General features: G+C 44.8%; 230 protein-coding genes, 6 pseudogenes and 3 riboswitches (2 of these 239 only partly in view). Of the genes and pseudogenes, 151 read left to right on the top strand and 85 right to left on the bottom strand.

Translation table 11 applies throughout. The features are described 5' to 3' along the window. On the bottom strand, positions 1–464 hold the beginning of the coding sequence (gene pdxR / locus AS030_RS19715; protein ID WP_061975066.1) for a MocR-like pyridoxine biosynthesis transcription factor PdxR. The gene continues 979 nt to the left of window position 1, outside the view; only the first 464 of its 1,443 coding nucleotides appear in the window; the start codon lies at positions 462–464; its stop codon lies beyond the left edge, outside the window. Positions 465–586: 122 nt separating this feature from the next. Here pdxR and AS030_RS19710 point away from each other — a divergent pair, with 122 nt between their 5' ends. From AS030_RS19710 to AS030_RS19700, 4 genes and pseudogenes are all read left to right on the top strand, one after another. Next, positions 587–1,204: a LysE/ArgO family amino acid transporter gene (locus tag AS030_RS19710; protein WP_061974880.1), complete on the top strand. Its 618-nt coding sequence runs from the start codon at positions 587–589 to the stop codon at positions 1,202–1,204. Between the two features lie 12 nt (positions 1,205–1,216). Beyond that, positions 1,217–1,672 carry a GNAT family N-acetyltransferase gene (locus tag AS030_RS19705; RefSeq protein ID WP_061974878.1) on the top strand — a complete coding sequence of 152 codons (456 nt, stop codon included), beginning with the start codon at positions 1,217–1,219 and terminating at the stop codon, positions 1,670–1,672. Between the two features lie 129 nt (positions 1,673–1,801). Further along, a pseudogene (locus AS030_RS24415) lies at positions 1,802–1,954 on the top strand (GNAT family N-acetyltransferase); the annotation flags it as partial. Positions 1,955–2,018: 64 nt separating this feature from the next. Beyond that, positions 2,019–2,537 carry a histidine phosphatase family protein gene (locus tag AS030_RS19700; RefSeq protein ID WP_061974876.1) on the top strand — a complete coding sequence of 173 codons (519 nt, stop codon included), beginning with the start codon at positions 2,019–2,021 and terminating at the stop codon, positions 2,535–2,537. A gap of 8 nt (positions 2,538–2,545) precedes the next feature. On the opposite strand, the gene AS030_RS19695 is transcribed toward AS030_RS19700, so the two are convergent. Then, positions 2,546–3,274 carry a MurR/RpiR family transcriptional regulator gene (locus tag AS030_RS19695; RefSeq protein WP_061974874.1) on the bottom strand — a complete coding sequence of 243 codons (729 nt, stop codon included), beginning with the start codon at positions 3,272–3,274 and terminating at the stop codon, positions 2,546–2,548. A gap of 226 nt (positions 3,275–3,500) precedes the next feature. On the opposite strand from AS030_RS19695, the gene AS030_RS19690 reads away from it, so the two are divergent. Together AS030_RS19690 and AS030_RS19685 are read left to right on the top strand one after the other, a co-directional pair. Then, positions 3,501–4,946 carry a glycoside hydrolase family 1 protein gene (locus tag AS030_RS19690; protein WP_061974872.1) on the top strand — a complete coding sequence of 482 codons (1,446 nt, stop codon included), beginning with the start codon at positions 3,501–3,503 and terminating at the stop codon, positions 4,944–4,946. Positions 4,947–5,216: 270 nt separating this feature from the next. Next, positions 5,217–5,789 (top strand): non-oxidative hydroxyarylic acid decarboxylases subunit B, encoded by a 573-nt coding sequence (locus AS030_RS19685; protein ID WP_061974870.1) that lies wholly within the window; start codon positions 5,217–5,219, stop codon positions 5,787–5,789. A 48-nt stretch (positions 5,790–5,837) separates the two neighbouring features. Here the strand turns inward: AS030_RS19685 and AS030_RS19680 are convergent, their stop codons facing one another. From AS030_RS19680 to AS030_RS19670, 3 genes are all read right to left on the bottom strand, one after another. Further along, positions 5,838–6,167 (bottom strand): DUF1516 family protein, encoded by a 330-nt coding sequence (locus AS030_RS19680; protein WP_074440616.1) that lies wholly within the window; start codon positions 6,165–6,167, stop codon positions 5,838–5,840. A 112-nt stretch (positions 6,168–6,279) separates the two neighbouring features. Next, the gene (locus AS030_RS19675; RefSeq protein WP_061974868.1) at positions 6,280–6,804 is read right to left on the bottom strand and encodes an HXXEE domain-containing protein; all 525 of its coding nucleotides are present in this window, start codon (positions 6,802–6,804) and stop codon (positions 6,280–6,282) included. Beyond that, positions 6,797–7,291, bottom strand: coding sequence for a GNAT family N-acetyltransferase (locus tag AS030_RS19670; protein ID WP_061974866.1), 495 nt, complete (start codon positions 7,289–7,291; stop codon positions 6,797–6,799). The genes AS030_RS19675 and AS030_RS19670 overlap by 8 nt, the downstream gene beginning before the upstream one ends. Before the next feature lie 138 nt (positions 7,292–7,429). Between AS030_RS19670 and AS030_RS19665 the strand changes: the two genes are divergently transcribed. The 5 genes from AS030_RS19665 to rlmD all read left to right on the top strand — a co-directional run bounded on the left by AS030_RS19665 (position 7,430) and on the right by rlmD (position 11,284). Next, complete coding sequence (locus tag AS030_RS19665; protein ID WP_061974864.1) at positions 7,430–8,005, top strand: TetR/AcrR family transcriptional regulator; 576 nt, start codon at positions 7,430–7,432, stop codon at positions 8,003–8,005. A gap of 12 nt (positions 8,006–8,017) precedes the next feature. Then, positions 8,018–8,359, top strand: a complete 342-nt coding sequence (locus AS030_RS19660; RefSeq protein WP_061974862.1) for a DMT family transporter — start codon at positions 8,018–8,020, stop codon at positions 8,357–8,359. Then, a complete protein-coding gene (locus tag AS030_RS19655; RefSeq protein WP_061974859.1) occupies positions 8,359–8,673 on the top strand; it encodes a DMT family transporter in 315 nt (104 codons plus the stop codon). The genes AS030_RS19660 and AS030_RS19655 overlap by 1 nt, the downstream gene beginning before the upstream one ends. Positions 8,674–8,821: 148 nt before the next feature. Further along, positions 8,822–9,742, top strand: a complete 921-nt coding sequence (locus AS030_RS19650; RefSeq protein ID WP_061974857.1) for a diacylglycerol kinase — start codon at positions 8,822–8,824, stop codon at positions 9,740–9,742. A gap of 153 nt (positions 9,743–9,895) precedes the next feature. Then, positions 9,896–11,284 (top strand): 23S rRNA (uracil(1939)-C(5))-methyltransferase RlmD, encoded by a 1,389-nt coding sequence (rlmD, locus tag AS030_RS19645; RefSeq protein WP_061974855.1) that lies wholly within the window; start codon positions 9,896–9,898, stop codon positions 11,282–11,284. A gap of 217 nt (positions 11,285–11,501) precedes the next feature. Here the strand turns inward: rlmD and AS030_RS19640 are convergent, their stop codons facing one another. Next, the gene (locus tag AS030_RS19640) at positions 11,502–12,371 is read right to left on the bottom strand and encodes a LysR family transcriptional regulator (protein WP_061974853.1); all 870 of its coding nucleotides are present in this window, start codon (positions 12,369–12,371) and stop codon (positions 11,502–11,504) included. Between the two features lie 30 nt (positions 12,372–12,401). On the opposite strand from AS030_RS19640, the gene AS030_RS19635 reads away from it, so the two are divergent. The 6 genes from AS030_RS19635 to AS030_RS19610 all read left to right on the top strand — a co-directional run bounded on the left by AS030_RS19635 (position 12,402) and on the right by AS030_RS19610 (position 20,445). Then, complete coding sequence (locus tag AS030_RS19635) at positions 12,402–13,049, top strand: prolyl-tRNA synthetase associated domain-containing protein (protein ID WP_240482417.1); 648 nt, start codon at positions 12,402–12,404, stop codon at positions 13,047–13,049. Between the two features lie 49 nt (positions 13,050–13,098). After that, positions 13,099–14,007: a DMT family transporter gene (locus AS030_RS19630; RefSeq protein ID WP_061974849.1), complete on the top strand. Its 909-nt coding sequence runs from the start codon at positions 13,099–13,101 to the stop codon at positions 14,005–14,007. 449 nt (positions 14,008–14,456) lie between these two features. Next, entirely contained in the window at positions 14,457–14,954 is a 498-nt protein-coding gene (locus AS030_RS19625) for a P-loop nucleotide/nucleoside kinase family protein (protein ID WP_061974847.1), read from the top strand. 134 nt (positions 14,955–15,088) lie between these two features. Then, complete coding sequence (locus AS030_RS19620) at positions 15,089–15,751, top strand: Type 1 glutamine amidotransferase-like domain-containing protein (protein WP_061974845.1); 663 nt, start codon at positions 15,089–15,091, stop codon at positions 15,749–15,751. A 299-nt stretch (positions 15,752–16,050) separates the two neighbouring features. Then, positions 16,051–17,025: a tRNA dihydrouridine synthase gene (locus AS030_RS19615; RefSeq protein ID WP_061974843.1), complete on the top strand. Its 975-nt coding sequence runs from the start codon at positions 16,051–16,053 to the stop codon at positions 17,023–17,025. Positions 17,026–17,319: 294 nt separating this feature from the next. Next, complete coding sequence (locus AS030_RS19610; protein WP_061974841.1) at positions 17,320–20,445, top strand: efflux RND transporter permease subunit; 3,126 nt, start codon at positions 17,320–17,322, stop codon at positions 20,443–20,445. Positions 20,446–20,510: 65 nt separating this feature from the next. Here AS030_RS19610 and AS030_RS19605 read toward each other — a convergent pair whose 3' ends face one another. Next, positions 20,511–22,973, bottom strand: a complete 2,463-nt coding sequence (locus AS030_RS19605; protein WP_061974839.1) for a bifunctional YncE family protein/alkaline phosphatase family protein — start codon at positions 22,971–22,973, stop codon at positions 20,511–20,513. Positions 22,974–23,142: 169 nt separating this feature from the next. Here AS030_RS19605 and AS030_RS24925 point away from each other — a divergent pair. Further along, positions 23,143–23,283, top strand: a pseudogene (locus tag AS030_RS24925) (NADH-dependent alcohol dehydrogenase); the annotation flags it as partial. A 122-nt stretch (positions 23,284–23,405) separates the two neighbouring features. On the opposite strand, the pseudogene AS030_RS24410 reads toward AS030_RS24925, so the two are convergent. Continuing rightward, a pseudogene (locus AS030_RS24410) lies at positions 23,406–23,519 on the bottom strand (tRNA-dihydrouridine synthase); the annotation flags it as partial. 58 nt (positions 23,520–23,577) lie between these two features. Between AS030_RS24410 and AS030_RS24405 the strand changes: the two are divergent. The 3 genes and pseudogenes from AS030_RS24405 to AS030_RS19595 all read left to right on the top strand — a co-directional run. Further along, a pseudogene (locus AS030_RS24405) lies at positions 23,578–23,712 on the top strand (tRNA-dihydrouridine synthase); the annotation flags it as partial. A gap of 395 nt (positions 23,713–24,107) precedes the next feature. Then, the gene (locus AS030_RS19600; protein WP_061974837.1) at positions 24,108–24,884 is read left to right on the top strand and encodes an SRPBCC domain-containing protein; all 777 of its coding nucleotides are present in this window, start codon (positions 24,108–24,110) and stop codon (positions 24,882–24,884) included. Positions 24,885–24,911: 27 nt separating this feature from the next. Then, positions 24,912–25,352 carry an SRPBCC family protein gene (locus AS030_RS19595; protein ID WP_061974835.1) on the top strand — a complete coding sequence of 147 codons (441 nt, stop codon included), beginning with the start codon at positions 24,912–24,914 and terminating at the stop codon, positions 25,350–25,352. Between the two features lie 144 nt (positions 25,353–25,496). Here the strand turns inward: AS030_RS19595 and AS030_RS19590 are convergent, their stop codons facing one another. Next, entirely contained in the window at positions 25,497–26,459 is a 963-nt protein-coding gene (locus AS030_RS19590) for a helix-turn-helix transcriptional regulator (protein ID WP_061974833.1), read from the bottom strand. Between the two features lie 107 nt (positions 26,460–26,566). Here AS030_RS19590 and AS030_RS19585 point away from each other — a divergent pair, with 107 nt between their 5' ends. The 5 genes from AS030_RS19585 (at position 26,567) to truA (ending at position 32,746) form a co-directional block, all read left to right on the top strand. Beyond that, positions 26,567–27,046, top strand: a complete 480-nt coding sequence (locus tag AS030_RS19585) for a GyrI-like domain-containing protein (RefSeq protein ID WP_061974831.1) — start codon at positions 26,567–26,569, stop codon at positions 27,044–27,046. Between the two features lie 18 nt (positions 27,047–27,064). Further along, complete coding sequence (locus tag AS030_RS19580) at positions 27,065–27,529, top strand: hypothetical protein (RefSeq protein ID WP_061974829.1); 465 nt, start codon at positions 27,065–27,067, stop codon at positions 27,527–27,529. Positions 27,530–27,728: 199 nt separating this feature from the next. Further along, complete coding sequence (locus AS030_RS19575) at positions 27,729–29,654, top strand: BglG family transcription antiterminator (protein WP_061974827.1); 1,926 nt, start codon at positions 27,729–27,731, stop codon at positions 29,652–29,654. A gap of 150 nt (positions 29,655–29,804) precedes the next feature. Continuing rightward, on the top strand, positions 29,805–31,739 hold the full coding sequence (locus tag AS030_RS19570) for a PTS fructose transporter subunit IIABC (protein WP_061974825.1): 1,935 nt from the start codon (positions 29,805–29,807) through the stop codon (positions 31,737–31,739). Positions 31,740–32,008: 269 nt separating this feature from the next. Beyond that, entirely contained in the window at positions 32,009–32,746 is a 738-nt protein-coding gene (gene truA / locus AS030_RS19565) for a tRNA pseudouridine(38-40) synthase TruA (RefSeq protein ID WP_061974823.1), read from the top strand. Between the two features lie 104 nt (positions 32,747–32,850). Here truA and AS030_RS19560 read toward each other — a convergent pair whose 3' ends face one another. From AS030_RS19560 to AS030_RS19545, 4 genes are read right to left on the bottom strand one after another with little or no spacing between them, the layout of a single operon-like run. After that, on the bottom strand, positions 32,851–34,155 hold the full coding sequence (locus AS030_RS19560) for an MFS transporter (protein ID WP_061974821.1): 1,305 nt from the start codon (positions 34,153–34,155) through the stop codon (positions 32,851–32,853). Positions 34,156–34,171: 16 nt separating this feature from the next. Then, the gene (locus AS030_RS19555; protein WP_061974819.1) at positions 34,172–34,954 is read right to left on the bottom strand and encodes a carbon-nitrogen family hydrolase; all 783 of its coding nucleotides are present in this window, start codon (positions 34,952–34,954) and stop codon (positions 34,172–34,174) included. Further along, on the bottom strand, positions 34,951–35,652 hold the full coding sequence (locus AS030_RS19550) for a DUF2848 family protein (protein WP_061974817.1): 702 nt from the start codon (positions 35,650–35,652) through the stop codon (positions 34,951–34,953). Before AS030_RS19550 ends, AS030_RS19555 begins: the two co-directional genes overlap by 4 nt. Continuing rightward, a complete protein-coding gene (locus tag AS030_RS19545; RefSeq protein WP_061974815.1) occupies positions 35,652–36,305 on the bottom strand; it encodes a GntR family transcriptional regulator in 654 nt (217 codons plus the stop codon). Before AS030_RS19545 ends, AS030_RS19550 begins: the two co-directional genes overlap by 1 nt. A gap of 1,154 nt (positions 36,306–37,459) precedes the next feature. On the opposite strand from AS030_RS19545, the gene AS030_RS19540 reads away from it, so the two are divergent. Next, positions 37,460–37,855: a VOC family protein gene (locus tag AS030_RS19540; RefSeq protein WP_061974813.1), complete on the top strand. Its 396-nt coding sequence runs from the start codon at positions 37,460–37,462 to the stop codon at positions 37,853–37,855. 49 nt (positions 37,856–37,904) lie between these two features. On the opposite strand, the gene AS030_RS19535 is transcribed toward AS030_RS19540, so the two are convergent. Beyond that, positions 37,905–38,837 (bottom strand): nucleoside hydrolase, encoded by a 933-nt coding sequence (locus AS030_RS19535; protein ID WP_061974811.1) that lies wholly within the window; start codon positions 38,835–38,837, stop codon positions 37,905–37,907. 126 nt (positions 38,838–38,963) lie between these two features. Here AS030_RS19535 and AS030_RS19530 point away from each other — a divergent pair, with 126 nt between their 5' ends. After that, on the top strand, positions 38,964–39,212 hold the full coding sequence (locus AS030_RS19530) for a hypothetical protein (RefSeq protein WP_061974809.1): 249 nt from the start codon (positions 38,964–38,966) through the stop codon (positions 39,210–39,212). Between the two features lie 55 nt (positions 39,213–39,267). Here AS030_RS19530 and AS030_RS19525 read toward each other — a convergent pair whose 3' ends face one another. Beyond that, the gene (locus AS030_RS19525) at positions 39,268–40,140 is read right to left on the bottom strand and encodes a LysR family transcriptional regulator (protein ID WP_061974807.1); all 873 of its coding nucleotides are present in this window, start codon (positions 40,138–40,140) and stop codon (positions 39,268–39,270) included. A gap of 175 nt (positions 40,141–40,315) precedes the next feature. Between AS030_RS19525 and AS030_RS19520 the strand changes: the two genes are divergently transcribed. Beyond that, positions 40,316–41,545 (top strand): MFS transporter, encoded by a 1,230-nt coding sequence (locus AS030_RS19520; RefSeq protein WP_061974805.1) that lies wholly within the window; start codon positions 40,316–40,318, stop codon positions 41,543–41,545. A 133-nt stretch (positions 41,546–41,678) separates the two neighbouring features. Continuing rightward, positions 41,679–42,056: a VOC family protein gene (locus tag AS030_RS19515; RefSeq protein WP_061974803.1), complete on the top strand. Its 378-nt coding sequence runs from the start codon at positions 41,679–41,681 to the stop codon at positions 42,054–42,056. 41 nt (positions 42,057–42,097) lie between these two features. Here the strand turns inward: AS030_RS19515 and AS030_RS19510 are convergent, their stop codons facing one another. Next, positions 42,098–44,122 carry a Na+/H+ antiporter gene (locus AS030_RS19510; RefSeq protein WP_061974801.1) on the bottom strand — a complete coding sequence of 675 codons (2,025 nt, stop codon included), beginning with the start codon at positions 44,120–44,122 and terminating at the stop codon, positions 42,098–42,100. 142 nt (positions 44,123–44,264) lie between these two features. Next, positions 44,265–44,798 (bottom strand): GNAT family N-acetyltransferase, encoded by a 534-nt coding sequence (locus AS030_RS19505; protein WP_061974799.1) that lies wholly within the window; start codon positions 44,796–44,798, stop codon positions 44,265–44,267. 283 nt (positions 44,799–45,081) lie between these two features. On the opposite strand from AS030_RS19505, the gene AS030_RS19500 reads away from it, so the two are divergent. The 3 genes from AS030_RS19500 (at position 45,082) to AS030_RS19490 (ending at position 50,714) form a co-directional block, all read left to right on the top strand. Then, entirely contained in the window at positions 45,082–46,491 is a 1,410-nt protein-coding gene (locus AS030_RS19500) for a sugar porter family MFS transporter (protein ID WP_061974797.1), read from the top strand. An 87-nt stretch (positions 46,492–46,578) separates the two neighbouring features. Continuing rightward, positions 46,579–47,418 (top strand): phytanoyl-CoA dioxygenase family protein, encoded by an 840-nt coding sequence (locus AS030_RS19495; protein WP_061974795.1) that lies wholly within the window; start codon positions 46,579–46,581, stop codon positions 47,416–47,418. A gap of 137 nt (positions 47,419–47,555) precedes the next feature. Further along, complete coding sequence (locus AS030_RS19490; RefSeq protein WP_061974793.1) at positions 47,556–50,714, top strand: DEAD/DEAH box helicase; 3,159 nt, start codon at positions 47,556–47,558, stop codon at positions 50,712–50,714. Positions 50,715–50,757: 43 nt separating this feature from the next. Here the strand turns inward: AS030_RS19490 and AS030_RS24145 are convergent, their stop codons facing one another. Beyond that, complete coding sequence (locus AS030_RS24145; protein ID WP_061974792.1) at positions 50,758–52,185, bottom strand: excalibur calcium-binding domain-containing protein; 1,428 nt, start codon at positions 52,183–52,185, stop codon at positions 50,758–50,760. A 198-nt stretch (positions 52,186–52,383) separates the two neighbouring features. Here AS030_RS24145 and AS030_RS19480 point away from each other — a divergent pair, with 198 nt between their 5' ends. The 10 genes from AS030_RS19480 (at position 52,384) to AS030_RS19435 (ending at position 61,541) form a co-directional block, all read left to right on the top strand. Further along, positions 52,384–52,962, top strand: a complete 579-nt coding sequence (locus AS030_RS19480; protein WP_061975062.1) for a nucleotidyltransferase domain-containing protein — start codon at positions 52,384–52,386, stop codon at positions 52,960–52,962. A gap of 5 nt (positions 52,963–52,967) precedes the next feature. Further along, positions 52,968–53,471, top strand: a complete 504-nt coding sequence (locus AS030_RS19475; RefSeq protein ID WP_061974790.1) for a GNAT family N-acetyltransferase — start codon at positions 52,968–52,970, stop codon at positions 53,469–53,471. Between the two features lie 173 nt (positions 53,472–53,644). Next, entirely contained in the window at positions 53,645–54,694 is a 1,050-nt protein-coding gene (locus AS030_RS19470) for a LacI family DNA-binding transcriptional regulator (protein WP_061974788.1), read from the top strand. Positions 54,695–54,785: 91 nt separating this feature from the next. Beyond that, positions 54,786–56,126 (top strand): L-fucose:H+ symporter permease, encoded by a 1,341-nt coding sequence (gene fucP / locus AS030_RS19465; protein ID WP_061974786.1) that lies wholly within the window; start codon positions 54,786–54,788, stop codon positions 56,124–56,126. A gap of 75 nt (positions 56,127–56,201) precedes the next feature. Next, complete coding sequence (locus AS030_RS19460) at positions 56,202–57,215, top strand: aldose 1-epimerase family protein (RefSeq protein ID WP_061974784.1); 1,014 nt, start codon at positions 56,202–56,204, stop codon at positions 57,213–57,215. Positions 57,216–57,227: 12 nt separating this feature from the next. Further along, positions 57,228–58,148 (top strand): ribokinase, encoded by a 921-nt coding sequence (rbsK, locus tag AS030_RS19455; RefSeq protein ID WP_061974782.1) that lies wholly within the window; start codon positions 57,228–57,230, stop codon positions 58,146–58,148. Positions 58,149–58,277: 129 nt separating this feature from the next. Then, complete coding sequence (locus tag AS030_RS19450; RefSeq protein WP_061974780.1) at positions 58,278–59,297, top strand: LacI family DNA-binding transcriptional regulator; 1,020 nt, start codon at positions 58,278–58,280, stop codon at positions 59,295–59,297. A 109-nt stretch (positions 59,298–59,406) separates the two neighbouring features. After that, entirely contained in the window at positions 59,407–60,261 is an 855-nt protein-coding gene (locus AS030_RS19445; RefSeq protein ID WP_061974777.1) for an amidohydrolase family protein, read from the top strand. Further along, positions 60,258–61,073 (top strand): SDR family NAD(P)-dependent oxidoreductase, encoded by an 816-nt coding sequence (locus AS030_RS19440; RefSeq protein WP_061974775.1) that lies wholly within the window; start codon positions 60,258–60,260, stop codon positions 61,071–61,073. The genes AS030_RS19445 and AS030_RS19440 overlap by 4 nt, the downstream gene beginning before the upstream one ends. Positions 61,074–61,109: 36 nt before the next feature. Beyond that, positions 61,110–61,541 (top strand): RbsD/FucU family protein, encoded by a 432-nt coding sequence (locus AS030_RS19435; protein ID WP_061974773.1) that lies wholly within the window; start codon positions 61,110–61,112, stop codon positions 61,539–61,541. Between the two features lie 413 nt (positions 61,542–61,954). On the opposite strand, the gene AS030_RS19430 is transcribed toward AS030_RS19435, so the two are convergent. Then, positions 61,955–63,484: a malate:quinone oxidoreductase gene (locus AS030_RS19430; RefSeq protein WP_061974771.1), complete on the bottom strand. Its 1,530-nt coding sequence runs from the start codon at positions 63,482–63,484 to the stop codon at positions 61,955–61,957. Positions 63,485–63,961: 477 nt separating this feature from the next. On the opposite strand from AS030_RS19430, the gene AS030_RS24870 reads away from it, so the two are divergent. The 4 genes from AS030_RS24870 (at position 63,962) to AS030_RS19415 (ending at position 67,128) form a co-directional block, all read left to right on the top strand. Beyond that, positions 63,962–64,189 (top strand): immunity protein YezG family protein, encoded by a 228-nt coding sequence (locus AS030_RS24870; RefSeq protein ID WP_082635903.1) that lies wholly within the window; start codon positions 63,962–63,964, stop codon positions 64,187–64,189. 236 nt (positions 64,190–64,425) lie between these two features. After that, positions 64,426–64,530: riboswitch (SAM riboswitch) on the top strand. Between the two features lie 79 nt (positions 64,531–64,609). Continuing rightward, the gene (locus AS030_RS19425; protein WP_061974769.1) at positions 64,610–65,623 is read left to right on the top strand and encodes a methionine ABC transporter ATP-binding protein; all 1,014 of its coding nucleotides are present in this window, start codon (positions 64,610–64,612) and stop codon (positions 65,621–65,623) included. Then, positions 65,613–66,278 carry a methionine ABC transporter permease gene (locus AS030_RS19420; RefSeq protein WP_061975060.1) on the top strand — a complete coding sequence of 222 codons (666 nt, stop codon included), beginning with the start codon at positions 65,613–65,615 and terminating at the stop codon, positions 66,276–66,278. The genes AS030_RS19425 and AS030_RS19420 overlap by 11 nt, the downstream gene beginning before the upstream one ends. A 22-nt stretch (positions 66,279–66,300) precedes the next feature. Beyond that, a complete protein-coding gene (locus tag AS030_RS19415; protein ID WP_061974767.1) occupies positions 66,301–67,128 on the top strand; it encodes a MetQ/NlpA family ABC transporter substrate-binding protein in 828 nt (275 codons plus the stop codon). A gap of 167 nt (positions 67,129–67,295) precedes the next feature. On the opposite strand, the gene AS030_RS19410 is transcribed toward AS030_RS19415, so the two are convergent. From AS030_RS19410 to AS030_RS19375, 8 genes are all read right to left on the bottom strand, one after another. Beyond that, positions 67,296–68,807 carry a SagB family peptide dehydrogenase gene (locus AS030_RS19410; RefSeq protein ID WP_061974765.1) on the bottom strand — a complete coding sequence of 504 codons (1,512 nt, stop codon included), beginning with the start codon at positions 68,805–68,807 and terminating at the stop codon, positions 67,296–67,298. A 22-nt stretch (positions 68,808–68,829) separates the two neighbouring features. Next, positions 68,830–70,770, bottom strand: coding sequence for a TOMM precursor leader peptide-binding protein (locus tag AS030_RS19405; protein WP_061974763.1), 1,941 nt, complete (start codon positions 70,768–70,770; stop codon positions 68,830–68,832). After that, complete coding sequence (locus AS030_RS19400; RefSeq protein WP_061974761.1) at positions 70,767–72,653, bottom strand: hypothetical protein; 1,887 nt, start codon at positions 72,651–72,653, stop codon at positions 70,767–70,769. Before AS030_RS19400 ends, AS030_RS19405 begins: the two co-directional genes overlap by 4 nt. Before the next feature lie 144 nt (positions 72,654–72,797). After that, positions 72,798–73,100, bottom strand: a complete 303-nt coding sequence (locus AS030_RS23200) for a heterocycloanthracin/sonorensin family bacteriocin (protein ID WP_082635902.1) — start codon at positions 73,098–73,100, stop codon at positions 72,798–72,800. Positions 73,101–73,457: 357 nt separating this feature from the next. Next, positions 73,458–74,894: a M20 family metallopeptidase gene (locus AS030_RS19395; RefSeq protein ID WP_061974759.1), complete on the bottom strand. Its 1,437-nt coding sequence runs from the start codon at positions 74,892–74,894 to the stop codon at positions 73,458–73,460. A 12-nt stretch (positions 74,895–74,906) separates the two neighbouring features. Next, the gene (locus tag AS030_RS19390) at positions 74,907–76,220 is read right to left on the bottom strand and encodes a M20 family metallo-hydrolase (RefSeq protein WP_061974757.1); all 1,314 of its coding nucleotides are present in this window, start codon (positions 76,218–76,220) and stop codon (positions 74,907–74,909) included. A 30-nt stretch (positions 76,221–76,250) separates the two neighbouring features. Then, positions 76,251–77,792 (bottom strand): AbgT family transporter, encoded by a 1,542-nt coding sequence (locus tag AS030_RS19385; protein ID WP_061974755.1) that lies wholly within the window; start codon positions 77,790–77,792, stop codon positions 76,251–76,253. A gap of 851 nt (positions 77,793–78,643) precedes the next feature. Continuing rightward, positions 78,644–79,945 (bottom strand): helix-turn-helix domain-containing protein, encoded by a 1,302-nt coding sequence (locus AS030_RS19375; RefSeq protein WP_061975058.1) that lies wholly within the window; start codon positions 79,943–79,945, stop codon positions 78,644–78,646. A gap of 191 nt (positions 79,946–80,136) precedes the next feature. On the opposite strand from AS030_RS19375, the gene AS030_RS19370 reads away from it, so the two are divergent. Then, the gene (locus AS030_RS19370) at positions 80,137–80,922 is read left to right on the top strand and encodes an SDR family oxidoreductase (RefSeq protein ID WP_061974751.1); all 786 of its coding nucleotides are present in this window, start codon (positions 80,137–80,139) and stop codon (positions 80,920–80,922) included. Between the two features lie 143 nt (positions 80,923–81,065). Continuing rightward, complete coding sequence (locus AS030_RS19365; RefSeq protein WP_061974749.1) at positions 81,066–81,815, top strand: SDR family oxidoreductase; 750 nt, start codon at positions 81,066–81,068, stop codon at positions 81,813–81,815. A 132-nt stretch (positions 81,816–81,947) separates the two neighbouring features. Here AS030_RS19365 and AS030_RS19360 read toward each other — a convergent pair whose 3' ends face one another. Continuing rightward, the gene (locus AS030_RS19360) at positions 81,948–82,127 is read right to left on the bottom strand and encodes an anti-repressor SinI family protein (protein ID WP_061974747.1); all 180 of its coding nucleotides are present in this window, start codon (positions 82,125–82,127) and stop codon (positions 81,948–81,950) included. 261 nt (positions 82,128–82,388) lie between these two features. Here AS030_RS19360 and AS030_RS19355 point away from each other — a divergent pair, with 261 nt between their 5' ends. Together AS030_RS19355 and AS030_RS19350 are read left to right on the top strand one after the other, a co-directional pair. Beyond that, positions 82,389–83,690 carry an MFS transporter gene (locus tag AS030_RS19355; protein ID WP_061975056.1) on the top strand — a complete coding sequence of 434 codons (1,302 nt, stop codon included), beginning with the start codon at positions 82,389–82,391 and terminating at the stop codon, positions 83,688–83,690. 13 nt (positions 83,691–83,703) lie between these two features. Beyond that, positions 83,704–85,137: an Asp-tRNA(Asn)/Glu-tRNA(Gln) amidotransferase GatCAB subunit A gene (locus tag AS030_RS19350; RefSeq protein WP_061974745.1), complete on the top strand. Its 1,434-nt coding sequence runs from the start codon at positions 83,704–83,706 to the stop codon at positions 85,135–85,137. 87 nt (positions 85,138–85,224) lie between these two features. On the opposite strand, the gene AS030_RS19345 is transcribed toward AS030_RS19350, so the two are convergent. Beyond that, entirely contained in the window at positions 85,225–85,842 is a 618-nt protein-coding gene (locus AS030_RS19345; protein WP_061975054.1) for a GntR family transcriptional regulator, read from the bottom strand. 210 nt (positions 85,843–86,052) lie between these two features. Here AS030_RS19345 and garR point away from each other — a divergent pair, with 210 nt between their 5' ends. From garR to AS030_RS19330, 3 genes are all read left to right on the top strand, one after another. Then, the gene (gene garR, locus AS030_RS19340) at positions 86,053–86,979 is read left to right on the top strand and encodes a 2-hydroxy-3-oxopropionate reductase (RefSeq protein ID WP_061974743.1); all 927 of its coding nucleotides are present in this window, start codon (positions 86,053–86,055) and stop codon (positions 86,977–86,979) included. Next, positions 86,951–88,387, top strand: coding sequence for a four-carbon acid sugar kinase family protein (locus AS030_RS19335; protein WP_061974740.1), 1,437 nt, complete (start codon positions 86,951–86,953; stop codon positions 88,385–88,387). The genes garR and AS030_RS19335 overlap by 29 nt, the downstream gene beginning before the upstream one ends. A gap of 66 nt (positions 88,388–88,453) precedes the next feature. After that, complete coding sequence (locus AS030_RS19330) at positions 88,454–89,776, top strand: gluconate:H+ symporter (protein ID WP_061974739.1); 1,323 nt, start codon at positions 88,454–88,456, stop codon at positions 89,774–89,776. A gap of 44 nt (positions 89,777–89,820) precedes the next feature. Here the strand turns inward: AS030_RS19330 and AS030_RS19325 are convergent, their stop codons facing one another. Then, positions 89,821–90,981: an ROK family transcriptional regulator gene (locus AS030_RS19325; protein WP_061974737.1), complete on the bottom strand. Its 1,161-nt coding sequence runs from the start codon at positions 90,979–90,981 to the stop codon at positions 89,821–89,823. 192 nt (positions 90,982–91,173) lie between these two features. Here AS030_RS19325 and AS030_RS19320 point away from each other — a divergent pair, with 192 nt between their 5' ends. Then, positions 91,174–92,154 carry a Gfo/Idh/MocA family protein gene (locus tag AS030_RS19320; protein ID WP_338082341.1) on the top strand — a complete coding sequence of 327 codons (981 nt, stop codon included), beginning with the start codon at positions 91,174–91,176 and terminating at the stop codon, positions 92,152–92,154. A gap of 144 nt (positions 92,155–92,298) precedes the next feature. Here AS030_RS19320 and AS030_RS19315 read toward each other — a convergent pair whose 3' ends face one another. From AS030_RS19315 to AS030_RS19310, 3 genes are all read right to left on the bottom strand, one after another. Continuing rightward, a complete protein-coding gene (locus AS030_RS19315; protein WP_061974735.1) occupies positions 92,299–93,045 on the bottom strand; it encodes a sulfite exporter TauE/SafE family protein in 747 nt (248 codons plus the stop codon). Between the two features lie 148 nt (positions 93,046–93,193). Then, positions 93,194–93,352, bottom strand: coding sequence for a hypothetical protein (locus AS030_RS24075; RefSeq protein WP_169792708.1), 159 nt, complete (start codon positions 93,350–93,352; stop codon positions 93,194–93,196). 2 nt (positions 93,353–93,354) lie between these two features. Next, entirely contained in the window at positions 93,355–93,786 is a 432-nt protein-coding gene (locus AS030_RS19310; protein WP_061974733.1) for a MarR family winged helix-turn-helix transcriptional regulator, read from the bottom strand. 417 nt (positions 93,787–94,203) lie between these two features. Here AS030_RS19310 and xylA point away from each other — a divergent pair, with 417 nt between their 5' ends. The 5 genes from xylA to AS030_RS19285 all read left to right on the top strand — a co-directional run bounded on the left by xylA (position 94,204) and on the right by AS030_RS19285 (position 100,462). Next, positions 94,204–95,535, top strand: coding sequence for a xylose isomerase (gene xylA, locus AS030_RS19305; RefSeq protein ID WP_061974731.1), 1,332 nt, complete (start codon positions 94,204–94,206; stop codon positions 95,533–95,535). A gap of 89 nt (positions 95,536–95,624) precedes the next feature. Continuing rightward, positions 95,625–97,124, top strand: coding sequence for a xylulokinase (gene xylB, locus AS030_RS19300; RefSeq protein WP_061974729.1), 1,500 nt, complete (start codon positions 95,625–95,627; stop codon positions 97,122–97,124). 161 nt (positions 97,125–97,285) lie between these two features. After that, positions 97,286–98,944 carry a glycoside hydrolase family 43 protein gene (locus tag AS030_RS19295; protein ID WP_061974727.1) on the top strand — a complete coding sequence of 553 codons (1,659 nt, stop codon included), beginning with the start codon at positions 97,286–97,288 and terminating at the stop codon, positions 98,942–98,944. Between the two features lie 114 nt (positions 98,945–99,058). Continuing rightward, the gene (locus AS030_RS19290; RefSeq protein ID WP_061974725.1) at positions 99,059–99,364 is read left to right on the top strand and encodes a polysaccharide deacetylase family protein; all 306 of its coding nucleotides are present in this window, start codon (positions 99,059–99,061) and stop codon (positions 99,362–99,364) included. A gap of 51 nt (positions 99,365–99,415) precedes the next feature. Next, complete coding sequence (locus AS030_RS19285; protein WP_061974723.1) at positions 99,416–100,462, top strand: aldose epimerase family protein; 1,047 nt, start codon at positions 99,416–99,418, stop codon at positions 100,460–100,462. Between the two features lie 36 nt (positions 100,463–100,498). Here the strand turns inward: AS030_RS19285 and AS030_RS19280 are convergent, their stop codons facing one another. Then, positions 100,499–100,933, bottom strand: coding sequence for an Lrp/AsnC family transcriptional regulator (locus AS030_RS19280; RefSeq protein ID WP_061974721.1), 435 nt, complete (start codon positions 100,931–100,933; stop codon positions 100,499–100,501). Positions 100,934–101,055: 122 nt separating this feature from the next. Between AS030_RS19280 and AS030_RS19275 the strand changes: the two genes are divergently transcribed. Further along, on the top strand, positions 101,056–101,463 hold the full coding sequence (locus tag AS030_RS19275; RefSeq protein ID WP_061974720.1) for a carboxymuconolactone decarboxylase family protein: 408 nt from the start codon (positions 101,056–101,058) through the stop codon (positions 101,461–101,463). A 30-nt stretch (positions 101,464–101,493) separates the two neighbouring features. On the opposite strand, the gene AS030_RS19270 is transcribed toward AS030_RS19275, so the two are convergent. Continuing rightward, positions 101,494–102,009: a DinB family protein gene (locus AS030_RS19270; RefSeq protein WP_061974718.1), complete on the bottom strand. Its 516-nt coding sequence runs from the start codon at positions 102,007–102,009 to the stop codon at positions 101,494–101,496. A gap of 143 nt (positions 102,010–102,152) precedes the next feature. On the opposite strand from AS030_RS19270, the gene AS030_RS19265 reads away from it, so the two are divergent. The 3 genes from AS030_RS19265 to AS030_RS19255 all read left to right on the top strand — a co-directional run bounded on the left by AS030_RS19265 (position 102,153) and on the right by AS030_RS19255 (position 103,338). Further along, on the top strand, positions 102,153–102,665 hold the full coding sequence (locus AS030_RS19265; RefSeq protein ID WP_061974716.1) for a GNAT family N-acetyltransferase: 513 nt from the start codon (positions 102,153–102,155) through the stop codon (positions 102,663–102,665). A gap of 98 nt (positions 102,666–102,763) precedes the next feature. After that, positions 102,764–102,976, top strand: coding sequence for a PhzF family phenazine biosynthesis protein (locus AS030_RS19260; protein WP_061974714.1), 213 nt, complete (start codon positions 102,764–102,766; stop codon positions 102,974–102,976). Positions 102,977–102,987: 11 nt separating this feature from the next. After that, positions 102,988–103,338 (top strand): VOC family protein, encoded by a 351-nt coding sequence (locus AS030_RS19255; RefSeq protein ID WP_061974712.1) that lies wholly within the window; start codon positions 102,988–102,990, stop codon positions 103,336–103,338. Positions 103,339–103,382: 44 nt separating this feature from the next. Here the strand turns inward: AS030_RS19255 and AS030_RS19250 are convergent, their stop codons facing one another. Then, positions 103,383–104,186 (bottom strand): SDR family NAD(P)-dependent oxidoreductase, encoded by an 804-nt coding sequence (locus AS030_RS19250; RefSeq protein ID WP_061974710.1) that lies wholly within the window; start codon positions 104,184–104,186, stop codon positions 103,383–103,385. A gap of 94 nt (positions 104,187–104,280) precedes the next feature. Between AS030_RS19250 and AS030_RS19245 the strand changes: the two genes are divergently transcribed. Further along, entirely contained in the window at positions 104,281–104,832 is a 552-nt protein-coding gene (locus AS030_RS19245) for a GNAT family N-acetyltransferase (protein ID WP_061974708.1), read from the top strand. 41 nt (positions 104,833–104,873) lie between these two features. Here AS030_RS19245 and AS030_RS19240 read toward each other — a convergent pair. Further along, a pseudogene (locus tag AS030_RS19240) lies at positions 104,874–105,934 on the bottom strand (DmpA family aminopeptidase). Between the two features lie 294 nt (positions 105,935–106,228). After that, positions 106,229–106,546, bottom strand: a complete 318-nt coding sequence (locus AS030_RS19235; RefSeq protein ID WP_061974706.1) for an AbrB/MazE/SpoVT family DNA-binding domain-containing protein — start codon at positions 106,544–106,546, stop codon at positions 106,229–106,231. A 238-nt stretch (positions 106,547–106,784) separates the two neighbouring features. On the opposite strand from AS030_RS19235, the gene AS030_RS19230 reads away from it, so the two are divergent. Next, a complete protein-coding gene (locus AS030_RS19230) occupies positions 106,785–107,696 on the top strand; it encodes an SDR family oxidoreductase (RefSeq protein ID WP_061974704.1) in 912 nt (303 codons plus the stop codon). A gap of 432 nt (positions 107,697–108,128) precedes the next feature. Then, a complete protein-coding gene (locus AS030_RS19225) occupies positions 108,129–109,028 on the top strand; it encodes a DMT family transporter (protein WP_338082340.1) in 900 nt (299 codons plus the stop codon). A 192-nt stretch (positions 109,029–109,220) separates the two neighbouring features. Here AS030_RS19225 and AS030_RS19220 read toward each other — a convergent pair whose 3' ends face one another. From AS030_RS19220 to AS030_RS24920, 3 genes are all read right to left on the bottom strand, one after another. Further along, a complete protein-coding gene (locus tag AS030_RS19220) occupies positions 109,221–109,802 on the bottom strand; it encodes an LOG family protein (RefSeq protein WP_061974700.1) in 582 nt (193 codons plus the stop codon). Between the two features lie 21 nt (positions 109,803–109,823). After that, positions 109,824–110,204, bottom strand: a complete 381-nt coding sequence (locus AS030_RS19215) for a VOC family protein (protein ID WP_061974698.1) — start codon at positions 110,202–110,204, stop codon at positions 109,824–109,826. 79 nt (positions 110,205–110,283) lie between these two features. Next, entirely contained in the window at positions 110,284–110,580 is a 297-nt protein-coding gene (locus AS030_RS24920) for a DUF3784 domain-containing protein (RefSeq protein WP_061974696.1), read from the bottom strand. A gap of 97 nt (positions 110,581–110,677) precedes the next feature. Then, positions 110,678–110,867, top strand: a riboswitch (Lysine riboswitch). Between the two features lie 96 nt (positions 110,868–110,963). On the opposite strand from AS030_RS24920, the gene AS030_RS19205 reads away from it, so the two are divergent. Both AS030_RS19205 and AS030_RS19200 read left to right on the top strand, forming a co-directional pair. Next, positions 110,964–112,415 (top strand): amino acid permease, encoded by a 1,452-nt coding sequence (locus tag AS030_RS19205; RefSeq protein WP_061974694.1) that lies wholly within the window; start codon positions 110,964–110,966, stop codon positions 112,413–112,415. 116 nt (positions 112,416–112,531) lie between these two features. Then, positions 112,532–113,092: an MEDS domain-containing protein gene (locus AS030_RS19200; protein ID WP_082635901.1), complete on the top strand. Its 561-nt coding sequence runs from the start codon at positions 112,532–112,534 to the stop codon at positions 113,090–113,092. A gap of 50 nt (positions 113,093–113,142) precedes the next feature. Here the strand turns inward: AS030_RS19200 and AS030_RS19195 are convergent, their stop codons facing one another. Continuing rightward, the gene (locus tag AS030_RS19195) at positions 113,143–113,679 is read right to left on the bottom strand and encodes a hypothetical protein (RefSeq protein WP_061974692.1); all 537 of its coding nucleotides are present in this window, start codon (positions 113,677–113,679) and stop codon (positions 113,143–113,145) included. 351 nt (positions 113,680–114,030) lie between these two features. Between AS030_RS19195 and AS030_RS19190 the strand changes: the two genes are divergently transcribed. Beyond that, positions 114,031–114,480, top strand: coding sequence for a hypothetical protein (locus AS030_RS19190; RefSeq protein ID WP_061974689.1), 450 nt, complete (start codon positions 114,031–114,033; stop codon positions 114,478–114,480). Further along, the gene (locus tag AS030_RS19185; protein WP_061974687.1) at positions 114,468–114,764 is read left to right on the top strand and encodes a YxcD family protein; all 297 of its coding nucleotides are present in this window, start codon (positions 114,468–114,470) and stop codon (positions 114,762–114,764) included. Before AS030_RS19190 ends, AS030_RS19185 begins: the two co-directional genes overlap by 13 nt. A 15-nt stretch (positions 114,765–114,779) precedes the next feature. On the opposite strand, the gene AS030_RS19180 is transcribed toward AS030_RS19185, so the two are convergent. Next, the gene (locus AS030_RS19180) at positions 114,780–115,277 is read right to left on the bottom strand and encodes a PaaI family thioesterase (RefSeq protein WP_061974685.1); all 498 of its coding nucleotides are present in this window, start codon (positions 115,275–115,277) and stop codon (positions 114,780–114,782) included. A 171-nt stretch (positions 115,278–115,448) separates the two neighbouring features. Next, entirely contained in the window at positions 115,449–116,414 is a 966-nt protein-coding gene (locus tag AS030_RS19175) for a helix-turn-helix transcriptional regulator (protein ID WP_061974682.1), read from the bottom strand. 98 nt (positions 116,415–116,512) lie between these two features. Between AS030_RS19175 and AS030_RS19170 the strand changes: the two genes are divergently transcribed. Further along, positions 116,513–117,040 (top strand): dihydrofolate reductase family protein, encoded by a 528-nt coding sequence (locus AS030_RS19170; RefSeq protein WP_061974681.1) that lies wholly within the window; start codon positions 116,513–116,515, stop codon positions 117,038–117,040. A 251-nt stretch (positions 117,041–117,291) separates the two neighbouring features. Beyond that, positions 117,292–117,897 carry a class I SAM-dependent methyltransferase gene (locus AS030_RS19165; protein WP_061974679.1) on the top strand — a complete coding sequence of 202 codons (606 nt, stop codon included), beginning with the start codon at positions 117,292–117,294 and terminating at the stop codon, positions 117,895–117,897. A gap of 39 nt (positions 117,898–117,936) precedes the next feature. Here the strand turns inward: AS030_RS19165 and AS030_RS19160 are convergent, their stop codons facing one another. Next, positions 117,937–119,439, bottom strand: coding sequence for an NCS1 family nucleobase:cation symporter-1 (locus tag AS030_RS19160; protein ID WP_061974677.1), 1,503 nt, complete (start codon positions 119,437–119,439; stop codon positions 117,937–117,939). Between the two features lie 186 nt (positions 119,440–119,625). Between AS030_RS19160 and AS030_RS19155 the strand changes: the two genes are divergently transcribed. Next, a complete protein-coding gene (locus AS030_RS19155) occupies positions 119,626–120,729 on the top strand; it encodes a threonine aldolase family protein (protein WP_061974675.1) in 1,104 nt (367 codons plus the stop codon). Between the two features lie 47 nt (positions 120,730–120,776). On the opposite strand, the gene AS030_RS23195 is transcribed toward AS030_RS19155, so the two are convergent. The 10 genes from AS030_RS23195 to AS030_RS19110 all read right to left on the bottom strand — a co-directional run bounded on the left by AS030_RS23195 (position 120,777) and on the right by AS030_RS19110 (position 127,307). After that, positions 120,777–120,932 (bottom strand): DUF1540 domain-containing protein, encoded by a 156-nt coding sequence (locus AS030_RS23195; protein WP_074440614.1) that lies wholly within the window; start codon positions 120,930–120,932, stop codon positions 120,777–120,779. A 174-nt stretch (positions 120,933–121,106) separates the two neighbouring features. Continuing rightward, on the bottom strand, positions 121,107–121,919 hold the full coding sequence (locus tag AS030_RS19150; protein ID WP_061974673.1) for a YhfC family intramembrane metalloprotease: 813 nt from the start codon (positions 121,917–121,919) through the stop codon (positions 121,107–121,109). A 16-nt stretch (positions 121,920–121,935) separates the two neighbouring features. Next, positions 121,936–122,322 carry a DCC1-like thiol-disulfide oxidoreductase family protein gene (locus AS030_RS19145; RefSeq protein WP_061974671.1) on the bottom strand — a complete coding sequence of 129 codons (387 nt, stop codon included), beginning with the start codon at positions 122,320–122,322 and terminating at the stop codon, positions 121,936–121,938. 1 nt (position 122,323) lies between these two features. Next, entirely contained in the window at positions 122,324–122,608 is a 285-nt protein-coding gene (locus AS030_RS19140; protein WP_061974669.1) for a DUF3784 domain-containing protein, read from the bottom strand. Between the two features lie 28 nt (positions 122,609–122,636). Then, on the bottom strand, positions 122,637–123,239 hold the full coding sequence (locus tag AS030_RS19135) for a DUF3784 domain-containing protein (RefSeq protein WP_061974667.1): 603 nt from the start codon (positions 123,237–123,239) through the stop codon (positions 122,637–122,639). Beyond that, entirely contained in the window at positions 123,232–123,567 is a 336-nt protein-coding gene (locus tag AS030_RS19130; protein WP_420889662.1) for a PadR family transcriptional regulator, read from the bottom strand. The genes AS030_RS19135 and AS030_RS19130 overlap by 8 nt, the downstream gene beginning before the upstream one ends. A gap of 162 nt (positions 123,568–123,729) precedes the next feature. Continuing rightward, positions 123,730–124,302, bottom strand: a complete 573-nt coding sequence (locus tag AS030_RS19125) for a sporulation delaying protein family toxin (protein ID WP_061974663.1) — start codon at positions 124,300–124,302, stop codon at positions 123,730–123,732. Further along, positions 124,299–125,228 carry a sporulation-delaying protein SdpB family protein gene (locus tag AS030_RS19120; protein ID WP_074440613.1) on the bottom strand — a complete coding sequence of 310 codons (930 nt, stop codon included), beginning with the start codon at positions 125,226–125,228 and terminating at the stop codon, positions 124,299–124,301. The genes AS030_RS19125 and AS030_RS19120 overlap by 4 nt, the downstream gene beginning before the upstream one ends. Further along, positions 125,213–125,752 carry an SdpA family antimicrobial peptide system protein gene (locus tag AS030_RS19115; protein WP_240482416.1) on the bottom strand — a complete coding sequence of 180 codons (540 nt, stop codon included), beginning with the start codon at positions 125,750–125,752 and terminating at the stop codon, positions 125,213–125,215. The genes AS030_RS19120 and AS030_RS19115 overlap by 16 nt, the downstream gene beginning before the upstream one ends. 310 nt (positions 125,753–126,062) lie before the next feature. Further along, entirely contained in the window at positions 126,063–127,307 is a 1,245-nt protein-coding gene (locus AS030_RS19110) for a helix-turn-helix domain-containing protein (protein ID WP_074440612.1), read from the bottom strand. Between the two features lie 210 nt (positions 127,308–127,517). On the opposite strand from AS030_RS19110, the gene ypfJ reads away from it, so the two are divergent. Continuing rightward, positions 127,518–128,357 (top strand): KPN_02809 family neutral zinc metallopeptidase, encoded by an 840-nt coding sequence (gene ypfJ / locus AS030_RS19105; RefSeq protein ID WP_061974659.1) that lies wholly within the window; start codon positions 127,518–127,520, stop codon positions 128,355–128,357. Between the two features lie 40 nt (positions 128,358–128,397). Here ypfJ and AS030_RS19100 read toward each other — a convergent pair whose 3' ends face one another. Both AS030_RS19100 and AS030_RS19095 read right to left on the bottom strand, forming a co-directional pair. Then, on the bottom strand, positions 128,398–129,897 hold the full coding sequence (locus AS030_RS19100) for a sodium:solute symporter family protein (protein WP_061974657.1): 1,500 nt from the start codon (positions 129,895–129,897) through the stop codon (positions 128,398–128,400). A 1-nt stretch (position 129,898) separates the two neighbouring features. Then, on the bottom strand, positions 129,899–130,099 hold the full coding sequence (locus AS030_RS19095; RefSeq protein WP_420889661.1) for a DUF3311 domain-containing protein: 201 nt from the start codon (positions 130,097–130,099) through the stop codon (positions 129,899–129,901). A 145-nt stretch (positions 130,100–130,244) separates the two neighbouring features. On the opposite strand from AS030_RS19095, the gene AS030_RS19090 reads away from it, so the two are divergent. Beyond that, positions 130,245–130,949: a DedA family protein gene (locus AS030_RS19090; protein WP_061974653.1), complete on the top strand. Its 705-nt coding sequence runs from the start codon at positions 130,245–130,247 to the stop codon at positions 130,947–130,949. A 35-nt stretch (positions 130,950–130,984) separates the two neighbouring features. Here AS030_RS19090 and AS030_RS19085 read toward each other — a convergent pair whose 3' ends face one another. The 3 genes from AS030_RS19085 to AS030_RS19075 are packed head-to-tail and all read right to left on the bottom strand — an operon-like array spanning position 130,985 to position 133,666. Further along, on the bottom strand, positions 130,985–131,524 hold the full coding sequence (locus tag AS030_RS19085) for a histidine phosphatase family protein (RefSeq protein ID WP_061974651.1): 540 nt from the start codon (positions 131,522–131,524) through the stop codon (positions 130,985–130,987). A gap of 24 nt (positions 131,525–131,548) precedes the next feature. Next, positions 131,549–132,142: a TetR/AcrR family transcriptional regulator gene (locus AS030_RS19080; RefSeq protein ID WP_061974649.1), complete on the bottom strand. Its 594-nt coding sequence runs from the start codon at positions 132,140–132,142 to the stop codon at positions 131,549–131,551. A gap of 42 nt (positions 132,143–132,184) precedes the next feature. Next, on the bottom strand, positions 132,185–133,666 hold the full coding sequence (locus tag AS030_RS19075; RefSeq protein ID WP_061974647.1) for an FAD-dependent oxidoreductase: 1,482 nt from the start codon (positions 133,664–133,666) through the stop codon (positions 132,185–132,187). 180 nt (positions 133,667–133,846) lie between these two features. Between AS030_RS19075 and AS030_RS19070 the strand changes: the two genes are divergently transcribed. The 9 genes from AS030_RS19070 (at position 133,847) to AS030_RS19030 (ending at position 141,410) form a co-directional block, all read left to right on the top strand. After that, entirely contained in the window at positions 133,847–134,788 is a 942-nt protein-coding gene (locus tag AS030_RS19070; protein WP_061974645.1) for a sugar-binding transcriptional regulator, read from the top strand. Positions 134,789–134,946: 158 nt separating this feature from the next. Further along, a complete protein-coding gene (deoC, locus tag AS030_RS19065; RefSeq protein WP_061974643.1) occupies positions 134,947–135,624 on the top strand; it encodes a deoxyribose-phosphate aldolase in 678 nt (225 codons plus the stop codon). A 36-nt stretch (positions 135,625–135,660) separates the two neighbouring features. Continuing rightward, the gene (locus AS030_RS19060; protein WP_061974641.1) at positions 135,661–136,056 is read left to right on the top strand and encodes a cytidine deaminase; all 396 of its coding nucleotides are present in this window, start codon (positions 135,661–135,663) and stop codon (positions 136,054–136,056) included. A 45-nt stretch (positions 136,057–136,101) separates the two neighbouring features. Continuing rightward, positions 136,102–137,283 carry a NupC/NupG family nucleoside CNT transporter gene (locus AS030_RS19055; RefSeq protein WP_061974639.1) on the top strand — a complete coding sequence of 394 codons (1,182 nt, stop codon included), beginning with the start codon at positions 136,102–136,104 and terminating at the stop codon, positions 137,281–137,283. 126 nt (positions 137,284–137,409) lie between these two features. Then, complete coding sequence (locus AS030_RS19050) at positions 137,410–138,042, top strand: AmiS/UreI family transporter (protein WP_061974637.1); 633 nt, start codon at positions 137,410–137,412, stop codon at positions 138,040–138,042. Between the two features lie 91 nt (positions 138,043–138,133). After that, a complete protein-coding gene (locus tag AS030_RS19045) occupies positions 138,134–138,712 on the top strand; it encodes a YdeI/OmpD-associated family protein (protein WP_061974635.1) in 579 nt (192 codons plus the stop codon). 25 nt (positions 138,713–138,737) lie between these two features. Next, on the top strand, positions 138,738–139,430 hold the full coding sequence (locus AS030_RS19040) for a pseudouridine synthase (RefSeq protein ID WP_061974633.1): 693 nt from the start codon (positions 138,738–138,740) through the stop codon (positions 139,428–139,430). 17 nt (positions 139,431–139,447) lie between these two features. Further along, the gene (locus AS030_RS19035; RefSeq protein WP_061974631.1) at positions 139,448–140,317 is read left to right on the top strand and encodes an SPL family radical SAM protein; all 870 of its coding nucleotides are present in this window, start codon (positions 139,448–139,450) and stop codon (positions 140,315–140,317) included. Positions 140,318–140,471: 154 nt separating this feature from the next. After that, positions 140,472–141,410 carry a transporter substrate-binding domain-containing protein gene (locus AS030_RS19030; RefSeq protein WP_061974629.1) on the top strand — a complete coding sequence of 313 codons (939 nt, stop codon included), beginning with the start codon at positions 140,472–140,474 and terminating at the stop codon, positions 141,408–141,410. Between the two features lie 406 nt (positions 141,411–141,816). On the opposite strand, the gene AS030_RS19025 is transcribed toward AS030_RS19030, so the two are convergent. Further along, positions 141,817–142,608: a peptidoglycan-binding protein gene (locus tag AS030_RS19025; RefSeq protein ID WP_061974627.1), complete on the bottom strand. Its 792-nt coding sequence runs from the start codon at positions 142,606–142,608 to the stop codon at positions 141,817–141,819. 388 nt (positions 142,609–142,996) lie between these two features. On the opposite strand from AS030_RS19025, the gene AS030_RS19020 reads away from it, so the two are divergent. From AS030_RS19020 to AS030_RS24070, 3 genes and pseudogenes are all read left to right on the top strand, one after another. Next, the gene (locus AS030_RS19020; RefSeq protein ID WP_061974625.1) at positions 142,997–143,659 is read left to right on the top strand and encodes a 5-bromo-4-chloroindolyl phosphate hydrolysis family protein; all 663 of its coding nucleotides are present in this window, start codon (positions 142,997–142,999) and stop codon (positions 143,657–143,659) included. Next, positions 143,649–144,827, top strand: coding sequence for a toxic anion resistance protein (locus tag AS030_RS19015; RefSeq protein ID WP_061974622.1), 1,179 nt, complete (start codon positions 143,649–143,651; stop codon positions 144,825–144,827). Before AS030_RS19020 ends, AS030_RS19015 begins: the two co-directional genes overlap by 11 nt. Positions 144,828–144,946: 119 nt before the next feature. Further along, positions 144,947–145,099, top strand: a pseudogene (locus tag AS030_RS24070) (cupin domain-containing protein); the annotation flags it as partial. A gap of 317 nt (positions 145,100–145,416) precedes the next feature. On the opposite strand, the gene AS030_RS19010 reads toward AS030_RS24070, so the two are convergent. Then, positions 145,417–147,837 (bottom strand): SH3 domain-containing protein, encoded by a 2,421-nt coding sequence (locus AS030_RS19010; protein WP_082635898.1) that lies wholly within the window; start codon positions 147,835–147,837, stop codon positions 145,417–145,419. A 240-nt stretch (positions 147,838–148,077) separates the two neighbouring features. Between AS030_RS19010 and AS030_RS19005 the strand changes: the two genes are divergently transcribed. Further along, positions 148,078–149,637, top strand: coding sequence for a fatty acid--CoA ligase (locus tag AS030_RS19005; protein WP_061974620.1), 1,560 nt, complete (start codon positions 148,078–148,080; stop codon positions 149,635–149,637). Positions 149,638–149,674: 37 nt separating this feature from the next. Here the strand turns inward: AS030_RS19005 and AS030_RS19000 are convergent, their stop codons facing one another. Genes AS030_RS19000 through AS030_RS18980 form a run of 5 tightly spaced genes read right to left on the bottom strand, consistent with a single transcriptional unit; the run spans position 149,675 to position 153,486 of the window. Further along, complete coding sequence (locus AS030_RS19000) at positions 149,675–150,139, bottom strand: CBS domain-containing protein (protein ID WP_061974618.1); 465 nt, start codon at positions 150,137–150,139, stop codon at positions 149,675–149,677. Positions 150,140–150,195: 56 nt separating this feature from the next. Then, positions 150,196–150,615, bottom strand: coding sequence for a hypothetical protein (locus AS030_RS18995; RefSeq protein ID WP_061974616.1), 420 nt, complete (start codon positions 150,613–150,615; stop codon positions 150,196–150,198). Between the two features lie 10 nt (positions 150,616–150,625). Beyond that, the gene (locus tag AS030_RS18990) at positions 150,626–151,153 is read right to left on the bottom strand and encodes an NAD(P)H-dependent oxidoreductase (protein WP_061974615.1); all 528 of its coding nucleotides are present in this window, start codon (positions 151,151–151,153) and stop codon (positions 150,626–150,628) included. Between the two features lie 31 nt (positions 151,154–151,184). Continuing rightward, positions 151,185–152,804 carry a DHA2 family efflux MFS transporter permease subunit gene (locus tag AS030_RS18985; RefSeq protein WP_061974613.1) on the bottom strand — a complete coding sequence of 540 codons (1,620 nt, stop codon included), beginning with the start codon at positions 152,802–152,804 and terminating at the stop codon, positions 151,185–151,187. 43 nt (positions 152,805–152,847) lie between these two features. Then, positions 152,848–153,486 carry a biotin/lipoyl-containing protein gene (locus AS030_RS18980; RefSeq protein WP_061974611.1) on the bottom strand — a complete coding sequence of 213 codons (639 nt, stop codon included), beginning with the start codon at positions 153,484–153,486 and terminating at the stop codon, positions 152,848–152,850. Positions 153,487–153,718: 232 nt separating this feature from the next. Between AS030_RS18980 and AS030_RS18975 the strand changes: the two genes are divergently transcribed. The 22 genes from AS030_RS18975 (at position 153,719) to AS030_RS24620 (ending at position 170,309) form a co-directional block, all read left to right on the top strand. Next, complete coding sequence (locus AS030_RS18975) at positions 153,719–154,171, top strand: MarR family winged helix-turn-helix transcriptional regulator (protein ID WP_061974608.1); 453 nt, start codon at positions 153,719–153,721, stop codon at positions 154,169–154,171. A 48-nt stretch (positions 154,172–154,219) separates the two neighbouring features. Beyond that, a complete protein-coding gene (locus AS030_RS18970) occupies positions 154,220–154,639 on the top strand; it encodes a MarR family winged helix-turn-helix transcriptional regulator (protein WP_061974606.1) in 420 nt (139 codons plus the stop codon). Positions 154,640–154,741: 102 nt separating this feature from the next. Continuing rightward, positions 154,742–155,449, top strand: coding sequence for a CDP-diacylglycerol--serine O-phosphatidyltransferase (gene pssA / locus AS030_RS18965; protein ID WP_061974604.1), 708 nt, complete (start codon positions 154,742–154,744; stop codon positions 155,447–155,449). A 60-nt stretch (positions 155,450–155,509) separates the two neighbouring features. After that, a complete protein-coding gene (locus AS030_RS23785; RefSeq protein ID WP_156412594.1) occupies positions 155,510–155,683 on the top strand; it encodes a hypothetical protein in 174 nt (57 codons plus the stop codon). 189 nt (positions 155,684–155,872) lie between these two features. After that, complete coding sequence (locus AS030_RS18955; RefSeq protein ID WP_061975046.1) at positions 155,873–156,493, top strand: TetR/AcrR family transcriptional regulator; 621 nt, start codon at positions 155,873–155,875, stop codon at positions 156,491–156,493. A gap of 15 nt (positions 156,494–156,508) precedes the next feature. After that, complete coding sequence (locus AS030_RS18950) at positions 156,509–157,426, top strand: ABC transporter ATP-binding protein (RefSeq protein ID WP_061974600.1); 918 nt, start codon at positions 156,509–156,511, stop codon at positions 157,424–157,426. Further along, the gene (locus tag AS030_RS18945; RefSeq protein ID WP_240482431.1) at positions 157,407–158,198 is read left to right on the top strand and encodes an ABC transporter permease subunit; all 792 of its coding nucleotides are present in this window, start codon (positions 157,407–157,409) and stop codon (positions 158,196–158,198) included. The genes AS030_RS18950 and AS030_RS18945 overlap by 20 nt, the downstream gene beginning before the upstream one ends. Positions 158,199–158,222: 24 nt before the next feature. Beyond that, on the top strand, positions 158,223–159,017 hold the full coding sequence (locus AS030_RS18940; RefSeq protein ID WP_061974596.1) for an ABC transporter permease subunit: 795 nt from the start codon (positions 158,223–158,225) through the stop codon (positions 159,015–159,017). Positions 159,018–159,310: 293 nt separating this feature from the next. After that, on the top strand, positions 159,311–159,544 hold the full coding sequence (gene gvpJ, locus AS030_RS18935; protein ID WP_061974594.1) for a gas vesicle protein GvpJ: 234 nt from the start codon (positions 159,311–159,313) through the stop codon (positions 159,542–159,544). Positions 159,545–159,618: 74 nt separating this feature from the next. Then, a complete protein-coding gene (gene gvpN / locus AS030_RS18930; protein WP_061974592.1) occupies positions 159,619–160,506 on the top strand; it encodes a gas vesicle protein GvpN in 888 nt (295 codons plus the stop codon). After that, a complete protein-coding gene (locus tag AS030_RS18925; RefSeq protein ID WP_061974590.1) occupies positions 160,503–161,261 on the top strand; it encodes a GvpL/GvpF family gas vesicle protein in 759 nt (252 codons plus the stop codon). Before gvpN ends, AS030_RS18925 begins: the two co-directional genes overlap by 4 nt. Then, positions 161,258–161,488: a gas vesicle protein GvpG gene (locus tag AS030_RS18920; RefSeq protein ID WP_061974588.1), complete on the top strand. Its 231-nt coding sequence runs from the start codon at positions 161,258–161,260 to the stop codon at positions 161,486–161,488. Before AS030_RS18925 ends, AS030_RS18920 begins: the two co-directional genes overlap by 4 nt. Positions 161,489–161,516: 28 nt before the next feature. Next, entirely contained in the window at positions 161,517–162,344 is an 828-nt protein-coding gene (locus AS030_RS18915; RefSeq protein WP_061974586.1) for a GvpL/GvpF family gas vesicle protein, read from the top strand. Beyond that, positions 162,341–162,574, top strand: coding sequence for a gas vesicle protein (locus AS030_RS18910; protein ID WP_061974584.1), 234 nt, complete (start codon positions 162,341–162,343; stop codon positions 162,572–162,574). The genes AS030_RS18915 and AS030_RS18910 overlap by 4 nt, the downstream gene beginning before the upstream one ends. Next, complete coding sequence (locus AS030_RS18905; protein WP_240482413.1) at positions 162,552–162,815, top strand: gas vesicle protein K; 264 nt, start codon at positions 162,552–162,554, stop codon at positions 162,813–162,815. Before AS030_RS18910 ends, AS030_RS18905 begins: the two co-directional genes overlap by 23 nt. 23 nt (positions 162,816–162,838) lie before the next feature. Then, positions 162,839–163,186 (top strand): gas vesicle protein, encoded by a 348-nt coding sequence (locus AS030_RS18900; RefSeq protein ID WP_061974580.1) that lies wholly within the window; start codon positions 162,839–162,841, stop codon positions 163,184–163,186. A 124-nt stretch (positions 163,187–163,310) separates the two neighbouring features. Then, positions 163,311–164,267, top strand: a complete 957-nt coding sequence (locus AS030_RS18895; protein WP_074440611.1) for a 3-hydroxyacyl-CoA dehydrogenase family protein — start codon at positions 163,311–163,313, stop codon at positions 164,265–164,267. After that, positions 164,264–165,025: an SDR family NAD(P)-dependent oxidoreductase gene (locus AS030_RS18890; protein WP_061974578.1), complete on the top strand. Its 762-nt coding sequence runs from the start codon at positions 164,264–164,266 to the stop codon at positions 165,023–165,025. The genes AS030_RS18895 and AS030_RS18890 overlap by 4 nt, the downstream gene beginning before the upstream one ends. Before the next feature lie 45 nt (positions 165,026–165,070). Then, positions 165,071–166,360: a histidinol dehydrogenase gene (hisD, locus tag AS030_RS18885; RefSeq protein ID WP_061974576.1), complete on the top strand. Its 1,290-nt coding sequence runs from the start codon at positions 165,071–165,073 to the stop codon at positions 166,358–166,360. 40 nt (positions 166,361–166,400) lie between these two features. Next, complete coding sequence (locus AS030_RS18880) at positions 166,401–167,402, top strand: LacI family DNA-binding transcriptional regulator (protein ID WP_240482412.1); 1,002 nt, start codon at positions 166,401–166,403, stop codon at positions 167,400–167,402. A gap of 28 nt (positions 167,403–167,430) precedes the next feature. After that, complete coding sequence (locus AS030_RS18875; RefSeq protein WP_061974572.1) at positions 167,431–168,741, top strand: GntP family permease; 1,311 nt, start codon at positions 167,431–167,433, stop codon at positions 168,739–168,741. A 110-nt stretch (positions 168,742–168,851) separates the two neighbouring features. After that, on the top strand, positions 168,852–170,309 hold the full coding sequence (locus tag AS030_RS24620; RefSeq protein WP_061974570.1) for a glycoside hydrolase family 32 protein: 1,458 nt from the start codon (positions 168,852–168,854) through the stop codon (positions 170,307–170,309). A gap of 318 nt (positions 170,310–170,627) precedes the next feature. Here the strand turns inward: AS030_RS24620 and AS030_RS18865 are convergent, their stop codons facing one another. Further along, on the bottom strand, positions 170,628–170,927 hold the full coding sequence (locus AS030_RS18865; RefSeq protein ID WP_061974568.1) for a nucleotide pyrophosphohydrolase: 300 nt from the start codon (positions 170,925–170,927) through the stop codon (positions 170,628–170,630). 120 nt (positions 170,928–171,047) lie between these two features. Between AS030_RS18865 and AS030_RS18860 the strand changes: the two genes are divergently transcribed. The 5 genes from AS030_RS18860 (at position 171,048) to fdhD (ending at position 177,613) form a co-directional block, all read left to right on the top strand. Further along, a complete protein-coding gene (locus AS030_RS18860) occupies positions 171,048–172,241 on the top strand; it encodes a class I SAM-dependent rRNA methyltransferase (protein WP_240482411.1) in 1,194 nt (397 codons plus the stop codon). 336 nt (positions 172,242–172,577) lie between these two features. After that, on the top strand, positions 172,578–173,849 hold the full coding sequence (locus AS030_RS18855; protein ID WP_061974566.1) for an L-lactate MFS transporter: 1,272 nt from the start codon (positions 172,578–172,580) through the stop codon (positions 173,847–173,849). Between the two features lie 44 nt (positions 173,850–173,893). Next, on the top strand, positions 173,894–174,256 hold the full coding sequence (locus tag AS030_RS18850) for a Na-translocating system protein MpsC family protein (protein ID WP_061974564.1): 363 nt from the start codon (positions 173,894–173,896) through the stop codon (positions 174,254–174,256). A gap of 200 nt (positions 174,257–174,456) precedes the next feature. Continuing rightward, positions 174,457–176,814, top strand: coding sequence for an FdhF/YdeP family oxidoreductase (locus tag AS030_RS18845; RefSeq protein WP_061974562.1), 2,358 nt, complete (start codon positions 174,457–174,459; stop codon positions 176,812–176,814). 13 nt (positions 176,815–176,827) lie between these two features. Then, positions 176,828–177,613 carry a formate dehydrogenase accessory sulfurtransferase FdhD gene (gene fdhD, locus AS030_RS18840; RefSeq protein WP_061974560.1) on the top strand — a complete coding sequence of 262 codons (786 nt, stop codon included), beginning with the start codon at positions 176,828–176,830 and terminating at the stop codon, positions 177,611–177,613. Between the two features lie 231 nt (positions 177,614–177,844). Here fdhD and AS030_RS18835 read toward each other — a convergent pair whose 3' ends face one another. Then, positions 177,845–178,042: a hypothetical protein gene (locus AS030_RS18835; protein ID WP_061974557.1), complete on the bottom strand. Its 198-nt coding sequence runs from the start codon at positions 178,040–178,042 to the stop codon at positions 177,845–177,847. Between the two features lie 49 nt (positions 178,043–178,091). Continuing rightward, positions 178,092–178,508 carry a ferritin-like domain-containing protein gene (locus tag AS030_RS18830; RefSeq protein ID WP_061974554.1) on the bottom strand — a complete coding sequence of 139 codons (417 nt, stop codon included), beginning with the start codon at positions 178,506–178,508 and terminating at the stop codon, positions 178,092–178,094. Between the two features lie 255 nt (positions 178,509–178,763). Between AS030_RS18830 and AS030_RS18825 the strand changes: the two genes are divergently transcribed. Continuing rightward, positions 178,764–179,696 carry an aldo/keto reductase gene (locus tag AS030_RS18825; RefSeq protein WP_061974552.1) on the top strand — a complete coding sequence of 311 codons (933 nt, stop codon included), beginning with the start codon at positions 178,764–178,766 and terminating at the stop codon, positions 179,694–179,696. A 92-nt stretch (positions 179,697–179,788) separates the two neighbouring features. Next, positions 179,789–180,019 carry an excisionase family DNA-binding protein gene (locus tag AS030_RS18820; RefSeq protein ID WP_061974550.1) on the top strand — a complete coding sequence of 77 codons (231 nt, stop codon included), beginning with the start codon at positions 179,789–179,791 and terminating at the stop codon, positions 180,017–180,019. Positions 180,020–180,070: 51 nt separating this feature from the next. Here the strand turns inward: AS030_RS18820 and AS030_RS18815 are convergent, their stop codons facing one another. The 3 genes from AS030_RS18815 to cidR form a co-directional block, all read right to left on the bottom strand. Next, entirely contained in the window at positions 180,071–180,445 is a 375-nt protein-coding gene (locus tag AS030_RS18815; RefSeq protein ID WP_061974548.1) for a hypothetical protein, read from the bottom strand. Continuing rightward, entirely contained in the window at positions 180,442–180,975 is a 534-nt protein-coding gene (locus tag AS030_RS18810; RefSeq protein WP_164988916.1) for an acyl-CoA thioesterase, read from the bottom strand. Before AS030_RS18810 ends, AS030_RS18815 begins: the two co-directional genes overlap by 4 nt. A gap of 235 nt (positions 180,976–181,210) precedes the next feature. Next, positions 181,211–182,098 (bottom strand): cidABC operon transcriptional activator CidR, encoded by an 888-nt coding sequence (gene cidR, locus AS030_RS18805; RefSeq protein WP_061974543.1) that lies wholly within the window; start codon positions 182,096–182,098, stop codon positions 181,211–181,213. A gap of 112 nt (positions 182,099–182,210) precedes the next feature. On the opposite strand from cidR, the gene AS030_RS18800 reads away from it, so the two are divergent. From AS030_RS18800 to AS030_RS18760, 9 genes are all read left to right on the top strand, one after another. Beyond that, positions 182,211–182,915: a hypothetical protein gene (locus tag AS030_RS18800; protein ID WP_141687124.1), complete on the top strand. Its 705-nt coding sequence runs from the start codon at positions 182,211–182,213 to the stop codon at positions 182,913–182,915. Positions 182,916–183,125: 210 nt separating this feature from the next. Then, positions 183,126–183,236: riboswitch (SAM riboswitch) on the top strand. Positions 183,237–183,360: 124 nt separating this feature from the next. After that, complete coding sequence (locus AS030_RS18795) at positions 183,361–184,476, top strand: sugar ABC transporter substrate-binding protein (protein ID WP_061975042.1); 1,116 nt, start codon at positions 183,361–183,363, stop codon at positions 184,474–184,476. Between the two features lie 64 nt (positions 184,477–184,540). Further along, complete coding sequence (locus AS030_RS18790; protein ID WP_061974539.1) at positions 184,541–186,040, top strand: sugar ABC transporter ATP-binding protein; 1,500 nt, start codon at positions 184,541–184,543, stop codon at positions 186,038–186,040. Then, positions 186,041–187,045: an ABC transporter permease gene (locus AS030_RS18785; protein ID WP_061974537.1), complete on the top strand. Its 1,005-nt coding sequence runs from the start codon at positions 186,041–186,043 to the stop codon at positions 187,043–187,045. It abuts the gene before it with no gap. A 151-nt stretch (positions 187,046–187,196) separates the two neighbouring features. Further along, complete coding sequence (locus AS030_RS18780) at positions 187,197–188,552, top strand: FAD-binding oxidoreductase (protein WP_061974535.1); 1,356 nt, start codon at positions 187,197–187,199, stop codon at positions 188,550–188,552. Positions 188,553–188,650: 98 nt separating this feature from the next. Next, entirely contained in the window at positions 188,651–189,127 is a 477-nt protein-coding gene (locus tag AS030_RS18775) for a DinB family protein (RefSeq protein WP_061974533.1), read from the top strand. Between the two features lie 16 nt (positions 189,128–189,143). Further along, positions 189,144–190,205, top strand: coding sequence for an SDR family oxidoreductase (locus AS030_RS18770; protein WP_061974531.1), 1,062 nt, complete (start codon positions 189,144–189,146; stop codon positions 190,203–190,205). A 9-nt stretch (positions 190,206–190,214) separates the two neighbouring features. Next, positions 190,215–190,709, top strand: coding sequence for a DUF4442 domain-containing protein (locus AS030_RS18765; RefSeq protein WP_061974528.1), 495 nt, complete (start codon positions 190,215–190,217; stop codon positions 190,707–190,709). A gap of 9 nt (positions 190,710–190,718) precedes the next feature. Further along, a complete protein-coding gene (locus AS030_RS18760; protein ID WP_240482407.1) occupies positions 190,719–191,093 on the top strand; it encodes an SCP2 sterol-binding domain-containing protein in 375 nt (124 codons plus the stop codon). Positions 191,094–191,290: 197 nt separating this feature from the next. On the opposite strand, the gene AS030_RS18755 is transcribed toward AS030_RS18760, so the two are convergent. Further along, the gene (locus AS030_RS18755; protein ID WP_162264565.1) at positions 191,291–192,316 is read right to left on the bottom strand and encodes an NAD-dependent epimerase/dehydratase family protein; all 1,026 of its coding nucleotides are present in this window, start codon (positions 192,314–192,316) and stop codon (positions 191,291–191,293) included. Positions 192,317–192,510: 194 nt separating this feature from the next. Here AS030_RS18755 and AS030_RS18750 point away from each other — a divergent pair, with 194 nt between their 5' ends. The 3 genes from AS030_RS18750 (at position 192,511) to AS030_RS18740 (ending at position 194,061) form a co-directional block, all read left to right on the top strand. Next, positions 192,511–192,921 carry a hypothetical protein gene (locus tag AS030_RS18750; RefSeq protein WP_061974522.1) on the top strand — a complete coding sequence of 137 codons (411 nt, stop codon included), beginning with the start codon at positions 192,511–192,513 and terminating at the stop codon, positions 192,919–192,921. Positions 192,922–193,056: 135 nt separating this feature from the next. Further along, entirely contained in the window at positions 193,057–193,611 is a 555-nt protein-coding gene (locus tag AS030_RS18745) for a M15 family metallopeptidase (protein WP_061974520.1), read from the top strand. 15 nt (positions 193,612–193,626) lie between these two features. After that, positions 193,627–194,061, top strand: a complete 435-nt coding sequence (locus AS030_RS18740; RefSeq protein WP_061974518.1) for an SRPBCC domain-containing protein — start codon at positions 193,627–193,629, stop codon at positions 194,059–194,061. A 53-nt stretch (positions 194,062–194,114) separates the two neighbouring features. Here AS030_RS18740 and AS030_RS18735 read toward each other — a convergent pair whose 3' ends face one another. After that, complete coding sequence (locus tag AS030_RS18735) at positions 194,115–194,759, bottom strand: SDR family oxidoreductase (protein WP_061974516.1); 645 nt, start codon at positions 194,757–194,759, stop codon at positions 194,115–194,117. 249 nt (positions 194,760–195,008) lie between these two features. Here AS030_RS18735 and AS030_RS18730 point away from each other — a divergent pair, with 249 nt between their 5' ends. The 4 genes from AS030_RS18730 to AS030_RS18715 all read left to right on the top strand — a co-directional run bounded on the left by AS030_RS18730 (position 195,009) and on the right by AS030_RS18715 (position 198,218). Further along, the gene (locus AS030_RS18730; RefSeq protein ID WP_061974514.1) at positions 195,009–195,662 is read left to right on the top strand and encodes an SIMPL domain-containing protein; all 654 of its coding nucleotides are present in this window, start codon (positions 195,009–195,011) and stop codon (positions 195,660–195,662) included. Positions 195,663–195,741: 79 nt separating this feature from the next. Further along, the gene (locus AS030_RS18725; protein ID WP_240482406.1) at positions 195,742–196,668 is read left to right on the top strand and encodes an ABC transporter ATP-binding protein; all 927 of its coding nucleotides are present in this window, start codon (positions 195,742–195,744) and stop codon (positions 196,666–196,668) included. Beyond that, the gene (locus tag AS030_RS18720) at positions 196,665–197,765 is read left to right on the top strand and encodes an ABC transporter permease (RefSeq protein ID WP_061974510.1); all 1,101 of its coding nucleotides are present in this window, start codon (positions 196,665–196,667) and stop codon (positions 197,763–197,765) included. The genes AS030_RS18725 and AS030_RS18720 overlap by 4 nt, the downstream gene beginning before the upstream one ends. An 18-nt stretch (positions 197,766–197,783) precedes the next feature. After that, complete coding sequence (locus AS030_RS18715; protein WP_061974508.1) at positions 197,784–198,218, top strand: DUF6526 family protein; 435 nt, start codon at positions 197,784–197,786, stop codon at positions 198,216–198,218. Between the two features lie 194 nt (positions 198,219–198,412). Here AS030_RS18715 and AS030_RS18710 read toward each other — a convergent pair whose 3' ends face one another. The 4 genes from AS030_RS18710 to AS030_RS18695 all read right to left on the bottom strand — a co-directional run bounded on the left by AS030_RS18710 (position 198,413) and on the right by AS030_RS18695 (position 204,072). Next, complete coding sequence (locus tag AS030_RS18710) at positions 198,413–199,711, bottom strand: CitMHS family transporter (RefSeq protein ID WP_061974506.1); 1,299 nt, start codon at positions 199,709–199,711, stop codon at positions 198,413–198,415. 156 nt (positions 199,712–199,867) lie between these two features. Then, positions 199,868–200,551, bottom strand: a complete 684-nt coding sequence (locus AS030_RS18705) for a response regulator (protein WP_061974504.1) — start codon at positions 200,549–200,551, stop codon at positions 199,868–199,870. Then, positions 200,551–202,080, bottom strand: coding sequence for an ATP-binding protein (locus AS030_RS18700; protein ID WP_420889660.1), 1,530 nt, complete (start codon positions 202,078–202,080; stop codon positions 200,551–200,553). Before AS030_RS18700 ends, AS030_RS18705 begins: the two co-directional genes overlap by 1 nt. Positions 202,081–202,413: 333 nt before the next feature. Then, positions 202,414–204,072, bottom strand: a complete 1,659-nt coding sequence (locus tag AS030_RS18695; protein ID WP_061974500.1) for a glutamine--tRNA ligase/YqeY domain fusion protein — start codon at positions 204,070–204,072, stop codon at positions 202,414–202,416. A gap of 301 nt (positions 204,073–204,373) precedes the next feature. Between AS030_RS18695 and AS030_RS18690 the strand changes: the two genes are divergently transcribed. The 6 genes from AS030_RS18690 to AS030_RS18665 all read left to right on the top strand — a co-directional run bounded on the left by AS030_RS18690 (position 204,374) and on the right by AS030_RS18665 (position 211,338). Continuing rightward, complete coding sequence (locus AS030_RS18690) at positions 204,374–205,546, top strand: ABC transporter substrate-binding protein (protein ID WP_061974498.1); 1,173 nt, start codon at positions 204,374–204,376, stop codon at positions 205,544–205,546. A gap of 114 nt (positions 205,547–205,660) precedes the next feature. Then, entirely contained in the window at positions 205,661–206,539 is an 879-nt protein-coding gene (locus tag AS030_RS18685; protein ID WP_061974496.1) for a branched-chain amino acid ABC transporter permease, read from the top strand. Positions 206,540–206,551: 12 nt separating this feature from the next. Beyond that, positions 206,552–207,526, top strand: a complete 975-nt coding sequence (locus tag AS030_RS18680; RefSeq protein WP_061974494.1) for a branched-chain amino acid ABC transporter permease — start codon at positions 206,552–206,554, stop codon at positions 207,524–207,526. Next, positions 207,501–208,280: an ABC transporter ATP-binding protein gene (locus AS030_RS18675; RefSeq protein ID WP_061974492.1), complete on the top strand. Its 780-nt coding sequence runs from the start codon at positions 207,501–207,503 to the stop codon at positions 208,278–208,280. Before AS030_RS18680 ends, AS030_RS18675 begins: the two co-directional genes overlap by 26 nt. After that, the gene (locus AS030_RS18670) at positions 208,280–208,987 is read left to right on the top strand and encodes an ABC transporter ATP-binding protein (RefSeq protein ID WP_061974490.1); all 708 of its coding nucleotides are present in this window, start codon (positions 208,280–208,282) and stop codon (positions 208,985–208,987) included. The genes AS030_RS18675 and AS030_RS18670 overlap by 1 nt, the downstream gene beginning before the upstream one ends. Before the next feature lie 152 nt (positions 208,988–209,139). Then, complete coding sequence (locus tag AS030_RS18665; protein ID WP_061974488.1) at positions 209,140–211,338, top strand: FUSC family protein; 2,199 nt, start codon at positions 209,140–209,142, stop codon at positions 211,336–211,338. Here AS030_RS18665 and AS030_RS18660 read toward each other — a convergent pair. Beyond that, entirely contained in the window at positions 211,299–211,736 is a 438-nt protein-coding gene (locus tag AS030_RS18660; RefSeq protein ID WP_061974486.1) for a hypothetical protein, read from the bottom strand. The two genes, AS030_RS18665 and AS030_RS18660, sit on opposite strands and share 40 nt — an antisense overlap. 197 nt (positions 211,737–211,933) lie before the next feature. Between AS030_RS18660 and AS030_RS18655 the strand changes: the two genes are divergently transcribed. The 4 genes from AS030_RS18655 (at position 211,934) to AS030_RS18640 (ending at position 216,900) form a co-directional block, all read left to right on the top strand. Next, a complete protein-coding gene (locus AS030_RS18655) occupies positions 211,934–212,881 on the top strand; it encodes a dipeptidase (RefSeq protein WP_061974484.1) in 948 nt (315 codons plus the stop codon). Positions 212,882–212,953: 72 nt separating this feature from the next. Continuing rightward, positions 212,954–213,709, top strand: coding sequence for an alpha/beta hydrolase (locus tag AS030_RS18650; RefSeq protein WP_061975039.1), 756 nt, complete (start codon positions 212,954–212,956; stop codon positions 213,707–213,709). Between the two features lie 394 nt (positions 213,710–214,103). Beyond that, positions 214,104–215,276, top strand: a complete 1,173-nt coding sequence (iadA, locus tag AS030_RS18645) for a beta-aspartyl-peptidase (protein ID WP_061974482.1) — start codon at positions 214,104–214,106, stop codon at positions 215,274–215,276. Between the two features lie 262 nt (positions 215,277–215,538). Continuing rightward, a complete protein-coding gene (locus AS030_RS18640; RefSeq protein WP_061974480.1) occupies positions 215,539–216,900 on the top strand; it encodes an aspartate kinase in 1,362 nt (453 codons plus the stop codon). A 42-nt stretch (positions 216,901–216,942) separates the two neighbouring features. On the opposite strand, the gene AS030_RS18635 is transcribed toward AS030_RS18640, so the two are convergent. The 3 genes from AS030_RS18635 to AS030_RS18625 are packed head-to-tail and all read right to left on the bottom strand — an operon-like array spanning position 216,943 to position 217,958. Further along, positions 216,943–217,386: a hypothetical protein gene (locus tag AS030_RS18635; protein WP_061974478.1), complete on the bottom strand. Its 444-nt coding sequence runs from the start codon at positions 217,384–217,386 to the stop codon at positions 216,943–216,945. 9 nt (positions 217,387–217,395) lie between these two features. Next, positions 217,396–217,749 (bottom strand): ASCH domain-containing protein, encoded by a 354-nt coding sequence (locus AS030_RS18630; protein ID WP_061974476.1) that lies wholly within the window; start codon positions 217,747–217,749, stop codon positions 217,396–217,398. After that, positions 217,746–217,958 (bottom strand): YwbE family protein, encoded by a 213-nt coding sequence (locus AS030_RS18625; RefSeq protein WP_061974474.1) that lies wholly within the window; start codon positions 217,956–217,958, stop codon positions 217,746–217,748. The genes AS030_RS18630 and AS030_RS18625 overlap by 4 nt, the downstream gene beginning before the upstream one ends. A gap of 301 nt (positions 217,959–218,259) precedes the next feature. Between AS030_RS18625 and AS030_RS18620 the strand changes: the two genes are divergently transcribed. The 5 genes from AS030_RS18620 (at position 218,260) to AS030_RS18600 (ending at position 225,047) form a co-directional block, all read left to right on the top strand. After that, positions 218,260–218,955 (top strand): Na-translocating system protein MpsC family protein, encoded by a 696-nt coding sequence (locus tag AS030_RS18620; RefSeq protein ID WP_061974472.1) that lies wholly within the window; start codon positions 218,260–218,262, stop codon positions 218,953–218,955. A gap of 128 nt (positions 218,956–219,083) precedes the next feature. Next, on the top strand, positions 219,084–219,758 hold the full coding sequence (locus tag AS030_RS18615) for a Na-translocating system protein MpsC family protein (RefSeq protein ID WP_061974470.1): 675 nt from the start codon (positions 219,084–219,086) through the stop codon (positions 219,756–219,758). Between the two features lie 177 nt (positions 219,759–219,935). Next, positions 219,936–221,675 (top strand): ABC transporter ATP-binding protein, encoded by a 1,740-nt coding sequence (locus AS030_RS18610; RefSeq protein WP_276203872.1) that lies wholly within the window; start codon positions 219,936–219,938, stop codon positions 221,673–221,675. After that, positions 221,656–223,494, top strand: a complete 1,839-nt coding sequence (locus AS030_RS18605; RefSeq protein WP_061974468.1) for an ABC transporter ATP-binding protein — start codon at positions 221,656–221,658, stop codon at positions 223,492–223,494. Before AS030_RS18610 ends, AS030_RS18605 begins: the two co-directional genes overlap by 20 nt. A 167-nt stretch (positions 223,495–223,661) precedes the next feature. Beyond that, complete coding sequence (locus tag AS030_RS18600) at positions 223,662–225,047, top strand: aldehyde dehydrogenase (protein ID WP_061974466.1); 1,386 nt, start codon at positions 223,662–223,664, stop codon at positions 225,045–225,047. A gap of 35 nt (positions 225,048–225,082) precedes the next feature. Here the strand turns inward: AS030_RS18600 and AS030_RS24065 are convergent, their stop codons facing one another. Both AS030_RS24065 and AS030_RS18595 read right to left on the bottom strand, forming a co-directional pair. Beyond that, positions 225,083–225,223: a hypothetical protein gene (locus AS030_RS24065; RefSeq protein WP_164988913.1), complete on the bottom strand. Its 141-nt coding sequence runs from the start codon at positions 225,221–225,223 to the stop codon at positions 225,083–225,085. 235 nt (positions 225,224–225,458) lie between these two features. Beyond that, positions 225,459–225,929 carry an NUDIX hydrolase gene (locus AS030_RS18595; protein WP_061974464.1) on the bottom strand — a complete coding sequence of 157 codons (471 nt, stop codon included), beginning with the start codon at positions 225,927–225,929 and terminating at the stop codon, positions 225,459–225,461. Positions 225,930–226,336: 407 nt separating this feature from the next. Between AS030_RS18595 and AS030_RS18590 the strand changes: the two genes are divergently transcribed. Beyond that, positions 226,337–227,746: an alanine/glycine:cation symporter family protein gene (locus AS030_RS18590; protein ID WP_141687130.1), complete on the top strand. Its 1,410-nt coding sequence runs from the start codon at positions 226,337–226,339 to the stop codon at positions 227,744–227,746. A gap of 147 nt (positions 227,747–227,893) precedes the next feature. Beyond that, a protein-coding gene (locus tag AS030_RS18585) for an alpha-amylase family glycosyl hydrolase (protein WP_074440610.1) crosses the window boundary here: on the top strand, positions 227,894–230,115 show its 5' portion. The gene runs 238 nt beyond the window's last position; 2,222 of the gene's 2,460 nt are visible here — the first part of the coding sequence; its start codon is at positions 227,894–227,896; the stop codon falls past the right edge of the window.

Below are 230,115 nucleotides of genomic sequence, written 5' to 3'. Positions count from 1 at the left end.
CCCATCGAAAAAGGAGAAGTGGATTCTCCCTGAAAGAGGGCTTTTGTCTGGTCTATAGGCAGTAAGTCAGGAGACAATTCCCCGGTGCCGAGCCGAATCATATGTGGATTTGCTTCCGCCTGGTTAATGTCCTGGATGGTCTGGATGTTCGGCTGATACGCACCAGATTTAACATAGCTGTTCCAGTCGGGAGGTGGGGCGGAGGCGAGCAAGCTCCACGTGTTGTTGATGACGAACGTTCCTTTTCCGATCTTTGATTCGATCAAACCGTCGGCAGTCAGTTCATCCAGCGCATAGACAATCGTGCTCCGGTTGACCTTGAATTGGGCAGCGAGTTCTCTTTGTGTTGGAATTCGGGTGCCGACGGACCACTCGCCGTTTTCAATTTTTTGTTTAATATGATCATAGATCTGCTGATGAAGAGGAGTTCCCGATTCTTTCACCGGCAGCCAGTGTGTTTCCATCATGATAACTTCTCCTTGTCCTGCGTTGAAAAATTGGTTGGTTCTAAACCGTTCCAATTGGTTGGAGACGAATGCCTCCGATTCCTATAAAGTAAAGGTAACCTTATTTTAGGAGGAGAGCAATGTTACAGGCAGCACTTCATGGCTTTATTTTGGCATTCGGCCTCATTCTGCCGCTCGGCGTGCAAAATATATTTGTATTCAACCAAGGGGCGGTTCAGCCCAGATTCAGCCGGGTGCTGCCGGTCATTTTGGCAGCTTCTGTTTGTGATACCCTATTGATCACGTTGGCTGTTGCAGGGGTTTCGGTTGTTGTTCTCGGTTCCTTTTGGATCAAAACCGTTTTGTTCATCCTTGGAATCCTTTTTTTACTCTATATGGGAGTTGTTACATGGCGAAGCAACCCACGGCCGGTGAAGGATGAGGAAATCAACGTACTGACACCGAAAAAGCAAATGGTCTTCGCGCTCTCGGTATCCCTGCTGAATCCGCACGCGATTCTGGACACAGTAGGTGTCATCGGAACAAGCTCTTTAAACTATGGAGGAACCGCAAAAATGGCGTTCGGCCTGTCCTGTATCGTGGTTTCATGGCTGTGGTTCCTGGGGCTGGGGATTGCGGGAAATATGCTCGGTAAAATCGATAAGTCGGGCAGAGTTATGGCGCTGCTGAACAAAATCTCTGCCCTCGTTATGTGGGGGACGGCCATTTATCTCGGAACCTCACTAATTAATCAATAAAGGAGAAGCATCATGAGCTGGAAACTAAAAACATTTGATGAGTTAACGACCCGTGAATTGTACAGCATTTTAAAAGAGCGGACGGAAATCTTTGTTGTCGAGCAAAACTGTCCTTACCTTGAAGTAGATGGCAAAGATCTATCTTCCTATCATTTGTATAAAGAAGTGGATGGCGAAATTGCCGCCTATTTGAGGATTTTGCCGGCGGGTGTTTCCTACCAAGAAGCCTCCCTCGGCCGAGTCATCGTTAAAAAAGAGTACAGAGGACAGGGGCTTGCACAGGAACTTCTGCGAAGAGGCATTGATTTTACATTGAATGAGCTAAAGGAAGATACGATCAAAATCCAGGGGCAACACTATCTGGAGAAGTTTTATGGATCGTTCGGATTCCAGACGATTTCGGATGTATATATGGAAGATGGCATTCCGCATGTTGATATGCTGCTGGAGAAGGAAGCAAATGGATAGGGGAAAAAGAACTGCTTTATAAGGAGCGGTTCTTTCCCCGTGATCATATGGGTTTATTTCTATAAAGAAAGGATGTAGAGTTGTGGAAATACGCAATGTTAGAAGTTCCGATTATTACGTGATTTCCCCTTAACTTCCCCGGTCAACAAGACATCCATTGCTTATCACACGAAAATGAGATTTCATATTGAACATGGTGACAAAGTGGATGGTGTATCCGTCTTTTCGAATTACGATGGTCCAAACCACGACAGGGTGTTGTTTGTTAAAACGTTGGATTAGGGCCTGTGAAAAAAGGTTTCTTTCCATAGTTAGAGAACCTAGTAGGTGAAAAGGGAGGCCTCTTATGCAAATTCTATTAATTCGCCATGGGGAAGCTGAAGATGACTTTTTAGATGAGGGTTATGTGGGTTCCACGGATTTACCGTTAACCGAAAGGGGAGTCTTACAAGTACAGAAAATGGCCAAAAGGGTGTTAAACGATTTTCCTCCGCAATTCATATGGAGCAGTACGCTGAGGCGCGCAAGACAAGCAGCAGAAATGTTATCTCAGACCACTTCGTGTTCAGTGGAATATTTAGAAGACCTAACTGAAATGCAGGAGACGGAAAATAGATTGGCATTCAGAAAGCGTGGTCAAGAGGTTTTAGCCTCTATTAAATTGAATAGCGAGGATTTCGGCCGAATTGCGATAGTTACACATGGCGGCATGATTACTCAAATTATTGAAAGCTTTCTGGACTTGCCCATCGAAAATAATATATGGTTTCACACGGACTATACGGGGATTCACTTTCTTGATTATTACCGAGACAAGAAGATTATTAAATTTGCAAACAACACTTCACATTTGCAAGGTTTGTAAGGCTGTTTTTATGTGATCTGTTTATGGATTTCGCGGGCGATCGATTCAAGGATATAGATCACCGGCACTTGTGTAGTAACATTGGACTGCTCCACAAATTCCTCGGTGACATAATACGGAATGTTGAGGTCTGAGAGTTTGGCCACGGTTGAGAGCTTTTGATTGGTAATACTGATGATTTTGCTGCCTTCTTGCTTCAACTGGTGAAGATGAGTGACCGTAAACGGGTTCTCTCCAGAAACGGAAAGGGCGATGGCTACACTGTTAGCTGTAAGTTTCGAATGAATGGGAAAGTGGGGATCCTTGATGTATAGTGAAAATTTCCCCAGGCTGGAGAAGTAGCGTGCACCGTATTCGGCAAGAATACCCGAACTTCCGATTCCGATGAATATCACATTAGCTGCCTCGAGCACGAGTTCTGCCGCCTCTTTTATTTTCTCATCGAGATCTCCCTTTAATGTGCGCTCGAAAAACTCCACCACGGATTGCTGCGGACTGTTGATCCTCGTTGCTTTCGTCTGGTCCAGCTCCATTTTCAGCTTAACTTTGAACTCGGAAAAACCGGCACAGTTTAATTTTTTGCAAAAGCGAAGAATAGTGGCGGTCGAGACATGCGTTTCATCGGCGAGCTCACGGATTCGCATATACACCACTTTTTCGCTCTGCTGAGAAATATAGTTATACAGAGCCATTTCCAGCTCATTAAACGAAGCAATCATTTCGTTTGAAAATAACATGGCTTCCAATCTCCTTATGTCCTTTATCCACATCCTACCACAATAGCTTCTTATGTAACACTGTGTGACATTCTGGTCACAAGTGACTCTCCGTGTGAAACAAAACCAAATTCCCAACACCCGTTTATTTTCATGCCGTATCACGTTACGATTTTAATAAAGCGTATTGAAGACTGCAAAAAACACATCATAACAAGTGTTAACCATAGATATGGAGGTCATCCATTTGAAAACATACACGTTTCGTGAAGGTTTTTTATGGGGAGGAGCAACAGCTGCGAATCAGATTGAAGGCGGTTTTGGTGAAGGCGGAAAAGGGTTAAATATTGCGGACGTTCTTCCGGGCGGAAAAGAGCGGTATGATATTTTGCTTAATCCCGGTTTTGATTTCAAGGTTCATCAGGATAAATACAGCTATCCGAACCATGAGGCGATTGATTTTTATCATCGTTATAAGGAAGATATTGCGCTGTTTGCCGAGATGGGTTTCAAGGTATTCCGTCTGTCGATTGCCTGGACCCGCATTTTTCCAAACGGTAATGAGTTTGAGCCAAATGAGGAAGGATTGGCGTTCTATGACCATGTGTTTGATGAGCTTCATAAGCATGGGATTGAACCCGTTGTCACCATCTCGCATTATGAGATGCCGCTTCATCTCGTAACTGAATACGGCGGCTGGAGAAACCGGCAAGTCGTCACTTTCTTTGAGAGGTACGTAAATGCCATTTTCAACCGGTATAAAAATAAAGTGAAGTACTGGATGACGTTTAATGAAATCAACAGCGGCCTGTTCATGCCAATCCAGGGACTGGGTTTCGCGATTCAAAAGGAAGAGGACAAATACCAGCCGACATTCCAGGCGTTTCATCATCAGTTTGTGGCGAGTGCGATTGCGGTTAAAGCCTGCCACGAAATCATTCCGGAGGCCAAAATCGGCAACATGATCTTATTTGCACCGGTCTATTCCTATGACAGCAACCCGGAAAATGTGATGTATGCCTGTGAGGAAGAGCGTTTGTTTAACTACTTCTGTGCAGACGTTCAGGTACGCGGGGAATATCCCTCCTACATGAAGCGCTATTTTAAAGAACACGGCATCGAGCTGGACATCCAGGAAGGCGACCTTGAGCTCATAAAAGAAGGGACCGTGGACTATATTGGTTTCAGCTATTACATGTCCCGCACGGAAAAGAAAGAGAAGACCGGAGGGGAATCATCAGAAGGAAACATCATTGGCGGCGTGAAAAACCCATTCCTGAAAGCGAGTGACTGGGGATGGGAGATCGACCCTGAAGGACTTCGCATCAGTCTGAACAAACTCTATGACCGCTACCAGGTTCCTCTGTTCGTTGTGGAAAACGGCTTGGGTGCCTATGACAAGGTGGAAGAAGACGGCTCCATCCAAGATGACTACCGCATCGACTACCTGCGGGAACACATCAAAGCGATGGGAGAAGCAATTGAAGACGGTGCCGAGGTTATGGGCTATACGAGCTGGGGCTGCATCGACCTGGTGAGTGCGTCCTCCGGCGAGTTTTCCAAGCGGTACGGAATGATTTACGTCGACAAGCAGGACGACGGCAGCGGAACCCTTGAACGGAAAAAGAAGAAGTCATTCTTCTGGTATAAAGATGTGATCGCCTCTAATGGGGAGCGACTGGATTCCAAATAGAGGGAGGCTGGCCAGTAAAGTTTCGATTTCAGCCAGTAAATATGGAATTGTGGCCAGTAACAGCAAGTTTCCGATTTTGGCTTATATTTGAAAAAGGGGCGCTGTATGCGCTCGTTTTTTGTGGTTTTAGAGGGGCTTTTTCTGGGTGAGATAGGTGGAGTGGGAGTATGGGGTGTCATTTGCCCGCAATTATGACTATAATAAGCCTGTGTGTATAATCATTATGATAAGGTATATATAGACTCGTTGATCGAAGAAGGAGAACGATAGATGAAGATAATTGTGGGAATGTCCGGAGCGACAGGAGCCATTTTTGGAATCCGGCTCTTGGAGCTTCTTAAAGATACAGAAGTCGAAACACATTTGGTTATGTCTTCATGGGCAGCTGCGACGATCAAGGTAGAAACGCCGTATACACCGCAGGAAGTGGAGAAGCTGGCGGATTATACGTATTCATATAAAGATCTGGGAGCCAAAATTTCCAGTGGTTCCTTTCAAGTGGATGGGATGATTGTGGCGCCTTGCAGTATGAAAACATTAGCGTCAATCCGTATGGGACTAGCAGATAACCTGGTCACGCGTGCAGCCGACGTCATTTTAAAGGAGCGAAAAAAGCTGTTATTGTTAACGCGCGAGATGCCTCTTAACGATATTCATCTTGAAAATATGCTGGCCCTATCACGTATGGGAACCATCATTTTCCCGCCAATGCCTGCATTTTATAACCATCCAGAAACAATTGATGATGTAGTGAATCATATTGTATACCGGGCATTGGATCAGTTTGGCATTCATATGTCGGATGCAAAAAGATGGGACGGTATAAACAAATCACAAAAGTAAACAAAAAAATCCGGCCCTCTATTAAGAGGAAGCCGGATTTTTTTGTGATTATCCAATAACGTTATAGGCAAGCAATAGAACGAGCACGAGCAGGATGATTAGGACGATCCACATCGCTGCCATCGGATTGCCTTTGCGTTTGCGGGCAACCATCATTTCCATGACGCCGATCAGCACAATGGCGAGGATTCCTTTTAACACGTAATGAAGCGGGAAGTGAAGCTGTACGAGCATCCCCACGCCGGTCACGATCATGATGAGGTAAAAGAGGCGCTGTAGCATGAGCGTCACTTTTTGTCTTGTGAAATATGTAATCAAAAATAAGATGACCAGAATTGCCCATGAGCCTGAATGTGATTGCAACAAAATATTGAACAACGAAATTTCCTCCTTTTCAAAAAACAAATAAGTGCCTTTTCACATATTAATAGTATCGGTTACCTATTGTTAAAACAAGGGGAAGCCTTCAACATCCGCAAATTGTTCACGATTAGAAAAGCAGCGTGCCGGCAATGACGGCACCAAGCGCGAGCGGAATCTGAACGACAAAACCCGCCAGGAGATACTTCGCGAGTATCCGGCCCTTTACGGAATCTTTTTTCCACACGAAATAGGCATATGGAAAAATCAAAAGCACTGAAGATACCACACCGGGTGTGTATCCGGTAAAATAAATCGCCTGCAGCACATGGGCGATTCCATTCATAAACAGTACGGCAGCGAGCAGCCGGAAAACGGGCCGTCGTTCCCCTATGTTTTTGCTGATATATAAGCACAGTGCCAAAATCACAAGGAAAATCAATCCCACACTGGCCGCAAACGTTCCCGTAGTAATGCGGTCGACCGGCAGCCTGTTGAAAGGGGCCTCGTTTTTATGTGCATTGAGAAATGGTTTAATCCAGAGAATTTCCTCAGCATCATGAAGAAGAAACACAACAGGATACAGCCAGAGCAGCTTCAGCAACAGATTCTTTTCCGCTCCGGGAGGCTGTACATTCAGTTCTGCCCTAGTCATCGAGCATTTTATACATCATGATGTCATCCACATATTGTCCGTTAATGCGAAATTCGTTCACCAGTACTCCCTGGCGGATAAATCCGCATTTTTCATAAAAACGGATCGCTCGTGGGTTGGTGGCCATGACCCGAAGCGAAAGCTTGGTTTTGCCAAGGCGCTTCATCCATTCTTCGCCTTCTTTCATCAGGGCCTGGGCCACGCCCTGGCCCTGAAAGTCCGGATGGATAGCAAGAGCCAATTCCGCGACATGCTGGTTGCTCTCAAGGTGCGTAGGGATGCGGTAGGAAAAGGCTCCGCACACCCGGTCACCGGAGAGGGCCAGAAGCTGGCTGCCTTCCGGACAGTGCTGTGCATATTCTTCGGTAGAGGTGTAGCGGATCTCTGCCGGTGTGTTATCTGTGTTCCAAACTAAGTTTTCAAGTTCCGTCAATTGCGGGAAGTCATAGCGGTTGGAAAAGCGATAGGTAAGATGTATAGTGGTCATTATTTTTCTCTCCTTTAATAAGTTCCCTTCTTTATGTTCTATCTTACTTTGTAAAAACCTTCCTGAAGCCGATTCCTTTGACACCAATGAAGGTTTGTGAGAAAATTTTACCTAACGATCGATAGGTAGGTGTTAAATGTGACAGCAGATAAAATTAAAGCCGCGGCGCTGACTCATTTTGCCAATCACGGATACAGCGGGGCATCGCTCGCCATGATTGCGGCCGATGTGGGAATCAAGAAACCCTCCATCTATGCTCATTTTAAAAACAAGGATGAATTGTTTTTGGCTGTAACCGAAGAAGCGGTTCAGAACGAGTGGAAGCAGGCGGTCGATTATATAAAAAAGGGCGGCCAATCCTTTAAGGAAAAGCTGTATGGTTACCTGAAGCTGCAAAAGGAAAGCTACGAACAAGATGAACGGGCTAAGTTCTGGCTCCGGACGTCATTTTTTCCGCCAGAACATTTGCAGCAGCAGATCACTGAATACGTATACCGCTATCTGGATCAGATGGAAGACTTACTGCTTCAGGAGTTTGTGGAAGCGAAGGCACAGCATCCCGAAATGCAAAACCTGGACATCAAACAGGCCGCAAAAGCGTATATTGCGCTTTTAGATGGTGTGTTTGTTGAGATGCTGTACGGCGGAAGCGACCGGGCTGAAGAGCGGCTGCAGTCGTCGTGGTATATGTATGAACGTGCGTTATTCAACTAAGAGGTGAAGGAAATGAATCGATATTGGTTTTTGGTGATAATGGGAGGATTGCTTGAAGTGCTCTGGGTGAGCGGACTGAAGCATGCGGACACACCGCTGGAGTGGACGGCAACCGGCCTTGTGATTGTTGTCAGCTTCTTTCTATTGATTCCCTGTTTAAATAAATTGCCGGTCGGAACGGTTTATGCCGTATTTACCGGTCTCGGGACAGCGGGAACCGTGCTGGCAGAAATGCTGTTCTTTGGTGTGCCGTTCAGCTGGGCGAAGGTTTCACTGATCGCGCTGTTGCTTGTCGGAGTGATGGGCTTAAAAGCCGTCACCGGAGAACCTGAAGCAAAAGGGAGTGAAGTGTAATGGGCTGGCTCTATGTCATTATTGCCGGATCGTTTGAAGTGCTCGGCGTGATCGGGATGAACCGGATTTCCAGAAAGAAAAACTTCGTGTCCATTCTCGTTCTGATTCTCGGCTTCGTGTGCAGCTTCTCGTTTCTTTCCCTGGCGATGCAAAGCCTGTCCATGGGAACGGCCTATGCGGTCTGGACAGGGATCGGCACAGTTGGCGGAGTGCTCGTCGGCATGTTTTTCTACGGAGAATCCCGGGACTGGAAGCGGATTTTATTCATGGCGATGGTCGTTGCTGCAGCTATTGGGCTGAAAGTTATTTCATAAATATTTCCTATTTTCGGTTTTGCTTTTTTGAAGGTGAATCACTATAATAAGAGATGGTATTAAGCAGTCCAAGTATGGGCTGTTTTTTCTAGTTCAGGCATATCATGTTAATAAACAAATCATTAGAAAAAACAAATCAGGTGAAACTATGAAACGTGCTCGACTTATATACAATCCCACATCCGGAAGAGAAGCGATCAAAAAACAGCTTCCGTATATTTTAGAACGTTTGGAAATTGCAGGCTATGAAACGTCCACCCATGCCACGACAGCCGAGGAAGGCTCTGCCACAAAAGCGGCCAGGCTTGCCGGTGAGCGCGGATTTGACCTTGTCATTGCCGCTGGCGGTGACGGTACGATCTATGAGGTGGTCAACGGTCTAGCGGACCTGGAAGAGCGTCCGAAGCTGGGCATTATTCCGGCTGGAACGACGAATGACTTTGCCCGTGCGCTGGGTGTTCCGCGTACGATTGAAGGCGCATGCGACGTTCTCTGCCAGGGTGCAGAGATTCCTGTGGATATCGGAAAAGTAAACGATAAGTTCTTTATCAACATTGCCGGCGGCGGCCGCATTACCGAGCTGACGTATGAAGTGCCAAGCAAGCTGAAGACGATGATTGGCCAGCTCGCGTATTTCTTAAAAGGCATTGAGATGCTGCCATCCATCCGTCCAACCTACGTTGAAATCGAGTATGACGGTAAGCTGTTTCAGGGTGAAATCATGCTGTTTCTCGTGGCCAATACAAACTCCATTGGCGGTTTTGAAAAACTTGCGCCAACGTCCGAATTCAATGACGGCATGTTTGATCTTATCATTTTGAAGAAAACGAACCTGGCTGAATTTGTTCGTATTGCAACCCTTGCCCTGCGCGGTGAGCACGTGAATGACGACCATGTTATCTACACAAAAGCAAACCGGGTCAAGGTTCGGCCAACCGATAAAATGCAGCTCAACCTGGATGGTGAATTCGGAGGACTTCTGCCGGGCGAATTCGTTAACCTTCGCCATCACTTCCAAATGCTCGTGCCAAAAGAACGTGTGCAAATTGCAGAGGATGGGACTCTATAAGAGGGTCTCATCTTTTCTTTTTGCCCGTTACCATATAAGGCATAAGGGTATACTTGAGAGTAAGTTAAACAAACGTTTCATTTAAACGATCGTTTAAGAAGAGCCAGGTATGCTACAATCAGGAAAGAACTGAAGATAAAGGAACGATGTACAATGGCAAAGGCGAATGCGCCGGTCTCAAAAAATGAAATCTATGAAGTGGAATTCTCCGACCTGACCCATGACGGTTCCGGTGTGGCGAAGGTAGAAGGATTTCCGCTGTTTGTTCCAAACGGCCTGCCGGGCGAGCGTGCGATGGTCAAGGTGGTCGGTGTGAAAAAAGGATACGGCTTCGGCAGGTTGATGGAAGTCATAGAAGAAAGTCCGGATCGGGTGGATCCGCCATGCCCGGTTTATAAAAAAGGCTGCGGCGGCTGCCAGATTCAGCACTTGTCCTATCCGGGACAGTTGGAGTTCAAGCGCAAGCAGGTGAAAGATGTGCTCCAGCGCATCGGTAAGATAGAAAATGTCCCGGTGCTTCCGACACTTGGCATGGGGGACGAGCCGTGGCGTTACCGAAACAAAGCCCAGGTGCCTGTCGGTGAGCGAGAAGGCCGTCTCATCACGGGGTTCTACCAAAAGCGCAGCCATGAAATTGTGGAAATGGACACCTGCATCATCACAGGTGATACGGCTGATGAAGCCATTCAGGTAGTTAAAAAGATTCTGAACAAATATGGCATCACGCCGTACGATGAAACGCGTCATAAAGGCATGGTCCGCCATGTGATCGCCCGCTTCGGCAAAACGACAAACGAGCTCATGATCGTTCTCGTGACCAATGGAAAGGATTTGCCGAACCGTAAAAAAATCGTGGAAGACATCGTGGACGATCTTCCGCAGCTCAAGTCGGTCGTGCAAAACATCAACACGAAGAAAACCAATGTTATTTTTGGCGACGAAACGAAGGTTCTCTGGGGCTCGGAATACATTTACGACTATATCGGTGACATCCAATTCGCCATCTCGGCCCGTTCGTTCTACCAGATCAACCCCCAGCAAACGAAGGTCCTTTATGATCAGGCCCTGAAATATGCGGAGCTGACAGGAGACGAAACCGTCATTGATGCCTATTGCGGCATTGGAACGATTTCTCTATTCCTGGCGCAAAAAGCGAAAAAGGTATACGGCGTGGAAATCGTGCCGGAGGCGATTGAAGACGCGAGACGAAATGCTGAACTGAATGGCCTCGATAACGCGGAGTTCGCCGTGGGGGAATCCGAAGTCGTCATTCCAAAATGGAAAGAGCAAGGCATCATGCCAGATGTCATTGTCGTCGACCCGCCTCGCAAAGGCTGTGATGAATCCCTGCTCCAAACCATTATTGAAATGCAGCCAAAGCGCGTAGTCTATGTAAGCTGTAATCCGTCTACGCTGGCAAGGGATTTAAGAATTTTGGAAGATGGCGGATTTAAGACGCTTGAAGTGCAGCCGGTGGATATGTTTCCGCAGACGACGCATGTGGAGTGTGTCGCGCAACTCATTTTAAAGGAAGGCAACTAACCCTTATGGGTGTTGCCTTTTTATGTTTCTTGAAATGGATTAACGAAGCTGTATTGGATACAAATGCTGCCGTCTTGTCCACAGGTACCTTTATCAACTAATGAATGAGAATGAGGAACTTGGGGGAGTTCCTTGAGTTTGGGGACATCTTTTAGCTCATCTCCAAGAAAGAGAACAAAATTCATATGCACATTGGTTTTTGAATCATCATACTCATTTACTCTCTGTTCCTATATGATAAATATTCTAAAAATTTCTTGGACGCAAGGGAAAGGGATTTTTGTTCCCTCATAGCAACACCAATATTTCTAAAAGCAGGAACTTCAAGCTCTTTAGCAATAATTTTGTGGGGAATACGCTGTAATATCAATTCTGGTAATATACTGATTCCCAGCCCATTTTCCACCATAGACATAATGGCATAGTCATCCCATGTTGTAAAATTAACATGCGGTGCGATTTGGTGTCTCTCGAAAATTTCGGAAATCTCTGTTTTCGCTCCCTTTTCCAATAGCATAAATGGACTGGTTAGTAAGCCGTTGATGGGAAACTTTTCGCAATTAGAAAGAGGATGATCGTGTGGGATCACTACCAGCAAACGGTCTTGTTCCAAAAATACAGTTTCAAGTTCTACTGTTGTCGGCAGCCGCACAAATCCAAAGTCAACACGTCCATTAAGGATCCAGCTTTCAATTTCCGTGTAATCACCAAGCAGAAATTCAAAATCAATCATTGGGTAATCCTTCTTGAAAATATTAATAATGTTAGGAAGCCAATGAGAGGCTACGCTGGAAAATGTCCCAATGCGAATGATACCGGATTGCAAATTATTCAAGTCGCCAATTTGCTTCATTAAGATTTCGTATTCATTGCAAATTCTCTTTAATTGTGGCAATAATTTTAAACCCTCTGAGGTTAAATTGATACCCGTACGTCCTCTTTCAAAAAGAAAAACCCCCCATTCCTTTTCTAAATCATTAATCATACGGCTAATCCCGGACTGTGAATAGTCCAATATTTCGGCAGCTTTTGTAAAACTGCCCAATTCTACTGCTTTGACAAATGCCATATATTTTTGGATATTCATAGCTCTTTCCTCATTCCATCTGGTTTTATCATGGACATCATGATAAACATTCGTTTTTGTAATGGATGTGAGTATGATACATTATTGCTATTCATTATTCAAGTTGGAAAGGAGTGGTATATAACGATGTTTTTTGTGAGTGATATTATGGGAAAAGCACCGGACAGCTACATTTCTTATCTTCAAGAAAAGGTCTATGAATCATTGGCAGAGTTACAGATTCCATTTGAGCGTGTGAATACAGATGAAGCCATTTCAATGGAGGACTGCATTGAGATTAATCACAAATTGAATATGAAAATGGTAAAAACGCTGTTTCTCTGTAATAGTAAAAAAACTGAATTTTATTTATATATAACCACCGCAGATAAACTGTTCAAAGCAAAGAATTTCAGCAATACGCTCGGCATATCACGTGTTTCTTTTGCTCCTGCGGAACTAATGGAACAAATTCTTGGCGTGAAAATTGGAGCAGCTACTGTATTCAGTGTTTTAATGGACAAGAAAAATCTTGTGCAAGTGGTTTTCGATAAGGATGTTCTTTTAGAAGAGTGGTATGGATGTAGTGATGGAACGACCACCGGATATATGAAGGTTAAAACTGAGCTCATCGTCAATAACTTCCTAACCTATGCAAAGCACATTCCGAAAGTAATCGAAATGCAAAATATAAACTAATTAAGCATCTGCGAAGATAAGCTGTTTCGTGGATCCGTAGGAGTAAATGATGAAATCTAAAATTCAGTTTATATTATCAATGGTTATTTTCGGTACAATTGGTTTAGTTGCACGAAACATTGATCTAACTTCGAGCGAGAGAGCTTTACTAAGCAGTTCCATAGGCTGCTTATTTTTATTGTTAATATTCTTCGCAACTAAGAAAAAAATATCATGGAATTCAGTTAGATCAAATGCTTTAATTTTGATCCTTTCAAGCATAGCATTGGGAGGTAATTGGATTTTTCTTTATCAATCTTATGACCATACAACAATTGCTAATGCAACGCTAGGTTATTACTTTGCACCTGTTTTTGTGATGGTTCTTTCACCATTTGTACTTGGGGAACCATTATCTATCAAGAAAATTGTGTGTATTGGTGGAGCAATCATAGGAATGTTAATGATTGTAGGAGTTGGCCTAAAAGCATCCAGCACAGATGATTTTCTTGGACTTTTGCTTGGATTAATCGCAGCTGGATTTTATGCTGCGTTATTGCTTCTAAATAAATTTATTAAAGATATGGGAAAGTTAGAGTTGACCATCATTCAGCTGGGAGTAACCACTTTGCTTTTAATGACCTATGTTTTCATGACTTCCGGCTTTCGTATCTTTGAAGTATCAAGCTTTTCCATTCCTTTTATCTTAATTTTAGGGATTATTAATACCGGGATTGGGTTTTGGTTATTTTTCTCTGGTATGGAGGGTTTAAAAGGACAGAGTATAGCTATGCTGAGTTATGTGGATCCATTTGTAGCTATATTAATTTCTGTAGTAATCCTGCAAGAAAAGATGGCAATTGTTCAGATGTTTGGTGGTTTACTACTATTAGTTTCTACATTTGTTAGTGAAATAAGATCAGTCAACTGTTCCGATCAATTAAAGAAAACAACAGCTGCATACCGTTTAAAGCAGTGAAGATAAGTGAATTAAGAAATTAATTAATGACGGCAAAGTCAACAGATGACATTGCTCCAGAATTTTAAATTAAATATCGTCAACAGAAGCAGGTGACACTGGATCCGTTTGTTTTTTATGATCACCAACATCCGATGTGTTGCCACATACAGTCCAGACACAACGGTTGTTCAAAATATTTTTAATGGTGGAAGAGTGCCACAAAGTTAATGCATGGATCGAGAAAAGGACAAAACTCAGAAATAGAGGTCTGTCCTTTTTTAGGATTGATTAATGCTGATTTTTGATTGATAAGTAAATTATTTTTCTTTAGAAACGTAAATAACAATTTAAAAATTATTAAGCCTATAAATGCGCCAAGAATGTTCATCAATGAAAAACAATTTCTGGAATTAAATGATAAAATAGTCATAAGGTAACCACTAAATAAGCATGGGGGGGTTAAAAATATGAAACAATTGGGGACGCTATACTTTCTCTGTGGAAAAATGGGCGCAGGAAAATCAACTAAATCAAAACAAATGGCAATAGATAAAGATGCGGTGCTGTTGTCTGAGGATGAATGGCTTTCGTCTCTTTACCCCAATCAGATCTCATCATTTGAGGACTATCTAAAATTCTCACCGCAGCTCAAGCCCTTGGTAAAAAAGCTTGTCCAAAACATATTAAGTGTCGGTACAGATGTAGTAATGGATTTCCCAGCTAACACTCAAAACCTGCGAAAGTGGTTTTTGGATATGGCTACAGAGGTTAATGCAAGCCATCAACTAATTTTCCTAAATCTAAATAACGAACAATGCTTACGTCAAATTGCACAAAGGCGTAACGAACAACCCGAAAGAGCAGCTTTTGATACGGAAACGGTGTTTATTCATGTAACTAGTTTCTTTGAAGCACCAGAAGCATCTGAGGGTTTAAATATTTTAGAGTTTAGTGGAAAGGAATAACAAGGAGTACAACCCAGGGTGTTTTTTTCTTTTTGGATTTTTCCCTTGACTCTTGCTGCCCCCTCATATAAACATGAAGATACAGCATGAAGAATTAAACGTCATAAATACTCAAAGATGAGGAGCTGTGGGTTATGAAACTTCTTCTTACATCTGGGGGCATTAGTAACATAAGCATTCGTGATGCACTGGTTGACATGCTGGGCAAGCCGATTGAGGAGTCCAACGCTCTCTGTATACCTACTGCGGTGTACGCCATACCCGGAGGGGCGTGGAACGCATGGAAGTTCTTGAATGGACAATCCGGGGCACCGATGTGTGAGGTGGGCTGGAAGTCTATGGGGGTGCTGGAACTATCGGCGCTGCCGAGCCTCGGTAAAGAGCATTGGGTTCCGATGGTGAAGGAGATTGACGTTCTGTTAGTGGATGGCGGTGATCCACTGTATTTGAATTACTGGATGAAGCAGTCTGGACTTGCAGAACTCTTGCCGTCGCTGGATTCAGTTTATGTAGGACTCAGTGCTGGGAGTATGGTGATGGCACCGAACATCGGGGAATTCTTTGTTAACTGGACTCCACCCAACGGCGGTGATGAAACGTTGAACCTGGTAGATTTTGCCATGTTCCCGCACCTGGAGCACGAGATGCTGCCGTACAACACGATGGCTAACGCAGAGAAATGGGCAGCCGGGATGCAGGGGCCGGCGTATGCAATGGATGATCAAACCGCCATTAAAGTGATTGATGGAGAGGTCGAAGTGGTATCCGAAGGGCAGTGGAAACTGTTCACGCCATGATCTTACTAATGGTGCACGAGAAGTGTATGGCGAATTTGGAATTGAAACTATCTAAATAAAATAAACCTTGTGGTCCGGCCCTGATCTCGCGAAAATTCGTTTGTGATTTCGGGGTCTTTTTCTGGTAAATCTTAATTTACCTTAAATAGTGGAATACTGGTTAATAGAGGTAGAACGAATCCGTTTGATAATAAGGGTTTAAGCATGGTATAAATGTAAAGGAAGCAGGGACATCTTGCTTTTTAATTTTGGGATAAGAGTATGAAGTTTCCCATCATGAGAGGATTTGGATTTTAATTATGAAAGACAATTTTTGGCGTGACTTACCACGACCATTTTTTATATTAGCACCAATGGAAGAAGTGACGGATGTTGTTTTTCGTCATGTAGTGAGTGAAGCTGGCAGACCTGATGTTTTTTTTACAGAGTTCACAAACAGTGAAAGTTATTGTCATCCAGAAGGGATTCGGAGTGTAAAAGGGCGTTTGACGTTTACTGAGGATGAACAGCCAATGGTAGCCCACATATGGGGAGATAATCCTGAAAATTTCCGGCAAATGAGCATTGGCATGGCGGAAATGGGCTTTCGGGGGATAGATATCAATATGGGCTGTCCTGTACCCAATGTGACACAGAATGGGAAGGGAAGCGGCCTGATCCGTCGTCCGGAAGTTGCGGCAGAGTTAATACAAGCTGCAAAAGCAGGGGGATTACCCGTAAGTGTAAAGACAAGGCTTGGCTTTTCTGAGATAGACGAATGGAAGGATTGGCTGACACACATCTTGAAACAAGACATTGTCAATCTATCCATTCATCTGCGCACAAGGGATGAAATGAGCAAGGTAGATGCGCATTGGGAGCTGATCCCGCAGATCAAGAAACTTCGTGACGAGGTGGCCCCTGATACACTTTTGACAATCAATGGGGATATTCCTGACCGTCAAACGGGCTTGAAGCTCGTTGAGCAATATGGTGTGGATGGGGTTATGATTGGCCGTGGTATTTTCCATAATCCATTTGCTTTTGAAAAGGAGCCGAAACAGCATAGCAGTAAAGAATTGCTGGATCTCTTAAGATTGCATCTTGATCTCCTTGATCAATACTCCGAATTGGAGCTGCGTCCGTTCACAGCTATTCATCGCTTTTTTAAGATCTATGTCAAAGGATTCCGAGGAGCAGGTGAATTAAGAAATCAATTATTCCACACAAAGTCAACAGACGAAGTGCGTGCCTTGCTCGATCACTTTGTTTCAAAGAATCCTGATTTATTTTAGTTAAATGATCGGGCTTATAAGAAATGAAATATGGCTAACGGAATCAGTTGACACTGGTTCCGTTTCTTTTTTTCAATGGCTCTTTTTGCATTGCTATTTTTGTTGGAGCAACATGGTCGCAGGGTCTTAGGAAACACGCTGCTGAATTTCTTTGACGCTTCTGGTTAGTGCTTTCACATTCATTTATTTACCTTCCTTTCCGTTTCTTTAATACGCTGTAACTTCTTTTTTACAATTAACGAGTAACGTTAATATATAAAGAATTTTGCTTGAAAAAGGAAGGAATAGGGTCACATGAATACATTTATTGAAGGAACGATGAAACGGTCTGTCCTTATTTTAACATGCGTTATTCTCCTCTTGGTGTGGGGCGGTTTATCCGCCTTTCAGATGCAGCGCGATTACTTGCCGCCGATTAACAATACAGCATTGATGGTCACCATCCAGGCAGACCAATATCAGGCCGATCAGGTTAAACGCAACGTTACTGCAAAAGTGGAAGAGGCGGTCCATTCCGTTGATAATCTGGATAATATGGAAATGAACTCGTTTGATGGAGGGTTGATGGGAAGCTTTTATTTTCCGAGCCACACCAATATGAGAAAGGCAGAAAATGAAGTAAAAGCGGCTGTTGATCAAATTCGCTTTCCGGCAGGTGTGAAAAAGCCTTTAATCACAAGGGTCAGCACGAATTCCTTTCCTGTGATGCGATTAAGTTTGACAAGCGGTTCAACAAACATCGATGAAAGCAAGCTTCGTTCTTCCATTCGGAAAAAAGTAGTGACTGAACTAAAACGGGTGCCAGGTGTCCGGGACGTGCGGGTCACAGGTGGCGGAAATAATGGTTATATGCTGACACTAATACCGGCCGCGCTTGAAAAATACGGTGTTACGGCAAAAGAGATCAAAGAGGCTCTTTCCTCGATTCATCCCATTTGGCCTCAAGGATCGATCAAGGAGAATAATGGAACAAACCGGCAAGTAATCCTGCCTATTCGAATAACAGATTGGACGATGAATAAGAGAGACCTCAGCAACCTTAAGATTCCCGCAAAGAATGGCCAAACTGTTGCTTTAAAAGAAGTGGCCAAAATCGATAAAAGTATGGTTGATCTGCAGTCCGTTACCCGGACGAAAGGAGAACCCAGTGTCCTGCTGGACGTATTGAAAACCCCTTCTTCGAACATTACGGATGTCACGCAAAGCATTAACGAGCGGATGGAAATGATTCCGGAAATAAAGTCTAAGATGGTTGATCTCACTGTTTTATTGGATCAGGGAAAAGAGATTGACTCCGCGTTACAAGGTTTGATTAAAGAAGGATTGTTGGGCATTGTATTTACTGTTTTATGTGTCTTCTTCTTTTTCAGGAATATTCGATCCACAATGATCATTGCCTTGTCATTGCCTATCTGTCTTCTTACCGCTACAACCCTGTTAAAAGTGATGGGCATCAGTCTGAATCTATTAACCATATCCGGATTGATTGTGGCGATGGGCCGGGTAGTTGATGATTCAATCGTTGTCATCGATAATATGTACCGAAAACGAATGGATAAGGTGGGTGGACCGTTACGTCTCACACAACTGGCGAATGGGGTAGTGGAAATGATTCCGGCAATTGTTTCATCAACAGCGACAACGGTAGCTGTTTTCATCCCTATCTCGATCCTCGGGGGGATGATCAGTTCCGCTTTTTCAGGATTTGCATGGGCAGTTGTCATTGCTCTGATCACATCACTTGCAGTGTCCATCCTGGTCGTTCCAGCTTTGGCTCATCTGCTATGGAGCAAACAGGACATGGGCAAGACACCTGAGATCGAAAGGCCGGCACATAACATTCTGCAATGGGCCTTTCATAAGAAAAAATGGGTGGTGAGCGCAGCATTTGTTCTCTTAAGCATTACCATTGCCGTTGCTGCCTTCCTTCCCGTCAACCTTTTTCCTAGAGGAAATTCGAAGGACGTGGCGATCCAGATTGAACTTCCCGAGGACGCACAGCTTACTGATGTTGACGCAGAGGTAAAAAATGTTGAATCGATCTTAAAGAACAACTCAAACGTAGAAACGTATTCTTCAACCCTTGGATCGAACTTTACACCCATGTTTGATGATGTATTTGATGAAGGCGGAGGGTGGATGCAAAAACATAACATCGCCAATGTTACTGTTGGAATTAAGCCTGAAACCGATCCGGATGCTTTCATAAAGCAATTGCGGCAGCAGTTTACTTTGTTATCAACATCTGCCGTTTATACCGTTTCCAATCAGGCCATTTCGGGGGACGATTCGAGATTAAAGGTCATCTTAACTGGTGCTGATCACAAGGATTTGAATAAAGCGGCGATTCTGGTGCGAAACAAACTCCAGATGATTCCAGGTCTGAGCGTGGAAGGAACGGCGAGTGATTCAGATGAATCGATGAAATATCAGCTGTCACTGAATCAGGCAAAAATCGAGCAGCTGGGCATCAACGTTGACGATGTCCTGAAACTGATCGATCTCTATCTCCCGCAGGACGATAAGGTGACCTTGTCAGCAGGCGATAAGAAAATACCGATTGAGATTCATTCCAGCGCTGAAGAAATCCCGATACAAAAAAACGATCCGGATCCGCAAAAAACGATTCTTTCCCAAATTGGCCATGAAATGTTCACGACAAAGGACGGTTCAAAGGTATCCCTTGCGGAAATTACCACCTTGAAAATGGACACCCAGTCGGTGATCAGCGAAAAGGATGGACGCCCGTTTACTGCAGTTACCGGAAATATTGTGACGAGAGACATCGGCAAGGTGACAAAGCAGGTAAAAGAAACAATGAACAACCTCGATCTTCCTGAAGGAATGGAATATTCAGTCGGGGGAATCTCAAAACAGATGAAACAAATGATAGCGGAGATGGGGGCGGCACTTTCTCTTTCTGTCCTTCTCGTCCTCATGATCGTCAGTGCCGTTTTCCGCGGCTGGTACGCGCCGGCTGCTGTGATCCTATGTATCCCGCTGGCGCTGATCGGTTCGGTTTGGAGCATGGTGATATTTAAGCTGGAATGGAACCTTGCTGCATTGATCGGCATGCTCATGCTCGGAGGGATCGTCGTCACAAACGGAATTGTGCTCGTCGATAAAATTGAACGAAACCTTGCAGAAGGGTTGGAGACGAAACAAGCCATTCTGCAAGGAACGGCAACAAGAGTAAGGCCGGTGTTGATGACGGCGGGAGCGACCATATTCACTCTTCTCCCATTGGCATTTTCTGGCGGCGGCAATGTCATTATTTCAAAAACGCTGGGAGCCGTCGTCATCGGAGGGGTGATCAGTTCAACGCTCATCAGCCTTCTGGTTATACCTATCATGTATCAATGGCTCTTTTCGAAAGCGAAAAAAACAAAAATGGACCAACGAAAGAAGCTGCCGGCATAATACTGAACAGAAAAAAGAGCTGTCCAACAAGCAAAGAGGGACAGCTCTTTTTTTACGTGCTTTTATTAGTTTTGAGGCTTTACGGTTGGATAATATCCTTTAATCTTCTTCCAGTTTTCCCTGTTCAGGCGCTGCCTGTCCACGGTATCTGGCTTCGAGAAGTCCATATCTTTCGGATAAAGGCTTTCTCCTGAAGTTGAAGTTCCGGCTGTGGCAGTGTTCGTGTCTTTCAACTGGCCATCCTGTGTCCAATACTTCGTTTCCTTAAAGTTATATGGAGCGAAATTTGGGCGCGATGTAAAGGAATTGAACATCGGGATCGCGGCCGATTCGTTTTGTGTCATCGGCTGTAAGCCAAGGATCAGCTCCATCGTTCGGAGTACGGCCGGTGTGTCATAGAATGTGCTGTCCACTTTTCCGAGCTGCGTATACGGGCTTATCGCAAGTGCAACACTTCGATGGGCATCCACATGGTCAACACCGCCCTGGGCATCATCTTCAACCACAAAAATCGCCGTGTCTTTCCAATACTTCGAATGGCTGACAGTGTCAACCAGCTTTCCTAGGGCATGGTCATTCTGGGCAACGATTTCCTGAGGGCCCCACTTCGATCCGCCCGTGTGGTCATTCGGCAAATAGACGGTTTCAAAATTAGGGAGATTGCCGTTCTGTTCATATTGTTTGAATTCCTTATTCCATTCGTCGTAACGCGTAATATCCGAAATGTCCAGATCCCAGCTCGGATAGTTCGGATCGTAGTTCCCTCCGAAATCGGTCGTATCCGGATTGTTCGGCAAATAGGTTTTCGTCTCGGGATCGTACCGGTAGGCGAACTCGCCGTAGTTTTTAAACGACTTACCTGCTTTCATGGCCACATCCCAAATATAACCTTCTTTTGAACGGGTATAAGGAGCTTCATCCAATTGGCTGCCACCGCCGCCGCCATCAAAGTCGTAATCGCGGTTTTTGCCGGAGTAGTTGGCCAGCCAGTTTTTTTGTACATAATCATTGGCTTTTCCTTGCGTCGTCCAGTTGTGGCCGTCAGCACTTACCTCCGCATCCGCATAAAAATTGTCCAGCGTCACAAACTGTTTCGCAAGCTTATGGTGGTTTGGCGTCACATCCTTGCCATAGATCGCCAAGCTTCGATCGCCATTGGTATTCTCTGCGTCTCCAAATACCTGATCGTATGTTTGATTCTCTTTAATCACATATATGACATGCTTGATCGGAGACTTCCCTTGTTCCGGATAGCGGGGAATAGGGAATGCCTCACTATTATCCTTATTCATATCCCACCAGCTATTTTTGGAGGCTTGAGAAACATTGTTGTTTTTGTTCGTCTGATCGGAATACTTCTTCAGCTGCTCCTCATCAGGAACGTTCAGGATGGACAGCGATCCATTAATCATATTTCCGAGCCATTGTTTTGATTTGTCATTTGGTCCGGCTCCGAGTCCCTTCGCATTAATCGCGTAAATCTCCTTATCATCCTTGCCAAGGTAAACTCCTGTCGGATACCAGCCGGTTGGAATCAAGCCTTTCACCCGAGCCTGATCTTGCTGTGCAACATCAATTACCGCAACATCGTTGTTGCCTGCGTTCGCAGCGAGCAGCGTTTTTCCGTCTTTGCTTACGGTTAAGGAATCCGGCTGGCTCCCGGTGGGTGCACCTTTATACGGAGCGAGGGAGACCTTATTCGTTGCCTTTAGCTGTTTTGCATCAATGATGGAAATGTCATCGCTGTCTGAGTTTGCAGCATAAATGGTGCCATTCACGGGGTTCACGGTGATCGCATTTGGATGGAGTCCTACCGGAATGGTCTTTTTAACCGACATATCCTTCGTATTCAACGCTGTAACGCTGCTTTCTCCCCAATTGCTCACATAAAGCGTGCTTCCATCTTTACTCAGCTCAGCCGCATATGGTCTCTTGCCAACAGGAGCAGTGGCAGTGATCTGGTTGTTTTCAAGATTGACTTTGGATACAGAGTGATGCACATTATTTGCCACATAAAGAGACTTGCCATCAGGTGCTACCGAAATTCCCGCAGGATAAAATTCCGAGTTTTTATCATCCTTCATGAGAATCGGATCTTTTTCCGTCAATTTGCCGCTGTTGAAATCAAACACGCGCACTTTGTTGTTGCCGCCGGCAGATGCGTACATTTTTTTGCCGTCAGGACTGAAGGCTACACCAAAATACAAGGCTTCAGGCCATTCATACGCGATTGTCTGTACCACTGTTTTCGTTGCGGTATCAATCACTTGCAGGGACTGTGTGCCCGCCCCGGCATTCGAGACGACGAGATATTTTCCATCCGGCGAAAGGGCACCGCCAATTGGGAAACTCCCCAAATTCACCTGTTTTCCCGCCGGAGTCAGCTTCCACCCACTGGGTGTAACAGAAGTGCCGTCAGCTTTTGGTCCAGCCAAAAGGGTATAGGCTGCAGATGCGCTCGACCCTATAAAAAGAGAAGCTAACGCCACACCGGCGATTGTCTTCTTATACTTTCTAATCAAATTCATACTATTAGCTCCTAATCTTTGAATTTGCAATCCTATAGAAGCTTAACCCTTCTGTGTGAATTTACTATATTAAAGAAGTGAAAAAATTGTAAAAGTTGATCATTAAAGTGATACAGAACTTACCGAAGAAGGAGCTCAAGCACTCCGTAGTTTCTGGAACTCTCTCGGTGCACCAAGCACACTTCGTGATTATGATATTGACGATAGTGAGTTCGGAAGCATCGTCGAAAAAACGTTCATTAAACCTGGAGTGGGCACATACAAAGAGCTTGATCCGGAATCTGTGATGAATATTTTGAAGAAATCGTAATAAATCAAAACCGGCTCTCATTAAAGAGGGAATGGAAGCCGGTTTTTTTATTGCTTAATAATTGCTCAAGGACTGCTTAGGTAAAGAAAGATCGTAATCTTTTTTGTAAAACATCTGACACTTCTTCTCATTTCATCTCTTGTGCGCAGATGAATGGATAGATTGACAATGTCTTGTTTTAAGATGTGTGTCAGCCAATCCTTCCATTCGTCTATCTCAGAAAAACCAAGTCTAGTATCGCAATATATAACTGATCAAGCAAACACATCCTTTTTCAATTTCTAATGGGACCCACGCTTTTTTAAGATCTATGTCAAAGGATTCCGAGGAGCAGGTGAATTAAGAAATCAATTATTCCACACAAAGTCAACAGACGAAGTGCGTGCCTTGCTTGATCACTTTGTTTCAAAGAATCCTGATTTATTTTAGTTAAATGATCGGCCAAAAATGATAAAGCACAACTAAAATGGTGTCTTAAATAATCTTGCTGACGGAATCAGTTGACACTGGTTCCGTTAGTTTTTTTAAAGAATTACCAATATCCATGTGTTGCAACATACAGTCCGGACATGTTGAAGCAGCCGGGAAAATAGTTTTACGGTAAGCAGAAATCGTAAAAATCTTCAACCGATGACTGTGAAACCTCCGTAATTAATAAAATTATCGCTTTAGTAAAAGGCAACTATCCCTTTTGAGTGTTGCCTTTTTATATTTTTACAAGGATTGACTAGTTTTTCTCTACATGTTACTATTAGGTCACGTATTAAATGTTACCTTTTGGTCACTTGAAAGATTTCCAATTGTTTCTGTGAGAGGAGTCTGAAATGAAAGAAGAGCTTTCCAGCGTTTTTAGAGCTTTGGATCATCCAATTCGAAGAGGAATTCTTGACCTCCTCAAGTTATCACCAAAAACAACAACTGAACTTAATGATTTTTTTCCTGATGTTACTCGATATTCTATTATGAAACACTTGAATATTCTGGAAGAGGGGAATTTGGTTATCGTTCGGCGTGAAGGAAAATATAGAAGAAACTTTCTTAATGCGGTGCCTCTCCAAGAGGTGCATAATCGCTGGGTAGGAAAATTCGTACAAACTGCTGCAAGTTCATTAATAAACTTACAAACCACAGTAGAACAAGGGAGGAAAAATACAATGGCAACTAATAATAATCAATTTCATATTGAGCAAGAGATTTTTATGAACGCGCCTAGAGAAAAGGTTTACAAGGCATTAACGGAAGATGTACAGGATTGGTGGGAATTTCGATTAGCTCCAAAGGATCAAAGTTCTCAATTGACTTTTAACCCCGTTCTGGGAGGGCAATTCATTGAAAAATGGGGAGAAAATAAGGGCGCTATTTGGGGAAATGTTTATTATGTGAATGCCCCTGAAGAAATTCGTTTACAAGGTCATCTTGGGATGCAAGGAGCGGTAAATAGTGCTTATACTTATCGGTTAATTGAGAAGGATGGGGGAACCCTGCTTCAACTTTCGCATACAGCGTCAGGTATTATTAAAGAGGATTGGGAACAAGAGCATACTAATGGATGGAATTATCTTCTTGGTACTTTACTAAAAAATTATCTTGAAAATAAATGAGGAAGAAATAATTGGAGGATTACCCGGATGGTAGATGTTGTAACAGAAATCATTATAAACTGTCCTATAGAGAAAGTTTCAAGCTATGCATCCGACCCTGAAAATGCACCAACTTGGTATGTAAACATTCATTCAGCGGAATGGAAAACACCTAAACCACTAAAAGTTGGTTCGAAAATTGCTTTCAAAGCAAAGTTTTTAGGCAGAGAGCTTGCATATGTATATGAAATTGTTGGAGTTATACCAGAAAAAGAGCTTGCAATGAAAACAGCTAATGGTCCTTTTCCGATGGAGACGATTTATACTTGGTCTTCTTTGGATCATAATCAGACTCGAATGATATTAAGAAACAAAGGAAACCCAGAAGGCTTTTCTAAAATCATTACTCCATTTATATCAAAGATGATGAAAAAGGCAAATATGAAGGACTTACAAAAACTAAAATATATCCTTGAAAATCCTAGTTAATAAATCAAAAAACAAATTTAAATTAACTATTATGGTTTTCCTGATCAGGTTCTTCATAATATAGTGACGGCACATTGGTAATGAATTACCGATGTGTCGTCCTCTTTTGTATCTGATGTATTAAACCTGCCATCCACTCAATAATTATTGGCAAAATAAGCGCAACTTTTCTTGTAAACCTTCCAAGATTTCTCCAGGTATTTCCCTCACCTTGACTTCTGTACCCAAAAACAATAGCCAATTGGACATTTCAGTCAGCTCTTCGTGCTTTTTTACATCAATAAAAGTCTTTAATAAAGCTGTCGTCTGATAAGGGTTGGTATAGGAAATGGACACTTTTAAAGGATGGTATTTTTTGAACTGGGCTATGGCTTTTGGGCCTAGTTCAAGGACAAGGTTGATGGCTTCTTCCTGTTTGCTTATCTTTTCCAGGATCTTTTTCTTGCTCATTCTTTTTTTCTCCGGGTAGGGCTTAACATCGGTAAGATGGTCAACAGGAATGATTTTCTTCTTTTCTTCTTTTAAGTCAAAGCCTTCAATCAGCCAGGCGCTTTTTTCACGGTAAAGGTGTAAGAGATAAATCGGATAAGATGTGCTGGTCTTCTCTTCTCTAATGGTAATGAATAAATAGCGGTCCACAAGCAGGGTTTGTATGAGTGTTTCCAGCATGGGATGGGGAAGGTCTGACAGATCCAGCAAATCAGGATTATGTGGGTTGGTTCCTTCAAAAAGTAAGATCTGATTTAAAAGAACAAGGTCATCCTGCTGGTTTTCAGATATCAGACCCAGTAATTTTTCAGCTAAAGACTGACGGCTCTTCAGATAGGGGAGCTGTTGGTTTCGAGTGGCCATAAAGGCAATAAAAAGCGCTTTAACTTCATGGTTCGTAAAGCGAACGTCAGGCAGGACAGAGTTGTGCATGACAAAATAACCCCCATCCCTTCCCACCTCAGCGACAAGGGGCATTCCCATGGCTTCAATTTCTCTTATGTCTCGAATGGCGGTCGAACGCGAGATGTTAAACTCCCGCATGATTTCGGAAATGGTAAAGTGGGCACGATTGTTGATGTAGCGCATAATGACATTGATTCGCTCAACTTTTTTCATCGGGGCTCCTAAACAGTATCATTTTTTGACATGATTTAAGGCTATGATATACCTATCAAGCGATGATTACAAATCACTAAAAAAATTTGAGAAGAGAGGTATGGAACATGGCAAATTACACTCTGGAAGAAAAAGAAGGCTTTACTGTGATTGGACTTGGAACCGAGCTTAAGAGCGATTACACAGACTATGCGGGCATTCACAAGGAAAAGGCGGATTTTTGGCAGGCGGTTGACGAGGACGGAAGACTGGATACGTTAAAATCCATGGCATCCAATGACTACATTTTTGCCGTGAATGAAGCGGTGAACAACAAGATGATGCATTATGCAGGCGTGATGACAGAGGAACAGGCACCAGAAGAAGCACGAGTGATTCAATTTCCTAAAGGCGAATACGTCGTGGTCAAAGGCGAAGGAGAATCAGCTGATGATCTGAATAACAAGCTTGCGGACGTAGCCTTTGGAGAAGTCCTGCCAGAAGCCACGAATGTTGCCTATGTTGGCGGACCCAATACATCGGTTGAGATGGGGAAGCGTAACGGCTTGATTTATGGAGAAATGTGGATTCCTGTTATCCGCAAATAATCGTAGGGAGGAACAGCAATGAGCTATACCGTTGATTTTAAAAATGTGTCTGAAGCAGGGCTGGAGTCTTCACCTGCAGCAGAAGCGCTTGCCGGTTTACGTGCGAATGAAGCCCGATATTTTATGAACAAATACAAACACGAATTTACGGTTGTACCAGCCAGCGAAAGCCAGGAAACACTTGATTATGTGAACCGGATTTTAAAGGAAGAACGTGATATTGAATTTGCGGCCAAACCGCTGGAAACATCAAGGTTTCAAGTGGAGAACATACAATTCGCCTACGTCTTTTACGAGGATGGTCTTTCGGTCAACGTCATGTATACGGTGGATAACCCTAAGAAACGTGCTGTGGGTTTTAAGCTTTCTGAGGGCATGGAGATACCCAAGGAGTTAGAAGGCAAGTTCAAGTTTGCCAGGCAAAAGTCTAAACTCGCTGGAACCATCCGGGGCTCGTTCTTTGTGATCAAGGGAGAATATTGAAGTAAGCTCATTATACTGGTACATCCCCTATTACAAGAGGAGTGCAGCACAAATTATATGAAAGAAGGCAACTGGCCCTTATAGGGAGTTGCCTTTTTTTATTTTTGAATGGATTACCGAATTGAAAACATGATCCATTTGATTCGCTCTCTAAATATCGGTACACTAGCTCTATAAGTAAAATGGAGCAGGTGCGGAAATGAATCATAGGCAAAAGGAACTATTGAGGATATTGCTCATCGAGGATGGAGCTGTCCATATCAGGGATATAGCGGAGCAGCTGGAGTGTTCGGAAAAAACCGTGCGCAACGACCTGGACAAAATCGAAGAGTATTTACTTGATTATGCTGATTCGCGTCTGATACGGAAACCGGGCTTTGGCATAGCGATTGAAAGTACGGAAGAGGATCGCACCGCCTTATTAGGCACGCTCCTGTCGGAGGTATCAAAAACGAATGAAGAACGGCTGTTGGAAATCGCTTATGAACTATTAACGAGTGAAAAGGCGGTTACCCTAAAGTATTTTGCCGATCGTTATTATGTGGCAAAAGCGGCTGTGAAAAAAGATTTGGAAATCATTACAGATTGGCTGCAGCGTTATGAGCTGGAACTCATTTCAAAGCCGCGGATCGGCCATGTCATTGAAGGTTCAGAATTAAACAAACGAAATGCTCTCGCTCATTTGTCACAGCTTGGTCCGTTGAGGCAAGATGGGAAGAATGCTGTGCTGGATCTGTTTTTGCCCTATGAAATCATGCTGGTCAGGAAAGCGCTTCAGCGCATGGAGGATGAATTTTCCTTTGCTTTTACGGATGATACGGTTGAAAGCCTGCTGGTACATGCCTTGATCATGATCAAACGGACACGGCAAAAATCACGCGTCTTTGTTGATGAAGCGGAGATGGCAGAGACGGCTGATCGGCGGGAATATCAGTATACTAGTTATTTATTTGATCGGCTTACGAACGAATTCGGCTTATCCTTTCCGGAAGAGGAGCGGGTGTACTTTACATGGCATCTGATGAGCAGTAAGCGGATGGAAGAGGGGATCGATCAGGATTTTCGAGTGAATCCAGAAACGGCGGATCTCGTTCAATCCTTGATCGCGAAGATGGGGAGGCTCACCTCTTATCGCTTTGAGGGGGATACGATGCTAATGAATAGCCTCGCCGTTCATATGCACTCGGTAATCAATCGCCTCAACTTTGGTTTTCCGATTACGAATCCCCTGCTTACGAATATTAAAAAGATGTACCCTTATATGTTTCATATGGTCATGCTCGCTCTCGAGGAGATCAAGGAGCCTTTTGCTGTTGAGATCCCGGAGGATGAGGCCGCTTATCTGGTTCTTCATTTCCAGGCCTCTGTCCAAAGATTGGAGCAGAAGAACGAAACAAAGAAAAAGGTAATTATCGTATGCCATATGGGGATTGGGATGTCGCATTTGCTGGAGGCGAAAATCGAGCAGCAATATCAGGAAATTGAAGTATTGGCCTGTGTGGGCAAGGGGGAGCTGGACAAGTACTTGAAAAAGGAACAAGCTGATTTTATCATCTCAACGGTTCCTCTTGAAAAAGTATCCGTGAAGCACATTGTCGTGTCTCCGCTGTTTGGCCAGGAGGATAAGAAAAAGGTAAGTAAGTTTGTTGAAGAGCTGGAACACGGCAAGTCAGATCATCCTGGCACTTCTGTCTTTTCTCTTTTCTTGTCTGAGAACCTTGTATTTTTTAACGTAAGAAAAGAACACCGCTATGAGATGGTGGAATTCATGGCGTGGGCTCTTTACAAGCACGGGTATGTGAGTAAGGACTATATCCATAGTGCGGTAAAAAGAGAACGGAAATCCGCTACATCTGTTGGCGGGGGAGTGGCCATTCCACACGGAAATCCTGAGACGGTTCAGCGATCTGTGCTGGCCGTTGCCATTCTGGAGAAGCCGATGGAATGGGGGAATGAGCAGGTATCGCTTGTTTTTATGCTGGCCATCGCCAAGAAAGATCATGGAGCTATCCGCGGAATTATGGGAGAGATCGCCTTATTAAGTGAGAGTCCCATTGCTGTCTATGCGTTATCAGGAGCAAGGGATTATCAGGAATTTAAAGCGATCCTTGAGAACGGAAAGTAATGCCAAAGCAGTGCACGTTAACGTCGTGTGCTGCTTTTTTTGTCCAATACGCTCATTTTACCGCAGGCTGCGGTAAAAATTTAAAAGATTAAGCCGGTATGTAAGCGTTATTATACAAGTAAGCGATTACAACGAACAGGAGGAAACAGGATGGGGAAAGTATTAGCGATTACAGCTTGCCCGGTTGGTATTGCCCATACGTACATGGCTGCCGAAAATCTTCAAAAGGCGGGCGCAGCGCTGGGTGTCGATATAAAAGTAGAAACACAGGGTTCGATCGGAGTGGAAAATGCCTTAACCGAACAGGATATTGCCGAAGCGGATGGAATTATTATCGCGGCGGACAAGGAAGTAGCGAAAGACCGGTTCGCTGGAAAGCGAGTTATAATAACCGGTGTTAAAGACGGCATCCGTAAACCGGAGGAGCTGATCAAGCGCATCCAAAGCGGGGATGTACCGGTTTATAAACCGGAATCCGCATCAAGTAATGATTCTAAAAAGAGAACTTCAAAGGAAAACCCGGTCTATAAGCATTTGATGAACGGGGTATCGTACATGGTGCCTTTCATTGTGGTCGGGGGATTATTGATCGCCATTGCTTTAACACTCGGCGGGGAGCAGACACCCGGCGGGATCAAGGTTCCGGACGGGACCATCTGGAAGCAGATTGAAAGTCTTGGCAGCACCGCCTTCATGTTTATGGTTCCGATTCTGGCCGGTTTTATTGCGGTGAGCATTGCGGATCGGCCGGGATTGGTTCCCGGTATGATCGGCGGTTATATCGCGGCAACCGGAAGTTTTTATGGAAGTGATGCTGGAGCGGGATTCATCGGCGGGATTATTGCCGGATTCCTGGCAGGGTATGTGGCTCTTGGAATTAAGAAAATCAAGGTGCCAAAAGCAGTCCAGCCGGTTATGCCTATCATTTTTATTCCGATATTATCCAGCGCCATTGTAGGCTTACTATTCATTTATGTGATTGGAAAACCTGTAGCTGGTGTGTTTGAAGCCTTAACGAGTTGGCTCGCAGGGATGCAAGGCGGAAGTTCCATCGTATTGGCCATGATTCTGGGTGCGATGATTGCAGTAGATATGGGCGGTCCATTCAACAAGGTTGCGTTCTTATTTGGATCAGCCATGATCGGCGAAGGAAACTATGAAATTATGGGACCGATTGCTGCTGCCATTTGCATTCCGCCGATTGGGCTTGGAGTGGCGACGTTTATCAGCAAACGCAAATTTTCGCAAATGGAAAGAGAGACAGGAAAAGCTTCCTTCACCATGGGGCTGTTCGGAATTACAGAAGGGGCCATTCCTTTCGCGGCACAGGATCCTCTGAGGGTCATTCCAAGTATTGTTGTAGGGTCTATGACGGGTTCCGTTATTGCCATGATGGCTGGTGTAGGCGACAAAGTAGCGCACGGCGGTCCCATTGTAGCTGTACTTGGTGCGGTTGATCATGTAGCGATGTTCTTTGTGGCGGTGATTGTTGGTGTAGCTGTGACGGCTTTATTGGTGACAGTGTTGAAGAAAAATGTAGAAGGCGCATCGATAAAAGAAGAGACTGCTGTTTCACCTGTAAGGGAGATGGAAGCAGGAAATTCTGAAGTGGCTTCCGGCCAAGACATTCACCAATTAACCGATATTACCAACTTGGAATTGATTGAAACGGATCTATCAGGCAGCACTCGAGATGATGTGATCAATGAATTGATTGCTAAGCTTGATGGAGAGGGGATTTTATCCTCGAAAGAAGCTTATAGACAAGCCATTATCAAACGAGAAGAAGAAAGCTCGACAGGACTTGGAATGAACATTGCGATTCCTCACGGAAAAACCAATGCGGTGACTCGGCCGGCTGTAGCCTTTGGGATTAAGCGGGATGGAGTAGACTGGAACAGCCTGGACGGTACGGATGCAAAGCTGGTCTTTATGATTGCTGTGCCTGAACATGCTGCTGGGGATGCTCATTTAAAGATATTGCAAATGCTGTCACGAAAACTGATGGATGACGGGTTTAGAGAGAATCTTATTAAGGTAACCTCCAAGGAAGAGGCATTCAAGCAACTTGGAACGATACGCTAATCTGTTTAAACAGTTGTTTAATAAAAATACAACATAAACCTCCCAGTCAAAAGCCGGGAGGTTTTCTTTAGGTTCTGCACAGGACCTGAAATGAAATCTTCACCGACTGCCCCATCCGCATTCAGGTTCATTTGGCTCGATTTGATTCGCTGTTCAAATACGGTTACACTAGGTCTGTACGTTTTTACAGATAAGGGGAAATGAATCACAGACGGAAAGAACGACAAAGCTTTTGAATATCCGATCTGTAATGAGACAAGGAGAACACAATGAACAATTATAAATTAACCATTCAGTATGATGGCGGCCGTTATAAGGGCTGGCAACGACTGGGCAATACTGAAAATACCATTCAAGGTAAAATTGAAAAGGTACTAACTGAAATGGCCGGTGAAGAAATTGAAATCATTGGATCAGGAAGAACGGATGCGGGTGCACATGCGCTTGCTCAAATCGCTAATTTCAAGATGCGCAAACGTATGACAGAAGAGGAAGTGATGAAGTATTTAAACAGATACCTTCCTCAGGATATCAGCGTTGTGGCCGTTACGCTCGTACAGGACCGTTTTCATGCGCGTTATAATGCCAAAGATAAAACCTATTCCTATAAAATCTGGAATAAGCCATTTCCAAACCCGTTCATGCGAAAGTACAGCATGCATGTGGAGGACAAGCTGGATCAGAAAAAAATGAAAGAAGCCGCAAAACACTTTTTAGGTGAGCATGACTTTACGTCCTATTCCAATGCCAAGGCGAAGAAAAAGTCCATGGTGCGTGAAATCTACTCACTCGATATCAAGGAAAAAGAAGGTTTCATCGAAATTAAGATCCGCGGCAACGGATTCCTTTACAATATGGTAAGAAAGGTCGTCGGAACGCTAATTGAAGTGGGGTTAGGAGAAATCGAGGCGGCTGCGATACCTTCTATTCTTGAATCAAAAGAGAGAATCCAAACCGGCCGAATGGCGGAAGCAGAAGGATTATATTTGGAGAAGGTTGGGTTTTAAGCCAATTAATCAGCTGCGAATCTTCTAAAGATTTAATAAGAATAAACCCTGTTACGCACAAATAGCAATGCTGCGTGACAGGGTTTTTTATTAGTAATATGGACTTATTTCGTCTCAGTTAAAGGTCGATCCGGTTTAACTGCAAACCACAAAATCACTGCAACAAGGATTGGCATAATGGAAATGATCAATGTGTTTTCCCAGCCGACCGTCTGAGCAAGCCAACCGCATAGGAGAGGGGACAAAAAGGCACCAATATTGCCCCAAAGATTCATCCAGCCAGATACCGATCCGGAGAATTCATTCCCCAAGTCAACTGCTGCTGCCCAAGATGTGACGACTGGAAATCCGAGTGCACCCAGTGACAGGGTTAACCAGAGCACATTCATCCATGGAGTGGTGGCATAAGCAGCCAAATACATGGAGATCGAGAAGACGATTAATCCGCCAATAGCCAAAGCACCGCGGGCAATTAATTTTGATTTGCCGATTTTTACGAGATAATCAGAAATGGCTCCGCCTGTCATAACGGTTACGAAAATACAGAGCCAAGGGAGGCTTGCTGCGAATCCCATACTGGCCAGTGAAAAGTCTCTTGCTTCCTGAAGATAAGTAGGAAGCCATACTAAAAAGAAGGTAACGATATAAAGAACAACAAAGTATTGAAGCCCCAAAGCCCAAAAACGGCCATTTTTTAAAAAGGTTCTCCAAGGAGCAACCTCTTTCTTTTCTTTTTGAACCGTACGATTTTCAAGAATATATTGGGTTTCTTCTTTACTGATGTATGGGTGATCTTCCGGTTTATTTCGTCCGAGCCAATACCATAAGAACGCAATAACTAATCCCAAAAAGCCAAAAATGTAGAAAACTGCTTCCCATCCCCATTGTTGAAAGATGGCTACGGTCAGCACTGGTGCAATGACGGGACCAAAATAGGAACCAGCCAATAAAGCACTGGAAGCACGCCCCTTTTCCTGCTTCGGAAACCAATACGTATTAAACACGGCATTTCCCGGATACATGGGTCCTTCGCCAACGCCAAAAAGGAAACGGACAGCGGCTAATAAACCATGCGACTTTACAATGGCCGTCAAACCAGTGAAAACGGACCACCAGAGTAAAGCAAAAAATACAATTTTTCTGGCCCCAAAGCGTTCAGCTAGCATACCGGCTGGAATTTGAGACAATGCATAGCCTAGTGAAAAGAAGGAAGCAAGAAGGCCAAATTGTACTTTTGTCATATTTAAATCGTCCATCATGGGTTTTGCAATCACGGCGATGTTGGAACGGTCCATATAGGCGATCAAACCAATAACAAAGAATAATAAAGCGAGCCACCAGCGTACTCGGGAACGGGGCTGGGCGCCACCACTCAAACCAATTTCCTGTTTTCTTATCGGTTGTTCCATTTTTTCACTGACCTCCTCAAATTTTATAAAGTTCTGGCTTCCTATCCTTTAGCACTGGCATCCTTTCACGGACGGAGGACACAGAGTCAAGGTCGATTGTGGCATAGAGTATGGTGGGTTCTGAACCTGCTTCCGCAATAATTTCCCCCAATGGATTGATGATCATGGAATGTCCATTGAATACGTCATTCTCGTTTCGGCCGGACACGTTGGCTCCAACCACAAAAAATTGATTTTCAATAGCTCGGGCGCGAAGAAGGATTTTCCAATGTTCTTCCCGTTGAATGGGCCATTGTGCCGGTACAAAAAGGATTGAGGCATTTTCAACCGCATAATGACGCATGAGCTCCGGGAAACGGATATCATAGCAAATGACTGTGCTGGCCCTGTGGGTGCCCAGATCAAATAAAGGGGAATCAAGACCGCCACTTAAATACTGATCCTCATTCATAAGTCCAATTAAATGCATTTTGCTGTATGTATTAATAAGTTCTCCCGAGGGGCTAAAGGATAGGTTTGTATTGTAAACACCGTCACCTCGATTAGCCGTAAACGAGCCGCCAATGAGCCAGATTTGATGCTCCTTGGCTTTTCTAGATAAAAAGATGCTAGTTTCCCCCTCTAGAGGTTCAATGTGCCTGCTTAAATGATCAAAATCATAACCGCTTAGCCACATCTCCGGCAGGACCACAACTTCTGCTCCGTTGGCTACAGCTTCATCAATCTTCTGTTCAGCATTTAACAGGTTTCTTTCACGATCTCCCTGCAACACATTTAATTGGCAAACGGCTATTTTCATTTCACTGCCTCCTTTGCTAATAGAGCTTCTGTTTTCTCAACAGGTACGACTTCATATTCCAGTTTGATTTCTTTATGTAATACAGGATCGGTTAACATCATGCGGTAGGCATCAGCATATTTAAAATTTCCGTCTTTAATGGGGACAGTTCCGCAAAAAAGGATCGTTCCCTCTTGATCGATACGGTCCCTTTTAGAGGCGAATTCAATAATGTCATTAACCGGGAGGACAGAAGAGATGCTGCCATCCTGATACATTTCCCATTGACCTTGAATCAGGATTTCGCATTTCAGTTTTAGTTCGTCCCAGTGGGGGAGAAGGCTTTCCAGAGGCCACACCGTCTTGGCAATTGGTTTTGGACAAACTTGTTTTGCATAAGGAATACTTATTGTTTCAAGTGAACGGTCCGTATGATCAGATCCTACGGTAACGTAATTGCCCTGTGGGGTAATGACTAGAACGAACTCGACTTCTCCTGATGTTTTTTCTCCTAAAAGCTGAATCTGATCTTCTTGAGTGACAAGAAGATTGCTGACCGGATAGACCATAGGGATTTCCGGGGGAGCAGGAATCCCTTCGTTCGCCAACTCATCAATATGATGCTGAACCGATTCCTGGTTTCTTCCCGAGTATCCAATACATACACTTTGTTTAATCTCGATTGCTATATCCTCGTTGCCATTTATAGAAAATCTCATCAATCTTCCTCCTTGTTTAGTTCTTCAAGTGCTGATTTTGTTTGCTCTAGGTGAATTCGCATAGCATCCACTGCACCGCCGTTTTTTAATCCTTCAGCGATTTTTTTATGTTCTCTAATAACCTCTTCACCCCGGTTTTGGCGGTGAATAACCTGAACACCTATTCTTCTGAACAGATCTGATATTTGTTCAGAAATACTAATAAGCCTTTTGTTTTCTGCAAGATCATATAAGGTTTTGTGAAACTCCCGATCAAGATTGATAAATTGATCTTCATTTCCCATTCTCAATTCTTTTTCCATTAAGAAAATGATGCCCTCTAATTCTTCTAAACTCTTTTCGCTTATAGTAGAACTAATTTTTTTTACAATATGCAGCTCCACCAGCATTCTTAGCTCAAAAACATCCTCAATGTCTTTCTTAGTTATAGGACTTACAAACGTTCCCTTGTAAGGAATGGATACAAGCCATCCTTCTGTTTCAAGGGATTGAACCGCTTCTCTGAAGGGTGTTCTGCTAATATTAAACTCCTCTAAGGCTCTCTTTTCTGTAATCACCTCATTTTTTTTGAAAAGCCCGTTTATAATCGCTTCTTTTAAAATGTTGTAAGCTTGTACTTTTAACGGGTTAGCATGGAAGGATCGACTTTTCATTTGTTAGCACCTCGAATATATAATATATAATATATGATATAGATTATTCAGATAATTACAAGAGTAAAATTCAATCATGTATCAAATTTGACAACTCGCTTACTTAAGAAGTAGAGAAATTTTATGAAACACGAAATAAACTAGTTCGAAAGAGTTTACCACCCTGCTGAAACGCATGCCAAATCTTCGTCTGAGTATCCCGCGGGAGAATGTTAACTGGCAATTCAAGCTAGCCGCACAAGGCTTAGCATCTCTTCCAGTTTCTTTTTAGAGAAAAAAGTCAAACCCAACAAAACCATCCGTTCTCGCGGGTGGTTTTGTTGGATTTGACTATTCAGCGTGCCGAGAATTTATTGATATTTAAAACACTTAATTTCACACAAGTAGTGGTGGTAATTAATTGTGAGGTACGAATTTTGGTATCATAAGGCTGCTGCATAAGCCACCGTTTTATTCTGTGATAGTTATCTCGGACAACGAATAATAGAAACTCTAGCCACCTCAGATCCTCTGAATGTGGTATCTATAAACGTTTCCTGACATTTAAAGACTCTCAGCCTGATGGTACTAGGGTTCTGTCTTAAATCAAGTTCAAAGTCTACTAATCTTCCGGACAATCTGCCAATGCCAGTCGCTCTCATCGAATGATTGAGAGGGCAAGTGAGTGATTCCAAGAGTAATGCTTGAAAGTCCAAACCCTGTGCGATATAACCAAGTTCAATGCCAAAACGGCAATTAAAACAAAGGTTTCCTTCTATAAGGGCGCTGTTTTGGGTTTTTAATCCCGCAAACTCGGAACGGCACTCGCATCTAGTTTCGGCTGGGGATCTTCGGTTACGGGCAAACCATTGGTTCCGATTGGAAGTGTCCGTTTTGGGACAACGATTATATCCGGCCTTCCTGCATCCGCAACTCCCTATTTTTCTTTTATTAAATGACATTGCAGTCTCCCCCAAAAATAAAATAACTATCTATGATTAGAAAACTTACGATAGTACTATCATTCTATGAGGACAAACTATTGGTGGTTCGGGCCCTGCTGGGAGAGAAATATATTTTCCGCAATTCTCGTTTGTTGGTTGTATAAACAGGAAAGGGGCAGGTTTCTACCGAATAGATTCTTGTTTGACTTTTTGAAATAATAGGAGGGTATTATGGGAAAAGTGGTTCATTTCGAAATTCATGTAAGTGACATGGAACAGGCGAAGAAGTTTTATGGAGAGGTGTTCGGCTGGACGTTCGAGGATTGGAGCGAATACGCGGGAATGCCTTACTTTGGAGCGACGACAGGCAACAGGGATGAAATGGGGATTAATGGTGCGTTAATGCAGCGGCAAGGCCCCCCGCCAGAGCCGAATCAGGCCTTGAATGGGTCTGTTTGTACGATGGGAATAGCGGATTACGATTCTACCGAAGCGAAGATTCTGGAGAATGGCGGCAAGGTTGCCTTGCCTAAATATGCCCTTCCAGGAATGGCGTGGCAAGGATACTACCTTGATCCTGAAGGGAATATCTTTGGTATTCATCAACCAGATCAAAACGCAAAGTAAAATTATAAAGAATACGTAAAAGGAGTTCAGTAAGTTGAACTCCTTTTGTTTATTTATTCAGCATCACTCTGAAAAACTCTTCAACAAATTGGTCGTAGTGAAGCTTCATGGCGATGCGGGTTTTTCCTTTTTTGCCTTTGGGCCTCAAATCGATATACGATAACCCTTTTCCTTCTACGGTTCCATCAATGACCTTGGCATCATAATAGATAAAATCAACAATGGAGGGATTGGCCACAACCATGACGGTAAGCAAGTCGTGTATAGGAGCGCCTTGAATGCCGGGCACCAACCTTTTGTAGGCCTCAAAATAATATTCAAAAATTGGGGACAGCAAAAATTCATACGGTGAGTCTGCCTCCTGGATGATTCGTTTAATCATGGATTCGGTAATTATAGCGTATTTTGTGACATTCAGAGGAGTAATCGTTAAATTGTGGCAGAATTTTAGAAGGTAATTGCTTGAAGTGGGGTCCCCATAAAAATTCGCTTCAGCCAGTGCAGTGACATTACCTGGAACAAAAAAGGCCCCGCCCATGAGGTAAAAAGCACCCGCTTTTTTTATTTCCTGATTAAATAAAATAAATGCAGTAGCCAAACTGGTGGATCGCCCGGTATCCACAATAATAAGGTCTTTACCATGCTGATTGAGCAGATAGCGGATCATATCAAAAGGATAAATCTGATACAGCATATCACTAGGCGGGCGGATGGGACCGATGCCCTCTTTGCCATGAATCTCGGGATAGTAGGTCACTTCCTCTTGCTGAACCGGATTGGCTGCACCCGGAATAATGGGGATATTCTTATGGCCGGCCAATTGAATTAAATAGTAGGCGTTTGCCGATGCCGTTTCTTTTGTCACGTTCCCGTAGCTGGTGACAATCCCGACAAGCTCAAGATCAGGATGCAAAAGGCTATAAATAATGGCCAGCGAATCATCAATTCCCGGGTCACAGAAAAAAAGAATCTTTTTCCTCATAATATGCCTCCCCAGTATAATCATCCCATTTTATGCTGACGTTTATGTTGTATTCCAATAATATGGAAAAAGTGGTATGATGAAGCGATCGGAGTAGTTCAATAACTAATGGACAGGAAGATAGTATTGAAAGAAGAAGGAATAATATTAACGGTCTCAGTGGCTTTGATTTCATTGGGGATTTACCTATGGAGAAAAGGAAACGCACGGGAATCATTCTGGCAGGCCTTCATTGAAACAGTTGGGGACATCGTTTTGTTAGAAATTCCTGTCTTTACGACCTTTAGAGCCTGGTCTGTCTTTCTGTGGTTTGCAGGGCTTGTGCTGTTCATACTATTTATTTTAATGACCGTAAGTAAACTCATTTATACATAACGGGAATATGTACAATGAAGAACACGACTTTTATGATAGAGGTCGTGTTTCTTCATTATGGATGCTCCAACACAAACTGCTTAAATTTCTGCGTGGCAGGAGAAACATATCTGCCTTCCACCCAGGCAATTCCGATGGTCCGCTGACAGTGCGGGTTTTGAATGGGGATCTTTTTGATCTTGCTTTGATCGGTTCCTTTTAAGTTAGGTAGAATGGAGATGCCAAGACCCGCAGCAACCAGTGCGGCAGCGGTGTCCGCTTCTTCGCCTTCAAAGGTAATGTTCGGTGTGAGGCCGGCTTCCTTAAACAACTGCTCGACCGTGATCCGCAGGGAAAATCCTTCTTTTAAGTGGATAAATGATTCATCGGCGATCTGTTCCAACGTGATTGATTCATGATTGGCGTATTTGTGGTCTTTCGGCACGATAACATACAGTTCCTCATCCCAGAGCGGCTTCCATACGATCGGTGATTTGCTTTCCATGGAGGCGATGAGGCAAAGGTCGAATTCTCCTGCCAGCAGCTTGGCAATGAGCTGATGTGAAGGACCTTGTCCGAGCCTGAAATTTACCTTTGGGTAGGATTGGCGAAAAGCGGAAAGCAGGTCGGGAATACGGCCCGTGCTTAACGTATGCAAAAATCCGATGGAGACTTCACCCTGGTTGGGATCGAGGAGATCCTGAATTTCCTGTTTTCCTTCTTCAAATTCTCTCATGATATTCTCCACACGTTGTAAAAAGAGCTGGCCGTATTTATTCAGACGGATGGATCGTCCTTGGCGTTCAAATAAAGGCACTCCGATTTCCTCTTCGAATCGAGTAATCGAACGGCTTAGTGCGGGCTGGGTAATGGATAACGCTTCTGCAGCACGTGTGACATGCTCCATCTGTGCCAGTGTTTTAAAATATTCAAACTGCTGCCATTCCATGGATTGCACCACATTTCTTTTGGATTATCTATTACATATATGAATGAAAAAGATGATTATAATGAATTATACAACATAAGATGGCGGTGGTACTATAGATATATGAAAAATATAGATTCTAAGGGATGATGGAGATGCAACAAGATGAATATCCTGCTAATGAGATGATGACACAATGAGCTATATTCAAAAAGGAACACCGCTTTTTCGAAAAACCAGTATGGCGTTCTTTGCCGCTGGTTTTAATACATTTGCGATACTTTATTGCGTACAACCGTTAATGCCCGAATTCTCTAAGGAGTTCAGCATCTCACCGACAAACGCAAGTCTGTCACTTTCGGTAACCACAATTGTGCTGGCTGTCAGCATGCTTATTTTCGGTTCGTTGTCGGAAGTATGGGGACGAAAACCGATCATGGTGATTTCCATGCTTGCGGCTTCTGTGTTTTGTATTCTTACCGCTTTTAGTCCTAATTTTCACTTTCTCTTGATTTTACGAACGCTGGAAGGAATCTCACTGGCCGGACTGCCATCGATTGCTATGGCGTATCTTGGAGAAGAGATTGAACCGAGGAGCCTTGGGGCAGCAATGGGGCTTTATATTTGCGGTAACTCCATCGGAGCGGTTTTCGGCCGGGTCTATTCTGGTTTGATGAGCGATTTCTTTGGCTGGCATGTAGCGATAGCAGGAATCGGCATCATCAGTTTAGTGGCTACTCTTATTTTCTGGAAAAGTCTCCCGGCATCACAAAACTTTAATGCCCGCAAGCTGCAGGTTGGAAAGCTGGGGAAATCCATGGTTGACCATTTGAAAGATCCAGGATTAGTTTGCCTGTTCTTTATGGGGTTTTTACTTTTGGGGAGCAATGTGGCGATGTTTAACTATATCGCCTACGTATTGCTCGGCAAGCCGTATTCGCTCAGCCAAACCATTGTTGGCTGGATCTTTTTGATCATGATCATTGGAATGTTCAGCTCAGTCTGGACAGGAAAATGGGTAGACCGTCATGGAAGGCAGCGAATACTCTTCATCAATTTAGTTCTTGCGTTGTTCGGTGTGGCAATGACACTAGACTCTCATTTGCTCGTTAAAATTCTGGGCCTCGGATTTTTTACGTACGGATTCTTTGGCAGCCATGCCATCGCCAGCAGCTGGGTTGGCCAGCGAGCGACTCATGACAAAGCACAAGCCTCATCACTCTATCTGTTTCTTTACTACACCGGCTCAAGCGTAGGGGGAACACTCGCCGGATTCTTCTGGAGCGATTTTGGATGGGGGGGCGTCATCAGCATGACCGCCGGCTTCCTTGTGATTGGTGTAATGCTTTGGGCTGCTGTCTCAAAAATTGCACAGAATGGGAAGAAGGTCAGACGAAGTATTGGCAGCGAAAGCATGCAGCATTGACACCCGATGATTCGGGTGTTTTTTATTTTGTAAAAGGGATTCTTCGATAGTTGTTGAATATAAACTTCAGCTATGTCTGTGAAATGCACTTTAAAATAACGGAACAATTAATCAAGGGAGAGAGGAAAAGACGATGTTCAGTAAACTAGGCGAAGTGATGCTGTATGTCAATGACCAGGATCAAGCAGTGAAGTTTTGGACGGAAAAAGCAGGATTCACTGTCATCTCTGAGGGCGAAAGTGGTCCAATGAGATGGATTGCAATTGCTCCAAGTAAAGACTCAGAAACCACAATCGTGTTGTTCAACAAGGAAGTTGTAGCGAAAATGTCACCTGAGCTAAACCTCGGCACACCCTCCTTAATGTTCTTCACAGAAAATCTCGATGAATTATACAAGAACTTATCCAGCAAAAATGTGAACGTCGGCGAACTTGTAGAAATGCCTTCGGGCAGGGTGTTTAACTTCTCAGATGATGAAGAGAATTATTTTGCGGTGATGGAAAGTCACTAACAAAAGGAAAAGAGTGAATGGGGTTTCCATTCACTCCTTTTTTAATGAAAATGCACACTATTCTCTTCCATCCAATAGGCCTCACGAATATTGATTTGCCTGCGGATGTCCCGGATCACATCAATTGTCACATCGCCTTTTTCGTACAGATCCTGCACTTCATCGCGTTCCGCCTGGAAGGCCTGGATCTGAAGGTCGCGCTGCATGCGGGCGAAGTGAGTGGTTTCATCACTTTTTTTAGCAAGGTTGTATTTGACGATTAACTGATTGTATTCTCCCATGACATCGAGAAACAGGTGCCGGTTTTCAGGTGTCATGTGCGTTTTTAAATAGTGAATGGCAGCCTTGGCCATGTTCACCTTTAGGCCGACCAGCCGCTTTCTTCGCTTACGGCTCTGTTTGCGCTGTTTGCTGTTCCTTGGCAGGAGTAGCTGCAACAGGGCAAACGCACTCCGCTTGAAAAGGATCCAAACAAACAGCCGGCGGTATTGTATGCGATTCGTTTGAGCAAGACGCCTTCGCTGCAGATGTTCCTCAACCAGAATGGCGGTATCCCGATCCACTTTCCCAGCTTTCTTCAAGTTCGTATAGTAAAGGCTTTCGGCTTCAATCGCCTTCATCCTGACCGCATTTTCCTGGCGTTCAATTTTTTCGGAACTTTTGGAACTGAACTCATTTCGCATATTGTTGTAGGTGCTGATGATGGATACGGCAGCTTCCCGGTTCTCCTCCGTCATGGAATTCTGAACGGAATGGATAGCGGCCTCGAATGTACGCAGTTTGGCCTTCCGTTCCATTTCATCTCTTAGCTCCTGGGCATTGGTGTTTTCGCTTTTTGCCAGGATCGGCAAGAAAATGCTTGCGAGGATCAAGGTCACCAGGATGACGCCGGCTGCGATGAAAATGATAAGCGAACGATCCGGAAAGGGGCCACCGCCCTCAATGACAAATGGAATGGTAAATGCACCAGCGAGAGTAACCGCACCTCGCACTCCTGAGACTGTCAAGATGGCAATGGCTCTTTGGGATTTCATATGGGGCATTCCTTTTTCTTTCCATTTTCGCCAGGTGACCGAAATCCATAGAAAACGAAGCACCAGCAGAGCAATTGAGATGATCAGGATATACTGGATAACCTGCCAATTATCAAACAATGGATTTTTGAAAATTTCATTGAGTACACCAGGGACCTGTAATCCGAGAATGACAAACACCAGTCCGTTTAGAATATAAATGAGGACAGTCCATGTACTTCGTGAAACGATTTCAAGTGATCCGGCGGGAATCCGTTTGCGATCCTGGTGAATGGCATGCACAATTCCAGCGGCAACGACTGAAAGGATGCCGGAGAGGCCCAGATGTTCAGTCACGAAAAAAATAACAAATGGGGTCAAGAGCTGGATGAGCATATGAATCGTAACATCATCCATGCCGAGCCGCCGAATAAAGGTTCGCAGCTGGATCACGATCAGGGCCAAGAGGGCACCGCCGAGAAAACCGCCAACTGAAATGATAAAGAAGCTTCCGCTTGCCTCTGTAATGGAAAAGGCTCCGGTTACGGTAGCGGCCACCGCAAATTTAAATGCCACCAATCCGGAGGCATCATTCATCAGCCCTTCGCCTTCAAGAACGTGCATGATTTGTTCTGGCATTTTTACCCGGCTGGAAATGGAACTGACGGCAACCACGTCCGTAGGCGAGAGGATCGCGGCAAGCGCAAAGGCTGCCGGCCAAGGAATGGACGGGATGAGCCAATGTATCAAACTGCCGATGGCAAATACGGTCATAAAGACAAGGCCAAGAGCAAGCAGAAGGATTGGTTTTCGAAGCTTCCATAATTCTTCTCTTGAAGCATGCCGTCCGTCATGGAAGAGAAGCGGCGCGATAAAGAGGATGAAAAACAGCTCCGGATTCATCGGGACTTTTATGCCCAGTGGCAGGACTGAAAGCGTCACGCCAAGCGCAATTTGGATCAGTGGAACAGGTATGTATGGAATAAAATGATTGATGAAACTGGCCAGGCCGATTAAGGCCAGCAGAACCAAAATAACGAGAAAAAATTCCATGCGCAACTCCTTTCCTCTACATTTTGTACCATAATAAAAGATTTAATTGTAATCATCCGCTTGATATGGAAAAAATTTTTCTTTTAAGAAATACCCGTCAAATAAACCGTGTAACCCCTTTGAAAAACAAAAAAGCATCCAATCAGATGCTTTTCCCCTGAACTCTTTGCCATTCCTCTTCCAAAATGGCGTAATAGTATTCATCCCACCAGTTGTCTCCATGGGGGATGCACTTTTTAAAATAACCTTCCCTTCGCATTCCGATCTTCTCCATCACCCGGTAGGACGGAGGGTTTTCCGGCTGGCATGTGGCGACGATCCGGTGCAGTTTCAAAGAATCGAAGCCGTAATCCAACACAGCTTGAGCAGCTTCGGAAGCATACCCCTTATTGTGGTACGCCGGATTGAACACCCAGCCGATCTCGTATGTATGGTTACCAAAGTATTTGTGAAACACAATATGGCCGATTAATTGGTTCACGTCCCGCAGCACCACCGCATATTTCTCTGGGTGGTCTCCGCTGTTCTCCTCAATAAATGCTTTGGCGTCCCCTTCAGTAAAAACTCCCTCAGGAATATATTCCATGACAGAAGTATTGGATGTGTAGTGATGCACCGCTTGCCAATCTTCTGGAATAAACCTTCGAATATGAAGCCTCTTTGTTTTAATGTCCATTTTCTCCTCCAGTAGCCGTTCTTTTCTCTTCTCAATTCAATGAGGGAAACAAAATCTCCTTCGTTCATTTACACAAAAATGGTGGTTGAAATTCATAGGGGTTGGGTTTATTATATAAATTATTAGAATATTACAAGTTTTATTATAATAAAAATGGAATAAAGGGAGGTAACAAATAGAGGTATAGCAAGGAAGTTGATTTTGTTTCATTCTACAGTTTTTAGAATAATGTAACCGCTTTCTGTTATTAGGTTTAATTACTTCAAAAATAGGAGGAACTTTCATGGCAAAGTCCATTCAGATTGAATCATCTGCGCAAAAAAAGTTGGATAAGCAAGTGGGAGTCAATGTCCGTTTCATAACGCTTGTTTCCATTGTGGTCGCGTTTGGCGGGTTGATGTTTGGGTATGATACGGCGGTTATTTCTGGGGCGATCGGGTTTTTGGATCAGCGTTTTGCGCTTAGTCCTTCCATGTCGGGATGGGTGGTTTCCAGTTTATTGCTGGGGGCGGCAATTGGTACGGCTGCCGGCGGGTATTTAAGTGACCGCTTTGGCCGAAAGAAAACGTTGATCCTATCGGGGGTTTTATTCGGCATAGGAACGATCGGTTCTGCATTGCCGAGCAGTGTTTCCCTTCTGGTCTTAACCCGGATCCTCGGCGGAATTGGCGTGGGAATGTCGGTCTTTATCTCGCCGCTGTATATCGCAGAAACGGCACCGGCCCACCTTCGTGGTCGTTTGGGATCCATGTCGCAGCTGGCCATCAGTATCGGGCAGTCGGCCGTTTTTATCGTTAATTACATGATTGCCCAAAGCAGCACCGTTCAATGGAACGTGGATGTGGGCTGGCGCTGGATGTTCGCGCTCGGGGCCATTCCGGCTGTCGTTTACGTGATTTTTATGCCGTTTGTGACAGAAACACCAAGGTGGCTGGCCGCGAACGGAAAAAGAAAAGAAGCGTTATCTGTATTAAACCGTATTAACCGTGACGAAGAGGTTTCGCGAAAAGAGCTGGAAGAGATTGAAGTGTCGATCCGGCAGCACAAAGGAACTACTTTTAAGGATGTATTTAAAAAGGAAAACAAGAAGGCGCTCATGGTTGGTGTCGTTATTGCCTTTATGACCCAATGGGCAGGCATCAATGCCATCATGTATTACGCACCGGAAATCTTTAAAAAGAGCGGGGCAAGCCTGGGGTCCTCGTTCCTGAACACCGTCTTTATGGGAGTCGTCATTGTTGTCTTCACATTTGTTGGCTTGTACCTAATGGACAAGGCGGGTAGACGAAAGCTGTTTTTGATCGGGTCACTCCTGATGGCATTGGCGCTGTTCTTAATCGGTCTCAGCTTTAAAACCGATACATCTGGAACGATGGTGCTCGTGTACACCTTGTTTTATCTCGCGTTCTTCATGGCCACTGTCGGCCCGGGCATGTGGGTGCTGTTATCGGAAATCTTCCCAACAAAAATTAGGGGACAAGCCATGGCGGTTTCCACCATCTCGCTATGGGTGGGAGATTACCTGGTGGCCCATTCCTTCCCGGTCTTCTTAAAGGAAATCGGCGGAATGCCTACGTTCTGGTTCTTTGCATTGGGCTCTTTCCTGATGTGGCTGTTCACCTATAAATATGTCCCTGAGACGAAAAACCGTTCACTTGAGGAAATTGAGCAGCTGTTTCAGGCAAAATTATGACTTGAGAAGATGTGAAGGGGGTGATGCTTGCCACCTTTGGAAGTACCACACTTTGACTAAACTTAAATTTTAAGAGGAGGAATAAGAATGAGCACACAAGTGAAAGAGATGCAAAAATACGATGTTGCCGAAATTATGGGTGGATTATACGGAGCTGGAACCATTGCACAAAAAGGAGCTTTCAGCCGTGAATGGATTGCACAGCTTGGGGAAGACATTGAGAAGCTGTATGAAGAAGCACTAAAACGGCCAAACGGTGCCATTGGCCGCGGGCCGAAGCGCCACTACGTTGAAATCCATCCGGAAGACATCCGCGGTTTTGTTGATCTTGTCACACATCCATGGGTTCAGTCAGTATGTGAAGCTGTTCTTGGACCTGACTATAAAGTGGTCGAAATTGGGTTTGATGTTCCCAATCCAGGTGCGGTGAACCAGCCGTGGCACCGTGACTTCCCGTCTCCGGAAGACACCTATAAAGGAAGAAGAATCAATTCATTGGCGTTTAACCTGACAACGGTTGATGTGGATCCAGACATGGGGCCATTCGAAATCGCCCCTGGAACGCAATGGGATGACGGCAGCCAATTTGAACATGAGATGTTCCCGGATAAAGAGAATTACAGCCGTTATGAAGAACGTGCACAGCGCAAAATGCCAAGCATGGGTGACATCTCTGCCCGTTCCGCGCTTACCATTCACCGCGGCACCGCCAATAACTCAACCAAATCACGGCCGACATTGGTGCTAGGGGTGGATGCGCCAACCGCCAACAATGCCGAACGCCATGACCTGCAGCTCACAAAGAAATTTTACGAAACGCTGCCAGAGTCGTTGAAGAAACATATAAACTGCCGCCTGGTGGATGAGCTCGAAGTCATTGAGCAGGCGCATGACATTGAATTGCTTAAGATGGGCGAGGCGGAGTAAGGTTAATAAATGGAGGAAGCTGACTTATGATAGGTCAGCTTCTATTTTTGTTTATAGGAATTTACTCCCATATACTATAATTATGTAGTAGAACATAGTAAATAAAGGTAGATACATAGAGAAGAGGTGATGAGGTAATGCTCAAACAAGGTATATATGAAGAGATTATCAATAAGAAATTAAAAAATCAGTTAGATCAACTAGAAATAGATACATTTGAAATAGAAAAGGAACATTTGGATGTAGAGGAAGCAAGGAAACTTTTAGCATCATATATATCTACGGTTACAAGAAAAGCTTTAAAGTTTGTTCGAGATGAGGCTGGAAATGATGTGCAGCAAGCGTTACTTGATCAAATTCGGACTTGCAATGACATCATACATATCATAAGCGAGCGGCTAGGCGATGAGGAATTTCGTGCACTTCAGATTGAAGAGGAAGGCGAAGTTCTAACCTCTCTTTATTCTAGGATTAATTCTATCAAAAGCATTCGCAAGGGAGAAACCGTTCGCCCGGTCACTCCTATCTCCCAAAGCTCCTTATTTACGGGCTCCAATTATGAACCTAACATGCTGGGAGAACTGCAAAAGGAAATTGTAAGTGCAGATCAAATTGATATGCTTGTTTCTTTTATTAAATGGAGCGGCTTACGTTGCATTATTGAAGAGCTTCGGACATTTACCGAAACACCAGGAAAAAGGCTAAGGGTCATTACCACTTCCTATATGGAGGCGACGGATTATAAGGCAATTCAAGAGCTAAGTAAGCTGAATAATACAGAGATTAAGATATCCTATGACATTGATCGGACGAGGCTACATGCAAAGGCCTATTTGTTTAAGCGTGAAACAGGATTTAGCACGGCATACATTGGCTCTTCGAATCTCTCAAACCCAGCGCTAACATCGGGCTTGGAGTGGAACCTAAAGGTCACAGAGAGGGATTCTTTTGATGTTTTAAAAAAGTTTGAAGCGACGTTTGAAAGTTATTGGAATGATAGGGAATTTAAAACGTTTAATGTTGACGATACAAAAGACCAACAGCAATTGAAGTTAGCCTTGGCCCCTAAACGATTACATGTTTCCAATGAATTGAACTTTTTGTTTGATATACAGCCTTTTTACTATCAAAAAGAAATTTTGGAAAAGCTGCAGGTTGAACGTGAGATTCATGGCCGAATGAAAAATCTGGTGGTTGCAGCTACAGGTGTAGGGAAAACTGTAATTTCAGCATTTGATTATAAACGTTTCCTAAGACAGAGCAAAGGACGTGCCAAGTTACTGTTTGTTGCACACCGGGAAGAAATTTTAAAACAAAGCAGAGATACTTTTCGAGCCATTTTAAAGGATCCTAACTTTGGCGAAATGCTGGTTGGCAACCATACACCTGTTACTTTGGACCATCTATTTGTCAGCATCCAGAGCTTTAATAGTAAAAAACTAGATGATCTTACTTCAAGTGATTATTATGACTTAATTATTGTTGATGAATTTCACCATGCCGCTGCAAATTCTTATCAAAAACTTTTAGCACATTATCAGCCAAAGGTGCTATTGGGGTTAACAGCCACTCCTGAGCGGATGGACGGAAAATCCATTTTAAGCTACTTTGATGAAGTGATTGCTGCTGAAATGCGATTAACAGAAGCGGTTGATAAAAAACTGCTTAGTCCGTTCCAATACTTTTGTGTCAGTGATGTCGTGGATCTTTCTAAGCTCAAGTGGAGTCGAAAAGGCTATGATGTGAAAGAGCTTGAGAATGTGTATACTTCCAATAAAATGCGAAGCAATCAGATTATTGTGAGCCTTCATAAATACATTACGGATATAGAAGAGGTCAAAGGTCTGGGGTTTTGTGTCTCCATCGAACACGCAAAGTATATGGCTGAGTTTTTTAATAAAAGTGGTATTCCCTCCATAGCCTTGTATGGAAACACGAATCAGAGTGAAAGAAGCAGTGCTCAAACTCGACTGGTAAATGGAGAAATTAAATTTATTTTTGTTGTTGATTTATATAATGAAGGAATTGATATTCCAGAAATCAATACAGTGTTATTTTTACGCCCGACTGAGAGTTTGACGGTTTTTCTTCAGCAGTTGGGGCGTGGATTGCGGTTATCAGAAGGTAAGGAATGTTTGACTGTCTTGGATTTTGTAGGCCAAGCCCATCAAAATTACAATTTTGAAGAAAAGTTTCGGGCGTTAGTGGGTCAGACCAAACATTCTGTCCAATATTATGTAGAGAATGGTTTCTTTCATTTGCCAAAGGGATGCTTTGTCCAGTTAGAAAAACAGGCGAAAGAATATATCTTAAGAAATATTAAGGCGAGTACCAACACGAAGGCGAATCTAATTTCTAAGCTGAAATATTTTGAAAAGGATACAGAGAAAGAATTAACCTTGGTTAACTTTTTAAAGCACTATCAGTATTCCCTTTATGATTTTTACGGAAAAAGCGGGAACAGAAGTTATAGCCGAATGCTTGTCGAGGCTGGTCTAACTTCTGACTTCGAATGTGAGGATGAAAAGTGGATAACGAGTCGATTACCCAACTTATTTCACTTGAATTCGAGTTCTTTACTACAATTTCTTATTAGGTATTTAGAAGATACAACAGTAAAAAATAATGAAGAACAATTGATGCTTAGAATTTTTTATTATTCTTTTTACCAGGCGTATCCTAAAAAAGTGGGCTTTACAACGATAGAAGAAGGAATACAACGAATTTTGTCCTACCCAGCACTTAAAGAGGAGATCCTTGAGATTTTACACTATCTCTTTGAATCTCTGGAAACTTTGGAAATTGAAAATGATTTCTCTTTTCCTTGTCCATTGCGCATACACAGCAAATATAACACTTCTCAAGTTCTTGCAGCACTGGATTATTTTAATGAAGAAAAAAGCCCAGCCTTTCGTGAAGGGGTAAAGTATTTTAAGGATAAGGACCTTGATATCTTTTTTATCACATTAAATAAATCCGAAAAAGAATTTTCACCATCCACTCTATATGACGACTATGCCATTAATGAGCAATTGTTCCATTGGCAAACACAGAGCCGTGTAGCAGAGGGGTCTGAGACAGCCAAGCGCTATATTGAACACCGAAAAACCGGTCATAAAATTGCTCTGTTTGTAAGGGAATATAAAAAAGAGCATGGTTACACATCACCGTTTGTTTTTTTAGGTACGGCCGATCATGTTAGCCATTCGGGAAGTAAGCCGATGAATTTTGTGTGGAGGTTAAAAGAGGAAATGCCGCCTTATTTTGTGCCTAGGGCTAATAAGAATATTTTATGAAAATAAAAACCAGAAGGAACTCCTTCTGGTTTTAAATAATTGCTTATGAATCACAGCCAATACCATCACCATCTCGGTCAAGGTGTTTCGCATACCCTGGTTCTCCTCTGTGAATAGGGGCAGCTCCGGCTGCACGAGCAGCTGAACAGTTTTTATAAAAGACGCTTGCTTTTGCTTGGTTTGCTGCAGCTGCTTTTGCAGCTTGAGCCTTATCTCTCTGCTGTTGGGCAAGACGAGCGGCTTCTTCTTTCTTACGTTGTTCTTCAGCAAGACGAGCAGCTTCTTCTTTTTTACGTTGTTCTTTAGCAAGACGAGCGGCTTCTTCTTTCTTACGTTGTTCTTTAGCAAGAAGGGCAGCTTTTTCTTCTTTACGTTTTTCTTCTGCTAGCATAGCTTTTTTCTTTTCTTGTTTCTCTTTATCAATTTTGGAATCTTTAGTTGCCTTGTCTTTATCTTTCACAGCAGTGTGATTGTCACTTTTAGTGGTTGCGCTGGTTTCAGTCGTGTCTTCGCCAAATACCATTGCTAAAACAATTAGAAGAACAAAACCGTAGGTAAGCGAAGCGATGGTCATTTTCCACCATTTTTTACTGCGGAAACCTAAAACTTTGTTATACCACTTTCTTGACTTTAAAGAAAAGGTAACTCCCTCATCAGAAAGTAAAGAAATGAACTTTTTCCCAGCAGCTTTTAATGTTAATTTTCCTTCATTTGTAATGATGTCTGATTTTAAAGCAAAATGATCAATAGCTGCATTATTAAAAAAGGCAAATGGCCAATAAATTATTTTTTTCGCAACTCGTTCTTTATCCTTATATTCATAAAGCCAAACAAATTTATCGACAACAATAAAATTTCCTTGTTTTTCTTTATCATAATAGAAGGCCTCTTCAATAAGTATTGCCTTTGGATGCAACTCAGATAAGAGTCGCTTTCCATTACTAGAAAACCCTTTATCATCTCGCTTCATTAGGAATGCTGTACACTGAACATTGTTCTGCCTTAACTCGTTTAGTTTTTCTGCATGAAGAAAATAATCGAAGTTGTGTGTTACAGTAGTCTGAAGTTCTTGATTAGGATTTATAACTTTCTTCTCTATAATCTCAAAAAACTCTTGGGAATCATTATCTTTCTTTATATCATCAAAGTTTCGCTCATTAAATCCAATCAATAAGGTTAATTGCATTTCATTTTTATTTTTCCCATCAGGTTTAATAGTAATATCACTGATGACCTCATATTCGATTGTAAACTGTTCTTTCTTTGATAAGAAGTGAATGCTCTTGTTTGTTGCTATAAGAACACCTTTTATTTCTCGACCGCTACTCTTATCACACTCAGCTTCTATAGCTTTTAAGATTACTTCACTATCTGAAAAGGTCGTATAAAAGGAATGAGAAAGTATATCTTTGTATTTCGCATGGAAACTTTTTTGGGCTAAAGTAGGCAGGTTTCCAATCCATTTTTCCACCAGTTAATTCCACCTTTATATTATTTTGAAATAGTTTTTGTGGTAATTCTTATTCATTATACAAGAAAAAGGAATTAAATCTACTAAATTTTTCTTGTACTTAAAAAATAATTAAATTCTGAAAATACCCTAGCTATTTTGGGACTAAGTAGCCAATTAAAAGAAGGGAAAAATTAAAAGAGAGGAATGAGATTTTCTGTGGCTTTTGAACAATGTAACCGTCTTAGATCATTATTTTCAGGGTTTAATAAACCATGGTTCATTGCCGGAGGATGGGCGATTGATCTTTTTGTTGGAGAGGAGACAAGAGAGCATAAAGACATAGAGATAGCCATATTCCGAAATGACCAAATAATTTTAAAAGAACATCTACAAGATTGGAAGTTTAAAAAGGTTTGTACTGGAGAGTTTCAAATTTGGAGAGACGAATTATTAGAGCTTCCTGTTCACGAAGTACATGCTGTTAATAAGAAAAATGGAGATCATTTAGAAATTCTCTTAAATGAATCAAATGAAAATCATTGGATTTTTAGAAGGGATTTAAGGATTTCCTACCCGGTTCATTTACTTTTTCGTTACACTGAAAATAGTATTCCTTTTTTGAGTCCAGAGATCGTACTTTTATATAAAGCGAAAAACACAAGAGAAAAGGACCATCAAGACTTTATGAGGGTCAAAGATCTTCTCGATGAGGATCAGAAACTATGGCTTAAAAAAGCTTTAGAATTACATGCACCCGAACACAAGTGGCTACAACATTTACAAAGGAAAGGTTGATAACCATGGTAAAACTCAGATCATTCGAAACCGCCGATATCAGGGAACTACACCGCTGGTCCAACGATTCACGCTCCATCTTAATGGTGGGCCGAACGCCGCTGACGTATGAGCAGGTCCTCCAAGAAGTAGAAGGGAAGCGAAGGAATAACGACCTTTTGCTTGGAATTGAAAATGAAGAACAGCAGCTGGTCGGATGGGTATTTCTTAAAGATATCGATCATGGACATGGACGCGCGAGCATCGGAATCCTCCTAGCTCCTGAAGCAAGAGGGAAGGGCTACGGAAAAATTGCCATGGAGCAGATGATTGATGTTGGCTTTAAGCAGCTGCGTTTGAACAAAATCTATTTAACAACGAGAGGAACCAATGAACAAGCGATTGGCCTTTATAAAAAGATTGGTTTTACAGTAGAGGGCAAGCTGAGGCAACACGCTTATGTGGACGGCCAATATCTTGATACATACTTTATGGGAATTCTGGCTTCTGAATGGGGTACGCAAGAATAAGGAAAGCGGTTTCAAAAAACTTCTTGCATTTTCTATTTTCTCATGCTAGATTATATCCAAGAACAAAAATCTAAACGTTTACATTAATTGTTCAAAACAGACTCAGTGATTTCAGGCATAAATCTATTTTTTTGTAAGAAAATCTAAACGTTTACATTTTAGGAGTTTTGTCCATGGAAGGGAAAGCAAACATTCAGGATGTGGCTAAACGGGCGAATGTATCGATTGCGACAGTCTCCCGGGTCATCAATAACCAGGGCGGCGTGCGCAAGCAGACGGAGGAGCGGATCCTGAAAGCCATTCAGGAGCTCGGCTATATTCGCAATGCCGCAGCACGTACGATGAAAAGCAAGGATACGAAGACGATCGGTGTCATTGTGCCAGACATCAACAACCCGTTTTTTCCATCCGTAATGGCCGGAATTGAACAGAAGGCCCGGGAAACAGGATACTTCGCGATTCTGAGCAGCACGAACGAATCACCGGTGGTCGAGCAGGAGATTCTGAAGAATTTCATCGAGCGGGGAGTGGACGGGGTCATCATCACGACAGCCAACGAAAATGGCGATCACCTGAAGCAGGTTCATGAGCAGGGCATTCCGATGGTCGCGGTCGACCGGAGCATTCAGTACTATGACGTGGATACGGTGCTCGTCGATAACGTAAAAGGCTCTTACCAGGCCGTTCAGCACATGATTCTGCAGGGGCATGAGAAGATTGCGATCATTTGCGGTCCGCAGAACACCACACCGGGTCGTGAGCGTTTTATCGGCTACAAAAAAGCGCTCGAGGATTACAACCTGAAGCTGGACGAGCGCTACATTTTTCAGGGAGACTTTGGTGAGCGCAGCGGGTATCAGGGGGCACACCAGCTGTATTCACTGGACGACCGTCCGACGGCCATTTTTTCATCCAACAACTTGATGACCATCGGGTGTGTGAAGGCGGTAGGTGATCTGGACTGGAAGCTCGGGGAGGAAATTTCGTTTTTCGGGTTTGATGACGTGGACATTGCCACCTTCTTGAACCCAAAGCTCAGCGTGGTTTCGCGGCCCATGCACGCGTTAGGGGAGCTTGCCTTTCAGCTGCTGCATGAACGGATCCAATTTAAAGATCCGGTGCCGAAGCGCGAGTACAAGCTGTCTCCGGAACTCATCATCCGGGAATCATGCCGGCTGCGCTATCCGAAGAATTCACCTGACGGACAATCTCTTAAAAAGTAAACAAGGTACAGAATGGTCATTCTGTACCTCTTCTGGAACGCGATATGTAAGCGCTTTACTACTAATCTATTTAAAAAAAGGGGATGTACACATGAAGAACAGCAACCTGATTCAGCTGCCTGATGGCTATTTGAACAAAACACCGATTTTTCAATTTATCCTGGTCTCATTGCTTTTTCCTTTATGGGCTGTGGCGGCGAGTCTGAACGACATTCTGATTGCGCAATTTAAACATGTGTTTGAACTCAGCGATTTCGCGAGCGCTTTCGTGCAAAGTGCGTTTTACGGTGGTTATTTTGTGGTTGCGATTCCGGCCTCGATGGTCATTAAGAAAATGAGCTACAAGTTTGCGATCATGACAGGCCTTCTGTTTTATATCGTGGGCTGCTCATTGTTTTACCCGGCGTCACACATGGGGACGTACACGATGTTCCTGTTCGCGATTTTTGCTATTGCGATTGGCCTGAGCTTTCTCGAAACAGCGGCCAACACCTACAGCTCAATGATTGGACCGAAAAAATACGGCATTCTTCGTTTGAACATTTCCCAGACGTTTTATCCGCTGGGATCTATCGCGGGTATCCTGCTAGGAAAATATCTTGTGTTCCAGGAGGGGGCAAGCCTGGAGTCACAAATGGCCAAAATGTCACCGGCAGAAGCTCAGGCGTTTGGATTGAAAATGCTTCAGCATACCCTTCAGCCTTATAAGTACATCATATTTGTTCTGATCGCCATGTTTATTCTGTTTGCGATTACGAAGTTTCCGATTTGTAAGCCGGTGACCAACCGTGCTAAAGGAGGAGAAAAAGCTCCGGGAATCGGTCAGACGCTCAAGTATTTGGCGCGCAACAAACGATTCAAAAAAGGAATTGCAGCTCAGTTTTTATATGTGGGCATGCAGGTTACGGTCTGGTCGTTCACCATCCGTCTTGCGCTTGATTTGAACCCGAACTTTAACGAACGAACCGCGTCCAACTTTATGGTCTTCAGCTTTATCGCCTTTTTCGTTGGGAAATTCATTGCGAACTTCCTGATGACTCGCTTCTCTCCGTCCAAGATTCTGTTCAGCTATGCCATCATCGGATCCGCGTTATTGGCGTATGTCGTGCTCGTACCGAACATGACGGCGGTTTATGCAGCAATTGGGGTAAGCATGCTGTTTGGTCCTTGCTGGCCAACGATTTATGCAGAAACGCTTGAAGTGGTCGATAAGAAGTACACCGAAACTGCTGGTGCAATTCTTGTTATGGCGATTGTCGGCGGTGCGGTAATTCCGGCTCTGCAAGGTTATGCGTCGGACGCGTTCGGCTCCATGCAAACAGCATTCCTGGTTTCCATGGCTTGCTTCGTCTATGTCGGCATCTACTTCTATGGCGAAATGAAAAAGTCTGCAGTGAGAAAAACAGACAAAACGATCGAGTTGGCACAATAAACCATTAAACCTTGTCAGGCAGCCTTTTCCTGGCTGCCTTGATGAGGTTAATCAGCAGGAAAGGGATGCTTAGACATGAGTGGAATCATTGAACTTCAGCGGGAATTTTTTAAGGAAAACAAAAAAGTGATCTATCGTGACGATGAGTTTACCGTAAGCCTGTTCCGCTATCCGTCGGGAGTGGAAGCCATCGAGCTGACAAACTCGCGCGGTGTAATGGTCGTGTTGCCGTATATGGGACAGATCATCTGGGACCTTGCGTTTGATGGCATCGATTTGAAGATGAAAAATATGTTCTCGCAGCCAAAGAACGTGCGAGAGATCGTGGATACGTACGGATGCTTTTCGTTCCATTCAGGGTTGATTGCCAATGGGTGTCCGGGACCGGAGGATGATCACGAGCTGCACGGGGAAATGGCATGTGCCGAATTGGACCGTGCCTGGCTTGAAATCAGCCACCAGGGAATCAAGGTTGGCGGCGAAACCGAATATGTAAAAGGATTCGGCCATCACTATTTGGCATCACCGAGTGTTAAAATGGGCAGAGGAGAATCATTCATCGAGATCGGAATGACGGTGAAAAACCTCTCCGGTGGCGAGATGCCCCTGCAGTACATGTGTCATACCAACTATGCATATGTGGAAAATGGGGTTATGAAGCAAAGCATTCCAGATGACGCATTCGTGCTTCGGGAATCGATTCCAGCCCATGTGAAGCCGACGGAACAATGGCTCGGATATAACAAAAAGCTGTTGAGTGGGGAAGAAACGCTCGATGCACTGAACAAGCCGGACATGTATGATCCGGAGATTGTCTTTTTTGCTGACCGACTGGATCAATACGGGGAAGAAGTGGAATTTGAAATGCAATCCCCCGACGGCACGGCCTTTTTCACGAGATTTTCAACAGCCGAGCTTAACTATGCCACACGCTGGCTTCTGTACAACAGCGATCAGCAGGTAGGAGCTTTCGTGCTGCCAGCCACCTGCCGGCCGGAAGGGTTTAAAGCGGCAGAAAAGGCAGGAACTCAGATCAAGCTTGGTGCAGGAGAGGAACGTTCCTTTACCGTCGTTACCGGAAAGAAATAGGGAGGAAGAACAATGGATATTGCAGTGATTGGATCCAACATGGTGGATTTGATTTCGTATATTGATAAAATGCCAAAAGAAGGAGAAACACTGGAAGCGCCGGACTTTGAAATCGGCTGCGGAGGAAAAGGGTGCAACCAGGCGGTAGCCGCGGCCAAGCTCGGTTCCGACGTCATGATGGTGACAAAAGTCGGGGATGATTTGTTTGCCGACAACACGATTAATAACCTCGAGAAGTATGGCATCGATACGGAATATACCGTTAAAGTGCCCGGTACGTCCAGCGGCGTGGCGCCAATTTTTGTGGATCCGGATTCCAAAAACCGTATCTTGATCATTAAAGGAGCGAATAAGCATCTTTCACCGGAGGATGTGGACGGTGCAGCAGTAAAGCTGAAACAATGCTCACTGATCGTTTTGCAGCTGGAGGTGCCGCTGCCAACCGTTTACCGTGCGATTGAATTCGGAAATGAATATGGCATTCCAGTCATCCTCAATCCGGCACCAGCATCCAAGGAACTGGACTTCGAGTATGTGTGCAAAAGCGACTTTTTCGTTCCGAACGAAAGCGAGCTGGAAATTTTAACGGACCTGCCGGTGGAAACTGATAAACAGGTTCGCCTGGCGGCCATGACGCTGGTAGAGCGTGGTGTAAAGAACGTCATCGTAACGATGGGCAGCCGCGGTGTGATGTGGGTAACGAAGGATGATGTCCAAACCGTATCCTCCCATAAAGTGGACGCGATTGATACCACAGGTGCAGGTGACGCCTTCATCGGCTGCTTCTCCCACTACTACGTTAAAACCGGAGATGTACTTGAGGCGATGAAAAAGGCCACTGCCTTTGCTGCGCTCAGTGTGACCAAGCGGGGGACGCAGACTTCGTATCCGGAATTGGATGAAGTGGAAGAGTTTTTGAAAGAGAGAGTTTGATGAGTGAAACACCAGCCTGATGGGACAGGCTGGTGTTTGTTTTTATACACGTCTCTCTTCTTCCTGATAAAAGTTTGGTAAACTATCTATAATAGATAGAACGGGAGATCAAGAAGGCAGGTAAGTAATGTGACGACAATTTATGATATTGCCAAACGAGCCAACGTTTCCTCCATGACGGTTTCCAGGGTCATTAACAACAAAGGAAACATCAGTGAAGCGACCAGGAAAAAGGTAGAGGACGCGATCAAGGAATTAAACTATATACCCAATTCGGCCGCACAAAGCCTGAATTTGAAGAAAACCAAGCTGCTTTCTCTCGTTATTACGGACATTACCAATCCGTTTTTTTCAAAAGTGGCGAGAGGGGCTACAGATAAAGCCAACCAGATGGGATATCAGCTCATTCTTTGCAATACCGATGAGGATTACGAGAAGGAAAGCGAGTATATTGATGCACTGATTGCCAAGCGGGTGGATGGGGTTATTATCGCACCAACCGGAGATTCCTCGCTTAAAAATTTAAAAAAGCTAATGAGAAACCGAATCCCTTTTACGTTAATCGACCGTAAAATTGAAAATGTACCATGTGATATGGTGCTTGGGGATAATTACGAGGGAACCCGGTATCTGCTTCAACACCTCATCAACAATGGTCACCAACGGATCGCGATGGTCCATGGACCGTTGACCATTTCGACGTCGAAGGAACGATATCAGGCGTATGTGGAGACGTTAAAATTAAATGACCTAACTGTGAATCCTTCCTTTATGGTTGAAGACCATTACAAACAGGAGGATCAGTTAGCCGGAATTAATCATCTGCTTGAACTACCGGAGGACGAGCGTCCAACGGCATTCTTTGCCGTTAACAATTTTATTGCCATTAAGCTTATTAAACACCTCCGCCAGGGAGGCCTCCGGGTGCCGGAGGATATGGCGGTCGTCTGCTTTGATGACCTTGAACTGTTTATCGAACTGGATCCGTTTTTAACGGTATCCTCGCAACCCGCCTATGACTTCGGTTACATGGGCACGCAACTGGTCATTGAACGGGTAGAAGGAAATAGTCCGACCGGTTTCCGATCCATTAATTTAAAGCCGGAATTGGTAATCAGAAAATCATCAGGAACTTCTATTAAAGAATAGAGGTTCTTTTTTTGTGCATTTTAAAAAAAATAGTTTGACAATTCTAAATACTTTTGTTATTTATAATGTTACCGGTAACATTAAATGAACACTCAAGGGGGGAATGCACATGATTGATAGCCATCAGCACTTTTGGAAGCTGGAGAGAGGCGATTACGGATGGCTGACCGAGGACATGGAGGTTCTCTATCAGGATTACCTGCCTGAAGATTTGGTTCCAATGCTGCAGCAATTCAATATTTCCGGAACAATCGTGGTCCAAGCCGCACCTACATACGAAGAAACCTTATTTCTCTTATCACTATATGAACGTTATGACTGGATCAAAGGGGTGGTCGGCTGGCTCGATCTTTCTTCACCTTCTTTTCAGGAGCAATTAGAAGAACTATTAACGAACCCGGGTGTGGTTGGTCTTCGTCCGATGCTGCAGGACATCGAGCAAAGTGATTGGATTCTGCAGGAGCAGGTTGTTGAAAATGTGAAGCTTCTTCATAAAAAAGAACTGCCGCTTGATTTGTTGATTAACAAAAAACATATCCCTTTTGTACTGGAGTTATTGAAAGCGCTTCCTGGGTTAAGAGCAATCATTGATCATATGGCTAAGCCGAATATCGCAGAGGGAGAGCTGTCTGGCTGGAAGGAAGACATGAAAGCCCTCGCCGAGTATCCGAATGTATGGTGCAAGGTCTCTGGATTCATGACAGAGGCGGTTCCGTACGAGTGGGAAACAGAAGATTTTAACCCTTACATCCAGCATGTCACAAACGTATTTGGACCGTCACGACTGCTGTTTGGCTCTGACTGGCCTGTCTGCTTATCGGCGGGAACCTATGGGGATGCCATTGACATTATTAATAAAAATCTTCCTGATTCACTTACATCAGAAGAGAGAGAAAATATCTTCACGGAGAATGCCAAGAAATTTTACCGCTTAAATACCAAGACAAAGGAGAGTACAAGATGAGTAAATTCACAAACCGTACCGCACTTGTAACAGGGGGAAGCCAGGGAATTGGATCAGCTATTGTGAAACGATTGGCGGAAGAAGGAGCTAATGTTGCGATCAACTATTTTTCCTCAAGTGACCTTGAAAAAGCCGTTGAACTAAAGAAATACGTTGAAGAACAATTTGGGGTCCGTGCACTGACAGTTCAGGGGAACGTCGGCATCAAGCAGGATGTTGATCAAATGATCAGTGAAGTGGAACAGGAATTGGGGCTAGTGGATATCTTGGTCAACAACGCCGGAATCGCCCCGTTTGAACCGTTTTTAAGTCTTTCGGAAGAAACGTGGGACCGAACGTACCAGACGAATGTGAAATCGATCTTCCTAACATCGCAGCGAGTGGCGAAATCGATGATCGGAAGAAAATACGGAAAGATTGTAAATATCGCTTCGACAGCCAGTGTGATGGTCACCAGCCCGGTGGTGCCGCACTATATCTCGTCCAAAGCAGCGGCCAGCCATCTAACCAAGGCCCTGGCGATTGAACTGGGCAAATACAACATCAACGTTAATGCGGTTGGTCCAAGCACAACCGCCACACAGATGTGCGAGGAATATCTGGCAGACCCGGCAATTCTGGAAAAAGAGATTGAAGCCAACCCAATGAAACGGTTGGGAACAGAGAAGCAAATTGGGGATGCGGTTGTCTTCCTCGCATCAGATGAAGCCATGCAAATCAATGGGCACTTATTGATGGTGGATGGGGGATTAACAGTTAAAGCGGCACAGCCTGAAGATCATATGAATCATGAGCAGGAGGTTACCCTTTGATGAGAAGTTTTATGAGAAACGAATGGGGTGCGAGCCATGCTTAAAGGCATACCTTCAATTCTGTCTCCTGAGCTGCTCAAGGTACTGATGGAAATGGGGCACGGTGATGAAATTGTCATTGCCGATGGAAATTTTCCAGCGGCAAGTCATGCCCGCCGGCTGGTTCCCGGCTATGGCCATGGCGTCTGTGACTTTTTGCGCGCTATTTTAGATTTATTCCCCCTTGATACCTATGTAGACGCTCCGGTTCTGTTGATGGATCCGGTGGAAGGTGACGACAAGAATCCGCAGATCTGGAAGGAATTCGAACGAGCCGTTCAAGCCACTAACGGGGACAAGGTGTCATTTGAAAAGCTTGAACGCCATCAGTTTTATGAAAGAAGCAAGGAAGCATATGCAGTTTTGGCGACTAGCGAACACGTTCCATATGCCAACATTATTTTGAAAAAGGGTGTTTTGGATCAGTAAAATAATCGCTTAAAATGAAAAACAGGTTCAGTATTTTTATGAGCCTCGGTTGATCTGGAACAAAGCCGCTTTAAAACGGCAAAGGAGATGGGAAGACGATTTGGCTCAGAAGTTGAATGAATTTACCGCCGGTCGAGGTGTAGACCTGGCATTGAAACGGCGGGCAGCAAGGAACAATCGCTTCTGTCCGAAAAGGTGGAAGAGACTGCTGAGCGTTTGAAAAAACCATTCATGATAAAACGAATATACTCAAGATTATGATTTATCCGAGTGGAGAGTAATGAGAAAAGGGCGCTGTCTGTAAGTGCAGCGCCTTCCTTATTTTTCATGCCCATCTATTTAGGCCAATATAAAAACCTCCAATCCCAAGAGGGATCGAAGGTTCAATTGAGCTGTCAATTAAAAGTTTTCACTTAGTAGACTGTTTCTGTTGTTTTTTCGTCATTAAAGACGGGTTCTTTTTTTTTAAGACCGAGCGACTCGGCTGTGGACTGATGAATTTTTCTCAGCAGGTCAGGATTTTCCATCAAGGAAAGACCGTAAGACGGAATCATTTCTTTGATTTTGGGCTCCCACTCTTTCATGCGATCAGGGAAGCATTTGCTGATGATATCAAGCATAACATGAACCGCTGTGGAAGCTCCCGGAGAAGCACCCAGTAATGCTGCGATGGTTCCGTTGGCACCAGTAACCACTTCTGTACCGAACTGAAGGGTTCCTTTGCCGCCAGCTTCTGTATCTTTGATGACCTGCACACGCTGGCCGGCCACAACTAAATCCCAATCTTCAATTTTCGCGTTCGGGATGAATTCACGAAGCTCTTCCATACGCTGTTCTTTGGATAGCAGTACTTGCTGGATCAGGTATTTGGTCAATGACATTTCTTTTACACCTGCAGCCAGCATCGTTAAGATATTATCGGGTTTAACAGAAGTAATCAAATCGAACATGGAGCCGGTTTTTAAGAACTTTGGTGAGAAGCCGGCAAATGGTCCGAACAGCAGGGACTTTTTGTTATTGATAAATCGTGTATCCAGATGCGGTACGGACATCGGAGGAGCACCCACCTTGGCTTTTCCGTAAACTTTTGCGTGGTGCTGCTCAATGACTTTCGGATTGTTACATACCATGAAAATTCCGCTTACCGGGAATCCGCCAATATGCTTGCCTTCAGGAATACCGGATTTCTGAAGGAGATGAAGGCTTCCGCCGCCACCGCCGATAAAAACGAATTTTGCTTTATGGCGTTCCAAGGTACCGCTGTCATAATTCTTAATTTTCAGTTCCCAGGATCCGTCACTCGTACGCTTTAAATCATTAACACCATGTCCATAGAGAACATCAACATTCTTTGTTTTTAAATGATCAAAAAGGATACGGGTTAACGCACCAAAGTTAACGTCCGTTCCGGAGTCAATTTTGGTAGCCGCAATCGGTTCGTCCATTTTACGGCCTTCAAGGATAAGTGGAATCCATTCCAGCAATTTCTCCGTATCTTCGGAAAATTCCATTCCTTGAAACAATGGATTCTTTGACAGCGCTTCAAACCGCTTCTTCAGGAACTCCACATTTTTCTCACCTTGCACCAAACTCATATGAGGAAGCGGCATGATAAATTCCTCAGGTTTTTGGATGAGCTTGCGATTTACCAGATGAGACCAGAACTGCATGGATACCTGAAACTGTTCATTTATGTTTATTGCTTTGCTAATATCAATGGATCCATCGGGCTTTTCGACCGTATAGTTAAGCTCGCACAGTGCCGCGTGTCCTGTTCCCGCATTGTTCCATTCATTGGAACTTTCCTCGCCTGGTTTTCCGAGCTTCTCAAACACTTTAATATTCCATTCCGGTACTAATTCTTTCAAGAGAGTTCCTAATGTCGCACTCATGATTCCGGCGCCAATTAAAATGACGTCTGTGTTAGTTTCTCTGTTGCTCATTTATACCAACCTTTTCGCCTAATATTTGCAGAAAAGTTGCAGGCGTCACACCAAGCCAAGGTGCAATCGAGTCACACACTTTCCTGTCTTAATGAAAACGATATCATCGCGGATTACAATAATTAATGGATTGAACTATCTCTATTATATGACAAATATCAATTATTTGAAAGCTGGTAGAAAGTGAGAAGCGCAAATAATTGCAGAAAAACCGATGATTTTTATCGATTTTTATAGGAAAGTCCGTTTCTATCGTAAAAAAACATTAAAATTTATCCAATTAAAGAGAGTTCCTTATTTTTTAGTAAGCTGGTGGGGTGTTTTATTGGGTGCCTATTTTTTACAATAAAGTTTGAACAGAAAGCATTAATAAGGAATAGCGAGGTATAATGGAAACGAAAACTATGGAGAATATTTATTATGATGCAGCCTGGCTTATAAACCAAATTATCCCAGAATTATGGGGAGAAGGTATACATTTATGCTTTATTTTATTATGTTTCAAAAGAAAGCAATAAGCTTATTTATAGCCATAATATACCTAAATTATTTAATGTGGAACAGGACAATTATGATGAAATGTATCATAACCTGTATTTTCTCTTTGATGATTTAAGATCTGAATTTATAAAGAATCAACAAGAAGTATGGACAATTCTCACCTTTACGTTACAAAACGATGGTGAGTTTAAAATTGGCTCATAACCTCTATTTTCCTTTCAAGGATTATGACTATCATGGTTTAACTGGTGTTGAATCGAATGAACATCAAAAAAACTAACCGTTAACTTTTAATTTTCATTTTCATAAATGGTAATAAACTCTATCTTCGTATTTCTTAATGAAAGCGTTTAATCCCGACCATTCCACGCAGAATAGTATTGACAAGGATAAAAAAGAATTTTATGATTAAAAATGTTCTAATAATAATATAATAACTGTTCTTATCAAGAGAGACTGAGGGATTAGGCCCAATGACGTCCGGCAACCTCCATATGGAAAGGTGCCACTTCCTGCAGAATGAACTTCATTCTGAAAGATAAGGTGAGATTGAATGCATAATCAAAAGCCTCTTTCATGATGAAAGGGGCTTTTTTACATTGAAAGAAAAGAGGGGGCAATTTCTTGATCGAAGTGAACAACCTGGTAAAGGTGTATTCTTCAAAGAAGAAAGAAATCGTAGGGGTGAACAACGTTTCCCTTAATGTAAAAGAAGGGGAAATCTACGGTATTATCGGGTATAGCGGTGCTGGTAAAAGCTCACTTATCCGCTGTTTGAATTTGCTTGAAAAGCCAACATCGGGTCAAGTGAAAATTGATGGAGTCGACCTTACGACGCTGAAAGGTGATGGCCTGCGAAAAGCACGTTTAAAAATCGGGATGATCTTTCAGCATTTTCATCTAGTGAGCTCAAAAACGGTTTATGAAAATATTGCGTTTGCACTTAAAGCAGCAGGAAAGACGAAAGCTGAAGCAAATAAGCGTGTCTTGGAACTTTTGGATCTGGTCGATCTGACTGATAAAAAAGACCAGTATCCGGCACAGTTGAGTGGTGGACAAAAACAAAGAGTAGGGATTGCCAGGGCACTTGCCAACAATCCAAAGGTGCTGTTATGCGATGAGGCGACCTCAGCACTAGATCCGAGTACAACCAAATCCATTCTCAATCTGTTAAAAGATATAAATAAAAAACTTGGACTGACCATCGTTCTGATAACGCATGAGATGGAAGTGGTGAAGGAGATTTGCCATAAAATCGCGGTTATGCAGAACGGGGAAGTGATCGAAGAGGGAGAGGTGTATGAGATTTTTTCCAATCCGAAAAAGCCGCTGACCCGGGATTTCATTAATAGTATCCTTCAGTTCGATCTTCCAGAGCAGCTGATTGAGAAAAGAAAGGGAACCATCATCAAGATCCAGTTTAAAGGTGAAATCGCTGAGGAGTCTGTCGTATCCGAGCTTTTCCAGCGGTATCAGGTGAAAGGAAACATCCTGCACGGCAAAATAGAATACATTCAGGATACACCTCTTGGCATTTTCATTATGGAATTGACAGGAGAAGCGTCTGAAGTAAAAAAGGCAATTGATTACATCACCAGCAAAACGAGAAGCCTGGAGGTGGTCCATGGTGCTGCTTGAATCGCTCGTCCAGCTTATGCCGGATATTAATAAGGCGTTTTTCGAGACTCTCTATATGGTGGGAATTTCGCTGCTTGTAGCAATTGTTCTCGGACTTCCGCTTGGTGTTTTGCTGTTTGTAACGGATAAAGGATTGTTTTTGGAGAATTCGGTGGTGAAAGGTGTTGCCGGAAGGATCGTAAACTTGATTCGTTCCATTCCCTACATCATTCTTTTGGTGGCATTGCTTCCTCTAACGAATCTTCTTACCGGCACAACGATTGGTCCTACTGCGGCCTCTGTCTCTTTGTCGGTAGCAGCGATTCCTTTTTTTGCAAGAATGGTAGAAACGTCAATGAGAGAGATTGATAAGGGTGTCATAGAATCGGCTATTGCGGTGGGAGCCACTTCATGGATGATCATTAAGGATGTTCTTCTTCCGGAAGCCAAGCCTGGACTTGTTCAAGGGCTCACAATTACAACAATTAGTTTGGTCGGCTATTCTGCAATGGCCGGAATTGTTGGGGGCGGAGGTATTGGGGATCTGGCCATTCGATTTGGATACTATCGTTACGATAACACCGTTATGATTACCACAGTGGTGGTTTTGATTCTCCTTGTGCAGGTTATTCAGCTTGCGGGAGACTCTATCTCTAAAAAAGTAGATAAAAGATAATAATTAATAGGAGAGAGAAACTATGAAAAAGTATTTGTCCGCACTTATTTTACTGCTTGTGGTTGGCCTTTTGTCAGCTTGTGGATCTTCATCGAGTGGATCATCAGGCTCTGGTGATAAAAAGAATATTGCCATTGGCGCCACTGCCGGTCCATACAGCGACATGGTAACAAAAGCGATCAAGCCACAACTTGAGAAAAAGGGGTACAAAGTCAAAGTCGTAGAGTTTAGTGATTATGTACAGCCTAACCTGTCCTTATCCAAAGGATCCATTGATGCCAACTTGTTTCAACATAAGATCTATATGGAAAATTTCGCAAAAGAGAAGAACCTAAAACTGTCTGAGCTAATCAGTGTGCCAACCGCTCCAATGGGAGTATACTCTGAGAAATTTAAAAAAATAGAAGACATTAAGAATGGAAGCACCATTGCCATTGCCAATGATCCAGTAAACCTGGCAAGAACGCTGTTAATGTTCCAGGATGCCGGGCTTATTACCATCAAAAAAGATGTTAATCCATTAACGGCTTCTGAAAAAGATATACAAGACAACCCAAAGAAACTTCAGTTTAAGCCTTTGGAGGCTGCCCAATTGCCACGTGCAGTCGGAAGTGCGGATGTTTCCGCTGTACCGGGAAATTTTGCAATCGCAGCAAAAATGAATCTTCAGGATGCGCTATTCCTTGAGAACATGCCGGATCAATACCGAAATCGTGTGGTAGTGAATACGAAAGACGTGAAATCCCAGTTCGCTAAAGACATTAAAGCAGCGGTAGAGTCGAAAGAATTTGAACAAACAATGGATAAAGAATTTAAAGGCTTCGGCAAGCCGGAGTGGATGAAGAAGTAAATCTGAATAGAGTATTTTCATAAGAGTCGCTCCGGCGGCTCTTTGTTTTATATTCCAGGCTATCTATAGGGGGAGGGGATGGTGCGAAACCAGGGGACGCTCGAATTACATGATGGGTGATAATAAATATACAAACGGCGGGGGATCCTAACCCGCCGTTTTATTCGCTATAATCGTCCCTGTAATCTTGGCAGGGGACGTGAGCTCCCCACTGGCAGGAACAACAGGCTTGTTTTTTTCGTTTCTTTCAGTTTAAAGAGATCATCGTAGGTATTCACATCAAACCCGAGGAGCGGATGCCCAGAGAGGTCCAACGCAGAAGCGGCGAGCAGCAAATGCTGGGACAAAATCCCGGCCTCCATGTGCTGGATACGGTGGCCTCTGTATCCAAAATCAGCTTGGTTATGGTCTCTTGCACCGGCAATCACAAAATGTAGTGGAACCTGGGCCAGGTTGACCGTGTCTGCCAGCAATCCATCCTGCAACTCGGTGCGGAAATCACCTTCCTCAATAAGCGATAAATCATGGCTTGATTCATCGTAAGAATAAAATCCGTTCGGTAAACCTGCCACGCTGTATGCGTAGCAATACAGCGAAACATCCGATACATCCACATCATTTTGGTGAAAAGAGGCAGAGAAGGCTTCGTTTAGAAGAGCTGTTAATGTAGATTTACTTACCGTCTTCTGATAAAAGTCCAGCCCGGGAGAATGGCGTTTTTCACAGACAGAATAAAAGTCGTACGATAACCGCTCAGTTCGAGGAGGTTTTGGTATTTCGGTTTTCTCCCTTTTCCATGTTAACGAGTTCAGCAGGCAGGCTTCATTCATTTTTAGTATTACTGGGTATGGCCTGATTTCCCTTGATCGCACGTAATGACAATGGGAAAGTGGAGGCAGTTCGCTGGATAAGGAGGAGGCAGTAATCGATTCTTCGGGTTTCTCCTCTTTAATCCATGCCAATGCCGGATCAACGGCAAGAGGAAGTATCGCATATACACTTTCCTCTTGCCCGGATATCCCTAGAAGATGGTTAATGGCACGGTCAAGAAACTGATAATATACACGGCATTGAAACCCGAGCCTCCTGCCCGTTTCCAGCAGCTGGCCGATCACAAATCCGGTGTCCAGTCCCTGCAGCCGGTAGGAAAAGTTATGGTATTTGAAAAAGTTTTTCCAGAAAAAAACCGAGAGAAAAACTGTGCCAAAGGCGGAAGAAACATCACAACGGCTCCCGAGAGCACGCTGGAGGTAGCTGTCAAAATTCCCTTCTCGCAAAGCGACCAATCGGTGATGTGCTGCATCATAGTGATAAATGCCATGTGGCAGGCCTTCTATTTTTAAATAAAGATACAGCTCGCTTGGATAAAGGGCGCCGCCCGAGGGGGCAAAGCGCCGGTAGGTGGTCCATTCTCCGGTCTGGTCATCAACCGGCAATGTCTGGCTGATCTGGGTAATGCCGAATGTGAATTTTAAAAAGTGGCCGAGATCTTCTAGGGATGGAATGGATGTTTTTTGCTCTTTGAAATGGAAAAGGGGAGAAATAGGCAGTTCTACTGACGGCAATTCCTGGTACAGCTTATAGGGAAGGGGGGCGTCGTCCCAGTTCACCACCCAGTCCCCAGGCTTTACCCGGTCTGTCTCATAATGGAGTTTATATAAAAACTCATCGAGGTTCATGGTCTTCCTCCTTCGGGACGAATTATGGAAACGGATGGGGATAGGGGTTCAGGTCGCTGACGTTCAGCGGCTTTTTTGTATACCCGAGTTTCGCGGGTACGTTTAAAACACGGTCCAATCCTTTCAGGCGACTCAGATGATGGCCGAACGTCATGGGAATCATGCCAGGTATTATGACTTTGACACAATGAAGTCCGTTTCGTTTCAATTCCGGACTGGTTTGGTTCACGACAATAACTTCCATTTGAAGACGGCCGAATATGTTCAGGATATCCTTTAAATCGTCAAGCAAATCCGGCTGCTGGCGGGGCGGCGAGAATTCCTCGTCAAAGCGTCTTACGGCAGGTTGATCCAACAGGAACGACAGGCGTTCTTCTGTTTCCTTTAAGCCGTACAGCATCGAGTGGTCTTCCATTTGTTGGACGAGATAGGAATCGTGATACATACTGACGTATTTTTCCCGGTTCTGTTCGAGCTTTTCGTCCATGTTGAGCAGCATACCGGCAATCTCTTGTACCGCACCATTTACTGCCCTCAAAGGATCAATGTGGGCTCCGGCGGCACAGACGACGTTCATGCCTGTGGATTTTGTACTTTTGGCAATAGCCCAAACACTTGGGATGCCGTTCTCGGTTGTTGAGTTATACAGCCGGACTTCATAGCCAGCCACCGTGCGTAAGCGCTTGATCATGAGCTGGAATTCCTGATCATTGATTGATGCGGGATCAAGACACGGTAGAGGAAGCCGGCCGTACCATGTCATCAGGAAAGAATCACGCTCCACAATTTCAAAAATTCCGTAGAGGATGGCTTCCTCCAGACTGCCGCCAAGCGCACAGCCGTTAGAGGTTTCATAGACAAACCCTCCGCCGCATCCCAGGCTGTAGTAAGCAAAGGTCTCCGGTACCAATATCGGCCGTTCCTGTGTTAGCGAGTAGCCCCACACCCAATCAATCGATCGGTCAGGGGTGAGCGGCTGGAAAGGAAAATGGGGACGATTATATTGTTCCTCTGTATGAACGCCTACAGCTTTCGGGTTAAGGGCATGATCTGCCACCTCCGCATACGGAGCATAAATCGTTGTGCGTTTTCCTTTTGGCGCATAACCGCAGTATCTTTCGAGCCCCTCCAAGATGGCACCCTGTTCACTTTGAACAAAGGAATGGGTGCGTCCAGCGCATAATTCATTGCCCGTCAGCAAGGGCAGGTTCACTACCGTATCAGCGAACGGCGAAGTGAGGTCGTAGTGTTTTTGATTCAGAAGACCGGTTCGGTGGTCGATATAATTTCTGCCAAGTATCTTTTCCAGCTCTTCCAATGAGCGGCAGCGGAAGCTTTGGAGGGAGGCTTTAGGGCTGGGTTTTAAGTGAATCGTTGCTCTTTCTGCTGTATCCTCCGGCAGATTTCCGCATACCGGGCAATACGGATCAGGCAGAACGAGGTGGCTGGATAGCCGGAGCGTATTTAAGTGCAGAAGAAAGACATGTTCAAAGGTACGGCTTTTTTTCCCGGACAAGATCTGATGGACTTCCTCCTGTATAAGAAGGGAGGCATGTTTTAGACCGAGAGTGGAAGCCCAGGGATCATTTTCCGTTTGAGGATGGTCCATCATATATTCCTTCAGATGGAAATGTTCTCTCCGGTTTGAACCGGCCATAAAGCGGCGCTGGTCTGCGCACTCTGAGCAGCCCTCATGATCAGGCTCTACAAGGGGGCCGATGCAGGCTTCGCCAAAGGCAACAAAGCCCCGGAGCCAGGGAATGCCGGATGACCGAAAGACCTCTTCGGCTTTCCGGTGCTCCCCAGGTATCCAGGAATCGTGAAGCACCAGGGCGAGCGCTTGTTGATCCAAAACCGCTTCGCTCACTATAGCTGCCCTTGATAATGAGTACTGTCCGCACAGCTCCTCGTGTACCTGATCAGCCAACATTCCGCTGCCGATAATAACGATGGATTGGCTCATGTCTGTTCCACCCCGCTTAACACCACACCATAAATGTCTTTTGTATGTTCGGTGAAAAAGGATTCCGCTTGCAGCTCGTAAAATTGAGCCTTCTGGTTTAGCCGATTTAAAGCAGACAGAAAGGTTTCTTTCCATGTTTCTTCGTTAAAGGAAAACTCGGGCTGTTTCTCTTTATGGACGGTAACAGAGGAAGCGGTAACCCCATATGGGAAATGACAAATTTCCTTATCTTGAGCAGTTATCAAAGCCGTTTGCAATGCACGGCTTACCGCCATCTTTTGATTCAGTCCCACACTTCCATGCCAATTTTCGTCGCCCTTAACCCAAATCACCGGAAAACCGAGCACAGCTTCTCCAGAAAAGAGCTGAGGAGCAGGCTTGAGGGTTTTCAATGACTGCCATAAAAATTGGCACCGTTCATCTTCAAGGGAAGACAGGTTCAAAGGCGTTTCGCTGACACGGTAATCCTGCTTTTTCTGAAACACCTCGTGAAGAGCATTCTGCAGTGCCCTGCCCATGCCTTCCTCAGCCGTTTGGCCAATCCCCGCTCCCCAATAGAAGGAACGATTTTCACCAAAGAACTCATTTTCATAGTTGCTGATATATTGTTCGAGGCCAAACAGACCCGCTTCAAGGCGGGCTTCTTCATGGGTGAGACCTGAGCAAACGAGTTCGGGAAAGAGCTTGGATGGACCTTCTGAACTCGGGTCAGCAACTTGAACCTTACACTGTGATAGCGGGAGCTGAGATAAATCTGCTTCCTCCCAAACATGAAAGATACCCGCATCCGTGGACGTGATTTGGAGGAAAAGGGGATGCAGATTTGTTGGCTGATGGGCGCGGGTTTCAAGACATTCAGCCGGGTTTTCAATAGGCTGTGCAGATACACGGCCGTTGACCAAAGGATGGGGAAGAAACGGCTGCCAGGTTCCTTCAAGTGTTTCAAGGTTAAGCTGGTAAAAGGATGTATCCTTTCGACCTTCATACACCCCTGTGACTTCTTTAAACCACTCAAAAACGGCCACGTTTGCCAACAGGGCACAAGCGGTTTGGGAAGGGGAAGTTGGAGTTGCTTGCCCCCGACGCTGGTGAATGCGGCGAAACGCAGATTCCCAGGAAACTTCCGATTTAGCAGTGACGACAGGGCCGGCAAAAGCAAGGCCGTTTGAAATGGTAACCGGAAGAAAGGTTTTTCCCTGTTTCTTGCAAAGGGAGTGAAGGGTACGAAGCTCGGTTAGATCACTGCCATGGGAACTATAAAGAACAGAATCATAGGGTTTTAGCTCCTTGCTCCAATCTTTGTTCGATGACTGCATAAGAATAATATTTGACTCGGAATCTTTTTTGGCGGCCTCTTCTATTATTTCTCTCAAAAACGGCTGGAGAGATTGTTGAGATGCGGTAAGAATGATCGTAAAGCCCGGTTGACCGGATTGAATGAGAGATTGAACAAGAGAAGGAAGAAGTGAATCGGCTCCCAATACCGCGGCTTTTGTCTGACGGTAAACCTGGAACCGGTAGGCCCCTGAATTTCGGATTTGATCCAAATATTCAATTTGGGAAGCGTATTGACTAAGAACAGTGTCAGATAGCTGGTGAGGGGTGCTCTGGCTTACATCCCGGGCAAAGCCGTTTTCGTACAGAATGTGTGCAATTTTGTAGACCTGATCTTGAAAAGCCTCCGGCAGCCCATTTGTTATGGCTTGAAGTGTGCGTGTTCCGTCAAGCATCGGTGTCAATCTTTCCAGCCAGCGGTCGATAGTGCTGCCTTCCATTCGTAATGATTTTTCATTGTTCCGGACAGACACTCCCTGGTTCGAATCAGGAATGATAAACGTGTCCCTGTTCATTTTTAAGCACATTGAATCATTAACCTTTTGCATGATGGCCCTCCTTTTCAGAAAGCTCGACTATGACATCATTTAACTATATGGATCGCTGATTGTCCTTTATGTCTGTCTCCATAAAGAAAAGCCCTGCATTTTGAAAGGATGCAAGACTTTTCTTTGTGTCCCTGATTCTTTTACTTAACGGTGGCCGCCACAACCGCCGCAGCGTCCGCCGCAACCGCCGCAGCGCGCACAACCGCCGCAGCGCGCACAACCGCCGCAGCGGGCACAGCCAACGCATCCCACGCATCCCACGCATCCGCCGCATCCGCCACAGCCTCCGCATGGTCCGATACAGGACCCAACCACACAGACACCAACGACCACACACTGTCGCGCAGGATCATTCATGTCCTGATACTGCGGATAGTTCGGCTGAACATTGCTGACACTGACATCTTCCGTGTTTAATCCCTCAAGATTCCACTTGAATTCATCCAATACGATAACCTCCTTTGCCTAAAAGGTTGAACGAACAAAGACAACGCAAGGGACATCTGTCTTCCTGACAATTACCCTCACCATAAAGTATGGATTGTACTTGTACCAAGTTACGGTCAGGAGCGGAAACAAACACTTATGGGCTAAAGAATGATTGAAATTCTGTCTTTAATGATGGGGTTGTACATATAACGATTCATCAGGTGATAAAAGGGGGGATATTGTGGAGGTTAATATGGGAATCTTTCTCAGTGCTTTGGGGAGATTTCAATGATCTATCTCACCAACCTGTCATTGTAGATTGAAATAAAAAGGCAGCCAATCCAATAGGAGAGCTGCCTTCTTTATATTGATTTTTTAAAGCGGAGAAGGTGTAATTCCTTCTGGTATCGGACACTCATACGCTTGTCCGTCTGTTTGCCCGGCAAGTTCGTCCTTGGCCTGCTTCACTATCTCAGGGTCCTGCAAAATCTCCCATGCTGTGCCTGCCAGCACTTTCGCTGCCTGCAGCATGCCTTTGTGGGCAAGGGAGGTGGCACCTTGGCTGACGAGCTGCCAGGTATGTAGCGGTGTGCCAAAAACAAAGCAGGATCCGAAGAACTGAGCGGTCGGCACCGTCCAGCTGACATCGCCAACATCGGTGGAACCGAACATCAACTCCGTCGTTTCTTCAAACGGAAGGACGGTTCCCAGGAAGGTATTATTAACCGTCTTCAGCCGGCTATTAGGCGTGAGCTTGTTGATTTCCTGGATCGTATTTTGAATATCATCTGCGGTAATCTGTTGGTGAATTTCTTCTGCAAACTTCATCTCGTTCTGGTCATAGTCAGGAATTCCATAGATTTCAAGCTGTTTATGCATAATGCTTCCGAGTGAGGTGTTTGGCAAGTAATTGGAGCACGCTTTATCGAACCGGACATCGACCTCGGTTTCGGTCATGAGTGCTGCCCCTTTGGCAATGTTCAGCACCCGGTTGTAAATGCTCTTCACATCGCTCATTTGCGGCCCTCGGATGAGATAAAGCACCTCAGCTTCCGGCTGAACGACGTTCGGTGACAGTCCGCCCGTATTGGTGATGGCATAGTGGACGCGTGCTTCGGGAATGATATGCTCGCGCAAGTAATTGACACCAACGTTCATGAGCTCTACCGCATCGAGTGCGCTTCTTCCCAGGTGGGGAGAGTTGGCGGCATGGGATGCTCTTCCTTTGAACGTAAACGAAATCTGATAGTTTGCGAGAGACGAGAATGAAAAGATGCCACTGTAGGAGCCGGGGTGCCATGTGAGGGCACAATCGGCATCCTTAAACAGTCCTTCTCTTATCATAAAAGTTTTTCCGGATCCGCCTTCTTCACCTGGACAGCCAAAATATTTAATGGTTCCTTTTACTCCTTCAGCTTCCATCTGTTTTTTTAAAGTGATGGCAGCCGCAAGAGGTGCGGTGCCAAGAAGGTTATGGCCGCACCCGTGGCCGTTGCCGTTTGGGACCACAGGATCGGGTGAAGCTGTCCTTGCGTGCTGGCTTAACCCGGGGAGGGCGTCATATTCGCCCAGAAGAGCAATGACCGGTTTACCCTGTCCGTATGTAGCGATAAAGGCCGTTTCGATCCCACCAACGCCCCGCTCCACGCTAAATCCTTCTTTTTCAAGCGCACCGGCGAGAAGGTTATAGGATTGGTATTCTTCGAATCTTGTTTCTGCAAAATCCCAAAGGGTGTCGCTGAGGTTGATATACGCATCGCGGTTTTCTTCAATGAGCTTTTCAATTTGATAGACAGACTCCGCTGTTTCCATCGTTAACACCGCCTATTTAAGAGTAAATTTCTCAACATGTGACACGAGCTTTTCAAGGGAGGCAACTGCAATTTTCATGGCGGATTCATCAATATCGAATTTCTCGTGATGATGGCCAGCAGCGAGCGTTGTACCAAAGATCAGATACGTGGCATAGCCGCCGAGATCCTTGACTCGTTCCAGCATATAGGTCGCATCCTCGGAGCCCGAGCCAAACGGAGAATCGCTGATCACTGAGTCTACACCTTCGATATCCTTTACGGTTTCCTCCACATACACTTTTAGTTCAGGGCTGGAATCACTCGTCTTCGCTTCTCCGACAACATCTGTTTTGACTTCCACATCGTGCATGGAGGCCGCTCCGTAAATGATGTTCAGCGCTTGTTTGAGGATATACTGATTAATCTCGGTCGTTTCGCCCCGGGTTTCCACTTTTAAATGAGCCGAAGAAGGTATGATATTTCGTCCGGTTCCGGCTTCAAACACGCCAACGTTAATTCTGGACTGGCCGGCGCTGTGCCTGCTGATGCCATACAGATTAAGCACAGCGGTCGAGGCAGCGAGGAGCGCATTCTTTCCGTCTTCCGGATTGCTTCCGGCATGTGCGGCTTTCCCTGTAAAGTCCACATTAATTTTCGTGGTGGACAGGAATCCATTGGCTCCGCTCACAATCTGTCCGAGCGGAATGCCTACTCCGATATGGGAGGCGAAAAAGACGTCTACGTCATCAACGACACCTGCCGCTACCATGGATTTGGCCCCGCGGACGCCTTCTTCCGCTGGCTGAAAGATAAACTTTACTTTTCCGGTCAGTTCGTTCTTATTCTCGGATAAAAGCTTGGCCAGACCGAGACCGATGGAGGTATGAGCATCATGTCCACAGGCATGCATCATGTTGTGGTTTCGCGACTGAAAGCCTTCCTTCACCGGCACGTGTGAAGCATCTGACGACTCCTTCAAATCGAGCGCGTCCATATCAAAACGGAGGCCAACGGTAGGTCCGGGTTTGCCGGTGTCCAGGAGTCCGACCACTCCGGTAAAACCTCCGGATAAGTAAGGAAGCCACTTAGGATCAGCCCCCTGTGCCAGAGCGCGTCCTTCCTGTTCTTTTAAAAAGGATTCTGAAGGAACACCCATGCGGGACTCTTCATCCACCACTTCTTTTCCTGCTTTTACCTCATATCCCCACTCTTCAAGACGGGAAGCCACAAGCGAAGCTGTACGGAATTCCACCCATCCTGATTCAGCGTGCTGGTGGAAATCCCTGCGCCATTCTACAATTTCGGGATATAAATCATGAACAGTACTTGTTTTCGTTGTTGTCATTTAAAATCACTCTCCAGGATGTTCTAAGTTTTAATTAATGTACATGCCGACTCCAGGTCCAACCGGAATACCGAGAAGTCCAAAGGCAAGAAGCAGGATAATCCAAACGACTAGAAACACAATCGTATACGGAATCATTAACGACATCAGGGTGCCGATTCCCGCTTTTTTGTCATACTCATTCATGAACGTCAGCAGAATGGCAAAGTACGGATTTAGCGGTGTGACCATGTTTGTAGAAGACTCACCGATCCGGTAGGCCACCTGAATGAAGGCGGGATTGTAATTCAGCAGCATGAGCATCGGCATGAATACAGGAGCTTCAAGTGCCCACAAAGCTGATCCGCTGATGATGAACAGGCTGAGGAAAGCTGTTACGAGCACAAAGCCTATAACGACGGGCAGCCCGGTCAAGTTGATGGAGCTCAAGCCGTCTGCTGTATTAACCGCAATCCATGTGGCCAGGTTGCTCCAGTTAAAGTAGGCAATAAACTGGGCGATGGCAAACACGAGCACAATATAGCCGGCCATGTCCCGGATGGAATCGGTCATCAGTGCAGGCACATCGCCCGTTTTCTTGATTTTTTTCATCGTGACACCAAATGTGACACCAACGGTAATGAAAAAGAGCAGGATGATTGGAACAATTCCATCCAAAAACGGTGAAGGGATAATGGTTCCGCCTTCTCCTCTCAACGGGGAGTTCGGAATAAACAACACAAGAGCCACTAGCCCGATGTAAAGAATGGCAGCGAAGAATGCGTTGCGAAGCGCCTTGTTTTCAAGGGCATTGGACGTGAAATCGAGCTCCTTTTTTCCAGTTTCTCCGTCATAGGCACCAAGGCGGGGTTCAATAAATTTCTCTGTCATCAGGCCTCCAACAATCGTCAGAACAACAGTGGAAACGCTCATAAAGTACCAATTATCCACAGGAGAGACAGACGCATTTGCATCAATGGATTGGGCCACCTCTGTTGAAATGCCGGAAAGAAGCGCATCCGTTCCTGCGATTAAAATATTGGCGGTAAATCCAATTCCCGAACTGGCAAAACCAGCAGCGAGCCCTGCGATCGGGTTCCGGCCGATGGAGTAGAAGACCACGGCAGCCAGTGGAGGAATGATAACAAAGGCCGCATCGGATGCAATATTGCCCATGATACCGATGAAAAACACGGTATAAGTGATAACCGATTTGTGTGCTTTAATGATTGTCTTTGTGATTACGCTCTCGAACAATCCGACGCGCTGGGTCAGCCCAATTCCGAGCACCATCGCCAAAACAAGGCCGAGCGGCTTAAATCCGGTGAAGTTTTCGAGCATCGATGTGAGCATGAATTTCAAGCCTTCACCAGAAATCAGGCTTTTGACTTTCAATGTTTCCTTGGTGGCAGGATGTACAACAGATACATCAAACAAGCTGACAATTGCAGATAAAACAATCATGAATAATGCCAGGTACACAAAAAGCATAAAAGGATGGGGGAGACGGTTCCCAAGCCGTTCAATGGTATTCAAAAAACCAGAAATGCCCCTTGCACTTCTTTTTTGAACACTGGCTGATAGTTCTGCCATTTCAAAATCACCTTCTTTTGCAGTATTTTTCATTTACGGAAATTGTCCGTTAATATTCCGTTAACAAAGTATTCAGCATAGTCTGACAAAATCCTTCTTCTTTTTTAATAAAAATTTAAATCATGTTAAGATTCCTTACATACAAATGGAATATAGAATTTTAAAGGAGATTTAAAAATGAAAGAGAATTCATTTTATGGAGAATTTTAGTTGATATGGAAAATTTGTAGAGAGGTGAATTGCTCTGAAACTATTTAATTTTTTGTCAAAGAATGTACCGGTTTATACCGCATTTGATCAAAGCATGTATTTTAAGGTGGCTGAACGATTTCAAAGCGAAGGTTTACATTTCAAAGTGAAACGTGTGAACCAGGGCAGCTGGGCGCCAGGCTCTCACTTCAGTTCAAACGATTTTAATGGATCAACCTTCTATGAATTTTTTGTTAAACGTGGGGAAGAGCATATGGCCTATCACGCGCTGTCAAACTTATAAACGGAAGTATGGGAGAGTAGTTATGTTAAATGTAAAGCCGCTGGAAGAAAGAGATTATGAACTGATTAAAGCAGCAGAAGAAGTAATAGAAAAAATAAAAATATCGAAGTGAATTTTAAATGGATGAAAAGAATGCACTGACCGTTGAGCGGCTGTATTTTTTGCTGGCAAAAAATGAAAATGAGTGGTTCTGTGAGTAACGTACCCAAAACGGTGAGTAAGTGATCGATTTCCGTGAGTAACGTGTGCTTTTCGGTGAGTAAGCACCGGCAATTCGTGAGTAAACCCCCCAAAACCGTGAGTAACCTTCCTTAACATACCTCTTCCAAACGTAAAAGCCCTCCATGAAGGAGGGCTTTTACAGTTTCAGCTTATAGATTTTGCGCGGACGGCCACGATATCCGGACTGCTCTTCGCCTGTTACCTCAGCCAGGTTCAATTTTTCGAGTTCTGTTAATATGCGCCTTGCGTTTCGTTCGGTTCCTTTTAGCCATTGCGATACTTCCAGGGCGGTAACGGTCTTCTTTTTATAATGCTGGGCCAACGATTGGATTTTTCCGACTACCGCCGGACTGATGTTGGCGTTTTTTAACGTTTCCTTCCACTGGTCACCGAATGTGCGTCCGTTATAGGACACCTGTTCATTCGTTTGCAGGCTTTCGGTTACGGTTTTGTCCTCATTCACCTGGATGATCACCGGCTTGTCATACCGGCGGGCGAACCGAAAGGCGAGTCTCACGTTTTGCTCAGCCTCAAGCGCCGTTAAGCCATAGCCGAGGCCAATGTTGATCTGCAAATTGCTGTGAAGTTTGGTATCCTCGATCAGCTGGTGCAGCGAATTGTCTCCGAAGTGGAGGTCCATTTCGCCACGGGTGGTATAGATGTAAAAGTGATCGTCACCAATTTGTTGAAAAGAACCGTGGACCAGTTCCGCATAATGAAGCAGAATCCGTTGCAGCTCCAGCCCCTGTTGCCTTCGTTTGTACGTATAAAAGGATTCGTCGGAAGAGGACGGAGAATCAAACACGGTGATGCCGAGAATGGCCGTCTGGGCTTTTTTATACCACTGCGACAGACCGTACTCTTTTAAATACTGGAGCATGAGCCGGATAGATGGTATACCGGGCGTTACCCGGTAACAAGGGATACCAAGTGCTTTCAGCTCAAAATACACCTCTTGGATAAATGTAATGGCAACCTCGGTTTTTCCCTCTCTGTACAGCTGGACATGAAAATCAATCAGATTCTCTGGAGGAAGGTAGCCGGTATACGGAAGGGTATACAGCTGAAAAGTCGGAATGGTTTCGCCGATATCCTTGAGTTCATCATCCTGAATACTGTCGAGGCTCATGGTCGAAAAAATTTTGTTTTCTTTCACCTGGGCTTCGAGCAGGGTTTTATACAGGCTGATGCCGTTTACCGGTGCATAGCTGCCTTCTTTTTCTTCGATGATTCCTTTGGCCAGAGCATAGTGGTAAGGGGCCTGTCCGGAAAAAAACCACTGGTCCACCCGGTGTTTGTTTTCTTCGATCAAAGCTACCGTTTCCTCGAGCTTTTTATAAACAAATGGGAGGACATCAATAGTATCGAAATGTTCTGCTGCTTTTTTGACCAATTCTACTGAATCGGACGGACCGATCACGCCTAACTGAATTCTCATGATAAAACGTCCTTTTAGGAGCTTCTGGCCTTCTTTTTTCAAGGCCAGAAGCTCCTCATGTACTGGATAACTCTATTCTTATCATAAAACAGGAAGGGAATGGTTTTCAAATCTTCCATGGAGTTTTAGCACAACGATGAAAAGGGAAGGGGAGAAGTGGAAGAGTAAATGATCAGGAGGCGTTTTATTATATGTCAAAAACCATTTTTATTACAGGTGCCGGAAGCGGACTGGGAAGAGGGACAGCCATTGGACTCGCCCAAAACGGGCATAAAGTAATTGCAACGACGGAACTGACGTCCCAGCAAAGTGACCTCATGAAGGAAGTGCGTGAAAAGAATCTCGATATTGAGGTCTTTAAGCTTGATATCACCAATGAGCGGGACCGCGAGCAAATCAAGGAGCATGATTTTGATATCTTTGTGGCCAATGCGGCGATCAATGAAGGCGGTCCGTTGTCGGAAGTTCCGTTGGATCGTTTCCGCGCGCTGTTTGAAGTAAACGTATTTGCCACGCTTGAAACGGTACAGCTTGCCGCTGCGAAGCTGGTTGAAAAAGGGTTCGGGAAAATTGTGTTTATGAGTTCCATCGCAGGAATTGCGGCTACTCCTTACGTTGGTCCGTATACGGCAACAAAACATGCCATTGAAGGCATCGCACAGACCTTGCGGAAGGAATTGGAGGAGTTCGGTGTACAGGTGGCGACCATCAACCCTGGCCCATTTGCGACTGGTTTCAACGACCGGAGTGCAGAGGAGAAGTACAAGTGGTTCGAAAAAGGAAAGAATTTCACACGGATCGAGGATATGAAGAAACAAGAGGAAAGTTTAAAAGATCAGTACGATCCGGAAGACATGGTCCGCAAGATGGTGGAAATCATTCCATTGGAGCACCACCCGTTCCGTACCGCCTATCCGGAGGAAACAGAAAAGAAAATGAAAGACTCCGAAAAGGAACATTGGGAACTGGAAATTTAAGAGCCGACATCAAAAAGCACTCATACAACGAGTGCTTTTTATCTTTGACAAAACCCATCCATTTACACAGATAGAAAGGTTCGCTAAACTTATAGACAGACAATTCAGCCAATACATACACATAAAAAGAAGGAGAGTTGTTCATGTTTTCACTAGAAGGTAAGGTTGCGGCGATTACTGGTGCAACCAGGGGAATTGGCCGCGAGATGGCACTTGCCCTGGCGGAAGCTGGTGCTGACGTTGCGCTTCTACAGCGCAACACCGCCGATGAGACGGTAAAAAAAGAGATCGAAGCTCTTGGGCAGCGTGCGAAGATTGTACATTGCAACCTAGAGGAGCAGACCCATGTTCGGGATGCCATCCCGACCGTGGTAAGTGAGCTTGGCAAGATCGATATTCTGGTGAACAATGCCGGTATCCAGCGCAGGTCTCCCTCGGTATCATTCTCGGAAACCGACTGGGATGATGTCATCAATGTCAATTTAAAGTGTGTCTGGCTGTTATGCCAGGAAGCAGGAAAGTTCATGGTCCCGCAGCAGTCAGGAAAAATTATCAATATGGCTTCCCTCTTATCGTTTCAAGGCGGATTGACAGTCCCGGCGTATGCCGCAGCAAAAGGTGGCGTAGCTCAATTGACAAAAGCCCTGTCCAATGAATGGGCGAAGGACAATGTCAACGTGAATGCCATTGTTCCGGGATACATCGCTACGGATATGAACTCTGCGTTGATTGCGGATGAAACGAGAAACCGCCAGATTCTGGAACGGATTCCGGCTGGCCGGTGGGGATCAGCTGAAGATTTTAAGGGCACCGTTGTGTTTCTTGCATCGGATGCGTCCAATTATATTCATGGTCATTTGCTGGCGGTGGATGGAGGCTGGCTCGGCAGGTAAGAGAGCCAAAGTAAAAAGGCAGCGAGTCTGTTCGGAACAGAGCTGCTGCCTTTTTTGGATAAATAGAGGTGTGTATGTGCTGTGACTGTTAGTAGGATGCTTAAAGTACCATAAAAGGAACGGGTGCTTAGACTATTGCTGTGACTTTTTCTCACTTAAAAACTGTGTAAATTGCTCTTTTGTTATGTTGGAATTCATGGCTTCTTCTACAAGTTTCAACCATTCGGGATCTGTTAGTTCGTCTTTTGCTGAAGAATGAACGTGATTCACTTCTTGATGTGGTACTTTTAAAATCTTAAATGTTTTATACATTATACACACTCCTTATCTAACTAAATAGTAATTTATTTGTAAACCTAAAGAAGAGTGGCAATTTGCAACAATAGTATTTAGGTTTTATAAGTTTCGTTTGATACTGTCCGTTTTAAAACCGTCTTAAAAAATTAAATCGTATATTTCACAATGTGTATTGTTACAGGTTGAATTGTTAGAGAAAGGGAATAGATTAAGTGTTTTACATAACGAAGGGAGAGAATCAGAGTGAAAGGAAAGTACCGGTATTTTATCATCGGCATGATTGTATTTATGACCGTTGTAAACTACATTGACCGGGGGGCCATCTCCTATGCTCAAGAAGCGATCATCGGGGAATTCGGATTGAACCCGAAGACGTGGGGGCAAATTCTTGGGTATTTTGGCTACGGTTACATGTTTGGTGCCTTGTTCGGAGGTATGTTGGCGGACAAAAAGGGGCCGAAGTTTGTTTGGATTGTGGTCGGAATTGCCTGGTCACTTTTTGAAATGGGCACAGCTTTTGCCGGGGAAATCGGCCTTGCCTTGTTTGGCGGATCGGCTATTGCCGGTTTCGCTGTTTTCCGCATTCTTTTTGGCTTTGCAGAAGGACCGACGTTCTCAACCATTAACCGGACGATGGCCAACTGGGCGGCACCGAAAGAAAGAGGCTTTGCTGCTTCACTTGGGTTGCTCGGAACGCCACTTGGTGCTCTTTTGACAGCGCCTATTGCTGTTGCGCTATTATCGTTTACCAGCTGGAAAGTGATGTTTATTATTCTTGGTGTCATCGGATTGATTTGGATCTTTGCTTGGATGAAGGTGTTTACCGATCAGCCGGAGGACAACCCGAAGGTATCCAAGGAGGAACTGGCTGAAATCCGGAATGAAAAGCAGCTGTTAAGTTCAGAAAAACTTGTGGACGAAAAAGAGGAAGAGCAGGTACCATGGCATCACTTTTTCCGTAATCCGACGTTGATTATGAATGCGATCGGATACTTCGCGTTTCAGTATGTTAATTTCCTGATCTTAACCTGGACACCGAAATATTTGCAGGATACGTTTGACTTTAAACTTGCCTCCCTCTGGTATTTGGGAATGATTCCATGGGCAGGTGCGTGTGTTACCGTGCTGCTGGGCGGAAGAATTTCCGACGCTCTCCGAAAAAAAACAGGAAGTCTTCGCATTGCGCGCTCAGGTCTAGCGGTTGTGTCCCTGCTGTTAACGGCAATCTGTTTTATTCTTATTCCAACCGTAAATAGTGTGACCGCGGTTCTTACGCTTATGACAATCGGAAATGCGTTTAACTTTTTGCCAAACTCCGTGTATTGGACCGTCATCATTGATACGGAGCCGTCCAAGGCAGGTACGTTTGGCGGAGTCACTCACTTCTTCACCAATATTGCCACCATTGTGGCACCGACTTTGACCGGGGCTTTGGTGGCCATGAGCGGCTACGGAGCCATGTTTGTCGCGGCTGCCATCGCTTCAGCCGTGGGTATGGTCGCGATGATCTTTGTGAAACCGGGAACCTCCAAACGCAAGATTAAACCATCATCAACAGCCAGCCGGCCGTCTGTTTAAGGAGAGGGAATTGATGAATAAGAATACGGTCTTACATTTAAGTCTTTCGTCACTTTCTGAAGAAATCAAATTGAAAGAGATTTCCCCGGTAGAAGTTGTCCGTGAGTTATTGGCGAGAATTGAAGAGATCAACCCTGTAGTCAACGCCTTTATCACAGTCCTCCAAGAGCAGGCGGTAAAAGAAGCCCGGCAGGCAGAGGAGGAAATCATGGCAGGAAACTACCGGGGACCGCTTCATGGTATTCCAATTGGGCTGAAGGATCTGATCTACACAAAAGGCATCCGGACAACAATGGGTTCTAAAATCTATCAAAACTATATCCCGGACCGGGACGCAACAGTTGTACAGAAGCTGAAAAAGGCCGGAGCGATCATGATTGGCAAATGCAACACCCAGGAATTCGCCTACGGGCCCACAGGAGATGCTTCGTACTTTGGTCCGGCACGAAATCCGTACAATCCTTCAAAAATGACCGGAGGCTCGAGCAGTGGCTCGGGAGCAGCAGTGGCCTCTGGACTGTGTTTCGGAGCACTGGGAACGGATACGGGGGGATCCATCCGGATTCCTGCTTCAGCTACAGGAATTGTGGGGATGAAACCCACCTTTGGACGGATAAGCAAGGCGGGGGTTCATCCGCTTGGAAGGACGCTGGACCATGTAGGGCCGATGACCCGCAGCATCCGAGATAATGCCTTGCTGCTTGGCATGCTGGCCGGTTTTGACCATGAGGATCCGTTCTCCCATAACCTTGGGAACGAAGATTTTACGCGCTGTATCGGTGAGTCCATCTCGGGAAAAGTCATTGGTATTCCAACCAGCTTCTATTTTGACCGGGTGGATGAAGAAGTGAAGGACAAGGTAAAGAAAGCGATTCACGTGCTGGAAGACTTGGGTGCGGTCATACGTGATGTGGAGATTCCTGTATTATCAAAGGTTTCCTATGCTCAGCTCAAAACCCTTCAAAGTGAAGCCTATGCTATTCATGAAGAACTTGTTCTCTCCCGTCCACAGGATTACCAGGCGCAGGTCCTGGAGCGGTTGAAGCAAAGTGCTGAAGCTCTTGGTTTTGAATATGTAAAAGCCCAGGAAATCCGCCAGGAAGCAAGAGAGGCTTTCAACACCGTGTTTGAACGGATCGATGTGATTGCTGCGCCGACAGTTGCCATTCTGCCGCCGGATATAGGACAAACAGAGATCAGCATTGAGGGAAAGACGGAGCAGGTCCGTTCTGCGCTTTTGCGATTGACGGAACCAGCTTGTGTAACAGGTCTGCCCAGCTTGTCTGTCCCTTGCGGATTCTCTGACAGTGGACTTCCAATCGGCTTGCAGTTAATCGGCAAACCGTTTAGTGAGGCCCGGCTGTATCAAGTTGGAGCGGCCTTTGAGCAGGAAGCCGCTCTCTCAACACTGAAGTGGGACGTGCCGCCGCTCGTACAACAATCTTAGTTATTTAGTGAAGCATCTGAGGATTCAGGTGCTTTTTTTGTGTGCAAAAAAAACATCCCTCAATAACTGAAGGATGTCAAAGTATCGTCAGCCGATGATATGGAGGCAAAAATCCAAGTCCGCTTGCAGGTGGCTTTTCATCAGATCTGCGGCTTTTTCCCCGTTTCGTGCTTTAATGGCTTCGTAAATTTGTTCGTGTTCATCGATGAGATGAGGGCGCTGATTCAGAACAACGGTTTTGCGAAACAGATAAATCAGCGACTGCATACGGTCAATCGTATCAATCATGACAGCATTATTGCTGGCCCGTACGATAATTTCATGAAACCGCTCATTGGCGTCCATGATTTCTTCATTCGTTCCTTTTCTTCCGATCTCCACACATTCATACAGTGCCTGTAAATCCTGTTCACGGAGAAAGGAGGCTGCACATTGAGCAGCATACCCTTCGAGCAGGATCCGCATTTGAAAGTTATTCCGCAGATCCTTTTCCGTCGGTTTGACCACCCGTTTATTGATAATGAGCCCTTCGTATTCCAGCTTCCGAATGGATTCTCTGATAGGTGTCCGGCTGAAGCCCAGTTCGGAGGCTATTTTTTCTTCCACGATCTTAGTGCCCCCTGGGAGTTCGCCATTTAAAATCCTGTCCCGGAGGACAGCGTAGGATTGATGGGTGGCAGAGCGTGAACGATCATTTTCCAACACAATTTTCACCTCAAGTTCCTTCAACAGTCTATCTACATCTTACCAAAACCATGGAGAAAAAAATATAACCGTTCCTTGTTCAGACGAATATTTTGTATACTAATTTATTAAAAATGTATACAAAAATTAAAAAACCGTGTACAATGTCAACTGTAAGCATCACTGAAAGCGATTGCATATCGATTTCACCAAACTCAAGGAGGAATATCGATGGAACACAAGGTTGGTTTTATTGGACTAGGAATCATGGGTAAGCCCATGTCATTAAATTTGATAAATGCAGGATTTTCATTAACGGTTTTTGATTTGAATCAGGAAAGTGTAAACGCTGTCGCTGATGCAGGAGCAACACCCGCCGGCTCTCCAAAGGAAGTAGCGGAACAAAGCGATGTCATCATTACGATGCTTCCGGCATCCAAGCACGTACAGCAAGTCGTATTGAGAGAGAACGGAATTTTGGAGGGGGCCAAAGAAGGCTCCGTCATTATCGATATGAGTTCCATAACACCTGACGTATCCCGCGAGCTGGCAGAGCAGGCAGCAAAGCAAGGCGTTGAGATGCTTGATGCGCCTGTAAGCGGTGGAGAGCCAAAAGCAATCGACGGAACGCTTGCCATTATGGTTGGCGGGAAAGAGGAAGTTTTTGAAAGCGTTCTTTCTGTTTTATACGGAATGGGTAAAGACGTCACGCTGGTGGGCGGAAATGGCTGCGGGGTTACTGCAAAACTGGCCAATCAAATTATTGTAAACCTTAACATTGCGGCTATGTCGGAAGCGCTGGTGCTGGCTGCTAAAGCAGGAATTGATGTGGAGAAAATGTACAAGGCGATCCGGGGAGGACTTGCTGGAAGTGCGGTGCTTGATGCGAAAGTGCCGATGATTCTTGATCGAAACTTCGTTGCCGGAGGCAGCATTGCCATCAACATGAAGGATATTGGCAATGTGATGGATACGGCTCACGATATCGGGGTTCCACTCCCGCTGTCCAGCCAGCTTCTTGAAATCTTCCATACCTTAAAAGTGGATGGAAAAATCAATGACGACCATGGAAGCATTGTGAGGTATTATGAAAAACTTGCACAGGTCGAAGTAAAGAGGGGGATTAACCATGACGAAAAATCAGAGAGTCTCCGCTGATCTTCTCGAAAATCTTCCAACGCTTCTTAAAGATAAAGCAGATGCGCTTATACAGAAAGCTCTTGGGACATTCAATAAAAAAGTTATCGTGCTGGATGATGATCCAACAGGCGTTCAAACGGTGCATGACATTTCGGTATTCACAGACTGGTCTGTTGAGAGCATTACAAAAGGCTTTTTGGAAGAGCAGTCCATGTTCTTTATCCTGACGAACTCCAGAGGATTCACCGAAGAAGAAACAGCGAGGGAGCATATCAAAATCGCTGAAAATATTCTTGCGGTATCCAAGAAACTGAATAGGGATTTTCTAATCATCAGCCGTGGTGATTCCACGCTCAGAGGACATTATCCGCTGGAAACGACTGTGCTTAAGGAAACGATCGAATCCGCTTCCGAAAAGAAGATTGATGGAGAAGTGATTCTGCCGTTCTTTAAAGAAGGTGGACGTTTCACCGTAAATAATATCCACTACGTTCAGGATGGCAGTGAGCTTGTGCCGGCAGGCGAAACCGAGTTCGCGAAGGATCGTACCTTTGGCTATACCAAGTCGGACCTGGGTGAATGGATCGAGGAAAAATCCAGCGGAGAATATAAAGCAGCCGACACGCTCTATCTTTCGATTGAAACGTTGCGTTCCATGGACGTTGACGGGATTGCCAGCCAGTTGATGGAGGTTAAAGATTTCAACAAAGTCGTCGTGAATGCTGTGGATGAGGGGGATGTAAAAATTTTTACAGCCGCGCTCATTCAAGCGATCAATGCAGGAAAGAACTTTTTGTTCCGGAGTGCAGCAGCGCTGCCAAAAGTCATTGGCGGTGTACAGGATAAGGCATTGCTTACAAGAAACGAAATGATCCAGGAAGAAACTGGACATGGCGGACTGATCATCATCGGCTCCCACGTAAAGAAAACCACAGAACAACTGGAATGGTTGAAAGAAATAAAGGAAATCGAATTTATTGAATTCAACAGCCATCTCGTTTTGGAGCCGGAACGCTTTAAGCAGGAAACCGACCGTGTAATTGAAACGACAGAATCACTCGTACGTTCGGGTAAAACGGTGGCGGTCTATACGAGCAGGGAGCGTCTCGATCTCGGCGAGAACAAAAAAGAGGAGGAACTGAAACTATCCGTCGCCATTTCCGATGCCGTTACAAGCATTGTAACAAGGCTTCAGGTCAAGCCGAATTTCCTTATCGCCAAAGGCGGAATCACTTCAAGTGATGTCGGGACAAAAGGCTTGAGCGTTAAACGGGCAACGGTGGCCGGACAGGTCCGGCCGGGAATCCCGGTTTGGCGAACAGGAGACGAAAGCAAGTATCCTGGAATGTCCTATGTGATTTTTCCGGGCAATGTTGGCACGAAAAGCGACTTAAAAGAAGTAACTGAAATGCTTATTCATCCTTAAGAATTGAGGGGATGCACGGCAGAAGAGTGGTGCATCCCCGACTACAGAAGAAAAGAGGTAGAAATCATGCCAATCGTATATATTTGCATAGGGATTGCCCTGTTGTTGCTGCTCATGGTGGTCTTTAAGTTAAACGCTTTCATCTCATTGATTATTGTTGGAGTGCTTGTCGGGATTATGGAAGGCATGACCCCGGCGGAAGCTATGACGTCAGTAACGAACGGTCTGGGCGGAACGCTTGGAAGCCTGGCTCTGGTCATCGGGTTTGGAGGCATGCTCGGTAAGTTGATGGCAGACTCGGGCGGTGCCCAGCGAATCGCTACCACATTGATCCGGGTATTTGGCAGAAACCGGGTTCAGTTTGCTGCTGTTCTTACTGCTGTCATTGTTGGAATCGCTTTATTTTTTGAAACAGGCGTGGTTGTCCTTATTCCGCTCGTGTTTGTTATTGCAGCGGAAGCGAGTGTGCCTATTCTCTATATCGGGATGCCGGTCATTGCGGCGCTCATTACGATGCACGGATTTGTTCCACCGCATCCGGGGCCAACGGCGGTTGCCGGAATCTTTCATGCCAATCTGGGTCTGACCCTTCTATACGGAATTATCATCGCAGTTCCGGCCGTTATTTTGAGCGGGCCGATGTACACCAGGCTCTTTAAGAAAGAAGATCTGGAAGTTGAAATTCCAAAAGGACTGTTTACACCAAAGCATTTTGAAGAACATGAGATGCCTGGCTTTGGCATCAGTGTCTTTACGGCACTTATCCCTGTTATTCTGATCGCCTTCCAGGCGGTCGTGGAAATTGCCATGCCGCATTCTTCACTGGTCCCGATGGCCCAGTTCCTCGGAAATCCGGGGGTTGCACTTTTGATCGCGGTCATCGTCGCCATTTTCACATTTGGCTTGAACCGCGGAAAGAAGATGCCTGAGCTGATGAACTCGGTCTCCGAATCAGTTGCAAGCATTGCCATGATCTTGTTGATCATTGGCGGCGGGGGTGCCTTCAAGCAAGTGCTGATCGACAGCCATGTGGACAAATATGTGGCGAACCTAATGGAAGGTTCATCAATGTCACCATTGCTGCTGGCCTGGCTGATTGCCGCCATCCTCAGGGTCGTTCTGGGATCGGCAACGGTTGCCGGGATGACAGCCGCGGGAATTGCGGCACCATTAGTCGCTGCAACCCATGTCAGTCCGGAGCTTATGGTTCTGGCTACAGGGGCAGGAAGCATGACCTTCTCCCACGTAAACGATGCCGGGTTCTGGATTTACAAAGAATTCTTTAACCTGTCAATCGGAAAAACCATCAAAACCTGGTCCGTGATGGTTACCATTGCATCACTTGTTGGTCTGGCAGGAGTATTGATTATTAACGCGCTGATCAGTTAAAAAAACACCGGTTTCAGGAATACCCTGAACCGGTGTTTTGCTGTTTAGAGGACAGTGATGCCATCGCGGATAAAGTTTTCAACTACAAAAGCGGAGACGCCAAGTGCTGCTGAATAAACTGAAAGCTGAGAGAACTGCAGCTGCACTTCTTTTTGATGAAACGGAAGGGTATGGGTTTGAATGGTTTCCAAAATCGGTCCTTCAAGCCATTGTTTGGCGACCACGAGCCGGTTTCCGATGATGACCTGCTCGGGATTAAAGGCGTTAATGATGTTGTTCACTCCGATTCCGATGGATACTCCGATTTTTTCAAACAACGCAATGGCTTCCGGGTCGTTCTGTTCTGCCAACGCAACAAGTGATTCGAGCGTGGCATCTTGCTGGGGCGCCATTTCAAGAAGTGCGTTTTCGGAAGCATAAACCTCCCAGCATCCCTGACTCCCGCAGCTGCATTTTTTGCCGTTGGCCTGAATGATCACATGTCCGAGTTCTCCGGAGTATCCGTTCTTGCCTTGGTATAATTCTCCGTTCAGAATAATTCCGGCACCAATTCCGATTCCGGCACTGACATAAATGATGTCCTGAAAGCTTTGGCCGGCTCCCAGCTGCTTTTCGCCATATGCGCCTGCATTGGCTTCATTTTCAATAAGGACCGGCAGCTTGAACTCTTCTTCAATATGCTGTTTTAACGAAATGTTGCTCCAGTTCAGGTTTGGGGCAAAAAGAACAGTTCCTTGCTTGTCCACAATGCCTGGTACGCCGATTCCAATTCCGACTGCACCGTAGGAGCTTTTAGGCATTTCAAGGATCAAAGAGCGGATCATTTCACTGACCACGTCTGTCACTGCGTCAAACGCCACATTCTTTATGGGCTGATTTTTTTCAATAAGGATGTTTCCTTTTAAATCCGTCAGCATGCTCAAGACGTAATTGACCCCGATATCAATACCGATTGCATATCCGGCGGTCTTGTTGAAGTGAAGGAGTACTGGCCGCCGCCCCCCGCTGGATTCCCCCGGGCCGGATTCAAAGATCAAATTCTCTTCCAGAATATCGTTCACAAGAGAGGAGACGGTCGCTTTGTTCAGCCCGGTAATCTGGGCGATGTCGGCGCGTGAAACGGGTTCTTTTTCGATGATCGTCTGCAATACGAGCGATTTATTGTTTCTTTTTACAACTTGCTGGTTCCAGGTAATCGTTTGCATAAAATTCTCCTAACATTTGAGCGTTTATATTAGTATAAACTTAGTTTGGTCAATATACAAACTTAGTTATTCATGCTAAGATAAGAAATAGAAAGAACAGTGAATCCATTTACTTACAATTATAAAACAATACAGAACAGATAACCATGCTGTAAAACCAGACGATCACACTTTTAAAATGGAGGACAAAACATGAAAAAAGTCCGCTGGGGTGTATTAAGTACTGCAACCATCGGTTTGACTCAGGGCATGCCGGCCATACAGCGTTCGGAAAATGCAGAACTCGTTGGCTTGGCAAGCAGGGGAGACAGAGGGAAGGCAAAGGCCGAAGAACTGTCGATTCCAAGGTACTATGAAAGCTATGAAAAGCTGCTGGATGACCCGGAAATTGAATCCGTTTACATTCCCCTGCCCAATCACCTGCATCTGGAATGGGCGGTAAAAGCAGCGCGCAAGGGCAAGCATGTTCTGTGTGAAAAGCCGGCATTTCTTCATGCAGAAGATACGAAGGGAATGGCGGAGGTGTGCCGCGAACAGGGTGTTTATTTTATGGAAGCCTTTATGTATCAGTTTCATCCTCAGCACGAATGTGTGAAAGAAATTATCGCCTCCGGGGAGATCGGCGAGGTGAAGCTCATGCGCTCAAGTTTTTCTTTTTATATCAGTAACCGTGAAGAAAATATCCGGTTGAGCAAGGAAAAGGGCGGTGGAAGCATTTATGATGTTGGCTGTTATTCCATCCATGCCGCCCGGTCGATCTTACAATCCGAACCGGTCGAGATACAGGCGTTCTCCGATCTTGATCCTTCTACCGGTGTGGATCTCTCTTCTGTTGTTCATATGAAACTGGAAAACGGCAGCCCTGTCGTGTTTGATTGCAGTTTTGATATGGCCAACCGGGAAGAGTACGAGGTGGTCGGGACAAAAGGAACGATTACAGTGAATCGGGCTTTCCGCCCCGATGTGTATGGCGGAGAGGGTCTGATCCTGATTCGGACAAAGGAGGGGCAACGGGAAGAAAAAGTGGCAGGTGACCAGTATCGCAGCCAGATCGAACACTTTCCTCCTGTATTCTTGAGGGGAAAGAGCCGTCTTATACGCTTGAAGAAACCTATAAAAATATGCTGGCCATTGATGCCTGCTACCAATCGATCCAAAAACGCCAGCTCGTAAATCTTTAACTACATAGTAAAAAAGAAGGCAGGGAAATAAAAATGGGTAAAGATATCTTTTTTAAAAAGTAAACTGCCTAATCCTAATTCGATTAAAATGGCGTGTGAACTGATATCAGTTTACACGCCATTTTTTCTGATTTATTCAGGATTTGATCAACAATAAAATACCGAGCAACACGATAAGAGTAAATACGTAACGCTCAAATTTATGAGGAGGGATTCGCCTATGTAAAAAGGTGCCAAGTAAAGTAGCAATAACTATTATAGGAAGGGAGGGCATAAAAAGGAAAAACAGATCCTTTGTCCATAATCCGCCAATTGCCTGGCCAAAAACAACCAGTACACCAGAAATAAGGAAATGGGCTTGCAAGGTTGCTTGAAACTGATCTCTTTGCCAACCCTTCATCGTTCCGTAAACCACAACGGGTACACCATTAAAGTTATAAGCACTGCCAAGCACACCGGAAGCGAATCCGAAAGGCAGGGCCCAAACAGAACGTTGTAACACCGTTTTTCTTGCCTGATTAACTAACTTCGCTTTGACTAGTGAATAAACGCCATAAACAATTAGAAAAATTCCAAGCGAAACAGTTATGATAACTGCCGGGGCAAAAGAGACCAAAATCAAGCCAACTGGAATTCCAAGAAAAGTCGATGTGGCGAGCAGAACAAGAGACGAGCGGTCAATGTGCCGCCATCCAGCAGCAACACTAAGACAAGCCACTGTAAGTCCTGCCAAGCCAATTAATGAAATTGAAGTATGCAAGTCAACGGGTAAAAGTGTTAGTAAAGGCATACTCACTATGGCTTCTCCAAATCCAAAAGTTGCCCTCATCAACGCCCCAATAAAAACTACTGTGATAATCAATATAATAAGAGTAGTAGTCATAGTTATATAACAACTCCAGAAATTAGAATTATTGCTTAAATTAAACACCAAGCCCGAGTAATATCTAAATAATAAAATAGTGTCATATCTGCTGTTTCTCTGGTTTCATTCTCCTGAATCGCAAAAAATCCAAATATTCGTAATTACTCTACACTTTCTTCGCACGTCGGCTCATTAAGATGGTAATCACAGTGGCTGCGATGACTCCGGTGATCAGGCATTTATACATATCTTTAAACAACAGACCCATGACCACTCCTGTTATTACACCGGCGGTAATGTTGGTAACCCGTTCCCTTTGACTCATGTTTATCCCTCCATTTTGGTTAATAAAACATTTACTTTATGAAGCGCGAACTGCAAATCCCGTTGTTCTTCCTCGTTTAATTTCGTGAGGTTTTGGCTGAAACGGTTGTAGATTTCCGCCCATTTCTTTTCTTGAACCTCTTTACCTTTTGGAGTGAGTGCAATCAACACAGCCCGTTTGTCCTTGGGATCAGGTTTTTTTACCAAATAGCCTTGCACTTCAAGAGCGCTGACGACATTGGTCAGCTGCTGCTTGGCGATATCCAGGCCGGTGCTGATTTCTTTAAGGTTAAACGCCCGCTTGTTCATGAACAGATACTCAATGACATGGTTCTGCATATGGCTTAGTTCTGTAGCATTTTTATTTAATTCACTAAAGCTGCCAAACAGGTTGGGGATTAGTGTGATATATTCATGTGCGAGTTCTTTCTTCATCAGGTTTCTCCTTTTTAAGTGCTTATGGTTAATATATTATTACTAAATTTAATTTATTTCAACTCATTTAATGATATTTAGTAAAATTATAATTACTAAATAAAAGAGCTGAGACAGGTTTTGGATACTATGGTGTTGTTTCTCATAGGCCTGGTCGTAGTGTATGGCGCGATTATTTTTCATTAATTTCAAGAAAACAGCGACTTCTAATCCGTAAGGCTGAGGAAAAGGAATTTAGCCTACGCCTTTGATTTAATCGATTACAAAAATAGTTCCATTTATTTAGTTTGTTTGATAGACAAACTAAGTTGCAAGGTGCTATAATCGGTGTAACAAATCAGCTGCGGGCCGATACAGCCAGTAATGTAAGCGGCTACATTATAGGTTCTGACAGCAATCAAGGGGGAAGTACATACTATGGCATATTTTGAAGGCGTGAAACAAGTTCAATTTGAAGGAGCGGATTCCAACAATCCTCTCGCGTTTCGTTATTACAATCCCGCTGAAGTGATCAATGGAAAAACAGCGGAAGAATGGCTCCGTTTTTCAGTCGCTTACTGGCATACTTTTACAGCAGATGGAACTGACCCGTTCGGAGTAGGAACTGCCATCCGTCCTTGGGATCAATTTAAAGGGATGGACCTTGCCAAAGCACGTGTGGATGCTGCTTTTGAACTGTTTGAAAAGCTCGATGTTCCGTTTTTCTGCTTCCATGATGTGGATATTGCGCCAGAAGGAAGCAATTTAAAAGAAACCAATGAAAATCAGGACATTATCGTAAACATGATTCAGGAGTATATGAAAACCAGCAAAGTAAAATTGCTTTGGAACACTGCAAACATGTTTACCCATCCGCGTTATGTGCACGGAGCAGCCACAACCAGTAATGCTGATGTGTTCGCCTATTCCGCGGCGAAAGTAAAAAAAGCGCTGGAAGTGGCCAAGCAGCTTGGCGCTGAAAACTATGTGTTCTGGGGTGGACGTGAAGGATATGAAACCCTCTTGAACACAGACATGAAGCTGGAGCAGGATAACCTCGCGCGTTTCTTCCATATGGCCAAGGATTATGCAAAAGAAATCGGCTTTAACGGACAGTTCCTTATTGAGCCGAAGCCGAAGGAGCCAACGAAGCATCAATATGACTTTGACGTGGCAACGGGTCTTGCGTTCCTGCAAAAGTACGATCTTCAGGATACATTCAAATTCAACGTGGAAGCCAACCATGCGACGCTTGCCGGCCATACGTTTGAACATGAACTGCGAGTGGCTCGAATCAACGGCATGCTTGGATCTGTCGATGCGAACCAGGGTGATACGCTTCTTGGCTGGGATACTGACGAATTCCCGACCGACCTGTATTCTGCTACACTGGCCATGTATGAAATTCTTAAAAATGACGGCCTTGGCAGCGGCGGCTTGAACTTTGATGCGAAGGTTCGAAGAGGATCCTTTGAGCCGGAAGATCTGTTCCATGCTCACATTGCGGGAATGGATTGCTTTGCTATCGGTTTGAAGGTAGCGAACAAACTGATTGAAGACCGTGTGCTGGATGCCTTCATTGAAGACCGCTACAGCAGCTATACAAGAGGAATCGGCCTTGACATTGTCGAAGGAAAAACAGATTTCCATGCTCTTGAGGCTTATGCTTATCAATTGGGCGACATCAAGAACCAATCCGGGCGCCAGGAGCGCCTGAAAGCAACAGTAAACCGTTACATCATTGAAACACTGTCCAGCGTGACTGTGTAAGAAAAGAATAACATTCATCAACCACCAAAAAGTGCTGGACATCCAAGTTGCCCAGCACTTTTTTATCAATAGAAAAGGAATGATCAAACATGAAGTATGTCATCGGTGTAGATTTAGGTACAAGCGCGGTAAAAATTTTGCTCGTGAACCAGAAGGGGGAGGTATGTTATGAGGTCTCCAAATCGTATCCTCTAATTCAGGAGAAATTTGGATACAGTGAACAGGATCCGGAACAGTGGGTAAAGCAAACGACCGAAGGCCTGAAGGAGCTGATTGCCCAAGTTGATGGAAACCCGGAAGATATTGAAGGAATCAGTTTCTCGGGTCAGATGCACGGGCTGGTCTTACTCGATGAAACCAATCAGGTGCTTCGTAACGCCATTCTTTGGAACGACACCCGTACCACCCCGCAATGCCGGGAAATCGTTGAAACGATTGGCGAACAGCAACTGTTGAAGGTAACGAAAAACCCGGCGCTGGAGGGCTTTACCTTGCCTAAAATTCTGTGGGTGAAGGAGAATGAGCCGGAGATATTTGAAAAAGCAGCTGTTTTTCTTTTGCCAAAGGACTATTTGAGATACCGGATGACCGGCAGTTTGAGCAGTGAGTATTCCGATGCGGCCGGCACTCTGCTACTTAATGTCAGCGGGAAAAAGTGGTGCGAGGAAATGTGCGGAACGTTTGGCATTGATGTGAGTCTTTGTCCTCCGCTTGTCGAATCGCATGATTGCGTTGGAAAAATTACCGAAGAATTCGCACAGGAGACAGGTCTTGCTCCTTCGACAGGCGTTTATGCCGGCGGTGCTGACAATGCATGCGGTGCAATAGGCGCTGGAATTCTGTCTGAAGGCAAAACGCTGTGCAGCATCGGCACATCCGGTGTGGTGCTGTCGTATGAAGAAAGAAATGATCAGGACTTTGAAGGCAAGGTTCACTATTTTAATCATGGCGAGGAAAATGCCTTCTACACAATGGGAGTAACATTGGCAGCGGGCTACAGCCTGAGCTGGTTTAAAGAACGCTTTGCTGCGGATGAACCGTTTGAATCGTTTTTGCAGGACATCGAAACGGTGCCTGCGGGATCCAACGGCTTGCTGTTCACGCCTTATTTGGTCGGTGAGCGGACCCCGCATGCCGATTCCAGCATCCGTTCAAGCTTTATTGGCGTGGATGCCTCTCATGAACGAAAGCATTTTATCCGGGCGGTGCTTGAAGGAATCACCTTCTCGCTGAATGAATCGATTGAGATTTTCAGGGACCATGGGAAGGCGATTGATACGATCATTTCCATCGGCGGCGGAGCGAAGAATGAGAATTGGCTGCAGATGCAGGCGGATATTTTCAATGCCACGATCGTCAAGCTTTCCAGTGAACAAGGACCGGGGATGGGTGCGGCCATGCTCGCAGCGTATGGCTCAGGCTGGTTCTCCTCTTTAAAGGAATGTGCAGAATCCTTTATCGAGTCAGCCAAAACCTATCAGCCAAACAGCGAAAATGTAGAACGCTATAAAAAAATATTTAGAGTCTATCAGCAAGTGTATTCACAAACGAAAGAAATGAACCAACAGCTGATGGAATTAAGAAACTAGTCTAACTTGCGAGATTGCCAGGTAAAACGGGTGGTAGATGGATCACTGTATCAGCCGACCCATTCTATCGAATCACGGCGGTTTCAAATATCGGAAATGATTACAATTGGAAATCAAGGATGAACAAAACAGAAAAATCTATTAAGAACGGAGGAACTAGTATGTCAGAAATCATCAATCCAATTTTACGTGGCTTTAATCCTGATCCATCCATACTACGGGTAGAAGGCGATTATTATATCGCAACATCCACCTTCGAATGGTTTCCGGGAGTACAGATTCATCATTCAAAGGATTTGAGAAACTGGGAGCTGCTGCCGCGTCCATTAACGCGCAAAAGCCAGCTTGATATGCTCGGAAACCCAAGTTCTGGTGGTGTTTGGGCGCCTTGTCTCAGTTATCACGAGGGTACCTTCTATCTCATTTATACGGATGTAAAAAGCCATATTGGCCCGTTCAAGGATACGCACAACTACCTGGTAACGGCAACAGATATCCAGGGGCCTTGGTCTGAACCCATCTATTTGAACAGCAGTGGCTTTGATCCTTCTCTTTTCCACGATGATAACGGAAAGAAATGGCTGGTGAATATGGTTTGGGATCACCGCAAAAATAAAAATTCGTTTGGCGGCATTTTGCTTCAGGAATACTCTCCGCAGGAAGAAAAGCTTGTCGGGTCCATCCGTAATATTTTTAAGGGAACAAGCCTAGGGCTTACGGAGGCGCCTCATCTATATAAAAAGAACGGCTATTATTATCTTGTCACTGCCGAGGGAGGAACGCGGTATAACCATGCAGTAACCGTAGCCAGGTCACAGAGTCTTTTTGGTCCGTATGAAGTGGATCCCAAAGGACCGGTGCTGACTTCAAAAGGGAAACCAGAGTTGGCGCTGCAAAAGGCCGGACATGCGAGCATTGTTGAAACTCAGGACAATGAGGTGTATATGGTGCACCTGACCGGACGTCCGTTGCCTGGCTCGGAAAATTGCAACCTTGGGCGCGAAACCTCCATCCAGAAAGCGGTATGGACCGATGATCACTGGCTGAGACTTGAAGACGGAGGTAACCGTCCCCATGAAAGAGTGGAAGCACCATCCCTCCCTGAGTTTACAATTAAACCCGTGCCTGAAACTGACGATTTTGATGGAGAAGGGCTTAGCATCCATTTTAATTCCCTGCGCGAACCGATGAGCGAGGAATGGGTATCGGTAAAGGAACGACCCGGTTATCTTAGGCTAAGGGGAAGGGAATCCATGAATTCCAACCACAGGCAAAGTTTGATCGCCAGAAGACAGCAGGCGTTTTCGTTCTTGGCAGAAACAGAGGTGGAGTGCTGTCCACAAACCTTTCAGCAAATGGCGGGACTGATCTATTATTACAACAACCGAAACTATTATTATCTCTGCATCAGCAAGGATGAGGAAGCAGGAAAGTGCCTGTATATTATGAGCAATGACCAGGGTGATTATGATGAATCTTTGGATGCACCCATTTCTATTGAAGGATGGGAAAAGGTGTACTTAAAGGCGGAAATTGAGTATCATGATCTCCAATTCTATTATTCTCCCGACGGGGAACATTGGAAAGCTGTGGGTCCTGTTCTGGATGCCGGGAAAATCTCAGATGACCATGCCGAATTGAAAAAAGGCGGCACCTTGCTGGATCAAGGATTCACAGGCGCGTTTATTGGCCTTTGCAGTCAGGATTTAAGCGGACGTGACTTTTATGCGGATTTTGATTACTTTTCATACGTGGAGCGGGGAGTTCGAATTCAGAGCTGCTTTAGAACAACGGAAAAGCCATGGTATGTGAACCAATAGTCGCATGGAGAATAGAATTGAGTGACCCAGGTGGTACAGGAAGGACATTTATTTAACGTTTGACGAAGGGCATGCCCAAAAAACGTTGTCTGAATTAACAGGTGTGACACTCACTTGACGAGAGCCCCCTTTGGCAGCCATCCTTATATGAAAGAAGACTTGCGCCATGGGCTGGTTCAGTACATGATGAGGATGTGGGGCTGGAACGTGGATACAGCAGACTGGAAACATCACGAAACCGCTCCGGAACGGATTATTGAAAACGCCATCAAAGGCATTGATGCGGTTGCAGAGGGACCGATTGTCATTCTTCTTCACATGACGAAAGGAACAGCATCCGTTTTGTCAAGACTCATTGATCTGATCAACAATGATGGTGTACAATTTCGTGCCTATGATCGGAACAGTACTTTACCATGAATTTTTGGGATGACAATAGGCTTTACCAGGCAGACAGAAAGGTGATGGACGATGAAAGTCATTCAAGAGAACTTTGGCACCACACAAGATCAGGACATTTTGGCCTATACGATGATCAACAGCAAAGGAATGGAAGTTTCCGCGATTAATTACGGCGCAATCATTACCTGCATCATGGCACCCGACAAAGAGGGGAACCTGGAGAATGTCGTGCTTGGCCACGATACTCTGGGGGATTATTTGAAGGACACCAATTACCTTGGAGCCATCGCCGGACGGGTCGCCGGAAGGATTCTGAGCGGTTCCTTTGAACTGGACGGACAGGAATATACCCTTGCCAAAAATGATGGAAACAACCACCTTCATGGAGGAAAAAAAGGGTTTAACGCGGTGGTATGGAGTGCAGAAGTGATTGAAGAGGAAGAGCAATGCGGGGTGAAATTTTCCTATGTCAGCCCTGATGGAGAAGAAGGATACCCCGGCAGGGTGGAGGTTAATGTTACCTATCTTATAAATGATGAAAACACGTTAAGCATTTCATATTCCGCCCAAAGCGACAAAAAGACACTGTTGAATCTTACCAATCATTCGTACTTTAACTTAAGCGGGAACCTGAAGCATGATATTCAGGATCACACGCTCCAGTTAAAGAGCGACCAATTCTTGGAGCTGGATAAAGAACTGATTCCCACTGGCAGGGCGCTGAATGTTCAGGGTACACCGTTTGATTTACGAAAAGGGCAAAAGGTGAAAACAGGAACAACTGCAGATTATGAGCAGAACAAGCTGGCTGGAGGGGGATATGACCATCCGTTCTTGCTGGCCACGAATCAAAACAATGAGATCGTGCTGAAAGAGGAAACAAGCGGAAGAACCTTAACGGTTGAGACGGATCAAAAATGCGTGGTCGTTTATTCAGGGAACATGCTGGATTCCGATGGAGAGTTCCGTGATGTGCCATCTAGAAAGCATCTCGGCATTTGCCTGGAAACACAAGGTGTGCCGGATGCCATCCACCATTCACAGTTTCCATCGGTGGTTCTGGATGCAGGTGAGGAATATCAAGCCCATACGACGTACACATTTGGAGTGGAATAACCAAGAAGCAGGAGCCGGGTTGCGGTTCCTGCTTTTTTAAAGCAGTTTCGGCGCTGTATTCACCTGTGAAAAAATAAAATGGGTCACCGTGTGCGCATAGGGACTTGCTTCTTCAATGAATGTTTCCGCTTCAGAGAAGGTAGTAAACTGCAGCTTCAGCATAAAGCAGGCGTTGCCCGCAATCCGGTAGCAAAACTCTACGTTGGTCAGGCGCTCGATGTAACGCTTGAAAGCTTGGTAATCTCCATTCTTTACCGTCGCCTCCACAATACACTGGATCGGCTGGCCCAACTTTTCATAATCCACTTCCAATGTATATTTTCGGATCACGCCAAACGATTCCATTCTTCGCACACGTTCGGTGACAGAGGGAGATGAAAGATTGATTTTTCTCCCAAGTTCGCTCATGGACAGCCGGCTGTTCTCCCGCAGTTCATCAATTATTTTTCTGTCGATATCGTCGATTTTCATATTTAATGTTATTCTCCTTAACTCATTAAATTTAAAAAGAAAATTGAAAGATTAGGTTTAATAGTAAATGGCAGGGGTTGGTTTTCCTTAGTACCATTAAAGGGTACAGGGAGGAATGCTTAATGGCAAGAATAAAAGAATCAGAACGTGGAGCCACACCGTTTCAGCATCTGCTCGGACATAATCAGGAGGTCATGAACAGATGGAATGACCTTGGCAGTATGCTGGCGGAGGAAGGAAGACTTTCATCCCGTCTTAAAGAGCAGGTGCGGAGAACGCTGGCCCAGGGGAACGGCTGTGAATACTGCAAGGCGAAAGGAAAGCCTGAACCTCATCTTTTTGATGAAAAAACCTCTATCTCCGTTGGTTTTGCGGACGTCTTTTTAAAAGTGAAGGGAGATATTCCTGATTCTATTTTCAAGGTGTTGAAAGAAACCTTTTCTGACGAGGAAATCAGTGAACTGTGTGCGTTTATCGCCTTTACCACAGCCTCCCAATATTTCGGGGCGATGATGGGATTGAAAGCATAAAAAAATGGCCAAGGGGAAAATTCCCCTTGGTCATTTTAAATAACGCTCTTTAATGATGTTACGGTGATGAAGCTCATGGCCGGCAATGATAAAAGCGAGAGCCCTTGCTGTCACTTCCTCATTGTTTGCCGCTCCTCTTCGTTTTAACGCTTCGTCACTCAGCGTGTTCAATAGTGAGAGAGTAGCCTGGCGGATGCTTGTGTAATGCTGGGTCAAGTCGGTTAATGAGTGAGCGTTAAACGCTGCGGCTTTTACATACTCCTCATCATCGTATCCCGGCAGCGTTGCCATTTCCCCTCTGGCGATGCTGAGCATCCTGTAATTCATGATCCATTCGGTATCTGCCATATGCCCGATGACTTCTTTAAGGCTCCACTTATTCGGCGCATAGCGGTATTCACCATCTTCTTCAGATAACGAGTTTAACAGAGAAGCCGTTTCTTTAATTTGTTGTTTTAGCGTTTCTAAAACGTCCCCTTCAGGCACCAGCTGGATATAAGATTCAAAGTCCTCGGCATATTCATCAGGTCTTGGCCGTTCAGTCATCGTTATCCTCCTTTTTAACAATTGATGCAACCCCATAGCTATATTCCTTAAACCACTCTGGGTTTCCTGCTGTAAAAGGAAATCTATCTTCCTAAAGCGAAGAAAGGAAGATAGATAAAAAAGTATATAAAAGGGGTTCAATTATGCAATTAACAGTAACACCCATCAAACAAGAATATGCACTGCAAATTTTAAATTGGAAATATGAAGCTCCCTATGACTTATACAACATGGCAACAAGCAGAGAGTCCATGAATGAACTGATCGAAAATCACTATTCTGTTGTGCTGGATGAAGGAGATAAGCTGGTTGGCTTTTTTTGTACCGGAACGTCTGCACAGGTACCGGCCGGGGAACTGGCGGGGGCTTATGAAAAGGATGCACTGGATATTGGGTTGGGAATGAATCCGGAATTAACCGGCCGGGGCAACGGGTCTATGTTTTTTTCTTTTATACTGGGATACCTTGAGGGCCAATTCAGCAAATTTTCATATCGTTTGACCGTGGCCTCCTTTAACGAACGGGCCATTCATTTATACCAGAAGTTCGGTTTTCGTGAGACCTTGGCGTTTCATAGGGAAGAAGTGGAGTTTATCGTGATGGTGAGAACAGGGACAGATGATGTTAAACACTTGTTAAAATTGGAGGACTTCTAATGAACCTATTTTTTTTGAATTCGTTTACGAGTGACCCATTTGGCGATAATCCTGCAGCGGTGTGTCTATTGGAAAAAAAAGAATAGGATGATTTGTGGATGCAAAAGGTGGCTAAACAGACCTCTCATTGCAGTTTAGGGCCATATTGGAAAAACAAATTGACTAAGAAGAAATTAGCAGCCTATCAGGCTTCAGAGTGGGGAGGAGAACTAAAGAAAAAGGTTGAAGAAGAAAGAGTACTGATTTCAGGACAGGCAGTACTGGTTTTTGAAGGGGAAGCTTTTTTCGATCATCAATCTATTTCGGTTTAGGAGGAGAAATTATGAAACTTGCATTTTTATATTACCCGGTTACTAATTTGGAGGATTCACTCGCATTCTACCGTAATACTTTTGGATTTGAAGAAGCCTGGCGGGAGGGTGAGCATACGGTGGCTCTTGTGCTGCCGAATTCTGATGTTCGGATGCTGATTGAGGAGGATGAACAGGAACTGTCTGCTGGCGGGGTATTTTTAGTAGATAGTGTGGATGCATTTTATAAAGAACATAAGGAATACATGACGTTTGTAAAAGAGCCGTTGGATATTCCCCCCGGCCGCTATGCCATTTGTAGGGATATATCAGGCAACTGCTTGAGAATCATTGACTTTTCAAAAGAAAAAGCAACAGTATAAAAAAAGGCATGACCTCTATTTGGCCGTGCCTTCTTCAATTGTTCCTATAGAACGTTTCCTCCGGAGATCTTGACCGATTCCCCGACAATGTTTTCGGCTGCGCCTGTGAGCAGAAAGACTATCGTATTGGCCACCTCTTCAGGGGAACTGATCCTTCCGGAAGGAATTCCGGCTTCTGCTTTTTTTAGCTGCTCCTCATAGCTTCGACCGAATTTTCTTCCTTTTCGGGCGATGCTGTCACGGCCCATTTTTGTATCGACATATCCAGGGCATACGGCATTGACCTGAATGCCGCGCTCGGCTGCTTCAACCGCCAATGACTGAGTAAAACCGATGAGAGCAAACTTGGATCCCGCATAAGCACTGCTGCCGGGTGTTCCTCTCAGACCTGACAGGGAGGAAACATTTACGATGGTTCCTTTTTTGGGCTTTTTCTCCAGCATGTGCCGATAGACAAGTTGTGTGAAAAGGACCGTTGAAATAAAGTTCAGCTCCAACACTTTTCTTAAATCGTCTTCCTTTAAGTCTTCCAAGACGCCGCCACCGGTGATTCCAGCTGCATTCACAAGACCCGTTACCGGTCCGATTTCGTCAATGGCTCCTGTCAGCAAGCTTTCCCGTTCTTCTTCCGCATCAAGGTCAGCACTGAACAGATGAACGGAATTATTTGAATTCAATTCCTCACACTTCCCTTTGAGTGTAACGAGTTTGTCTTCGTTACGTCCGGTAATGGTTATATTGGCGCCTGCTGCTGCACACGCCAGGGCAGTTTCCCAGCCGATGCCGCCTGTCGCGCCTGTTATAATGATGTGCTGATCTTTTAGCGCGTCTTTTGAAAAAATGGTCATCTGTTTTGGCCTCCTTGTCGTACTGTTACTAATTTACATTTTCCCTATCTTGGTGGACTAAAAACTTCATTTGGAAGAGGAGAGCAAACCTACTATGCAAAAATGCAGCGTGAACGGAATGATTATTAGAAGACCGGAAAAGGCAGATCAGGAGGAATTGAATCAGCTTTTTATAACGGTCATTAAACATACGTTTAAAAAGGAAGGAATATCCCATCTGACAGAAGAGATGGAAGAGGAAATGATACAGAAGAAGGATTTCCTGCAGAGAGATTTCACCCGTAGTGGAGAAGAGTATTATTTTCTGATTGCCGTTGATGTTCGCGAGAAAAAAATGATTGGAACCATCTCTTACGGACCAGCCAATGCGCTGATCATCAATTGTACAAACCGAGCGTTGAAAGATTGGCTGGAGATTGGAACAGTGTACGTCCATCCGGACTATCAAAAACAGGGAGTAGGAACAGCTTTGTTGAATCACCTGTTTGCTGACATGAAGGGAAAAGGAATCAATCAATTCTGCCTGGACAGCGGCTACAAACAGGCTCAAATGGTATGGAGAAAAAAACTAGGTGAGCCAAAGTACGTTATGAAGGATTATTGGGGAGAAGGAAGCCATCATATGATTTGGGCCGAAAATATTTAACTTCCTCATCTATCAATGGATGAGGAAGTTTTTTATGGTCCTTATAACTCAATATGAAATTGATGTAATAAATCTTTAAAAGCCGGCCGTTCGTTGCCGTCTCTGCCCACGGCATGGGTAGCGGTTACCAGCGAATTCAGCACTGCTTCTTCCACGGCTTCCCCAACTGCACGGAAGGCGGTATCCATATCCTCTTCATGTATCACGGGAATGGATAAACAATCATCCAGCTTAGTGTGTGGTATTTTTATAGCGGTTGAAAATCCAATGGCAATTTCACCACTGCCATGCGTAATAATGGATCCGGTTCTTGAAAGCCCTGCAACAGATCGCTTGATGATTCGGTTCAGCTGCCGCTCTGACACAGGCAAGTCCGTGGCAATGATGATCATGATGGAACCCTTGTCTTTTTCCTCCCACGATTGCAGAAGGGCTTCTTTTAATTCCTGGCCAATCATCCGCCCGTTGATCATAAGATCACTTAATATCCCAAAGTTGGATAATAGGAGTGCACCAATGGTGTATGTGCCATGATCGAGCTGAAAAGTGCGGGAGGAGGTGCCGATGCCTCCTTTTAAGGAATAACACAGCATACCGGTTCCCGCGCCGACACTGCCTTCCTCAAACTCCGTTGAAGCGTTATGTATCGCTTGAAACACGTGCTCCTTCGTAACATATTGAGCGCGTATGTCATTCAGCAGCATATCGTTGCATTCCCCAATGACCGGGTTCACCGTTCCTGTGGTGCGGCCAATCTCTGGGTTGTGCTCCATTGTATATTGAATCACTGCATCAGCAGCGGTTCCAATACTAAGAGTATTGGTTAATACAATCGGGGTTTCAATCACGCCCAATTCCTGCATTTGAATTGTGCCATCGTTTTTCCAAAGCCGTTGATCACATGGCAGGATGCAATGAGCTTCTCTTTAAAAAGATTGCCGGGATGGGGGAGAATGGCTGTCACCCCGGTCTGAATGCTTCCTTCGCTGAGCGTTACATGGCCTACTGTTACTCCTTTCACATCAGTAATAGCATTGTGCTGCCCCGGTTCCAACCGTCCGATTTGAATTCCATAGTCGCGTATCCGTTTTTGATGCTGCATGTTAATTAGCCGCCCTTCATAACCAAATTCTTTCTTTACTATTATAAAACTCTTTCTGTTAAACGGTTATACGCACTTTAAGAATGGGAAGGGTTCTATGTACAAATAAGGGGAGATTTTTACGTTTTTTTAATAATTGGGCTTCGGTTGTGAACACATGGGTAACTGGCGTTCTGGCCTACATTGGCCTGGTCGCCTTAGCTTGCGGCTTTACTCATGTCGCAGGAGGGGTTTGGCGAGCAAAGATTAAGTAGCAATCAAAATAACATAAAGAAAAGAGCAGCTCTGATTAAATCAGCTGCTCTTTTCTGTCGTTACTGGGACAACCAAAAAGGAATTCTCGTCCTGGTTGATGTAAAGCTGGTGCAAGCAGCATTCCAGTTCATCGTCGATGGCTTTGGGAATGGTGATGACGCCTTTTTTATTGATCTTGATGAATTTTGGCGAAAAGCCAGTAGTGTTTTTTTTCTTTGTAATGATGATCCTGTTGTTTTCTTTATGTACTGACAATAGGTCATTTTCTGAGATGTTAAATTCTTCTCGCCATTGTATAGGCAACAGCAATACACGGTTTTTGCGGGGCATATAGTATTTATCACATTCAACAATCAATTGGCATGCTCCTTTGTCAGGAAATGTTATTTAAACTTTACCATATTTTGCGAATATTCAAAAGGAATAAAAACGTTTCACTTAGCCGCATTGATTTTTATGCACAAAGTATTTTAAAGCAGCCAAGGTTTTAAAAAAAAACGGACATGGAACAAGGTGTAAAAATAACAGTTTATATATGACAGAGGATGTCATCCTTTAGTGATAGAGTGAAGGAAAAAGCAAGGAGGCAGATACTGTGAAACCTTTGGAGGGAAAAGTGGCTCTGGTGGCAGGCGGTACGAGAGGAGCAGGACGGGGAATAGCGGTGGAACTGGGTGCAGCTGGAGCGACCGTCTATGTGACGGGGCGTACCACACGAACCGAAACTTCTGAATACGGGCGTCCTGAAACCATCGAAGAGACGGCAGAACTGGTAAATAAAGCAGGAGGAACGGGTATTGCTATGCAAACCGACCATCTTGTGCATCAGCAGGTGGAAACCTTGATTCATCGGATTGAAAAAGAACAGGGAAGATTGGACATTTTGGTTAATGATATATGGGGAAGCGAGCATCTGGCAGAGTGGAATACACCGGTATGGAAACACTCTTTGGAAAAAGGGTTCCGGATGCTGCGCCTGGCGATTGATACCCATATTATAACCAGCCATTATGCGTTGCCGCTGCTCATTAAAAACAAAGGAGGCTTGGTGGTTGAAGTGACAGATGGAACAGAAGACTATAACAAAAACAATTACCGTCTTTCTTTGTTTTATGATTTTGCAAAAAACGGAGTTATCACAATGGCAAAAGCATTGGCGCATGAACTTTCTCCGTATGGTGGTACGGCAGTATCGCTTACCCCTGGCTGGCTCCGCTCGGAATTGATGTTGGAGACGTTTAGGGTAACAGAGGAGAATTGGAGGGATGCCGTAAAGACAGAACCTCATTTTGTCATCTCAGAGTCACCGCGTTACATCGGACGGGCTGTTTCTGCACTTGCTGAAGATGCCAAGCGTCATCGCTGGAATGGTCAGTCTCTATCAAGCGGCCAACTGGCGAAGGTTTATCATTTTACGGATGTCGACGGAACCCGGCCGGACTGCTGGAGGTATCTTGTGGAGGTAGAGGCGGCCGGGAAGCCCGCAAATACCGAGGGATACAGATGAAAGATTGATAGTTACGTTATGGGAAAACAGCACATTTTACTCCATTATTCTCACCAACTACCACATTTAACATACTCTATTAAGAGATTAGAAGATTCGTATCTTCGTCTCGATTTGAGAGTAAGGAGGTGATCATAATGTCATTCCTCCAGCACCGTTCTTGTGGATGTTCATCTCATAAAAAGAAATCCAAACGTTCTTCCAGTTCTTCTAGCTCTTCTAGCTCTTCTTCAGAGTATGTTCTTAAATGTAAGAAGGTAAAAAAAGAGAAAAAGAAAAAGAACAGTTGTCATAATCGTTAGAGCTTATTTTAATTGAAAGACAAGTCGCCTATTGGGCGGCTTTTTTTGATATAAAAAAAGGAGTTGTGATCGTAGAAAAGGAAATAGATAGAGTGGAGAGACGGTTCAGATTTGAAAAAATGAAGGTGAAATGATGAACGCAAAGGCTTTAAGCATGGCACTAATAACGATTATTATTTGGGGATCCACGTTTGCTGCTATCCGATATAGCCTGCACGGCGGTTACTCTGCGGGCCATCTGGTGCTTGTTCGGTATTTAATCGCCTCATTTGCATTTATTCTGTATGCAATTATGCCAGGGGTCCGATTTCGATTACCGAAAAAACAAGATATTTTGCGGCTGCTTCTGCTCGGATGGGTGGGAATCAGCATGTATCATATTGGAGTCACATTTGGTGAACAAACCATTTCAGCAGGTACGGCTGGCATGCTGATTGGAGCAGCCCCGATATTTACAGCACTTTTTGCTGTTATTGTATTGAAGGAACACCTTGGAATACCAGGATGGACGGGTTTGGCTATTGGTCTAACCGGAATTGTGCTGATCACATTAGGGAGCTCCTCGTCATTGACGGTTTCGGGCGGTGCCCTGCTCGTGTTAATGGCCGCAGTAGCGACTTCCGTCTTTTTTGTTTTTCAGAAGGCTTTTTTAACCCGCTATTCTCCTGTTGAGCTTACCGCCTATGTGACGTGGGCGGGCACACTGCCGTTTTTATGGTTTGCTCCCGGGCTTCTAGATTCCATCGGGCATGCAACACTGGAAGCCCATATTTCCACCCTGTATGTCGGCATTTTTCCGGCTGCGATTGCTTATGTTACATGGGCAATTGCTTTATCGGCAGGGAAAGCGAGCTCTGTGGCCAGCATGATCTATTTGGAACCCGGGGTTGCGATCCTGACCGCCTGGATTTGGTTAAGCGAGTGGCCAAGCACCTTATCTCTCATAGGGGGATTGGTTGCGATTGCCGGAGTACTTGTTGTAAATGGTTTTGGAAGAAAGCAAACAACAGTTGAAAAGAAATCAGCCTAAAAATAGGGGCAGCTGATCCGATCAGCTGTCTTTTTACTTTATTTACAGGTGTCGTTAGGGGAGATTGAGTTTGTTACTTGCGGTATTGGCAAATTTAATCGCGGTTCGACACGAAATAGTTGCATATCACGTCATTTTCATAAAACCGTAATCCAAAAAGAGGCCGGACATGCCAGCCTCTTCAAAACTAATTTATGTACGATTCTCCGTCAGGTAGCTTTTAATGCCAGGCGGGGAGTAGGAGCTGAATTGATCGAGAAGATCCTTGGGTTCAGCCGATGAAAGCACCATTTTATGATGCTTCTCCTCCATGAAATTTTCACTGGCCATATGGTTAAACAGCGAAAGGAGCGGGTCATAATAGCCGTTGGTGTTAAGTAAACCGACCGGCTTTTGATGCAGTCCCAGTTGGGCCCATGTAAAAATCTCAAAAAATTCCTCAAGTGTTCCGGCCCCGCCTGGAAGAACCATAAAGCCATCGGCCAATTCGGACATTTTTGCCTTACGTTCATGCATGGAATCCACCACAACCAATTGGGTCAAGTTTTTGTGGGCAATTTCACGTTTTTTAAGAAATTCCGGCATGATGCCTGTGACCTTGCCGCCGTTCTTCATAACAGCGTCAGCGACCGCTCCCATCACGCCTGCACTTGATCCGCCATAAACGAGGCTAATGCCGCGTTCAGCGAGTTCTTTTCCTAGTCTTGCGGCTTCCTTTACGTATACTTCTGATTTGCCGCTCCTGGATCCACAAAATACAGCGATATGGTTCATATTGAAATTCCTCCTTTAGTTTTAACAGTTGCAGATCATCAGTACATTGCCGTCTTCATCTGTAAAATTGAAAAAGGCAACATCCCCGATGCGTTCCGTTTCTCTGACAATGGTAATATCGTTTTCTTTCATGAACTCGTAAGCTTCATCTACATCGGTTACCAAAAAATTAAACAGCGGGTGCTTTGAAGGGCTGAAAATAAAATCCGGGTCAAACGCGTGGTCATCCAGGGTTAAGCCTGTTTCGCCCGTAACCGGGAGATTGTATACCGGAGATTCGACGTGCTCCGGCGTTGGGAGCCCAAGCAGTCTGCTGTACCATTCTGCGGCTTTTTTTAAATCAGTAACGTGAATAAATACGTTATTTACTTTACATGAGACGGGGGACAGAACTCGATTCAATTTCAATCGCTCCTTTCACATGATTCTCCATTTATCTATTTGACAAGAGCACTGTAAATCCTTTATAGCAGGCGAGGTTCTATTCAACCATTCTTGTATTCACATATCCAAGCAGTATGATGAATCCAATGAGAACGATAGGCATTAAAACGGTGGCCTGCAGATTTTCAATAAAGGCACAGGCCACTAATACAAGACCGGTGATTAGGTCGTAGCCACCAATTTTGGCCAATTTGTCCTGATCCCTTACCCGTTTTTGGTTGAATCCGGATAAAAGCCACGTTTTGGCCCAGTTCCCAGTCAGAAGATTTGCCTCATTTATAGAAAAGATAAGTTCTTGGGCTTTACGGCCGAGGCGTTTATAGAAAAGGTTCAATCGCTTGGAAACAAAAAACAGTTGAACAGTTAATGTTCGTGTTTTATAATAGCAACTAGCGTCAACTAACTGGATATTTCAAAAATCCTCATCAATCCGATGAGGTAGAGGTCGCGGCTTTTATTAGTAGGACGTACGAGATGCAGAAAGACATCATAGACTCCGTGTGAAAGGAAAAGCTGCCGAAATTCATGTTTATCTCTGGAAATATGAATTGGGGCTGTTTTCGAAAAGGAACAGCACTGTCACGCTCACATTACCGGTGAGTGGGATGCGCTATCTTACGGAAGGCATGATGCGGGTAGAATAGAACTGCCGTCAAACTGCGTTTTGGCGGCTTTTTTTATTTCCCACTCCTTCCAAAATGAAAAGGAGTTTTTTTTATGCAAAACACAGCAAAGAATTCAACACCAGCGGCTTCAGGAGAACTACAGCGTAAACTGAAGTCCCGCCACTTAACGATGATCTCGCTGGGTGGAACCATCGGAACCGGCCTGTTTTTGGCGAGTGGAGGCTCAATCCATACGGCCGGACCCGGGGGCACGCTTTTATCCTTCGTAGTCATTGGCATCATGGTTTTCTTTTTGATGACAAGCCTGGCGGAAATGGCATCTTACATGCCAGTGGCAGGATCGTTCAGTACCTACGCCACAAAATTTGTGGATCCTTCCGTGGGATTTGCCCTGGGCTGGAATTATTGGTACAACTGGGCGATCACCATTGCGGCAGAGCTTGCAGCGGTTACGCTCATCATGAAGTTCTGGTTTCCTGATACGCCTTCCTATATTTGGAGTGCGTTGTTTTTAGCAATTATGTTCTTATTGAACTACTTATCCGTTAAAGGGTTTGGAGAGTCAGAATACTGGTTTTCACTTATTAAAGTGGTTACGGTTATTATCTTTTTAATTCTCGGTACGCTTATGATTTTTGGAATTCTCGGCGGAGAAGCCATTGGCTTTAAAAACTTTACTATTGGTGATGCCCCGTTCAATGGCGGATTCTTTACTACGCTCGGCGTCTTTATGGCAGCAGGTTTTTCCTTTCAGGGAACGGAGTTGCTTGGTGTGGCAGCAGGGGAGACTGAAGATCCGAAGAAGAACATTCCAAAAGCAGTCAAGAGTGTGTTCTGGCGCATTCTTTTGTTCTATATTCTTGCGATTCTAGTGATCAGCTTAATCATTCCTTATACGGACAGCAGGCTGGCAAGAAGTGAAATCACCGTGAGTCCGTTTACCCTGGTATTTGATAAAGCGGGAATCGCCTTTGCCGCATCTGTCATGAATGCGATCATTTTAACCGCTGTCCTTTCTGCAGGTAACTCTGGTATGTACGCATCGACCCGTATGCTGTGGGACCTGGCACGTGACGGAAAAGCTCCCAAGTTTCTGGCAAAGCTGGATTCTCGGGGTGTTCCTGTTCCTGCGCTGATCGTGACGGCTGCAGTTGGAGCAGTAGCATTTCTTGCTTCCTTATTTGGTGACGGAGCCATTTATACATGGCTGTTGAACGCCTCTGGGATGTCGGGCTTTATAGCCTGGCTTGGAATTGCGATCAGCCATTACCGCTTCCGAAAAGCCTATGTGGCACAAGGAAGGGATTTGCGTGATCTTCCGTACCGGGCAAAATGGTTCCCGATTGGCCCGATATTCGCCTTCCTGCTTTGTTTCGTCGTTATTCTCGGACAAAATTATTCCGCTTTTACCGGCGATACGATCGATTGGCAAGGTGCGCTCGTTTCCTATATTGGTATACCCGTTTTCTTGGCCGTATGGCTTGGTTATAAGTTCAAGCACAAAACAAAAGTTGTACCTCTTAAAGAATGCGATTTTGAATAAGATAACAACAGGAGCCTGATCGATCGGTTCCTGTTTTCTTATTAAAATAAAGGATATTTTTCATTTTTGAAGAATTAACATATTAACATTTACGTCAGGCGGAAGGGGATACAAAATTGAACAAAAGCCTTACGCAGTTCACTCAACAGGAATCCATGCAAGGTCAAGGCATTCATGTCTTTTATTATTCTGATAAAGTGGAGGATTATATTCAAAACGCAGTGTCCTACATTATGGCGGGTATTGAGCAGGGGGAGTACATACTGTTTCTGGAAAACGAACGCATTTTTCCAATGATTCAAAAGGAATTGGAAAAAACTTTAACACCAAAGCAGATAGAGAGCGTGCATTTCATTAATAACTTTGATTTTTACTTCTGGAATGGCAACTTTTATCCGGAAACAATTTTATCCAAGTTCTCTGATATTGTAACCCCTTTAATCGAAAAGGATAATTCTGTCCGGACATGGGGTCATGTGGAATGGGGCTCGCAGGAGGAGTTTGAAGAGACGCTTGAAAAATTTGAAATCGAAGTGGATCAAATGCTCAAAGATATAAAGGTCATTTCGGTATGTGCCTACAATGCCGAGCGTGTTTCAGATGATCTCAAGGACAAGCTGATGAGATACCATGATTATTTTATGACTGATGAGGATGTTCGGCTTGTAAAGCAGTAATTGAATAATGAATAACAAAGAGACACGATTAGTTTTAAACGTGTCTCTTTTTATTGGTCGTGATAAAACAGCATACCGAGTACCTGAGGATAATGGTAAACGGGGTTATGCATAAATCCACGCCGTTTCACATTGCCTTTTCGATCGGATTTAAACAGGTTTAGTTTGCCGTTATAAAAACAGATGTACCAGATTTTCACCATTTGATAAAATTCATAGTAGGCTCTGTCAGACAGGGACAGGTCCCTTGGAAAGCCGATTTCATACAGGCACTCCATGAAAAAGGCTTCAGCGATTTGATCGGTTTCTTCGGAGATTTTTCCCCGTTCAACGTGGTACCCTCGATTCTCCAGAAAGTGGCTGAATCCATTCAGTGTATTTCCACGGCACAGGAGAAGCTTTTCATCCTTTCGCACGTTTAATTTTTCCAAAAGAGACATGATGTGCTCTTCTTTGGATGTTCTGTCTGCCGTTTCCTGTGGAAGCGGGATATAAACGGCTGCATGCTCTCCTGTTTCCATCCGTCTTGCCGCAAATACTTCTCCCAGAATCGGACACCCGTTTCCGGCGTCATCAACTTCAATCATTAAAAACTCTCCCGTTGTCAGAATATCGTTGTTAGTTGGACTCAACCCCATTATACATAATCCGTTGATTAAAAAAATAAACCGGACTAAAAATACTTGAAAAAAATCCCAAAGTTAAGGGGTTAACCATGAAAAAACCCTCTTCTAGATAGTATAGTTAAATGGATCACATTTTAGAATGGAGGACATACCATGGAACCATTAAATGACAAGGTATCCTTCGTTATTCGGTGATTTGTCTCGAAAAGAAATTTTAAAATTTTGGATTAAAATGAAACTTTTTGTTATCCTTACCGTATATGATAGAGGACAAGTTTTTTAGACTATAAAATGGAAGAGGGAATATAGAACATGTTAAAAAAGATGATTGCGGCTACCTTGGTCATGACGTTTGTATTTATGCCTGTAAAAGACATTGTTTTTCATGATCATGCCCAGACTGTAAGTGCGAAAGGCTATCGCTCGGGGGTTAAATCGTTCAATTCGAACAAAGGAAGCGGAAATTCATTTTTCCAAAACAAAAGTACCCAAAACAAACAGCAAAACAGCATTTTCAGCAAAAATAAAAGCACAGCTGCAAAATCCCAAAAAGGCGGATTCTTAAAAGGCATGATGTTCGGTGGTATTGCGGGTATGCTGTTTGGCGGATTGCTTGGTAATATGGGCGGACTTGGTTCGTTGCTTGGCCTCTTTATTAACGTGATCGCCATTCTGGTCATTATTTCTCTGATTACTCGTATCTTCTCAAACATAAAAAACAGCCGCCGCAAGCGTGAGGAGTATGATCGATGGAAACGATAATGCTCTCAGAGCAGGACATTATCAACGCCCTTTGTCTGCATCTTGCCAATAAAAAGGAAGTAGCTCCAGAAGACGTTGAGGTAGAACTGCTCTTTGATGATGATTATGGGTTTTCGGCTGAAGCTTACGTTGGAGGCAGAAAACAAGTGCTGATCGAAGCGAACATTATTGAAGCACTTCGTTTTTATCTGGATACACAGATGAATATTGATCCGATTTCCGCTGGTCTGGAATTAGTGCTGGACGACGAGGAAGGCATTGTTGCCAACGTCAGGGCCCGATAAATAAAACCACCACCCCTATGAAGGGTTGGTGGTTTTTGTTTGTTTCAGGAAGGAATCGGGCATCACGACTGCCGTCACTTCTCCTTTTACACAAAGAGTCTCACCGGCAAATACCTCAGTATGTACTTTCCACTTTTTCGGATGAACTTCTTCAAGTGTCCCCACAGCTTTTAAAGGTGTGCCATGAGGGGTAGGTTTCATAAAGTCCACATTCAGCGAGGCTGTCACAAACCGCGGCGGTTCATGGCCATCACCAGGTTCATGCCCATTTTTCCGGTGCAATCCAAGCGAGGCAGATCCTGTTCCATGGCAATCAATTAATGAAGCAATCAGTCCTCCATAGACAAACCCGGGAACAGCGGTATGTTCCGGCTGTGGTGTATAGATCGTCTCGGTCTTATCCCCATGCCATCTTGTTTTCAATTGATGGCCCTTATCATTTAGTTTTCCGCATCCATAACACCACGAATAATCATCGGGATACACATCCTGTACGGCCGTTTTTTCTGTCATCTGTGGTCACTCACTTTCTGTCAATTAGTCAGTATCCCTTTCCACAAAAGCGATTGAAAACCTTTATGTATTTATAAAAATAACAGAAGTAGATGTGGAATAACTTGCAGCCTCTGTCACAGTGGAATAGAACAGAACCCGTCTGGAATGAATTTCAGGCGGGTTTTTGGTTTATTGGTCATTTTCCAGCATTTCGATCAAAGATTTTGCCCTCGAATAAACGATCTCTTTTAGACGCATTGGCGATACAATTCTGATTTGGTTGCCAAATCCCAAACTATATTGAGCAGCTTCTTCTTCGGTATCAAAGCAAAACGAAGCGGGAATCCATCCATTTGGAAGTGAATCCTCCAGGTGGATTTGTTGCACAAAGCGCCCGGTAAACTTGATCCGGGAGAGGATCGAGGGAGAAAGCTCTGCTTCCACCTCGTAGGTAGGCAGGGACTGAATGAATTGCTGTGATGATTGTTCCCAAAATGTGGCGAGTCTAAAGTCTGCCGGCCGTTCAAACGTTTCATCAGTGAATTGGGCAGACAAGATTCTGGACGCACGGTAGGTTCGAATATCCCCGCCGACACCTGCGATGAAATACCATGTGCTGCTTTTGGCAACCAAACCGAGAGGAGAAACTATCCGTTCCCGCTGTTCACCATCGACCCGTTCATACTGGATGAGAAGCCTTTTGTCCTGCCAAAGCGATTCTTGCAGAATGGTAAAGGCGGTAACCTTCTCGGGTGATTGCCTCCATGAATTTGTATCGATATGGATCCGGTCCCAGACATCCTGGGCTTGTCCATGAAAAGAGGCAGGAAGCGAAGCCAGCAGTTTCTCTCGGGCCGCATGCCAGTCTTCACTAATTCCAAGGTCCTTCATCAGGTGGAGAGAAGGCAGGAGAAATAACGTTTTGATTTCTTCTGCTTTTAACCCTGTCAAATTGGTCTTGTAAGATTCAAGCAGCCGCCATCCGCCGGAGGTTCCTCGATCGGCGATCACCGGAAAGCCGGCAGAACTCAGGGCATCCATGTCACGGGAGATCGTCCGCGGATTGACTTCAAGTTCATTTGCCAGTTCCTTTGTGGTCATTTTCGCCCTGTTTTGCAGCAATAAGAGTATGGAAATCAGCCGGTCAGCGCGCATTATTTACCCTCTCTTCATTCATAATAAATATGACAAAGGATGTCATTATTCATTAGTATACTCGGATGGAACAAAAAATAGTGAAAGGGGAAAAACTAATGGATCAAAAAAGAAAAGTTGTGCTCTATATTGCGACGAGCCTCGATGGATTTATTGCGGGGAAAGATGATGATCTCAGCTGGCTTTCCAGTGTGGAACAGCCGGGAGAGGACTATGGCTATGCGGAATTTGTAAAAAACGTGGATACGGTCATTATGGGAAGGAAGACATATGATGTCGTGCTTTCCTTTGGAATCGAATTTTCTCACAAGGATAGAAAATGCTATGTCCTGTCCCGGTCAAAAAGTGGAAGTGATGGCCAGGTAGATTTCTACAATGGGGATGTTCGGGAACTCATTGATCAACTGAAGAAAGAGGAAGGGAAAAATATCTTTATTGATGGCGGCGCTGAAGCGGTCAAGGTATTGAGAGAACATGATCTCATTGATGAATATGTGATCTCCATTATTCCGGTTTTCCTTGGGAGCGGTATTCGTTTGTTTCAGGAAATGGACCACGGAAAAAATCTGACATTGGAATCGTGCGAAACCTTTGAATCGGGATTAGTTCAGTTAAGATATACGTAAATAGTTAATGGGGTTTATGAAACCATACAGTGGGTAAATCATAGCTATAATGGAAAAAGGAGGATAAACAGGGGATCATTTGAAAGCTCTTATCTTAAAGTTTGTCATGGTTGAAGTGATGGTTTATATTGTTCTTGGAGCCGCCATGAAAGTTTCAATTGGAGACACACAGTCCCAACCTTTAATCAATCCGCCCTCTGCTATAGCAGCCGGGGGTTTTTCTATGTACAGTAACAGATAGGAGCAGCCAGATGAATGAAAAGGATTATGATCAATTGCTGAATATCACCACAAAAGGTGAGCAAAAGGTGTATAGTGTCACTTCCCATTATCACCGATACGAGCCTACCCCTTATGAAGCGCTGGAAGGTTTATTTCGTGAATACCGATTAGAGCAGGGTGACCGGGTGGTGGACTTTGGCTGCGGAAAGGGAAGAATCAGTTTTTACATCAACCATTTCTATCAGAATGCGGTGACTGGTGTAGAGGTGAATGAGGAATTTTATAAGGATGCGATGAATAACCTGGATGCTTATTTGAAAAAACACCAAAAGAGCAGAGATCGTATCCATTTTTATTGTGCTCTGGCGCAAGAATATCCCATTCACCCGGAGGATAACCGCTTCTACTTTTTTAACCCGTTTACGATGCCAATCTTCATGAAGGTCATCAACAATATTTTGCTGTCCGTGGAACACTTTCCGCGTGAGGTGGAACTGATCTTATATTATGCGACAGAAGAGTATACCTATTTTTTGGACGACCAGACAGCCTTTGAATTGAAAGAGGAAGTAAGACTGCCGGGGCTTTATGACAGCAATCCGTACGAGAAGTTTTTAATCTACGTTTTAAAATAAAACAGGACCTGTCCCGGTGGACACGTCCTGTTTTTTCTTTTATTTGGCAAGACGCTCCATGGGGTCTGGAGCCTGAATCTGGGTAATGGCTTCGTATTCTCCGGGGCTCAATACGCTTTGGTCGTTTTTCATTAAATAGGCATAAGCGAACATGGAAATAAAAAGGCCGAATGTCCAGGCGTTATCCCACAGGAATCGAAGACCCGGCACGAGAAGTCCGAGAACGGGCACGGCTACTCCGATAATAAGCGCATATACACCATTTTTATTAAATCCAGAGGAATAATTGTACCTTCCGGCTGGTTCATACAGTTCTTTCAGGGCCATTTTTCTCCGGCGGACGAGCCAATAGTCGGCAATGGCAATCCCATCAATGGGGCCGAGGAGGGCCGCATATGTACCCAGCCAGCCAAAAATGTAATTTCCGAAATTGGACATGATGAACCACGGCTGCATGAGAATGGCGAACACTCCGGTTATCAGTGCACCAATGCCAAAGGTAATGCGCTTCGGATACAAGTTCTCAATGGCACGGGCTGGCGCAACTATGTTTGCGCCAACATTGATGGTTAGAGAAGCCATGGCGATGATAATGGTTCCTAAAAAGATGATGAACGGCGGGAACTTGGCAAGCAATTGAACAGGATCCCAAATGGCTGTACCAAAAATGACAACAGTTGCTGAAGTAACGGCGATGCCGATGAAGGAGAAAATGCTCATGGTGAGGGGAAGAGAGAAGCTTTGGGCGATCATTTGTGATTTCTGGTTTTTTGCATAGCGGCAAAAGTCCGGAATATTTAAGGCCAGTGTAGCCCAGAAGGCGATGACTCCGGTCAGTGTCGGGAAGAATACTTTAAGGAACTCACCGGTTGTTGTGAACTTGGATGGTGTGGACAAAATAGGCCCCCAACCGGCGTTGGTAAATGCCCAGATCATAAGAATTAAAGCTGATAACCCGACCACGGGCGCTGCAATTAAGCTGAGAACCTTAATCGCCTGAGGTCCTTTATAGGCTACACCCACGTTTAAAGCCCAAAATAAAGCAAAGATAATAGCTGTGTGCCCGGTCAGGTTTTTCCAGGCAGGGAAGGAAGCGGATAACAGAACATCAATAGCAGTCGTACCAATCCACGTGTTGATGCCAAACCAGCCAGCGGCAACAACGGCACGGGCCATGGAAGGAATATGAGCCCCTTTTGACCCGAACCATAACCTGGCGAACACAGGATAAGGAATGCCGAATTTTGTGCCGGCATGAGAGTTTAATAGAATCGGAATAAGAACAATCACGTTTCCAAGAAAAATGGTTCCAATCGCCTGCCACCAATTCATACCGAGCGAAATCATTCCGCTGGCCATGGTGTAGGCGGGAATACAAAGGCACATCCCAATCCACAGCGTGGCAAAGTTCAAGCCGGTCCAGGTATGTTCTTTTTCGGTTGTGGGGCGGAGGTCATCATTCCATAATTCACTGTCACTTACACTCTTGGTTGCTTCATCAGTCAGGGTTACAATACCATTTTGCTCAATTTGAGTTTTCATAGCGTACCTCCCTTTTTATGGCAAACCAAATCAACTGCATAAAACCTTCGTTTAAAAAAAGCAGCGTGCAGTCCTGAATCTCCCCTTTCCGCAAATAGTTCCAAACTTCGTTAAAATTTCGCCATATGTACAATAAAAACCTTCTTAAGTAAAATGAAAGAAGGGAAGAAAATCTACCAACCGGTCATGGGGAGGATTTATTCAGTGGAAGATATCTTTATGAAAGCTTATAAACAGGCAGACTATCATGTGAACGGCCACGGGCCAAGAAACCTTCAAGTGCTGAAGGATGCCATAGAGGATTTGAATGGCGAACTGGAAAGCGATATGTATGGCAGGGGAAAAGTAATTGAAGAATTTGAGGAAAAGATGGCCGGCGTGTTGGGGAAGGAAGCAGCGGTGTTTTTTCCAAGCGGGACGATGGCCCAGCAGATTGCACTTAGGATTTGGTGTGATGAAAAAGAGTTGAAGACGGTAGCTTATCATCCGTTATGCCACATTGAGATCCATGAAGAAGACGGGCTTAAGGAATTGCATCACATCATGCCAATTTTGCTGGCAGACGTGCACAGGGTGATCACTCTGGATGATGTGATGAATATAAAAGAAGAGGTTGCCTGTATATTGCTTGAGCTGCCGCAGCGTGAAATCGGCGGTCAGTTGCCGGACTACCATACTCTGGAGGAAATCTCGGCGTATTGCAGGGAAAAGGGCATCTTGTTGCATCTTGATGGAGCCCGGCTGTTTGAAGTGCTTCCCTATTATAAAAAATCAGCACAAGAAGTTTGCGCTTTGTTTGATTCCGTATATATCTCGGTATATAAAGGGATCGGCGGAATTGCCGGGGCGGTTTTGGCGGGAAGCAGGGAGTTTACCGAGAAATCAAAGGTATGGAAACGCCGGCACGGGGGGGACTTAATTAGTCTTTATCCTTACATTTTGAGTGCGGATTATTACTTTGATCAGCATATACATAAGATGAACCAATATTATGAAGAAGCAAAAGAACTCGCTGAATTTTACAACCATTGTTCTGGAATCACCACTCTTCCGAAGGTGCCGGTTTCTAATATGTTTCATGTCCATATTGAGGCCCGTAAGGAAGATATGGAAGCCATACTTGCACCGCTTTATGAGGAAACCGGGATCGGACTTACCGGGCATGTCAGAGAAAATGGAGAAAACGGCAGTAGCTTTGAAGTGAGTCTGGGGGATTTGTACAGCAGAGTGCCCAAGAACAGGCTGAAAGAAGCTTTTGCCAAACTGGACGAAAAAATGCAATCAAGATAAGCATAAAAAAACGGCACTCAATGCGAGTGTCGTTTCTTTGTGTTCCGCTATTCACGGTGCTCAAAGGTTTTACAAGCTGTCTCCGCTACGTTGTCCGCCTCTTCTCCGTGCATTCCGATAACATAAATAGAGTCTGCAACACACTGGTCGCCTTCTGCCCAATACTTACAGTTTTCCACATTGCATAGAACTTCAAGTTTCATGATTGCTTCCTCCTTTAATGGTTTTGTAACTCAATACCCTTATATTCGGTGAGCTAATCATAGATAGAAGGTAATCACTTACAAAAAGAGAAGGTGAAAGGGTAAGAGAATTATAGGACGGAAGGATCATGTTGAATGGAAGTGATGACTGGGTTCTTCAGATAAACTAATTTATCAAATTACCCCTGTTGACTGTGTTTGGTAATCCATCCTCTTGTCAAACCAGTATCTGGATTTTCTAATCAAGAAAATGGAAAGAACGGCAATCACGAATAACATACCTTCTGGAATCCAAACACTCCATTCCAAACCTTTAGATAGGACTGCCACAAAGTCTACAGCAGCATGAATAAGTATTGCATACAAGAGGTAAAGGGGTTTTTTTGATTTTACCGCATAAAGGACAATTATCGATAGGGCGATTTGTAATACGAATGCAGCAATACGTTCAAATCCACCCAGTAGAAACATGTAGGACGAGGTATTAACCAACTGGTCTTTTATTCCCATAAGAACATTGGGATCTTGCCCGGCCGCACCTGCTAGTTTTTCAAATCCGCCTGAATTGATTAAATTGGCCATAAGAATGTTTTGGAAGGCGGCAAAGGCTCCGATTAAGATGGCTTCAATACCGCCATGGCCAATGCCGTATGCAATGCCATCTTTCCATTCGCGGTACTTTTTCAGTAAAAAGTAGAACCCGATATATCGGCCGAATTCCTCGAAAATCCCAGCCGCTAAACCTCCATAGGAAGCATATAGGTAAGAGTTTTTCATCAGTTCAGCTGTTTGGGTATTTGTATTTAATACATAGACATGTAAAATTTTTTCTAGAACCTGGCTGAATAGAATAAAGATCAATATTCCGATCAAGACAGGCTTCCATGGAGCTTTCTTTCTTCTAAAATAAATAAGGGTGATGACCGGAACGACGATAGAAACAATTATCGCAAGTATCATAAATATAATGGATGTTTGGCTGACCATCAAAAACCCTCCCGCATTATTTTATATGGCAAGAACTGTCACACTTATTAATGGGTACTATTGAACGGTTATCAGCAATATACTGATATATTTTTTGCCCAAGGCCGAGCGAAGAGGACAGTTTTAAAAGAGGCCAAAGCGGAAAAAGCACAGGTATTCTCATTGCAATGGCTGTAATGGCATCAATTCCTGACACTTGTTTACCTGTTGATTTTATAACCGCATACATTTTTTTCTCTAATTCTTCAAGAGGAACAGTGATCTTATTCTCAATTCCACTTTCACGGATTCCTTGCATTTGAATAAGATTGCACCAATCCAGACGATTGATTCTTTGTTTAATATACGTGCACATAGGGCACCAATTATCATAAAAAACGATGAGTTTTAAGTTTAAAGTCATGTTATTCCACCATTTTTTCATTGACATATATAATCATGAGCACGCCATATGCGATACTTACGCCAGGCAATATTTTTGCTTGATGAGGATAGTCAATAAATGCACTGAGCAAAATAAGAAGCCCTAAGGGCAAAAACAAATAAAAGCCTGTGATTTTAGCAAGTTTTTCCTTATTTCTCACTCTTTTTTCATTAAAACCCGACAGAATCCAGGTTTGCTTTTTGACCCCTACAAGGAAAGCCACTACGAAAAAAATCAAGCTGATAATCAATAAATTAATGTTCATTTTTTCCTCCCAAATAGTAATAAATTAGCTATCGAACTAATTTTTTTTGAACATAAAAGAAGAAGCCAATCGATAAAAGAGCGATGAACGTTGCAAAGATAATGTTTTTATTGGGAACACTCACAAATTCCCCAATCAAAAATAACAATCCTAAAACGAAAAGATATACACTTCCTGATTGACTTACCTTTTCTCTGTTTTTAATGCCGCTAGGTTTTTTTCTGACCACGGCAAATCCCCAAATGGCTTTTTTAATAAGAACAAGGTAAGCATAGATAAACAACATAAGTGCAACCAGTAGTTCCTGGTGATTGGGAAAAATAAAAATCCCCAGTGCTCCTACCAGAAGAGGGGGGAGCATCATGGAATTATTTTTAAAACGGTTAGCAGGAGGGGATGGTGTACTATTAATAAAATCCTCTGCCAGCTCATTCATTGATACAAATTCTTCGCGGATTTTGTGTTCAATATCCTTCTCTGATAAACCTTGGCTGCTTAAATCTTTGGCATAGGAATAGAGATGGTCTTTTATTTCAGCTACATAGTTTTCACGGTGAACAGTTTGAATCTCAGTTAAATGAACATTTAATTCATCAATGAATGTTTCAATGGTTTCTTCAACCTTATTCATCAGTCGCACCCTCTCCCAAAAGTGTAAGTGCATCGTATATTTCTTTATACTTTGCCATGCGCTCCGTTAAAAGTAATCTCCCTTCCTCCGTGATCTGATAATACTTTCTTCTTGGTCCTTCCATTGAGTCCACCCAGTAAAATTCAATCCAATTTTTTTCTGTCATTCGTTTTAAGATGGGATAAATGGCTCCCTCAGATATGAAAAATATAGGTGATTTTTTTAAAGCTGATGAAATCTCATAGCCATACATGGATCTACTGGAAACAAGTGAAAGAATTGCTAATTCAAACGTTCCTTTTCTTAACTGGATGATCCACTTATCCATATTTTTACTTGTCATACTTTAACTATATATGATTCATAGGTATGTATCAATGATACTTAGGTAGGAAAAAAGAAATTATTGTAGGTAAAACCGATTATTTCCAAAAATGAAAAAGGTGCAAAGAGTGGATGAAGCTCTTTACACCTGTTCTCAATCCTATGATTAGTTGACTTCTTCCAGCAGTGAACGGATTGCCATCTCTCTGTTTGTATCGTCTTTCTTGGCAATTGGAGTGATATCAATCGCAAAGAGAACCAATACGATACCCGCTGCTGCAGCGGCTGCATAATAATAGTAGTAGTACCATTCAACGGAAACCGAGGCAGCGGCACCTACTACACCATCACTTTTTGCCATCTTTTTTTGCTGTTCAGTTATGTCGGCCTCGATGATCTTACCGCCATCTTTTAGCAGTTTGTCCACTTTTGCCGGGTTTTTGGAGTAGACGGCTTTTTGCAGTTTGTTAAAGTAGGATGGATCCTCTTTTTTAATTTCTTTCATGATTTTGTTGGCGAATTTCTTGGACTCCTTAGAGTTTAGCTTCTCAACGGTTGATTTATTAAATACTTCATCCATCTTTTGACCTAAATCCCCTTGTGCAAATACAAAACCTTTGAAAAGTTCTTCACCCGAGTACTTTAGGTTTTGTGCCTGAACAGTCTTGCCTGATCCCTGAGAGAATGCGACCCCAAAAACCAAGGCCAATGTGAGCAAAGATAAAACGATTTTCTTCAAACTACTTCCTCCTCCAACTTTTTAAATTTGGTCTTGCTATTTCCAGCAAATAATTTGCCAAAAACCGAGTCAATAGGTACCAAATACAGGATTAATATACCGGTCATGATCATGGAGAAACTGATAAGACCTAGCATAAGCGCGAATATTTCGTGCATGGATACAGCAATGATAAAAATGGTTTTCCACTTTCTTCTTGGTGCAAAGAGAGAACAGAAAATAACAATCTGCACCAGGAGGGTGCCCCAAGTGGGAATAACGACCAAAGGACTTCCAAGCATTCCGTGGGTGATCTGGTCAAAAAAAGTATTAAATCCTACTGTCTTTTCTCGAGAGTAATAATAAACAGCAGTTCCATCTATCCATTCGGAATTTTTAAGCTTTGCAATCGTTGAATGGAAATAAATAACTGCAACTTGCAAGCGGATAAAAAAGTAAGATACATAAGCAATAATTTTTGAATGAATTCCTGGGTTGAATCGATTTTCGTTGATGCTCCAATGCCATTTCCTTGGATCGGTGAGGGTAATGGGAAGCAGCAGAAATGAAATGACGGCTGCCGCTTGTTCACCGCCATCGATTACGACCATGGAGGCTTGCATACTGTATGCCACATACCAATGAAGAATTCCGGTAATACGCGGTCTCCAGCCAATGGCGACTATAAAAAGAAGAATGATGCATATCCATCGAATGACATTGAGAGAATCATAATCGTTTTGTGCAAAGCAGAATGCACTATATCCTGTTTCACATATTGGAAAGTCATTGGAAGCAGAAGAAGGTTTAAAGAGAATTTCAGGTTTATTGACGAGTAACGTAAGCATACTGGAAAGAGCTATAATGCTCCGAGCCAGCCCATAGACATTTGTCCATGGAGTGGAAGTTTTCCAAGAGGCAATAAGATGTTCTACTTTTTGAAACATTTGACATCCGCCCTTACGATTTCTTTTATTTCCGTTCCGGAATCACTGTATTTAAAATAGCTCCATGGAACAATCTCTTCTTTTGTAAAGAAGTATTCACCACACAACAGCGGGCTTGGGGCCTTATTGTTTAAGGTGATTTTTTTTGCCAGACTTTCACAGTCCTCCAGGCTGTTATTCTTGCATTTCTTCCAGTCTTTTTTTGAGATTTGCATGGAAAGTGCCCCCATCTCAACACCTTGTGACCTTCCTTTTCGATAGAGACCCAATGCGTTTTCCATCCGCATGGTGGGAAAGAGGACATCAAGGCTCTCGGCATTAGCAGTATGCATTCCCAACAAGGAATCTCTTGGACTCTTACTGAAGAATCCCCATCCTTGCGGAAGAATAGAGGCAAACATGATTTTTGTATCCTTACTAATGGGAAGGGGAGTTGTTCCTAAACCGGATAAAATAGAGGAAGTGAAAAGGCTTCCCCATACCGCAGAAAATAAAATGAAAATGATTGCCGTTTTTTTAATCACTCGATCCCTCCGTAATGAAATATTTATTACATAAAAAATACCATTATATTGAATATTTTGGTATTGAAAAAATTAGGTCCCTTTATGCTGACTCAGTTGTGCTTTCGACAATTTTTTTTATCAACCCATCAAGGCAAAAAAAAAGACCTATTGGTCTTTTTAGCATCATTCTAGAGATTAAATATCAGGAAATTCTTCATCAAAAAGTGGTGGTTCCAACGTAGTAAGATCAAGGTTGATCGCAAATGTTATAAGCATAAACGAAAAATACAATAAACTAATCCATTTGTTCATTTTTTTATTCGCTCCTTTAGTTGTATTCAATTTTTAATTCATAGGCTTTACTATAATAATCGCTAGCCTTTTTATATCTTTTATTACAATAGTAGCTGTGAGCTAAGAGTTCATAGTATCTTCCAATATTAAAGACATCGTTTTTATATTGAAAGAAAGGGACGGCCTTTTCCTCGAGAAATTGTAAATAGCCAGGTTCATTTTGCTTTTCTTCAAGTTGAAATTCAAGTGTTTTTAACAGGTAATAGGTATCGTCGTTTTTGGATGGCGATAACTGCAGACCTTTTTTTAGCCATTTGCGGCTTTCATCTATTTTCGCGCATGTGTATAGTTCTCTTGCTAATAAATAAATGGTATGCCTTCTCTCTCTTAATTTGGTGCACTCTTGCAGGGACTTTAAGAAGTAAAGAATTGCCTCTTCTGAATTCTTTTGTCTTTGATAGACACACCCAAGATTATGGTAGATCTTGCTCAAAAGGTGGCGGGAATTTTGTAGGCTATTCACACCGTTTAAGGCTTTTTCAAAATATGACTTAGCTGTTTCGTGTTCGTTGATCCGGTTATAGTTGATACCCAATAAGATATAACAGTCAACCATTTTGTAAATCAACATGTGTTGATTAAATGATGCCAATGCTTTTTCAGTGTTAACAATAGATAAGGTCATCCTTCCAAGTTTTCCATAGATCAAGCCAAGCTGATAATAAAATTCGGGTTCCCGTACCGTCTCTTTTGCTCTGAAAAAATCGTTTAGTGCCTGTTGGATGTTCCCGTTCAAATATTCGTAAAGTCCGTTAAAGTAATAATAATAGGCTGATAATTCATTGGAGAGACAGCTGACGTAATGTTTAACTCTGGTTAGGTGATATTTTGCATCATTATACAATTGAGATAACAGGAAGTGCCGGCTGCTGACAAGATGGAAAGAGGCTAAAATATCAATATCCTCAATACCTGTAACCTGGTCTTTGATCGTTTGGTAATACCTTTTCGATAATGAAAGATCTCGGAGTTTTATGGCTTCGTACCACATTTTCAACTCTTGTTTGAAGGTTAAAGCAGAAGAGGACTGAACAAACATTGAATATTCAATACCCAAGCGACTACACCATAATTGAAGAATCTGTTCGGAAGGTTCAATGATGTTGTTTTCTACTTTACTTAAATACGTTATGGAACATATACCATCTGTGAGCTCTCTTTGAGTAAGCTGTTTGATTTCTCTAAAATATTTAATCTTTTCTCCCCTGATTTCTCCCACCTCCTTTTCATAACTGTAATAGGTTAATTATGGATATTAAACCACTTATTAACTACATTACCACAAAAATCTTTCCGATTTTACAAAAAATGATTAAAAAACAAGCTTTTAAGGGGAAGGAATTTGAAAGGATCGTAATTTGGGTGCGATAACTCCCTCCTTAATGGGGTATATTCACTAGTAACTGAACATGCTGCTGGGAGGATGCGTATGAAATGGCAAGGTAGAAGACAAAGCACAAATGTGGAGGACAGGCGTGGAATGGGGGGAAAAACTCTGGTTGGCGGCGGATTAGGCGGGATCGTTCTTGTGCTCGTCGTCATGCTGCTTGGCGGAAACCCGAGCGATGTGCTGAACAGCTTGAGCACGACAAGTACAGATAACTCTTCTGTCCCCTATGAAGAATCTGATCAGGAAAAGGAATTGGCTTCGTTTGTGTCAGTGGTTCTTGCGGATACGGAAGATGTCTGGAAAAAAGAGTTTGAGGAAGAGGGGAAGGAGTATAAAAATCCAAAACTGGTTTTGTATAACGGCACCGTTCAATCGGCATGCGGAAATGCGGGTTCATCCGTTGGCCCGTTCTACTGTCCAGGAGATCAAAAGCTTTACATTGATTTGAGTTTTTATCAGGAGCTAAAAAACGAGTTTCATGCACCGGGGGATTTTGCCATGGCATATGTAATTGCCCATGAAGTGGGGCACCATGTGCAAAATCTATTGGGAACGATGGATCAGGGCTCACGGCAGAACTTGAGCAAAACCCAAGCGAATGCCCAATCGGTGCGTGTCGAGCTTCAGGCTGATTATTATGCAGGAGTATGGGCACATGAGGCACAAGGCATGGACCTCCTCGAAAAAGGAGATGTAGAAGAAGCGATCAGGGCGGCCAGTGCAGTAGGGGATGATACTCTGCAAAAAAAGGCCCAGGGCTATGTGGTGCCGGAAAGCTTTACCCACGGAACCTCAGAGCAGCGGATGCGCTGGTTTAACAAAGGATTGAAGAACGGCACCATCGAAGGCGGCGATACCTTTCATGCCAAGAACTTATGATAACAACAAAAGACCACCCGGAACACCGGGCGGTCTTTTGTTAAGCTCCTTTTTTGGCAAGGGAGGCTTCTTTTTGATTTTTGTTAAATAAGAACTCTTTTACCGGGTTGGCGTTGCTCTTTGCTTTCTTCACAAAAAGCGGATTAAGCACAACAACCGCGAGGAAATTCGCAGCGAGTCCCCAGAATCCTTCGTAGATGCCATAGGAATTGCCAGTGCCGTAGACCGTAAATGTTGTGGCCAGTCCAACAAGCAAACCAATGATTGTCGCTTCTCTTGTTTGGTTTTTCCAGAAAAGGCTGATGACAATCGCCGGGAAGATTTGCACCATGCCGGAAACACCGAGCAGTTGCAGGGAAACCAGGGCACTTGGGAAGACCAGGCCGAATAAAAGGGCCAGTCCGATAACAACAAATACCATACCCCTTGTAATCATGGTAAGACGGGAAGGTTTAACCTTGGGGTTAATCCAATCACGGTAAATGTTATTGGCAAACAGGTTGGATGCCCCGATGGCCATGATGGAACATGGAATCAAGGAAGCCAGGGCAATGGTTGCATACGCCAGCCCCTGTGCGACACCGCCATAAGAAGACTGGATCAGCGTCAACAGGGCAAAGCGAGGATCCGTCCCCTTCGGAAGTACAAGAAAAGCGATGAATCCAAGGAAAATAACAAGAATAAGAACGATATTATAAAGCGGCAGGAACATCGCATTTTTGCGGATTGAATCTGCACTTTTTGCTGTGAAAACGCCGGTTGCCGCGTGTGCCCACATAAACAGGGCTAACGCAGAGACGAGTGATGCGGTGATGAACCAGGGAATACCCTTTGGCCCGTCGGTTGGTATGGTTAACAGCTGCGGTGCATCCTTAACAAGACGGTCCATCATCGGAGTCCAGCCTCCAAAGTGAATCATTGGAAGAGACACGACCATAAACAGCATGATGGCCCAAACGAGAACATCTTTTATAATTGCTGTGTATGTTGGTCCTTTAATACCGCTGAAAAAGGTATAAAGCGCCACGAGCAGGAAGGAAGTGACCACCACGACCTTTACATTGATAAAGCCGGTTCCTGCAACTTGCAGCGTATCCTGGATACCGCTGAGCTGCAAACAGATATATGGAATCAGCATGAGTACGCCAACAATGGCAATAAGAATGGACAGGAGCTTGCTGTCAAATCGCTCTCTTGCATAATCAGCCAATGTTGTTAATTTATGATGATTAGCCACCTTCCAAAGCTTTGGAAGAAAAAAGTAAGAGATAAAAAAGGCGAGTACAGAATACGGAATCGCAAAAAAAGCGAGGCTTCCTCCTGTATAGGCTGTACTGGTAAGACCCAGGAAGGTGTAGGCGGTATACAGATCCGCACCTACAAGAAACCAGACGAGCAGGCCGCCGAAGCGTCTTCCGCCAACCGACCACTCTTCTACAGAGCTGCGGACTTTTTTATCACGGCCGGAAAGGAAGCCGATGAGGACTACGGTTAAAATGATAAAAATGGTGATAGACAGTGCTGTTAAATTGCCTTGCATGTTACTCCAAGCCTCCCTTTGATTTCTGAAGTTGATAGATGCCATAGGTGCATAAAGGGGTTAAAACGATCCACAAAAATAACCAGAAGTGGAAAAATGGCAACCCAAAAACGATGGGGCCAATCTTGTTGACAAAAGGCAATAAAGCCAGCTGCGCAACGAAAGGAAGCAGAACCAGTATAGTTAATATCCCTTTTTTCATGATGACGAGACTCCTTCTACGGTGAATTCAATGTTCATTATCATACCAGCAAAAAACTGGCAGTACAAGGGTAATTGAGTAAATTGTTAAAATATTTCGTATTGAGCGAAAATGATAAGGCTTACATTGGTGGAGGAGGAAAATAATGCTCGGGGAGTACATCATTTATATCTGGAGTCTCTGGGTGGAACCACCGCATTTTATTATACTTGAATCAAACCTTGAATGGATAATGAGGTGGGTGGTTTTGTTGGATTGGATGACAAGGTTGTTTGAAGAATGGGGAGTTTGGGGCATTCTGTTTTCCCAACTGCTTGAGGGAAGTTCTTTTCCATTTGTCGGTTCTGCCTTTATAGTGACAGCTGGCATTCTAATGGATTTAAGCTGGTTGGATGTGGTATGGGTTTCACTGGGCGGGAGCCTTTTTTACACAGTCGGAAGCTATATTCCCTATTCCATTGGGCTAAAACTTGGAGAGTCCGCTGAAAGAAAAATAAGTTCTGATAAGCGTGCCAAACTGGACAAAACAAAGAAAGCCATACGAAAGTACGGAAATTGGTGTGTAGCTGTCCTAAGTCCTCTGCCGATCGGCAATGTGGTTCCCTTTTTTGCGGGAATGTCCAAGATGAACATCTGGAAGTATTCACTGCTGACCGTCATGGGTACGTTTCCTGCTACTCTTCTTTTTTTAGGAATCGGGTATTTTTATTCAGGTGAAAAGGGCAGGGCGATGGACGTGATCCTGCTGTTACAGGCCATCTTTTTTATCGCTTTTACGGTTACCACTCTCCTTATTACGGTGATGAAGTTCGTTGGGAAACGCAAACCAAATCAACAAAAAAACTTCTGAGTTTCGATAAGCGAAAAACAGAAGTTTCTCATGTTTCAATTCTCAAATACATAGACTTTCCCATGTTCAATGTGCCGGCCAAGCTTAGGGCCTTTGTAGCCTCGCTTCAGCAGCTCTTTGCGCATGAACATCATCACACCGCCATGGCAGACAATTAAAATATTCTCCTCCTGATGCCCGGTGATACGGTCCACCGTATTGCTGATCTGCTGGAGAACCTCTTGTTTGCCAGGGTTCTGTGAGGGATGTTTCATCAGCCAGGCCATCCGGATAAATAAGAGATGAACGGGCAATGGAAGCTTGATGTTTGAACGAAAGAAAGGGGAAAGCCTGATTTCTCTTAATTCATCCAAAAACGTAATCTCTCCCTTAAACGCCCGCCGTGCTGTGATTGCGGCTCTCGTTAGATTGCTCGAATAGCACGTCTTCCAATCTACTCCCCCAAGGTCAACTTCTGACTCTTCGACCCCGGAAGCATCATATTCATCCACCCACTTCATCAGGTCAGACGATGAAAAAAATCCGCTGGGATACCCCCTTGTTACTTTAAAATGACGCATTAATCCAATTCTCATCCACCATACCTCTATCTCTTTTTATTAGAGACGTGTAAACATCCTCATCAATAATTCCACCCGTGGAAGTTGAAATCCTTGTGTTTTAGGAATATTTAGGGTCATCAAACCGGATATGACGGTGAAGTAGCAGGAGATCAGTTCACTGATATCTCCCTCTGCCAGTTCTCCGTTTTTCTGACCTTCTTCAAATACAGGCTTCAGCATGTCGACATATACATCCATGGATGCATATTCAAGAAGCGCTTTTGCTTTTTCAGGCACATCATCTGAGGTTCGCACTTGATGCATAAGCAAAAAATACAACTGTCCGTCTTCATCAAGAATGATTTCGGTCAGCCTTGTTAACTTCTCAAGCGGGGACCCGGGCATCTGGTGAATCTGTTTTGTTCCTTCGATGGATCCCTGTATGGCGCGTTCCACCAGGGTGATAAACAATTCATCTTTAGAAGTAAAATACCGATACATAAGGCCTTGGCTGATACCGGCTTCTTCGCTGATCATGCTCATCTTTGTACCGATCAGTCCTCTGCGGGCAAAGACCTTGAGAGCGGCAGACAAGATTTGTTCTCTTCGTTCGTCACGTTTTTGCTGAAGCTGTTCTTCGTTTAATGGCAAATGTATTCACTCCTGTGGTTGCTGCTTCTTAGGAAAAGTATATCAATTCTCGTGACGAACCTCTAATTTGTTCATTTTCTCCGGATCAAAGATTTCTTCCGAAAAATCGGGAAGGATATCCCTCAGTACGTTTTCAAGCGAATGGCCATTCTCCAATTTATCAAGCACGTTTTGGCCGGATGGGGAAGAAGACAGGACGGTTCGAACCATTTCGGGATTGAATATTGCTCTCGGGGAAACCGACAGGGTGTTCACAGCCCAATAAAGTCCATACAGCTTCCAGTCCTGCTTTTCGGTGGCATATTTTAAGTAAAGATCCATATAGGTTTGACCAAATTCAATTCCTTTCAGAGGCTGGCTACCCTCGTAACCGACACCGTCCCAGCGCAAATCAGCTGCACAGTTCAGCCACCAGGCTGCCTCAATCACATGCTGGAATTTTTTCAGGATGGATTGTTCAAAACCGGTTTCAGACGTGTCATTGCGTTCCAATTCTTTATACAGCAGTTCAGCTTCCATTGCAGCGACCGTCATGCCCTGGCCAAAGATCGGGTCAAAATTGCAGTATGCATCTCCCAAAACAAGCAAACCAGCTGGCCAGTTTTTCATTTGTTCAAAATGCTGGCGGAATAAATAGGGTACACGAAAGCTTTTCGGCGGGGTAATGGGTTCCAGACCCGAAATCAACTCGGAAATAAGAGGGCTTGAAAGCCTGCTGATTTCCTTTTCAAATTCAACTGGATCACTCGGCGGAAACACGCCGTCCGGACGATAAAGGATGGTTTCGGCCACTTGGTTTTCAATGAAAGAAAAGGCACCTAGGAATGTCTTTCCAGGCGTTCCGCCAACATTTACGGCCTCCCATTTTTCGGCCAGATGTTCCTTGCCGGGAGGAAGTTTATACCTTCGTGTGCTGTATCCGATGTTTGCTGTCATTTTATCCGGAAGAGGAACGTTATAACCTAGATCACCGAGCCACTTGGTTAGCTTGGAAGTTCTTCCGCTTGTATCAATGACCAATTCGGCTACGACCGGAAAAGGAGACAGGTCTGTTTCCCGATCACGGGCCATCACTCCTGTAATTCTGTCGTTTTCAGGGGAGACGCTGAGAGAAAGGACGTCATGCTTTTGTAGAAAGTGGATGTTATCTATTTTCCGGACCCGTTCCCGGATCACATATTCAAGTACGGCCCGGCTGAATTTAATATCGTTTCTTGGATAAGGGCTGACCATGGTGCCGAACTGGTTGTGCTGATGAATAATTTTATTAAGTGAAGAAGGGGCACCAAGTGAAACCAGATCCTGTTCATAATCAGGAAAAAAACGATCAATAATCGCTTTGCCACGCGGTGTTATACGGTGGGGATGGAAGGCCTGAGGTGTGCCCTGACGATGTTCCGGGCCGTCCGGGAAGGCATCTTTTTCAACAACCAGTACCTTGGAACAAAAATCGGATAAAATACGCGCAGCCAGTAGGCCGCCTATACTCCCGCCAATAACCAATCCGGTTTCTAGTTTCTTCATCGATTCATTCTCCTCTCGATTTATGAATGAACGGTTCATTCATTTTTAAGATATGCTCTTTTTAAGGTTTAGTCAACCAATTTTTAGAAATAATAATTAATGGATCTTTTTACATATGTTCACTAGCTATGAAACTTTGATAATATATATAAAAGAAAGATGAAATGGCGGTGGGATAGCGTGGAACAGGATAAATTGAAGAAGGTAATAGAAGCAGCCAAGCTTTATTATTTGCTGGACTACAATCAAAATCAAATTGCAGCGGAAATGGGAATATCACGGCCCACCGTTTCCAGACTGCTTCAGCTTGCCAAAAGTGAGGGGATCGTTCAGATCAAAATCATGGATCCCGAAAATGACATTGAACAACTGTCAAGTGAACTTGAGCAGAAGTTTCATCTGAAGAAAGCCATTGTGGCTTCCATCCCTCAATATGACAGCGGTCTTATAAAAGAAGAACTCGGTGAAAAGGCTGCGGCCTATCTTTATGAGATCACACAAGATGGGGATGTCATTGGGGTCACATGGGGAACGACGCTTTATAATGTCGCCTGCCATCTGAAACAAAAATTCGTTAAAGATGTGAAGGTTGTTCAGCTAAAAGGCGGAATCAGCCATTCGGAAACGCACACCTATTACTCCGAAGTGCTGAGCTTGTTTGGCAAAGCGTATAACACCGTGCCGATTTATTTGCCGCTTCCTGCCATCGTGGACCATGTCGTTGTGAAACAGGCAATGGAGGCAGACCGGCATATTAAACGGATCCTGGATTTGGGGAAAGAAGCCAACATCGCTGTGTTTACGATTGGCGCAGTCAAATCCGAGTCTCTCCTGTTCCAGCTGGGTTACTTTTCCGAGGAAGACCAAAAACAGATCGGTTCAGAAGCAGCAGGGGACCTCTGTTCCCGATTCATTGATCAAAATGGCGAGATTCTTAACGCTGATATTAACGAACGGACACTGGGGATTGATTTAAAAGAGCTGAAAAAAAAGGATCATTCCATTTTGGTTGCCGGTGGACAGCAAAAGGTGGAGGGAATATGCGCAGCGCTTAAAGGCGGCTATGCCAATGTTCTCGTAACCGACCAGTTTACAGCACGATCATTGCTGGATAAAAACTAGCTGTCCCTCCGGGGATTTTTTTATTGGGAAAAAATACTTTTACATTTGTTCAGTTTGTTATTTACATTTGTTCAAATGCTTGGTATAGTGTTCATGCAAACTAAAAGAGCATGACTGAAAGCGTTTTATCATTTTCAAAAAAGAAAGGAACAATCAGTATGTCCAACACTAATTTAGTTCAAATGATCGACCATACATTGTTAAAAGCGGATGCTAGGCTAGAACAAATCGAAGTTCTTGCTCAAGAAGCAAAAGAACACAAATTTGCTTCTGTTTGTGTGAATCCGACTTGGGTGAAAACAGCAGCTGAAATTCTAAAAGATACACCGGAAGTCAAAGTATGTACGGTTATCGGATTCCCTCTTGGAGCATCAACTCCTGAAGTTAAAGCGTTTGAAACAAAAAATGCGATTGAAAACGGTGCAGACGAAGTTGACATGGTAATCAACATCGGAGCGTTGAAAAGCAAACAGTATGACGCAGTTGAAAATGATATTAAAGCCGTTGTTGAAGCTGCCAAAGGCAAAGCATTGACAAAGGTGATCATTGAAACTTCACTGCTTACTGATGAAGAAAAAGTGATTGCTTGTGAATTGTCTGTTAAAGCAGGAGCAGACTTTGTTAAAACATCCACAGGATTTTCTACAGGGGGAGCAACTCCAGAAGATGTAGCCCTAATGAGAAAAACAGTTGGACCGAATGTAGGCGTTAAAGCATCAGGTAGCGTTCGCAGCCTTGAAGATGCACAAAACGTAGTAAATGCAGGTGCTACTCGTATCGGTGCGAGTTCGGGTGTTGCTATTGCAAAAGGTCAGACGTCTAATAGCTCTTATTAATCATTAAAAAAATCCATCTGAAATGGAGAATGCCACATGGAAACAAAAGCATTAGTTGAAAAAGCAATTGAAGCCCGTCAGAAGGCTTATGTTCCGTATTCAAAATTTCAAGTTGGCGCAGCATTGCTGACCGGGGACGATTCTTTGTTCCTCGGTTGCAATATTGAAAACGCTTCTTTTGGCATGACAAACTGTGCTGAAAGAACAGCGATATTTAAAGCGGTTTCAGAAGGCCAGCAGAAAATAAAAGCCATTGCGGTCGTCGGTGATACTGAAGGACCAATCTCTCCTTGCGGTGCATGCCGCCAGGTCATTGCAGAATTTTTCGATGAAAATACAAAAATTATTCTTTCCAATCTTAAAGGTGATATCAAGGAAACATCGATTCATGAGCTTTTGCCAGGATTCTTTTCTTCGAAGGATTTAGCGTAGTTTCTCACTTCACCTTGCGAAATAACAACTTAGGAGAAATGACTTATGACATATATTATTGCGATTCTAGGGCTTGTTGTCGTACTGGGTTTGGCACTGCTTGCATCCAATAACCGCAAACAAGTCAATTATAAGCCAATTGCCATTATGATCATTCTGCAGCTCATTCTGGCCTACATTCTATTAAATACAAGATTTGGTCTGGTTGTCATTAAAGCGTTTGCCGGTGTGTTTGAAAAGCTGCTTAAATATGCAGCGGCCGGCGTTGACTTTGTCTTTGGCGGAATCGCCAACGATGGTCAGGCACCGTTCTTTTTGACGGTATTGCTTCCAATCGTGTTTATTTCTGTTTTGATCGGGATTTTCCAATACATTAAAGTACTTCCGCTCATTATGAGAGCCATTGGGTTTGTCCTCAGTAAAGTAAACGGCATGGGTAAACTCGAATCCTACAATGCCATCGCTTCAGCTATGGTTGGACAATCTGAAGTCTTCATCACTGTGAAAAAGCAATTGGGACGTATTCCGGAGCACCGCTTGTACACACTTTGTGCATCAGCGATGTCTACGGTTTCCATGTCGATCGTCGGTGCCTACATGACCATGATCGAACCGAAATATGTGGTGACGGCACTTGTGTTAAACCTTTTTGGCGGATTCATTATTGCTTCCATCATCAATCCATATAAAGTGGACGAGAACGAAGATATTCTTGAAGTACAGGAAGAAGAAAAGCAATCTTTCTTCGAAATGCTTGGCGAATACATCATGGACGGCTTTAAAGTCGCCATCATCGTCGGTGCCATGCTGATTGGTTTTGTTGCCTTGATGGCAGCGATCGACAGTGTATTTGATATGATTTTCGGTGTTACCTTCCAGCACGTGCTTGGATATATCTTTGCTCCGGTAGCCTTTATCATGGGTGTGCCTTGGGCAGAAGCGGTTTCTGCCGGCGGAATTATGGCGACCAAATTGGTTACAAACGAGTTCGTAGCGATGATTCAGCTAGGAAAAGTACAAGAGGCCATGAGCCCTCGTACATTGGGTATCATCTCTGTATTCCTTGTATCCTTCGCTAACTTCTCATCCATCGGAATTATCGCCGGTGCGGTTAAAGGACTGAGCGAAAAGCAAGGTAACGTGGTTGCACGCTTTGGACTGAAGCTTCTTTACGGAGCAACGCTGGTCAGCGTCCTTTCAGCCATCATCGTAAGTTTCATTCTGTAAGTTCAATTTTAAAAGATCAAGCAGGCATATCCCTTACTGCTCCGTGCGGAGGGATCTGCTTTTTCTTTTTTAACGATTAAAAGTGAGGTGAATAGCCTGTGAGGGCTTTTTCTCACAGCAAACATTATGGGTGACGTCGGTTTATTTCTTTCAGGAGCGGCCCTATTCTTAAATAGCTTTATGCTTTTCGGTAAAGCCGATGGCAAGAGTGTTGGATATTTTAACTTGTTTGTCGGAGTGCTTCAGGTGGTTATCCCTTTTTACCTGATCGTGATCTCGGATCAACAGCATTGGACCATCTTTAATTTGGCTTCGATCTTTTTATTCGGTCTGACGTATTTATTTGTTGGTGTTACGAACGTGAAAGGCCTTCACGGCAGCGGCCTTGGCTATTATTCGCTATGGGTTTCGGTTGTTGCAATTCTATATGCTGTTGTGTCGTTCCTGAAGTTCCATGATACAGTCGGCAGTTTGACTTGGGTGGCATGGGCCTATTTATGGTTCCTGTTCTTCCTTTCAGGTGCTTTAAACAAAAAGATTGACTCGTATATTGGCAAGGTTGCCTTCGTGCAGTCATGGGTGACGTTGACTTTCCCTGCTCTTCTTTCGATGGCAGGAGTATGGAAAACACAGGCTGTTTCACAGGCTTGGACATACGTGCTTATCGCATCGTTCGTATACTTTATCGTTTGCACTATTCAACTGGTATTGAATTCACAGAAAAAAGAAAAGCGTTTGGAAGTACAGGCGGCATCTTAATTCCAAAGAAATTCTCTCGAAGGATCGGGAGGATTTCTTTTTTCTTTGACGTAGTACTTCATCAAAGAATAGAGAGTGGAGGCGGAAAAGGATGGCTAAAGAAAAGCTTGAGGCCGTATGGTTTGAAAGTCAGCAAGCATTAGAAAAATGGCTTGAAGAGCATCATGTTTCATCCCCAGGCATTCGGATTTATATTGCGAAAAAGAATTCAGGCAAGGCAACGCCGAGCTATGCTGAAGCTGTGGAAAGCGCCTTATGCTACGGCTGGATTGACAGCCGGAAGCAAAAATATGATGATCAAACATGGTTGCAGCGGTTCACGCCGAGAGGGCCAAAAAGCATCTGGTCGAAAGTGAATAAGGAGAAGGCTGAAGAACTCCTGGCGGCAGGGAGGATGAAATCTGCCGGATTCCGGGCCATTGAAATGGCGAAGGAAAATGGACTTTGGGAAAAAGCGTATTCTCCTCAAAGCGACAAGTCCCTGCCGGTGGATTTCCAAAAAGCGCTTGATCAGCGGCCAAACGCAAAAGCTTATTTTGAAGCATTAAACAGCCAGAACCGGTATGCCATTCTTTTCAGACTTCAGACAGCAAAGAAACCGGAAACCCGGATGAAACGAATGAGTCAATTTTTGGAGATGCTTGAAAAAGGCGAGAAGATTTACCCATAAGCAAAAAATAGAAAGCAGGAAAATGATGAGGATCAATCAATACATCAGTCAGGCAATGGCAATCTCCAGACGGGAAACAGACAGGCTTCTTAAAGTAGGCAGGATTACTGTGAATGGATCAGTATGCGAAATGGGACAGATTGTTGGGCCGGACGACATCGTGCGGATTGATGGGAAAACCATTAAAAATAAGGTAAAATTGGTGTACATTATCTTGAATAAACCGGCCGGCATTACGTGTACGGCCGCTTCACATATCGAAGGGAATATCATAGATTTTATTGGTTATCACGAACGGATTTTTCCTGTCGGCCGTCTGGATAAAGCTTCAGAAGGTCTCATTCTGATGACCAATGATGGTGAACTGTCTCATGCCATCTCACACGGCGATCATAAACATGAAAAGGAATACCTGGTAACACTTAATAATCCTTTTAGCAACGAATTTATTTCAGGAATGGCACAGGGGGTACAGATTCCCGGTGCGGTTACAAAGCCGTGTGTGGTAGAACGGGTGAGTGATGATGAATTTCGTATCATATTGACTCAGGGATTGAACCGGCAAATCCGGAGAATGTGCCGGGCATTTGGGTACACTGTCATTAAACTGGAACGCATCCGGATTATGGGCATTTCATTGGGGGACTTGCCAAGGGGCCAGTGGCGGCATTTGACAGAGGAAGAGGTCAGCGGCATTAATAATGGGCTGATCCTCTAAGGAAGGAGGCGTACAGGATGAAAGCAGAGCTGAAGGACATTGTATCGAAAAGCATATTAACTCCCGGTGTGGGGCAACTCGATGATTTTACGCACTCCCTGAATCCGTATGCCGGTTGTACCTTTGCTTGTTCCTACTGTTATGTAAGGCAGCTTCCCATCTCCCTTTATCGGGACGAGGAGTGGGGGACTTGGGTGGATATCAAGACGAATGCCGCTGATTTGCTGCGGCAGGAGCTCTCAAAGGCCAGAAGGAAAGGGCCCGTTACCATTTTTATGGCTTCCTCCACAGATCCGTATCAGCCATTGGAGCATGAAACGAAGCTGACCCGTTCACTGCTCGAAGTAATGCTCGAACTACCACCTGATTTTCTTCATGTCCAAACCCGTTCACCGTTAGTTAAACGAGATATTGACCTTTTAAAGCAATTTGGCGATCATGCGCGGGTATCGATGACCATTGAAACCGATAAGGAAGATATCAGAAAAGCATTTGCTCCCAAAGCTCCGCCGATTCCGGCCAGAATGCAGGCACTCCGGGAGATTAAGGAAGCGGGCATTACTACGCAGGCGAGCCTGTCTCCGCTGCTGCCCTGCTCAAAAGAATTTCCTCAAAAGCTGCGGCCCATCGCGGACCGGGTAACAATTGATGATTTTTGGATGGGAGACGGCAGCGGCGGCAAACGGACCGGGCGGCTTGGCATTTCAGACATCTACAAACGCACGGGAATGGAAAAGTGGTACAACCCTTCCGCTTATAAAGTGGTTCTAAAGATGATGCAGGAACAGATTGGCGATGAGGTAGAGGTCATGCTTTCAAAGGACGGCTTCACGCCGATTCCTGAGAAACGCGAGGCAGGAATTGGCGAGAATTTGACCTTTTTCTAATGGTAAAAGCACAGCCTGCGCTGTGCTTTTTTTGTCGAATGCGGGACTATTTTCTTCAGACTAAATGACTATTTTATTGAATTTTCAGAAAATGTATGTACTTGCTCTTCCGCTCTATGAATAATGGATGTATCTCATAGAATGGAGGATGCATATGCGCAGCAAAATAATTTTAAAGTGGGTGGCAGTACTCACCTTCATCGCCTGTATTGGATTTGGGGGAATGAATTTTACTTCGGCAACAAAGGAAGGAGAACTGGAGTGGAACGGGAAGCAGCTTAATACCCTGGAGGTCAATGGCAAGCCGTATGTACCGGCTGATGAACTGGCCAGTGCATCAGGAAGTATGCTGCATAAAAAGCGGAACCAATATACGGTGGCTTCAAGGCTGGACCGCATTATGAAAAAAGGAGTCATTCGTGTAGGGACCACAGGGGACTATAAGCCATTTACCTTTTACAACAAGGACACGAAAACATTCGAAGGCTTTGATATTGAAGCGGCTGAGCTAATGGCTAAGGATCTTGGGGTTAAGGTCAAGTTTGTAAAAACCTCATGGCCCACTCTTATGGATGATTTGCTTGATGACAAGTTTGACATTGCAGTCGGAGGTGTAAGCCGAAATACGGAACGCCAAAAGACGGCCCAATTAACCCGTCCGTATTTAAATGAAGGCAAATCTCCATTGATCCGAGTGGAGGACAAGGACAGATTTACAAGCCTTGAAGCGATTGATCAGCCTGATGTAACGATTGGCGTCAATCCTGGTGGAACCAATCAAAAGTTTGTCGATTCTAATATTAAAAAGGCAAAGGTCGTGGTGGTTCAAAACAACCTTGATATCCCTCATATGGTCGCTGAAGGAAAAGTGGATGTGATGATCACAGACAGCACCGAAGCAATGTATTATGCCAGCAGGGATGAGAGGCTCTATGCGGCGCTTACAGACAAAACATTTACGAAGAGCCAGAAGGCGTACATGATTCCAAGAGGCGATTCCGTGTATGAAAACTGGGTAAACCTCTGGATGGATGAAATGGAACTGCAGGGTGAATTCGACCGGCTTAAAGAAAAGTATATCTTTAATAAATAATGTGATTGAAAGGCGACTAAGAGATTTAGGTCGCCTTATTTTTTAGGTCGAAAGACACGGAACCATCAGGCTGCTTGTTGTGCTAAAATATCGAACCAGCTCTAATGTTGCCTGCTGCTCCTTGCGGCTTCCGGTTGTAGGCGGAGAAAAATCGATAGACTTCTAATGGCAAAAGCTGACCCAGTAAATGCATCATGGTGCATTTTATTCGGGTCAGCTTTTCTATTATTTTTTCTTCGTTTTTAGCAGTTTTGCTTCCGTACCATTAAGATAGCCTATTTTCCGGTGATTCATAACTTTAAGTTTGGTTGTCACCACATATCCCTGCTTTCAAAGACAAAATAGGCACGGGACAATAAAAAGTCCCGGGATACAGCCATCAGGCTTCCCGGGATCAGGTATTGCTTTAGTTTTCATACACCGTTACTTTTACGTCTTTACGGCCCCAATTGATGGCATCTCCATGGTCAGCGATGAACACATCAAGCATTTTTCCGTTAATGCCGCCGCCAATATCAGCGGCAATGGCTGTACCATAGCCTTCAACGACAACTTTTGATCCAAGTGGAATCACATCCGGATCGACAGCGACCACTTTTCCGTTGCTGTATTTCTTAAGATCAATGCCCATTTTTGTCTTACCGGAACAGCCATCACAGTCCGCTGTGTAAGCCGAACTGTTCACCGTGAAGCTTCTGGTGGAGTAAGAAGGACTTTTTTGGCGTAGTTTTTTGTATGTACTCGGCCCTGCGATGCCATCAGCGGAAAGTCCATGGTTTTTTTGGAATGAAGCCACTGCAGATACCGTACCATCTCCATAAATACCGTCAACTGTGGAACTGTATGCGTTCCAAGCCTTTAGCAGGCGCTGAAGTTCGATGACAGGTTTGCCGATATCCCCTTTGTGCAGTACTTTTATTTTATTAATCGTTTCTGATCCTGCAACCCCATCAGCTTTAATACGGGATTGGGTTTGAAATTGCTCTACAGCGTTTTTCGTAATCGGTCCATAGTATCCTGTAGCGGTATGATACGGAAAAACACCCTTCGTCATTAAATACTCCTGAAGATCAACCACATCACTGTTATTTGATCCTTGTGACAGCATTTGGCTGCCTAGAGCGGCACTGCTATGTCCAGGAAACATGAAGCCTGTACAGAGGACTGCCGCCATGAAAAGTCCCAACCATTTTTTCATCGTATTTCTCCCCTTTATTAATTGTAATAAATCCTCTAAGTTGTTCGTCAAGAAATGACAATATAGGGGGAATTCTGGCATAAACGCTTCTATTTTCCTATAAACCTTACAATATCAGCCAAGGCCCGTTTGCTGCTTTTTCCAGGAGGGTAATTCTAGTGATGAAAGTGCCGCGATGAATCTTTCTTCTTCTGTTCCTCCTTTTTGCCTCCACTTCGGTCTTTATCTACGTCTTAGGTCTTAGGCGTTTTACGTTTACAGGGCAATGGAGAAAATGGGGATTATGCGGTATGGTAAAGGCAGTGGAAAGTAAAATATTACTAAAAATGAAACTCAAGTCTGTTCTGTTCGTAGTAATAGAAAAGACATGAAGTCGGGAGCGATAGACATGAACGGGTTTTTAGGTTTTGCCGTAAAAATCATCAGCGGCTTTAATACCATGGCCATCGTATGGCTGCTGTCCTTCTTTGCCTTCGACCAATCCTTTTGGCTTTCAAGCGGTTTGGCCATTGGCGGCGGGGTGGCCGGTTATTGGATGGCATCGATGCTCTGGAACTGGCGGCTGCTGAAAAAACATCAGCTCACCCGCGGTGAATATAAATACATTCAAAAAAATTTAAGAGAAGCCAAACCGAAAATTCACCGGCTGCAAAAAACGCTGTTTTCGATTCGTGACATTCCCACGTTAAAGCAGAGATTTGAGCTGACGAAAATTACAAGAAAAATATACAGTATGACCAAAAGGGAGCCGAGGCGCTTTTTTCAAGGAGAGAGATTTTTCTTCACCCATTTGGATTCTGCCGTTGAACTGACAGAGAAGTATGCGTTTTTATCCAGCCAGCCAAAGAAAAACTGGGAAATTCAGGAGTCCCTTTCTGAAACAAGAAGGACGTTAAAAGAGCTTACCGAATACATTGAAGAGGACTTGTACCATATGCTTTCAGATGACATGGAAGAACTGAACTTTGAACTGGATGTTGCCAGACATTCTATGAAAATGCTGAAAGAAACCAAATTAGAAACGAAAGCAGGAGATTATCATGAGCGATAATACATCACCTCTCTATAATCAGGATGATAAATTGGATATTATGGACGACCTGCTTGCGGACCCGTTCGGTGAAACGCCGAAGGTTCCGGAGGCTCAGCAGGCAGAACCGGCCACACAGCGGAAATTAATCGATGTGCTCCCGGAGGAGAACAAAGCAAAAGCCTATCAGCTGGCCAAGCAGATCGACCCGAAAAATCATCAGGCGATGATCACCTATGGCTCCCCTGCCCAGTCGAAGCTTTTGTCGTTCTCGAACACGATGCTCGACCAGGTGAAAAAGCAGGATGTGGGACAGGTTGGCGATATCATTAACGATCTGATGAAGAAATTAAGCAACGTCAATCCGGAAGAACTGCAATCCAACAAGCCTTCGTTGTTTGGCAGGGTATTCGGCAAAATTTCCGGATCGGTTCAGGAGGTGCTGTCCAAGTATCAAAAGACAGGTGCCCAGATCGACCGGATCGGTGTGAAACTCGACAGCAGTAAGAATGTATTACTGGCCGATATCGCCATGCTGGAAAAGCTCTATGATCATAACAAAGAGTATTTTCAGGCGTTGAATGTCTACATTGCAGCAGGGGAACTGAAGCTTGAGGAAATCAACACTAAGGTGATCCCGGCACTACGGAAAGAAGCGGAAGACACGAATGACCAGATGAAATATCAGGAAGTCAATGATATGGTACAGTTTGCCGACAGACTGGACAAACGGCTTCACGACCTGAAGCTGAGCCGCGAAATCACCATTCAGAGTGCGCCGCAAATCCGCCTGATTCAAAACACGAACCAGGCGCTTGTGGAAAAGATCCAGTCTTCCATCATGACGGCGATTCCGCTCTGGAAAAACCAGGTCTCGATTGCGCTTACTCTTCTTCGTCAGCGGAGTGCCGTGGAAGCACAGAAAAAGGTTGCCAAAACGACCAATGATCTGCTGCTGAAAAATGCGGAAATGCTCAAAGCCAACACGCTTGAGACCGCCCGCGAAAATGAGCGGGGCCTTGTCGATATTGAGACATTGAAGAAGACGCAGGAAAACCTCATGTCCACCCTGGAGGAAACACTCAAAATACAGGAGGAGGGCCGTCACAAGCGCCGATTGGCTGAAAACGAGCTGGCACAGATGGAGACCGGCCTGAGACAGAAGCTCTTAGAGATCAAAGGACAATAACATCGTTGACGAAAGGCCATCCCGTGTGGAACGTGATGGTCTTTTTTGTGGTTCTTTTTAATCCACTGAATATAACAAGTAGGGGATAACACGGGTTCAGACATGTTGGGGGACAGCTCATGACGAGATTTGGTTTTGTTCCAGACAACTCGAACCTAAAGAAAACAAGCGGAACACCCAATCTCTATTTTGATTCCAAAAGCAACGTTTTTTTTAAAAGAGATGAGGGGGCGTATGAGGTGACATCCCCCCAGCTTCCCGCCATGGTGGAATGAGCGTTTGTTAACCTTATGCGAGAGCCCCATTGGCATCCGCTGGCGAGTCTATAGAGGGTGATGGAATTACCGTCAATATCAATAATAAGATCATCGATGTTTGATTGCAGGGCCGTGCCGCTTTTAAAGCGGGCGGTTTTTTTGTTGTTGGGGCGGTTGAGATGGGACTTGCCCGCAAGGCTGCTCACGATATATCAACCATCGTGGAAAAAACTCTGGTAAAAAAGCATGACGTCTATAATGTGCATTTTCATGTTGAGCCAAACTCATAGAAAAAGGGACGTCTCTGGTAAAGAGAGTCCCTTTTGTTATTGCTATTTTTGTGCATAAACCGGTACTTCCATGATGATTTTATAAGAGGACAAGAGGCTGTAAAGATTGTGCATTTGCGTGGTCTGTTTGACAGCCCAGCCGATATCCGTTGCGTATTGATGGGTAGCTTTTCCGCTGTTTGATGCAGCGAGCGGATTCCATCTCATTTTGTAGAGCGTGTCCTGCTCTGCCTGAATATAATCCTGGGAGATGAATTTAGCACCGCCGATGATTGCGGCTTCCGGTGTAAACCATCCTTCGGCAAAAGCTCTTTGAGCCCCCTTGTTGATCGGATCGCTGTCCACTGCACCGATACCGTACATGTTATAGACCGTTCTTCCGTTGTATTGAATCCCTGTTGCAAGCTTAGAGGTTCCGTTTCCGGTTTCAAGCAGCGCATGGGAAATCAGGTAGATTTCATTGATATGGTAGGTTTCCCCTGCTGTGATAAAGGCTGCCGCCTGTCCTTGAAGGATTTCTTTACCAGTGAGAATGCGTTGATTGACCTCATCGGCATTCAGACTGGCCGATTGTGAGAGTTTAATAAACTGATACGATTTAACCGGATCAGTTTTAAAATTGTTGGAATCCATATAGTATTTCACGTCATCAGGGCTTGCGTTGGCCCACGTTTTATAAGCGACCTGGTACCAAATTTTCCCGTCGGTTCCTTTGACACTGCCAAGAACCTTTAACTTGGTTCCGTTGTTCACTGTGCCAAGGGACCAAAAGCCAGTTCCGGCACCGTTTCTGACATTCCAATTATCGCCTACCACTGTGGCAGTTGTGCCTGAGACAGTAACTGCATTCTGGTTAATATAATTTTTATATAAATCGGTTTGCGGGCTGACTTTCATCTGCATGGCAACCATATCTTCAAGGGCTCTGCCGTAAAGTGCTTCATACTCCGATAAAGGTACGGGATCTCCTTTTACGGTAAGGTAGGAGGAGCTGACATATCCCGTTTTTCCATTCGCAGCGATCTTGGCCCATCCGTTTTCTTCAGAGAGCACTTTGACTGCTGTATCATGCGCCAGCTGAAGCACAACAGAATAGGAGGTTGCTGGCCCTGATCTCATATTCAAGGTGTCCGCCGTGACAAACTTAACTACTGAAACAGGTTCAGGAGTTGGTGTTGGCTTTGGAACCGGAACTGGCGCGGGCTCAGGCATTGGGACGGGTGCAGGTGTGGGCACTGGCTTTGGAGCCGGAGCAGCCGGTTTTTTATCAGTAAGGTATTTCACACTGACGTAGCCGTCCTTGCCGCTTGCTTTTACCTTTGCCCAGCCGTTCGCTTCAGAATAGACACCAACCGATGATCCGTCCTTAAGTACCGAAACGACTGCTGAATCCGTAGAAGCACTTTTTCTTAGATTCAGGTTACCACCGGATACTGTTACATATTTGGTTGTTGGTTTTGGCGCAGCCGGAGCCGCCGATTTTTTATCAGTAAGGTATTTCACACTGACGTAACCATCCTTGCCGCCTGCTTTTACCTTTGCCCAGCCGTTGGTTTCGGCGTAGACATTAACGGTGGATCCGTTCTTTAGAACCGTAACGACTGCCGATCCCGTAGATGCGCTTTTTCGAAGGTTCAGGTTTCCGCCCGTCACGTATTTGGTTGTGAATTTGGGTGGTGCTGATTGTGGTGTGCTGACGACTGGCTTTTTGTCAGAAAGATTCTTGCTGCTGACATAGCCGTCTTTACCATTGGCTTTAATTTTTGACCACCCTTTCGATTCGGAGTAGACCGTAACGGCCAAACCGTTTTTAAGTGTGGCGACAATTGCAGAGGTCGAAGATGCGCTTTTGTATACGTTCAGGGTTCCGCCAGAGCTGACCACTGAATATTTCGTGGTTGTTTTTGGCGCTGAAGGTTTGGGAGCTGCAACGACCGGTTTTTTTGCTGTTAAGTATTTGAGGCTGACGTATCCGCCTTTGCCATTGGCCTTAATTTTAGCCCAGCCTTTGGCTTCAGAATAGACAGTAACGGCCAGTCCGTTTTTCAGTGTTGTTACAACGGGTGAAGCGGTGGTTGCACTTTTTCTCAAGTTAAGGTTCCCGCCTGAACCCACTGTAACATATTTGGTTGTTGTTTTTGGAGCCGTAGCTGCCTTGGCGGCTGAAGGCTTTGAAGCTGTAAGATACTTTGAACTGACATATCCCAGTTTGTTGTTATATTTCAGTTTGGCCCATCCTTTGCTTTCGGAATAGACGATGACCTTGTTGCCTTTAACCAGCTTTCCGATAATGGCCGCTTTTGCAGAGGCACTTTTGCGCAAATTCAGACTGGACGTTGCACTGACATTCACATATTTCGTTTTTGCTTCCTGAGCGGACACTGCATCCGCGTGAAGACTTTGATATAAGGCAGCTGTAGTAAGCACAGCGAAACATATCCCCGGAATAAATGATTTATTCATTTCCCTCTCCTCTATCCATGAACTGTATTTAGAATTTTGAATCTATGAAGTTTATCGGCTGGCAGAGAAAAATTTTTATTACAATCAGTGAATAATTTATAAAAATAATTTTTGATGATGAAATTCAAGGGTTTTCGTTATTTCTGGGGAAGTAGTACATATCAGAAAAAAGGCTCATCACCATTTGCGATCATATATGCAGGGCTTGTTTCTACACTAAAACGTGGGAGGAAGAACGATATGTATCCGACAATTGGAAAGCTGTTTGATCAAAGCGTCAAAAAGTATCCGAAGAAGGAAGCGCTTGTGGATGTGTCACAGGGGAAAAGATGGTCGTATGAAGAATGGAATCAATATGTGAACCGTGTGGCACAGGCCTTTATTTCATCCGGTGTAAGAAAGGGAGATATTGTTTCTGTTTTCATGCACAATACGAGTGAGTTTGCGACGGTTTATTTTGCGTGTGCCAAAATTGGTGCCGTACTGAATCCGATTAACTTTCGATTAAAATCAGGCGAAGTATCGTATATTCTTAACGATTCGAAGCCTGTTCTTTTGATTTATGAAAAAGCACTGGAAGACCAGGTAATGCTCCTGTTCGATGAGTTTCCGCTTGTGTCGTTCTGGTCGATCAGCGAAGACCAGCCGGATCAGGCGATAAGCTTCCATGAGCGGGTCCGGTCCGCAGAGGCTATGGAACCTGAAGTGGAGCTTGATGAGAATGATCTTTATGCGATTATGTATACGAGCGGGACCACGGGCAAGCCCAAGGGAGTCATGCACAGGCACCGCGACATGATCGAGCAGAGTCTGACATGCATGCAGGCGCTGCAGCTCAGGCCATCGGACAGGGGCTTAACTGCAGCCCCTATGTTCCACTGTGCAGAGCTGCATTGCGCGTTTTTGCCGCGCATACATAATGGATGCACCACTGTAATTCTTCATCATTTTGACGCGAAAAAAGTGCTGGATACGATTCAGTGTGAAAAAATCACCGTAATGTTTGGGGCACCCACGATGTGGAATATGATGCTTCAGGAGGACCTAGGTGCTTATAACCTTTCATCCATGAGGTTTGGTCTCTACGGAGGAGCTTCGATGGCGCCGGTTCTTGTACGGGCCCTGGGGGAGAAAATGGGGATACATCTGGTTCAGGCGTATGGCATGACAGAAATGGGCCCGGCCATCTCCTTTTTGTTTGAGGATGAACAGGAGAGCAAAGCTGGTTCTGCGGGAAAAGCGTGTTTCAATCATGAGATACGAGTGGTTCGGCCTGGAAGCACCGGTCCGTCTGATCCTGATGACATTCTACCACCAGGGGAACCGGGCGAAATTATTGTCAGGGGGCCGAGTGTGATGAAGGGATATTACAGTAGAGTTGAGGCGACAGAGCGTGCTCTTTATAAGGGATGGTACCATAGCGGGGACATCGGGTATATGGATGAGGAAGGCTATTTATTTGTTTCAGACCGTATGGACGATATGATTGTCAGCGGCGGCGAGAACATTTATCCCCGGGAAGTGGAGGATGTGCTGTATGAACATGAAGGAGTTCTGGATGTTGCGGTGCTTGGTGCACCTGATGACAAGTGGGGAGAACGGGTGACCGCTATTGTGGTCAAAAAGGACGAAAACCTGACGGAGCACGAACTCGACAAGTTTTGCCGGAACAGCAGCAAACTGGCCGATTACAAACGCCCGCGCAAGTTTATATTTGTACCGGAGATGCCAAGAAATGCAAGCGGAAAAATCCAGAAGTATTTGCTCCGTAACACCTATACCGAATTGCCAGCACAATAAACAGTCCCCGTAAAGGGACTGCTGCTAAGGTGTGTTTTTATAGCTGTCTAAGTATGGTCTGTTCAATCTTTCTAATTACATCTCCACGGCTGATTACACCGACCACTCGTTTTTCCTCGTTTACCACCGGCAGCTTTTTGAAGTGATGCTTTGCCAGCAGCTGCAGGACTTTTTCCATTTCATCCTCTGGAGAAACAGTAATCAGACCGTTCCGCTTGGCAATTTTAATGACGCTTACTTCTCCGAGTTCTTTAAGGAATTGCTCCAGTTCTTGTTTTTGCTCATAAATGACAAAGGTGAAAAAGTCATAGATTTGACGTTCACGCGGTTTGATGGCGCGCAGGATATCTCCGTCCGAAACCATGCCCAGCAATTTTCCTTCATCATCCACAATAGGCATACCGCCAATTTTCTTGTGAACAATAAGGCTCATGACATCCTGAAGGGTATCGTCCGGTTTTGCAGTAATGACATTTGAAATCATGAATTCTTTTACTTTCATAAGGCACCTCGTATCATATAGATTAAAAAAAGATGGAAGAAAAGCCATAGAAAATTCTATGGCTTTTCAGTATCCCGTTTTTGCTGCATGGATTTCAGAGCGTTACGGTAATCATTGTCCTTCATGGACAGCTTCTCCTTTGGCTCTGCAGGAGCAGCAGGAGAAGGCTTGGTTTTTAGTTTTTGCAAGGCTTTGCGGTATTCATCGTCACCCATGGAATTGGGATCTTTTTCAGGCGATTGTGCGCTGCCCTTTGGTGATGATGGAGCAGCCGGCTCTTGCTCTTGATACGGATCAACCGCTGCTGACGTTTCTTCCCTGAGAAAATCCCCAACAGGCTGATCTGTGTCTGGAGACTGTTTCGGTTCTTCGACAGGAGAATCCTCTTTGTTGCGGGATGAAAACGCCCTCGTGTTAATCACAATCAAAACAACAATCAAGATCACGGCAACTGCAATCAGTAAAATCGGGAGCATCTTTCATCACCTACCGTTCTGTAAATTGTCGTGCTACTGTGGCTACACGTTCTCCCAATGCCCGGCCAAGTGCCTGGTCATCTTCTGTAATAAGTTCATTCCCTTCAATCGGGCATGTTATTCCTACTCCATAATACGAACCATACAGCGCGTTTTCAGGGATATTGCCAGGAAGTCCTGCAATAATCATTCCCTGGTGAAGCATCGGTGTGATCAAATTAAGCAGGGTGGCTTCCAAACCACCGTGTGTGGTCGCAGTGGTACAAAACACAGCACCGACTTTATTGATTAATTTTCCTTCGGCCCATAAATAGCCAAGTTTATCAATCCAGGTTTTTAATCCTGAGCTGATGGTGCCAAAATGTCCGGGACAACCCCAGATGATGGCATCCATTTCGGGAAGGGTATAGACATCTGCTTCATCCACATGCTGTAGATAAACAGTGGCTCCTTCCACCTGCTCTGCTCCGCGCGCAATCGCTTCTGCAAGAGATTGAGTATGTCCGCCTTCACTATCATAGACTACACATATTTTCATCAAACATTCCTCCATTTAGTAAAGTAATGCGTCAGGACACGTTTTTAGGTGCCGGCAGAAGAAGAACTTCTTCCTTCTTCTGTTCAGGGGCTGAAACATTGGCTTTATCCTTACGTACGTCACGAAGGAACAGGCTCAACACAAGACCGATTGCCGAAATAACTGTAGCCCAGATAAACGCATCATTAATGCCGGCAATGCTTGACTGTTGGCTTGCTCTTCCGGCCAGAATCTGCACAGCTTGTGACTGTGCCTGTGAGACCGGCAGATGCAAGGTCATTGCTACTTTTTGTACAAATTCATGGAAGGATGCCATAAAGAACGGGTCGGCTGTGTTCATTGCACCTTCCATTTCGTTCACGTGGAACGTTGTACGGTTTGTAAAAATGGTTGTAATTAAGCTGATTCCGATTGATCCGCTGACCTGACGGAGCGTATTCGACATGGACGTACCATGGCTGCTCAAATGTTTCGGCAGCTGATTCAAACCAGCCGTCATAATCGGCATCATCAGAAATGACATTCCGAACATTCGGAACATGTAAAGAACCACAATAAATGTATAGGGTGTGTCCATTGTTAACTTCGTAAAATAATACGTTGTTGCTGTTGTAAGCGCCATACCGAAGATAGCGAGAGGGCGAGGCCCTACTTTATCAAAAAGAGTACCTGAAACAGGGGACATGACCAGCATGATCAATGCACCCGGCAGCAAAAGCAGACCGGAATCCAATGGAGAATATCCACGGATGGTTTGCAGATAGATCGGAAGCAGGAACATCCCTGAAAACAAGCTGATTGTTAAAACGACGTTAATAACACTGGATAGTGAAAAGATGCTGTATTTGAAAATGCGCATATCCAGCAATGGTTTTTCGATGCGAAGCTGTCGGATAACAAAAATCGCGAGCAAGACCGCACCTGCAATCATGGTAGAAAGTACTACAGCATCATCCCAGCCGTCATTTCCTGCTTCACTGAAACCATATAGCAGCAGCGCCATTCCGGCCAGTGATGTAACGACCGATGGTGCATCCACCTTTACTTTCTTGGCAGGCTGAATGTCTTTCAGGCTGAAAAAGGCAAATATCAGAACAATTGCTCCCAGAGGAACCATTCCTGTGAAAAGAAGGTGCCAGTCATAATTTTGTACCACCCAACCTGAAAGGGTTGGACCAACGGCTGGAGCAAACATCATAGCAAGACCAAAGATACCCATACCACGGCCACGGATTTCAGGCGGGAAGATAAACAGAATGATGGTCATGACGAGCGGAGCGAGAACACCACCGCCAACCGCCTGTATTAAACGACCGATTAACATAACCGGAAAACCTGTAGCTATACCGCAAATCAATGAACCAAGGGTAAAACAAAACATCGCGAATAAAAACAGGCGCCGAACCGCAAAACGTTCAATCAAGAACGGTGATAATGGAATAAGCGCTCCGTTGACGAGCATGTAGCCGGTCAATAACCATTGCGCAGTGTTGGCTGAAACACCGAATTCCGTAATCAAGTGGGGAATGGCAACGTTCAGCAATGTCTGATTCAGGATGGCAAGGAACAATCCGACCATGAGGATGACCAGCAAAGGAATAAATCTTTTAATTCCATGTGCATCTTTGGGTTGTTGTAATTCATCTGTCATTCATTCTTCCTCCTTTCTTCGGAAGTAATAAGTTAATTAAAAATTAATTCTTGGAAATTTTAACTTCAGCGTTCATACCTGGTAAAACTTTATTTGAAGAATTTGTAATAGAAATTTTAACCGGTACAGTTTGTGTTACTTTCGTATAATTGCCGTCATCATTGGATTTTGGCATTAAAGAAAATAGAGAGTTTGTTGCATAACCAATTTTTTCAACACTTCCGTCCATGGTGGTATCGTCATCGCCATCTACAGTAACGTCTACTTGGTCGCCTTCCTCGATATCTTTTAGTTCATCTTCTTTAATGTTGGCAATCACATAAAGTGAGTCCATATCTACTTCGCTTGCAAGTGTTTGGCCAGCTTGAACCATTTGGTCGTTGTTGGCTTGTTTTTTGATAATGGTTCCATCAGCTGGAGTTTTGACGGACATTGATTTTTCAGCTCCGGAAATTTTTCCTAGCTCATCATCCTTGGAAACCTTTTTTCCTTCTTCAAGATTAAATGCGGAAAGTTTTCCGTCGGCAGGAGCTGTGATCGTATGAAGATCACCTGATATTTTCGCGTTATCGGTTGTCACATAGTTGTTATTTTGAATATAGTAGTACGCTCCTCCTGCAATTAAAGCAAGTACCACAACAAATGCGACGATGTTGGTCATGAGCAATCGGCCTCTTGACATTTAGTTTTCCTCCTTAATGGTTAATGTTGTTAACTGTATCGTACAATTAACTATTTATGAGATATACCTTTTCCTCAAAGTTTTACTTTTTAGTAAAGATACTTTATGATAAAGGTATTGTCTAAGTAAACACTTTACCACAAAGAAATGATGGGCACAATAAATATATACTTTAAATTTTTGAGTGTTATTTACCATTATATTGAACAAAGGAAGGCAAGGGGGAAAGGGTATGAACGAACAAATGCAAAAGAAGATTAATGAGCTGGACAAGATCAATGATACCTTCTTTCAATTGCGGCGTGCATTTATCGAAGACCAAATGAAGGAATTCTCATATAGCTTAACCGCAACTAAATACTCCGTACTGAAAATGATCTTTGAGAACCATAAGTGCATGGTTGTTGATATATCGAACAAAATGAGGCTGACTTCCGGGGCCACGACCACACTTCTTAACCAGTTGGAGGATGACAAGCTGATTCAGCGGACACGTGATGAAAAGGACAGGCGTGTGGTGTGGATTATTCTTTCCGAGGATGGAAAGGCACTAATGGAAACGATTTTGAGAAAAAGGGACCATTTTTGGATGGAGATGCTCTCGACGCTGGAAAGAGAAGAACAGGAAGAATACATTCGTTTGTTGAAAAAAATAGAAGCAGGCATCCGCGCGAAGGTGAAGTAAGCTTCGGCTTCAGCCCTTTTCTGCTTCAAAAGCAAGGAGATCTTTTATATGAAAACCAGAGAAAAGCTCGTACAGGATTTAGTGATAAGTTACCGGAATCGGACCAAGAAGATCAGGTCTTGTTTTCATCCGCTGCTCAAAGACTATATCCCTTATAATGAGTATGCAGTGCTGAAAGTGTTGAACTGCTTTGGTGATCAGATGGTTTCTGAAATTGCGGATCATTTGCATGTGACCAACAGCCACATTTCTGTTACGAGTGATAAACTGATCAACCGCGGGCTGGTGAAACGGACCCACAGCAGTGAAGACCGAAGAATCGTCTATCTGTCCCTCACATCTGAAGGAAAACGGATGGCGGAGAAAATGGAAGAAGTTCTGCAGGGTTTTTATGAAAAAGCATTTGAAGAATTGACAGAGGAAGAAATGGAAACGTTTATTTCCTTATTAAATAAAATAAAATTGTAATGGAAGTAGGAAATTAGCCGTATATTATAGGAAAAGGAATTGTAAATTCCATGAAATGCATTAGTATAGAAGGGTATAGTTTACATACAAAGGACGTGCTACATGAAGAAGCATATACCCAATTTGCTTACGCTCGGAAACCTTTATTGCGGCTTTTTTTCGATCGGCTATATTATTGACGGCGACAGCAAAAACGCAACCATCCTGATTTTTATTGCCATTATGCTTGATGCGGTGGATGGCAGGGTGGCCAGAATTCTCGGAGTAACCAATGAGATGGGGAAGGAATTGGATTCCCTTGCAGACGTGGTTTCTTTCGGAGTCGCTCCGGCGTTTTTAGCGGCCCATACGTATTTGGCGGACTTCCATTATATTTATGGTGTAGCCATGGCGGGCATATTTCCTGTGTTTGGAGCGTACCGGCTTGCACGTTTCAATGTAACCTCATCAGAGGAATCACTGAAACGGTTTACCGGCATTCCGATTACCCTCGCAGGTGCAATTGTTACATTCCTGGTACTGTTCGTAAAAACCATTCCGTTATGGGTATTTCTTCTTGCCTTTTACGGATTGGCTGTTCTGATGGTGAGTACCCTTAAGATACCGAGCTTTAAAAACATCAAGCTGCCCAAAAACGGTGTTATTGTTACCCTGTTCTTATTCTATATGTTCTACCTTTTGGCCAAAGCGAGGTTTGAAAAAGTTCCCGTATTTTTCTATTTGGCCCTCGCCATTTACATGTTGTTCATCATCATCCGCTTCATCCGGGTAAAAGAACCAAAACTCCCGAGATGGAAGCGTGGAAGATAATGTGATAGACACCCATCCTTAAAAAAAGGATGGGTGTTTTTGCGTTTTTAAAGGTGGCTCATGAGAGTCGTCGATTTCCGTTCCATGATGTTCGCTTTGGCGGGGGCTGAGCGTTATCGGCGCAAGCGCCTCCCTTACCGGCGCAAGCGCCTCCTTGGTCTCATCTGTCCCGCTTTTCCCACTGGACAAGGAATGCTTCGCCAGCTTTACATACATCACACGAAGAAAAGGTGAAGTTCATTTTCGAGGATCTCGCACCTTACACTCCAATCAACTTTTCAGTGGGGTCCTCTTGCAGAAGACGACCTCTCTTTCTTGAGCAGATCATGTCGAAAAGACGTTGTTGACCAAAGTGGTCAATCAGCATATACTGAGGTTGACCAAAGTGGTCAATGAAATGAAAAAATGAAAGAAGTGCTGCTCTTGAATTCTAAATTTTTCAGTCTCGATGACGAGAAACAAATCAAAATTTTAAATGCGGCAATCAAAGCATATGTACAAAAAGGCTATGACCACGCATCGACCAATGAAATTGTGAAGGAGGCAGGCATATCGAAAGGACTGCTGTTCCATTATTTCAAAAACAAGAAAACGCTCTACCTGTTTTTGTTTGACCACTGTGTGGAGGTCGTAATGGAGGATTTTTATAAAAAAACGGTTATGGAGGAGCCCGACTTCTTTAAAAGGCTTCATGACATGACGCTGATCAAAATAGAACTGCTTCAAACGTATCCCGATATTTTTCGCTTTTTTGAAAAGGTGATGCTGGAGGAGTCGGAGCAGATTCGAAGCGACTTTCAAAGCAGGATTAAGGAGTTCACAGCAAGCAGTTCGACGTGGCTGTTTGACGGGATTGACCATTCTCGGTTCCGGGATGACCTGGATCTTCCGAAAGCCATAAAAAGTATGATGTGGACGTTCCAGGGGCTGAGTGAAGAATATTTGATGAAAGCGAAATTGAAACAGCAGGAACTGGATTATGATAAGGTGTTTGCTGAATCGAAAGCTTATATTGAAATGTTTAAACAAGCATTTTACAAATGACGGGAGGCTGCTGCCATGAACGTGATTGAACTGAATCAGTTAACCAAACGATACGGCCAGTCAAGAGGAATCGAGGACATTACCTTTTCTGTAAAGGAAGGGGAGATCTTTGGTTTTATTGGCCCAAATGGTGCAGGCAAGTCCACTACGCTTCGAACTCTTTTGTCCATTATTTACCCGACGAGCGGCAGTGCATCCATTTTCGGAAAGGACGTTGTAAAGTATGGGCCTGAAATTAAAAAGCATATTGGATATTTGCCGTCGGAGGTATTTTATTACGACAAGATGAAGGTAAAGGACCTTCTCCATTACTCGGCCAGCTTTTACAAAAAGGACTGTAAAAAGCGAATCCGTGAATTGGCAGAGAGAATGGATCTGGACCTGAACAAACGAATCGATGACCTGTCTTATGGAAATCGGAAGAAGGTAGGGATTGTCCAGGGATTGCTGCACGAACCGAAGCTCATTATTCTGGATGAACCAACGGGCGGGCTGGATCCATTAATGCAGCAGACGTTCTTTGAACTATTAAAAGAAGAAAACCAAAAAGGAGCCACCATTCTCTTTTCCTCCCACATTCTCAGTGAAGTGCAAAAGATGTGTGATCGCGTCGCCATTATAAAGGAAGGAAAATTGATTACGGTCGAAAAAATCAGCACCCTGCAGGAAAGAAACCACAAGAAAATCAGAATTGAAACCAAAGTGCCCGTCGATGCCGGACTGTTTGCCCTGGATGGCGTTACGAAAGTCGAAAGTGAAGAGGGAAACCGGATCAGCTTTTTATACAGCGGGGATATCAATCTGATCATGAGGAGACTTGCGGAAGTACAGCTTGCTAACCTGTGGGTGGATGAACCCGACCTGGAAGAAATTTTTCTTCATTATTATGAAAAGGAGGATGTTCAAGGTGAACATGTTCCTGCACGAACTTAGAGAGAACCGGCGCCCCATGATAATCTGGACCTTTTCGCTTGTGGCGGTGACGGTTTTGTTTTTCTCGATGTATCCGTCCATAGAAAAGGATGGCGATCAATTTATCAAGGTGCTGCAAAATTATCCGGAGGGTGTTTTAAAGGCATTGGGTGTGCAGATCAACAGCATCACCTCATTGCTTGGATTTTACTGCTATTTCTTCTTATATATCATGCTGTGTGGTGCCATTCAGGCGATGAATCTGGGAACTGGAATCCTGTCAAAGGAAGTGAGCGGGAAAACGGCGGAATTCATTTTAACCAAACCGGTGACACGGGTGAGAATTATGATCTCCAAACTATTTGCTGTGCTTGCGATCCTGGTGATCACCAACCTGGTGTTTGTTGCCGTATCTTATATGATGGCGAAGGCGGTGGCAGTAGAGGACTTTGATGTGAGAACCTTTTTCCTCATATCAGCTGCTAATTTATTTGTGCAGCTTATATTTGCGGCGCTTGGGTTTTTTGTCTCTGCCTTATTCACAAAGATTCGTTCGGTGCTCCCGGTATCGCTCGGTACGGTTTTTGCTTTTTTTATCATCAGCATGTTCGGCTCGGCGATCGGTGATGAAGCCTCCCGCTACTTCACACCGTTCAAGTATGTTGATATGTCCTATATAATGAAGCACTCAGCATATGAACCCCTGTATCTGGACATGGGAGCCGCCCTCATTGCTGTGGCTGTTGGAGCGGGCTGCCTTTTGTTTGTGAAAAAAGACATCCACACGGTGTAGGTGGATTTAAAAGAGGTGTAAACGGTGAACATCTTTTGGAGAGAGTTGAGGAATAGTCGGAAATCCATGATCTGGTGGGTGGTTGGCCTTCTTTTTATGGTTGTGTCCGGAATGAGCAAGTATGACACGATGAAAAGCACAGGCCAAACTGTGAACGAGATCTTTGGAGCGATGCCGAAATCGCTGCAGGCCATTTTTGGATTGAGCTCGCTGGATTTAACCACCATCACAGGGTATTTTGGAATGCTGTTTTCCTATCTGGTTCTTATGGCTGCCATTCATGCTGCACTGCTTGGCTCCACGATGATAGCAAAAGAAGAGCGGGATAAAACGTCTGAATTTCTAATGGTCAAACCGGTATCCCGAACGAGGATTGTTGCTTCCAAGCTTGCGGCTTCTCTCATTCTGCTTTTCCTTTTTAATCTTGTGACATACGGTTTATCGGTCGGGATGGTGAATTACTACGAACCTTCAGCAGACTTAAGTGGGATTGGAAGATTGATGATAGGTATGTTAATCCTGCAGCTGATTTTTCTGTCAGTGGGAATGGCAGTGGCTGCCGTCTGCCACCGTCCCAAAATGACAGTATCCATAGCCACAGGCCTTCTTATCATCACATATATTTTATCGGTAGCGATTGAACTGAACGACAAGCTGGATGCCCTTCGCTACCTCACGCCTTTTAAATATTTCGAAGCTAAAAAGCTTATGGGCAATACAGGATTTGAAGGGGTGTATATCGGGCTGTCCGCCGTTATCATTCTGGGCACTCTCATCCTGACGTTTATGGCTTACCAAAAGAGAGATTTGAAGATATAAAAATAGATAATATTTGTGAAAAAACAGCTGAAAGGCTGTTTTTTTCTGTCTTTCCGAAACAACGAATTTACTGTCCGCTCTCACCTTGGCACAACGCTTTTATTATAAAATCTTTCAATCTCGTAAACGTTTGTCCAATCCTCCTAAATCTAGCAAACATATACTATTTTACTTCGTACTATACGGAGGAAGCTGGTTGCTGTGGCAAGGGGTTTGCCGTCACCAGAAGCAAAAATACAGAATAAGCTAAAGAAATTCCCCTTGATTCTCGACCGATGAAAGGAGGGGATTGCATGGCTGCCATTCAAAAAAGTGTAGACTCTTCCAGCTTAGCAGAGGTTATCGACCGTATTTTGGATAAAGGTGTGGTTATTGATCTATGGGCCCGGGTTTCCTTGGTTGGAATCGAGCTGCTAACGATTGATGCCCGTATTGTCATTGCGAGTGTCGATACCTGGCTTCGGTATGCTGAAGCAGTAGGCCTTCTTCAACCAAAGGAAGAAGACAGTGAGCCTGCACCACTTTAATACAGACTCGGAAAAGCCAAGGCTGTTTTGCGCCTTGGTTTTTTTAATCGATCAATGAAAGGAAGCGATGAGGAATGACAAATCAACAGGATGAATTTCTCGCTGTCCCTTTTTACCATCCGCTTGTGTCCAGATCCCTCTTGTATTTACGGACAGGTTTTCCTGTTCATTTTACCGGACCATCAGGGGTAGGCAAGACCAGTCTTGCCTTTTATATTGCCAAACAGCTGGACAGGCCGGTAACAGTGATAAGGGGACATCACGAGCTCAGCAACAAGGATCTGATCGGCCACTATATGGGTGTAAGCAAAAAGGAAGTAATCGACAACTATGTCCACTCTGTTTATAAGAAGGAACAGGAAGTCAGACCTTTGTGGATGCAGGGGCAGCTGGTTGAGGCGGTTAAAAAGGGACATGTGGTAATTTACGATGAATTTACACGTTCGCGCCCGGAAACGAATAATATATTTTTATCTCTTCTGGAGGAGAGGGTTCTCCCTGTTTATGGAAACGAAAAAGTTACCGCCATTCCATGCCATCCGGACTTTTGCATGATATTCACAAGCAACCCGGAGGAATATGCAGGAACGTTTCATACACAGGACGCATTGATTGACCGCTTGATTAACATCAGTCTGGATCTTTGTGACGAACAAACAGAAATGGCTATTATCCGAAAGAAAACAGGTATTACTGAAAAAGAAGCAGGATTGATTGTTCATTTTGTTAACCGGCTGCGAGCCTACGGCAACGGCAGCAGTCCCAGTATGAGGGCAGCCTTCATGATTGCTTCCATAGCCGAAAAAGCGTCTATTAAAATTCATCCAAAAAACCATCTGTATCAGCAGCTTTGTCTCGATGTACTGACCCATCATGTTCAGCCTTTTTTCCCCGATGAAGAGGAAGAAACGGTGCAGGAACTGATCCTGCAGGAATTGCAGAGAGAGGATGAACCGAAGTGAGCACGGAAAAAGGAATTTATGTTTTTTGTGCGATAACGGAAAAAGAAAAGAAGTCATTTGGCCAGGCAGAGTTTAATGGCAGAAAATCCGGAGTCTACACCATCCATTTGGATACGATCGCCATGGTGGTATGCAAGGTGGAGGGGGAGGTGCTTCCCGGCCGTCAAAACCTGTTGACCCATCAGAATGTCATATCAGAAGTCATGAAACAGTACAGCCTGATTCCCATGAGTTTTGGTAATGTGTTTCATTCCGAGAAGGATGTTCTTCTCATTACCAAACACCTGAAAAAAGATTTTACCGAACTGTTCTCCCATCTTGGGAATAAAATTGAAGTCGGCTTAAAGGTCATCCCGAAAAAGGAATGGATCGACGATGAAATGAAAAAAGATCCAGTTTTGCTTGAGTGGAAGAATACGTCACAGGATTTAGAGGCACCTTCTGCTTTCTATGATCGTATTCAGATGGGGGAACGGGCAAAACTGTTTATCCTCCAGCTTCAGGAACAGGTGGAAAAGGAAATTTACCTTCCGCTCTTAAGGCTCACCGCTGCCGGGAAGCAGAATGACACGATTCCGGGAAAAGTGTTTTTGAATGCGGCCTTCTTAATTGATCGCAACAGTGAAGCGGAGTTCGACGAGAGAGTTAACGAAATTTATGAAGTATGGAAAGATAAAGTGGATTTTAAATACACAGGTCCATGGCCGGCGTATAACTTTGTAAATATACGGCTGAGAATTGAGGGGTCATCATGATTCATAAACTCTTTACTCTTCCCATTCGCTCCATTATCAAGCTGGGAGAGAAGATCCAGCAGGAAGTGGATGAGGAGCTGTACAGTATCCCGCATCTCCAGCAGGAGCTGATACAGCTTCATACGATGTTTGAAATGGAGCAAATCGATGAAGAGTCCTATTTGGCCAGGGAACAGGAATTGCTGGATCGGTACAGGATCGCCAAAGAACGTGAAAAGCAGAATTAAAACACTGCCCGGGTGAGGAGGAGAAGGCATGGCCCAAACAGCAACAACCTTTCTCTATGTGTATGGTATTTGTGCAGCAACAGATATAGGTGAAACGGAAAAGCCAGAATTAAAGGGAATCGGCGGCGGGCCTGTAAAAATCAGCATGTACAATGATTTAGCTGCGGTCCTGACGGAAGTTGACGGGGAAGTGTTTTGTCAGGAACAGATCGACCGGCAGGTGAAGGACGCCGATTGGCTGAAGAAGCATGCCTTTCATCATCATGAGACCGTTGCTTTCTTTCAACTGCAGTTCCCGCTAATGCCGATGTCGTTCTGCACGATCTTTGAACAGGACAACAAGCTGCAAACCTTACTTACGAACCAGCATGATGATATCATGCGAAAACTAGACTATTTGAGAGGGAAAGAGGAATGGAACATCAAGATGTTCTGCAGCCCTGAACTCTTGAGAGATTTTGTTCAGCATAAAAATCCATCCGTGGTATCGTTGGAACAGGAAATGGGGGCCATGCCCAAAGGGAAGCAATTTCTAATGAAAAAGAAGCTCGCCATGCTGGTCGAGACCGAATTAGAACGGGAGAAAAACGAACTCTGGCTTCAAGCAATCACCCGGCTGGAACCCATGATGACTGCACAGCTTCTGCGGCAAAACTGGGGAAGAGATATGACGGATGTAACCGAAGAGATGGTTGCAAATTGCGATGTCCTGATAAAAAAAGAGGATGATGATAAATTTTTTAAAGCCATTGAAAGCATTGAGGAAGATATGAAGGAAAAAGGCTGTCTTTTTCATGTGACCGGCCCCTGGCCGCCGTATCATTTCTCCAAACTGGAAAAGGATAACGCGCAATGAAGCAATTTTCCCCTTTTGAAAATAAAGAAGTGACATTGCTGGATCTTCTTGATGGCATCATTGACACGGGAGTGGTCATCCGAGGTGAAATTTTAATCTCGATTGCAGATATTGATTTGATCATCGTCGATCTGAAGCTTCTTATTTCTTCCATAGAAAGTGCCTTTGAAAACAGCAGCCGTAAAATCATCGAGGAGGTGGTGGATCGTGGAACGCTTATCTTTGGATAAATCGGATGTAGAACAGGGATTGGCCAAACTGGTGCTCACTATAATAGAGCTTTTGCGCCAGCTGATGGAAAGGCAGGCCATGCGAAAAGTGGAGAACGATTCGCTGTCGGATGACCAACTCGAGGAGCTTGGTCTGACGCTCATGAGGCTGGAAGAAAAAATGCTGGAGCTTAAAGTGATTTTCGGACTTGAGCATGAAGATCTTAACATCGAGCTGGGACCGCTTGGAAAGCTGCTATAACATAAGGACAGGAGAGAAAAGCCATGCCCGTTCAACAGCCTGTACAATCTAGTAATCTGCTTGAAATATTGGAAAAGATACTCGACAAGGGAGTGGTCATTGCCGGTGATATTAAAATATCGCTTGCCGATGTTGACCTGCTGACCATTAAAATTCGCCTGCTGGTTGCCTCTGTTGATAAAGCAAAAGAGATTGGAATGGACTGGTGGGAAAAGGATCCTTATTATTCTTCCAAAGGGCTTATGGCTGCCGAGGAAAGAGCCCAGCTCGAGGAACGGATCAACCGTCTGGAGCAATTGGTAGAAGATAAGGAAAAAGATTCTGAATTACCAGAAGGTTCGGAATCAGATAAAAAAGAGGAGAAAGAATAATGGACACATGGTGTTCATTATTCTTTTTTTATAAGTAAAAGCGTTTACATTTCTTGCTGATTCCTTTAAAATAAATTTTGCATACGTATTCAAAAACAAGATTATTCAGAAAGTTGGTGATTACGTGGAAAGATTAACGGTACTTGGCTGTGGTACGATGGGGCATTCCATTGCATTAAATGCCGCATGGGCGGGAATGGATGTGACCCTGCAGGGAATCGATGAACAAAACTGTGAGGCAGGCTGGAAAAGCCTTGTGAGGAAGCTGGATGTTTTGGAGGACCATGGCTTGTTCAGTGGTTCGGAAGCTCAGCAAATCAGAGGCCGCATTACCATGTCCATCTCTATCGAAGAGGCAGTCAAAGGTGCAACCTTTGTCATTGAAGCCGTCCCGGAAAATCTTGAATTAAAAAAATCATTGTTTACCAGACTGGATGGTTTGTGTGGTGAACATGTTATCCTTGCGAGCAACACTTCCGGCTTAAGTCCAACTTCAATTGCTTCAGAAGTGCGTCTGCCAGAGAGGGTTGTCGTTACTCATTTTTGGAATCCGGCTCACTTGATTCCTCTTGTTGAGGTGGTGCGAGGAGAGAGGACAAACGATGACACGGTGAAACGCAGCTTTGATCTTTTACATCAGATGAAGAAGAAACCGATTGAAGTCAAAAAAGAATTGCCAGGCTTTATTGGCAATCGGCTCCAATATGCGTTGTTCCGCGAAGCGCAGTATCTCCTGGAAACGGGTGCTGCATCCAAAGAAGATATAGATGCGGCAGTCACTTACAGTATTGGCCGCAGGCTCCCGGTTACCGGTCCCCTGCAGTCAGCAGACCTTGGTGGTTTGGATGTGTTTTCTTCGATCTCCGACTATTTGTTCAGCGATTTGTCTTCTGCCGAAGAATCGCTTCCTGTTTTAAAGGAACTGGTGAAGAAGGAAAAGCTCGGCGAGAAAACGGGGGAAGGTTTTTACAAGTGGGATGAGTCGTTTTCAGTGGAGATTCAACTGAAACGTGAAAAAGAACTGATCCGTTACTTGAAGGAAGATCTTGCGGCTGATCATGTGATGGGAGGCAAATCATGAAATACTTTCCGGATCTTGAAGGCAAAGCGGTCCTTGTGACCGGAGGCGGAAAAGGGATTGGAAGGGAGATTGCGCTGGCTTTTGCCGAGCATGGAGCGAACGTCGTAATCGTGGGACGTAATGAAAGGGATTTGGCTGAAACCACACAAGCATTGAAACAGCATCAAACTCAATGCGGCTATATTACTGGTGATTTAAGTGCGGTGGATGAAGTCCAGCGGGTGGTTGATTATGCAGCTGCAGAACTGGGAACGATTGATATCCTGATCAACAATGCTGGCATAAATATCGCCAAACCGGCGCTTGAGGTCACCGAGGAGGACTGGGACCGTATTCAGGATATTAACCTTAAGGGTGCATTCTTTTGCAGTCAGGCGGCAGCAAAAATCATGGTACCCAAAAAAGCGGGAAAAATTGTGAACATTGCCTCCCAAATGGCTTTTGTCGGGTATTTCAACCGTGCAGCCTATTGTGCGAGCAAGGGGGGTATGGTGCAGATGACAAAAGCGCTGGCTGTAGAATGGGCACAGCATAAAATCAATGTTAATGCGGTTGCTCCAACGTTTATCGAAACAGAGATGACCGGAAAAATGTTTAAGGATGAAGCCTTCAAGGCAGATGTGCTTCGCCGGATTCCGCTTGGAGAACTGGCGGAACCTTCGGATATATCAAACGCTGCACTATATCTTTCATCAAACGTCTCAAAGTTTGTGACAGGAGAAACGATCAAAGTGGATGGCGGCTGGACAGCCATATAATTTTTTTGCATACGTATTCAAAAATGAAAAAGGAGAGAAAATACCATGGCATACTTTTTAAAAGAAGGAAAATCCAATCAGGAAGTACAAGAAGCGGATTCCAAAGTAAGGGACGCCGTAAGCTCAGTTATAAAAAATGTGGAAGAAAATGGAGATAAGGCGGTTCGTGAGCTTTCCGAGAAGTTTGACAAGTGGTCACCGGAATCCTTCCGCTTAAGTGAACAGGAAATTCAGGATATCGTAAACAGTGTGCCTTTCCAGGTGATTGAGGATATTAAATTCGCACAAGCACAAATCCGGAATTTTGCCCGAAAACAAAAGGAATCACTTCAGGATCTTGAAGTGGAAACACTCCCTGGCGTTGTGCTCGGTCACAAGAACATTCCGGTAAACAGCGTGGGATGCTACATTCCAGGCGGACGTTATCCAATGGTTGCTTCTTCTCACATGAGTGTTCTTACTGCAAAAGTGGCAGGCGTCAAACGAGTGATTGCCTGCACACCTCCAATTAAAGGAGAGATTCCTGCAGCAACTGTGGCAGCGATGCATTTGGCAGGAGCAGATGAAATCTATCTTCTGGGTGGCATCCAAGCGATGGCTGCAATGGCGATCGGTACGGAAACCATTGAACCGGTGGATATGATTGTAGGACCGGGTAACGCATTTGTAGCTGAAGCGAAACGCCAGCTGTTCGGAAGAGTGGGTATCGACTTGTTCGCCGGACCAACAGAAACACTTGTTATTGCGGACGAAACAGCGGATGCAGAAATGATCGCGACCGATATGCTTGGACAGGCTGAACATGGACCAACATCTCCAAGCGCTTTGATTACGACGTCTGAAAAATTGGCCAGAGAAACACTGGAGGAAGTAGAACGCCAGCTGCAAGTTCTCCCAACAGCCGATATTGCCAGTGTATCCTGGAATGATTATGGTTCCGTCATCGTGGTGGACTCTGTTGAAGAAGCGGTTGTTGAAGCGGATAAATTGGCGTACGAGCATGTTGAAGTGCTAACAGAAGACCCGAGCTACTTTTTAGAGAACATGATTAACTTTGGGGCGCTCTTCCTTGGCAAAGAAACAAATGTGGCTTACGGGGACAAAGTGATCGGCACCAACCACACATTGCCTACCAAAAAGGCGGCGCGCTATACCGGCGGCTTGTGGGTAGGGAAGTTCCTCAAGACATGCACGTATCAGCGGGTGGCACCTGAAGCGAGTGCAGAGATCGGGGAATACGCATCCCGCCTTTGTGAGCTGGAAGGATTCATGGGTCACAAAGCGCAGGCAGATCTGCGTGTAAAACGCTATGGCAAAGATAAGGCAAAAATCTGATATAATCTTTTCTGTCTAGATCGGCAGGAGGAATACTATTTTGAATAAAAAAGTGACAGCGATGGATGTTGCCCGGTTGGCAGGAGTCTCCCAATCGAGCGTCTCCAGAGCGTTTAGTAAAAATGCGAGCATTTCAATTAAAAAAAGAAAATTGATCCTGGATGCAGCTGAAAAGCTGGGGTATCAGCCCAATGCGATCGCCAGAGGGCTGATTACCAATCAATCAAGAATTATTGGCATTGTTATGCGTGATGTGCAAAATCCTTTCTATCCTGAGGTGCTTGAGAAATTTTACAGCAGGCTGTCGGGAGAAGGGTATCAGATCATGTTTATCAATTCCCAGAATGATGAGATCCAGGAACATGAAGTGAGCCAGCTGATTGAGTATAGTGTGGAAGGCGTGATTATCACTGATGCGCTTTTAACCTCAGCGGCGGTTCAAAAACTCAATCGAAATGGCATTTCTGTTGTGCTGTTTAACCGCTATATTAGCGATTCTATGAGTAATGCCGTTATCTGCAACAACTTTTCCGCAGGTCAGAAGATCGGACAATACCTTTTGGATACCGGCCACCTGCAGCTGGGTTTCATCTCCGGGCCGGCCAATACGTCCACATCCCTGGACAGGAGCAGGGGGTTCATGGATACACTGCAAAAGCAGGGCATAGAATCGATCCCGATGGAGGACGGCGGCTTCACATATCAGGGCGGGTTTGCTGCTGCGAAAAAATTAATGAAGCATCATGAGAAAATGGATGCGTTATTCTGCGCGAACGATATTATGGCATTTGGTGCCATTGATTATTTGACTACTGCCGGATACCGGATCCCTGAAGATATCTCGGTCATTGGATTTGATAATGTGACAATGGCGGACTGGTCATCATATGCCTTGACCACCTGGAAGCAGCCGGTGGATGAAATGATTCAACAGGCGGTAAAACTGATGCTGGACGATATTAGCGGACAGCAGGAGAAACCCGAAATGAATTTTGTGGATGGATGCCTCATAGAACGTGCTTCGGTTAAAGACAGACGCTGACAGGCCAAGTCTTTACAGGAGGAAAGTTATGCTGAGTATGATTGGTTTGATTGGCGGGCTTGCGCTGTTGATTCTGCTTACCATGATTGGAATGAACTTGTTGGTTGCAGGGCCGCTATCTGCATTTATTGTAGCGATTACGAGCGGGTTGCCGCTTTTCCCGCAGCTTGCAGACAAAAATGAACCAGATTTTGTGACGAACTATATGGGTGGGTTTACTGGATTTATCGCGTCCTGGTACTTTATGTTTTTAATCGGCGCCATTTTCGGCAAGCTGATGGAAGACAGCGGGGCCGCGGACAGCATCTCCAAATGGGTGACCGACCGGATTGGTGTGAAGAAGGCGGCGCTTGCTGTTGTTATTGCCTGCGCGGTGCTCACATACGGCGGAGTTAGTCTCTTTGTTGTTGCCTTTTCCGTGTATCCCATGGCATTAAGCCTTTTTAAAGAAGCAGACCTGCCGAGGCGGTTTATCCCTGCTGCTCTCGGATTTGGCTCAACGACGTTTACCATGACCAGTGCGGGTTCGCCGGAAATTCAAAACTGGATTCCCATTGAGTTTTTGGGTACGACACCTTATGCTGGCTGGGAAGTGAGCTTGGTTGTCGCCGTTTTTATGATGATTTTTGGTTACTGGTGGCTGAAAAAAATGATTAAAAAAGCCATCTCACGGGGAGAAAGATTCGAATCCCGGGAGACTGATTCAACTCAAGTGCGGGAGAAGCTGCCCAATCCTTATCTGAGCTGCATCCCTTTGCTTATTGTACTGGGTATTTCATTTTCGTTTCACAAGTCTCTTGCCCAGTCCGCATTAATTATTGCACTGCTGGGAGGATGTATTTCGGTTTATCTTATTAATCGAAAGTACTTTATCGATTTTTCGAAAGCGATTACAGAAGGGACGATTGGCGCAATTATTGCGATTGCCAATACTGCGGCAGTTGTTGGTTTTGGAGGTGTAGCCAAGGCCACCCCTGCATTTTCACATGCAGTGGATGCAATGACGAATATCCCGGGAAGTCCGCTTATTGGCGGGGCAATAGCGGTTTGTATTATCGCTGGTCTTACAGGATCTTCATCCGGAGGACAGAGCATCGCCCTGCCTCTTTTGGCCCCTCATTATCTCGACATGGGTGTCAATCCTGACGCACTTCACCGGGTTGCCGCCATTTCATCAGGATCTTTGGACTCGCTTCCTCAAGGGGGGTATGTGGTCACGACAATCAGGGCGATTGCCGGTGAGAAACATAAGGACGCCTACCCGGCTTTTGGCGCTTTGACGGTTGTTGTTCCCCTGCTTGGAGTAATATTGGCAGTTGTGTTATTTATGATTTTTTAACAGATAAAGGTCTCTTACATGAGGCCTTTTTCTTTTTAATAAAAAAATGGTGGAAAGGTATTGTAAGATAAGGGAAAGCATACATACCATAACAAAACGGAGGTTTTTTCATGTACAACCATCCTTACCGGCCGCAGTTTCATTTTTCGCCAAAGGAAAAGTGGATGAACGATCCGAACGGTCTTGTTTATTACGATGGGGAATATCATTTGTTTTATCAGTACCATCCGGAAAGCACGGTGTGGGGTCCGATGCACTGGGGCCATGCGGTGAGCCCGGACCTTATCCACTGGGAAGAGCTTCCCGTGGCGTTGTATCCGGATGAACTTGGCATGATTTTTTCCGGGTGTGCCGTTGTTGACCGTGACAATACGAGCGGATTAAAAGAGGGAGAAGAGGATGTCCTGGTCGCCTTTTACACTCAGCACGAGGAAAACAACGAGAAACAAAGCCTGGCCTACAGCCATGACAGGGGGCGGACTTGGATTAAATATGACCAGAACCCGGTTATCGCTAATCCCGGTATGAAGGACTTTCGAGATCCGAAAGTCTTTTGGAGCCAGGAAAACGCCAAATGGATCATGTGCCTGGCAGCGGGTGACGAGATCCAATTTTACGAGTCATCCAATCTGATTAACTGGGAGTACCTGTCGTCGTTTGGAAATGATTTTGGTGCTCATGGAGGAGTTTGGGAATGCCCGGATCTGTTTCAACTGAAGGTGGATGGCACTGACACGAAAAAGTGGGTGCTGATCGTGAGCATCAATCCCGGCGGGCCAAATGGCGGATCGGCAACACAGTATTTTGTCGGCGAGTTTGACGGCAAAGCTTTTCATCCGGATGAGGGACCGGCCCATATTCGCTGGGCGGATGGCGGAAAGGATTTTTATGCGGCAGTTTCCTGGAGCAACACGGAAGTAGAGCGCAAAATCTGGATTGGCTGGATGAGTAACTGGCAGTACGCCAATGAAGTGCCTACCGATCCGTGGCGAAGCGCGATGTCCTTGCCGAGGGAGCTTGGTTTGAAAATGACCGAGAGCGGCTGGTGCCTGACTCAAAAAGTCGTTAAAGAGTTTGACAATATAAAGGAAGAAAAGCTGAACGCGTATGAAAATGTGGTCGTGAAAGATGAGCAGCCATTTGTGTTTCCAAGCAAGGACGAGCTGTTTGAATTAAAGCTGAAACCGAAAAATATAGACCCTGATACGAAGGAATGGGGCATTGTTCTTCGAAAAGGGGAAAAAACTGAAACATGTGTAACCTACAGCCGGGTAAACCGGCAGTGGAGTGTGGACCGCCGCAGAAGCGGAGCGATTGATTTTTCCGAGCATTTTCCGAGCCTGGATGCAGCGGGGGCCACCCGCCAGCACACCGATCACCACGTCCAGCTGATTTTGGACGCCTGTTCGCTGGAACTGTTTGCGGGTGATGGGGAGTTGATGATGACAGAGCTTCTCTTTCCGTTTGATGAAGACTTTACCATGCAGGTCTATTCCGTTGGCGGAGAGGTGGCCTTTGAAGAAGTGAAGCTTACCCGCTTGAAATCCATTTGGAATCCAAAAGCATAAGTTAAAAGGGGCTGTCCTGAAAGTCAAAAATTGACCTTCAGACATCCCATTTTTGCGTAAAAAATCTTCAATGAAAAGTTGATTGAAGTCCGAGGGTGCGAGATCCTCGAAAATGAACACCACATTTTCTTCGTGCGATGTTTCGCTGCCGAAGCGTTCCTTGTCCTGCGGGAGCTAGCGTGACAGGTGAGACTCCCGCAGGCGCTTGCGGCAAGAGGCTCACCGCACGCCCCGCGGAAAGCGAGCGGCCTGGAACGAAAATCAACGGCTTCCAGACTTCTTGGATAGACCGTTATTGTTTTTGTGAAAATGATGTACTTAATCCTGTTTCACCGGATACTTCACCGCATTTTTCTTCATCTTGTCTCGAATGATCTGTTCTACATCCAGATTAAGCTTGTCTGCGAGCTGCAGGGAATAAATCATAACGTCAGCAAGCTCTTCCTTAATGTTTTCCAGGTTTTCATCGACGGCTTCCTGGCTCTCTTTCCATTGGAAATTCTCGAGAAGTTCAGAAGCCTCCAGCGTAATGGAGAGAGCAAGGTCTTTGGCATGATGGTATGGTCCCCAGTTTCGCTCATCCCGAAATTTCCGTATTTCTTTAATTAAATGGTCCATGGCAAAATGAACTCTCCTTTATGTATTAATGATTTCTTTTAGGATAAGTATTATAATGACAGAATGTGATAAAGAAATATAGGATCACCATAAAATTTGTGCATGGATTGGGTGAATGGATTGAGTATAAACGCTCGTTTGAAAATAAAATCTTCCGATAAGGGGATCAAAGGCGGATCACCGCTGATTCACAGCAACGCCGTGTCTTATGTTGATGCGGGTCTTGCTGAAGGCACGATTATTGAAGTCGTGGATGAAAAGGGCAAGTTTATCGGAAAAGGATACTACGGGAAGCAGAATAAAGGGCTGGGATGGATTTTAACCCGAAATGCTGACGAAAAAATCAATCAGTCTTTTTTTGAAAAGAAGATAAAAGCAGCGGTCGAGAGCCGGCAAAGGTTCTTTGACGATCCAAGCACTACGGCTTTTCGTGTGTTTAACGGAGAAGGAGACGGGATCGGCGGCCTGACTATCGATTATTTCGACGGTTTCTATGTAATCAACTGGTACAGCGATGGCATCTATCAATTTAAAGAAGAGGTTCTTCAATCGTTAAAGAAGGTGGACGACTATAAAGGCGTTTATGAAAAGAAGCGGTTTGCCGAAAAGGGATCATACATTGAAGACGATGATTTTGTCGCAGGAGAGCGAGCACAGTTTCCGTTGATCGTGCAGGAAAATGGCATTCATTTTGCGACCTATTTAAACGAAAGTGCTATGGTGGGTGTGTTCCTTGATCAGCGGGACGTCAGGAAGGTGATCAGGGATAAGTACGCCAATGGCAAAAAAGTACTGAACACCTTCTCTTACACGGGTGCCTTTTCTGTAGCAGCGGCTTTGGGCGGAGCAGAGAAAACAACGAGCGTGGATTTGGCCAACCGAAGCCGAAGCAAAACACAAGAACAGTTCAGCATCAACGGACTGGATTATGACGCGCACGACATTATTGTGGAGGACGTCTTCCACTATTTTAAATATGCCGTAAGGAAAAAGCTTCTGTTTGATCTGGTCATCCTGGATCCGCCAAGCTTTGCACGCTCAAAAAAGCATACATTCAGTGCCGGGAAGGATTATCCGGCGCTACTTGAACAGGCCATTGCGATTACCGAAAAAAATGGTGTGATCGTCGCTTCTTCCAACTGCAGTACATTTGATATGAAGAAGTTTAAAGGTTTCATTGAAAAAGCGTTCCGTCAAACCGGAGGAAAGTATAAGATTTTGGAAGAGCATACCGTGCCGGAAGACTTCAAGACCATCAAAGAGTTCAAAGAAGGAGATTACCTGAAGGTCGTCATTCTGAAAAAATTATCATAAAGAAGAGCATCTGCCGGGGATGGCAGGTGCTTTTTCAAAAAGAATCCTGTTAAAAAATGAAAGCGAGCTACTTGACGGGCTTGCTCGTTTACATTACTCTTAAGAAGAGAAATTTGAATATTTTGTGAACAGAATTCAAAAGGTCTTCTGGCAAGGAACAGCGAACCTGTCACCTGTTTAAAAGGACTTTTGAAAGCGTTTTAAAAATCGGTTAGGGATACCATAGCGAACCTGTGATTCTGCTGCCGCTGCATTCTTCGATCTTATAGTGGATGGAAACTATAAGGAGAGTTTGTGGCGGCTTTTTAATTTTACATAAAAGGGAGAGGATTAGGAATGAGCAAGGTTAAAAACCGCTGGCTGATTGCGCTTTCGGGAGTGGGCATTCACATCTCGATCGGATCAGTGTATGCATGGAGCAATTTTACCAATCCATTAATGGAAAAGTTCAACTGGAGTGCGAGTGAAGTTCAATTGACCTTCAGTCTAGCCATTCTGTTTCTTGGACTGTCCGCTGCCTTTTTGGGGCATTTTGTTGAAAAATACGGGCCAAGGAAATCGGGATTGCTTGCTGCGGTATTCTTTGGAGCAGGTGTGGCGGGTTCCGGTTTTGCCGTGCAAATGGGGTCACTGCCTTTATTGTATGTTTTTTATGGCATGCTTGGGGGGATCGGGCTTGGGGTCGGCTATATCGCTCCTGTTTCCACACTCGTCAAATGGTTCCCTGACCGGCGCGGGCTGGCTACGGGCCTTGCCATCATGGGCTTTGGCTTTGCTGCCGCCATCAGCTCTCCGGTCATGGACAGCCTGATCAAATCGGTCGGTATCGCCAATACGTTTTACATATTGGGAATCTCTTATTTTGTTGTTATGCTGGCGTCCTCTCTCTATCTGGAAAAACCTGCAGAGGGCTGGCTGCCTAAGGGCTTTCAGGAAAAGGTGGACAGCGGGAAAACAATCATACGAAAGGACTTGTCCCAACTCACCGCCAATCAGGCTGTGAAGACCAAACGCTTCTATTATCTATGGCTCATGCTGTTCATCAATGTAACTTGCGGAATCGCTATTCTGTCAGCGGCCAAACCTCTCGCCCAGGAAAGTATTGGCCTGTCGACGGCAGAAGCGGCAGCGCTTGTCGGTGTACTCGGCCTTTTTAATGGATTTGGCCGGATTGGCTGGGCTTCGGTTTCGGATTACATCGGAAGAACAAACACGTATACGACGTTTTTTGCGCTTCAAACGGTACTGTTTTTCCTGCTTCCAAACATCACAACAGCCATTGTTTTTCAGATTATGCTCGCCATCATCTATACGTGCTATGGCGGAGGGTTTGCTTCGATTCCTGCCTACATCGGCGATCTTTTTGGAACCAAACAACTTGGCGCGATTCATGGGTACATTTTAACCGCCTGGGCCGCGGCAGGTCTTGCCGGACCTCTGTTTGCCGCATGGGTAAAGGATACAACCGGAAGTTATGCTGAAAGCCTGACCTTCTTTGCGGCCCTGTTTATCGTCGCTTTGGTTGTCACTTTCCTCGCCCGGCTGGATATCCGCCGTCTCGAGAAGGAAAATGCTTCGGGTCAACAGTTGCAAGCCCAGAATTTCTGATTTATACTTTTTATAGCAGAATGTATAAAAAAAGGTTGTCGTTTATGAATAATTATGAAGCAGAGTTTAGTAATCTGGTAAGAGCTTTTCGTAAGCGCCACATGGGCAAGGGCCCCCGGCAAATCAAAACGACCTTTTGCAAAAACTGGGCGATTTGCGAGATGGAAGGCAATCTTTCTCCAGTCGAAAAGTTCATTTCAGGATACAGTGAGGGCAAGCAGATGCTGCGCTCCGCACGAACCGAAATGGTGAAGGACATGTACAAAAAGAACCATCCGGTTGAAATGGAAGAATTGCTGGGAGCTAAGTTTGTGGATCTTTTTGTAGATATCGATATTGAAAAGGACTTTGGAATGTCGATTTTTGTTTTTGATGAAAACCTGGAAGAAAAACTAACTAAAAAGTAAACGCCCTTAGTGTTGGCACTTGGCAGCGATCCTGTTAAAGACTACCACCGCGGTTTCCGATTGTTTGAACACAATCGGGCTCCCGGTGGTTTTTGTTTTGTTCAAGCACTTAGCAACCTTTGGTGTTCTTGAAAGAAACATCGTCTATTACCAACGTTAATGTAGTAATCAAATAGAAAAAGGAAAAGGGGCAGAAAATCATGGGAAAAACGAAGCATCAAGGACCAATCAAGCTACCCAAAACACCAGATCCGAAAAACTGGGTCAGCCCTGTACCGTTCGGCTTGGGCAAAATAAAACCCGGGCACATCCGCGATACGGTGAAGGTGGCCTGGGAAAACCGGGATAACCTGTCTTATGCGGGCAAAATATTGACCCAAGGGGTGTGTGACGGATGTGCTCTTGGCGTTTCGGGTCTGTATGATCAAACGCTCGCAGGTCCGCATGTGTGCACGACACGACTGAATGTGCTCCGCTTGAACACAATGCCGGCCATGAAAAAAGAGATACTTCATGCGGACGTTGATGAGCTTCGCAAGTATTCCAGCGCGGAACTGAGAAGGCTGGGCCGCATTCCATATCCGTTGATCCGTCGGAGGGGTGAGCGTAAGTTTTCCCGTCTGACATGGGATGATGCCCTGAACCTGATTGCGGACAAAATGAAGACGCTTGATCCCAAGCAGGTCTCGTTCTTTCTGACGTCACGGGGTATCACGAACGAATCTTACTATGTGGCTGCCAAAGTAGCCCGGTACCTTGGTGTGAACAACATTGATAATGCTTCGCGCATTTGCCATTCTCCGTCCAAAACAGCGCTGAAGCGGTCCATTGGTGTAGGGGCCTCGACTTGCAACTACCAGGATTGGATTGGATCCGATGTTATCGTGTTCTGGGGATCGGTCGCCGCAAATAACCAGCCGGTTTCCACCAAATATATGTATGCTGCCAAACGAAAGGGAACAAAGATCATTTGCATTAACCCATACCGGGAGCCTTCCATGGAAAAATACTGGATTCCGTCCATTGCCGAGTCTGCGCTTTTTGGCACAAAGCTGGCAGATGATTTTTACCAGGTTAATATCGGGGGAGATATCGCCTTCATGCATGGCATCATGAAGCATTGGTTTGAAATGGAGGCGAAACAGCTCGGATCCGCGATCGACCATTCGTTTGTGAAAAAGCATGTCAACAACTATGAGGAGTTAAAGGCGAAGGTCCAGCAGCAAGGCTGGGGAGAAATTGAAGCCTCATCCGGAGTGAGCAAAGAGCGCATTCACGAGCTTGCAATGCTCCTCGCCAAAAGTAAATCCGGCGTGTTTGTCTGGTCACTTGGTTTAACCATGCATACCTTTGCGTCCGACAACATCTCCCAGGTAGCGAACCTGGCGTTGCTGCGCGGATTTCTGGGCCGCAAACATTGCGGGTTGATGCCGATTCGCGGTCATTCCAGTGTTCAGGGAAGCGGTGAGATGGGGGCCGATCCATTCGTGCTGCCCGGCGGTGATTTTGAACCGAACAACATCGAACGCATTGAAAAACTGTGGGGCTTTACTATTCCGAAATGGCAGGGAGACGTTCTTGGCGTGTCACTTGAAAACATTTTATTGCCCGAGGACCATGAACGGAAAATTAAAATGTACTATCTGTCGGGAGGCAACTTCCTTGAAACGATGCCTGATCCCGATTTTGTCGAGCGGGCTTTATCTTCGCTTGAATTTCGGGTGCATCAGGATATCATCTATAATACGTCCACATTGGTGGATGCGAAGGAAGCCGTCATTGTGCTCCCGGCCAAAACTCGATATGAACAGGAAGACGGGGGAACCTCAACTTCCACTGAACGCATGGTGTACTTTTCGCCTGAAATTAAAGGAAACCAGCAGCAGGTGGAGGAAGCACGGGCCGAGTGGAAAATCTACGTGGATCTGGCCAAGCGGGTGAAACCACAGCGAGCTCATCTGATTAATTTTAAAAGCGGACAGCAAATACGGGAAGAGATTGCCCTGGCCAATCCCAATTATGATGGCATCCAGCATTTAAAAGAACGGGGAGACGTATTTCAGTGGGGCGGTGCCTGGCTTTGCGAGGATGGAATCTGTCCTACATCCGATGGTAAAGGAAATTTGATCCTGGTTGATATACCGGATTTGAAAAAGGGTAAAGATACGTATTATGTGACCACGAGAAGAGGAAAACAGTTCAATTCGATGGTCTATCATGAAAGTGATCCGTTCAACGGAGCGGGGAGATATGATGTCCTCATGAACGGAAATGATGCGAAGGAATTGTCCATTCATGAAGGAGAAACTATTGTGGTGTATAATCAGCATGGTGTCTTCCAGGGCCGTGCGAAATTTATCGATATTGCGAGAGGGAATCTGGAGGTTCATTTTCCAGAAGGGAACTTTCTTCTTCCGAAAGGCGTATATGAGAAATACGCCAAGATTCCAAGCTATAATGTAGCAGTCAAGGTAGAAAAAGCGGAGCGTTTTAATGCTCGCAAGGATATTAAATACCTGGAAAAGCCGATCCCGGACCAGGAAACGGAGATCAGCTAAAAAGGAGAAGTATATGAAAGACAACGTCATGAAGAACATAAGCATCATCAAGTACAATGATGGCTCATTCCATGAGACAGAAGATACGGTGGCAACAGAATATGCACTGACCATCCATGTAAATGGAGAGGAATTTGCAACCATGGTCTGTACACCAACTTATCTAGAGGACCTTGTCACCGGTTTTCTTGCATCAGAAGGGGTGATTCGTTTTCCGAGAGAAATCGAATCGCTGTCCATTGATGAAGACCGCGGGTTTGCCTATGTGCAGCTGGTGAACAAGGCGCCAGTGACCAATCAGCTGCAGTCGAAACGGTTTATCGGATCATGCTGCGGAAAAAGCCGGCAGTTCTATTTTCAGAGCGATGTGAAAAATGCCAAAACGATCGTAACCAAATCAACGATTGAAGTGGAGCAATGCATCAAGCTGATGGAAGCGATGCAGGAATCCTCCGATGATTTTCACTCAACAGGCGGGCTGCATAACGCTGCGCTTTGTACAAATGAGGTGCTGTTGATTTCCCGGTCGGATATTGGCCGTCACAATGCGCTTGATAAAATTTACGGTTACTGCCTTGAAAACAAGATTACACTTTCCGATAAAGTGATTGCCTTCAGTGGCCGGATCTCTTCGGAAGTTTTACTGAAGGTTTCCAAAATCGGTGCCGGCATTATTTTGTCTAAATCTGCACCCACCACGCTGGCGCTGGAGCTCGCGAATGATCTCGGGATTACCGCCGTCGGATTTATCCGCGGCACCCGGCTCAATGTGTACACCCATCCTGAACGGATAAAATGAAAAAGGGAGCTGTCCTGAAAGTCAAAAATTGACCTTCAGGCAGCTCCTTTTTGCGTAAAAAGCTTCCAGGAAAGTTGATTGTAGTGGAAGGTGCGAGACTCCTGCGGGACTAGCGTGACAGGTGAGACTCCCGCAGGCGCTTGCGCCAAGAGGCTCACCGCACGCCCCGCGGAAAGCGAGCGGCCTGAAACGAAAATCAACGGCTTCCAGACTTGTTGGATAGCACCTTTTTTATGCCGTGATATATTTAATCATTTGTTTGATAGCACCCAAATGGTAGGCTGAATGCGCAAGACATCCCAGAGCTTCATCTGCATAGGTTTCATCCCGGGGAAGGGTGGAATCAAGGGTCTGCAGTAACCGTGTGTATTCCTCTTTTAATTCTTTTTGGATTTCCTTCCACCGGTCCTCATCAACGGAAGCGATCATCCAACTCTGTTTGCAATCCTTTGAACAAAAAAAGGGGGCTCCCCCCTTTTTACTGCCCTCCTGTTAACAGGTATAAAAACCAGACTGCGTGGTTCTGTTCATCCATGGCGATCCGCTTGAACACTTCTTTTATATAATTATTGCTTGCCTGATCGGAAATCTTAAGATAAAAATCAACCGTTTCCTGTTCGTCTTTAAAGCCAGTCTTCAGCCCTTCCCGATAATTGGTTGGACAAGCCTCTGTCTGTTTTGGTGTAAACGTCCTTCCCGTCAACTGTGTATAAATGGCACTTATTACCTGATAGTGGTTGACTTCATCCTGCCGGATTTCCTGGATAGTCTTTTTACCTTCTGGATTAGGCGCCAGCAGCGACGTTTTCTCATAACAGATGATCGCACTGTATTCTCCGTTCAAGGCCTTTTCCAGATTGGCAATTTCTTGAGCATCTCGATTCCAGTTATACATAGAGCCATACCCCTTCCACTTTACTAACTCCTTTATCCTATGTATTTTTTGGGTGGGTGGTTCCTCAAGAAAAGGCTCTTTTCTTATAGACTCGGTTATCTTCTTGACACGTTAATTGGAGTGTGTGCCCCATGTTATTTACTCTTTAAAAAAATATATTTACATTTTCTATTGAGCTGATTTTTTTCATTCGAACAGGTCTTTTGCTACGATTACAAGGAGTACAAACTTATTTTAGAAGGAGTTGAGCAATACATGGCACAGCAAACGAAACTTGGGAAAACAGACTTATTGGTGAACCCGATTGGACTGGGTACGAATGCCGTTGGAGGACACAACCTGTATCCAAATCTGGATGAACAGGCTGGCAAGGATCTGGTAAATCGGGCATTGGAGATTGGTATCAACTTTTTAGATACCGCCTTTATTTATGGACCTGAGCGTTCGGAGGAATTGGTCGGGGAAGTCATAAAAGAAACAGGCAGCCGCGATAAAGTCGTGATCGCAACCAAAGGGGCGCACAAGTTTGTTGGTAAAGACGTCGTGTTCGACAACTCGCCAGCCTTCTTAAAAGATGCGGTGGAAGGAAGCTTAAAACGGCTTCAAACGGATTATATTGATTTGTTCTATATTCATTTTCCTGATGAAGATACACCAAAGGATGAAGCAGTCGGCGCATTAAAAGAACTGAAAGACCAGGGAAAAATCCGTGCCATCGGAGTTTCGAACTTTTCCATGGAACAGCTGAAGCAGGCAAACAAGGACGGTTATGTTGATGTATTCCAAGGAGAGTACAACCTATTGCAGCGCGATGCGGAAAAGGAATTGCTTCCGTATTTAGAGGATAAAGGAATCTCCTTTGTTCCTTACTTCCCGCTTGCCTCCGGACTTCTTGCCGGTAAATACAGCAAAGACACGAAGTTTGATGACCTGCGCAAGGACATGCCTCATTTTAAGGGGGAGAACTTTATTAGAAACCTGGAGAAAGTGGACCAGCTTCGCGGGATTGCCGAAGCCAAAGGGGCGGAAGTGGCTCACGTTGTTCTCGCATGGTATCTTAAACAGCCGGCAATCGACTCCATCATTCCAGGCGCAAAACGCGCCGATCAGGTCAGCAACAACCTGAAAACATTGGATGTTCAGCTCAGCGATCAGGAAGTTCAGGAAATCAGCAGGATCTTTTCTTAATTTCTTTAGCTCTTGAAGAAAACTCCGAATAGGTGGATAATGTGATGGATATGGTGCTGTAGACGATATAAGCACCTGAGAAAAGGTGAATCATGTATCTGACTCTAAAGGAAACCGCGGAATTTCTGGATCTGCCTGAAACGTATATTGAGAATTTGATTCAACAGAAGAAAATTCGTGCCTTTCATGACGGCAATGAATATCTCATCAATAAGGAGCAGTTTAATACCCATCTTGAACAGATGGAAAAGTACAAAAAGCTTGTTGAGGAGTATATGAATGAACCAATCCCGGAAGATTGGGACGCGAAGGACGAAGATTAAACTAAACGAAAAAAGAAGCAGATGATCGCCTGGATCGTCTGCTTCTTTCTTTTAGTTGATAATAGCTGAAGTTCCCATTAGAGATTCGGGAGACCGTCCAATCGCCAGCAAACTGATTTTTGCATAACCGGCATTATTGAACTTGCTGATCATTTCGCGAAGGGTATCAATGTTTTCGTCTGCAGTAAGCTTTTCTAGCTCACTTTTATAAAGACGAACAACAGATTCCTGACAAAATTCAGGAGCGTATCGGCGGCAATCTTCGTTCATGATCAATGTACCCATGTATTGATATTTAAATTGAAGCGCACGGGTCAAATTGATAATATGCACCCATTTTTCATACAAATCAGGGAACGAACGTTCAATGTTTTCAAGTTCTTCTTTCGCTGCTTTTAACTCATTATGGCTGACAAGGGTAATCAAACTAATGCACCTTCTTGTTGCCAAGGCTTACGCAATGAAATAACCTCGGCTAATTCTTTGCTGCGTGCTCTGCGGACTTTACGCATTTCGGCACGGTCTGCGGCTGTTTCAAACAAGAATTTTTCTTCTTCTGTTTCAGGGATGACTGCAGGTACTTCAACCGGGCGTTTGTCTTCTCCCAAAGCAACGAAGGTTAAGAATGCTGTAGCTGCAATTCTTCGTTCTCCGGTAAGAATATCTTCAGCAATAACCTTACAGAAGATTTCCATTGAGCTTTTTCCTGTGTAGGATACGAATGATTCGATACAAACAGAATCCGTTTGATGAATCGGATGCAAAAAGTCGATGGAGTCGGTTGATGCTGTAACACAGGTTTTCACACGGGCATGGCGGCGAGCAGAAAGTGATGCAGCAGCATCGAGCTTTTTCATAAGTACTCCGCCGAACAATGTATTATAGTTATTCAAATCACCAGCTAATACCTGGTCTGTATTAATAATGCGGCTTTCGCTTGTTTTTTTTGCGTTCAAAACAATCATTTCCTTTCATGATTAACGTATCTCGGCTAAAGGGACGCTGTTGTTTTCTTGCGTTTCCCTCTTACAGTTTCCTAGTGTACGCCTCCAAGAAAAGGAAGTAAAATTGTTATTTTTTATAGTTTGCATAGATGGGCTCTATGTAAATGCTTTCAGATATAAAGAATGGGCATAGAAAAATCTTGGCAAAAGGCGGCAATCCACTACAGAAAAAACCGCCATTTATTGATTACTCAAGCTCCGCGAGCTGTTCTTTGGCGTAATTGAGCCACTCTTTGGCGGCAAACGATAAGTATTGGTCTTTGTTCCAAATGAGGGCTAAATGCCAGCTTATTGTAGGATTGACCACTTTAATGACCCGGACTTCATCGTTCAGATGGCGGCAAATGCTTTCGGGTAACAGAGAAACGCCAAGCTTGCAGATGACCATTTCTTCGATAAACGACCATTGCGAGCTTTCGGAGGTGATATGCGGATTGAATCCCGCCTGGTTACATGATGATATGATCCGGTCATGAAGCACGAAGTCCTTGTTGAACAAAATAAAGGGCTCCTCGCTGAGCTCGCTCAAATCAATTTCATCACGGTCTGCCAGCTCATGGTCCGGATGGATGATCAGTCTCAGGTCTTCCTCTTTAAACGCAAAGTGCTGAAAGAGTTCATTGTTGGTAGGAAGCACAATAACGCCAATATCGAGCTGATGGTTGGCAACATCCTCTTCGATTCGTTTTGATCCATCCTCCACAAGCTCGAACGTAATATTCGGATACTGATCATGAAAGCTGCCGATCAATTTTGGGAAGAGTCTTGGATCCAGAATCGGAGGCAGACCGATGCGAATGTGTCCCTTTTTTAATCCGAGGAGGTTATCGAGTTCCATTTCCAGATTATTAACCGCTTTATCGACGAGTACAGCTTGTTCAAAAATCGTCCGGCCCGCATCCGTCAGGGTCAGCCCTTTTCGGGATCGGTCAAAAAGAACGACACCGAGCTCATCTTCCAGGTTTTTAATCATTTTGCTGATCGTCGGCTGAGTGATAAAAAGAGCGTCAGCTGCCCGGGTAAAGCTATTGTATTTTGCCACTTCTATAAAGTACTGTAGTTGTTTAATATCCACGAATGCACCTGCTTGAGTTTTTTTGTAGTGTAACACGATTGAGAATAAAAACCAAAACCGGGCCTTTCTCATATAATGTGTTATGAAAACAGTGGGAAGGCAGGGGATAGCCATGTACAGAGAGCGGCAGGTCGTCGATATGAAAAAGGGGAATGTCATCGGCGACAACTCCATCGATACCGTTTATATTACTGCTGAAAAAACACCGGACAGTCCATTTTGGGTCAATATCATGATAGTTGTGCAGGATGGAAGGACCAATCAGTATACACAAATACCACTCAAGCAAAACCAAGGATACAATCCCACGCTTTTTCTTGGTGACTTTACTGGAGACAGGGTGGAAGACATCATGGTGGTAATGGATACAGGTGGAAGCGGCGGCATGCTAAATGCCTATGTGTTTGCCTATAGAGGCAGCCAGTTCAGGCCGTTGTTTGATTCTGATGTCTTTAATGACCTCTTCAAATACCGGGTCTTTTACCTCGACTACTACAAAGCTCAGGTAAACAGCTACACCACGAACCAGAAATTTATTATTGATCTAACCACCAGGGGCAGGCAGTACTTGTCAGAGATTTATTATCCCAATGGCAAGCTGAAAAAACCGATCCAGGGATTTGTTTCCGGACTGTCAGGTCTTTATCCGGTCGACTTTGACCGCAATGGTACCTGCGAATTACTGGCTTACCAGAACATCGCCGGCCAGTATAACGCCGACCGGCTTGGTTATGTGCAGACCACAATGAAATGGAATGGCCAGGTGTTTGCGCCAGAGGTACAGAATGTCGTGGTTTTTGGCGGGGATATTTCTTGATGGATCCGTAGCAGCGTTGAATAAAAGCGCTGTTTTTTTATTCCCATATTATGGGGTGATATAATCATAGATGAAAGTGAGCATACTCAAACGGAAATCAGCCACTAAAAGCAACGAAGGTTTTTAAAATAACCTTTTAAAAATATATTGACTTTCCTCTCTCCGCCGATTAAAGTTATAACTATATTTTTAACTAACTCAATATTCAATCTCTTATCAAGAGTGGCAGAGGGACTGGCCCTATGACGCCCGGCAACCGTTCCATTTATGGAATTGGTGCTAAATCCTGCAAAACAGCTATGCTGTTTTGAAAGATGAGAGAGGACGAATCCTTGTCTACATAGGCGATGAAACCTCTCTTTCCGGAGAGGTTTTTTTATGTGCTCAGGGGATGGCCCTGCAGCTTTTGAGAAGAGAGAGACATACAGAAAAGGGGATAGGGGAAATGAAGAAGTTTTTAAAAAGCGCAGCAGTCTCTGCGGTCGCACTCTCATTATTGTTAACAGGCTGCTCGTCAGGCAGTAACACGGCATCATCTGAAAAGAAACATGAAAATGTGTCGTTTGATAATGTGCCAAAACGATTCGCCAAGGGGCAGGGTGCCAAAATCAAAGTTATCCGAAAGATCGGTGGAGATGATCATACGGCACAGTTTTTGGCAGGAGCGAAGGCAGAAGGGGAAGCGCTCGGTTTTACCGTTGATATCTATACGGCCAACGGAGATACAGCGAAATTCCACGATGCGATTGCCCAGGCGGCCAATGAGGACTATGACGGCTTCATTATTTCTCATGGAGATGATGCGGCAACAATCAATGATATCCAAAAACTCAGAGAAAAAGGAAAGAGTGTCGTGACTTTTGACTCTAATCCGGACCTCGCGAAGGTGGATGGCGTGACACTTACATCCCAGGACGATGAAGCATTGGCCAAGCTGGCACTGGACAAGCTTGTGAAAGAACAAAAAGGCAAAGCGAACATTGTGTACCTTTGGGTGGACGGATTCCCGCCAATGGTTCGCCGCAATGCTGTTTATAAAGAAACGTTGAAAAAGAACCCTGGCATTAAAGAAGTGGAGCGCTTTGGTGTAGCTTCAGCGGACACCTCCGTTCAAACGCAAAATGCCGTTACCGCCATGCTGAACAAGCATAAAAAGGGAGAGATTGATGCGATCTTTGCGACATGGGATGCATTTGCCATCGGAGCCGCTCGTGCCATTAAGGAAGCGGGCCGAAATGAGATCAAAATTTACGGCATTGATGTCTCCAACGCGGATCTTCAGGAAATTCAAAAGAAGGACAGCCCATGGAAATATACTGCAGCGGTTGATCCAAAGCTGATCGGTGCAGTGGATATGAGAATCCTTGCAAAAAAAATTGCCGGTGAAAAAACACCGCAAAAATATGACCTGGATGCTGCTCTCGTTTCCCAAAGGGATCTTCAAAAATCCTCCGAGGGCGTAAATATGGTTAACCTGTCCAAGGAAATTAAAGGGTGGGGACAATCGGACGCGTTTGAAGAAGATTGGATGGACACGCTGAAAGACCATTACAAAAAATAAACATACAAACACTCTCTTCGGCTAGCAGCAGAGGGTGTTTGCTTTGAATAAAGGAGACCGGCCGATGGCACTGCTCGAGATGAAGAACATAAGTATTGAGTTTCCCGGGGTAAAGGCGCTGGATGAGGTTGATTTTAAAAGTAAAACTGGCCGTGTTCATGCACTGATCGGGGCAAATGGTGCCGGGAAATCAACGCTGATGAAGGTGCTGACGGGTGCCTATACCCATTACACCGGCTCTGTTCAGATTGACGGAAAGAACGTAGATATATCTTCGCCAAAGGACGCACTGAATGAGGGCATCCAAATTGTCCATCAGGAGGTAGACACAGTTCTGGTTCCCTATTTGACGGTGGGGGAGAACATTCTCCTGCATGACCTGGTCAATGAAATGGGAAAAAAGCAGCTCGTGCGCTGGAAAACCCTCCACCAAAAGGCTTCGCATCTTTTGGAGGAAATGAACATACACGTATCCTCCAAAAAGCTCGTCAGCGAGCTGACGCTTGCGCAAAAGCAAATGGTATTGATTGCGCGGGCTGTTTCGGCTAAGTGCCGGTTTCTCATTCTTGATGAACCGACAGCTCCTCTGAGCCATGCAGAAACACGAGAACTGTTCCGGATTGTCCGGGATTTAAAAGCAAAGGATGTTGGCATTATTTTTATCTCTCACCGCTTGCCGGAGATCTTTGACATCTGCGACGACATTACCGTCATGAGGAACGGAGAAAAGGTCGCTGAGGAAGAGATTGTACAAAGCTCCATTAACCGCGTCATTGAGCAGATGCTGGGAAAAGCGCTGGACGAGCAGTTCCCGGCCGTAAATGGCAAGACAGGAGAAACCCTGCTAGAAGTAAAAAGTCTTTTCGATAAGGAGAAAATAAAGGGTTTAAGCCTGACGGCCCGTGCTGGTGAAATTGTAGGGATTGCAGGACTGGTAGGGGCAGGAAAAACCGAACTGTGCAAAACATTGTTCGGAAGCACTCCCATTACCGCGGGGGATGTTCTGCTGAAAGGCAAAAAACTGAAGCTGAAGAGCCCATATCATGCCGTTCGGCAGGGGCTGGCCCTTGTACCTGAGGAACGCCGAAAAGAAGGAATCCTTGTGGAGGAAACGGTAGCTGCGAATTTGTCGGCCGCCAACCTTGCCCAGTTTACAAAAGCGTTCAGTTTTCTCGACCGCCGGGCGGAAAAGAGAAAATCCCTTGAGATCATAAAAACGCTCGGTATCAAAACCCCTTCTGAGAAAAGTAAGGTACAGCATCTGTCGGGCGGGAACCAGCAAAAGATTGCCATTGGCAAATGGCTGCTTGCCGATGCGGAGGTTTATATTTTTGATGAGCCGACCAAGGGCGTTGATGTCGGGGCGAAACGGGATATTTTTGAACTGATTTCGGCCCTCGCCAAAAGGGGGAAAGCGGTCCTTTACGCATCGTCAGAATTTCCGGAAATTCTGGGGATTACAAACCGGGTGTACGTCATGTACGACGGGCGTACAGTAAAAGAGCTGGAAACCGCAAAAACCACCGAGGAAGAGCTATTATTTTACAGTACAGGAGGAAGGTAAATGGAGTTATCAAAACCCATACCCGCCAAAGCAGCTCCCAAAAAGAGGTTTGAGCTGTTTGAGTTTTTTTATAAATACGGAACAATCCTGACCATTCTTGTGTTAATCGGTGTGTTTACGGCTGCACATCCATCATTTTTGCAGGGACAGAACCTGATGAACATTTTACGGTCCATTTCAATCGTGACCATCATCGCGATTGGAATTACCATCTCACTGTCGGTGAACGGGTTTGATTTGTCGGTTGGATCGGTTGCTTCTTTATCCAACGCGATTGTGATTTCTATGTTCGTCTGGTTTTCGCAAAACACGGTGGTTGCGATATTTTCTGCGCTGGCTGCTGCCCTGATTGTAGGGATCATTAACTCGGTATTCATTGTAAAAGTGAAAATTCCCGATATGCTGCTGACACTTGCCACGATGTTTATTGTTCAGGGGATTGCGCTTACTTATACGAAGGGTGCGACAATCTCACAAAACATGGTGATGCCCGACGGAAGCTTTGCGACCGGGAAAATTTCTGAGGCGTTCCAAAAAATCGGCCAGGTACCGTGGATTATTCTGATTATGGCGCTTGCCGTGGTGCTCGTCCATGTGCTTCTCAACTATACAAAGCACGGCCGCTATATGTATGTGATCGGAGGAAATGAGGAGGCAGCGAGGCTTTCGGGTATTCCGGTCAAAAAGTATAAAGTGGCCGCTTACCTCTTGTCGGCACTATTTGCTTCCATTGGGGGAATTGCTCTGGCCTCTAGAGTAATGACAGCGGAAATCAATGCCGGTACGCCTTACCTCATGGACGCGGTAGCGGCCGCTTTCATCGGTTTTTCCGTTTTTGGAGCGGGAAAGCCCAATGCGTTCGGAACGCTCGTTGGCGCGATATTGATTGGCATCCTGCAGAATGGCCTCGTCATGATGTCTGTCCCGTACTATTCCATGGACATTGTGAAAGGGGCAGTACTTGCATTTGCCCTTGCCTTAACCTACTATAAATTGAAAAAATAACAGATGAAGCCGGGAAGTTCTTTTGACCTTCCTGGCTTTTTTAATGGGCTTTTTTGATCTCTTGCAAAAAAATAAGACTGTCTGTCCATTCCTGGCATACCTTATTATAGGGAGTTCTTATCTCCACTAAGCAGGGATAGAGGATAGGATTATGAAAAAACTCAATTTGAAAGGGCTGACGGGGGAAGTGGTCACCCGCTTCTCCCCTCAATATGAAGAAACGAGGCAGGAATGGAACCGTGCCGTGCAAAAGTTTCCTCTCGTTATCGTATATTGCAGCACGGTCGATGATGTCCGGAATGCCATTCTTTGGGCCCGGAAACATGAGGTGAAGATCAGGATTCGTTCAGGCGGTCATCACTATGAGGGCTATTCGGTGGGCAACGGTGTAATCGTCATTGATATCAGCCGGATGGATGGCATTGTTCTTAACAACAATGAACAACTGAAAATACAGGGCGGCGTGAAAAATGAACAGCTTTACGAGTTTGTGGGTTCTCTGGGCTACCCCTTTCCTGGGGGAACGGGTCCAACTGTCGGTGTCAGCGGGTATACCCTTGGCGGCGGTTGGGGATTTTCCAGCCGGTATCTGGGACTCGGATGTGACAGCCTGATCGAACTGGAGCTGGTGGATTATACGGGCAGAATATTAAAGGCAAACCAGCAGGTGAATCCAGACTTGTTCTGGGCATGCCGCGGAGCGGGCGGTGGCAATTTTGGTGTAGTCGTCTCCATGACGTTTGCCCTTCCGGAACCGGTCGAAAACGTTTCTTTCGTCGAAATCTATGCGCCAAAAGCGGATGCAAAGCTGCAGGAGACCTTCCTCAACGCCTGGCAATATTGGCTGGAGGATTTGGACGAGAGAATGACGGCTAATGCCAGCCTCTATAACTCGCTGGAAGAGGGAACGGCTATTTACGGCCGGGGCTTTTTTTACGGACCGCCTGAGGAAGCGGCAAAAGTGATGGAGCCGCTGCTGATCAACGGAAAGATCCAGCTTTTCGTCAGATACCTTCCCTTCATGGAGGCCGTCAGAGCCGTTGACGCCACGTATCCGGAGTATGAGCGGTTTAAATCCACAGGAAGATTTGTCTACAGAAAATTCAGCGAGCGGGAAATCCGGAATCTCGTGGGGCTGATTCAGAAGCGGGCGGAAGGCTCCATATTCGCCGGATTGACGGTGTATGCCCTGGGCGGCAAGGTTAGTGACGTCAACCCGTTTGAAACGGCGTTTTTTTACCGCCAGGCGGATTATATTCTCGGCATACAAACGAACTGGGAGGATCCTGGCTTGGAACCCGAAAACATTCAGTGGATGAAAAAACGGTTTCCCTATGTTAAATCCATTACCAAAGGATCATTTGTTAATTTTCCATACAGCCCGTTACGGCATTATGAAAAAGCCTATTTTGGGTGGAATGCGCCACGATTAAAGAAAGTAAATAAAAAATACGACCCGTACAATGTGTTTTCCTTTCCACAGGGAATTAACCGGGCACCCAGATAAATCCAGCCGGACACGCTGGATTTTTTGCTTGGCGTAAAGGGGAAAAGGCTGCAGTATCGAACTTATCTAGTAGATTACTTTGATGGGAGCGATGGATAATGGAACAATACTATACGCATTGGCTGAAGCACCGGACGGTTCTGCACGAGCTTTTGGAAGAGGTTGGGCCCCAGCATGTGTTTTTTAAACCATGGAGCGATGGATTTGCCCTGGGCGATTTGGCGGTACATATTGCTGGCTCTACGGATATGTTTCTCGAAACGATAAAAAACGGCCAGTTTGTGTCACCGCGCACACCCCGAGAGTTTCAGACCATGGGTGAAGTTCGTGAGATCCTTGATGAATTCACCGAAAAATCAAAGCGCGATTTTCAAGAGCTGCAAACGTCCAATCTGGAAAAAGAGATCGACATCTTTAAATTTACCGCTCCGGGAAGCTACTGGCTTGAAAGCATGATTGACCATGAAATCCATCATAAGGGTCAGTTGTTTACTTACGCGCGTATGACCGGTTCGCAGAAGATGCCATTTTTCAAGCAGCTTCCTCCTCAAGCTGTAAACGATGGAGTCGAGTAACAGGGAGGGATGATGGATGAATGGCTGCTTCATAACCGGCTTTCCCGGCTTTCTGGCTTCAATGCTGCTAAAAGAAATGCTGAAGCTGTACAAAGAATGTGAGTTTGTTCTTCTTGTTCATCCCAGCCAGATTGAAAAAGCAAAAGATCTGGCAGCCAACCGGCCCAACGTCAGGTTGTTTACGGGTGATATTACGATGGCCGGACTGCGGCTAAGCCCTGAACAAACCGACTGGCTAAAAAACCATATTACGCATGTCTTTCATCTGGCAGCGGTGTATGATTTGGCAGTCCCGGAGCAGATTGCGGCGAACATCAATATTACCGGTACACGGAATATAAATGCTTTTGTAAAGGAACTCCCGCACCTTGCGCGGTATGTTTACTTTAGTACAGCCTACGTTTCAGGGAAAAGGACCGGTCTCATTAAAGAAGATGAATTGGATGCCGGGCAGACATTTAAAAATCACTATGAATCGACCAAGTTTGCTGCAGAAAAGCTGGTGGCGGAGCTTGATGGTGTGCCTTATACCATCATCAGGCCAGGAGTGGTGGTGGGACACTCCAAAACCGGAGAGACCATCAAGTTCGATGGCCCGTATTTTATCATGCGTTTTTTGGACAAGCTGCGGTATGTACCTGTTCCTTATCTGGGAAAGTCCGAAGCGCTATTTAATGTGGTACCCTTTGATTATATTATTGATGCGACACTCTGCCTTGCAGAGTCGGATGATGCGGTGAACAAGGTGTTCCATCTCACGGATCCTTCACCTTATGAGAGCAGGAAGCTTTACCGCATGATCTGTGAGGAACTGATCGGAAAAGCACCATCATGGACCATACCGCCAGCAGTTGTGGAGTTTATGTTATCTTTTTCGTTCTTCCGCCGCTTTTTTAAAGTGGAAAAAGAAGCGCTGGAGTATTTCAGGTGTGCCTGTCAGTACGATGCTGCCAATACCAGTAAGGTGCTGGTGAAAGCAGGCGTCCAATGTCCGGATTTTAAAGATTACGTATCTAGTATGGTTGCCTATTACAAGGAAAACAGAAAGGATCCGGAAAAATTGGTTTACATAAAGTAGGAGGTTGCAATGAAAGAATCCTGGAAAACCCGATGTGTCCGCTATGGCTTTAATTTGTTTCCTGCGTACCGAGGAACAGGAGCAAGGGTGATCTATATTGCTGAAGATTATTCGGAAATTACGATACAGCTTCCTTTAAACTGGCGGACCCGCAACTATGTGGGAACGATTTTTGGAGGAAGCATCTATGGGGCTGTGGATCCGATGTATATGTACATGTTTCTGAAACTGCTCGGGGATGACTATATTGTCTGGGATAAAGCTGCCTCCATTTCCTTCAAAAAGCCCGGGAAGAGTACCCTGTACGCTACATTTAAGATTACCCCGGAGGAAGTAGAAGATGTGAAGCGGCAGCTTAAAAGCAGACACAGTCTTGACCGAATATATGATGTCGATGTGGTGGATGAAACCGGACTTGTTCACGCGGTGGTGGAGAAAACCATTTATATCCGGAGAAAGGCCAAAGCTAACTCTGAGAACATAGTTTCACTGCAAAAGTCATAAGGAGGCAGGATGATGGCAAAAGCAATGGAAGATTTGACAGTAAAGGAAACGGTAAAAAAGATTGAAGATGTCATTAACGATAACCCGGGTCCCATTGAGGGAGTTCAAGCGGTATATCAGTATGACATCCCTGATGAGGACTATTCGTTCCAGCTGCATTTAAAGGACGGAAAAGCAGAGATAAAGGAAGAGTACACGGAACGCGGAGATTGCACGATCATTATTTCTTATCCAAACTTTAAAAAGATGCTTCTCGGAAAACTGAACGGTACAGCAGCATTTATGATGGGGAAATTGAAGGTCGAAGGCGACATCGGCAAAGCGTTGAAAGTGGAGGCGTTGCTCGGCCAATATAACATGGAAGCGGAGTTTGGGAAGAGCTAAGTTTTACTTTTTGTTTATTTAAAGCGCTTTCTTTACCAAGATAATAAATGATCCCGTCCGTCTCTTCCCTAATCCCTTCTAAGCAAAGGAGAGTCAGGGATTCTTGAATGGGCGTTCGGGTACCGATCTACTAATTTAAAAGGGAATAAGTAGAGTAATAGAAAAAGCAGACGTGGTATGCGTCTGCTTTTTCATATTTAACGTTGAGTTTTCGCATTCCACTGCTTCATGATTTCATCTTCTGCATCATAGTCCAGCGTCAGTTTTTCGGGTGGATGCTGAAGCTCCCATGCGATGGTGCGTTTTAATCCTTCTTCAAACGAAACGGTTTCTTTATATCCCAATTCACGACGTATTTTATCAGAGGTGAAAATCACATGCTGTTCCGTATTTATTCCCCAGCCATAACCCTCAGGAAGCTGATCATCTGGCAGCACAATCACGTCTCCGTTCCAATTCATAAGAGGCGCGAATTTCTCAATCCACTCTTTGGTCGTCCATGCATCTTTTTCACCAACATTGTAAATCTTGCCCGCTGCCTCTGAATTGAGGATGGACTGGACAATGGCCTCTGCCATATTTTCCACATATCCGCGGGTCCAGCGCCAGCCGGCCAGGCTCTTTGCCAGCAGGATATAGGGCCTTTGCTCACTCATTGGCTTAAGAAATGAATACCAGCGGTGCTGATGGTCATTCGGTCCGTAAACCGCAGGCAGTCTCAAGATCGTACCATCGATGCGGGGATGGTCCATAACGGTCCGCTCCACTAGTATTTTATCATACATGCGTCTTTCTTCGGTTTCCGCAAACGCTCTTTGCGGATAGAGGTTGTGACGCAATTCTCCGTTTTCATCGATCGGAACGGGTTCAGCTTCTCCTGTTTCTGTTCTGTTCACCCGCCCGAACGCCCGGTATACGTCCTGTGAGCTCGCCACAATCACCCGGTTTACAATACCATCGAGCGTTTCAACCAGCTCTTTTGCCTGCAATTCGGTGAGACACATCATATCAAGCACCGCATCAGGATTGATCTCCTGAATTTTGTCTCGATAGGCAGGCAGATTATTTCTGTCTCCCAGCATTCGTGTTACTTCAGGAGGCAGTTCTGCTTCGGTCTCTCCTCTGTGAAATACCGTAACCTTATGGCCAAGATCAACGAACCGTCTAATAATCGCCGGGCCCATGAATCGGGTACCGCCAATGACAAAAACATGCATAATCATTTCTCCTCTCCGTTTGGAATGTTTGAAGAAACCAGTTGTTAACATAAAAATAAAGTTTTACGTAAAGTAATGTTATTACGTTGTTCTTCTTTTGTCAATATTTAACTTGAAAACGGAGACAGCCGTGCTCTTTTGTCTTACTAGTGAATAGAGTACTAATAATTAATTACTTTTTTGAAGAAGGTAGGACGAGCATGGCAACCATTCAAACCCGGACCCAGTTCAAATTTGCGGCGAATGACAGCACTGTCAGCCGGATTCTGAAAAAGATCGCGAGCCAGCAGATTAACATTACCGCATTTAGCCTCGTAAAGGACAAGTTTAATACAGTCTTTCTGGTTGTTGGACCAAGTGATGCCAACAATCAGAGTGACAACTGCATGGTGCGGAGGATTCTGTCAGCCGGCAATATTCCGTTTTACGAAAAAAATGTAATTCAAATGAATTTTGAAGCCGGCATCCCCGGAGTTTTTAGTAAAATCTATAATGTTCTTTACCGAAAAGTGGGGATAGAGGCCATCTATAACGGTGAAGATAATTCTCTCTACCTGAGTGTCTCAAACATCACACGTGCCATGAGGATTCTGCAAAAAATCCTTTCCTAGGCTCCCTGTTTCAGGGAGCTTTTTTTATTGCCGGGAAAACTTGGTTTGTTTGCCAATCCTTAGAGAGATGAACCGGGTTATGGTACGATAGAATAAGAGAGAAACTATTACTCGTGGAAGAGGTTTTTGTAGCGAATGAGCGCATCCAAGAGAAGATCAACGGTGAACAGCTGGATTCTTTTTCTGCTCGTGGTGGGAGCGTGCCTCTTTATCTATTATCAATCGGAAAATGTAAAGGAGAAAAAGAATGTTCCGCTTCCAACCAAGCTTCATCCGGTGGTAGAAAAGGATAAAGACGAATTGATCAAAAGAGCAAAGGCTAGAGGGATTTCCATTGTTATTACCGACGGATTCCGGACGTTTGATGAACAGGATAAATTGTACGCAAAAGGCCGCAGTGATAAGGGCGATATTGTAACAACCGTCAGAGGCGGCGAATCGTATCATAATTACGGGCTGGCGATTGACTTTGCGTTAAAGACTGCTAATGGAGACGTGGTCTGGGACCTGCAGCGCGACAGCAACCGCAACGGAAAAGCCGACTGGATGGAGGTGGTTGCCCTTGCCAAAGATTTGGGATTCAGCTGGGGAGGAGACTGGGAGTTTAAAGATTATCCCCACCTTCAAAAAGACTTTGGCCTCTCCATTGAGAATTTAAAAAATGGCGAACGACCTCCAGAACAAGAGTAGAGAAAGGGAACCAGAATGAAATCGTTACGAACAGAATGTGTGCTTCCATACCCGGTCGACATGGTATGGGAGGTGATCTCGGATACAGAAAAACACGCGCTGTGGAATCCGCAGATCGTTTCCATCAAAGGGGAGTGCAACAAAGGCAGCTCCTTGTCGGTATGTGTGCGGTCACCAGTTGGAGGAGGCTTGCCTTTTCGTTTTAAAGCAAGCGTAAAAGACTTTGATTCCGGAAAGAAATTGGCCTGGACAGGCGGAGTCCCTGGCATTTTGACAGGGTATCATTATTGGGAGCTCACCGAGTTGGGGGATCAGACCAGAGTGGTCCAGGGAGAGGTGTTTACAGGATTATTTACTTCGGTTTTGTCACAGAAAAGGATCGATTCTATGCTTCCGTCCTATGAATCGGCGAATACGGGGCTCCACAACTATCTGAAAAAGCTATTCTAGTTTTTGTGTCATCAAAAAGGCTGACTCCCATGAAGGGCGTCAGCCTTCTTAATTTATAAATTTTTCAGCGCGTCGCTGATGGACTGCTCTCCAGATGTCAGGTCAAATCCGCGTTTAAAGGTGTTTTCCTCGGTTAATGCCGTGAATATGGTTTGGGCCACATCCTCACGCGGGATGGAACCTCTTTCTAAGTTTTCACCCGCTTTGACTTTTCCTGTACCCGGTTCATTGAGCAGGCCGCCAGGGCGTACAATCGTATAATTGAGCTTGCTTGCTTCCAATGCCTTATCCGCATAGTGCTTGGCCACGTAATAAGGTTTGATTTTTTCGTTCCAGTTTTCCCGGTTATGCGCCTGAAGGGCACTAACCATAACGAAACGCTCCACGCCTGATTGTTCGGCTGCTTCCATTACTTTCACCGCGCCATCCAGATCGACGAGCAAGGTTTTGTCTGACCCTGTGCTTCCGCCTGATCCGGCAGAGAAAATAATGGCATCATGGCCTTTAACGGCGGCTGCGAGATCTTCCACACTGCCCTCAAGGTTGGCGGCAGCTGTTTGGGCGCCGATTTTCTCAAGGTCACCCGCTTGTTCAGGATTTCGAATCATGGCTGTAACCTCATGCTCTGAACTGTCAGCGAGAAGCTTGACCAATTTTTGTCCGATCTGCCCATTTGCTCCTACTAAAAAGACTTTCATATGTACACTCTCCTTTTTCTATAGGATTGACAACTCACCTCAAAGTATTTCAAACGAGTCTGCTTTCTTCAAACTTCCTGCTCATTGGGGCTAAAAGAGCAGGGTCGATTGTCATGTGGGCTATAAGGAAAGCAGACGTTTGTTCAACGAATTTCTTCTTCTCTTATTTTGCATAATAATTCATCTGTAGTCATTATTCGGCTCCTGCCGCATAAACTGTGGAGTAGTTTGCGGATAGGAGGGATTTCGGTGTATTATGAGCGGCCGGATGCAGCTACAAGAAACACCATCAGAGTGTATGGGGAAGGGACTGCTTATGCCGTGCCGGACCAGACGCAGCTGACGATCGGTGTGATTACTGAAAATAAAGATGTCAGTGCCGCGCAAAAGCAGAACAATGAAGTGATGAACCAGGTGACTCATGGACTGATGACGATGGGCATTCCATCCAAAGACATCCAGACATCGCTCTATCGGATTGATCCGCAATATAGTTATGAAAACGGACAGCAGCACTTAAAAGGCTATCAAGTGAATCATCAGCTTCAGGTCACCGTTCGGGATATAAGGCAAACGGGTGCCGTTATCAATATGGCCGTAAGCCAGGGAGCCAATTCTGTTTCGTCTATCCAATTTATCGTGTCGTCCCAGGATGCCTTTTATAATCAAGCGCTAACGCTGGCCGTTCAAAATGCGCACCAAAAGGCGATGAATATCGCAAGGGATCTGGATGTCACCATCAACCGCTACCCGGCAAAAGTAACCGAGTTACCCAAAAGTGCACGGCCTGGTCCAGTGCCTTTTCAAGGAGCCATGCTGGCGCATGCGGGACCGGTGCCTATCCAAACCGGTCAAAATGAAATCACAGCAGCCATTGAGGCGGAATTTTTTTATATGTCATAAAAAAGGAATGAGTTAGGCTCTTATTGAAGGGTTACCTAGCTCTTTTTTTATGATGGAAGTTAAGAAATGGGGGATGACCTTGAGTTCTCATGAGACGATTATTAAAGCCGAGCATCTGGTGAAGCGATATGGAGACTTTTATGCGGTAAATGGTGTTGACTTTGAGGTACATAGAGGAGAAGTTTTCGGCCTTCTTGGGCCAAATGGAGCAGGGAAGACGACCACGCTTGAAATGCTGGTTGGTCTTCGAAAACCAGACGCGGGAACGGCGTGGATCGGGGAATTCGACATTCGGAAAGACCTGGAACGCATTAAAGAGGTAATCGGTGTGCAGCTGCAGTCCACCACCTTGTTTGAACTCCTGACCGTTGAAGAAATATTAAAAATGTATGCGAGCTTTTATCCGAAGCACATTTCAATTCCTGAACTGATTGAAGACATGATCCTGACGGACAAACGCAAGAGCCGGATCAAGAGCTTATCCGGAGGGCAAAAGCAGAGGCTGGCGATTGCACTCGCTCTTGTGCATGATCCGTGGATCATTTTTCTGGATGAGCCAACGACAGGTCTCGATCCGCAGGCAAGGAGGACATTGTGGGACATTGTATTGAACCTGAAGCAAAAGGGGAAGACGATCATGCTGACGACCCACTATATGGATGAAGCGCATGTCCTGTGTGATCGTATTGCCATCATGGATCAAGGCAAGATGATTGCACTGGATACCCCGGAAAATCTGGTGAAAAATCTTCAGTCGGACAGTGCGGTCGAATTCCGGATAGATGAGAGTGCTCCTTTTCATTTGGAAGAGATTAAAGGGGTGACACAAATCGGCGGACATAAGGATGTTCAGGTTCTTTACACCGACAACCTTCAGGAAACGTTAACCAGCCTGATTGAGACGGCTTCTGAAAAAGGGTTAAAGCTGACCGATCTGCAGACGCGTACCGCCACATTGGAGGACGTGTTTATTCACATGACAGGAAGGAGTCTTAGAGAAGGATGAGGGCTTATTGGCAGTTAACGCTGGCCCAGCTGCGCATTTTCCTGCGCAACCGGCAGGTATTGTTCTGGACTCTTGCGTTTCCGATCTTCCTGATGGTTATGCTTGGCTCCTTTTTAGGAAATGGAAACGGCATGTCTGTGACGATCGGCTATGTTGACCAGGATCACTCTCCCCAGTCTAAACAGCTTGCGGATATTTTAAAGAAAAACGAGGCGATCTCGCTTGAGAAAACGTCCAGTAAAAAAGACGCGCTCGACCAGCTGAAGCAGGGGGATGTCCAGCTCGTCGTAGAGGTTCCCAAGGGCTATGAAAAGAGAATGAAGAACTCCTCACAGAACGAAAAACCGTTTACACTGCCAGTTTTTTATAATGAAACCGACATGGCCGTTTCCCAGATTGGCCAGCAGCTCGTTTACAATGCAGTGGATGCGGTAAGCAAACAAAAGGCAGATTATAAGCCAGCCGTCGTGATTAATCCAAAAGGCGTAGAGGCGCTCAATCTTCGTTATATCGATTTTCTCGTTCCAGGGATCGTGGCGATGATGATCCTGAGCAACAACATGAACGGAGTTGCAGGCCAGATTGCCTCATGGCGTGAACGGGGCATTTTGCGGAGGATGCAGGGAACCACACTGAAGGCCCACACCTTTATTGCGGCTCAGATTACTGCACGTCTTATGCTGAACGGACTGCAGGCGCTGATTGTCCTGATGGTCGCCCGTCTCGTGTTCGACGTCGAAGTCAGAGGTTCCTGGCTGACCCTTGTGAGCTTTGTTATCCTTGGAACGCTGGCATTTATGGCGATTGGATTTATTATTGCCGGTATCGCAAAAACACCGGAAAGCGCCGGTCCGATCGCAGGCTTTCTGTCGTTTCCGATGCTGTTTTTGGGCGGGGTCTTTTTCCCAATTAAAAACATGCCGGAATTTCTCCAGCCGATCGTTCATATTCTTCCTATAGCCCATCTTACAACAGCCCTGCGGGAGACGATGAATGTAGGCGCGACATTTATGAGTCTCGGTACGGAGGCGCTGGTCCTTGGCGGCTGGATCATTGGTGCCTTTATTGTGGCAAGTCTGACCTTTAAATGGGAATAAGCAGATTAGGAGGCTGACATGGAGAATCAAAGTTATAAAAATCATGCGAGGGTGCATCCTCTGTATCATTATGTACTAACCATCTTTATACTGGGTTCGCTCGGCACGGCGGTTACTTACTTCATTGGTGCATTGATTGAGTGGAGAAACATCAATCTGGCAGTGGTCCTGCTGCTGATGGCCGGATCGCTTGTCATGATTTTTGTTCTTGTTCGGATTTACCCGCTAAAAGCACAGGACCGGGCCATCCGGGCAGAAGAGAACCTGAGGCATTACGTGCTGACCGGCAAACTGCTGGATCAGCGGCTGTCCGCCAGGCAAATCGTCGCACTGCGATTCGCGAGTGATGAAGAACTTCCTGCACTGAGCGCGAAAGCTGCCGAAAACAATTGGAGCACGAAAGAAATCAAGAAGGAAATCACGAATTGGCGGGGAGATTATTATCGAATCTAGTAAAAAAACAGCTCACTGAGCTGTTTTTTGCTGATTTTTGGGTTGAGCAGGCAGGCAAGGGGCCTAGTTGAAAGGCGGTTGAGCCAAATACGAGCCAGTATCGGAAACTTACTGTCCAAACCGGTATTATGGTAAACGGCCGATCTTTAATCCAACAAAAAAGAAAGCCCGCGGGCTTTCCTTTTTATATCCTATTAAAATGGTATGATCGACAGCCCAATGGCCACCAGAATCATCACAAGGGTGGATCCGCACGCCCATTTCAGGAAGCCGCGCTGCAGATCTCCAAAGTCTTCGCCGACCATTCCCACAAGCAAATACGTGGATGGAACGAGCGGACTCAACAGGTGAACCGGCAAGCCCATCAGGGAGGCGCGTCCGATCATGGCAGGGTCGATGCCATATCCAGCAGCAGCCTTGGCAAGGAGCGGAAGCACTCCGTAGTAAAACGCGTCATTGGACATGAAGAAGGTAAATGGTGCACTGATAATGGCGGTAATGATTGCAAAGTGTGATCCCAGGCCATCAGGAATATGTGTAATCATGGAGTTGGCCATCGCATCGACCATCTTTGTTCCTGTTAAAATTCCTGTGAAAATACCGGCTGCGAACACCATGGTGACAACAGACAGTGCATTATCCGCATAGTGTGCGACACGTTCCTTCTGATCTTTTAACTTCGGATAGTTCAGTGTGATAGCGATTGCAAAGCCAACCATAAACAGCACAGTCGTTGGCAGAAGCTCTTTAATCAAGGCAACCAGCAAAAGAATGGTTAGCGCATAGTTGATCACAATAAGCTTTGGGCGTTTAAGCGCAAGAACTTCAGGATCGACAGTGGCTGCCTGCATGGCCATTGTGCTGTAGTCAATCTCTGCCACACCAATTCGTTTCCGTTCCTTTTTACCAAGAACATAGGACATGAACAGCACGAAGATGACGCCGCCGATCATGGAAGGAATGACCGGAGTAAAAATGTCGGACATTTCGAGCTTCAGAGCAGTCATCGCTCTGGCGGTCGGTCCGCCCCATGGAAGCAGGTTCATAACGCCGGAAGCAGATACGGCAATACCGGCCAAAACGAGAGGTCGCATGCCAATTCGCTTATACAGCGGAAGCATGGCGGAAATCGTAATCATATAAGTGGTGGTTCCGTCACCGTCAAGGGAAATCAGGAGAGCAAGAACCGCGGTACCAATCGCAATCTTTACCGGATCGCCTTTAGCAATTTTTAAAATTCGTGAGATGATTGGATCAAATACGCCGGCATCGATCATAATGCCGAAGAAGAGAATGGCAAACAAAATCATGATTCCTGTCGGAGCTACATCTTTTATTCCTTGAAGAGCCATCGGTCCGATATCTTTACCGAAACCGCCAATTAATGCAAAAATAACTGGGATCACCATCAGGGCGATCATGGCAGATAAACGTTTTGTCATAATTAAAAACATGAAAGTAAGGATTAATAAGAAACCTAATAATGCGAGCACGGTCTTCACCTCTTTCGTAAACTAACCACAGTGTAAACGAAATTTTCTGACATGAAAACGTTTACAAAATAAAGTTATTAACGTACTTTAGTGTCATTTTGTACATTAAGTTCACCAAGGAGGATAAGAAAGAGGTGGCTGCTGCTCAGCCACCCTTTACACAGGATAATATTTCTTCTCAGGGCGGCCGACGATGCCATAAACAACTTCAGTCCTTAGCTCATTGACCGACGACATGTATTCCAGGTAACGCCGCGCGGTAATCCTTGAGGCGCCAATGGCATTTCCGACTTCCTCGGCGGACATGCCGCTTTGCTGCGTCTCCAGCACGGCTTTCACCTTTTTTAGTGTAATTTCATCGATGCCTTTTGGGTAGCCAGTTCCTTTTTTGCTCTGTTCCTGTTTGGATTTTTCGAAAATCCGGTCTACAATATCCTGGTTTACTGAGCCGTTTACGGACAGAAGCGCATGCTTTTTAATAAAGCTCTGAATCACTTCTTCAAAGCGTTCCTGAGTGACAGGCTTGATCAAATAATTGTCTACTCCATAGGCGAGCGCTTTCTCAAGGATTTCTTTGTCGGTGGCAGCGGTAATCATAATAATGGTGATTCTGGGAAAACGCTCACGGATAACAGGAAGCAGCTCGGAACCCAGCATATCCGGCAAATAGACATCAAGTAAAAGCAAATCTGGATTTGTGTCCTTCAGCAATTGAAGGGTATTTTCTCCGGTCAGCGCCTTTCCCACAACGCGAATTTCGCTGAATTTCTGTAAAAACTTTTCATGAATACCGGCAATCCGAAAATCATCTTCTGCGATGGCTGCCTTGATCAATTTCATCAGCTCCCCTGGTTGTTCTTTGGAAGGTACACTGTAAATACCGTGCCGTTTTCCGGCTGGCTGTGTACCTCGATAATCCCATTCAATTCTTTTACTGCTTCATCAGCATTAGCCAGGCCATATCCCCGCGGCTTGCTTCCCGTTTTCGAGGTATAGCCCCGGTTAAAAAGCTGAGGGATTTCCTTTTCTCCGATGCCTGTTCCATTATCCTCGACTTCAAAAATGATATCGCTGCCAATATCGGTGACAAACAGCTTTACAGCAGGAGATTCCATACCCGACACAGCGTCAAAGGCATTGTCGATAATATTTCCGAGGATAACAATCAAATTGGACAGTTTGATATGCTGCGGCAGCACTTCTAGCGTACTGTCTGGCGCGATTTCGAACTGGATTTTCTTTTCGGACGCTTTTGCGAGTTTGCCCAAAAGAATGGCTTGTACTTTTGTATCTTGTATTTGCCTGAAAACGACGGAATGCTGCAGCTGAAGTAATGTGGTTTCATTTTTGATCATATCAATCGCCTCTTCATATTCTCCAAGCTGAAGAAGACCATACAGAACATAAAGCTTATTTGTATATTCATGGGTTTGTGAACGCAGATCATCAGAATACTGTTTCACTTCAGAAAGTGTATTGACCATCTGTTCGATCTCGGTTTTGTCACGGAAAGAAGCTACAACCCCGGTAATTTCACCGCTTTCATTCCGAAGCGGCGTACAGTTCACGATCACTGTTTGGCCCTTCCAGTACATTTCCTTGTCAGGCTCCGGGCTGCCGTGCTGCATGACTTCATAAAGATAATCCGACGGAAAAAGCCCGTCCACTTTCATATTTCGGACAGAACCTTCAATGTTGAGAAGCCTTTTTGCCGGCTGGTTCATGTTGGTGATTCGCCCATCCTTTTTAATTGCAAGAATCCCTTCTTTTACCGAATGGTAGACAGCATTTTTTTCCTTGTAGAGAGCTGCAATCTCATAAGGCTCCAGCCCCATTGTGTCTTTTCGGATGTTCCGGGATAACATGAAGCTTCCAATAATCGAAACGATAAGTGCAAGAAAGGAGACGACTAGTACCTTTTGCAAATTGTTCGTAATCTGTTCGTTGATATCCTCCAATAAAAAACCTACCGATACAAGGCCGATAATCTCGCCCTGTTTGTTATATATCGGAGCCTTTCCTCTTAATGAAGGTCCAAGTGACCCTTTTGCTCTTGAAACATAATACTTTCCCTGTAGAGCCCTTTTATTGTCGCCGCCCTTCATTTTCTTGCCGATTTCGGACGGCACGGGATGGGAATACCGGATGCCTTGCCGGTTTCCTACAACAATAAATTCAGCGCCGGTCGACTTGCGGATTTTTTCCGCAAGGGGCTGTATCGTTTTAGCGGGATCATCTGTATCGAACGCCTCGATTACCGAGGGCATGAAGGAAATGGATTTTGCCAGTTCAAGGGCCAGCCTTCCTCTATTCTCTTCAATCTGGTTGCTTTCTTTATAACTAAAATAGCCGGTCAGCAGGACGATCAAAAAGAATCCAAATAAGAGCACCAGTCCGAGGATTTTGATCTGCAGCGATACTTTTACGGCTTTCAGGCGGCATCCCTCCTCTGTATCTTCTACTATTACTATACGCCAACAGTCTTGCTGTCATCAAATGGAGTGTTGGAGGGAAGGCAGACTGCATAGAGGGTGCACAGGTACTGCAATACCTGCGGAAATGGTGGATTTACCCGTCATTTTTTGAGAAATACGCGCCACCATTTCAGACAAAATACACGCCGGAACCAGATTATGTAAATTGAGCCGGGCAACAGAACATATCAAAAAAACCGGCTCTCGTGGAAGAGCCGGTTTTCAAGTTTACAGCTTAAATGAACTTTTCAGGGAAACGATACGGTTGAACACAAGCTTTTCATGGGTCGTGTGCTTCGGATCGACATTGAAATAGCCGTGGCGGAAGAACTGGAATTTGTCCTGCGGTTTGGCGTCTTTCATGTTTGGTTCGATAAAGCCTTGTTGGATGGTTAACGAATCTTCGTTGACAAAATCGATGAACGTTTTGTCTTCACTTTCGTCAGCGGCCTTAAGGTCCTCATCACGAATCAGTGGCTCATACAGACGAAACTCAGCAGGAAGAGCTTGTGTGGCTTCCACCCAGTGCAGCGTTCCTTTAACTTTACGGCCGGTAAATCCGGTGCCGCTTTTTGTTTCCGGATCGTACGTGCAGCGCAGCTCCACGACTTCACCGTTTTCGTCCTTGATCACTTCTTCGCATTTAATGAAGTAAGCATGCTTCAAACGCACTTCATTGCCTGGGAAAAGGCGGAAATATTTCTTAGGCGGGTTCTCCATAAAGTCCTCGCGTTCCACGTAAATCTCACGGGAGAACGGAATTTGGCGAGTTCCCATCTCAGGGTTTTCCGGATTAATCTCCGCATCAAGCATTTCAACCTGTCCTTCCGGATAGTTGGTGATGACAACTTTAAGCGGATCCAGCACGCCCATCGTACGCGGTGCCTTCAACTTTAAATCTTCACGTACAAAATGTTCGAGCATGGCCTCATCTACTGCACCGGAGCCTTTCGAAACACCGGTTGCCTGCACGAACTCACGAATCGCTTCAGGAGTATAGCCTTTGCGGCGCAGTCCGGAAATGGTCGGCATGCGGGGGTCGTCCCAGCCGTCCACATAGCCTTCCTCAACCAGTTGTTTCAGCTTTCGTTTGCTCATCACCGTGTTTTCGATGTTCAGGCGGCCGAACTCGATTTGCTGAGGCTTGCTTGGCATTTCGCACTCTTCAACAACCCAGTTGTACAGCGGGCGCTGTTCTTCAAACTCGGTCGTACAAAGAGAATGCGTCACCCCTTCAATCGCATCTTCAATCGGATGTGCGAATGCATACATCGGGTAGATGCACCACGTGTCCCCTGTATTATGATGAGTGGCATGGGATACACGGTAGATGACAGGGTCCCTCATGTTGATGTTGCCGGAAGACATATCGATCTTGGCGCGGAGCACCTTTTCACCGTTTTGGAATTCGCCCTTGCGCATGCGATCGAACAGGTCAAGGTTTTCTTCGACTGCACGGTTGCGGTACGGGCTGTCTTTTCCAGGTTCAGTCAATGTCCCGCGGTACTCACGGATCTCCTCAATGGAAAGGTCATCCACATACGCTTTTCCTTTTTTGATCAATAGGACGGCGCGTTTGTACATTTCCTCGAAATAATCGGAAGCATAGCGGAGGTTCTCCCATTCGTAGCCAAGCCATGCGACGTCATTTTTAATGGAGTCCACATACTCCTGATCTTCCTTTAAAGGGTTTGTATCGTCAAAACGAAGATTGGTTTGTCCGTTGAACTCATCTGCGATTCCAAAATTGATCACAATGGATTTGGCATGCCCGATATGCAGGTATCCGTTCGGTTCCGGAGGGAATCGGGTGACAACGGTATCTCGTTTTCCGGACTCCAGATCCTCTTTAATGATGCTTCTTATAAAATTGGAGTTTTCTTCCATCCCGTATCAGCCTTTCTATTAACATTTCTATCCGTACATTATATCACTCACAGCAAGGAAACAAAATTCCCGTTGGTTACCTTAGCTATTATAAACAAAAAAACAGCTTAACTCCTCATCCATTCTATGTTTTTTTTTTATTTTTATAAAAAAATTTAAGTGAAGGCAGGAAAAATGAAGTGGAAGAAATACGCTAGACTGTACATATTGAATGAGGTAAAATATTTTCAGAATATTGTTTTTCTTTACAATGTTTAAATATTGTAGGGGATGTTCTTTATAAAAAGAGGGGGATGGAAACATGAAGAAGAGGAAATTGGCAGGGATCTTACTTTCTCTATCATTATCCGCAGGAGTGATGGCGGGCTGCGGTGCGGCATCGACAGGAGGTTCTGGGGGCAAGGAGACCATCAAAGTAGGAGCCAACCTTGAACTATCAGGTGGCGTAGCGTCCTATGGACAGTCGATTGCCGAAGGGCTTCAGCTTGGATTGGACGAGCTGAACAAAAAGGGAATTGACGGAAAGAAAATTAAACTGGTCAAAGTAGATAATAAATCAGAGGCGGCAGAAGCGACAAGCGGATCGCTTAAACTCGTCAGCCAGGATAAGGTGGCGGCTGTTATCGGGGCTGCGACGAGCACCAATACACTTGCACAGGTGCAAATTGCCCAGAGCAACAAAGTACCTTTAATCACACCAACAGGAACGAACCCGGAAATTACAAATAAAGGCGGCAAGGTTAATGATTATGTCTTCCGGACATGCTTTATTGATCCGTTCCAGGGAACAGTGGCGGCAAACTTTGCGACAGACAAGCTGAAAACGAAAAAAGCGGCTGTCTTTATCGACAGTGCGAGCGACTATTCCAAGGGGCTTGCGTCCGCGTTCAAATCTGCCTATAAGAAAAATGGCGGATCCATTGTGGCCGAGGAAGCCTATGTGGCAAAAGATACTGATTTCCGTGCGACGCTTACCCGCCTGAAAGCAGCCAAGCCAGATTTCATCTTCCTGCCTGGCTATTATGAAGAAGTAGGCTTGATCATCAAGCAAGCGCGTGAAATCGGCATTGAGGCGCCGTTCATGGGCGGAGATGGCTGGGATTCTCCGAAACTTGTAGAAATTGCCGGTCCAAAAGCGCTGAACAATACGTATATCACCAACCACTATTCTTCAGGAGATCCGGATAAGAAGATCCAGGATTTCGTCAGTGCCTTTAAGAAAAAATACAAAGGAAAATCACCGGATGCCTTTAGTGCGCTGGGCTATGATACGGCATACTACCTTGCAGACGCCATTAAGCGTTCAGGTGATGCAAGCCCTGAAAAAATCGCAAAAGCACTTGCCAAAACAAAAGATCTTTCTCTTGTTTCCGGAAAACTGACGCTGGATAAAAACCACGATCCGATCAAATCGGCGTCCATTCTTGAATACAAAGACGGCAAGCAGGAGTTTAATACAAAGATTAATCCATAAGAGCAAGTTGGAATAGGGGGCTCCGTCCCCCTATTCTCCGTTTTAAGCTTTTATACAATAAAGTGATGCAAGTGTGCAGTGTGAAAAAATATGATTTCTCAAGGAGAGACTGAGATGGAATTGATTCAACAGCTGGTGAACGGAATCTCACTTGGCAGTATTTACGCCCTGATTGCCTTGGGTTATACAATGGTTTATGGAATCGTCAAGCTTATCAATTTTGCGCATGGCGATGTGTTTATGGTTGGTTCATTTGTTGGCTTTTATTCGATTACAGTGCTTCATCTGCCATTCATAGTTTCATTGATTCTTTCCATGGCCGTATGCGCCGTATTTGGCGTGCTGATCGAGCGCATCGCCTATAAACCGCTGCGAAATGCGACAAGGATTGCAGCGCTGATCACAGCCATCGGGGTTTCGCTCTTGATTGAATACGGATTTATCTATGTGCGCGGTGCGCAGCCGGAAGCGTATCCGGGAGATGTGCTGCCAGAGCATGCGATTCATATTTTTGGAGCTAAGATTAACAGCCAGTCGCTTTTAATTCTTGGTGTATCCGTTGCCCTGATGATTATTCTTCAATTTATCGTACATAAAACAAAAATCGGGAAAGCGATGCGTGCGGTATCTTTTGATGCAGAGGCTGCACGGCTGATGGGCATCAACGTGGACCGCACCATTTCCGCCACCTTTGCTATCGGATCGGCGCTTGCCGGTGCTGCAGGCGTTGCTTTCGGAGTTTACTATATTAAGATTGAGCCTCTAATGGGTGTCATTCCTGGTCTTAAAGCCTTCGTTGCGGCGGTGCTTGGCGGCATTGGAATCATTCCTGGGGCGATGGTAGGGGGATTGCTGCTCGGTGTTATTGAGTCACTGGTCAGTGCTTTTGGGTATTCCTTATGGCGCGACGGTGCAGCCTTTATTGTTCTTATTTTAATTCTTATTTTTCTTCCTTCAGGACTGTTTGGAAAGTACAAAAGAGAAAAGGTATAGGAGGGAACAGGAATGGCGATTTTTAAACAGGCGAAATTCTTTTGGGCATCGATTGTTGTCTCCCTCGTACTCTTTGCGGTTGTACAGTTTTTGATAACTGGGGGAATGTTGAACCTCTTTTATGTGAATACACTGGTCTTTATTGCGATTAATATTATTCTTGCTGTTTCACTGCATTTGATTATTGGCATTACCGGGCAGTTTTCGATCGGGCATGCCGGCTTCCTTGCCGTAGGGGCGTATGCCTCCGGAATCATTACGATGAAGCTGGAGCTGCCCTTCGTTACAGCACTGATCATTGGCGGCCTTGTGGCTGCACTCGCAGGTTTTATTATCGGGTTTCCGTCCTTGAGGCTGAAAGGAGATTACCTGGCCATTGCGACCCTTGGATTTGGGGAAATCGTTCGTATCTTGTTTTTAAACTTGGATTATGTCGGCGGCGCAAGTGGGATGCAGGTTAATCATTTGACCACATGGCCGTGGGTGTTCGGCTGCATGCTTGTTGCCATCCTGGTCATCGTCAATTTCACCAACTCCACTCATGGGAGGGCGTGCATCTCCATCAGGGAGGATGAAACCGCAGCTGACGCGATGGGGATCAACACCACCTACTATAAAGTAACTGCTTTTGTGATTGGTGCTTTTTTCGCCGGTGTGGCCGGAGGATTGTATGCGCACAATTTCTATATTATTCAGCCGTCCAACTTCGGCTTCTTGAAGTCATTTGATATTTTGATATTTGTTGTGCTTGGCGGGCTGGGCTCTCTGTCAGGATCGGTCATTTCCGCCATTCTGTTAACTGTCATCTCCACATTCCTTCAGGATTATCCTGAAACGAGGATGATCATCTACAGCCTTGTTCTTATTGTTGTCATGCTGTACCGTCCTCAAGGCTTGATGGGAACGAAAGAGATCACCTCTGTTTTCAGCAGAGGCCAGAAATTAAAAGGAGGGAAGAAGGATGGAAAAGGACAAACCGTTGCTTAAAGTGGAGAACGTCGGAATCCGCTTCGGGGGCCTCCGGGCAGTCTCCGATGTGAACATTGAACTGTATCCCGGCGAGATGGCGGGCTTAATCGGGCCGAACGGTGCGGGGAAAACCACCTTCTTTAACATGCTGACAGGGGTATATGTGCCGACGGAAGGACAGATTGTTCTGAACGGTAAAAAGCTGAATAACCTGCCTCCGTATAAGATTACGAGGAACGGCATCAGCCGTACGTTTCAAAACATCCGTTTATTCGGTGAGCTTTCCGTGATCGATAATGTTAAAGTGGCTTATCATTCTCAGGCAAAGCATACACTGTTCAGTTCCATCCTTCGTCTGCCGCCCCATTTTGCGGGTGAGCATGAAATGGAAGAGAGGGCAACGGAGTTTTTAAAGATTTTCAGCCTCGACCGGTTCAAGAACGAGAAAGCCAAAAACCTGCCGTATGGACAGCAAAGGCGGCTTGAAATCGCGCGGGCGCTAGCCGCGAATCCAAAGCTCCTGCTGCTTGATGAACCTGCCGCCGGAATGAATCCGCATGAAACCAGAGAGCTCATGAACCTGATTGCCTTTATCCGGGAGCGGTTTGATCTTACCGTTCTTTTGATTGAACATGACATGCCGCTTGTCATGGGGGTGTGTGAACGCATCTTCGTTCTTGATCACGGACAGCTGATTGCAGAAGGCACGCCGGCTGAAATCAAGAACAATCCGAAAGTCATCGAGGCATATTTGGGCGAGGAGGTTTCGTAATGCTGAAAGTGGAAAACATTAATGTATACTACGGTAACATTCAGGCGCTCGACGGGATTTCCCTCGAAATTCTAGAAGGGGAGATCGTGACCTTGATCGGGGCAAACGGAGCGGGAAAGAGCACGTTGCTAAAAACCGTTTCCGGCCTGTTAAAGCCCAAGCAGGGCAATGTCATATACGAAGGCAAAACCATCAACGGTAAGGCCGCACAAACCATCGTAAAGCAGGGGATTTCCCACGTACCCGAGGGAAGAAGAGTATTTGCCAACATGACAGTGGAAGAGAACCTGCAGCTCGGAGCTTTCCTTCGCAAGGATAAAGAAGGAATCAAGCAGGATCTTGAACGGGTATACGAGCTGTTTCCGCGTCTTCTCGAGCGGCTGAAACAACAGGCAGGAACGTTGTCAGGGGGAGAACAGCAAATGCTCGCTATGGGCCGTGCCTTAATGGCGAAGCCGCGATTGCTGCTGCTGGATGAGCCATCGATGGGGCTTGCACCGCTCCTGGTCAAAACCATCTTCCGCATCATTGAAGAAATCAACAAAGCGGGAACCACAATTCTCTTAGTGGAGCAAAATGCGAATTTGGCGCTTTCCATCGCCAACCGGGCATACGTCGTGGAAACAGGAAGGATTGTCCTTTCTGGTGATGCGGCAGAACTGACCTCAAGCGAGCAAGTGAAAATGGCATATCTGGGCGGTCATTAGGCCACTTATTGAACAGACCGGTTCCTTGTGAACCGGTCTCATCGTGCTTACCAGCAACCGGAGCGGGCAAACATTACCCCCTTTTCTTGTGCGGCACGCAGTTGTAACGTTATAATTCACAAAAAAGCTTTTTTGGCAGAGAGGAGGACGAAATGAAATATTGGTTATACCGGCTGGCGGCATCGGACCCGGGCAGAAAACGGCTCCGTACAGCGAGTAAAGTAACACTGAGTGTAATCAGCTCAGTAGGGGTTATGCTGTTGATCGTTTTAAACGCTGGCGGCCAGGTTACCGCTGCGATTTTTGCGGGATTAATCGGAATGATGGGGATTCTGGTGGTGAATGATGATACCGAAAAAGAGAAGAAGGCAACGACACTGCTCATTGGAATTTCCAGTGCGTTCTCTGTAGGTTTTGGCTCCTTACTGGCAAAATGGGGCTTTGCAGCTGACTTTTTTCTTCTGCTAGTTGTCTTCCTTGCACTGTATCTGCAGCGGTTTGGCAGCCGGTACTTTTCCATTTGCATGATCGCTTTCATGTCCTTTTACTTTGTTACCCTGTTAAAGGTCGGCTTTCCCCAGGTTCCATGGCTTCTGCTATCGATCCTGACCGGAATCACCTTTGCCTATTTATATAATTTCATCCTGATTAAGGACAATCCGGATGAAGTGCTGAAACGGTCGATGGACTCTTTTCATATTCAGGCCAATTTAACACTGTATCTTGTCAGTGATATTGTTAGGGATATCAATCTTGAAAAGAAGAGGCTCGCCAATTTGGACCGCAATGTACAAAAGCTTGGAGATTACGCACGGGTGGTGTCGAATGAGCTGGGTTCTACCGATCCTGGATGCATCTGGCCGGGACTGAGTACAACTCAAATGCGTTTGTATATCTTTGATACCGCCATGCTGATGGAAACTCTGTCTCCGACCATCCGCCGGTTAAAAGAACACCATGCCCTGCAAAACACAGCTATTCGTGCCGCGCTCTTGCAGGTCATTCAATCCATCCGTGAGGCAGAAGTTCTCAACACCAATCAGATGCACCACCTGGAAAATGCAGCGGCGAGTGTGCAGTCATTGCGCAGTCTGCTCAGAACACTGAAACCGGATGAAACGAACCGGGAATGGCTTTATCTGATCCGGAGGCTGGAGTCGATTGCCAACCATATCATTGATGGTGCATTCGAGCTTCAGCAGTCCCTGCAGCAGGAGAATAAACAAAACAATCCGGATACGGGCAAAGAGAATGATGATGAAGAGGAAAAGAAGAATGAAGAGGAGACAGGACTTCGGCCCACAACAAAAAAAGCGATCCAGGCCATCATCGCTGGAGGGTTAGCCATTTTGGCAGGGCACCTTTATTCACCTGCACATCAATATTGGATACTGCTTTCGTGCTTTGTTGTCCTTCTTGGGACTGAAACGGTGGGAGGTACGCTTGTTAAGGCCCTGCAGCGGAGTGTGGGTACCTTTTTGGGGGCGATTGCAGGCTTTCTGATTGCCCTTTTATTAACAGGCATACAAGAAGTTGTCGTACTTTTCTTATGTGTTTTCATGGCCTTTTATTTGCTTCCGATTTCGTACACATTGATGATGTTCTGGATTACAATGCTTTTGGCTTTGATGTACGATATCCTACTTGGAGGCATTACCGAACAGGTGATGGCTGCACGTGTGATCGATACCATTGCAGGAGTGGGACTGGGTTTTATTGTATCAGCTCTTATTTTTCCACAGAAAACGAGAGATAAAGTTACTACCTCAACCACTGATTACCTGGATGCCTTAAAAGAGTACGTGAACCGCTATATCGATCGTTTTAACAAAGAGCAAACTGACTATAACCTGGCAGATCACGCCCTGGAGCTTGATCAGAAGCTTCAAACACTGATTACAGATGCAAGTCCGTTGTACAGGGGATGGTTCGGACGTACCGGTCTTCAACAGCAGTTAACTGTATTAACTGCAGCAAACTTCTATGCCAAGCAGCTTGTGGCTTCTTCAACAAGAAAGAGCCTGCTGAATACGAACAGCCAGTTTGAAGAGCTGCTGGATCATGTTCAACGCTCGCTGTCTGGCAATATCGAAGCGCTTAGCTCAGCTGTCAAAGGGGAAAGCCAGGTCCGTATTGTCGATTTGGAAAAAGAGCGTGAGCAGCTCGAACGAATTCCCGAAGAGTCCAAATCCAGCGAACAGGATATGATCAATCATCTTCGTCTACTTCATAACATCCACTATGTTTGGAGAATTAATGAGTCGATCGTTTATTTGGCCAAACAGCTTGGGGCCGAATCTGAAAAAAGTGATCAGAACGCAGCAGGAGAGCGCGGGGCTGCACAATTGTAACAGGTCTTCTGGCCGGAACCCCGTTCAGGGGGATACTTAACGTTGCAGTATTGGCATGTCCGATACTGCTTTTTTCGCGCACGGATGGTTGCCACCAGTGTGTTTAAAATTCTTTCCTGGCGTTCTGTTGCAGTTGACGACTCCAGGACATGCCACTCAATCAGGTGGCGTTCGACAGGAACCGGTGGTGAACCGGAGGGGTTTTCAGACACGGAATGATAACCGATTCTAAGGCCTTCCTCTTTGCGGCAAATAAAAAAGGTCGGGTTCTGTTCACAAAAACCTTCAATAGTAAACAAAAAAACATTCCCTTCCGCCGGCTTCTCCAACGTGTCTATTTGCTCCCGCTGCATGAGGCGGGACAGCCAGCGGACAGCCTGCGCCTTGGAAGATTTCATACGCACGATCCTCTCATTATAGTTTAATAGAACGAAAGAACTAGAAAGTTATCAAACAATTTCGACACATCGAATCAAATTTCCTTTGTTTTGAAAAGTTGTCCTTATTTTATTTTTAAGGTCTTTTAATACTGAAGGAAGGGAGTAAAGAGAGTTTAAAGAAAGATACATTAATACATAGTAAAAGGAGTCTGGTTATGAATATTATCGATTTTCATTGTGACGCATTGTTAAAGTTATATGAATCAAAAGGCACGTTAAGCTTCGCCTCAGCACCTCAACTGGAAACAAACAAGGAGAGGCTGAAGCAGGGAAAGGTAAAAATCCAATGCTTTGCCATTTTTATTGAGCCCGAAATTCCTTCTGATCAAAAATATCAGGCGGCACTGGGGCAGGTCGATTTGTTTTACAGTGAGGTATTAAGGAAAAATCCGGAGATGAAACATATTCGCAGCTGGGAAGACTTTGATCTTCTCAAGGATGGGGAAATCGGGGCAATGCTTACGCTTGAAGGAGTGGATGCCATTGGTAATGACCTGTCCAAACTGCATATTCTTCATCAGTTGGGCGTAATGTCTGTGGGATTAACCTGGAATACAGCGAACCTGGCGGCTGACGGGGCTGGTGAGCCGCGAGGAGGCGGCTTAACACTGTTTGGGAAGGAGGTCGTCAGGTTCCTCAATCAGCATCAAATGTTAACCGATGTTTCCCACTTAAGTGAGATGGCTTTTTGGGATGTTATGGAGACCGCAGACTATCCTTTTGCGAGCCATTCCAATTCCAAAGAGATTTGTAATCATCCCCGTAATTTGACGGATGATCAGGCAACATCGATGTTTGAAAGGGGCGGTACGATCCACATGGTGTATAATCCGCCGTTCATTAACACAGATCAGTATACAGCCACTATACCGGATTTGATCAGGCATATTGACCGTTTCTGTTCACTCGGAGGCGTTAAACAAATTGGGCTTGGTTCGGACTTTGACGGAATATCCACGTTTATTACCGATTTGGAGAACGCTGCTAAAAGTCAAAATCTGATTAACGAATTGTTGAAGCATTACAGTGAGGAGCAGGTGCGAGGGTTTGCCTTTGACAACTTTATGAATCACCGTCCGCCTTTAAGAGAAGCGCGAAAATAGGTTTATGCAGGAAACAGGCGCAGAATAAACGAAATGGTAGGAGAACGAATCCTTTAAATGGAAGGTGATTCTATGGAAGAACGTGCAGTGCAGTATCCAGTGCTGAAAGAAGGGGAGCCATTTTATTTTGAGGGGAGCCAGGTGGGAATCCTGGTGATTCATGGGTTCACCGGGTCCACTCAGAGCATGCGTCCATTGGGCGAGGCATACGCAGAAAAAGGGTATACGGTCTGCGGTCCAAGACTGAAGGGGCATGGGACCCACTACGAGGACATGGAGCAGACGACATACCAGGACTGGATTGCTTCAGTTGAGGAAGGCTATGCCTGGTTAAAGGAACGCTGTGACACCATTTTTGTGACCGGCCTTTCGATGGGAGGAACGCTGACCCTTTATCTGGCTGAAAGATATCCCGACATAAAAGGAATTATTCCCATCAATGCGGCAGTGGATATCCCCAGTATGGAAGAGATGAATACCGCACAGGAACCACGGTTTCTCGATGCCATCGGCTCGGATATTAAAAAACCGGATGTAAAAGAACTTTCATATGAACGAACACCCCTGCAGTCGGTTAAGGAAATACTGAAGCTCATGGATGAGGTCAGAAACAGGCTGGATCGTGTAACCTGTCCTGCATTAATTTTTGTTTCGGAAACCGACCATGTGGTTCCTCCACTGAATTCCCAGCTGATTTTGGAACAAATTTCTTCGGAAGAAAAGACGTTGCAATATATGCCCGACAGCTATCACGTTGCAACCCTTGATCATGATCAAGGAATGATTATTGAAAAAACGCTGGAGTTTCTGGAAAACCAGTTATCCTAAATGAAAAGGAAAAAAGACCGTGTGATATGGGAAATCCGGATTCCATCGGAAGCGTGGTTTATATGAACAGTTACCTTGGATCGCATACTAACACGCAAGGCCGGACAGATATGTCAGGCTTCTCTTATAAAGATGCCCGTTTCTATGAGTTTAGCTGTCGGGAAATTCCTGACAGCTTTTTTGTGTGAGATTGGATATTTAATCATAAAAAACAAAGGAATAGGCTAAAAAAACGGCCAAAAGGGGGAACAGTAAGTATTAGGATCGAAAAAGGATGGCTAAAAGGAGACGCCGGCAAGATGATATCGTTGTGAGGAGAGATGAATGACAAGCTGTTTGAACACATATCTTTAGACGACGGCAGCAACTGATAAAAATTGGAGGGAACGTTGAAGTGCTTACTTTAATAAAAAATGGTGAAGTTTACAGCCCCAACCACCTCGGGCATAAGGATATTCTTCTCACGGGCAGCAAGATTGGATATATACGAAAACAGATTGATGAGCCGGAGGGATTTGTACCCATTCTGGAAATCGATGCAACTGATAAACTGATCGTTCCTGGCTTCATTGATTCGCATGTTCATATTACTGGAGGAGGTGGGGAAGGCGGATTCCGGACCCGTACACCTGAGCTGATGCTTACGGATGCTACTACTTCAGGAATTACGACGATGATTGGGCTTCTTGGCACAGACGGAACGACAAGAACATTGGAGAATCTTCTGGCTAAAGCGCACGCGCTGGAGGAAGAAGGGATTACAACATTTATACATTCAGGTTCGTACCAGCTTCCCGTACGGACCATCACCGGAAAAATAGAAGAGGATATCATCTTTATTGAAAAAATTATCGGTGTTGGTGAAATTGCCATTTCAGACCATCGTTCATCCGTGCCGACCTATGAGGAATTGGTCAAAATCGCAACGGCTGCCCGTAATGGTGGATTGTTGACTGGAAAGGCGGGTATTCTGGAGGTTCATATCGGAAGTGGAGAGTCAAGACTGAAACCGATTGAGGAACTCATTGAACGTACGAATATTCCCATTATGCACTTTCATCTTACTCATATTAACCGTACAGAAGATCTTTTCCACGACGGTGTACAATACGCCAAAAACGGAGGATTTGTCGACTTCACTACGAGTACCATTCCGAAATTTCTTGAAGAAGGGGAAGTAAAGTGCAGTAAAGGGTTGAAGACCATGCTGGATCAAGGAGTTCCGATTGGCAATATTACCTTTTCATCGGATGGGCAGGCCAGTCTGCCCATATTTAATGATGATGGGGAGTTTAAAGGCCTGCAGGTTGGGAAAGTATCCTCGCTGTTTGAGGAAGTCAGAGATGCTGTGTTAAAGGAGGGAGTTACTCTCGAAGACGCTTTAAAAGTTATTACCTGTAACCCTGCCCAAGTGCTGAAGCTGAACAACAAAGGATATATTCATGAAAAGAAAGATGCTGATCTTGTCCTGTTGAAGAAAGATACCTTGGAAATTGATACGGTTATTGCTAAAGGCAGGATTATGGTTAAAGAGGGAGCCCCTGTTATAAAGGGAACTTTTCAATAACGCATTACTGGAAAAAGGGTTCTGTCGGGAAAAACTGACAGAACCCTTCAATATTTCCCTGAAATCTATATTATTCCCTCGGAAATAATCGAAACCCATGGAGTATTTCCCAGGGTGACTTAGTAATACCGAAACATAAAGTTCCTCTGATGTGGACATTTGTTCTTTCTGTATGGAAAAACTTCTTGCATCTTGTTTCAAAACGCGCAATAATAAGAACTAAATTTTACCGGATAAATTCCAACAGTAGGGGATGTTAACAATGAAAGTAGTAAAGTTCGGCGGTTCATCTTTGTCATGTGCGGAACAGCTAGCAAAGGTTTTTCAAATCGTGGTTTCCGATCCGGAGCGAAAAGCTGTGGTGGTATCAGCACCAGGAAAGCGGGATGCAGAGGACACCAAAGTGACGGATCTTTTAATAGAATGTGCCGCTTCCTATTTACAGGGAAAAGAAGATAATGAGGCGTTTGAAGCCATAGTTGGCCGTTATGAAAGCATTGCCAAAGAACTTCAGCTGCCAAGAGAGGTCGTGGAAGGCATTCGTGCCAGCCTTCTGCAGCTGTTAAACAGTGATCGCAGCAACCCGCAGAAGTATATGGATGCTGTGAAGGCAAGTGGAGAAGATAATAATGCCAAGCTTATCGCTGCCTATTTTCAGTTCAAAGGAGTAGAGGCCTCGTATGTGAATCCGAAAGATGCAGGCTTGCTCGTCACAGACGAGCCGGGAAATGCACAGCCGTTGCCCGAAACCTATGAGTCTCTTTACCGGCTGAGAGAACATGCCGGTATCGTGATCTTTCCAGGATTTTTCGGATTTAATGAGGAAGGGGAAATTGTGACTTTCTCACGCAGCGGTTCGGACATAACAGGATCGATCCTCGCCAGCGGGATGAGAGCCGATGTTTATGAGAACTTTACGGATGTGGATGCCGTCTATTCCGTCAATCCAAACATCATTCGCCAGCCAAAGGAAATCATTGAAATTACGTACAGGGAAATGCGGGAGCTTTCGTATGCAGGGTTCTCGGTCTTCCATGATGAAGCGCTTATGCCAGCTTTCAGGGCGGGGATTCCTGTTAATGTGAAAAATACAAACCAGCCTGATAAGCCCGGCACAATGATTGTGAAGGAGCGTAAGCTTACAAATGGGCCTGTGATCGGGATCGCCAGTGATGATGGCTTTTCAAGCATCTATGTCAGCAAGTATTTATTAAACAGGGAAATTGGATTTGGCCGCCGGCTTCTCAATATATTGGAAGACTTTCATTTGTCTTTTGAACATATGCCATCAGGGATTGATGACATCTCCATTATTTTAAGGCAGCAACAACTGAGCGAATCCGTCGAAGAGCAAATTGTTCAGCGTATAAAAGAAGAACTCCATGCTGATGACGTGAAAGTGCAAAGAGACCTTGCACTGATCATGATGGTTGGAGAAGGAATGAGAGAAACGGTCGGAACGGCAGCAAGGGCTTCAACCGCACTGGCGAGAGCCGGTGTCAACATAGAGATGATCAATCAGGGTTCATCTGAGGTCAGCATGATGTTTGGTGTAAAAGCCGGGGATGAAAGAAAAGCGGTTCAGGCAATGTACGAAGAATTTTTTGCAGGAGTGACGGTTTAATAGATTCAAAAAAAGAACAAAACATGAGCTGTTTTGTCCTTTTTATGTCCAAAGCTGGGGCTTGGCTACCATGAACCAAAGCATGAAGAGCATCAGCGCCAGGTAAATCCAAATGGTTCTTTTCAGCTTCGATGTAAGTTCGGCCCGTTGTTCTTCAGGGTCTTTAAATCTTCGGATCGTTGGGGAAAAGGCTCTTGCCAAAAAATACAGAGAACAAATTAGTATGACAATAGTGGTGAGCAGCCAGGAGGTGGTCCATGAACGTTTCGTGATCCACACAAGGAGCACACCGGTAACCACGAGTACGTGGCCCGCATGCTTTGCCAGCCGAACGGCAGCTCTAAACGTATCCAGATATGCCTCCTCATGACCAGGACCTGCGACCTTTAATTTCTTCAGTAAAGGCAGAAGAATGAAAAAAGGGCCGACCGACAGAATGACACTAAATATATGAAGATATAACAAAAAGGGATAAGCCAGATTCATTTAATGCTGTTATTCCTCTTCGACGGCCCTGAATTCATGAACCCATACCTTCATATGAGGAAGCCAGGGCATACCGGGATGAATGGATAGAATGGAATTCTTATAGCCTTCTACATCATCAAATCCTTCTTGTCGGGCATGTTCATCTGTTAATTCACCCAACGACTGGGAATAGACCTTTTCAACAATAAATTTTGCGCCGTTAAGTTCCATAATTTCTCCCACATCGGCATAGCGTCCGTTTCGGCGGGTCGCTGTTTTTTGGCCCGCAAGCACTTTCTCCACGTCCTGTGGAAGGGTGACCAGTCGCTCAATGCTGCATGTTTTTGGCGGCAGGCTGTTATTTTCAGTTTGATGGGTCATTTTTGTTCCTCCTGATTTTGCACGATTTCTTTTACTCTTCCGACTTGTCCATCTTCCAGCCGAACCTTTATTCCGTGTGGATGATGGGCGGAATTTGTCAGAATGTCTTTTACCTTACCTCTTGTGAGCTTCCCGCTTCTTTGGTCCTTCTTTAAAACGATATTCACATCCAGACCCGGAGTGATGTTTTGGCGGCTTTGGCCATTCATTGTGGGGTGCTCCTTTCCTCCAGCCTTATTTCTTCAAACTTTTGCTGTCTTTATCAGTATAGCATTCCCGCAAAAGAGAAAAAGGTTGAAAAAATTCTATTCTATATTAAAATAAAGCATGGATAAGAGAAAGAACGCTGTTATCTGGAGATTTGCACAAAATGAAGGTTTTCTTAGTCTTTAAATTAAATAGTTGGCGGTAATGAACTAGACATAGATGAGCTGGACTTGAGCCAAATAGAAACAGATATCCTCTGTTTCTATTTGGTTTTTTTAATTTTGTGAATGAAGGGCGGTTAGAATGGAAAAAACTCAAATCAACAATCTTCAAATCAAGCTTGGGAGTATGATAGGAAAAATGCTCCGGGATCGTTTTGGAAAAGGCCCTGAATCGATTTATGTTACAATCACCCCTTCATTTGTTGCTGTTGTAATCAAAAACTTCCTTTCTCCATTAGAACAGATGCTGTTGAACAAGGGAAAGGAATCGTTTGTATATCATGCGCGTGACATCATCATGGATGAGCTCCTGCCTGAAATCAGAGAACAGTTTTATTTGATGACTGGGCAGCAGCTTGTGGGAGACTTTTACTGTGACTGGAACCTGCAGAAGAAAAGCGGGTTGCTTCTTGCTGAGATCCCAGGAAACGAGCCGCTTTGGAACTCAGACGAAGTATTACAGTCGATAAATAATGTAGTAGATGAAATCAGTGAAACCGCTCAAAAAAGGCCGCTTCATATATCTTCCGTATTTTTATCGAACCGGCTGCTCCTGGTTAGACGTGAAGGGGTTCTCACACGAATAGAAAATGAACTGATACAAGATGGGTTTGTTAAAGAACTGTTCATGACAAAAAAGAAGCTGGAAAAGAATCTTTTAGAAGCTGAGATCAGCAGATTGGAAGAGATCCTTACAAAAAGAATCTCCGATATTTTTGTTGAATGGAACTTTTTACAGGACAAAAGTTATATTTTGATTGCTCTATCGGCAAAATAAGAGTAGTTGCCGGACGACGTTTATGTATTTCTTACTGGGGAATTAGAAATAATAGTTCACATAATTAGGAAAGCAAGGATAAAAGAAAGGATGCTTTTATCTTAAAAAGAATGTAGGTGTTAGGCCATATGTCTATAGAAGTGCAAATTTCGAGTTACATTGGTAAACTGTTACGGGATAATTTTGGGAAAGGGCCAGAGTCCGCCTACGTTACCATTGAGCACCCTTTCATATTGATTCACATCCGAAATTTTATTTCGCCAATGGAAAACGCCCTTCTGAAACAGGGAAAAGAATCAACGGTCGAAGAAACACGAGAGACCATGCTGTCTAGCCTGGTTCCGGAAATACAAGCCTATATCCTGGCTTTAACGGAAACGGAATATGAAAAATTTTATTACGACTGGAATACAGCCAATCAGTCCATGATGATAGCCGGGGTGGCGAAGGACAACTATCTCTCACAAGATGATCAAAACTATAAAAAAAAGAATGAAGTCGAAAAGAAAATCAACGAAATCAGCCAGCTTGTTCAAAAATGGCCGGAACGAACGGTAAGCTGGATGATTAATGACAGAGTATTGGTTAGTATCAGAAAAGGCATCCTGGTCAGCATAGAAAAAGAAATGATTCAAAAAGGATATGCAAAGCCTTTAAGGGTTACCAAACGAATTTTGGAGAAAAAGTCTTTTATCAACGATGGGATCGATACGATTCTGGGAAAAAAACTGACAGATGTCTTTTGCGATTGGGACTTTGATTCAGATACCGGTCTCCTTGTTTTTTACTTTTCACCAAATTAACAGGCGAAAAAAATAAAGAGCGGAAAGAAGGCAGTTTTAAACTGTTTTTCTTTCCGCTCTTTATTTTTTTGGAAAAAGGTTCAAATAATTTTAAAAATTCCAGCAGCGAGGTATGATTAAGCTAGTGAAACTTACATATTGTGCTTTTTTATAGAAGATCTGGAGGGTGATGCACTCTTGAAAGTGATTCGAATTTTAAAACCTTACCGAATTCAAATTGCGGTAGCATTGCTATTGATGCTGGTTGAACTGGCGGTTGAGCTTCTGCAGCCGCTTTTGATAGCGAAGGTGATTGATAATGGAATAATAAAAAGGGATCTTGATATTGTCATGCTATGGGGAAGTGTAATGGTCGGCATTTCGCTTTGTGCCTTTATTGCTGGCATCATCAACTCCTTTTACGCCTCCCATGTCAGCCAGAATTACGGATATGATATCCGTAAAATCCTGTTTACAAAGATTCAAGCCTTCTCTTTCGCCAACTTCAGCTCTTTTCCCACTTCCTCTCTTATTACGAGAATGACCAATGACGTCACGCAGCTGCAGAATACCGTCTTTATGAGCCTCAGGGTGATGCTCCGGGCGCCCCTCTTGGTAGTGGGCGGTTTGGTGATGTCCTTTGTTGTTAATCCCGAGCTGGCGCTATTTCTGGCAGTGGCCGTTCCCGTTTTGTTTGTTTTCTTGCTGTGGGTTTTAAAAAAGGGAGGAACCCTGTTCAAGTTTGTCCAGGGCTATCTGGATAAAGTGAATGGCGTGATGCGGGAAAATCTCGCGGGCATCCGGATAATCAAAGCTTTTTTAAGAAGCAGGCATGAGGTAAAACGTTTTACAGCCGCTAACACCAAACTAAAGGATCAGACGGTTTATGCCTTGCGGCTGATGGAAGCCACCAATCCGATCTTGCTGCTGGTCATGAACATTGCCATTATGTGCGTTCTGTGGTTTGGAAGCGTACAGATCAGCACTGGGAGTGCCCAGGTAGGGGATTTAGTGGCCATCATTAATTACAGTACAAGAATTACCTCCACTTTCTCCATCTTTTCCTGGATTATCATGGCGTTCTCCCGGGCGAAGGCTTCGGCCAACCGGATCACGGATGTACTGGATACAGAGATTGATCTTGTGAATCGCTCAGAATCAGAAATCATTGCTCCCGCTATAAAAGGAAAAATTGAATTTCAGGACGTAGCTTTCCGTTATCCCGGAACTCAAAAAAAGGTGCTTGAACATATTTCCTTTACTGCAGAAGCCGGACAGACGGTGGCGGTGATGGGAGCGACGGGATCAGGGAAATCTTCGCTGTTTCAGCTCATTCCGCGGCTGTATGATGTGGAGGAAGGAAAGATTTTGCTGGATGGTGCGGATATCAGCCGTATGAAGCTGGAATCCTTGAGAAATGCGATTGGTCTTGTTCCACAAGAGTCGCTGTTATTCACCGGAACTGTAGCGGAAAATATCGCCTGGGGCAAAGAAAATGCAACGCACGACGAAATTAAGACGGCGGCAGAGCATGCGCAGATTGCCGATACCATTGCCAAACTGCCAGAGCAGTACCGCACCAGGCTGGGGCAAAAGGGAGTAAATCTTTCTGGCGGACAAAAGCAGCGTTTGTCGATCGCCAGGGCATTGGTAAGACATCCAAAAATCCTTTTGCTGGATGACAGCACAAGTGCACTGGACTTAAAGACAGAGAGGAAGCTGCTGGAGGCGCTCCATCACTATCCTTCAACCCTTTTAATTATTACCCAAAAGATTGCTACAGCCATGGAGGCTGATAAAATTCTGTTAATAGACAACGGAAGGCTTTTAATGGAAGGCAAACATGAAGACCTGCTGCTGCGTTCAAGACTCTATCAGCAAATCTTTGAATCGCAGTTTGGAGAGGAGACGTTGAAGCATGCTCAAGGATTTGATTGAGCCGTTCCGCCATAAAAGGGAAGTCGTCCAGGAAGTATTGGAAAAGGAACCCCCGGCCAAAAAGAAAGTAGAAAAAGCGAAGGACTGGCAAGGGACACTGCGGCAGATTTGGATTTACCTTGCCAGAGAGAAGGGGCGATTATGGCTCGTTTTGCTGATGGTTGTTCTCAGTTCTGTATTCGGGCTGCTGGGGCCTTTCATGATCGGTAAAGCGATTGACAACTACATCATCACCCGGGATAACAGCGGGCTTTTGCGTCTGCTGGCCGGATTGCTTGGTGTTTATGTTCTAAACTCTGTTGCACTCTGGTTTCAGAATTATTGGATGATCGGAATTGCACAAAATACAGTGTTCTCCATGAGGACGCAGTTGTTTCGCCACCTGCACAAACTTCCGATTCCTTTTTTTGATAAACGCCAATATGGGGAAATCATGAGCCGGGTCATCAATGATATAGAAAATGTAAGCTCGACGCTGAATTCATCGGTGATTCAAATTATCTCAAGTGTGCTGACGCTGTTTGGAACAATCGGGTTTATGCTATGGCTGAGTCCGCTTCTGACTGCCGTAACCCTCGTCATTGTTCCGGTCATGTTTCTCGGTATGCGCTGGATCACGAAACGAACGGGAAAGCTGTTCAAACTGCAGCAAAGAAATTTGGGAGAACTGAATGGCTTTATTGAAGAAACCATTTCAGGGCAGCGCATCGTTAAAGCTTTTTCTCAGGAAGACCGGGTGATTGCAGAACTGCTGAAAAAGAATGATAAACTGAAAGAATCGGGTTTCTGGGCCCAAACCTATTCAGGCTTTATTCCCAAACTGATGAACGTGCTCAATAATATCAGCTTTGCATTAATTGCCGGAGCAGGCGGGTTTTTGGCGCTCAAAGGGCTGGTTACAATCGGTACCATTGTGATTTTTGCCGAGTATTCCCGCCAGTTTACACGGCCGCTGAACGATTTATCCAACCAATTTAATACCCTTTTATCCGCAGTCGCTGGTGCAGAGCGTGTATTTGAAATTCTTGAAGAAGAGGAAGAAGAAAAGGATGAGGAAGGCCATAAAGAACTTGGAGAAGTAAGGGGAGAAATTGAATTTGTGGATGTTTCCTTTTCTTATGAAGAAGGTGGAAATACGGTCAGCCAAATCTCGTTTCATGCAGCACCTGGCGAATCAGTCGCCCTGGTCGGTCCTACGGGAGCGGGGAAAACAACGATTATCAATCTGCTGTCCCGCTTTTATGATACGGATAGTGGAACCATCCTGCTGGATGGGCGGGATATTAAAAGCATTAAACGGGAAGCACTCCGTGCCCAAATGGGGTTTGTTTTACAGGATCCGTTTTTATTTGAAGGTACGATTATGGAAAACATACGCTACGGACGGCTGGAAGCACGTGATGAAGAGGTTGTGAAGGCGGCAAAAGAAGCAAATGCCCACTCGTTTATCACGAAACTTCCCAATGGTTATGATACAGTTATCGAACAGGACGGCAGCGGAATCAGCCAAGGGCAAAAGCAGCTCCTCAGTATCGCGAGGGCCATTCTTGCCAATCCTGTTATCCTTGTGCTGGACGAAGCGACCAGCAGTATTGACACCATCACAGAAATGAAGATCCAGGAGGCATTACAGCGCCTGATGAAGGGCAAGACCAGCTTTATCATCGCACACCGACTCAACACGATACAAAAAGCTGATCAAATCCTTGTTCTAAATGACGGAGGGATTTTGGAAAAGGGCTCTCATCAGCAGCTATTAAAGGAAAACGGCTACTACTCGGAGCTTTATCACAGCCAGCTTCAAAAAGAAATAGGATAACTGTTCACCCGGTCGCTTCTTGCTTACAAAGGAAGTACCGGGTGTTTTTTAATGAATGTACAAACATACTGTGTTGACTTTTCAGCCGGGAGTTCCTATAGTTTCGTTGTACTAATGTTTATATTTTTAAACCTTTAATCATTTTAATTCGTTATGAGGTGAGCCTGATGAAAGAGGTGTCAGCAGCGGGAATTCAACGGATTCTTCAAAACCAAAGAACCTATTTTGCGACACAGGAGACAAAATTATTGCCTTTCCGGATGGAGCAGCTGAAAAAACTGAAAGCCGGCATAAAGAAGCGCGAACATGAAGTAATTGATGCTCTTGCGCTTGATTTGGGAAAGTCAGAGCTTGAATCCTATTCAACAGAAATTGGCATTCTGTATGAAGAGATTAATTTCACAATCAAGCATCTAAAAGGCTGGACAAAACCGAAAAAAGTAAAAACTGCGTTAACTCATGTGGGCTCAAAAGGTTCTATCATTCCTGAACCGTATGGGACTGTCCTCATAATTGCACCATGGAACTATCCGTTTCAGCTTGCTCTGTCCCCGCTAGTGGGCGCGATTGCTGCAGGAAATACGGCTATTATCAAACCCTCGGAGCTGACACCTAATGTATCGGCCTTACTTTCAACGCTGCTTCAGGAGCTTTATCCTCCATCGTATGTCGCTGTCATAGGAGGAGGTGTACAAACAAGCCAGGCACTTCTTGAAGAACGTTTTGATTATATCTTTTTCACAGGCAGTGCAGCGGTTGGTAAAGTAGTGATGGAGGCAGCCTCCAGGCATTTGACACCCGTTACACTGGAGCTGGGGGGTAAAAGTCCGGTCATTGTCCATGAGGATGCCAACATTCCGCTTGCGGCAAAAAGGATTGTATTCGGAAAGTTCATGAATGCGGGTCAAACCTGCATCGCACCTGATTATTTGCTTGTTCACTCGAAGATTAAAACTTCCCTTATTGAAGCGATGAAGGAAGTAATTCAAGCGTTTTATGGTCCCGATCCAATCCAAAGTCCCGCTTACTCAAAAATTGTGAATGAACGGCATTACAACCGGTTGTCAGGCTACCTGAAGGAAGGAACGGTTATCTATGGCGGAGAGAGAAATGACAGCAAACAAAAAATCGCACCGACCCTGATTGATAGGGTAAAGCTGGATTCCTCTGTGATGACAGAAGAAATTTTCGGCCCGATTTTTCCTGTTGTGGAATACACCTCGCTTGAAGAAGCGATTGAGCTGATCCATTCACGTCCGAAGCCCCTCGCCTTGTACCTATTCACTCAGAATAAGAATACAGCAGACGAGGTAACCAGCAGAATCTCCTTTGGAGGAGGCTGCATCAATGATACCCTCATGCACATTGCGACACCGTATCTTCCGTTTGGCGGTGTCGGGGAAAGCGGGATGGGAAACTACCATGGCAAAGCCAGCTTCGATACATTTTCTCACCGGAAAAGTGTATTGAAACAAACGAACCGTTTCGACTTCTCCTTTCGTTACCCTTCCGCCAATAATGGTTTGCAACTGGTGAAGAAACTGCTCAAATAAACAAAAAGCCGGCATCCGCTGCCGGCTGTTGTAAATTAAAAGAATGTCTTAACTTCTGTTTCTGTATGATCACAGTTGGTACATGTATATTCCAGTTCAAGCGCATCTTCCCGCACCACATGCGTGGTTTCTTGATTACAGTTGCTGCAATGCCTCTTTACCTTGCCTTCTTCCATTTGTGAGCACTTCCTTCCATGGACATCTTAAAATTAGTATTCCTCCAACCTCCTGTTATAAAACAAACTTTCTGGTTGATTTCTGTTCCTAAAGACCTGGACTAGTAAAGGAGCAGATAAATCGAAAGTGAAAGGGACTGGCATGCGCTCTTTGTGGTAGAACAAGTGACAGACAGAAGTCAGGAAAGCACGTCCAGCATTTATTTATAAGGCAGCAAGGATCTGTACACCTCCATTACAGAAGGCGCGGATCCTTGCTGTTTTTTTCCACAAAGTATTCAATGACCGGAATATCAGTCGGATTAATATTTTCAGGAAGCTCATTAAGTCCAAAGAACGCAATTTCCTCCCCTTCAGTTTCATCAAGACGGGGCAATCCTTCATATTTTGTACAAGTATAGGCGGCAATTACATTATAAACCTCATCTCCATGAGGATATTTGTAATAAAATTTCTCTCCTGAAAATATGTGCATGAACTCCAGTTTACGGGCAATGTATCCTGTTTCTTCAAACAGCTCTCTTGCTGCTGCTTCCTCAAGCTGTTCCCCTGGCTCCAGCGCACCTCCGGGAAGGCCCCAACATCCATTGTCCTTTCGTTTTTGCAGCAGCAGTTCCCCTTTATTATCAACTAAAAGAACACAAGCCCTGGTCATGATGAGCGGCCGGCTTCCGACCAGTTTGCGCAACTCCATAATATAACCCATTCTCTCAGTCCTTTTTTCGTATTCTTACCTGTGATTCGGCCGAATTTTATAAAATCCTTTTTAAAACTTTTAGGGGAACACCGCGTTTGCGGAAGCTAGTGCTGTTCCGCCTTTGGGCATGGGGCTTGCTGAAACGCTCAATAAACGAAAAAATAAAAAAGCTGAACAGGAAGCAGGAAAAACGCCTCTCGACACTATTTCAAGGTGTACTGTTTTTTGATTTCCAATTACTACCTTCCTAGTAGAAATGTCTCATTTATTGCATAGAATTTTGTTCTGACATTGTCATAGTACAGACCTTAACATATAATTCGAAATAGGTTTAAAATTCAGACTATATATAAGGGGGATGAAGTTTGGAGAGATTTATCGATTTTTTGAACAACAACATTTTGTGGAGCCAGCCGATGATTTACATCTGTTTGGGAGTCGGCCTGCTGTTTTCCATCATTACACGTTTTTTGCAGGTGCGGCATTTTAAAGACATGATCAAGCTGATGTTTCAGGGGAAAAGCTCTGATGCTGGTGTTTCTTCTTTTCAGGCACTTTCCATTGCGCTTTCTGGCCGTGTAGGAACGGGAAATATTGCAGGTACCGCGACAGCCATCGGGTTTGGTGGACCGGGGGCAGTGTTCTGGATGTGGGCGATTGCTTTTATCGGAGCATCCACTGCCTTTATCGAATCCACCCTTGCCCAAATTTATAAAGAAAAGCATGAGGGGCAATACCGCGGTGGGCCTGCTTTTTATATTGAAAAGGGGACAGGCTGGAGATGGTATGGTGTCTTATTTGCCCTGGCGGCCGTTCTTGCCATGGCGATTCTCATGCCAGGAGTGCAGTCGAACTCTATTGCACTGGGAATTGAAAATGCGTTTGGAATGAATAAATCGATTACTGGTCTTATTATTATTGCTCTTTTAGGAATTATAATTTTTGGCGGAGTCAAACGGATTGCGAATGTCGCGCAATACGTAGTGCCATTTATGGCCATTGGCTATGTCGCTGTTTCATTGATTATCGTTGCGATTAATATTACAGAGCTGCCAGCTGTGTTTGCGTTGATTTTCAAAAGTGCATTCGCCGCTGATTCCGTGTTCGGCGGGATCGTCGGTATGGCGGTTCAATGGGGAGTAAAACGCGGAATTTATTCCAATGAAGCGGGTCAGGGAACAGGTGCCCATCCGGCGGCTGCCGCTGAGGTTTCCCACCCTGCCAAACAAGGTTTGGTTCAGGCATTCTCTGTATATATTGATACTCTTCTTGTATGTTCCGCGACAGCATTCATGATTCTGTTTACAGGCATGTACAATACACAGGCACCGGACAAAACCTTCCTTTATGATAATTTAAAAGGGGTGGAACCAGGACCAGGATTCACACAGGCTGCGGTTGAGCAGGTTATTCCTGGGTTTGGAGCTGGCTTTGTTGCTGTGTCGTTGTTCTTCTTTGCCTTTACAACAATTATGGCGTATTACTATATTGCCGAAACTAACATTGCTTATCTGATTCGTGGCCGGGAAAACAAGTGGGCCATTCCGCTGCTAAAAGTGGTTATTCTCGCGGCAACCTTCTACGGTACCATTAAGGAAGCAGCACTCGCGTGGAAGCTTGGAGATACCGGTCTCGGGATTATGGTATGGCTGAACCTTATTGCCATATTAATTCTTGCCAAACCGGCTCTAAAAGCGTTAAAAGATTACGAACAACAGAAAAAGCAAGGTCTTGATCCTGTCTTTAATTCCATTAAAGTCGGCATAAAAAATGCAGACTACTGGGAAAAGGACTACAAGGAACCGGAAAAGGAGCAAGTATCCTAATGAAAAACAGGCGAAAGCCTGTTTTTTATTTTGTTATTTTGAATTCAATAGTAAAAAAGATTCATTGCATATTTCTGTCAAGACAGATAAACTTTTACTAAAGATTTATGAAAACGGTTGCACAAAGTGATAAAAGGAGGAATTTGATTGAAAAAGAGTTTTGGCATTCTGATGTCATTGGTGCTTCTTTTGGGTATTATACTGGTACAGCTTCCACAAACCGCAGCCGCGGCAAGCTATCAAAAAGTCGTGGTAAGAGGAAGCCTGGCGCCGCTTGATTGGGGAACTGACAATAATCCGCTGACCCTTCAACAGGATGGAACATGGAAGAGCAATCCCATCCCGTTAACTGGCGGGAACAAGCTGGAGTTTAAGTATGTAAGAGACGATCAATGGATGGACGGCAGCAACCTGGAATTCGTACCTCCTCAGACAGGAAACTATGTGTTTGTCTTTCATCCGGAAGATGAAAGAAAAGTAGATATTCAGCTGGTGGAAGGCAAGGGGAAGGTCACGCTTAATGTCACCGTTCCAGCTTCTACCCCAGACTGGGCGAATGTGACGATCGGGACAAGCCTCAACAAGTACAACTATTCACTCACCAGTCTGAAAAAGACCGGAGACAAGACCTACAGCATACAGCTGACCGGGGAGCCTGGACAATCGTTCAGCTACCTGTATGCACTCGGGGATGCCAAATATAAAGAAGTGAAAAGTGAGCCAAGAAAGGCAACCTTTTCTGAGGCTGGCCAAACGGTCAGTGATACAGTGAAAGACTGGAGCGCCGTACCCGTTGCTAAAAGCGTAACCCACGATTTCAACTTTCAACCTTCTATCCCGGACCATAAGGATAAGGTGACTGTTAAAACCACTGTAGAGCATTACGGCCCCATCAACAAAGGCGGGATTTACTACACAACTGAAGGTTCAACGCCTGTGGGCAAGCGAGGATTGGCAACGAACGGGCGGTTTTCGCCAATGTATGTAACCTCAAAAGTGAGCCTTGGCAATGGACTGTATAAGTCAGTGCTGACTGGATTCATTCCAAAGCAAAAAAATGATACACGTGTAAAATACAAGGTTGATGTGTGGGATACAGAAGGCACAGGCTCCCAGTTTGCAGACACCAACAGCATTCTGTCTGCTGATGCAACAGAATTTGCCTATTATGTGGATGACTACAAATCTCCTCAATGGGCGAAAAATGCGTCCATCTATCATGTGTTTGTTGACCGTTTCAAGGACGGAAATCCATTGAACAACGAGCCGGTCGATCCAAACCTAACCTATGATGAAAAGCTAAAAAACTGGATGGGCGGGGACCTCCAGGGGGTAAAAGAGAAAATCAGCTATATCAAGAACCTTGGTGTGAATGCGATCTGGATTTCTCCGGTATTCAAGGGCCCGTATTTTCACGGCTATCATCCGGCAGACCTTCTGAAAATCGACCCCCGCTTCGGAAACAACAAGCTAATGAAGGAAATCATTAAAGAAGCGCATAAAAACGGGATGAAGGTGGTTTACGACCTCGTTCCAAACCATACGTCCAATCAGCACCCATTTTTCCAGGATGCGGTAAAAAATGGAACCAAAAGCCCGTATTATAACTGGTATACGTTTACCAACTGGCCGAATGAGTATAAAACGTTTTACGGTGTCACCGAACTTCCTGAATTGAATAATGACAATCCGGCAACACGAAGCTATATGATGAACAAGGTGGTTCCGTTCTGGCTGAACGACCTTGGTTTTGACGGTTTCCGCCTTGACTACGCCAAAGGTCCGAGCTACAGCTTCTGGGTGGATTTCAGGCATACAGTGAAAAAGCTGAAGCCGAATGCTTTTATTTACGGAGAAGTTTGGGACAGCAGGGAAAAAATCAATACGTACGCCGGCAAGCTGGATGGTGCGCTTGACTTCCCGATGCAGAACGCATTGCTTGATGTATTTGCCAAAGGACAGTCGATGCAAGAGCTCAGTGATGCGATCCGTTTGAACCAGTCAACCTATGACCCTCAGTATGTGATGGGAACCTTCCTGGATAACCATGACATGCCGCGCTTTTTATTCGAGTCCAAGGGAGATGTAAACAAGCTGAAGCAAGCAGCAGCGGCACAGTTTACACTTCCGGGAGCACCTATCATTTATTACGGAACAGAAGTTGGTCTGTCTCAAAGTAAAGACCAGACAACGGTCGACGAATATCAGGACCGTTATTACCGTGAACCGATGCCTTGGAATAAAGCGAAGCAAAACCTGGAGTTGAAGAAGTATTACAAACAATTGATCAAGCTGCGAAACGATGAGCCTGCACTGCGAACCGGCAAGATCAAAGAATGGTATTCCGATGACCAAGTGCTGGTTTATGA

The sequence above is a fragment of the Fictibacillus enclensis genome (assembly GCF_001457035.1).
Lineage (GTDB): Bacteria > Bacillota > Bacilli > Bacillales > Fictibacillaceae > Fictibacillus_C > Fictibacillus_C enclensis.
The sequence above is the reverse complement of the archived record's forward strand: the minus strand, read 5'-3'. Positions and strand labels throughout refer to the sequence as shown.

What these genes read in the sequence shown, in the direction of transcription:
- AS030_RS18695 (WP_061974500.1), bottom strand. Translation starts at nt 204,072, where the DNA reads ATGGAAGAAAACTCCAATTTTATAAGAAGCATCATTAAAGAGGATCTG.
- AS030_RS18635 (WP_061974478.1), bottom strand. Translation starts at nt 217,386, where the DNA reads ATGAATCTGGCTTATCCCTTTTTGTTATATCTTCATATATTTAGTGTC.
- AS030_RS19370 (WP_061974751.1), top strand. Translation starts at nt 80,137, where the DNA reads ATGTCAAAAACCATTTTTATTACAGGTGCCGGAAGCGGACTGGGAAGA.
- AS030_RS19005 (WP_061974620.1), top strand. Translation starts at nt 148,078, where the DNA reads ATGTATCCGACAATTGGAAAGCTGTTTGATCAAAGCGTCAAAAAGTAT.
- AS030_RS19515 (WP_061974803.1), top strand. Translation starts at nt 41,679, where the DNA reads ATGTTCAGTAAACTAGGCGAAGTGATGCTGTATGTCAATGACCAGGAT.
- AS030_RS18780 (WP_061974535.1), top strand. Translation starts at nt 187,197, where the DNA reads ATGAAAAAACTCAATTTGAAAGGGCTGACGGGGGAAGTGGTCACCCGC.
- AS030_RS19315 (WP_061974735.1), bottom strand. Translation starts at nt 93,045, where the DNA reads ATGACTACTACTCTTATTATATTGATTATCACAGTAGTTTTTATTGGG.
- AS030_RS19270 (WP_061974718.1), bottom strand. Translation starts at nt 102,009, where the DNA reads ATGACTGAACGGCCAAGACCTGATGAATATGCCGAGGACTTTGAATCT.
- AS030_RS19020 (WP_061974625.1), top strand. Translation starts at nt 142,997, where the DNA reads ATGAACGGGTTTTTAGGTTTTGCCGTAAAAATCATCAGCGGCTTTAAT.
- AS030_RS18660 (WP_061974486.1), bottom strand. Translation starts at nt 211,736, where the DNA reads ATGAAATCTTCCAAGGCGCAGGCTGTCCGCTGGCTGTCCCGCCTCATG.
- AS030_RS19415 (WP_061974767.1), top strand. Translation starts at nt 66,301, where the DNA reads ATGAAAAAGTATTTGTCCGCACTTATTTTACTGCTTGTGGTTGGCCTT.
- AS030_RS19100 (WP_061974657.1), bottom strand. Translation starts at nt 129,897, where the DNA reads ATGCAAGGCAATTTAACAGCACTGTCTATCACCATTTTTATCATTTTA.
- AS030_RS19590 (WP_061974833.1), bottom strand. Translation starts at nt 26,459, where the DNA reads ATGAAAAAAGTTGAGCGAATCAATGTCATTATGCGCTACATCAACAAT.
- AS030_RS18750 (WP_061974522.1), top strand. Translation starts at nt 192,511, where the DNA reads ATGGCAACCATTCAAACCCGGACCCAGTTCAAATTTGCGGCGAATGAC.
- AS030_RS18980 (WP_061974611.1), bottom strand. Translation starts at nt 153,486, where the DNA reads ATGTCAAGAGGCCGATTGCTCATGACCAACATCGTCGCATTTGTTGTG.
- AS030_RS24065 (WP_164988913.1), bottom strand. Translation starts at nt 225,223, where the DNA reads ATGGAAGAAGGCAAGGTAAAGAGGCATTGCAGCAACTGTAATCAAGAA.
- AS030_RS19015 (WP_061974622.1), top strand. Translation starts at nt 143,649, where the DNA reads ATGAGCGATAATACATCACCTCTCTATAATCAGGATGATAAATTGGAT.
- AS030_RS18685 (WP_061974496.1), top strand. Translation starts at nt 205,661, where the DNA reads ATGGAATTGATTCAACAGCTGGTGAACGGAATCTCACTTGGCAGTATT.
- AS030_RS18800 (WP_141687124.1), top strand. Translation starts at nt 182,211, where the DNA reads ATGTACAGAGAGCGGCAGGTCGTCGATATGAAAAAGGGGAATGTCATC.
- AS030_RS19705 (WP_061974878.1), top strand. Translation starts at nt 1,217, where the DNA reads ATGAGCTGGAAACTAAAAACATTTGATGAGTTAACGACCCGTGAATTG.
- AS030_RS19185 (WP_061974687.1), top strand. Translation starts at nt 114,468, where the DNA reads ATGGAAACGATAATGCTCTCAGAGCAGGACATTATCAACGCCCTTTGT.
- hisD (WP_061974576.1), top strand. Translation starts at nt 165,071, where the DNA reads ATGGCATACTTTTTAAAAGAAGGAAAATCCAATCAGGAAGTACAAGAA.
- AS030_RS19555 (WP_061974819.1), bottom strand. Translation starts at nt 34,954, where the DNA reads ATGAAAATAGCCGTTTGCCAATTAAATGTGTTGCAGGGAGATCGTGAA.
- AS030_RS19025 (WP_061974627.1), bottom strand. Translation starts at nt 142,608, where the DNA reads ATGAAAAAATGGTTGGGACTTTTCATGGCGGCAGTCCTCTGTACAGGC.
- AS030_RS19430 (WP_061974771.1), bottom strand. Translation starts at nt 63,484, where the DNA reads ATGAGCAACAGAGAAACTAACACAGACGTCATTTTAATTGGCGCCGGA.
- AS030_RS19630 (WP_061974849.1), top strand. Translation starts at nt 13,099, where the DNA reads ATGAAATCTAAAATTCAGTTTATATTATCAATGGTTATTTTCGGTACA.
- AS030_RS19310 (WP_061974733.1), bottom strand. Translation starts at nt 93,786, where the DNA reads ATGAAGAAAGAACTCGCACATGAATATATCACACTAATCCCCAACCTG.
- AS030_RS18890 (WP_061974578.1), top strand. Translation starts at nt 164,264, where the DNA reads ATGAAATACTTTCCGGATCTTGAAGGCAAAGCGGTCCTTGTGACCGGA.
- AS030_RS18950 (WP_061974600.1), top strand. Translation starts at nt 156,509, where the DNA reads ATGAACGTGATTGAACTGAATCAGTTAACCAAACGATACGGCCAGTCA.
- AS030_RS19180 (WP_061974685.1), bottom strand. Translation starts at nt 115,277, where the DNA reads ATGACAGAAAAAACGGCCGTACAGGATGTGTATCCCGATGATTATTCG.
- AS030_RS18850 (WP_061974564.1), top strand. Translation starts at nt 173,894, where the DNA reads ATGAATAATTATGAAGCAGAGTTTAGTAATCTGGTAAGAGCTTTTCGT.
- AS030_RS19650 (WP_061974857.1), top strand. Translation starts at nt 8,822, where the DNA reads ATGAAACGTGCTCGACTTATATACAATCCCACATCCGGAAGAGAAGCG.
- AS030_RS18630 (WP_061974476.1), bottom strand. Translation starts at nt 217,749, where the DNA reads ATGACCCATCAAACTGAAAATAACAGCCTGCCGCCAAAAACATGCAGC.
- AS030_RS19570 (WP_061974825.1), top strand. Translation starts at nt 29,805, where the DNA reads ATGGGGAAAGTATTAGCGATTACAGCTTGCCCGGTTGGTATTGCCCAT.
- AS030_RS19155 (WP_061974675.1), top strand. Translation starts at nt 119,626, where the DNA reads ATGGGGAGGATTTATTCAGTGGAAGATATCTTTATGAAAGCTTATAAA.
- AS030_RS19505 (WP_061974799.1), bottom strand. Translation starts at nt 44,798, where the DNA reads ATGGACATTAAAACAAAGAGGCTTCATATTCGAAGGTTTATTCCAGAA.
- AS030_RS18775 (WP_061974533.1), top strand. Translation starts at nt 188,651, where the DNA reads ATGGAACAATACTATACGCATTGGCTGAAGCACCGGACGGTTCTGCAC.
- AS030_RS19000 (WP_061974618.1), bottom strand. Translation starts at nt 150,139, where the DNA reads ATGAAAGTAAAAGAATTCATGATTTCAAATGTCATTACTGCAAAACCG.
- AS030_RS19045 (WP_061974635.1), top strand. Translation starts at nt 138,134, where the DNA reads ATGGCTAAAGAAAAGCTTGAGGCCGTATGGTTTGAAAGTCAGCAAGCA.
- AS030_RS18825 (WP_061974552.1), top strand. Translation starts at nt 178,764, where the DNA reads ATGGCACAGCAAACGAAACTTGGGAAAACAGACTTATTGGTGAACCCG.
- fucP (WP_061974786.1), top strand. Translation starts at nt 54,786, where the DNA reads ATGAAGAACAGCAACCTGATTCAGCTGCCTGATGGCTATTTGAACAAA.
- AS030_RS18765 (WP_061974528.1), top strand. Translation starts at nt 190,215, where the DNA reads ATGAAAGAATCCTGGAAAACCCGATGTGTCCGCTATGGCTTTAATTTG.
- AS030_RS19165 (WP_061974679.1), top strand. Translation starts at nt 117,292, where the DNA reads ATGAATGAAAAGGATTATGATCAATTGCTGAATATCACCACAAAAGGT.
- AS030_RS18665 (WP_061974488.1), top strand. Translation starts at nt 209,140, where the DNA reads ATGAAATATTGGTTATACCGGCTGGCGGCATCGGACCCGGGCAGAAAA.
- AS030_RS18985 (WP_061974613.1), bottom strand. Translation starts at nt 152,804, where the DNA reads ATGACAGATGAATTACAACAACCCAAAGATGCACATGGAATTAAAAGA.
- AS030_RS19670 (WP_061974866.1), bottom strand. Translation starts at nt 7,291, where the DNA reads ATGACCACTATACATCTTACCTATCGCTTTTCCAACCGCTATGACTTC.
- AS030_RS18845 (WP_061974562.1), top strand. Translation starts at nt 174,457, where the DNA reads ATGGGAAAAACGAAGCATCAAGGACCAATCAAGCTACCCAAAACACCA.
- AS030_RS18995 (WP_061974616.1), bottom strand. Translation starts at nt 150,615, where the DNA reads ATGCTCCCGATTTTACTGATTGCAGTTGCCGTGATCTTGATTGTTGTT.
- AS030_RS19640 (WP_061974853.1), bottom strand. Translation starts at nt 12,371, where the DNA reads ATGAATATCCAAAAATATATGGCATTTGTCAAAGCAGTAGAATTGGGC.
- AS030_RS18915 (WP_061974586.1), top strand. Translation starts at nt 161,517, where the DNA reads ATGGCCCAAACAGCAACAACCTTTCTCTATGTGTATGGTATTTGTGCA.
- ypfJ (WP_061974659.1), top strand. Translation starts at nt 127,518, where the DNA reads ATGAAATGGCAAGGTAGAAGACAAAGCACAAATGTGGAGGACAGGCGT.
- deoC (WP_061974643.1), top strand. Translation starts at nt 134,947, where the DNA reads ATGTCCAACACTAATTTAGTTCAAATGATCGACCATACATTGTTAAAA.
- AS030_RS18795 (WP_061975042.1), top strand. Translation starts at nt 183,361, where the DNA reads ATGAAGAAGTTTTTAAAAAGCGCAGCAGTCTCTGCGGTCGCACTCTCA.
- AS030_RS18615 (WP_061974470.1), top strand. Translation starts at nt 219,084, where the DNA reads ATGTCTATAGAAGTGCAAATTTCGAGTTACATTGGTAAACTGTTACGG.
- AS030_RS19550 (WP_061974817.1), bottom strand. Translation starts at nt 35,652, where the DNA reads ATGAGATTTTCTATAAATGGCAACGAGGATATAGCAATCGAGATTAAA.
- AS030_RS19535 (WP_061974811.1), bottom strand. Translation starts at nt 38,837, where the DNA reads ATGAGGAAAAAGATTCTTTTTTTCTGTGACCCGGGAATTGATGATTCG.
- pssA (WP_061974604.1), top strand. Translation starts at nt 154,742, where the DNA reads ATGAAGAAGCATATACCCAATTTGCTTACGCTCGGAAACCTTTATTGC.
- AS030_RS19470 (WP_061974788.1), top strand. Translation starts at nt 53,645, where the DNA reads ATGGAAGGGAAAGCAAACATTCAGGATGTGGCTAAACGGGCGAATGTA.
- AS030_RS19320 (WP_338082341.1), top strand. Translation starts at nt 91,174, where the DNA reads ATGAAAAAAGTCCGCTGGGGTGTATTAAGTACTGCAACCATCGGTTTG.
- AS030_RS19135 (WP_061974667.1), bottom strand. Translation starts at nt 123,239, where the DNA reads ATGAATAAGGTTGAAGAAACCATTGAAACATTCATTGATGAATTAAAT.
- AS030_RS19170 (WP_061974681.1), top strand. Translation starts at nt 116,513, where the DNA reads ATGGATCAAAAAAGAAAAGTTGTGCTCTATATTGCGACGAGCCTCGAT.
- AS030_RS19685 (WP_061974870.1), top strand. Translation starts at nt 5,217, where the DNA reads ATGAAGATAATTGTGGGAATGTCCGGAGCGACAGGAGCCATTTTTGGA.
- AS030_RS18605 (WP_061974468.1), top strand. Translation starts at nt 221,656, where the DNA reads ATGCTCAAGGATTTGATTGAGCCGTTCCGCCATAAAAGGGAAGTCGTC.
- AS030_RS18920 (WP_061974588.1), top strand. Translation starts at nt 161,258, where the DNA reads ATGATTCATAAACTCTTTACTCTTCCCATTCGCTCCATTATCAAGCTG.
- rlmD (WP_061974855.1), top strand. Translation starts at nt 9,896, where the DNA reads ATGGCAAAGGCGAATGCGCCGGTCTCAAAAAATGAAATCTATGAAGTG.
- AS030_RS19085 (WP_061974651.1), bottom strand. Translation starts at nt 131,524, where the DNA reads ATGAGAATTGGATTAATGCGTCATTTTAAAGTAACAAGGGGGTATCCC.
- AS030_RS18705 (WP_061974504.1), bottom strand. Translation starts at nt 200,551, where the DNA reads ATGAAATTGATCAAGGCAGCCATCGCAGAAGATGATTTTCGGATTGCC.
- AS030_RS18640 (WP_061974480.1), top strand. Translation starts at nt 215,539, where the DNA reads ATGAAAGTAGTAAAGTTCGGCGGTTCATCTTTGTCATGTGCGGAACAG.
- AS030_RS19660 (WP_061974862.1), top strand. Translation starts at nt 8,018, where the DNA reads ATGAATCGATATTGGTTTTTGGTGATAATGGGAGGATTGCTTGAAGTG.
- AS030_RS19610 (WP_061974841.1), top strand. Translation starts at nt 17,320, where the DNA reads ATGAATACATTTATTGAAGGAACGATGAAACGGTCTGTCCTTATTTTA.
- truA (WP_061974823.1), top strand. Translation starts at nt 32,009, where the DNA reads ATGAACAATTATAAATTAACCATTCAGTATGATGGCGGCCGTTATAAG.
- gvpN (WP_061974592.1), top strand. Translation starts at nt 159,619, where the DNA reads ATGACAAATCAACAGGATGAATTTCTCGCTGTCCCTTTTTACCATCCG.
- AS030_RS18975 (WP_061974608.1), top strand. Translation starts at nt 153,719, where the DNA reads ATGAACGAACAAATGCAAAAGAAGATTAATGAGCTGGACAAGATCAAT.
- AS030_RS23785 (WP_156412594.1), top strand. Translation starts at nt 155,510, where the DNA reads ATGAGAGTCGTCGATTTCCGTTCCATGATGTTCGCTTTGGCGGGGGCT.
- AS030_RS19035 (WP_061974631.1), top strand. Translation starts at nt 139,448, where the DNA reads ATGAAAGCAGAGCTGAAGGACATTGTATCGAAAAGCATATTAACTCCC.
- AS030_RS19050 (WP_061974637.1), top strand. Translation starts at nt 137,410, where the DNA reads ATGGGTGACGTCGGTTTATTTCTTTCAGGAGCGGCCCTATTCTTAAAT.
- AS030_RS19490 (WP_061974793.1), top strand. Translation starts at nt 47,556, where the DNA reads ATGCTCAAACAAGGTATATATGAAGAGATTATCAATAAGAAATTAAAA.
- AS030_RS18670 (WP_061974490.1), top strand. Translation starts at nt 208,280, where the DNA reads ATGCTGAAAGTGGAAAACATTAATGTATACTACGGTAACATTCAGGCG.
- AS030_RS19620 (WP_061974845.1), top strand. Translation starts at nt 15,089, where the DNA reads ATGAAACTTCTTCTTACATCTGGGGGCATTAGTAACATAAGCATTCGT.
- AS030_RS19635 (WP_240482417.1), top strand. Translation starts at nt 12,402, where the DNA reads ATGGACATCATGATAAACATTCGTTTTTGTAATGGATGTGAGTATGAT.
- AS030_RS19395 (WP_061974759.1), bottom strand. Translation starts at nt 74,894, where the DNA reads ATGGAAACAGCGGAGTCTGTCTATCAAATTGAAAAGCTCATTGAAGAA.
- AS030_RS19280 (WP_061974721.1), bottom strand. Translation starts at nt 100,933, where the DNA reads ATGAAAATCGACGATATCGACAGAAAAATAATTGATGAACTGCGGGAG.
- AS030_RS19030 (WP_061974629.1), top strand. Translation starts at nt 140,472, where the DNA reads ATGCGCAGCAAAATAATTTTAAAGTGGGTGGCAGTACTCACCTTCATC.
- AS030_RS24075 (WP_169792708.1), bottom strand. Translation starts at nt 93,352, where the DNA reads ATGAGTCAAAGGGAACGGGTTACCAACATTACCGCCGGTGTAATAACA.
- AS030_RS19130 (WP_420889662.1), bottom strand. Translation starts at nt 123,567, where the DNA reads ATGGATAAGTGGATCATCCAGTTAAGAAAAGGAACGTTTGAATTAGCA.
- AS030_RS19145 (WP_061974671.1), bottom strand. Translation starts at nt 122,322, where the DNA reads ATGACTTTAAACTTAAAACTCATCGTTTTTTATGATAATTGGTGCCCT.
- AS030_RS18600 (WP_061974466.1), top strand. Translation starts at nt 223,662, where the DNA reads ATGAAAGAGGTGTCAGCAGCGGGAATTCAACGGATTCTTCAAAACCAA.
- AS030_RS19090 (WP_061974653.1), top strand. Translation starts at nt 130,245, where the DNA reads ATGCTCGGGGAGTACATCATTTATATCTGGAGTCTCTGGGTGGAACCA.
- AS030_RS19265 (WP_061974716.1), top strand. Translation starts at nt 102,153, where the DNA reads ATGCAATTAACAGTAACACCCATCAAACAAGAATATGCACTGCAAATT.
- AS030_RS19285 (WP_061974723.1), top strand. Translation starts at nt 99,416, where the DNA reads ATGAAAGTCATTCAAGAGAACTTTGGCACCACACAAGATCAGGACATT.
- AS030_RS19120 (WP_074440613.1), bottom strand. Translation starts at nt 125,228, where the DNA reads ATGTTTCAAAAAGTAGAACATCTTATTGCCTCTTGGAAAACTTCCACT.
- AS030_RS18865 (WP_061974568.1), bottom strand. Translation starts at nt 170,927, where the DNA reads ATGGACCATTTAATTAAAGAAATACGGAAATTTCGGGATGAGCGAAAC.
- AS030_RS18875 (WP_061974572.1), top strand. Translation starts at nt 167,431, where the DNA reads ATGCTGAGTATGATTGGTTTGATTGGCGGGCTTGCGCTGTTGATTCTG.
- AS030_RS19675 (WP_061974868.1), bottom strand. Translation starts at nt 6,804, where the DNA reads ATGACTAGGGCAGAACTGAATGTACAGCCTCCCGGAGCGGAAAAGAAT.
- AS030_RS19585 (WP_061974831.1), top strand. Translation starts at nt 26,567, where the DNA reads ATGGCAAATTACACTCTGGAAGAAAAAGAAGGCTTTACTGTGATTGGA.
- AS030_RS19520 (WP_061974805.1), top strand. Translation starts at nt 40,316, where the DNA reads ATGAGCTATATTCAAAAAGGAACACCGCTTTTTCGAAAAACCAGTATG.
- AS030_RS18655 (WP_061974484.1), top strand. Translation starts at nt 211,934, where the DNA reads ATGAATATTATCGATTTTCATTGTGACGCATTGTTAAAGTTATATGAA.
- AS030_RS19400 (WP_061974761.1), bottom strand. Translation starts at nt 72,653, where the DNA reads ATGCAAAAGGTTAATGATTCAATGTGCTTAAAAATGAACAGGGACACG.
- AS030_RS19445 (WP_061974777.1), top strand. Translation starts at nt 59,407, where the DNA reads ATGATTGATAGCCATCAGCACTTTTGGAAGCTGGAGAGAGGCGATTAC.
- gvpJ (WP_061974594.1), top strand. Translation starts at nt 159,311, where the DNA reads ATGGCTGCCATTCAAAAAAGTGTAGACTCTTCCAGCTTAGCAGAGGTT.
- AS030_RS19060 (WP_061974641.1), top strand. Translation starts at nt 135,661, where the DNA reads ATGGAAACAAAAGCATTAGTTGAAAAAGCAATTGAAGCCCGTCAGAAG.
- AS030_RS18990 (WP_061974615.1), bottom strand. Translation starts at nt 151,153, where the DNA reads ATGAAAATATGTGTAGTCTATGATAGTGAAGGCGGACATACTCAATCT.
- AS030_RS18855 (WP_061974566.1), top strand. Translation starts at nt 172,578, where the DNA reads ATGAGCAAGGTTAAAAACCGCTGGCTGATTGCGCTTTCGGGAGTGGGC.
- AS030_RS19205 (WP_061974694.1), top strand. Translation starts at nt 110,964, where the DNA reads ATGCAAAACACAGCAAAGAATTCAACACCAGCGGCTTCAGGAGAACTA.
- AS030_RS19600 (WP_061974837.1), top strand. Translation starts at nt 24,108, where the DNA reads ATGAAAGAAGAGCTTTCCAGCGTTTTTAGAGCTTTGGATCATCCAATT.
- AS030_RS19390 (WP_061974757.1), bottom strand. Translation starts at nt 76,220, where the DNA reads ATGACAACAACGAAAACAAGTACTGTTCATGATTTATATCCCGAAATT.
- xylB (WP_061974729.1), top strand. Translation starts at nt 95,625, where the DNA reads ATGAAGTATGTCATCGGTGTAGATTTAGGTACAAGCGCGGTAAAAATT.
- AS030_RS19175 (WP_061974682.1), bottom strand. Translation starts at nt 116,414, where the DNA reads ATGCGCGCTGACCGGCTGATTTCCATACTCTTATTGCTGCAAAACAGG.
- AS030_RS19375 (WP_061975058.1), bottom strand. Translation starts at nt 79,945, where the DNA reads ATGAGAATTCAGTTAGGCGTGATCGGTCCGTCCGATTCAGTAGAATTG.
- AS030_RS19460 (WP_061974784.1), top strand. Translation starts at nt 56,202, where the DNA reads ATGAGTGGAATCATTGAACTTCAGCGGGAATTTTTTAAGGAAAACAAA.
- AS030_RS19385 (WP_061974755.1), bottom strand. Translation starts at nt 77,792, where the DNA reads ATGGCAGAACTATCAGCCAGTGTTCAAAAAAGAAGTGCAAGGGGCATT.
- AS030_RS19405 (WP_061974763.1), bottom strand. Translation starts at nt 70,770, where the DNA reads ATGAGCCAATCCATCGTTATTATCGGCAGCGGAATGTTGGCTGATCAG.
- xylA (WP_061974731.1), top strand. Translation starts at nt 94,204, where the DNA reads ATGGCATATTTTGAAGGCGTGAAACAAGTTCAATTTGAAGGAGCGGAT.
- AS030_RS19325 (WP_061974737.1), bottom strand. Translation starts at nt 90,981, where the DNA reads ATGCAAACGATTACCTGGAACCAGCAAGTTGTAAAAAGAAACAATAAA.
- AS030_RS19495 (WP_061974795.1), top strand. Translation starts at nt 46,579, where the DNA reads ATGAGCACACAAGTGAAAGAGATGCAAAAATACGATGTTGCCGAAATT.
- AS030_RS18595 (WP_061974464.1), bottom strand. Translation starts at nt 225,929, where the DNA reads ATGGGTTATATTATGGAGTTGCGCAAACTGGTCGGAAGCCGGCCGCTC.
- AS030_RS19250 (WP_061974710.1), bottom strand. Translation starts at nt 104,186, where the DNA reads ATGACCATTTTTTCAAAAGACGCGCTAAAAGATCAGCACATCATTATA.
- AS030_RS19190 (WP_061974689.1), top strand. Translation starts at nt 114,031, where the DNA reads ATGTTAAAAAAGATGATTGCGGCTACCTTGGTCATGACGTTTGTATTT.
- AS030_RS18970 (WP_061974606.1), top strand. Translation starts at nt 154,220, where the DNA reads ATGAAAACCAGAGAAAAGCTCGTACAGGATTTAGTGATAAGTTACCGG.
- AS030_RS18680 (WP_061974494.1), top strand. Translation starts at nt 206,552, where the DNA reads ATGGCGATTTTTAAACAGGCGAAATTCTTTTGGGCATCGATTGTTGTC.
- AS030_RS18820 (WP_061974550.1), top strand. Translation starts at nt 179,789, where the DNA reads ATGTATCTGACTCTAAAGGAAACCGCGGAATTTCTGGATCTGCCTGAA.
- AS030_RS18785 (WP_061974537.1), top strand. Translation starts at nt 186,041, where the DNA reads ATGGAGTTATCAAAACCCATACCCGCCAAAGCAGCTCCCAAAAAGAGG.
- AS030_RS18620 (WP_061974472.1), top strand. Translation starts at nt 218,260, where the DNA reads ATGGAAAAAACTCAAATCAACAATCTTCAAATCAAGCTTGGGAGTATG.
- AS030_RS19140 (WP_061974669.1), bottom strand. Translation starts at nt 122,608, where the DNA reads ATGAACATTAATTTATTGATTATCAGCTTGATTTTTTTCGTAGTGGCT.
- AS030_RS19710 (WP_061974880.1), top strand. Translation starts at nt 587, where the DNA reads ATGTTACAGGCAGCACTTCATGGCTTTATTTTGGCATTCGGCCTCATT.
- AS030_RS19330 (WP_061974739.1), top strand. Translation starts at nt 88,454, where the DNA reads ATGCCAATCGTATATATTTGCATAGGGATTGCCCTGTTGTTGCTGCTC.
- rbsK (WP_061974782.1), top strand. Translation starts at nt 57,228, where the DNA reads ATGGATATTGCAGTGATTGGATCCAACATGGTGGATTTGATTTCGTAT.
- AS030_RS19525 (WP_061974807.1), bottom strand. Translation starts at nt 40,140, where the DNA reads ATGGAATGGCAGCAGTTTGAATATTTTAAAACACTGGCACAGATGGAG.
- AS030_RS19605 (WP_061974839.1), bottom strand. Translation starts at nt 22,973, where the DNA reads ATGAATTTGATTAGAAAGTATAAGAAGACAATCGCCGGTGTGGCGTTA.
- AS030_RS19075 (WP_061974647.1), bottom strand. Translation starts at nt 133,666, where the DNA reads ATGAAGAAACTAGAAACCGGATTGGTTATTGGCGGGAGTATAGGCGGC.
- AS030_RS19365 (WP_061974749.1), top strand. Translation starts at nt 81,066, where the DNA reads ATGTTTTCACTAGAAGGTAAGGTTGCGGCGATTACTGGTGCAACCAGG.
- AS030_RS18910 (WP_061974584.1), top strand. Translation starts at nt 162,341, where the DNA reads ATGAAGCAATTTTCCCCTTTTGAAAATAAAGAAGTGACATTGCTGGAT.
- AS030_RS19355 (WP_061975056.1), top strand. Translation starts at nt 82,389, where the DNA reads ATGATTGTATTTATGACCGTTGTAAACTACATTGACCGGGGGGCCATC.
- AS030_RS19220 (WP_061974700.1), bottom strand. Translation starts at nt 109,802, where the DNA reads ATGAACCATATCGCTGTATTTTGTGGATCCAGGAGCGGCAAATCAGAA.
- AS030_RS19160 (WP_061974677.1), bottom strand. Translation starts at nt 119,439, where the DNA reads ATGAAAACTCAAATTGAGCAAAATGGTATTGTAACCCTGACTGATGAA.
- AS030_RS19510 (WP_061974801.1), bottom strand. Translation starts at nt 44,122, where the DNA reads ATGGAATTTTTTCTCGTTATTTTGGTTCTGCTGGCCTTAATCGGCCTG.
- AS030_RS19245 (WP_061974708.1), top strand. Translation starts at nt 104,281, where the DNA reads ATGCAAAAATGCAGCGTGAACGGAATGATTATTAGAAGACCGGAAAAG.
- AS030_RS19695 (WP_061974874.1), bottom strand. Translation starts at nt 3,274, where the DNA reads ATGTTATTTTCAAACGAAATGATTGCTTCGTTTAATGAGCTGGAAATG.
- AS030_RS19435 (WP_061974773.1), top strand. Translation starts at nt 61,110, where the DNA reads ATGCTTAAAGGCATACCTTCAATTCTGTCTCCTGAGCTGCTCAAGGTA.
- AS030_RS19255 (WP_061974712.1), top strand. Translation starts at nt 102,988, where the DNA reads ATGAAACTTGCATTTTTATATTACCCGGTTACTAATTTGGAGGATTCA.
- AS030_RS19335 (WP_061974740.1), top strand. Translation starts at nt 86,951, where the DNA reads ATGACGAAAAATCAGAGAGTCTCCGCTGATCTTCTCGAAAATCTTCCA.
- AS030_RS19040 (WP_061974633.1), top strand. Translation starts at nt 138,738, where the DNA reads ATGAGGATCAATCAATACATCAGTCAGGCAATGGCAATCTCCAGACGG.
- AS030_RS19575 (WP_061974827.1), top strand. Translation starts at nt 27,729, where the DNA reads ATGAATCATAGGCAAAAGGAACTATTGAGGATATTGCTCATCGAGGAT.
- AS030_RS19260 (WP_061974714.1), top strand. Translation starts at nt 102,764, where the DNA reads ATGCAAAAGGTGGCTAAACAGACCTCTCATTGCAGTTTAGGGCCATAT.
- AS030_RS18755 (WP_162264565.1), bottom strand. Translation starts at nt 192,316, where the DNA reads ATGATTATGCATGTTTTTGTCATTGGCGGTACCCGATTCATGGGCCCG.
- AS030_RS18720 (WP_061974510.1), top strand. Translation starts at nt 196,665, where the DNA reads ATGAGGGCTTATTGGCAGTTAACGCTGGCCCAGCTGCGCATTTTCCTG.
- AS030_RS18830 (WP_061974554.1), bottom strand. Translation starts at nt 178,508, where the DNA reads ATGTATAACTGGAATCGAGATGCTCAAGAAATTGCCAATCTGGAAAAG.
- AS030_RS19475 (WP_061974790.1), top strand. Translation starts at nt 52,968, where the DNA reads ATGGTAAAACTCAGATCATTCGAAACCGCCGATATCAGGGAACTACAC.
- AS030_RS19580 (WP_061974829.1), top strand. Translation starts at nt 27,065, where the DNA reads ATGAGCTATACCGTTGATTTTAAAAATGTGTCTGAAGCAGGGCTGGAG.
- AS030_RS19595 (WP_061974835.1), top strand. Translation starts at nt 24,912, where the DNA reads ATGGTAGATGTTGTAACAGAAATCATTATAAACTGTCCTATAGAGAAA.
- AS030_RS19410 (WP_061974765.1), bottom strand. Translation starts at nt 68,807, where the DNA reads ATGAACCTCGATGAGTTTTTATATAAACTCCATTATGAGACAGACCGG.
- AS030_RS19440 (WP_061974775.1), top strand. Translation starts at nt 60,258, where the DNA reads ATGAGTAAATTCACAAACCGTACCGCACTTGTAACAGGGGGAAGCCAG.
- AS030_RS19295 (WP_061974727.1), top strand. Translation starts at nt 97,286, where the DNA reads ATGTCAGAAATCATCAATCCAATTTTACGTGGCTTTAATCCTGATCCA.
- AS030_RS19055 (WP_061974639.1), top strand. Translation starts at nt 136,102, where the DNA reads ATGACATATATTATTGCGATTCTAGGGCTTGTTGTCGTACTGGGTTTG.
- fdhD (WP_061974560.1), top strand. Translation starts at nt 176,828, where the DNA reads ATGAAAGACAACGTCATGAAGAACATAAGCATCATCAAGTACAATGAT.
- AS030_RS23195 (WP_074440614.1), bottom strand. Translation starts at nt 120,932, where the DNA reads ATGAAACTTGAAGTTCTATGCAATGTGGAAAACTGTAAGTATTGGGCA.
- AS030_RS18715 (WP_061974508.1), top strand. Translation starts at nt 197,784, where the DNA reads ATGGAGAATCAAAGTTATAAAAATCATGCGAGGGTGCATCCTCTGTAT.
- AS030_RS19150 (WP_061974673.1), bottom strand. Translation starts at nt 121,919, where the DNA reads ATGGTCAGCCAAACATCCATTATATTTATGATACTTGCGATAATTGTT.
- AS030_RS19360 (WP_061974747.1), bottom strand. Translation starts at nt 82,127, where the DNA reads ATGTATAAAACATTTAAGATTTTAAAAGTACCACATCAAGAAGTGAAT.
- AS030_RS19700 (WP_061974876.1), top strand. Translation starts at nt 2,019, where the DNA reads ATGCAAATTCTATTAATTCGCCATGGGGAAGCTGAAGATGACTTTTTA.
- AS030_RS18745 (WP_061974520.1), top strand. Translation starts at nt 193,057, where the DNA reads ATGAGCGCATCCAAGAGAAGATCAACGGTGAACAGCTGGATTCTTTTT.
- AS030_RS18945 (WP_240482431.1), top strand. Translation starts at nt 157,407, where the DNA reads ATGTTCCTGCACGAACTTAGAGAGAACCGGCGCCCCATGATAATCTGG.
- AS030_RS18690 (WP_061974498.1), top strand. Translation starts at nt 204,374, where the DNA reads ATGAAGAAGAGGAAATTGGCAGGGATCTTACTTTCTCTATCATTATCC.
- AS030_RS19225 (WP_338082340.1), top strand. Translation starts at nt 108,129, where the DNA reads ATGATGAACGCAAAGGCTTTAAGCATGGCACTAATAACGATTATTATT.
- AS030_RS19615 (WP_061974843.1), top strand. Translation starts at nt 16,051, where the DNA reads ATGAAAGACAATTTTTGGCGTGACTTACCACGACCATTTTTTATATTA.
- AS030_RS18625 (WP_061974474.1), bottom strand. Translation starts at nt 217,958, where the DNA reads ATGAATGGCCAAAGCCGCCAAAACATCACTCCGGGTCTGGATGTGAAT.
- AS030_RS19500 (WP_061974797.1), top strand. Translation starts at nt 45,082, where the DNA reads ATGGCAAAGTCCATTCAGATTGAATCATCTGCGCAAAAAAAGTTGGAT.
- AS030_RS19010 (WP_082635898.1), bottom strand. Translation starts at nt 147,837, where the DNA reads ATGAATAAATCATTTATTCCGGGGATATGTTTCGCTGTGCTTACTACA.
- AS030_RS19545 (WP_061974815.1), bottom strand. Translation starts at nt 36,305, where the DNA reads ATGAAAAGTCGATCCTTCCATGCTAACCCGTTAAAAGTACAAGCTTAC.
- AS030_RS19540 (WP_061974813.1), top strand. Translation starts at nt 37,460, where the DNA reads ATGGGAAAAGTGGTTCATTTCGAAATTCATGTAAGTGACATGGAACAG.
- AS030_RS19625 (WP_061974847.1), top strand. Translation starts at nt 14,457, where the DNA reads ATGAAACAATTGGGGACGCTATACTTTCTCTGTGGAAAAATGGGCGCA.
- AS030_RS19350 (WP_061974745.1), top strand. Translation starts at nt 83,704, where the DNA reads ATGAATAAGAATACGGTCTTACATTTAAGTCTTTCGTCACTTTCTGAA.
- AS030_RS18790 (WP_061974539.1), top strand. Translation starts at nt 184,541, where the DNA reads ATGGCACTGCTCGAGATGAAGAACATAAGTATTGAGTTTCCCGGGGTA.
- AS030_RS19195 (WP_061974692.1), bottom strand. Translation starts at nt 113,679, where the DNA reads ATGATTGAAGTTGATGACGCCGGAAACGGGTGTCCGATTCTGGGAGAA.
- garR (WP_061974743.1), top strand. Translation starts at nt 86,053, where the DNA reads ATGGAACACAAGGTTGGTTTTATTGGACTAGGAATCATGGGTAAGCCC.
- AS030_RS18590 (WP_141687130.1), top strand. Translation starts at nt 226,337, where the DNA reads ATGATTTACATCTGTTTGGGAGTCGGCCTGCTGTTTTCCATCATTACA.
- AS030_RS18760 (WP_240482407.1), top strand. Translation starts at nt 190,719, where the DNA reads ATGATGGCAAAAGCAATGGAAGATTTGACAGTAAAGGAAACGGTAAAA.
- AS030_RS18675 (WP_061974492.1), top strand. Translation starts at nt 207,501, where the DNA reads ATGGAAAAGGACAAACCGTTGCTTAAAGTGGAGAACGTCGGAATCCGC.
- AS030_RS18650 (WP_061975039.1), top strand. Translation starts at nt 212,954, where the DNA reads ATGGAAGAACGTGCAGTGCAGTATCCAGTGCTGAAAGAAGGGGAGCCA.
- AS030_RS18735 (WP_061974516.1), bottom strand. Translation starts at nt 194,759, where the DNA reads ATGAAAGTCTTTTTAGTAGGAGCAAATGGGCAGATCGGACAAAAATTG.
- AS030_RS19275 (WP_061974720.1), top strand. Translation starts at nt 101,056, where the DNA reads ATGGCAAGAATAAAAGAATCAGAACGTGGAGCCACACCGTTTCAGCAT.
- AS030_RS18835 (WP_061974557.1), bottom strand. Translation starts at nt 178,042, where the DNA reads ATGATCGCTTCCGTTGATGAGGACCGGTGGAAGGAAATCCAAAAAGAA.
- AS030_RS18740 (WP_061974518.1), top strand. Translation starts at nt 193,627, where the DNA reads ATGAAATCGTTACGAACAGAATGTGTGCTTCCATACCCGGTCGACATG.
- AS030_RS19095 (WP_420889661.1), bottom strand. Translation starts at nt 130,099, where the DNA reads ATGAAAAAAGGGATATTAACTATACTGGTTCTGCTTCCTTTCGTTGCG.
- AS030_RS18770 (WP_061974531.1), top strand. Translation starts at nt 189,144, where the DNA reads ATGAATGGCTGCTTCATAACCGGCTTTCCCGGCTTTCTGGCTTCAATG.
- AS030_RS24620 (WP_061974570.1), top strand. Translation starts at nt 168,852, where the DNA reads ATGTACAACCATCCTTACCGGCCGCAGTTTCATTTTTCGCCAAAGGAA.
- AS030_RS18900 (WP_061974580.1), top strand. Translation starts at nt 162,839, where the DNA reads ATGCCCGTTCAACAGCCTGTACAATCTAGTAATCTGCTTGAAATATTG.
- AS030_RS19655 (WP_061974859.1), top strand. Translation starts at nt 8,359, where the DNA reads ATGGGCTGGCTCTATGTCATTATTGCCGGATCGTTTGAAGTGCTCGGC.
- AS030_RS19560 (WP_061974821.1), bottom strand. Translation starts at nt 34,155, where the DNA reads ATGGAACAACCGATAAGAAAACAGGAAATTGGTTTGAGTGGTGGCGCC.